Raw genomic sequence first — 226,900 nt, forward strand, 5'->3', positions numbered from 1 at the left:
TCTTTGCCGGGATTTCGGTCTTGCCGCCGTCGGACTTGATGACGGTGGTTGCCGCAGCGGTCGCGGCTGTTGTTCCCGGCGTGGCGGCGACCGCTGGAGCTGACGGATCGGCTGCGGTGGTTGCGCTGGTGATCGCGGCCTCCGCAACTGCCGCTGCCTGCGCGGCCGATGCGTCGGCGGGCGTGATAACGGCCGATGTACCGGTGATCGCCGCCGTTGCAGCGGTCGTCGTGGCAGACGCTGTTTCGTCTGCGGCTGCGGCAACCGGATTGGCTGCGGCGGTGATCACGACCGCGACCGGATCGGTGACGATGGCTGGAATTACCGGAATCGCGGCGGCGTCATCGCTGCCGGATTTGTCGTCGGTTTTCGTGGCGTCAGACGCGGTTTTATCCTTGCCGTCGGTCTTGCCGCCGGTTGCCTTGGCATCGGCCGGTGTGGAGGGGCCGGCATCCTGCTGCGCGGCGCTCGAATCCTTGTTCGCGGAGGTGGGGCTATCGGCCTGCGGCCTGTCCTTGCCGGGAGGGGGGGCATCGGCCTGCCGCGTGTCGCGGGAGTCGCGGCGAGGCGGGGCCGGCGTATCCGGCGCGGGGCGGGGGTCGGAGCTGGCGCTGGCATTGCTGTCCACCAGTGCGGCGAACCCGTCCGAGGACGGCTGTTCGGCGCGTGTCTGCCTCGCCTGCGGATCGAAAGCGGCATAGGCGGGCTTGGATGCGGCTGGTTCCGGGGTAACGCTGAACACGGGCGGCCTTTCAGGTGATTGCTTCCTCTGTTGAGCAAGGACCGGGCCACCGACAATGGATTATAAAGACGTTATATTTCAATGGCTTGCTGGGTGACGGCCATGGCGGAGACGGGCGTGGAACCGGGGGCTTTCTGCCCGGCGGCAAGATTTTCCCCCCAAAAGAGCCGGGTTTAATTGCAATGGATCAAGGCCGACCGTGATTGCCTCGGCTAGGGTCGGACTATAAGTAAAGTGCAAACCCAGAAATGACCGGTTGCGGGCGGTAGTGGCCCGGCAACAGCAAGATCGGCCCCTGTCATGCTCAACAGCCTCGACCTCGAAGGTCGCCCGGAAGACACCCGGGTCGTCGTCGCCATGTCCGGCGGTGTCGATTCGTCGGCGACCGCTGCGCTGCTGAAGGCCGAAGGCTACGACGTGGTCGGCATCACCTTGCAGCTTTACGATCATGGCGCCGCGACCCACCGCAAGGGCGCCTGCTGCGCGGGCCAGGACATTCACGACGCGCGCGATGTCGCCGCGCGTCTCGGCATTCCGCATTACGTGCTGGATTACGAGAGCCGTTTCCGCGAGTCGGTCATCGAGAGCTTCGCCGAGAGCTATGTGCACGGCGAGACGCCGGTGCCCTGCATCGAGTGCAACCGCTCGATCAAGTTTCGCGATTTGCTGAGCACCGCCCGCGAACTCGGCGCCAAGGCGCTCGCCACCGGACACTATGTCGCCTCGCGCCGTCTGGAAGATGGATCGCGCGCGCTGGTCTGCGCCGCCGATGCCGACCGCGACCAGAGCTACTTCCTGTTCGCGACCACGCAGGATCAACTGGCCGACGTGCGCTTTCCGCTCGGCGACATGACGAAGGCGCAGACCCGCGAACTCGCGCGCCGCTTCGGACTGTCGGTCGCCGACAAGCACGACAGCCAGGACATCTGCTTTGTGCCGACCGGCCGCTACACCGATGTGATCGAACGCCTGAAGCCGAACGCCATGGAGCCGGGCGACATCGTCGATCTCAATGGCCATGTGCTCGGCCGCCATCAGGGCATCGTCGGTTTCACCATCGGCCAGCGCCGCGGCCTCGGCATCGCGGCGAGCGCGCCGTTGTATGTCGTGCATCTCGATGCACAGACGCGCCGTGTTGTGGTCGGCCCGCGCGAGGCGCTGAATGTCCGCCGCATCCTGTTGCGCGACGTCAACTGGATCGGCGGCGGCGATCTGAATTCTGCGATCGGCGACGGCCTCGAGATGTTCGTCAAGGTGCGCTCCACCCGTCCGGCGCAGCCGGCCTGGCTGCGCCGCGTTGGCGGTGCTTATGAAGTCGAACTCGTCGACGGTGAAGAAGGCGTGTCGCCGGGACAGGCCTGCGTGTTCTACGATGCGCCTGCGGGACAGGCGCGCGTGCTCGGCGGCGGCTTCATCAGCGCCGCGCCGCGCGACCTTGTGTCAGTGCCGCGTCAGCGCGAAGCCCTTGCCGGATAACGTCTGGTCCTTCAAGAATAAGGGACTTCCGGCCGATCGTGCCGGACAAGAACAAGTGTTGCGTAACAGGGCGGGGACATGACCAACGACATCGATCGTGCCGGAGTGGCGAAGGCCTACGCCGCGTGGGCGCCGGTTTACGACATGGTGTTCGGCAAGGTGTTCGACGAGGGCCGCAAGTCGACCATCGCCGTGGCCGATGCGATCGGCGGCCGCGTGCTCGATGTCGGCGTCGGCACCGGATTGTCGCTGTCGGATTATTCGCGCACCACGAAGCTCCATGGCGTCGATATTTCCGAGCCGATGCTGCGCAAGGCGCAGGAGCGCGTGCGCGCACAAAACCTCACCAATGTCGAAACGCTGTCGGTGATGGATGCGAAGAACCTCGCATTCCCGGACGGCACGTTCGATGCGGTTGTGGCCCAATATGTCATCACGGCGGTGCCGGACCCGGAAGCGACGCTCGACGATTTCATGCGCGTGCTGAAGCCGGGCGGTGAACTCATTCTGGTCAATCACATCGGCGCGGAAAGCGGCCCGCGCAAGATCTTCGAACTCGCGTTCGCGCCGCTGGCGCGGCGGCTTGGCTGGCGGCCGGAATTTCCGTGGGCGCGGCTGGTGAACTGGGCTGCGAAACACGGCGGCGTGACACTGGTCGAGCGCCGTCCGATGGCGCCGATGGGGCACTTTTCGCTGATCCGCTATCGCAAGGGCTGATTGCCGCGATGTGTCGCAGGGAACATCCGCGCTGCTGCGCCGTTTCCGTTCCATGACAATGAAACTCCCGATTGCCATAAGCGCCGCGCTGGTGGTGTTGCCTGCTGTGGCCTTTGCGCAGGCGCCGCCCGCGCCGGCGACGCCCCCAGCGCAAACTGCGCCCCCAAATCCCGACCGTGCAGCGTCGACCAACTGCACGCCGACCGAGGCTGTTCCGCACGAAGGCACCGTCGCGCCGCGAGGAACCACGACAGGACGCGCGCCGGAATCGCTCGGCGACCGGCTGGCGAAATCCGATGGCGTGCTGTGCCCTCCGCCGGGTGTTGACCCCGATATGCACGCGCCGACCCCTCAGGGCGGGACCATGCCGGTGATTCCGCCGCCCGGCAGCCCCGGAGGCGATCCCTCGGTGCGGCCAAAGTAAGGTTTTTCCGCCTTCGCGCGTGCCGTTTCCCGGAGAATGCGCGTGGAAAGCCAATCAGATGGCGCTTTCAGCCATCGTTGCTTGACAGGCATTTGGGTGACTTCTTATATGCCGCCGTTCGCGACCGCGAAGCGGTCTGGACCTGTGGCGAGGTAGCTCAGCTGGTTAGAGCACGGGAATCATAATCCTGGGGTCGGGGGTTCGAGTCCCTCTCTCGCTACCATCACATCCCCCGCACTGGAACGATCAAAGAACGACGGCTCTCCGAGCAGGCTTTCGGGGTGTCCTTTCAGACGGATCATGGGCTTGCTGACCGGCTGGCGCCGGAACAACGGTGATCGTCTCGATCACGTCGCGAATGGACCGAGCCAGTCCCTCGTGACCTGCCGGCAGGTCCTCGCCCACGAAGTCCGCCGACGTATCGATCAGTTTTCGGAACGAGCGGGAGTAGGCCAACACCTCGTCGTGGGGGCGCTTGCCCCGGAGGCGTTCGAGGTGCGCGGCGTAAAGGTCGCGTTCCGCGAGCAGATCGCTCGTCAATCCAATCCGAGAAACTTGTCGCTGAAGCTGGCGTCACTAAGCAGCAACTCGCGCGTGCCCTCAAGGACGACGCGGCCGCTCTCGATGACGTAAGCACGATCCACGAAATCGAGCGCGCGATGGATATTCTGCTCGACCAGCACAATGGTCATGCCGTCTGCTGCGATGCGTCTGAGGGCTTGCATGACTTCATCGACCAGCAGCGGAGCTACGCCGAGGAACGGCTCGTCGAGCAGCAAGATGCGCGGTGACGTCATCAAAGCGCGTCCAATGGCGACCATCTGCTGCTGGCCACCGCTCAGCTCGCCTGCGTTCTGCCCGTTCTTTTGCTTCAGAACTGGAAACAGTCCGTAGACCTTATCGAGGTTCTCAGCGAGGACACATCGCGCGCCCGGGAGATAAGCACCCATCTCGAGATTTTCGCGAACGGTCATTTCAGGAAACAGCCTGCGACCTTCAGGTACAAGCGCAAGTCCGTGTGTCACGCACTCGGTCGGCGATTTGCCTGCGAGCTGGTGTCCGAGAAGTCGTATCTCCCCGGACGTGGGCGGATAAAGGCCGATCAGTGCGCCGAGTGTCGTGCTCTTGCCTGCACCGTTTGCACCGAGAATGCCGACGCACTCGCCCTTGGCGACACGGAAGGAGACGTCCCACAGCGCCTGCAGGCTGCTGTGGGAGACAGAAAGATTCGAAACTTCAAGCATATTGGTCATGCGACGTTCGCCGGGCCGGTTCCGAGATAGGATTTCAGGACTTTGGGATCCTTAACGGCTTCTGCAAGCGGGGCATCGGCAATGACGACGCCCTGCTCCAGCACGATGAGGCGGTCCACGACCTGCGCGAGCGCCGAGAAGATGTGCTCCACCCACATGACCGTGATGCCGTAGGTATCGCGGATGTCCCGTATATGCCCGACAAACTGCTTCACCTCAGCGGGCGTCAGTCCGGATGCAACTTCATCCACCAGCAGCAGCTTCGGCTTGAGCGCAAGTGCACGGGCCAGTTCGAGGCTCTTCTTTTCCTGCAAGGTGAGTGAGTCGGCGCGACTTGACAGCCGGTCTTGAAGTCCGACGAACGCCGCGAATTGAGCGCTTTCTTCGAAGGCGGTGCTGAGCGCTTTGTTGTCCGCGCGATAGGTCAGCGCGATTGCGATGTTCTCGAGTACGGTGAGGTCGCCGAACGGGCGTGGATTCTGGAAGGTTCGCCCGACGCCGACGCGCGACACCTCGTCGCGCCGTAAGCCGTCGATGGGGCTGCCGTCGAAGATTATCGTTCCCGTGGGCTCATAGACTTTCGATATGCAGTTGAAGAGCGTGGTCTTTCCGGAGCCGTTGGCGCCGACCAGCCCGACGATCTCGCCCTGGCGGATTTTGATGTTCACTGCGTTGACCGCAATGTTTCCACCGAAACGCATGGTGAGGTCGCGGGTCTCAAGCAAGACGTTCCCGCGCTCGTTCGAGGTCCTGATCGGGAGTTGGCCTGCATGCAGCGGCACGACATTGGATGGCTTGCCAATGTCGCGGTGATGATCCCGCGATAGCAAGCGAACGAGTGGAATGTTCTGGGCAAATTGCGCCCGCAGCAATCCGCCGGGCATAAAGCGGCCGATCAGGAGGATAACAAGACCATAAACGGTTGCCTGCAAGATGGTTATATTGACGAGAAGCCATTGCTGCAGGGCGAACAGGATCACGACGCCGACAACAGGTCCCCAGCGTTTACCGGAGCCGCCGAGGAGAGCCATCGAGATGGGAACCAGCGCGACGTTCAGGCCAAACACCGTCGGCGGGTCGATATAGCTGAGCTGCCAGCCTTGAATGGCGCCCGCCAACGCAGCAAATGCGGCACTCAGCACAAGCACCGCGAGCTTGGCCGGGAAGATGCGGATTCCCACGATCTCCGCTGCCAGTTCATCGTTGCGAATGCTCTTGAGGGCATAGCCGAAGCGGCTGGATGTCAGCATGCCGGTCAGCAGGAACGTCACGACGGCGAGGATGAGAATGAGGTAGAACGCGGTACCCAGCACGTAGTGCGGCGGAAGCACAATTCCGTCTGCTCCACCGGTGACCGGAGTCAGATTAAAGGCAAGCAGTTCAAACAGCGGAAGCAGCGCGAGTGTGGCGAAAGCAAAGTAATCGCCGCTCAATCGGAACAGGGGAAAAGCGAGCAAGGCGGCGACTGCTGCTGTCAACACGCAGGCCACGCCGAGACACACAGGCATCGGCACGCCTCTGACGAGCAGAATGCAGAAAACGTAGGCGCCGAGGCCGTAAAATACGAAATGGCCGAGATTGACGTAACCGGCTTCGCCGCCAACCCAGTCCCAGCTTTGCGCGAGGACAAAGGCAACCAGCAACGTCATGCCAATGCTTGTTGCATAGGCAATGCCGAGCAGGGGAAGCGCCGCAAAAGCCGCGACAACGACAATTCCGGCGGAGAAAGCGAGAGAGCGGCTCGGCATGTCAGGCTCTTTTCCAGGAGGTAAGCCCGCGCGGGAACAGCACCAGGATCAGGAGGAGAAGGACGATGCTGATGGCCGGCGCCCATTCAGAGGACCAGAAGAAGGCCGTAAAGGCCTCGGCGAGGCCGAGCAACAGGCCGGCGATCAGCGCGCCAATCAGGTTTCCGATTCCGCCCAGAACGATGATGGTGAATGCCTTCACGGTCAGATGAAATCCGGCGTAAGGATCGATCGGGAACGTCATGGCATAAAGAACGCCGGCAATGGCCGCGAGTGCGGAGCCGAGACCGAACGTCATCGCGTGGACCCGGGCGCTGCGTACGCCGCAGATCTCGGAGCCCACATGATCCTGCGTGACGGCACGAACGGAGCGGCCGAACCATGAGCGCTGAAGGAAAAAATGGAGTGCGATCGTAAACAACGTAATGCCTGCAAGCATGTAAGCCTGCGACGTCGGGATCAGGATGTCGCCGATCTCGAAAACATCCGAACGGATCGGGATGTTGCGCGGTCGGGGGCCTGCAAGCCACGCGGCGACGTCGCTCAGGATGATCAGCGCGCCAACCGTCGTCAGCACGGTGCCGACCGTGGTCTGGAAGTGGTTGCGCTTGCGCAACGGACTGAGCAGAAAAAGGAAAAACCCGCAACCGAACAGAAAGAACACCGGAACGAGGATCACCAGCAACACCACCGGATGCCAGTTGAGCGCGGCATAAAGCACGCTGGCCGCGATGCCGGCGGTTGCGAGCAATGTGCCGTGCGCGAAGTTAAGAATGCGCGCCACGCCATAGATCAGGGACAGGCCAAACGCGAACAAGGCATAGAGGCCTCCGATGAGGAGGCCTCCAATGGCGACTTGTGCCACAATGTCAAAAGACATGATGCGGTCTTCACTTATTGCCAGCTAGGCGATGGCCAGCGCAGCTTGCCGGTTGCGGATTTCTGCGGCCACACGACGGCGACTTTTCCGTCCTGTATCTGGATCGTGAACGCGCCGTTCGTGGTCGGGAAGCCGGTATCGTCGAATACGACATCGCCGGTCGGAGCCTTGAACGTTCCCTTGGTCAGCGCTGCGCGAACCTTTTCGCGGTCGACGGCGCCGGCGCGTTCGATGGCCTGCACCATGACTAGATATGACGAAATGCGGCCCATGGTGAAAATGCTCTCGAACATATCGACCTTCGATCGCTCGAGAACCCGCTTGACCAGATCGCTGTAGTCACCGCCGATGCCGGGATACCACGCCAACTCGCCGGTCATTCCCTCGACATCCTTGCCGGTTTGACGGGCGAGCGCGCCCGTCAGCATGGTGTGATGAACGTCCATCGCCTTGATGCGCTGTTGGCGCATCTGCTGAACCAGCGGGCCGGAGACATTATCGAACGATGCGATGTAGACGATGTCAGGCTTGGCGGCGCGGACCTTCAGGACGATGGCGCTGAAGTCCTTGGTATCGGCCGGGAACATCTCGCGTCCAACAATCTGTAAGCCGGTGGCTTCGGCCTTCTTGCTCCAGGTTTCCGTGATTGCCTTCATCACAGGATTATCGTGGGTGACAAAGAAGATCGTTTTCGGCTTCGGCTGAACGTTCGCGATCATGTCGAAGTAACGTTCGGACCAGAGCGGCACGACTGGATAGGGCGTGCCCCACATGTATTTCAGTCCGCGTTCGTAGGCCGACTTGGTTGCAACATTCGCTGCCACCAAAGGAATCTGATTTCGCTCGGCCACTGTCGGCACCGGCAATCCCAGCGACGTCCAGTCGGGTCCGAGGAAGAAGTCGACCTGGTCGACAGTCGCCATCTTTTCATAAAGAGAGACTGCGGTGGTGGGATTGCTCTGGTCGTCATAGATGACAACCTTGACTGGCAGCTTCTTGTCGCAGGACTTGACGAAAATGCCGCCGTCCTTGTTGATTTCGTCGAAGAAATTTTCCGTCATCTGACGCCAGCGATCGGTGAGCGTCGAGAACGGGCCCGTCTCTGAAATGGTGGTGCCGAGCAGGATGGGGTCGGTGCAGCTTCCGACCTTGGCGGCTGCCGGCGACACAGTGCTGACAATGGCTGCAAAGAGGCTGCCGCAGAGCGCGGCATGGACAATTTTCATTTTTCCCCCCGAGATATTATTTTTCTGCTGCAAGCTATTGTCCATCGAACTATCAGCGCAAATAGTCATTTATGATGAACGACATCATCTGCGCTGATAGGGATGTTTCAGCGCGCTACGGCCCCTTCGTTGCGTGCATCGAGCTGAGGCACATCGATCTCCGGGTCGTTCGGCAATAGATCCTTGCGCATGTATTTGTTCGAGTTGCCGTTAAACAGCGTGCCAATCAAGCCGCGATCAAGGTCACTCGTCCCGAACAATGCGTCGCAGATCGGAAAGGTGAGGTTGAAGTTGCGGGTCTGCATGAATCCCAACACGTGATGGATATAGTGCATGCGCCGGACTGTGTTGATGAGCGGGACATACTTGAGAAACGGATAGTCCTCATCATCGAGGTGCGACAATGTGTGCAAACCCTCGTACAGGAGATAGTAGGCCGACATCGTGAATACGACGATGTAACCGGCGTTCGCATTGACCAGCAGGCCGAAGACAAGCGCGGCGGGCAGCGATGCGAGCACGAAACCGAGCGGCGCGAAAGGCGGAAAGAGAAGTGCCCGCCATTCCTTGTGCCCATCATATCCAAGATCGTGATGAGTGAAGAACTGGTGATGCACAGTGCAATGGCGTTTGTAGATCATCTCCAGTCCCTTGACCGGCCGATGCAGGATGTAGCGGTGTGCGGCCCATTCGATCCAGTTCCCGAACAATGCGATCGGAATGACCAGCCACCATTCCCATGTCGCGTTATGGATATGCTGCCAGCAATAGAAAAGAGTGCCGCCAGTAATGAGCAGCGTAAAGCAGAGATGGATCGCGCCGTGGTACCACGGCGGGGTTTCCTCGACGAACTTTTGACGGAATACTTGCTGACGGCGCTGTTCGCGCAGGTCACGGTTCTCATCCTGAAAAACGACATCCATTTTCATATTTTCCTCCAGACCCCGCTTTGCGCGGGAATTGACCGGAAGAAATCTAGAATCCATGCTAAAGGGCTACTTTGCACCGAGGCGGATTTTTTATCATTTCAGATGTTTCTTTAGCGTCGTCGTCCGTGTTTCGCCGATCCGCCATGCATGCTAGAATTATTCTGTGCTGCAGAAAGCAGCGGCTTGCCGGGGTACGTCTGTGACCAAGGCGTTGAGCATCTTGAGCGGAGCTTTCGGGCGAGTCGCTCTTCTTGATATGGACACCTCGCTGGTCGCCCATGCGCACCCTCATTGCCATCTGATCTTCAAGGCCAGCGGTCCCGATCAGGACTTTATCGTCGAAGGACGGGTATTCCCGTTGCGTTATGACACGGCCGTTGCGGTCAACACATGGCAGCGGCACGAATACCTGCACCGCGCCAAGCCTGAGCGAACCGTTTTTCTTGCGTTGTATATTGAACCAGACTGGCTCGCCGAAGCGGATGGCTCCTTTGCGAACTGCACGAGGCCGGGATTCTTCGCGCAATCCGCGATCTCGATCACATGCGAGATCATGCGATTGCGCGCGAAACTCGTGCGCCTTCTCCAGACGGAGCTTCATATTGATGCACGGCAATTGGAAAAACTAATTCTCGACCTCACTCTGGAGGTCGTACATGGCTTCTCAGACTGGCGTGCACAATCATTCGGGAGAGGTGAGCGGCACGTGGCGCGTGATTTCCGGATACTCAAAGCGCTTCGCCAGATCCACGAAAACACCGGGGAAAAAAGGCCGGACCTCGATGGCATTGCAACGGGGGCGGGGTTGTCTCGTCCGCACTTCAACTATTTGTTCCGGAACTGCACCGGCGTCAGTCCGCGTCTCTATGCAAATGCCTGGAGGGTGGAGGCTGCGGTGGGCAAGCTGCGCAAAGAGAGCTCCGATATCGGTGTGATTTCCGGAGATCTCGGATTCACTGCGCAAGGTAACTTCACGCGATTCTTTCAGCAGCACACAGGCGCATCACCCCATCAATTCCGACGCGTGATGGCGGAACTGTCCTAGCCCCGATCCGAAGGTCGGATCATTCAGCCCAAGCTGCCACAGCAGACTGAAATTCAAGGCGACGCCAGAGCAGTTGCTTGAAATCGGCGCATCGGAAATTTGCATCTGACGTGGGTCTGCGAGCACTCGCAGCGTCTGCTATCAGGATGAATGATCGAGAAAATCAAAATCAACTATTTGTTTTGATTGCGGGGCCTGCTTAGCCTGCGGAGCAAGCATGCGTCGCACTGCTCAGAAAGACAAGCTGGATGCAAACCCAAGGGCGGAAACAGATGACAGAGTTTTCGCAGGAGCACCTGGTTGCGGGCCGCAACGGCGAATTGGCCTAGGCGATGGACACTGCTCGTTTTGACGACGTCATTCTTGGTGCAGGGTCTGCTGGATGTGTCCTTGCAAATCGTCTCTCCGCCAATGGCCGCCGCCGCGTTCTTCTCGTGGAGGCCGGACAGGATACGCCCCCGGAGAATACGCCGGCGGAAATTCTCGACAGCTATCCAATGCCGCTGTTTTTCGGTGATCGCTATATCTGGCCTGGTCTCTCTGCCATGGCCGGGCGCACCGCAAGTGGTGGCGCCATCACACGGCCTTATGAGCAAGGCCGTGTGATGGGTGGCGGTTCATCCATCAACGTACAGTCCGCTAACCGCGGGCTGCCGCGGGACTATGATAAATGGCGTGATCTCGGTGCGAGAGGGTGGGGCTGGGAGGATGTGCTGCCCTATTTCCGAAAACTGGAGACCGATCTCGATTTCGGAGGCCCGTTGCACGGCGCAGACGGCCCGATCCCTATCCGGCGCATCAAGCGCGAGGATTGGCCGGCGTTCGGACGAGCAGTGGGAGATGCCTTTTTCGCCAGCGGATTGCCTTTCAGGGAGGATCAGAACGGGGAGTTTGACGACGGCATTTATCCGCCCGCGTTTTCCAATCGGGATGATCGCCGCGTTTCGGCGGCATCCGCCTATCTCGATGCCCGGATACGCAGGCGCAAGAATCTCGCGGTATGGACGGACAGTTTTGCCGATCGGCTTGTCATGCGCGGGCCTCGTGCGTCGCAAGTGGAGATCGTTCGCTCCGGTCAACGTATTGCAGTAAACGCCGGACGTGTGATTGTCACCGCGGGGGCAATACAATCGCCGGCGATTTTGCTGCGCGCCGGAATTGGCGCTCCGGCCGCGCTACGGGGTCTTGGCATCGATGTGCAGGTCGCCCTCCCGGGAGTTGGAGAGAATCTGCGCGACCACCCCGCGCTGACGTTCTGTCAGTTCTTGCCGCGTCACCTTCGTCTGCCGATGTCGGTGCGTCGCGCGAGTTTCGTTGCCCTGCGTTATTCGTCGCAGGTCGAAGGATGCAATGCGTCCGATATGTATCTTACTGCGTCCGCGCGCGCAGGATGGCATGCTCTGGGAGAGCGCCTTGGTCTTTACTTTCTCTGGTGCAACCAGCCGCACTCAGCGGGCAACGTCGCACTGACATCGCCGAATTCGAGAGCGTACCCGAGCGTCGACCTCAATCTGCTTTCGGATCGGCGCGATCTTGAGCGAATGATGGCCGCCGTGCGGCTGCTCGCTCGCCTTGTCGTTGTGTCCGGTCTCAACGCGGCGGCGGACGATTTCTTTCCGGCTTCGTTTTCGCCTCGCATCAAGCGCCTGAGCAGCTTCAATCTGACAAACAGGCTGTTGGCATCTGTTATGGGCGCAATGCTCGACGTTCCGGCCGCACTTCGCCATGTAATGGTGAAAACTATTTTGCTGAACGGTATTACTTTCAGCGATGTGCTCGCCGACGACAAAGCGCTTGAGGATTTCGTTCTGCGCAGCGTTTTCGGCGTCTGGCACCCGACCGGGACGTGCCGGATGGGTGACCCGTCGGATCCGTTAGCGGTCGTTGATCCAAACGGGAAGGTGATTGGAACGGAGAACGTTTACGTCGCCGACGCCTCTGTCATGCCGCGTCTGCCGACGGCGAATACGAACATTCCGACAATCATGATCGCTGAGAAAATATCGGATGCGCTGCTGGCAACTTAGCAGCTTCTCGCGCAGGCTCTTTTAGACGAGCAAGCTTCTGCGTGTCGCAACGCAGCATGTTTAATGAGACGGATTGGTAGTTTGTAAGAACGCTCGGTATCGCCGCAGCGCGCAACATCTTCGAGAACTTTTGCGAACGTGTCATCAAGAACACGGTCAGCAGAGGACGAGGGGATGGGTGTTTCGCTCCGGCTTGGACGGGGCGTTCGTCGCGACATGCGGGACTCGCATACCTTCCGGTCCTTCTAGACTTTTTGCTGTGGTCTCAAGTGCCGTCGTCGGCGCGAGCCACTGTGTTTGATGGAAACAAGAGCTCGCGTCAGCGGAGCGTTTGAGGGAGGCACTGTCATGACAAAGACCGCTGTCGTACTGGCGAGTCTGCTCGCTACCACAGCCATTACCGTTCCGGCTTTGGCCAACGATCCGATCAAGATCGGGGTGGTTACGCCGCTGTCGGGCACGTACACGCCGATTGGACAGCAGGTGCGTTGGGGGCTCGAGCTTGCAACAAAGGAAGTCAACGCGGCCGGCGGTGTCATGGGCCGTCAGATTCAGCTCATCTTCGAAGACGAAGAAGCCAACCCGTCAGTGGCAGTGCAGAAGGCAGAGAAGCTGTTTGAAGTTCAAAAGGTGGACTTCCTGACCGGCACCGTCAATTCTGGCTCTACGCTCGCGGTCGGGCAGATCGCTGAACGCGCCGGAAAGCTAATCGCGACCACGGTTTCGTTCGCGGATTCGATCACCACCGACAAGTGTTCGCCCAACGTCTTCCGCGTCAACGCGCGGGCAGGTCAGCAGGCCACGGCGCTTGCCGCGTGGGTCTCAAAGCAGAAGCCGAAGGCGAAGGTTTTCTTCCTCGGCCCCGACTATGAAATGGGCCGCTCCACGGTTGCGACCTTCAAGAAGACGATCGAGGGACTTGGTGCAACCGCGGCAGGCGAAGTCTTTGCACCGCTCGACAGCAAGGACTATACGCAATACTTCGGCCAGCTTCGCCAGGCCAAGCCGGAGGTGCTCTACACATCGGTGGCGGGCAACGACACGGTCCGCCTGTTGACCCAGATGCAGGACTTCGGCCTGCTCGGTAATCTTCTCGTGGTCGGTGCATCGGGCACGGTGACGTCACAGAACATTGCGGCCATAGGTACGGCTGCCAACGGCTTCGGAACTGGCGTCGGTTACTCGACTCAGATCGATTCGCTGGAGAACAAGAAGTTCGTCGATGCCTTCAGGGCGGCAAACAAGGCAGATCCGGATCTCTACGGCGCCGACAGTTACGGCCTGATCTATTTCTACAAGGCTGCGGTCGAGAAAGCGAAATCAACCGAGACGGACAAGGTTCGTGAGGCGATGAAGGATCTGTCGTGGGACACCCCGCAGGGCAAGAAGACCATGCGCGGAGGTGACCATCAGGCCATTCAGCCGATGTATGTGGTCCGTGTTGATGGCGGCCAGTTCAAGATCGTCGGGGACGTCGGCGGAAACGAAGCGATCGGCCCTGACGAGTGCAAGCGCTTCTGATCCCGAGATAGGGGTTGCCGCCGCTCCCGGCCTTTTGCGAGCGGCGGTCACCACATCACAGACCCATAGCAGTGATAGCGGATGTCCGGATTTCTTGAATATTTCCAGTTCGTGCTTGCTCCGCAAATGATAACGGGGCTGGCTCTCGGCGTGGCGGTGGTGCTTGTCGCGCTCGGCCTCACCATCATCTTCGGCTTGCTGGATGTCATCAACATGGCGCATGGCGAGTTCTACGCCGTTGGTGCCTATCTTGCGCTGGCGCTAGGCGCGTCCGGCATCAGTTTCTGGCTGCTCCTGCTGATCGTGCCACTGCTGATGCTGCCGCTCGGCTATATCGTGGAACGCGGACTTATCCAGCGCGTTTTCAACCTGCCGGATCGGCATGTGACCACGCTGCTTCTGACCTTCGGACTTGGACTCGTCATTGAGGAAGTCCTGAAGATCGTGTTCGGCTCCAATACCCAGCGCCCGCCGACCCCGATCGCCGGTGCGATCGAAATCATGGGCGTGTTGCTGCCGTCGTACCGGTTGTTTTTGATCCTGATCGGCTTTGCCATTGTTGCCGCGGTCGCAATCGTCATCAACAAGACCTCGCTTGGAGCCATGGTGCGGGCCGCCGCGTTTGATCGCAACATGGCGGCATCCCTCGGCGTGCCGGTTAAAAGAGTATTCGCGGTTACCTTCGCGTTAGGTGTGGCGCTGGCAGGCCTCGCCGGTGTGCTGCTCGCGCCGATCTATTCGGTGTTTCCGACCATGGGCCGCGACTTCATCTTTCTGGCATTCACCGTGGTGATTGTCGGAGGCATGGGGTCAATCGCTGGCGCCGTTGTTGCGGGACTTTTTCTTACACAGGTGCAGGCGATCTCAAGCCTGATCGTGTCTCCGGTCTGGAGCGATCCGATTCTGTTCAGCATCATGGTCCTGATGCTGGTGATCCGGCCGCAGGGCCTGTTCGGGCGGCTGGGTCATGGCTGACGCAAAAATGGGTAAGCCCCAGATCATCGACCGGCTTGGTCTTTCCATGCGTGCAAGTCACGTCCTCGTAGCGATCTTCGTTGTCGCGGCGCTGATATTGGCCGCGGTGGGTGCATCCACGGGCGACACTTTTTACCTTCGGCTTGGAACGGAAGCGTTGATCTTCGCAGGCCTCGCGCTGTCCGTAGATATCTTGCTTGGCTACACCGGGTTGTTGTCCCTTGGTCAGGCGCTGTATTTCGGGATGGGAGCATACATCTCCGCGCTTGTTCTGAAAGAGGTTCCTTCATTCTGGGGCGCGATGGCCGCCGTGCTTGTCGCTTCGCTTGTGGTCGGTACCGCAGCGGGATTGATCGCCAATCGCGTGCGAGGCGTCTACTTCGCGCTCGTCACATTCGGGCTGGCCCAGGTCGCGGCCCGCGCCGTCTACAACACACGTGCCATCGGCGCCTCCGATGGTCTTATCGGAATTCCGATCGTGCCTATCAATCTGGGCGTCGGAACCATTATGTCGAGCGCGCCGGCGAGCTTCTTTCTTTTCACGCTCGCTTTCATTGTGATCTTGTATCTAGTTAGCGCTTACCTGCTGGATACGCCGTTCGGCCGCATCCTTGTGGCGCTTCGCGCCAATGAACGCCGGGTCCCGTTCCTCGGTTATTCCACCCGCAATGCGCGGCTGGCGGCTTATATGCTGGCGGCCGTTGTCGCGGCCATGTCCGGCGCGCTGTATCCCATGCTGCGGGGTTTCGTATCGCCGGAACTGATGTTCTTCTCGACATCAGGCAACGCGGTTATCACGGTGGTGACCGGCGGCGTCGGTACTCTTGCGGGCGCACTGTATGGCGGGGTCATCTTGACCGTTCTGAAATCCGTTATCGGGTCGATGACCGAGCACCACCTCATCGTCATTGGTCTGCTGTTCATGGCTGTGGTCATTTTCCTTCCCAAGGGCCTGATGGGTGTCATAAGGCCGCGGATCGAACGCATACTGAGCGGAGAGTCGCGGTGACGGCTATTCTCGAAGTTGACGGCCTTGGCGTCGCATTCGGCGGCATCCGTGCGGTTGATGGCGTCTCTTTCGCCGCCGAGCGGAACGCGATTACGACGGTGATCGGTCCGAATGGAGCCGGCAAGTCGACCTTGTTCAATCTGATCAGTGGTCTGATCCGCCCCAATGCCGGCCGCGTCGTCCTGCGCGGCGTCGACCGCACTGGCGTCCCGCCGCATCTGATGCTGCGCGCGGGTCTCGGCCGCTCGTTTCAGATTACCAATCTGTTCTTTGAATTGACTGTGTTCGAGAACCTGAGACTGGCGGCCCAGCGGCTGGAGTCTGCAAGCCGGCTTTGGAGGCCGGTGTGGAGCAGCAAGCTTGCGCTGGCACGTGTGGACGCGTTGATCGAACGTTTTGCTCTCGGCCCGAAGATCGGCGAACTTGCGGGCGCGCTCTCCCACGGCGAGCAACGGCGGCTTGAAATCGCGGTGGCGCTGGCTGCGGAGCCCTCCATCCTGTTGCTCGATGAGCCGACGCAAGGAATGAGCCACTCAGACACGGCGGATACGGCGAGCTTGATCCGGGACCTCGCGCACGATGTGACAATTCTACTGATCGAGCACGACATCGGTATTGTGATGGATATCTCTGACCATATCGTCGTCATGCATCAGGGCAAAAAGCTCGCCGAGGGCGCACCGGCTGTCGTGCGAGCCGATCCGGCCGTTAAGGCTGCTTATTTTGGGCACGCATGATGTTCGGGATCGAGAACCTCCATGTCCATTACGGACTTTCTCACGTGATCCAGGGCATCACGATGCAAGCCGCACCCGGCGAGGTGATCGGTATTTTCGGCCGCAATGGCGTCGGCAAGACTACGCTGATGAAGACGATCGCGGGCTGGGTCGCGCCGAGCGGCGGCTCGATTGAGTTGGACGGGACGCGGCTCGATGGTCTTGAGCCAGATGAAATGTGCCGTCATGGCATCGGCTTTGTACCAGAAGACAGGCGGATATTTCCCGGGCTCAGCGTCGAGGAAAACCTGAAACTTGGTCTGAGGCAGCGCGCGGGCCGCTCACGTTCCGAGGAGAAGGCGGAGATCGATCGCATCTACGAGCGCATGCCGCGTCTGGCCGAAAGGCGGCAGCAAGTCGGGACGACGTTGTCCGGCGGCGAGCAACAGATGCTCGCGATCGCTCGCGTCATGGTGGGCCGACCCAAGCTCGTGCTAATCGACGAGCCCAGCGAGGGGCTCGCGCCGATGATCGTTGCGGATATCTTCGCCATCATCGAGGAAATGAGAGCTGCCGGTTCGATCATTCTGCTTGTCGAGCAGAATGTGAAGGGTGCGCTCAGCGTGTCCGACCGCTTCTATGCCATCGAGCGCGGCTCGGTCGTTCTGGCTGGCAATGCACAGGATGAAACCGACAAGGCTCGACTGATGGATGTCATCGCTGTCTAGCGCTCCGAATCCGAAGTTCTTGCAGCCCGTCGCGCCGGGCGGCGTCGGCGCCATCCGCAGGATAGACACGACCTGGTCCAGCGAATGCCTAGCGGTTCACAAGACGAGACGCCGAGGTCGCGGCCGTCTGAAGGTCTTCCGCGATGATGTCCATAACCGCGGTCATGGCTGCGGACACGACTCTTCGTGGATGCGTAACCCATGCGATTGTTCTGACGATCCCAGGCTTGCGCAGGCGATGGGCTTCGATCCTCCCCGCCGAGAGGTCCGGATAAAGCGCGATGCCAGGCAGCACCGTGATGAGATCGGTGGTGGCGATGATTTCACAAATGGCCGACAGGGTATCGATTTCCAGTCGCGGTTTCAGCGTGAAATCGACCTCGGCAGCGGTCGCGTCGAGGATGCGCCTCAATCCGTGACGGCGCGAGGGAATCACGATGCTGAGATCCTTCAGTCGCCGGTAGGGCACGACAGTGGGCAACTCAACCTTGTTGCTCGGACCGTAGGCCAGCATCATCTCTTCGTCGAGGATATGTCGTGCTGCTATCGACGATTTTCCTGGCGGCAGGTTGACGATAGCGATATCGAGCTGGCCGGTAGCGACCCAGTCCACCAGAACCTCGGTATAGCCCTCGCAAACGAGAAGCTGAATCTCCGGATACTGCACGGCGATTTTGGCCGACGACGCCGCGAGCGTGCTTTGCGCCGCGGACGTGATCATCCCGATACTGACACGGCCGGAAATCTTGCCGTCCAGCCGCGCCATCTCGTCTCTCGCGTGATCAACGTTCTGTATGATCGAGCCTGCGAGGCCAGCCAGCGTTTCTCCGGCAGGCGTCAGCGAAACGCCGTGCGCGGAACGGTAGAAAAGTTGCTTGCCGAGAGACTTCTCCAGCTTGGCGATCTGCATGCTCAAGGCAGGCTGCACGATGTTGAGTTGGCGTGCAGCACGGGTCACGTTGCCCTCCCGGGCAAGGCACAGAAAATACTGGAGTTGCTTGAAATCCATCCGGGCGCCTCCGCAAAGTGAGCATTTATATCATAAGTATAAATGATTGAAAAAATCAAAATCTATTATTTGTATTGATTAATGGCCCTGCGTAGCCTGATCGGTAAACGTGCCCGCCTTGTTCCGAGGCGTCGTGTTCAAACTGAAAAAGAAGCTCAAGGGCGGAATGAATGATCGAGTTTTCGCAGCGGCGTCTCGTCGTGGGCATTTCCGGTGCGTCAGGCGTGGTCTATGGCGTTCGGCTGCTGCAGCTGCTGCGCAATGCCGGCGTCGAGACCCATCTGGTCATGTCGAAGACCGCCGAGGTTACGTTTGCTTACGAGACGTCGCTGAAGATTTCGGACGTCAAGGCGATGGCTCACACCACTCATTCCATCGAAGATATGGCGGCCTCGATCTCCAGCGGTTCATTCCGTACCGCCGGCATGATCATAGCGCCGTGTTCCATGCGCTCGATGTCCGAGATCGCGTCGGGTGTCACCACGACGCTGTTGACGCGTGCTGCGGACGTCACTCTGAAAGAGCGTCGCCGTCTGGTTCTGATGGTGAGAGAAACGCCGCTTCACACAGGGCATTTGCGCACCATGACCGCGCTGTCGGAAATGGGGGCGATCATCGCGCCGCCGGTGCCTGCGTTCTACGCCAAGCCCGAAAGTCTCGATGCGATGGTGGACCATACGGTCGGCCGCGTGCTCGACATGTTCGACATCGATGTCGGCGTGGTTGAGCGGTGGGGCGAAGGCCTCGGCCTGAAGCGCCGTCCGGCGCTGCGTGGCGACGCCTCCTGAACTCCGACACCACGATCATGCTGAGGACTAGATGATGGTAGCCAGGAATACCAAAGCAGCGGCCGGCCACAACGCGACTCCTGATTTGCGAAGCTGGTTGCGGCAACTCGCTGCAACCGATCGTCTGGCTGTGACGCGCGGCGGATTATCGCTGGTTGACGAAATCGCGGCTGTCTCCAAGAGACTGGAGAATGAGAGTGCCGTTCTGTTTCCGTCGCCGAGCCAGCACGATATTCCGGTGGTGGCGAATATCTTTGCGAACCGCGGCTGGGTCGCAGACTCGCTTGGCATAGCGGCAGGCGATCTGTTGGAGCGGTTCCAGAATGCCGTCCGCGCGCCAATTCCGTGGGTGGAAGTCAAGGACGCCGCCGCGCAGGAGGTGGTTCATCGCGACGTGGATTTGCTGAAGCAGTTGCCCATACCAAAGCACAACGAGCATGACAGCGGGCCTTACATCACGGCTGCGCTTCTGATCGCACGCAATCCCAAGACCGGAATCCAGAACGTATCGATCCACCGCTGTCAGGTCAGCGGTCCCGACCGGATTGGCGTTCTTTTGCTGCCGCGTCACACGCTCCATTACTACAAGATGGCAGAGCAGGCCGGGGAGGGGCTGGAGATCGCGCTGGTGATCGGGGTTCATCCCGCTTGCATTCTTGCATCGCAGGCGATCGCCGCGGTTGACGAAGATGAGATGGAGATTGCGGGTGCGCTGCTCGGCCATCCCATCGAGATGGTGAAATGCCGCACCAATCAGGTCCGGGTGCCGGCTCACGCCGAGATTGTGATCGAGGGGCGTATTCTTCCGAAGGTTCGCGAGCCTGAAGGGCCATTCGGGGAATTCCCGCAGTATTATGGTCCTCGCGCCAATCGCGAGGTTATTCAGGTTGATGCGATTACGCATCGCAAGAACGCGATCTTCCACACCATCGTTGGAGGAGGTGCAGAGCATCTGGTGCTCGGCGAGATTCCGCGAGAAGCAACGCTGCTCGAGCACCTGCAGCGCAGCTTCTCCAGCGTTCGTGACGTACGGCTCACATGGGGCGGAACGTGCCGGTACCACCTCGTCGTGAAAATCGATAAAGCCAGTAATGGCGAGCCAAAGAACATCATCATGGGCGCTTTTGGCGGCCATTACGATGTGAAGCAGGTCATTGTCGTCGATATGGATGTTGATATCGACAAGCCGCACGAAGTCGAATGGGCCGTTGCGACGCGTTTCCAGGCGGACAGGGATCTTTTGGTTGTTTCGGGGGCGCAAGGTTCGAAGCTCGACCCCAGCAGCAACGGCGGTATCAGCGCCAAGATGGGTCTCGACGCAACAAAACCGATAGAATCGGAGCCGATGACTTTCAAACGCATTCACGTCAAAGGCCAGGAAGACGTCGATCTGCCCCGCGTGTTGCTTGACGATCCGAAAGCCGCGTTTGCGCGCATCGTCGGCCTGTAATTCCAGCAGTTTCACGCAACCGGTCAGCGAAACACCCACGTAAGGCGGGGAAGGGGAGAGGACGGAAACATGAACAGGCGAACGGGGGTTCTGGCGATGGCGGCAACGTGCGGGTTGCTGCTCGGGAGCTTTAACGGCGCACACGCGCAAAAGACCGAGACGGTCAAGGTTGGCGTCAACAAGGTCATCAGCGACGTTGTTTTCTACATCGCGCAGGAACGCGGTTTCTTCGACGAGCAAAAGCTCACCGTCGAACTCATTCCGTTTGATTCCGGGCCGCGGATGATTGCACCGTTGGCCGCAGGCCAGATCGATATCGGCGCGGGCGCCTCCTCAGCGGGCTTGTTCAATGCGGTGGCGCGCGGCCTCGGCGTGAAGATCGTCGCGGACAAGGGCTCCACGGCAATGACGTATGACTACATGCCGCTGATCATACGCAAGGATCTCGTCGATTCCGGGAGGGTCAAAACATTTGCCGACCTCAAGGGATTGAAGCTCGCTGCCGCAGGGCCGGGGTCGGCCACCAATGCCAAGCTCAATGTGGCGCTTACACAGGGGGGCTTGACTTACAAGGACAGCGATAACGTCAATATGAGCTATCCGCAGCAGGTGCTCGCCCTGACTTCGAAGGCGATCGACGGAGCTATCACCACAGAGCCTTCGACCAGCCAGGCCATCGCAAGCGGCGTTGCCGTACGGCTTTCCAAGGATGTGCTCTATCCGGGGCAACAGGTCGCGGTATTGCTCTACGGCAATGATATGCTGACAAAGCGTCGCGATGTTGGTCAGCGTTTCATGACTGCCTATGTCAAAGCTGCCCGCGTTTATAACGACGCGACGCATGAAGGGCGCTTCAGTGGTACAGGATCGAAGGAAGTTGTCGACCTCATCATGAAGACGACGGGGCTGACCAACCGTGAAATGTTTGACACCATGGTGCCGAACGGCATCTCGCCCGACGCGGCGGTCAATATTAAAAGCCTCACCGACGACCTGAAGTTCTTCGTCGATCAGGGGCAGATTGAGAAGCCCGTGGCAGTCGGCGATGTGATCGACATGTCGTTCGCGGAGACTGCGGTCAAGCTGCTCGGTCCTTACAAGCCCAGGTAAAAGCGAAAGACAAAATGCCCGTGGTTCAGATTACCCACGACCGGCTTGTGTCTCGACCAGAGACCCAGATCTCCTTGTCTGGCGTGCGAAAGCACTTCGGCACGTCGGGATTCGTCGCGCTTGATGGCATCACCATCGATATCCCGCGAGGACAGTTCTTTGTCATCGTCGGACCGAGCGGTTGTGGCAAGACGACACTGCTGCGGATACTGGCGGGACTCGATCAGGAAAGCGAAGGCAAAGTCGAGGTTCATCAATCCGATCCGTCCCGCCCCTCAAATTCGATGATCTTCCAGGGGGATTCGCTGTTTCCGTGGATGACCGTCTATGACAATGCCGCTTACGGTCTGCGGATGCGCAAGGTTGCGGAAGACAAGGTCGCAGATACCGTACGCCTCTGGCTCGAGCGGATCGGGCTGTGGCGTTTCCGCGATCGCTATCCCAGTCAGCTTTCCGGCGGCATGCGTCAGCGCGTCTCCATCGTTCGCGCATTCGCCAACGATCCCGAGATACTGTTGATGGATGAGCCGTTCTCGGCTCTCGACGAACAGAATAAGCTGTTGCTGCACGAGGAACTGTTGCGAATTTGGGACGCGACCAAGAAGACTGTCGTCTTCATCACGCACAGCGTTGATGAGGCGGTGACGCTCGGGGATCGCATCATGGTCATGACCGCTAACCCCGGACGCGCGAAGACGGTGATCGATGTACCGTTTGGCCGCCCGCGCAACGTTCTCGAACTGCGGCAAAAGCCCGAATATGGCGAACTCGTCTTCGATATTTGGGAGCAGCTTCGCGAGGAAGTCAATCGCGCGCGCCAATTGGAAGGTAATTCGCGATGAACGCTGGATCGAAAGGATTTGAGCGTATCATGGGGATAGCGACGCCGCTTCTGTTGCTGCTGGCATGGGAGATCGCAGGGCGCTTCGGCTTGATCGATGTAAGATTCTTTCCGCCGCCAAGCAGCATCATGCACCAGGTCGGGGTGCTTCTGGCGTCCGGCGAACTTGTGACAAATATGCTGGCAAGTTTGCGGCGGCTTGCACTCGGGATGTTGCTCGGCGGCGTGCCGGCCCTGCTTCTCGGTCTTGCCATGGGTATTTCGCGCCCGCTGCGTGCGGCCATCGATCCCTTGATCTCCGCAACCTATCCGATCCCGAAAAGTGCGATTCTCCCGCTGGTCTTGTTGATCTTCGGTCTCGGTGAAACCTCGAAGGTCGTGATGGTCGCGCTCGGCGCGTTTTATCCTATCGTCATCAACACCGTCGTGGGCGTGGTCAATCTGGATCGCATCTATCTTGATGTAGGCCACAATTTCCGCGCCAGCCGCTGGCAGGTGTTCCGCACGATTGCCCTGCCGGGTGCTCTTCCTTCGATTATGGCAGGCGTCAAGCTGGCCGCGGGAATGGGGCTGATCCTTATCGCAATCTCCGAAATGGTCGCAGCCAATGATGGTATCGGGTTCATGATATGGAACGCCTGGCAAGTCCTGACGGTTGACACGATGTATGTAGGATTGCTTGTTATCGCGATCCTTGGTTTTGTATTCTCTTTCGTGCTCGACGAAATTGAGCGCTGGCTGATCCCTTGGAAGTCGAGCGTCTGAGCAGGGAGGCTTGAATGTCGACGGCATTACGCATCGCGCATGGGGCGTTCGGCAGGGTTGCTTTGCTGGACATGGATTGTTCGCTGGTGCGGCATGCGCACCCGCACTGTCACGTTCTGCTGAAAGTCGAAGGAGCTGATACCCAGTTTGCAGTTGGCGATCTTGTGTGCCCTTTGACGGATACCAGCGCCGTCTTGGTCGATGGCTGGCAGCCGCACGCCTATGTCCACGATCCGCGCCGCCCCCGCACCTTGATCCTGGCGCTCTATGTGGAGCCGAAGTGGCTGATGGAGTTCCGGCCGGGCTGGGCCGCGAGCGGCTCTCCGGGGTTCTTTGGAAACCCGAGCGGCGAGGTGTCTCCGCGTATCCGTGAGCTCACGATGTCGCTTGCGGCCGCCATGATGACGCGGCCCGACTGCGTGTCCGACCTCGAAGCGCTGCTATCCGAACTCATGATTACCGTGATCGAACGCTTCACGCCCTGGCGCAGTTTTCCGGCTTCGATCAGGGATATGCGCACGCAGGGGGGCGACTGGCGCATCCGCAAGGTCGCACAGGCGATGCGCTCCGATGGCGGACGGACCACCAACATCGACAGGTTCGCCAAGGAAGCGGGCCTGTCCCGGGCGCATTTCTTCCGGCTTTTTGAGTCATCGATTGGCCTGCCTCCGAGGGTCTATCTCAACGTCGTACGGATGGAGCGGGCATATGATGCCGTGCTTCATCGGGATGCGGCGGTAGGAGAGATCGGCGAGCAACTTGGTTTCGCCGAGCCTGCGCACTTCACCCGCTTTTTCCGCAATCATGCCGGTGTGGGGCCGCGCGAGTTCCGCACCGTCTCGCGGCTTGCGAGTTGATGCTGCTACGCACAGCTACCAAATGAGACGGTTTGGTAAGTCGTGAGAAGAGCCGGTATGGCCTGCTCTCTGTTATCGCTGAAAAACACCTGTACGCGCGGCAAAACAAGCGCGATCAGGAGCGCTTTTCGGGATGACGCAACCCGCCGCAGCGGAAGTCGAACTCAATCGTCCATGGGTCGGTCGATCGATTCAACGAGTCGAGGATTTCGCGCTTCTCATGGGGCGCGGTCGCTTTATTGACGATCTCGGCACGCGTCCCGGCACGCTGCACGCTGCCATTCTGCGCTCACCTCACGCACACGCCGATATTGTCGCGATTGATACCTCAGCTGCGCTCAAGTCCCGGGGCGTTGCCGCGGTGCTCGTCGGCGAAGACGTCAAGAAGCTGACATCGAGCCTTGTAGTTGGCGTGAAAGCGCCGGTCGAATGCTGGCCGATTGCCGTGGGACGTGTCCGCTACGTCGGAGAGCCCGTTGCGGTGGTTGTGGCTTCCGATCGTTATCTGGCCGAGGATGCGATCGATCTCGTCGAGGTCCAGTACAGCGTTCGGCCAGCTGTGATTGATCCGCTTGTCGCCGTGCGTGCCGATGCGCCAGTGCTGCATGACGGTTTCTCGGGCAATGTGGCCAGCGACAGGCGCTTTCGCTACGGCGATCCCGAAAAGGCTTTCGCCGAGGCAGCGCATCGGATTTCCATCGACATCAAGTATCCGCGTAATTCCTGTACCCCGATTGAAACCTATGGATTGATCGCGGACTACGACCCTGCGGAGAATGCGTTCGATGTCCTCGCCAATTTCCAGGGGCCGTTCAGCATCCATGCAGTGATTTCCCGAGCGCTCAAAGTGCCGGGTAACCGCCTGCGCCTGCGGACGCCGCCGGATTCCGGCGGCAGCTTCGGTGTCAAGCAAGGTATCTTTCCTTACATCGTCCTTATTGCGGCGGCTTCGCGGGTGGTGGGCCGGCCAGTCAAGTGGATCGAAGACCGGCTCGAGCATCTGACTGCGTCGGTGTCGGCCACCAACCGCGCAACGACGCTCGCCGCTGCCGTCACGGCTGAAGGTAAAATTCTCGCGCTGGATTGGGATCAGGTCGAAGATTGCGGCGCGCATCTGCGCGCGCCAGAGCCAGCAACGCTCTACCGCATGCACGGGAATCTCACCGGTGCGTACGACATTCGCCATGTGGCCGTAAGAAACCGCGTCGTCGTCACCAACAAGATGCCGACGGGACTGAATCGCGGTTTCGGCGGCCCTCAAGTCTATTTCGCACTGGAGCGCCTTCTCCACCGGATTGCGATCGAGCTTGGTCTCGATCCGCTTGAGGTGATCCGGTTAAATCTGGTGCCGGCCGATGCGTTTCCGTATCGGACCGCAACGGGCGCGTTACTCGATTCTGGTAACTACCAAGAGGCGCTGATCCGGGGCGCGCGTGATGGCCAGCTCGCCGAATTGAAGGCGCGGCGCGACCAGGCTCGTGCGGAGGGGCGTCTTTACGGTATCGGCTACACCGCGGTGGTCGAGCCCAGCGTGTCGAACATGGGCTACATCACGACAGTCCTGACGGCCGAGGAGCGCCGCAAGGCTGGCCCGAAGAACGGCGCGCAGGCGACCGCGACCATTGGCCTTGATCCGGTTGGCGGTGTGACGGTTCACGTGGCGTCTGTTCCACAAGGGCAGGGGCACCGAACGGTGCTGTCGCAGGTGGTCGCCGACGTGTTCGGGCTGTTGCCGCAAGACATTCGAGTCAATACCGAGATTGATACGGCAAAGGACGCCTGGTCGATCGCGTCCGGCAATTATGCGAGCCGCTTTGCTCCGGCTGTTGCCGGCACCGCGAAGCTTGCGGCGCAGCGTCTTGCTGCGAAGCTGGCGCGCATTGCCGCGAGTCAGCTCAATGTGGATGCATCCGATATCGTATTTGCGGGCGGGAGCGTCGGCTCGAAGCACAATCCGGAAAACAAGATCTCGTTCTCGCGTCTCGCAGCGCTCAGCCATTGGTCGCCCGGTTCACTGCCGGACGATGTCGGCGATACCATTCGCGAGACGGTGTTCTGGACGCCGCCCGAACTGACTCCTCCGGACGACCACGATCTCATCAACTCATCTCTGTGCCACGGCTTTATCTTCGATTTTTGTGGTGTCGAGATCGACCGCACCACCCTCCAGACGCGTATCGACCGCTATGTGACGATGCACGACTGCGGCACCATTCTGCATCCCGGAATGGTGGACGGACAAATTCGCGGCGGCTTTGTGCAAGCGCTGGGTGCCGCGTTGTACGAGGAGTATGCCTACGGGCCGGACGGAAGCTATCTCACCGGGACGCTGGCGGACTATCTGTTGCCCACCACGACAGAGGTTCCCGAGCCAGTCATTCTTCATATGGAAACGCCATCGCCGTTTACACCGCTCGGCTCAAAGGGTGTCGGCGAGGGCAATTGCATGTCGACCCCGGTCTGCATTGCCAATGCGGTTGCAGATGCGCTTGATGTGAAAGACCTCACACTGCCGCTAGTCCCTGCAAGACTGGCTGAAATCGTGCGCGGCGCTGAGCCAAGCGCGCCTGCGGGACGGGCAGTGAGTGGGCCCAAAGCCGGCGGCAATGATCGTCGTCTGCGCGGCGAGGGAAACGCCAGCGTGAATGTGCCGCCTGAGCGCGTTTGGGACATGTTGCTCGATCCCGAAACGCTCAGGGCCGTGGTTCCGGGATGTCAGAGTGTCGAGAAAGTCTCTGATACGCATTTCCGTGCGGATGTGACGCTTGGGATCGGGCCTGTGACTGGCCGCTACCGCGCCAATGTGATGCTGTCGGACCTCGATCCGCCGCACGCGGTCACGTTGAGCGGCTCTGCCGAGGGCGTGCTCGGATTTGGCGGAGGTGAAGGCCGCATCACACTCACGCCTGACGGCAATGGCGGCACGACCATGCATTACGTCTATCATGCAGCGATCGGCGGCAAGGTCGCCAGTATCGGCGGCCGGCTGCTCGACGGCGCCACGAAAGTCATCATTGGACAATTCTTCTCGGCTCTGGCCCGTCAGGCTGAAGGCGGCGGGTCAGGGCGCGGCGGTCTATCACTTGTTGTGCGGCTAAAACGTCTGATCGGCATCGGATCATGAAGCCGGCAGCTTTCGATTACATTCGCGCCGAAGCCCTCGGTGCAGTGCTTGAAACGCTTTCCAAGGATGGCGGCGACGCGCGCATTATCGCGGGCGGCCAGTCGCTGATGCCGATGCTGAACATGCGTCTCGCCAAACCGAAAGTCCTGATCGACATCATGCGGCTGCAGGAGCTCGATCGCATCGAGGTCAAGTCGGGGACCGTGACGATCGGCGCCGGCGTTCGTCAGGCCAAATTGCTGGCGTGGCCTGATCTCTCCAAAACATTGCCGCTGATCTCGCTTGCGCTGCCATGGACAGGTCATGTTCAAACCCGCAGCCGGGGCACCGTTTGCGGTTCGATCGCGCATGCCGATCCCAGCGCCGAATTGCCGCTGATGCTGATTGCTCTTGGCGGTGAAGTGCATCTGCGCAGCAGCAAGAAGCGCCGTCGCCTTCCCGCGAAGGAGTTTTTTGCCGGCATGATGGCAACCGGGAAAGCCAGCGACGAAATGATCGAGGCGGTGTCGTTCCCGGCTGGAACGGCGCGATGCGCATTCCGCGAGGTAGCGCGCCGCCACGGCGATTTCGCCATCGTGTGCTGCGCGGCCGTCGCGACGAAGGATGGCGTGCGCCTGTCGGTTGGCGGTGTCGCCGACGTGCCGACGGCGCGTGACTGGCCGCGCCTGGAAGGCAGCGCTCTCGAGGACGCCCTGAACGCCTTTGCCTACGAACTCGAAGCCCGCGACGACGTTCACGCAACGGCACGCTATCGGCGTGATCTCGTGCGCAGCATCGGCCGAGATCTGGTGCTGGAGGTGCTGAAATGACCCACCTGCCATCGACGGCACATCACCCGATCCGATTTACCCTCAATGGCAAGTCTGTCGAAGGCGAGGCGGAGCCCCGTATGCTGTTGACGGATTTTCTGCGTCAGAGTATCGGCGCAACGGGCACGCATGTGGGGTGCGAACACGGCGTCTGCGGCGCCTGTACGATTGAGATCGACGGTATGCTCGGGCGTGCGTGCCTCACATTGGCCGTCCAGATCGACGGCTGTGATCTGCGAACCGTCGAAGGTCTCGCGCCGGCGATGGACCGGCTCGGTATTCTGCAGGCCGCCTTCCAGCGAAATCATGCGTTGCAGTGCGGATTCTGCACTGCCGGTATTCTCATTTCGCTGGACCATTTCCTGCGTCGCCATCCATCGCCAAACGAGAGTGAAATTCGCGATGTCCTCAGCGGTCATCTATGCCGCTGTACGGGCTACACGCCAATCATCAAGGCCGCGCTCGAAGCCGCGGAGGAACTCGCGAATCAATGAAGGAGCGAGAAAGTAGATGCTTGATCTCGGAAGCAGCTTTATAGCCAGCGTGGCGCGCGATCCCGGTGCTGTTGCCATCGTCGATGGCAGCCTGCGCTTGACCTATCGCGAGTGGTACAGCCGTATTTCGGCGCTCGTCATGTCATTTGACCGGATCGGGCTAAAACCCGGCGATCATCTCGTTACGGTGCTTCAGAACCGTTGGGAAGCGGCGACCATCCATTGGGCGTGCCAGTTGGCGGGTATCGTCATCACCCCGATCAACTGGCGCGCAAAGGCCGACGAAATCGATTATTGCGTCGAGAACTCGCAATCCTGCGCGCTCGTCTATCAGGACGTTTCAGCGGAGGCCGTTCGGGACTCGAAAATGGCGCGGCGGCTGCGGCGTATTTCTGTCGATGTAGCTACGACGGATCAGAACGAGATTCCGTTCGAAAGCATGATCACCGGCGATGTGCCGGACGTGACTCAGCGTGTGAGCGCTGATGCCTGGTCGATCATGTTGTATACGTCGGGTACGACATCGAAGCCAAGGGGCGTGCCGCGCCGCCATCGTGCGGAGCGCGCTGCCGGGGTCGCCCATGTGGCCCAGAATCTGTATCGCCGTGGCGAGCGGACGCTCGGCGTCATGCCGCTGTATCACACGATGGGTGTTCGCTCGCTAATCTCTATGTCCCTGATCGGCGGCACGTTCGTTTGTCTTCCGCGCTATGACGCACTTCAGGCGCTCAAACTGATTGAGGCCGAGAAAATCGATAATCTCTATCTCGTGCCGACGCTTTATCACGATCTAGTCCATCATGAGGCGTTTGAAAAAACCAACGTCTCGACAGTGCGCAAGCTCGGCTTTGCAGGTGCGTCGATGACGGACGGTCTGCTCAAGAAGCTCGACGAGCAATTTAAGCCGGACCTTTTTGTCAATCACTACGGCAGCTCCGAAGTCTATACCTTCACCATCGACCAGAACGCAGTTGCCAAGCCTGGCTCCGCGGGCAAAGCCGGGATCAATCAGCACATCCGGGTGGCGAAGCTGAATGCACGGTCCGTCAGCGATCTGGCGGACGTTGACCAAGAAGGTGAGATTATTGCGTTGCTGGCCAGCGACGAGGCTTTCGAGGGTTATTGGCACCGTCCCGATGCGGATGAAAAGTCGTTGCGTGAGGGCTGGTACTTCACGGGCGACACGGGCTTCATGGATAAGGATGGTGATCTGTTCGTGACCGGCCGTGTCGATGACATGATCATTACCGGCGGTGAAAACGTATCGCCTGTTGAGATCGAAAGCTGCCTGTCGCTTCATCCGGCGGTCTCCGAAGTCGCGGTGGTAGGCCTGCCCGATGAAAAATGGGGAAAGATCGTCACCGCCTTCGTGAAGCGAAATGCCCAGGTGTCGGAGAAAGACCTCGAACAGTTCTGTCAGACATCGGGTCTTGCGAACTTCAAGCGGCCGCGGCGGTTTGTGTTCGTCGATGCCATTCCGAAATCACCGGTCGGGAAGCTGCTGCGCAGATTGCTCGTCGCCGGCGAGTACGACCTCGAACGGTTTCCGCCGTCGAGTACGACTTGATTCTTAGTTTTAAACAGAAGGAAGTAGCTCTATGCCATCCCCCTATTCGTTTGTTGACCCGCGTCTCGGAAAGCTCGACGGTTTTCAGGTAGAAATCGACGAAGCCCGTGAGCGTGCCGACATCATTCTCAACCGGCCGCCGTACAACATCGTCTCCATGCCGCAGCGAGACCAGCTTCGGCTGGTGTTCGAAACGCTGGATGAGGACGCGCGAGTCCGCGTGATCGTGGTTCGCTCGATAGGCGAGCACTTCTCGAGCGGAGGCAATATCGGCGGGTTCATGGAGGCGACGCCGGAACACGTTTCGAAGCTCGCTTGGAACATCGCCGCGCCGGCGCGTTGCGCCAAGCCGGTGATCGTCGCGAACCGCGGCTATTGCTTCGGCGTCGGCTTCGAACTGTCGCTGGCCTGCGACTTCCGCCTTGTGTCCGAGACAGCGCTCTACGCGCTTCCGGAGCAGAAGCTCGGCCAGATCCCGGGGTCCGGCGGTTCGGCCCGTCTGCAGAAGATGATCGGTATCACGCGCACCAAGGACATCGTGATGCGCTCGAAGCGCATTCCTGGCAAGCAGGCACAGGAATGGGGCATTGCCACCGAATGCGTGCCGGATGCCGATCTTGAAAAGGCGACCGACAAGCTGGTAGACGAGTTGCGCACCTTCTCGCCGCTGGCCCAGCGGACCGCGAAGAAGTTGCTCAACGACACCGAGGACTCGACGCTGGCTATTGCGATCGAGCTTGAGGGCCATTGTTACAGCCGCTTGCGGCAATCCGACGACTTCAAGGAAGGCGTCGAGGCTTTCAACAGCAAGCGCGCGCCGAAATTCACCGGCCGCTAAGCCGCGTCCGAGAGGCGCTGATCTATAAATTTCACAATCTTCGGCGCGGCGGTCCGCCGCCGTGCCTCATTGCTGCAGGATTGCAGCGTGTGCGCGAGCACCAGTGACGATGCGACCGGTGAGACCTTGGTGTCGAGGAAGTTGGTCATCACTGATCTGGCCAGATGCAACGAGTAGTACGGTAGCCCATCGAGCGCCTTGGCTTCGCGCGTCCGCAGCAGGTGTCGGTTCAACGAGTTCGGATACACACTGACATCGTCGTCATCAGCGTTTCTGCCGTGCCGGCGGGCGCACCACACAGTTATGGCTCCCAACGTTGCCGGCAACGCCTCACGGGCCTTCTGTAAGGCGGCCAGAAAAGATTCCCGTTCATCTGCAGCCAGCAGCACAGCAAGATCCGCTCTCGCTCCAGCGCAACCCCAATAATCCTGTCGTGCAAATAAGTTCGGTCGTCGATAACTTGATTGTCTCGGTTGCCGCCTTTGATCCGCCTCAGCGTCAGGAGCTTTATCTTTTCCATTTCTGCAAGCTACGGTTTATCGCTCCCTTGTCGATACCGAGCATCTAGGAAAGTTGATGCGCGTTGAGCTTTGGTGTGTGTGCCAGAACGCTCATAATTCTCCATTCGGAGACGCTGAGCGCTTCCGAGCATTGTTGGATAACTTGTTCGAAATGTAATCGAAAAAGTATGGAACGTGTCGCTCGCTGTTCAACGTCTTGCGTCGACGCGTCTCACTTGCACCATTGAGTGCGGGCGACACGTTGCTGATAATGGCGGGCATTGTTCAACGGAGGCTGCGTTTCCTTCGCCGCCTCAGCATCAATTTATAGTGATTGTTATCGCGTAGCATGCCGATAAGGCCCTTCCGCTAATTATAGAGACGGCGAAGCCGGTTGTTATCGCCCGGAGTTCATGCAGAATTATGCAATAGATCTCAGGCGAGTGTCGAAACGAGGAGAAAAACATGGCCGGTCCAAATGACAAGAGCCGTGCGGACTCGCCACTGCACCCGTTTTTCGTTGGATTGGGCGGCGCATTGCTCATGGCCGCTCTGTTCACCGACTATATGTACACGAGCAACTCGCTGATGCAGTGGGCCAACTTCTCTGTTTGGCTGATCACTGGGGGTCTCGTGCTGGCGCTGATCGCCACGATTTTCCTGGTAATTGACTTCGCGCTCGGGAGGGCCGGGCCGATCCGTTGGTTCGATTTTGGTTTGGTCGGGGCTGCCGCAATTCTTTCGCTGGTCAATGTCTTCGTTCATACGCGAGATGCGTGGACCTCGGTTGTCCCGACCGGCATTACCCTATCAACCATCGTTACGATCCTGTTGCTTGCCGCCGGTCTTCGAGGCTGGCGTGTTACCGCCGTAAAGACTGCGGGCTGAGGAGAAAGCAAATGATCGCGAATCGAGTTCGAGCGGTTTCGGGGCTGATGCTTTCCGCACTGGTCTCCGCCTGTAGTGACCAAGGTGGCGATCCCTCAAAACAATATGGACCGAATCCAGAGCTTCCCGAAGCGCACCAATATCTGGTGCCGCCCATGAGCGTACCGCAGGCGGTTGGCTGGAAGACCGGGGAAGCGCCAACGGTTCCCGCCGGCATGCGCATCCAGGCGATGGCGACCGGACTGATGCATCCGCGCATCGTCTACCCGTTGCCCAACGGCGATATCCTCGTCGTCGAAAGCAACGGTCCCGGCACCATGTTATTCCGCCCCAAGGATTACATCTCGGGAAAAATTAAGGCGCGCGCAGGGGCGTCCAACAAGGGCGGCAATCGCATCACTTTATTGCGTGACGCCAATGGCGACGGCGTTCCGGAGATGAAGACTGTTCTGGTCGACCACCTGCACTCGCCGTACGGCATAGCGTGGGTGGCGGACACCTTGTATGTCGCCAACACCGACGCGATCATCGCCTTTCCGTTCACGCCGGGACAGACGGAGATTACAGCGCCGGGCGCAAAGCTTGCCGATTTGCCCGCAGGCCCGATCAACCACCACTGGACCAAGTCGATGGCGGCCAGCCCGGATGGCTCGAAGCTCTATGTCGGGGTCGGCTCTAACAGCAACATCACCGAGAATGGGATAGACATCGAAGAAGGGCGAGCGGCCATCTACGAGGTCGATCGCCTGACGGGAGCCAAGCGCCTTTTCGCGACCGGAACGCGCAATCCGACCAACCTCGCCATCCAGCCTGGAACGGGGCAATTGTTCGCTGTGGTCAACGAGCGGGACGAGATCGGGCCGGATCTGGTTCCGGATTATCTATCGTCCATCAAGGACGGCGGTTTCTACGGCTGGCCCTATAGCTATTGGGGACAGCACGTGGACGAACGCGTCCATCCGCAGGATCCTGCGATGGTCGCGAAGGCGATCAAGCCGGATTACGGCCTTAGCTCCCACGTTGCGGCACTCGGCCTCGCATTCAGTCAAGGAGAAACGCTGTCACCGCAGTTCGCCGACGGCGCGTTTGTTGGTGAACATGGCAGTTGGGACCGCGACCCGCTGAATGGCTACCAGGTGATCTTCGTCCCCTTCGTCAATGGACGGCCGAGCGGGATGCCGACCCCGGTACTGACGAACTTCCTTGCGGCGGATAAAAGCACTGTTCACGGGCGACCGGTCGGCGTGGCACTTGACCGGACCGGTGCTCTTGTCGTCGCTGACGATGTCGGGAACACGGTCTGGAGAGTGAGCGGCTCGGTCGGTCGAGCAACCTCATCGACTAATCAGTAGACGCGTCCCAGCTGGCCCGGATCGCCATGACGCGAAGTCCGAAGCACAGCACAGCGCCACGCCGACGATCGCGATCGGGGCTGACCGCCAAATGTCGCACGGAGAAGTCGACAAGGGGACGCATCGCGATCAGGGTGTCTTCTTCGAGCAACGCCAATCGGCCCGCAAGGAATGGTCCTGCGGTCGGCACTCTGGTGTGGTCAGCAATGCCATAGCCTCGCTGCCCGGTGCTTATCTCTCGAATTCGCCCGCCGGTTTGCGGAAGTAGGTGGCGGTGCTGCCGGAGACCGAGAACAGCCGGCTTTGCCGCGCGGCCTTACAGGCCCGCCCTCCGCGCCGCGAGCCGCGCCAGACCGGACCAGTCGGCGTCACTCTCGCCTTGCGCGACGCCCTCGATGAAATGATCCCGCAACAGGCTTGCGACCGGCATCGGGACCGCCAGCGCCTCGGCTGCGGCGAGCGCCAGCCGCATGTCCTTCAACCCGAGCGACATCTTGAAGCCATTAACGGGTTGCTTCTCGTCGGCGATAATTGTTCCGTAAGTCCGATAGACCGGGGCTGAAAACAGCGTGCTAGTCAGAATATTGAGATAACGGTGCGGGTCGATACCAGATTTGCGCACCAGCGCGAATGCCTCTCCCAGCGACTCCAGCACCGATGCGATCAGGAAATTGCCGGAGAGTTTTACCAGATTGGCATCGGAAGGTCTGTTGCTGATAACAAAAGTCTCCTGACCCATCGCATCGAACAGCTGATGCCAACGCTTGAGCATCGCGTCAGCGCCGGCCGCGATAATGAAAAGCTTGGCTGCCGCCGCAGCCTCCGGCCGGCCGAACACAGGCGCAGCGACGTAACCCTGGCCGGCTTTGCCATGCGCCTCAGTCAGGTGAACGGACAGTCCTACGCTGATCGTGCTCATGGAAATGTGGATGGCGTCGGGGCGAAGCGCAGAAAGCGCGCCGCGCTCTCCGAACACGACGTCCTCAACGGCGGGGTCGTCGGCGAGCATGGTGATGAGGATTTCGCTTTGGCAGGCATCGGCAATGCGATCAGCAATTTGCGCGCCCTCGCGCGCCAGGGATTCAACCTTGCTGCGCGTACGATTGTAGACGATGAGACGATGGCCTGCCTTTAGCAGGTTCCGCGCCATTGGCGCACCCATGTTGCCGAGCCCGATGAAGCCGACGTCCATCGCATTATCCTTTCAGCGGATTAGCCATCACGATCGCGCGGCGGTCAATCGCCGCGTTTGGCATCAACTTGGGTCGGACTCAGCCCACCACGACGGTCTTGATATTGACGAACTCCTTGATGCCATAGTGCGAAAGCTCGCGACCAAAGCCGCTTTGCTTGACACCACCGAAGGGTAGCCGCGGATCGGAGCGGACGTTGTCGTTCACGAACACATTGCCGCTCTCGATCTCGGCGGCGACGCGCTCACCGCGCGCGATATCGCCTGTGATGACGCCGCCGCCAAGTCCGAATATCGAATCATTAGCCGCCGCGATCGCGGCATCCTCGTTGCCGACCCGGATCACCGACGCTACCGGGCCAAACAATTCTTCTGAATAAGCGGGCATGCCTTTCGTCACCCCGGTAAGGACGGTTGGCGGATAATAGGAGCCCGGCCCCCTCGGAATCTCCCCGCCGAGCACGCAGCGCGCACCCTTTGCGATGCTGCTCTCGACCTGTCGATGCAACGCATCCCGAAGATCATGGCGCGCCAACGGACCGATTTCAGTGTCTTGTTTGAGAGGATCACCCATTTTGGCGGCGGCCATGCGTTTGACGAAAAGTTCGACAAACCGGTCGTGCACTTTGTCGACGACGATGAAGCGCTTGGCGGCAATGCAACTTTGGCCGGCATTGATCAATCGTCCTCTGGCGCAGACGGCTGCCGCGAGCTCGAGGTCGGCGTCCTCAAGGACCAGATAGGGATCGCTGCCGCCGAGCTCGAGCACGGTCTTCTTCAGGAGCGAGGCGGCCTTGCCGGCTACCGCGCGTCCGGCGGGGCCGCTGCCGGTCAGGGTAGCCGCGCGCACCAGCGGGTTTTCGAGCACCGCGTCGACCTGCGCGCTGGAGATCATCAAGGTCCGGAACAGACCCTTTGGAAAACCCGCATCCTGAAAAACGCTTTCGATGGCAAGCGCACAGCCCGGCACATTCGAAGAGTGCTTCATCACTGCACCGTTGCCGGCCATAAGCCCCGGCGCGGCGAACCGGAAAACCTGCCAAAATGGAAAGTTCCACGGCATCACCGCGAGCACGACTCCGAGCGGCTGGAAGACGACATGGCTCTTGCGGGCTTCGGTCTTGATCTGTTCGGTCGCCAGAAATTGCTCGGTGTTGTCGGCGTAGTAGCCGCAGGCAGCGGCGCATTTCTGGACCTCGGCAACACCGTCGCGGATCGGTTTTCCCATTTCCCTCGCCATCAGATCAGCATACTTGCCGGCGTTCTTCCGCAATACTTCCGCTGCCTGGTGCATCAGGGCGGCGCGGCTCGAAAAACCTGTTCGTCGCCAATCGAGAAACGCGTTGTGCGCTCTGCTGATAGCCTCTCGAAGGCCGTCCTCCGTCATCTCCTGATAGCTCGCAAATGTCTCGCCGGTGGCGGGATTGATTGCTTTGATCGTCATCGCTTGAGCCTTTCGATCAGTGATGCGAGGATGTTCGTCGCACCTGCAGCGCTGCCGGATCCCGTCAATTATTGGACGCGACCTTCTGATGGTTGACGCGCCAGATAGTGCCGTTGCTGTCTTCGGTGACAAGGAGCGAACCGTGCTTCGCGGCCGCGACGCCGACGGCCCGGCCGCAGACCTGCCTGTCGGAAATAACGACCCCGGTCATCAAGTCCTCGTATTCGCGGCGCGCCATGACGGCCATCAATTTTGGCGAGCGACTGTTCCACGCCGTAGACCATTCTGATCAGGATCAGCCAACGTAGCGGCAGGCTCCCTCTCTCCTGGGTGCTCGAGCGTGCCGAACCGTTCGGCAATCACCAATGGTCGATGGTTCGGGGGCAACAATGCTGCTGCTCAAACCAATTTGGAGCCGGCTCCTCAAGAATCCGTGCGCAATATTGCGTCGGCATCGGTTGAGGCGGTGTAGGCGTTGCTGAAATTGACGGTTGTCAAGGCGCATGTTGCATCCGGGTGTCACGAGAGTGAGTGCTGCCTTCGAAACCGATCAACTGTTCTGGGCGCAACAATCATCGCAGGAGTCGACCCATGGCGAAATCATCCATCACGGGCGCGGGGGTCAGGCTTCGCATTAACGGCTCCGATCATCTGTTGCAGATCGAGCCGCGGGTCACGCTGTTGGATGCTTTGCGAGAATACGTGCATCTCAACGGTACCAAGAAGGGATGCGATCAGGGGCAGTGCGGGGCCTGCACGGTTCACGTCGATGGACGGCGCGTCCTCGCTTGCCTGACGCTTGCGTCCCAGGTCGAAGGGCTGTCGATTACGACGATCGAGGGTTTGGCAGTCAACGGCAGCCTGCACCCGGTGCAGGAGGCGTTCATCCGCCACGATGCCTTCCAGTGCGGATACTGCACGCCTGGTCAGATCATGTCGGCCGTCGCCTGTATCGACGAAGGCCGGACCGAGTCGGACACGAGCATCCGCGAATATATGTCCGGCAATCTGTGCCGTTGCGGCGCCTATCCGCACATTGTCGCGGCTGTACGCGAAGCGGCGCAGGCGATGGAGTCTGATAGGGGGCGAGCACGATGAACAATTTCGAATATGTTCGGGCCACCGCCATTCCCGACGCGCTGGGGGCCATTGCCCGTCAGGCTGGTTCCCGCTTCCTCGCTGGCGGCACGACCATGGTCGACCTCATGAAATGCGGGGTAGAGGTTCCTTCAGCGCTCATCGACATTACGCGCGTGCGCGGACTCGATACCATCGAAGCTGGTCCGGCGAGCGTGCGCATTGGCGCTCTCTCAAAAATGAGCGATGTCGCCGATCACCCCACGATCCGGAAGGATTTCCCTGTTTTGGCGGAATCGCTGTGGCGCGGCGCTTCGGCGCAACTGCGCAACATGGCCACCATCGGTGGCAATCTCATGCAGCGGACACGCTGCAGCTATTTCCGCGAACCAGGGGTCTACGGCGCATGCAACAAACGCAATCCCGGTTCGGGCTGCGCAGCCCTTGAGGGCGTCAATCGCGGCCATGCTGTCTTGGGCACGAGTCCAAGTTGCATCGCCACGAATCCTGGTGATTTTGCGGTTGCTCTTGTCGCCTTCGACGCCACTGTCCATGTCGAAAACGGCAAACAACGTCGCATTCCGATCGATGACTTCTTCCTGTTGCCCGGTGACACGCCCGATGTCGAGCACCCCCTTTCGTCCGGTGAATTGATCGTCGCGGTCGAGGTTCCGACCAGCGCAGCGCTGCGCCGCTCGCACTACCTCAAGGTACGCGACCGCGAATCTTACGAGTTCGCGGCGGCAAGCGCCGCTGTCGGCCTGGAACTGGAGGCGGACGGTCGCACGATCCGTGACGTCAGGATCGCGCTCGGCGGGATCGCCACGAAACCGTGGCGGGCTCGGACCGTCGAAGAGGCGCTTGTCGGACGTACTTTCGACGAGCCCACGGTGCGGGCCGCCAGTCGCCTGGCCACCGAAGGCGCCGTCGACCATGGCGAAAATCGCTTCAAGATCGACTTGGCTCCCCGCGTCGTCGCGCGAGCGCTGCTGACCGTTGGAGGAATCGCATGATGGCTGTCACCAGTTCTAACGGAGCGTTTCTCGGTCGTCGCATCTCGCGTGCTGACGGCGTCGCGAAAGTCACCGGGAAAGCGGACTACGCCCTCGAACACGATTTGGCAGGTATGGTCCATGCGGTGATCGTCGAGAGCACCGTGCCGTCTGGGCGTATCGAAAAGATCGATCTTGCCGCGGCGCGGACGATGCCGGGTGTGCTCCGGATCTTGACCCATGCCGACGCTCTGCCCCTCAAGAGTTGTCCCATGGTTCCAGCCGGTAGTGTTATGGAAAGCTTCTTGCCGCTCCAGGATGATCGCATCCGGTACAACGGCCAACCCATCGCTCTCGTGGTCGCCGATAGCTTCGATCATGCGACTGAGGCTGCGGGCCGCGTGCGCGTCGCCTACGAGACCGGGCTGGCCGTCGCCGACATCGATGACCCCACGGCCAGACCAATTGACGTCCCCGGGGCTCCGTCATCCGGTGGGGGCCGGGGCGACGCAAAGGGTGCGCTCGCGGGGGCAGCGGTGCAGATGGAGGCCGTCTACACGACGCCGCGCGAATATTCCTGTCCTATGGAGCCGCTTGGAGCAATCGCAGCCTGGAGCAATGACGGCGGTCTGACCGTTTGGATGCCGAGCCAATGGGCAGAGGGCGCACGAAGGGCATTTTCCGACTGGTTTGCAATTCCGATGGAGAAGGTCCGCGTTATTTCGCCGTTCGTGGGCGGTGGTTTCGGAGTCAAGGTCACAGCTCACGCGGACTCGCTCCTTGCGGCAATGGCTGCGCGGGAAATGCGACGGCCGGTAAAGCTGGCGCTGCCGCGTCCGCAGAACTTCACCGGCAACGGCTTGCGGCCTGCGATACGGCAGAAGCTGACGCTCGGTGCCAGCGCAGACGGAAAGCTGCTGGCGCTCATTCACGAGAACACCAGTGAGACCTCCGTCGATGACGATTATGTCGAGGGTGGCGCGGCCACCGCCAAGGTCATGTATATCGTGCCGAACCTGAGCGCGACGCAGAAACTGGTGCGGGTCAGTTCCTTTACGCCGAGTTGGAAGCGCGCGCCCGGAGAAGCGATCGGCGCCTATGCGCTCGAAAGTGCGATGGATGAACTTGCCTACAAGCTTAAGCTCGATCCGATCGAATTGCGGCTACGCAACTATGCTGGCCAGGATCCTGAATCTGCGAAACCCTGGTCAACACGCCGGCTCCGCGAAGCCTATGAAGCCGGCGCGCGGGCATTTGGCTGGGAGCGACGCTCGCCAGAGCCGCGTTCTATGCGGGATGGTCACGAATTGATCGGATGGGGAATGGCCGGAGGAGCTTTCCCGAACGTGCATACGCCCGGCGAGGCGAAGGTCACAATTGCCGCCGATGGCTCGGTCGAAGTTGCATCGAGCGGCCCGGACATCGGTGGCGGTACCTACACCATCCTTGCTCAGACAGCCGCCGACGCGCTCGGCGTGCCGTTCGAGCAGGTGCGCGTTCGGCTCGGCGATACCAGCCTGCCGCGCGCACCGGTCGCCGGAGTCTCACAGATTGCCAATCTCCTTACCGGCGCCGTGGATAAAACCACACGCGCTGCTCGTGAGGAGCTGTTGACGCTAGCGTCCAGTCACGCCGGGTCACCGTTCAAGGCCAAGCGAGTGAACGACTTCACGATCAAGGATGGAAAGATCGCACCGACCGATGGCTCCGCAGAAGCCGTCACGGTTGCCGAGCTGATGCGGATGGTGGGGCGTGATCGGATCGAGGTCACGCGCAACACCATGCCGGCCGACAAGGCGTCATCGGAAACAGAGCAGCGCGATGCCTACAATAGCTTCAAATATATGCGCCCATCGTCACCAAGTCATGCGACGTATGCATGGTGTGCGCAATTCGTGGAGGTTCGTGTCGACGAAGACTATGGAACCGTGCGTGTCCGCCGCATGGTCGGAGCCTTCGATTGCGGCAGGCTCTACAATCCCAAGCTCGCCGAAAGTCAGTGGAAGGGTGGCATGATCATGGGAATGGGAGAAGCGCTTCTCGAAGCCATACACATCGATCGCCGCTATGCGCGAATCACCAATAATAACCTTGCCGACTACGTCGTGCCGGTGAACGCTGACGTGCCTGATATCGAAGTCATTTCAGTCGGTGAGCCGGACTTTCACGCCAGCGCCCTCGGCGGCAAGACAGTTGGTGAAATCGGCGTCGTCGGCGCTGCTGCTGCCATCGCAAATGCGGTGTTCCATGCCACCGGCAAACGGGTGCGGGACCTGCCGATTACGATGGAGAAGCTGATGTAGGTGCGCGATCGGCTAATATTTAGAAACAGGCAAAACAAGGAGTTCAGTTTCGCGCGTCTCTGGCTTGCCTCGGTGCACCGGCGGTCGTCTTGCTGATCTGCAGCATTATCGTCGCCCGATTTTGTGCGATGGAGCGGGTACGTCGCATCGGCATCACGTTGCCCTCGCTGCGGAAAGGAAAGGGAGTTCGTCGCTCGAGCCGATGGCAGAGCGCAGCTTTGCAAACGGATTAACACTGAGACGAAAGGAGAGCGGCGCGCCGTTACGCGTCGGTTGAACATGGCGATATTTTGCAAACATCTCTCGGTTATCCGTGATGTTATTCCGAGCGCCCTGGGGTGCGAAGAATGTCTGAAATTGGGCGACCCTTGGCTGCATTTACGGGTCTGCCGTAGCTGCGGCCATGTCGGTTGTTGCGATCAGTCGCCAAATCGACACGCAACAAAACATTTTCACGCGACAAGGCATCCGATCATCGAGGGCTATGATCCGCCGGAAGGGTGGGGCTGGTGTTACGTCGATGAAGTGATGTTCGATCTTTCGGAACGGCCCACCCCGCATCTTGGTCCGATTCCCCGATTTTATTGAGGTGCGCGGGGCGAGTGGACGCTGGCGCGCGGGTCGAGGCGGCCCGGGCCCTGAACCGCGACAGGAATGCTAAGGAGGGTTTATCGGACGAGCCCTCTTGTCATTGACGACGGTCAAGAGGCGCCGGCAGGTCAGGCGATCGTCAAAATGGTCTTGAAGCTTCGTCGGGCTATGTCTGATAAGATTGGCTTGGTCCGGTTCGCGACTTCCCCTCGCGGATAAGGTCCTGGGGGCTCGTGAAGAACGAGCGCCGATGTGGACGGGCTGCTGGAAGGCACGCTCGATGTCGCGATGGGCAGCTGCACCGCTGCGCAACCCGTCCTGCAAAGCGATCGCGGCACTCTATTCGCAGTGCATTCGAAGAAGGTCGACGCGCTTCCGAACGTCAAGACTCTGCCTGAACAAGGCGCGACATCGAAGTTCTTCACCGTGAGCGGCTTCTCCGGCTGGGCGCTGCCGAAGGCCACGCCGCGTTGTATCAGCAGGAATTGCCGATCTGGATGGAGAGCGCCAGGGCGCTCGGCCTGGAGCCCGTCTAGTCGAGTATTGTTCCTGAAACCCTGACGCCGCTGGCGCGTATCCTGTTCACGGTGTGCGATCTCTGCGAGGATAGCCGCCGGTCAGGATCGTTCTCATGCGCGCGTTTATTTTTGCGATCGGACTTCTGTTCAGCGTCGTGCCCGGCGTGCGGGCGGCAGACGATGCCGGGTCCGCGCAAGCGGTCATCAGCTCCCAGCTCGAGGCGATCGGCCGTGGCGACGCTGTGGTGGCCTATTCCTATGCCGCGCCAGCCATCCAGGGATTGTTCACCCGGCCCGACATTTTCATGAACATGGTCCGGCAAAACTATGCGCCGCTCGTTCGTCCGAAACGCGTCGAGTTCGGCAAGTCGGTGGGGTCCGACGGAAAGATCGCGCAGCATGTGCACATCGTCGACAGCGACGGGGTGGCGTGGGAGGCGCTCTATACACTGGAGCAGCAGCCGGACGGGACCATCAAGATCACCGGATGCTCGCTTCTGAAAGCCGATCAGGAAGCGTGAACTCGCTTCAGTTGAAATAATAGTTCACGCCGGTGCGGACGATACCGCTACCGGCCGGTCTTTCCGACGCGTTCATAGGCTTCAACCAGATGACGGCGCATCAGTTCGGCGGCGGCGTCGCCGTCGCCGCGGATCATCTCGTCGAGAATGCGGCCGTGTTCTTTCCAGACGCTGATCGACATGCCCGGATGGCGCAGCACTTCGCCCATGGCGCGGCGCAGATGCCGCCAGTGCAGCCGCATGGTCTCGGCGATCAGGGGATTGCCGGAGAGATCGTAGATGAATGAGTGGAAGTCCATGTCGGCCTGAAGGCTGGCGCGGCTGTCGCCGGCGGCCATCAGCTTGCGGCCGTTTTCAACCAGTGCACGCCCGCGCGCGATGGATTCCTTGGTCAGGCGCGGCGTCGCCAGCTTGACCGCAAGCGGTTCGACCGCCGAGCGGATCTGGTAGATCGCCTCGAAGAAATCCGGATCGACCGCGGTGACGGTCAATCCCTGACGCCCCTGCGCAAGAAATCCCTGCGCCTTCAACACAGCCAGCGCGTGGGTCACCGGCTGCCGTGAGACATTCAGGCGCGCGGCGATGTTCTCCTGGGTGAGGCGCTCGCCCGGCTTGAACGTGCCGTCGCACAGGGCATCGAGGATCACCTCATAGACCTGATCGACCAGACTTTTCGGCGGGGCCAGGGACTCGAGCACTTCTCCTCCGATGGAATCGTCGCTGTGCGGCTGCATGGTTGCTGCTTGACAGGGTGGGGCGCAAGCCGCATCCTGAGTTTAGAATACTGAATTCAGAATGCAATACTGACTTACCGTAGGGTGGTTCGCACCGCCGACGGCCGAGGGTGCAGAAGCGCTCCGGGACGAAAAACAAGATCCGGGAAACGACCTGAAACAAACAAGGAGGATCGTCATGAAACTGACCCCTGAGCAGCTCGAGCAGTTCCGTACCGAAGGCTGGCTGTTCCTGCCTGAGCTTTTCAACGCCGAGGAAGTCGATGTCCTGCGGCGTGAAGCCGTGTCGATCTATGACGAGCAGCGCCCCGAGGTCTGGCGCGAGAAGAGCGGTGCGCCGCGCACCGCCTTTGCCGCGCATCTTTACAACGAGGCGTTTCGCCTGCTCGGCGCGCATCCGCGCATGATCGAGCCGGTCGAGCAGATCTTCGGCGAGAAGGTCTACATGCATCAGTACAAGATCAACGCGAAGTCCGCGTTCACCGGCGACGTCTGGCAATGGCATCAGGACTACGGCACCTGGAAGCGCGACGACGGCATGCCGCAGCCGCTCGCGATGAACATCGCGGTCTTCCTCGATGAAGTGATGCCGATCAACGGCCCCCTGATGCTGGTGCCGAGAAGCCAGAACGCCGGCGACCTCAAGGCATCGCACGATCTTGCGACCACGTCGTATCCGCTCTGGACGCTGGATGAGGAGACCGTAACGCGCCTCGTCAAGGAGGGCGGCATTGTCGCGCCGACCGGCAAGCCGGGCGGCATGCTGATGTTCCATGGCAATCTGGTGCACGGCTCGGCGGGGAATATCACGCCGTATCCGCGCAAGATCGTCTATCTCACGCTGAACTCGGTTTCGAACTACATCCGCACGCCGACGCGGCCGGAGTTCATCGCGCATCGCGATTTCACGCCGATCCAGACCGTTGATGACGACGCGCTGGTTCGCTACGCGCGCAGCCATCGTCAGGCGGCGGAATAGCACTCCTCGTCATTGCGAGGAGCATTTGCGACGAAGCAATCCAGTCAATTCGAGAGTGGATTGCTTCGCTTCGCTCGCAATGACAAGGTGACGGCCATCTTTCTTCCGAGAGTTCGTCTCCATGAATTTGCATCACCTTCTTGAAAAGCGCCGCGTGGCGGGAAAGCCCGTGCGTGTCGCGCTGATCGGCGCCGGAAAATTCGGCTCGATGTTTCTCTCTCAGGTGCCGCATACGCCGGGCCTCGAAGTGCCGGTGATTGTCGATCTCGATCCGGAGCGCGCGCGGGACGCCTGCCGCACGGTGGGCTGGGATGATGCGCGGATCGCCGCCACCACCTTCACCAAGGATGGCGCCGCAGCGATCGCAGGCAATGTGGAAGTGATCGTCGAGGCGACCGGCAATCCGTCCGTCGGCATCCGCCATGCCCGCGCGGCGATTGCGGCGGGCAAGCACATCGTGATGGTCAATGTCGAAGCCGACGTGCTCGCGGGTCCGCTGCTGGCGGACGAAGCGCGCAAGGCGGGCGTGGTCTATTCGCTCGCCTATGGCGATCAGCCGGCGCTCACCGCCGAGATGGTGGACTGGGCGCGCGCCACCGGTTTCAAGGTTGTCGCTGCAGGCAAGGGCACCAAGTACCTGCCGATCTATCACGACGTGACGCCCGCCGGGGTGTGGGGTCACTATGGTTTGACCGCTGCCGAAGCGCAGTCGGCCGGCATGAATCCGCAGATGTTCAATTCGTTTCTGGACGGCACCAAGTCGGCCATCGAAATGGCGGCGATTGCAAACGCCACCGGCCTTGACGTTCCCTCGACCGGCCTTCTGTTTCCGCCCTGCGGTGTCGATGATCTGCCGCACGTCATGCGCCCGAAGGACAAGGGCGGCGTGCTGGAGAAATCCGGCGTGGTGGAGGTCGTCTCGTCGCTGGAGCGGGATGGCCGTCCCGTGTTCCGCGATCTGCGCTGGGGCGTCTATGTTGTGCTGGAAGCGCCGAATGATTACGCCGCTGACTGCTTCCGTCAGTACGGATTGAAGACCGATTCCTCGGGGCGTTATGCCGCGATGTACAAGCCGTATCATCTGATCGGACTTGAGCTGAACATCTCGGTGCTGTCGGCCGCGCTGCGCGGCGAGCCGACGGGGCAGCCCCAAGGTTTCCGCGGTGACGTCGCGGCTGTCGCCAAGAAAAATCTGCGCGCAGGCGAAATGCTCGACGGCGAGGGCGGCTATACGGTGTGGGGCAAGCTGATGCCGGCGGCTGAAAGCCTGAAGACCGGCGCATTGCCGATCGGCCTTGCGCATCGCGTCAAGCTCACGAATGACGTCGCGCACGGCGCGGTGGTCCAATGGGCGGATGTGGAGATCGACGCCAAGGACGACGCCGTCGCCTTCCGCCGCGCGATGGAAGCAAAGTTCTCTCACTAGCAGAGCCCATCTATTGAAGCGCTGCAAATGCGATCTGACTCCCTCTCCCGTGGGGAGAGGGTTGGGGTGAGGGCGTAGAATCTATCTCGAGGCGCTACCGCGTCACATGCGCCGAGACAGCCAGCCACTGGCCGCCGATCTTCGCCCACACATCGGTGTAGCGCCCGCCGCCCGCGCTGCCGTCCGGCATTACATAGCTCGTACGCGCGTGGATGATGGCCGCGTCGCCGATGATCCGGATCAGCACGTCCTCGGCCTTGAGATTCCTGATCGCGATGGGCCTGGCAGTCTGCTTCAGGAAACCGGCGCGATCGACCAGCGAGCGATCGGGATTCGAGCAGTAGAAGTCAGGCGCCAGGATTTCATCGAAGCGTTTGACGTCGCAGGTCTGCACCGAATTGATGTAATCGCGGTTGAGAGCAGTGAGGATGTCGTGATCCGAATTCATGGCAGAACCTCCGTCTCCGGCTTCGCTTTCGGCCCGATGGATGTGAACACGTAGCGCCATCCGATCAGCAGGCTTCGCAGGGTAAGCCATCCGATGATCAGATTGGAGAGCACAAAAATCGGCAGCGCCAGATGGGCGATGATGCCGGTTTCTCCGCGCTCAATGAACCGCAGGGCGGCGAGCGGCAGGGCCGAGACGCCGAAGCTGTAGGCCCACGCGGCGAGCGAGAACGGCTGTTCGCGCAGCCATGGAATCAGCCGCAGCATCACCAGCGCCTGAAACAGCGCGTAGCCGAACAGCATGTGGGCGAGATGATCGGGCGGTCCGCTGGTCACGGCGAGATAGGCGACCGAGCCGACCGCGGGCGGCGCGAGATGAATTCCCATGGTGGCGCGGAGTGCAACCGGAATGCCATGCGCGAGCAGCCGCGTGAGGATGACCGATTCCATCACGATGATGGAGAAGAAGCCGACACCGAAGAACAGCAGTCCCGCGTCGGGATAACCGAAAAGGCCGCAGGCGATCGCGCTGACAAAACTACCGCCCACGGTCGGCATGTAAAGCACCGGGGTTGTGGTTTCGGTCGGCCGGCCTCCGATCCACAGTCCGCCGACGCCCCAGACAGTAAACGCAAGCTGTCCGACCACGCCGCAGATAAACAGGCCGAATGCAATGCGCGGCAGGTACGGCGCGATTGACCAGGCGGCGATCATTGTCGTCATGGGAATGAGCACGACAAAGAAGGACTGGATGGGATGAACGATCTCGGCCATGGCGGCTTCGGGGGCCTGAATCCATTTCAGGACGTAGACCGAAAACCAGATCAGCCAGATGGCGGACGCCGTCAGGGCCAGCGTTTCGCCGATGACGCCCGGCACGCCCCAGACATGAGAGGCGGCACGCCAGCCGGCGCCAAGCCCGCCGATGCCAAGAACCATACCGAACATGGTCGCGGAGAATTTCGAGATGTCGATACGCACGGCTTGCCTGTTCTTTTTGGGATTGTCCGGGGGGCTGCTTAGGCCGTAAGGGTTTCTAGCAATCGGGAGGATCGATCACAATGGACTTCGCCCTGAACCCGCAGCAGGAATCCATTCGCGATGCGATTCTGAAAATCTGCGCCCGCTTCGACGACACCTATTGGCTCGAGAAGGATCGCACCGGCGGCTTTCCGCACGAGTTTTACGACGCGATGGCGCAGGCCGGCTGGCTCGGCATCTGCATTCCCGAGGAATTCGGAGGCTCCGGTCTCGGCATCATGGAAGCCGCCATCATGATGCGCGCAATCTCCGAATCCGGCGCGGGCATGTCGGGCGCCTCCGCGATCCACATGAATGTGTTCGGGCTCAATCCGGTGGTGGTGTTCGGCAACGATGCGCAGCGCGCGCGCATGCTGCCCGGCATTGTCGAGGGCCGCGAGAAAGCCTGCTTCGGGGTGACCGAGCCGAACACCGGACTCAACACCACGCAACTCAAAACCCGCGCGGTGCGCAAGGGCGACAAATACATCGTCAACGGCCAGAAGGTCTGGATCTCGACCGCGCAGGTCGCGCACAAGATTCTGCTGCTGGCGCGCACCACGCCGCTGGAAGAAGTGAAGAATCCGACCCACGGTCTCAGCCTGTTCTATGCGGATTTCGACCGCGAGCGGGTGAAGGTGCATGAGATCGAGAAGATGGGCCGCAAGGCGATCGACTCCAACGAACTCTTCTTCGCCGACTTCGAGATTCCGGTGGAGGATCGTATCGGCGAGGAAGGCCGGGGGTTCGAATACATCCTGCACGGCATGAATCCCGAGCGGGTGCTGATCGCGGCGGAAGCGGTCGGTCTCGGCAAGCTCGCGCTCGATCGTGCAGCGGCTTACGCGAAGCAGCGCATCGTGTTCAACCGGCCGATCGGGCAGAACCAGGCGATCCAGCATCCGCTGGCGAAGAACTGGATCGATCTCGAAGCGGCATGGCTGATGACGATGTCGGCGGCCTGGCAATACGATCAGGGATTGCCGTGCGGCCCCGCCGCGAATGCCGCAAAATATCTCGCGGGCGAGGCGGGTTTCGACGCCTGCCAGCAGGCGGTGATGACCCACGGCGGTTTCGGCTACGCCAAGGAATATCATGTTGAGCGTTATCTGCGCGAAGTGATGATCCCGCGCATTGCGCCGATCAGCCCGCAGCTTATTCTCAGCTTTATCGGCGAGAAGGTTCTGGGACTGCCGAAGTCTTATTGATGCACGCCATGCACGGCGCGCGTCTTGCGCATGACGCGCCGATACATTGACGACCACTGACATATCTGGTGACGTGCCGGCAACGTCGCGCGTCAGCGCTCGCAAAAACTTAGAGGAAGCCATGTCCGGATCGCACGATCATCATCATTCCCACGATCACTCGCACGATCATTCCCATGCGCACGGCGACGACCGCTGGAAGCATGACGGTGTGCGCGTCATTCCCGGCAATCAGCTCGACTCGAATGTGCCGTCCACCACCGGCATGGACCGCAAGGCTGCGATCAATTTCGCGCGGGTCGGCGCGCAGAAGCTGTGGGCCGGAACGGTGACGATCAGGCCGGACGCAAAGACCGGCGCGCACCATCACGGTCATCTGGAAAGCGTCATCTATGTCGTGAAGGGCAAGGCGCGCATGCGCTGGGGCGAACATCTCCAGTTCACCGCCGAGGCCGGGCCGGGCGATTTCATCTTCGTGCCGCCTTACGTGCCGCATCAGGAGATCAACGCCAGCCCCGACGAAGTGCTCGAATGCGTGCTGGTGCGCAGTGACGGCGAAGCCGTCGCTATCAATCTGGATATCGAGCCGGTGGAGAAGCCGGAGACCGTATTGTGGGTCGATCCGATTCACCGCGACCCTGCGGAGAAGGCCTGAAATCACCGGTATCCGAGGATGGATAAAAAGGAACGGTTCCAAAAACGCCTTTGAAGCCAAGTGTTTGCAGTGCGACATTCTGACTACTGACGAATATTGACAATCGTCAGTCGTTACTAGAAGCTCCCGGGATAATCCCAAGGGAGCTTCCGATGCGCCGCATCTCCGAATTCGCAAGCCAACGCAATGGCTTGGCCATTCTCGCCTTGATTATTCCTGCCCTGGCGCTCGGCGCCTGCAGCAAGGAGCAGGCCCAGGAGGGCGAGAAGGGGCGCCCGGTTCTGGTGGCGACGGTCCACTATCAGTCGCAGTCGCCGGAGCGCAGCTTCGTCGGCACCATCCGCCCCCGCATCGAAACCGACATGGGCTTCCGCGTGCCCGGCAAGGTGGCCAAGCGCCTCGTCGAGGTCGGGCAGATGGTCGATGTCGGTCAGCCGCTGGCGACCCTCGACGAGGTCGATCTCAAATTGCAGGCCGAGCAGGCCGAGGCTGAATTCCGCGCCGCCACCGGTGTGCTGGCGCAGGCAAGCGCCGCCGAGGGCCGCGCCAAGGAACTGCGCGCCAGGGGCTGGTCCACCGAAGCGCAGCTCGATCAGGTGAAGGCGGCAGCCGACGAGGCGCGGGCGCGCCTCAACCGCGCCGAGCGTTCGGTGGAACTCACCAAGAACAGCCTGTCCTATGCTCACCTTGTCGCCGATACGCGCGGTGTCGTGACCGCGACGCTGATCGAGCCGGGCCAGGTGGTGGCGTCGGGTCAGACCGCGATCCGCGTGGCGCGCTCCGCCGAGAAGGAAGCGGTGGTCGCGATTCCGGAAACCATGGTCAGCTTTGCCAAGACCGGCGAAGCGAGCGTGACGCTGTGGTCCGAGCCGAACAAGAAATATGTCGCCAAGCTGCGCGAGATCGCGCCGGCCGCCGATCCCGCAACGCGGACCTATCTGGCGAAGTTCTCGCTGCCCGGCGCGGATGATGCGGTTTCGCTCGGCATGACCGCGACCCTGACGCTGGCCGATCCGGTGACCGAGCGCGTGGCGCGGCTGCCGCTGTCGGCGCTGTTCAGCCAGGGCGATGGACCCTCACTCTATGTCGCCGACGCCAACACCGGCGCTGTCTCGCTGAAGCCGGTGACGGTGAAGGCCTATGAGACCAACGACGTCATCATCACCAGCGGCGTCGAGGAAGGCGCCAAGGTCGTGGTGCTCGGCGTGCAAAAGCTCGATCCGGCCCAGAAGGTCCGTGTCGTTTCGTCGCTGTCGTTCTGATTTAACGCACAGACATACCGAGGGTCCGATGAAGCGATTCAATCTTTCCGCCTGGGCCGTGGCGCACCCGACGCTGATCCTGTTCTTCATCGTGATGCTCGGCATCGCGGGCTTCTTCTCGTACGAGCGGCTCGGCCGCGCGGAAGATCCGTCGTTCACCATCAAGGTGGTCATCGTCAACGCGATGTGGCCCGGCGCGACGGCCAAGGAAATGCAGGAGCAGGTCGCCGATCCGATCGAGAAGAAGCTTCAGGAACTGCCGTACTTCGAGAAGGTGCAGACCTACACCAAGCCTTCGTTCACCGCGATGACCCTGACCTTCAAGGACTACACGCCTGCGAAGGAAGTGCCGCAGCTTTTCTATCAGCTCCGCAAGAAGCTCAGTGACATCAGGAACGATCTTCCGCCGAACCTGATCGGTCCGAACATCAACGACGAATACGGCGACGTCGATTCGATTCTCTACATGCTGACGGGCGAGGGCACGGACTACGCCCAGCTCAAGAAAGTGGCCGAAGGCCTGCGCCAGCGCCTTCTGAAGACGGAGAACGTCACCAAGGTCAATTTGTACGGCACGCAGGACGAGCGCGTGTTCGTCGAGTTCTCGCACGCCAAGCTGGCGACGCTCGGCATCACGACGCAGGCGCTGTTCGATTCGCTGGCCAAGCAGAACGCAGTGGTTCCGGCGGGCACGGTTGAAACGTCGTCGCAGCGCGTTCCGCTGCGCGTCACCGGCGCCTATGACAGCGTCAAGGCCGTGGCCGAAACGCCGGTCGAGGGCAATGGCCGCGTGTTCCGCCTTGGCGACATCGCCATGGTCACCCACGGGTTCGTCGATCCGCCGACCTATCAGGTGCGCCAGGAAGGCAAGCCCGCGATCGGCGTCGGCGTGGTGATGGCGAAGGGCGCCAACATTCTCGAGCTTGGCGAGAGCATCAAGAAGGCGACCGCGGAATTCATGGCCGCCGTGCCGCAGGGCATCGAGATCGAGCAGATCGCCGATCAGCCGAAAGTGGTCGAGCACGCGGTCAGCGAGTTCGTGCATTCGTTCGTGGAGGCGCTGGCGATCGTGCTGTTCGTCAGCTTCCTCGCGCTCGGCTGGCGCACCGGTATCGTCGTTGCATTGTCGGTGCCGCTGGTGCTGGCGATCGTCTTCATCGTGATGAATGCGATGGGCATGGACCTGCATCGCATCACGCTCGGTGCGCTGATTATCGCGCTCGGCCTTCTGGTCGACGACGCGATCATCGCGGTCGAGATGATGGTGGTGAAGATGGAGCAGGGATGGGACCGCGTGAAGGCGGCCTCCTTTGCCTGGGAATCTACCGCGTTTCCGATGCTCACGGGAACGCTGGTCACGGCCGTTGGCTTCCTCCCCATCGGCTTTGCCAATTCGTCGGTCGGCGAATATGCCGGCGGCATCTTCTGGGTGGTGGCGATTGCGCTGATCGCGTCATGGTTCGTCGCGGTGATCTTCACGCCCTATATCGGCGTCAAGCTGCTGCCGAACTTCAATCATGGCAAGCATAACCATGATCCGCACGCGATCTATGAGACGCGGATGTATCGCGGCCTGCGCCGCGTGATCGAATGGTGTGTGCGTCGCCGCGGCACCGTGGTGCTGGCGACGGTCGGTGTGTTCGCGCTGTCGATCGTCGGCTTCGGTCATGTGCAGCAGCAGTTCTTCCCGCTGTCCGAGCGGCCGGAGCTGTTCCTCCAACTGCGGTTGCCGGAAGGCACCGCGTTCAACGTCACCAAGGAGAGCGTGAAGAAGGCGGAAGCGCTGCTCAAGGACGACAAGGACATCGCCACCTACACGACCTATGTCGGTCAGGGTTCGCCGCGTTTCTGGCTCGGCCTCAATCCGCAATTGCCGAACGAGGCGTTCTCGGAAACGGTGATCGTGTCGAAGGACGTCGCGGCGCGCGAGCGCATCAAGGCGCGGCTGGAGAAGGCCGTGGCCGATGGCGCGCTGTCTGAAGCGCGTGTGCGCGTCGACCGCTTCAACTTCGGCCCGCCGGTCGGCTTCCCGGTTCAGTTCCGTGTCGTCGGCCCGGACACCACGACTGTGCGCGACATCGCCTACAAGGTGCGCGAGGTCATGCGCGGCAACGACAAGGTGGTCGATCCGCATCTCGACTGGAACGAACAGACCCCATACCTCAAGCTTGCCGTCGATCAGGATCGCGCCCGTGCGCTCGGCCTGACGCCGCAGGACATTTCGCAGTCGCTGGCGATGCTGATTTCCGGCGTGCAGGTGACGACGCTGCGCGACGGCATCGAGAAGGTCGGTGTTGTCGCCCGCGCCGTGCCGTCGGAGCGGCTCGATCTCGGCCGTGTCGGCGATCTGACGATCTATTCGCGGGGCGGCGTTGCCGTGCCGCTGTCGCAGATCGCTAAGATCGAATACGCACACGAGGAGCCGATCCTGTGGCGGCGTAACCGCGACATGGCGATCACCGTGCGCGCCGATATTGTCGACGGCGTACAGGCGCCGGACGTCACCAATGCGATCTGGCCGAAGCTTGAAGGCATTCGCAAGAGCCTGCAACCGGCTTACCGCATCGAGATCGGCGGCGCGATCGAGGAGTCCGAAAAGGGCAATGCGTCGATCAACAAGCTGTTCCCGCTGATGGTGATCGGCATGCTGACGCTGCTGATGATCCAGTTGCAGAGCTTCTCGCGGCTGGTGCTGGTGTTCCTGACCGCGCCGCTCGGCATCGTCGGCGCCTCGCTGGGCCTCAACGTTGCGGGCAGTCCGTTCGGTTTCGTGGCGCTGCTCGGGCTGATCGCGCTCGCCGGCATGATCATGCGCAACTCGGTGATTCTGGTCGATCAGATCGAGACCGACGTCGAGCATGGCCTGACCCGGCGCGAAGCCATCGTCGAAGCCACGGTTCGCCGCGCGCGGCCGGTGGTGTTGACGGCGCTGGCTGCGATCCTGGCGATGATTCCACTGTCGCGGTCGGCCTTCTGGGGCCCGATGGCCATCACCATCATGGGTGGATTGTTCGTTGCAACATTCCTGACCCTGCTGTTCCTGCCCGGCCTCTATGCGCTATGGTTCAGGAAGAGTCTGGACGAACGGGGTGAGGGTGTGGTTCCGGCGCCCGCGCAACCGGGCCAGATCCGGCAAGCGCCGCCGCTGGCGACCGCCGCCGAATAATCGAACCTTGAGTATGACACTGACATGACTCTGCTTCACGACAGCGATACCGATTCCGAAAAGAAGGCGTGCATTCTCGCGACTGCGGAGCGCCTGTTTCGCGATGTCGGCTATCTCAAGACCACGGTCGCGGATATCGCCAAGACGCTCAAGATGTCGCCGGCGAACATCTATCGCTTCTTCGATTCCAAGAAGTCGATCCATGAAGGTGTGGCGCGGCGGCTGATGGCTGAGGTCGAGGATGCCGCGGACGCGATTGCGGCCAAACCGACGCCGCCGCGGGAGCGGATGAAGGAATTGCTCGCCACGGTCAGTGTGATGAATGCCGAACGCTTCGTTGGCGATGCCAAGATCCACGAGATGGTCGCCATCGCAATGGAAGAAAGCTGGGATGTCTGCGATGCGCATATCCAGCGCATCGTCATGGCCATCGGCGCGGTGATTGCCGACGGTGCCAAGGCTGGGGTGTTCAACGTCAAGGACGTAGAGCTGGCCGCCAAGTGTGTCTGCGCCGGGATGCTGCGGTTCTTCCATCCGCAGATGATCGAACAGAGCGCGAAAAAGCCGGGGCCGAGCCTCGATCAAATGATAGACTTTATTATCGCCGGCCTTACGCTGGGCACGCCCGATCTTCTGGGCGGCACAGCTGCAGGCAAAGCTATTTATGGCTGATTTTCACTACTACGAACCCTCAAAAGGCCACGGCCTCAGGCACGATCCCTTCAATGCCATTGTTGGTCCCCGGCCGATCGGCTGGATTTCATCGAAGGATGCCAAGGGACACATCAATCTTGCGCCCTACAGCTTTTTCAACGCCTTCTGCTATGTGCCGCCGATCATCGGCTTTTCCTCGACAGGCTGGAAGGACAGCGTTTCCAATATTCAGGAGACGAAGGAGTTCACCTGGAATCTGGTGACCAAGCACGTCGCCGAGCAGATGAACATGACGTCGGCGAGCGTGCCGCACGAAACCGACGAATTTACGATTTCCGGGCTGACCAAGGCGCCGAGCCGCAAGGTCGATGTGCCACGCGTCGGCGAAAGTCTCGTCTCGTTCGAGTGCAAATTGACCCAGATGATCCAGCTCGAGGGCGCTGACGGAAAAAAAGCCGACGCCTGGGTCACCTTCGGCGAAGTGGTCGCGGTCCATATCGACAAGAGCCTGATCAGGGACGGCGTCTATCAGACTGCCGAGGCCTATCCGATCCTGCGCGCGGGACGGATGGGCGACTACGCCCAGATCCGGCCCGACATAATGTTCGAGATGATCCGGCCGCGGTAGCGGCGTTTTGGCTCAAGTCTTGGTGATTTTTGACCGTTTTCCGATTGTTCGGGAGGCCGGCGCGGAACGCTGCGCCGCTCTGCAGGTTATTGAAACATAGGAATTTTTGGGGGCTTTCGCTTTAAACGCGACACACCGCCGAAGCTATTTTCAGCACTGCCGCCGCTAGAATGAGGCATGATCTAAACGAAATCCACTCCCGCATTTCGGGTTCATGCCCTAGCATTTCAGCCCCGTGGTTACGCTGGCCTTTCCACAAAAGGATCGTCCCATGAGCCTCTCCTTCCGCCGCGATCTCATCACCCGTCCGATCTTCGCGTGGGCGCATAAGGCGCTGCCGCCGATGTCCGACACCGAGCGCGAGGCGCTCGAGGCCGGCGACGTCTGGTGGGATGCCGATCTGTTCACCGGCAATCCCGACTGGTCGAAGCTGCTGGCCTTCGCTCCGGCAAAGCTCACCGACGAAGAGACGGCTTTCCTGAACGGCCCGGTCGAGCAGCTTTGCGAGATGGTCGACGAGTGGAGGGTGAACTGGGAATGGCGCGACCTGCCGCCCGAAGTCTGGGAGTTCATCAAGCGCAACAAATTCCTCGGCATGATTATCCCGAAGGACTATGGCGGCCTCGGCTTCTCGCCCTATGCGCATTCGGAAGTGGTTCGGAAAATTTCGTCGCGGTCGGTGACGGCGGCGGTCACGGTGATGGTGCCCAACTCGCTCGGGCCGGGTGAACTGCTGATGCACTTCGGCACCAAGGAGCAGCGTGACAGGTGGCTGCCCGGTCTTGCGGAAGGCCGCGAGATTCCCTGCTTCGGGCTGACCAGCCCGGAGGCCGGCTCCGACGCCGCGTCGATGATCGACACCGGCATCATCTGTAAGGGCACGTTCAACGGCAAGGAGACACTCGGCCTGCGGCTGAACTGGCACAAGCGCTACATCACCCTTGGCCCGGTGGCGACGCTGCTTGGTCTTGCGTTCAAGGCCTACGATCCAGATCATCTGATCGGCAGCGAGGAAGAACTCGGCATCACGGTTGCGCTGATTCCGACTGACCTGCCCGGCGTCAGCATCGGTCATCGCCATCTGCCGGCAATGCAGGTGTTCCAGAACGGTCCGAACTGGGGCAAGGACGTTTTCATTCCGATGGACTTCATCATCGGCGGACAGGAGCGCATCGGACAGGGCTGGAAGATGCTGATGACAGCGCTGGCCGCGGGCCGCGGCATCTCTCTGCCGTCGCAATCCTCCGCAGGCGCGGCGTACTGCGCGCGCGCCACGGGGGCCTATGCGCGCATCCGCGAGCAATTCCATGTGCCGATCGGAAAGTTCGAGGGTATCGAGGAGCCACTGGCGCGCATCGCGGGCACGGCCTACCAGCTCGACGCCGCACGACGGCTAACCTGCGCCGCGCTCAATCAGGGCATTCATCCGGCGGTGGTCTCCGGCATCATGAAGCTGCACGCCACTGAACGCCTGCGCATCACGGTGGATGACGCGATGGATATTCATGGCGGCAAGGCCGTGATCGACGGGCCGCAGAACTACATGGGCAATCTCTACCGATCGGTGCCGGTCGCCATCACGGTGGAGGGCGCAAACATCCTGACACGCAATCTCATTGTGTTCGGGCAGGGATCGGTGCGCGCGCATCCTTATCTTCTGAGCGAAATGAATGCGATTGGCGAAGCCGACCCGAAGAAGGGCCTCGCCGATTTCGACGCGTCGTTCTGGAAGCATGTCGGCCACGCCATCACCAATACATTCCGCGCATGGGGCCGGAGCTGGACCGGCGGCGCGTTTGCCCCGGCGCCCGAGGCTGGCGCCGCGACCGGTTACTACCGCCAGCTCTCGCGTTATTCGGCAGCGTTTGCGCTGTGCTCTGACATGGCGCTGCTGACGCTCGGCGGTGCGCTCAAGCGCAAGGAAATGCTGTCGGCAAGGCTCGGCGACATTCTCTCCGAACTGTATCTGCTCTCGGCGGCATTGAAACGCTGGGAGGACGAGGGCCGTCAGGACGCCGACTTCCCCGCGCTCCAATGGGTGATGGCGAACGGCATCCGCACCATCGAGAACCGTCTTGCGGAGGTGATCGCTAACCTGCCGAACCGCTTTGTGGGCGTGATCCTCAAATTCCTGATCCAGCCGCTCGGCGCCAATCCGCTCGGACCGTCGGATAAAGTTGTGCACCACTGCGCGCAAATGATCCTTGCGCCGGGTGCGGTGCGCGACCGGCTGACCGCGGGCCTCTATCATGGCAACGACGATGGTCCGCTGGCGCGGCTGGAGCGTGCGTTCCTGCTGGTCACCGCCAACGAGCCGATCGAGAAGAAAATGCACGCCGCAAAAATCCGAGACTGGAGCGAAGCCGTGAAGAAAGGTGTCATCACCGCCGACGAAGGCGCAAAGCTCAAGACTGCGCACGATGCGGTCGCGCTGGTGATTGAGGTCGACGACTTCGCACCCGAAGCGCTGTCGCCGATCTATCACAAGCGGACCGAGGCGAAGCAAACCACGCCGGACCGGGCGGCAAGCTGATGGCGCGACCGGTTTATATCGTTGACGGCGCACGCACGCCGTTCCTGAAAGCACAAGGCGGGCCGGGGCCATTCACCCCGGTCGATCTCGCAGTTCAGGCCGGGCGGCCCTTGCTGGCGCGGCAACCTTTTGCGCCAAATGCGTTCGATCAGGTCATTCTCGGCTGCGTCAATGTCATCGCCGACGAGATGAATCCGGCGCGCGTCGCGGCGCTTCGCCTCGGCATGGGCGAGCGCATGGTAGCGTTCACCGTGCAGATCAATTGCGGCTCCGGCATGCAGTCGATCGACACGGCGTATCGTTATATTGAAGCCGGCAAGGCCGACATGATCCTGGCGGGCGGCGCGGAAGCGCTGAGCTACGCGCCGCTGGTGTTTCCGCAATCCGGCGTGCGCTGGTTCGCGAAATTTGCGGGCGCCAAGGACACGCTGTCGAAGGCGGCAGCGTTTCTGAAGGCGCGGCCTTCGGACTTCAAGCCGATCATCGGTCTTGAACGCGGATTGACCGATCCGATCACCGATCTCAACATGGGCCAGACCGCCGAAGTCGTCGCGCATCTGATGGGCGTGACGCGCGAGCAGGCCGATGCCTACGCTGTGGAAAGTCACCGGCGGTTGGCGAATGCGCAGGAGCAGGGATTCCTGAAGGGCGAGGTCGAGACCTCGTTCGCGCGCGACGGCAAGTTCTACGACCATGACGACGGCGTGCGGCCCGATTCGTCGATGGACAAGCTGGCAAGACTGAAGCCCGCCTTCGAGCGGCCATGGGGACAGGTGACGCCGGGCAATTCGTCCCAGATCACCGACGGCGCATGCTGGACCATTCTGGCGTCCGAGGACGCCGTCAACAAATACGGGCTCAAGCCGAAGGCGATCATCGTCGACAGCCAGTGGGCGGGGCTCGATCCGAGCATCATGGGTTTCGGCCCGGTGCTGTCATCGGCCGAACTCATGAAGCGCAACAAGCTCAAATTGCAGGACATCGAGACCTGGGAAATCAACGAGGCCTTTGCCTCGCAGGTGCTGGCGTGTCTGGCTGCATGGAACGATGACAAGTTCTGCCGCGAGGTGCTAGGTCTCGACGGCGCGGCGGGCGAGATCGACCGCACAAAGCTTAACGTCGACGGCGGCGCGATCAGCCTCGGGCATCCGGTCGGCACCAGCGGCAACCGCATCGTGCTTCATCTGGTCAACGCGATGAAGCGGCTCGGCACCCGGCGCGGCATCGCCACCGAATGCATCGGCGGCGGCCTTGGCGGCGCGATGCTGATCGAGACAGTGTAAGGGAACGGACATGGACTCACGCATCATGGATGTTCTCAAGGACCGCGTCCTCGAACTCGGACCTGAGCCGCAGGCTGGACCGTACAGGAACTTCAAACTGACGCGCGACAGCGATGGTATCGCCTGGCTGCTGTTCGACCGCGAAGGCACGAGCGCCAACACGCTGTCTGCGAGCGTGCTCGAAGAGTTCGAGACCGTCATTGCCGCGCTGGAGCAGGACCGCCCCGCAGGGATCGTCATTCGCTCGGCGAAGCCGTCGGGCTTTATCGCGGGTGCAGACGTCAACGAATTTCGCGGCGTGACCGATCCGCGCGAGGTCGAAAGCCAAATGGCGCGTGCCCATGCGGTGGTCGACCGGCTGGAAGCGCTCAAGGTTCCGAGTGTCGCGGTGATCCACGGCTTCTGTCTCGGCGGCGGCCTCGAAGTGGCGCTGGCGTGCAACACGCGCATCGCCATCGACAATGCGCGCTTCGGGTTTCCCGAGGTGATGCTCGGCCTGCATCCGGGCCTTGGCGGCACCGCACGGTTCACCCATCTCGTCAGCCCGCTCGAGGCCATGACGATGATGCTGACCGGCAAGACCATCGATGCCCGCAAGGCGAAGTCGCTCGGCCTGGCCGATGCGGTGACGCAGGAGCGGCATGTCCGAAATGCGGTGAAGGACGCGATCTTCGGGCGGCTGCGGCCGCACAGGCAAGGCCTGCTTGCAAGAGCGATGAATCTCGGCCCGGTGCGCGGCCTTCTTGCCAACAGGATGCGCGGCGAGGCCGCGAAGACCGCGCCGAAGGATCATTATCCCGCGCCATACGCGCTGATCGGTCTGTGGGAAAAGCACGGCGGCGATCGCAAGGCGATGCTGGCGGCGGAGCAGGTCTCGTTCGCCAATCTGATGGTGACGCCGACCGCGCAGAATCTGATCCGCGTGTTCTTCCTGCGCGAGCAGATGAAGAAGCTCGCCGATGGCCGCAACACCGTGAAGCATGTTCATGTCATCGGCGCGGGTGCGATGGGCGGCGATATCGCCGCGTGGTGCGCCTATCAGGGCCTGCGCGTGACGCTGGCCGACATGAAGGCCGAACCGATCGCCGGCGCGGTCAAGCGCGCTTCCGATCTGTTCGGCAAGATCATCCGCAAGAAGGCCGATCTGCGCGATGCGCTCGACCGGCTGATGCCGGACATGACCGGGGAAGGCGTGCGCAACGCCGATCTGATCATTGAGGCGGTGCCGGAAAAGCTCGAACTGAAACAGAAGGTCTATGCCGGGCTCGAGCCTGTGATGAAAGCCGGCGCGATCCTTGCCACCAACACCTCCAGCATTCCATTGCAGGATCTGCGCACCACGCTGACGCACCCCGAGCGGCTGCTGGGCCTGCATTTCTTCAATCCGGTGTCACGTTTGCAACTCGTCGAGGTGGTGAGCCACGACACCGTCGATCCGCATGCATTAGCGACGGCTTTGAAGTTTGTCGGCGCCATCGATCGCCTGCCGCTGCCGGTGAAAAGTTCGCCGGGCTTCCTCGTCAATCGCGCGCTGACGCCGTACATGCTGGAAGCGATGGTGATGCTCGACGAGAAGGTCGACAAGGCGGTCATCGATGCTGCTGCCGAGAAGTTCGGCATGCCGATGGGGCCCATTGAGTTGGCCGATCAGGTCGGGCTCGATATCTGTCTCGCGGTGGGCGACATGCTGCGCTCGAAGTTCGGCGAAGCCGCGCTCCCGCCAGCGCCGGACTGGCTGCGCGACAAGGTGAAGAAGGGCGAGCTCGGCCGCAAGACCGGCAAGGGATTCTACGAGTGGAAGGACGGCAAGGCGGTGAAGCTGCCGTCGCCGGTGCAGCCCACCGAGGAGATGATCGACCGCCTCATCCTGCCGATGTCGAATGTCTGCGTGGCCTGTCTGCGCGAAGGTATTGTGGAGAATGGCGATGTGGTGGACGGCGCCATGATCTTCGGCACGGGATATGCGCCGTTCCGCGGCGGTCCGCTGAATTATGCACGCACCCGCGGCGCTGCGAACGTTGTTGCGGCGCTGAAGGCGCTGGAAGCGAAGTTCGGCGGTCGCTTTAAACCGGACGCCGGGTGGGATACGTTCGCCTGACACATATTTTCGTTCAGCTTCATTTGACGGATTTCATCGATGGCAGACACGCCCGTTCACGCCGCGCCCGCCCCAGCCGCGCCAGAGGGCGAACTCTCCATTCGCACCATGGCGATGCCAGCGGACACCAACCAGAACGGCGATATCTTCGGCGGCTGGCTGCTCAGCCAGATGGATATTGCGGGCGGCATTTTTGCGTCCAAGGTTTCGAAGAGCCGCGCCGTCACGGTTGCGATTGAAGCTATGACCTTCCGCAAGCCGGTCAATGTCGGCGATGTGGTTTCGGTTTTTTGCACCACGGTCCGGCTCGGCCGCACCTCGATCACCGTCCATATCGAGGCTTGGGTGCAACGCCGGAAGGAATCGCAACTGATTCTCGTGACCGACGGAAACTACACCTACGTCGCTATCGATGACGAGGGCCGTCCGCAGCCCATCGGGCAGCGTTCTCCATCCGTCAGCGTCTGACGAGGGATTCTTCCTCAAGACGTTAGGTAATTTTTCGCAACTGTGACGGTTGTACGAATTCGTTCGTCCCGTTTTGTTGCGCTGCACGGAACCGGCATTGCTATTTTGTCGCGCTGTCCCCGACGATCTTCCGGCCTATGCATTCCAGTTATAAAACTGTCGCGCGAAGCGCCTACAGGTTCGGCGCACTGCACACGCGGGAGTCACTCACCGTTTGTTTTCCGGTCATTTCGGGCTGAATACAGGCTCTCTGCTGTTGGCCCGGGATGTGCATACCAGATCGGTATGAGTCGGAAAGAGGCGGTGTGTTGAAGGCTTCAAGGGGCTGAAACCTTTTCAGCCCTTCGGGGTTATAGCGCGTGAGAAACCCTAAGGACGGGGCACGGGATAGAACATGTCGGACACCTACATCATCGAAGTCAGTTCGGAAGCCGCGGGTATCGTTGTTCGCGAGAAGTCGGGTTTTCGCTTCTTCGCGGCGGTGCATAAGTTCAATCCGCTCGATGGCCGCGTTTTCAAGAATGCACGTGAGGCCGAACGCGCCGCGACGCGGTTCCTTGCCGGGCAACTCGATCCGCTTCCTGCATAAACTCTTCCCAAAACGAAAGAAGGCCGGAGTGCAATCCGGCCTTCCTGATTCAAGATACGCGTGAGCGCGTTATTCCGCCGCGGCCTGACGGCCGAGCACCGGATAGTCGGTGTAGCCCTTCGCGCCGCCGCCGTAGAACGTGGCCTTGTCGAAATCGTTCAGCGGCGCGCCCAGCTTCAGCCGCTCGACGAGGTCGGGATTCGAAATGAACGGCTTGCCGAATGCGATCAGGTCGGCCTTGTTCTTGTCCAGCACTTCGGTCGCCAGCTTGAAGTTATAGCCGTTGTTGGCGATGTAGGTGCCGCTGAACCGCTTGCGCAGGCTGTCATAGTCGAACGGTGCGTTGTCGCGTGGACCGCCGGTCGCGCCTTCAATGACATGGATGTAGATGAGCTTCAGCGCATTGAGCTGGTCGACGATGTGGTCGAACAGCGGCTGAGGATTGCTGTCGGATACATCGTTGGCGGGCGTCACCGGCGAGATGCGGATGCCGGTGCGGTCGGCGCCGGCTTCGGCGGCGACGGCCTGTGCCACCTCGATCATCAGGCGCGCACGATTCTCGATCGGGCCGCCGTAGGCGTCCGTGCGCTTGTTGCTGCCGTCCTTGGCGAACTGGTCGAGCAGATAGCCGTTCGCGCCATGAATTTCGACGCCGTCGAATCCGGCTTCGAGTGCGTTGGCCGATGCGCGCTTGAAGCTGTCGATGATGCCGGGGATTTCGCCGATTTCGAGCGCACGGGGCTCGGAGACGTCGGCGAATGAGCCGCCGACAAAGGTCTTGGTATTGGCGCGGATCGCAGAGGGCGCAACCGGCGCGCCGCCGTTCTCCTGCAAGGTGGTGTGGGAAATACGTCCCACATGCCAGAGCTGGATGTAGATGTGGCCGCCGCGCTCATGAACGCGGTCGGTGACCTTGCGCCAGCCCGCGACCTGTTCCTTGGTGTAGATGCCGGGCGTGTCCTGATAACCCTGGCCCTGCTGCGAGACCTGGCTCGCTTCGGTGATGAGCAGTCCGGCCGAGGCGCGCTGTCCGTAGTACTCGATGGCAAGCGGATTGGGCACGAAGCCCGCGACAGCGCGGTTGCGCGTCAGCGGAGCCATGACGGCGCGGTTCGAAAGGGTGACGGCGCCGAGCTTGTAGGGATCGAAGAGTTTGGAAACGGACATGGCTGCTTTTCCTGAGGGTGACTTCAATGCAGGTGCATGTAAGTATCCCGGCTCTGAAAACGCAAGTCTTGGTCGGTTGAAAAGTGCTGATTCAGGCAGGCTGAATAGCAGTCATGTATTCCGTGTTTAAAACACAGGGGCGCGCCGCGAAGAACGATTTCCCTCGCCATGGAGGCAAAGCGATGCAAATCGTCTTCACGCCGTCAATGGGACGAAAGGAAAGCAGCGTTACGCTGCTTTCTTCATGATCCTTACGCGCCGAGGAAGTCGCGCTTGCCGAGTTCAACGCCGTTGTGGCGCAGGATGTCGTAAGCGGTCGCGCAGTGAAAGAAGAAGTTCGGCAGCGCCATGTGGTTGAGATATTCCTGGCCAGTCACCGTTCGCGTCGTGCCGGGTCCCGAAGGAAACGTAATCTCGCGCGTCCCTGCGCCCTCGAATTTCGACGGATCGATCGTCTTGATGTTGCCAAGGACCTTCTCGATTCGTGTCTGCAACTCGGCGAATGTATTCTCGGTGTCGGGGAATGACGGAAGTTCAAGCTGCGCGAAGCGTGCAGATGCGCGGACCGCGGCATCGCACGCCGCCATCACCTGCCGCTTGAGCGGATACATGGTCGGGTGCAGCCGTGCGTTCAGCAAAACATCAGGATCGATTGATTTTTCCTTCGCAAAGCCTTCGGCCTTGGCGAGAAATGCAGACATGGCCGTCAGTGTGTGGACAAAGACCGGAACGGAGCCGTCATAGAATGACATGGGGGACCTTTCGGGGAGAATCTTGCCGTGAAGCAGACTGGCCCGATGTAGATGTTCTCTTTGTGCTTGCAAGTGCCGGCAGTTGACAATCAGCCGCCACGCATGCGCGCCAGCAATTCGGCGGTCGGCCATGAATCGGCCGGGAGGCCGTACTTGACCTGCATGGTCTTGATCGCGATGCGGCTTTGCTGGCCGAGAATGCCGTCGATCTTGCCGACGTTGTAGCCCTGCCGCGCGAGCAGTTGCTGCAATTCCTTGATCTCGTTGAACGGCAACTGCGCAACCGGCGCTGCAGGTTTTCGCATCGGACCCGCGCCCGCGATGCGGGTGGCGAGATAGCCCGCCGTGGTCGAATAGATCAGGGAGTTATTCCACTCGGTGTAGGCGGCGAAATTCGGATAGGCGAGAAACGCCGGCCCGGTGCCGCCCATCGGCAGCAGCACGGAAGCGGGCAGTTCGTCCTTCGGCAGCGGACGCCCGTCGGCATAGGTCACGCCCCAAGCCGCCCATTTCGAGCGTGGGTGCTTGATGGTGAGATCGGCCTGATCCCACGGCAGGTTCGCGGGCACGCGGATTTCCTGCAGCCACGGCTCGCCGCGCCGCCATTTCAATCCGTTCGCGATGTAGTTCGCGGTCGAACCGATTACGTCCGGCGCGCTGCGCAGCATGTTGCGATGACCGTCGCCGTCGTAGTCCACGGCGTAATCGAAGTAGTGGCGCGGCAGGAATTGGGTCTGGCCGAGCTCGCCGGCCCATGAGCCGATCATCTCGGAGGGCGAAAGATCGCCGCGGTCGATGATCTTCAGCGCGGCGATGGTCTCCTGCCGGAACATCTCGGAGCGGCGGCAGTCATAGGCCAGCGACACCAGCGAGCGCAGCGTCGGCAGCTTGCCCTGCACCGCGCCGAAGTCGCTCTCCAGCGCCCAGAATGCCGTGATCACCGCAGGCGGCACGCCGTATTCCTTTTCCGCGCGCGCAAAGGCCTGCGCGTAGGTCTGGATCAGTTGCTGGCCTTTGACCCTGCGGCCTTCGGATGCCATGCGGCCGGAGAACTCCGTGAAGATCTGGCCGAACACGCGCTGGCCCCTGTCGCGGTTCACGATGCCCTGATCGTACACCATGTAGGGCGAGGCGGCGGCAATCGCGCGCTGCGACACGCCGGCGGCGACCGCGTCCTGTTTCAATTGGGCCAGAAACTGATCGAAGCTCTGGCCGCCATGGCAGCGTGCGCCGGATTGGGCGTGGGCGGGGGAGGTGAACGCAGCAGCGCCGACAAGCAGAACACCAAGCATGGAAGGAAAGCGCAGCATGAGAGTTTCCCCTGAATGTCATGGCCGGGCTTGACCCGGCCATCCATCTAAAATCGTCGTCGATTTGTGCTGCGATGGATTGCCGGGTCAAGCCCGGCAATGACGAATTGGATGTTGTTTACAATTCCCTGGCGTGGCCGAACGCAAGAGCGACACGCGGCACCCAGCCTCCGCAAAAGAAAATGCCCGGCTTTGAGGCCGGGCATTTCGTTGTTGTGATTGTGTCGAGCCGTTCGTTTAGCCGAACTGGTTCATTGTGTTGTGAGCGCCACCGGCCTTGAGGGCCGCTTCGCCAGCGAAGTATTCCTTGTGGTCGTCGCCGATGTCGGAGCCGGCCATGTTCTGGTGCTTCGCGCAGGCGATACCCTGGCGGATTTCCGCGCGCTGAACGTTCTTCACGTAGCCGAGCATGCCCTGGTCGCCGAAGTATTCCTTCGAGAGGTTGTCGGTCGACAGCGCAGCCGTGTGATAGGTCGGCAGCGTGATCAGGTGGTGGAAGATGCCGGCGCGCTTGGCCGAATCCGCCTGGAAGGTGCGGATCAGGTTGTCGGCTTCGATCGCCAGCGGCGTGTCGTCATACTCCACCTTCATCAGGTCGGCGCGGTTGTACTTGCTGACGTCCTTGCCGGCCGCCTTCCACTCGTCGAACACCTGCCAGCGGAAGTTCAGCGTCCAGTTGAACGACGGCGAGTTGTTGTAGGCCAGCTTCGCGTTCGGGATCACCTCGCGGATGCGATCGACCATTTCGGCGATCTGCGCGATGTTCGGACGCTCGGTTTCGATCCACAGCAGGTCAGCACCGTGCTGCAGCGAGGTGATGCTGTCGAGAACGCAGCGATCGACGCCGGTGCCGGAGCGGAACTGGTACAGGTTGCTCGGCAGGCGCTTCGGACGCAACAGCTTGCCGTTGCGGCTGATGATCACGTCGCCGTTGCCGACGTTGGATGCGTCAACTTCGTCGCAGTCGAGGAAGCTGTTGTACTGGTCGCCGAGATCGCCCGGCTTGTGGCTGACGGCGATCTGCTGGGTGAGGCCGGCGCCGAGCGAGTCGGTGCGGGTCACGATGATGCCGTTGTCCACGCCGAGTTCGAGGAACGCATGGCGGCAGGCGCGGATCTTCGCGATGAAGACCTCATGCGGCACGGTGACCTTGCCGTCCTGATGGCCGCACTGCTTTTCGTCCGACACCTGGTTTTCGATCTGCAGGGCGCATGCGCCCGCCTCGATCATCTTCTTGGCGAGCAGATAGGTTGCCTCGGCGTTGCCGAAGCCTGCGTCGATGTCGGCGATCACCGGCACGACGTGGGTCTGGAAGTTGTCGATCTTGTCGATCAGCGCGGCTTCCTTGGCCTTGTCGCCAGCCTTACGGGCAGCGTCGAGCTCACGGAAGATGTCGTTCAGTTCGCGCGCGTCGGCCTGACGCAGGAACGTGTAGAGTTCTTCGATCAGCGCCGGCACCGAGGTCTTCTCGTGCATCGACTGATCCGGCAGCGGTCCGAATTCGGAGCGCAGCGCTGCGATCATCCAGCCCGACAGGTAGAGGTAACGGCGGTCGGTCTTGCCACCGAAGTGCTTCTTGATCGAGATCAGCTTCTGCTGGGCGATGAAGCCGTGCCAGCAACCCAGCGACTGGGTGTACTTGGTCGGATCAGCATCGTACGCCGCCATGTCCGCGCGCATCACGTCCGCGGTGTAGCGGGCGATGTCGAGGCCGGTCTTGAAACGGTTCTGCAGGCGCATGCGGGCAACCGCCTCGGCGGTCACGCCGTTCCAGGCCGGATGGTCCTTGAGGAGAGCCTCAGCCGCAGTGAGTTCCGCCTTGTAGGAAGACGGGCCTTGAATTGCCTGGTCGGAGATTCCGCGCGATTGATAATTCATGGTGGTGTTCCCTTGTGAAGTTGTCCCTGTTTCAACCCATTGCGCGGCCATTCGCTAGAGGGATTGAAGATAGCTTGTCAGACTTTACAAACTTTCGTTGTAATGCTGTAATTAGTTTACAATAGAGGTAAATCAGTAGGCGATTCCCATGGCAACAGCCACAATCCGCTCGGTTTTCATGGGTCCGCGCCTGCGGCGGCTGCGGCGCGATCTGGGGCTGACCCAGGCCGACATGGCGGCGGATCTGGACATTTCCGCGCCTTATGTGGCGCTTCTGGAGCGCAATCAGCGGCCGGTCACGGCGGATATGCTGCTGCGCCTTGCCCGTACCTACAAGATCGATCTCGCCGATCTCGCGGGCGACGGCGGCGCCGATCATACCGCGCGGATGCAGGCGGTTCTGAAAGAGCCGATGTTTGCCGACATCGATATTCCGCCGCTTGAAATCAGCGATATCGCTATCGGCTATCCCGGATTGGCGGAAGCATTCCTGCGGCTCTACACGGCCTACCGCGAGGAACAGCTCGCACTGGCCGATCGCAGGAGCCCCGGCCTGACAGGGGCTGCATCGCGCTCAGGGCCTGGCGGTTTGGATGCCAACGATCCGGTCGCGGAAGTCCGGCGGTTTCTGGCCGCGCGCCGAAATAACTTCGCGGATATTGACGATGCGGCAGAGCGCATTCTTCAGGGGCCGGCGGATCAGGCCTGGCTGATCGAGCGGCTGCGCGCGCGGCATAATCTCCGCGTCCGCCATTTGCCGCCCAATGTCATGCTCGGCTCGGTGCGGCGGCTGGATCGTCACCGCAAGGAAATCCTGTTCGATGACTCGCTCGACACCGCGAGCTTCAACTTCCAGTTGGCTCAGCAACTCGCCTATCTCGAATTCGAAGATGAGATCGGTGCAGCGTTGAAAGCCGGCCAGTTCACCACCAAGAGCGGCGAACTCCTGGCGCACCGGTCGCTCGCGAGTTACGCCGCGGCGGCGCTCATCATGCCGTATTCCGCATTCGTGAAAGCCGCGGAGACGCGCCGCTACGATATGGAAGCGCTGGCGCGCCAGTTCGGAACCAGTTTCGAGCAGACCGCGCATCGCATCACGACCCTGCAAAGACCGGGCTCCGAGAAGGTTCCGTTCTTTTTGATCCGCGTCGATCCGGCAGGCAATATTTCCAAGCTGCTCGACGGCGCAGGCTTTCCCTTTGCGAAGCACGGCGGAGCCTGTCCGCTGTGGTCGGTGCACGGGGTGTTCAAGACGCCGCGCCAGATTGTGACGCAGTGGCTGGAATTGCCTGACGGCCAGCGCTTTTTTTCCATTGCCCGCACCGTCACCGCCGGCGGCGGCTCGTTCGGTGCACCGCGTGTGGAGCGCGCCATCGCCATCGGATGCGCGGCTGAACATGCGGAAAAGCTGATTTATACCAGCGATGACTCCGGGCCCCGCGCTGACGCGCCGACGCCGATTGGCGTCGCGTGCCGCGTCTGTCATCGTCCGACATGTGCCGCGCGATCCGAACTTCCGATCGGCCGCGAACTCCTGCCTGACGATTACCGGCGGCTCAGCGTTCCGTTCGGATTTTCGTCCGATTGAGAGTTCATCGCGCGACGGTCTCTTGAGCGCAAGTTCGCCTTATTTTGCAGTACTTTCTGTGGCGATGACGCGGACCCGCGAACCGCCGCACTGGATTATTGCAAAATTTCCATTACAAAAGCCGCCGACGTGATTAGATAGTGTTCAGATCAGTACACGACGAGAAGCGCAGCGGCTGAATGCCGGGCATGACTGGAAGCCGATCGGTTTCCGAAACATGCTCACAAAAACAGTCTGGTGCGCTCAAGCTAACGAACGGAGACTCACATGAGCGGCGGCAGCATTTTCTGGGTGATCGGCGGAGAGTTCGGCTCGATGAACTTCCACAAACTCGTGGCGGGCTCGGCACAGGTTCAGGGCCCCTTCAAGACCCGGAAGGAAGCCGAGGACGCCTGGCGTGTCGTCTCCGAAGAGAACCGTCATCGCGGCAGCGTTCGCTTTTCCATCGTGGAAGAGCCGAACCGCTCGAATACCTGACACCGACAACTTCCGGGGAGGGTTCGTCTCCCGCCACAATTTACGGCCCTGTTCCGCTTCCGGACGGGGCCGTTTTCATTTTGGGACATGAACAACGCCATGAAACCACGCGCGAAACGGCCCGAGGCCTTGGCGCGGGAACAGGGTTACTGATAGATTAAGGGTGTCGAAACAAACCTATCGAACCCTAAGGTTTTCAGGTCATGGCGGAACAGAGCGTCCCGAGCGATTCAGCCGGCAAACTGAACCCGTTCCGGTTGCGCGACGCCCTGCGGAAGGCTCGCATCGAGGCCGCCGACCGCACCAGCGTGGTCGTCGATCTGCGCGACGCCGAAGTCGCCCGGCTGGAAATTCTCAACGACGCGCTCGATTCGCTGTTCTCCGAGATTCCGGCCGGGGTCGATCTGTTCGATCGCGGCATCAGCCAGGGCGACACGCCGCGGCTGTGGATCGACGCCGTCGCGCATATCGCGATGGGCCGCGACAAGCGCATCTACCGCTTCGTGCAGGACACCCGCTTCGGGCGCATTGTGATTGCCGAGTCGCACGACATCCCGGTGATGGTCGATGCGGTGACGGATTATATCGCGCGCCGCCTGATCGAACGCGAGCACGCGATAGTGGTGACGCCGGCTCCCGCACCCGTGGCGGCTGCCGCTATCCCGGCGAAGCGCCGCAGTGCTGTCTGGACCTTCGCGTTCGGATTCGCCGCAGGTCTCGCCGCGCTGTTCGGCTTCGCGCTGGTGATGGCGCTGCGCGGAATCTAGATCAGTTTCTCATCCTTGATCTCGCCGAGCATCATGCCGTCGGCGAATCCGCGCACGCGATGCTGGCAGCGCCATGCATCGCCATTTCGTTCGATTAAAAACAGATTATAGGCTGCGGGATGATTGTGCCCGTGCGCCATTGCGGAGGCGGACGGCACGCCGATCGCGGGAATCCGTCCGCGCGGTCCGTCGAGCCAGACGGTGGCATGGCGGTGATCGTGGCCATGCAGCACGAGTTCGACGCCGTGGCGCGCAACCAGACCCAGCAGTTCATCGGAATCGCGCAGCCGCGCCGCCCAGCGGCCCGGCGTTGTCACCGGCGGATGGTGGATCATCAGCACGCGAAACAGCTTCTCGGAGGCAAGCTTCGGCAGCAGCTTCTCGAGATCGCTCCGCTGCTGCTGCCCGAGCCGCCCGGTCGCCATGAAGGGTGCTGTGGGAACAGCAGTGGACACGCCGATCAGCGCAAGCGGGCCGCGCCGCCGCAGATAGGGGAATGTCGCTTCGCTGTTCTTCGCTGCGCCGTCGCCGCGAAGATAGTCCGCCCAGGCTTGCGGAAAATGGTCGCGGATGCCGCGCACATAGGCGTCGTGATTGCCCGGCACAAGCGACACATCCTCCGGCGTGCCGACGCTCTCCAGCCATCTGCGGGCTTCGGCAAATTCCAGCGGCAGCGCGATGTTAACGAGGTCGCCGGTGACGGCGATGTGGTCCGGCTGCTGCGCGTGCATGTCGGCCACGAGTTCGCCGAGCACTTCGCGGCGGTGGACCATGTGCCGCTTGCGCCGCCAGTTGAGATAGCCGATCGCGCGCTTGCCCACGAGTTCGCGCAGACGCGGCCGCGGCATCGGGCCGAGATGCGGATCGGACAGATGCGCGAGCACAAACGACGTCATAACCTTTTGTTACATGCGTTATCTCGAAATGTCATGATATTCAGAATGCCGCACATCGTCGTGCCAGGGCTCTTGACGCGGGCATGACGACTTTCTTGATGGTTTGCTGGACGTGGATCGCCGGATAATCCGGCCATGACGGCGTCGGGATTTCGGAACTGATTTTGACGAAGGACATCTCAAACGTTCGCATGAAAATCGAGCCTCTGCTCCGGCGCATGTTTCACGTCTACTGGCGCTTCGCCCGGGGCATGACGCTCGGCGTGCGCGCGGTCGTGCTCGATGGCGAGAACCGCGTGTTCCTGGTCAAGCACAGCTACGTCTCCGGCTGGCATCTGCCGGGCGGCGGCGTCGAGACCGGCGAGACTTTCCTGAGTTCGCTGAAGCGCGAACTGATCGAGGAGGGCCGGATCGAGATGACCGGCGAGCCGCTCCTGCATGGCCTGTTCTTCAACCGCCGGGTGTCGCCGCGCGACCATGTCGCGGTCTATGTCGTGCGGCAGTACCGGCAGGACCGGATGCCTGAGCCCAACCACGAAATCGTGGCCTGCGGCTTTTTCAGTGTCGCAGATCTGCCATCCGACACCACCCAAGGGACAAGGGCGCGGATCGCCGAAGTGCTGGATAACCGGCCTTTGACCGAGGACTGGATTTAACCGCCTCCGTCATTCCGCGGCGCGAGCGAACCCAGAATCCAGTCGTTCTGGATTCCGGGCCTGCGCGTGAAGGACGCGCATCCCGAAATGACGGCGGGTGAACTCGTGATTGGGCGGAGATTTCAGCTCAGTCGATCCGGTGGGCCGTAGACCGTGCCCACGCCAGATGCTAATTCGCGGTCCATCATGTCCGACCTTTCCCTGACCATCCTGGCCGAAACCCCCGGCGACGAGCAGGCCATCGAGCGCCTGCACGAGCGCACGTTCGGGCCGGGCCGCTATGCGCTCAGCGCCTATCGTCTGCGGGAGCATGTCGATCATCTGCTCGATCTGTCGTTCACCGCGCGGATCGGCACACTGATGGTCGGCTCGGTGCGGCAACTGCCGGTCTGCATCGGCAACACGCCGGCGTTGTTGCTGGGGCCGCTCACCGTCGAGCCGCCGTTCCGCGATCGCGGCGTCGGCCGGGCGCTGCTCGACCGCGCGTTGAAAGATGCGAAGGCAAAGGGTCACCGGCTGGTGCTGCTGGTCGGCGACGAGGCCTATTACAGCCGCGTCGGCTTCAAGCGGATTCCGAAGGGGCAGGCGACGATGCCGGGACCGGTCGATCACGCGCGCCTGCTGGTGCATGAACTCGTCGATGGCGCATTTGAAGGCGTCAGCGGAGCGATCCGTCCCGACTGGAATTTCGCGCGGGCGCGGTGACGCAAAGGATTTTTCGGTTTTACCTCTCCCCGTTTACGGGGAGAGGTCGGATTGCGAAGCAATCCGGGTGAGGGGCCGGGCATCGCGGTGTGCGACAAGATTTGCCCCTCACCCCAACCCTCTCCCCGCAGGCGGGGAGAGGGAGAAGCAAACGCTTCGCTCGCAATGACGGCTGTCAGTACTTCACATTTGCAAACATGCGCACGCCGATGCCCGGCAGCAGGACCTGATCCTTGCTGTAGGACACGGAGTTGCGGATGTCTTCATTGAGCAGGTTGTCGCCGACAACACCGAAGGTGAATTCCTTCGTACTCCACCAGTCGCTCTTGGCGAGCTTTGTGGTGTAGCTCAGCTCGGCTCGCAGACGGTTATAGCCCGGTGTCGAGGTTTCGATGCCGCCGATGTCGTTCTGGGCGAAAGCATGCAGAAGGTTGACGCGGGCGAGCCAGTTGGCGTCGCGATAGTAGACGCCGCCGCCAAGCCGCTGCGGCGGAATGCGCGGCACGTTGGTGCCGTCGGTGAAGGTGGCGCGCACGACGTCATACTGTCCCTCAATGCCGAACTGTCCGGCCCAGAGCGGCAGCACATCGTACTGAAACTGGAATTCGGCGCCGCGGAAGGTCGCATCCTTCTGCGAGTAGATCGCCTGATTGAGTTCGAGACCCGGGCCGGCCTGACACGTGACATCTTGACATGTATTGCCGGTCAGCCGCCGGTAGATGAAGCCGTCGAAGCGCGTGTAGTAACCGGTGAGTTCGAACCGGAACGGCCCGGTCGCGCGGCGCAGACCGACTTCAACCGACTTTGCGGTCTCGATGCCGAGATTCGGATTGCCGATATCGAAAGTCGTTGTCGCATCGTGACCGCCGCGCGAGAACAGCTCGGCGGGCTTGGGCGCGCGTTCGGTGTACTGGCCGGTGATGCTGGTCGCCAGATTCCACGGAAGATTCTGGATCAGGCCGATGCTGCCGCTCTTCGGCGTGAAGTTCAGATTGCGCGGTGTCGCCGGACCGATCGCCGTAGGATCGACATTGAGATCAAACAGGTCCGGAACGAAGGCCGGCGTGGTGCCACTCAAATTCACATGTTCGACGCGCGCTGCCACCTGCGCCTTGGTGATCTCGCTGAACTTGAACTCGTTGAAGATGTAGCCAGCGACCTTGGTGTTCCTGTTCGGGTCCCACAGGCCGTTGAGCGGGCTGCCCGGATCGTCCGGGCTCGGCGCGGTCAATTCCTGGTGCGAGGCTTGCACGCCGACCGCAGTGGTCAATGCCGCGAAACTCAGATTGAGCGGCGCGAACTGCACTTCGACGCGGCCTTCCTGTTCCTTGTTGGTGAAGGTCTGGCGCACGCCGTCGCTTGAAAAATCAGCCGGATCGGCGAGGCCGATTTCATTGTGCTTGTAGTCGGTGGCGCCAGCCCAGAACCGGATCACGTCGATCGCCTTGGTGTCGGGGTGATAGTCGCCCTTCACCGTCAGCTTGGTCTGCCGCGCACTGATGCGGGTGCGGTGGTCTTCGCCGTCCTCGCCGGGGATGTGATAGATACTGTTGTTCTGCTGGATGGCTGCGCCGATGAAGCCGCCTGCGAAGAAGTACGATCCGCCGATCGATGCGCCGTCGGATTGTGATGAGGAGTTCGGCTGCTTGCCGGTGAACGGCCGCGTCGGATCGAAGCGGTAGGGCGAATTCGGAATGCTGTAGTCTTCGGTCTTGCGCGCGAAAGCGTCGGCATGGATCGCGACGTTGTTGCCGGCGGCATCGAGCAGCACCGCGCCTTCGCGTCCGAGATCGACGCTCGATAACGATGAACGCGTCTCAAAACTGGCGCAGGGATTCGACGGCGAGAGTTGCGGCGCCTTGACGTTGTATCCGTAGGTCTGGATCGACGGCACCGCGCTGCAGGGCAGGGTGTCCGGAATGCGGTTGTTGCTGGCGCTGACCACGCCGCCGATTGACTGCGACCCGTAGCGCAGCGTTGCCGGTCCGCGGATGACCTCGACCTGATTGGTCGAGAGCGGGTCGATCGGCACGAAATGATCTTCGCCAAGATCGGACGCGCCGTTGCTGCCGATGCCGTTCTCGACAATGCCGACGCGATTGACGTCGAGCCCGCGGATAATCGGACGGCTCGATGCGCCGGGCGCGAAGGACGAGCCGGTGATACCGGGCTTGTTGTTCAGGAGATCGCCGAGCGTCGAAGCCGCGCTGCGCCGGATTTCCTCATTGGGCACCACGGTAACGGTGGCAAACTGATCGGTGACAATCGGCAGTGTGCCCGCAAAGGTTTCGGGGTTGGGCGCAGGGGCAGCGGCTGGCGCTGCGGCCGTGGTGCGGCCCGGCTGCGCGCTATGCCGATGCGGACGCTGAATCGGGCTCGGCGCCTGCACGACGATCTCGGGCAGCGTTTCGCTGGCGCCAGGGTCGGCCTGCTGCGACCGCGCGGCGCCGTTGACGAGAAGCGCCATGGCGACGGCGGAGCCGCCGGCCAGCGAGGCGCGAAGAAACTTGTACGACATGATGCTTTGATCCTGATGCCGCCTCCGATCCATCGTGTGGGACCGGGCGGCTCACCTCGAATGTCCCGCGATCACCGCTGCGCGGCGACCGTCGGGATCGGACAACGATTCGAGTCAGGCTTGCGGAGGTGCGCGGGAGCGGAATGCGCCGCGGCGGGCGTCGTCCGCGATGGTTTCATAATGGAAGGCGGTCCGGAGCGCCGTGACCGTCAGCGGCATCGTCAGCGAGGGTGGAACTGCTGCGACGAGGGTGTTGGCCATCGCCATGGTTGCGCAGATGGCGCACAGGTCGCGATGGACATCCTGGTCGTGGTCTGTATCGGGCGTCGATGCTTGCGACTGGCTCGCCGCGATACCGGCAACGGCGACATCGTGGTGGCAATGGCCGAACGACAGGCCGAGTTGCAGCGCCAGCGCGAACAGCGCCAGCAGCGACAATCTCTTTGCCTTCGATCGCAGCCAGTTCATGAACCGATACGCCCCGCACCATCCGGTTAGACCCATCCGGTCCGGTTCCAGATGTTATAATATAACATCGCTGGTCGAGGCCTGAGTGTCAACACAGGAGGCTGGAGGGGCCTGGCCGAAAGCGGCGGCGCGCGACCCAAAGGACACAGGGCGCGGCTGTTACATGGCTGTCATGGTTGACCGAATCGTAACGAACGGCTGTTCTCATTCGCGCGAGGAGAGCGTGAATGCTCAAGTATTTTGAGAACGTCCGTCTTGTGCGAATGGCGGATGGTAAAACCTACAAGCTCATTCGTGATCTGGGCTTGGTCAAGGGCGGGAAGGGGCTTCGCTGCCACGAAGCGATCATGACCTTCCAGCTCAAGCTGAAGCCCGTCAGCATCCATGTTCCGCTATCGGAGTTGATCTCGATGCTGTCGGTCGCGGTGGCCCGGCGTTCGGCCGCTTAACTTTCCACCACGTCTGAATTTGCAGCCAGCTTGCTCATTGGCCCAGTCGGCCAATGGCCGAGAAACTAGCGGCCTTCGCGCAGCCAGGTGCTGGCGAATGCGCCGAGCAGCAGCAACAGGCCAATCAGGCCGGCGAAGATCGGCAGCACGCCGATGCCGCGCACCACACTCGCATCGCGCATCTTAACGCCGAGCCAGCCCTCGCCGCGAAACACCGTCGAGGCGCGCACCGGCAGCACGCGCGGCAGATCGATGCTGCCGCTGTCGGCCACGCGGCGCGCATCGCCCCCGGTCGCCTGCAACAGCGGGCGCAGCGCTTCTGTCGTCGATGTGACTTCTGCGAATTCCTTCGGGTTGACCGGGCCGACATTGATCAGCGCCTTCAGCGACCCGTCGGTGGCCTGCCAGAGGCCAAGCTCGTCGGCGCTGATCGAGGCGCGCCATTCGCCGGGTTCGCCGGCGTTCAGCGTCACCTGGCGCATGACACCGGACGGCGAGGTAATGGTGACCGGCGACACGGTGTCGGCCATGGTCTGGCGCACCGCGACGAGATCGCGGCCCTCGACTTTCAGCCGCAGTGCTTCCTCATCGAGATCCGGCTGCTTCATCAGCCAGTGCGACATCCGCCGCAGCAGATCGAGATGCGGGCCGCCGCCTTCATAGCCGCGTGCCCACAGCCAGATGTGGTCGGACAGCAGCAGCGCGACGCGGCCTTCGCCCTGCCGTGACAGCAGCAACAGCGGCTTGCCGTCGGCGCCTTCCATGATCGGCGGGTTGGCGGGGTTGCGCGTGTCGATCAGGCGGAAGAAGCGGCTCCAATGCGGCGGCTCGCTGCTGGAGCCCTCAAGCCCACGCGTCACCGGATGGCGCTTGCCGATATTGCTCAGGCGCGCCGTGAAGGCCTGTTCGCTGACGCCGACCGGCTCTGCGGGGAGGATCGCATCGAGCGGCGTGCGCCAGATGCTGGTCGGGCTCGCATAATCGGGACCGGCCGAAACCAGAACCGCGCCGCCGTTGCGCACATAGCGGGTGATGTTGTCGAAATACGAAATCGGCAGCACACCTTGCCGCGCGTAGCGGTCGAAGATGATGAGCTGGAATTCGTTGATCTTCTGCTGAAACAGTTCGCGGGTCGGAAATGCGATCAGCGACAGTTCGTTGATCGGGGTGCCGTCCTGTTTCTCGGGCGGGCGCAGAATGGTGAAATGCACCAGATCCACGCTGGCGTCGGACTTCAGCAGGTTGCGCCAGGTGCGTTCGCCGGAATGCGGCTCACCGGATACCAGCAGCACGCGCAGCTTGTCGCGGACGCCGTCGATGGAAACCACGGCGCGGTTGTTCACCGGCGTCAGCTCATCGTCGAGCTTCGAGGCCTCGATCTCGACAATGTTCGGCCCCGCATGCGGAATCTCGATGGTCACGCTGACCTGCTCGCCGCTGCGCACTGCGCGCTCGCTCAGCACGTCACCGTCGCGCCGGACCACAACCCGGGCGCTCTGGTTGGTCACGCCCTGATCGTCGAGGCGATAGGTGATGGTTTGGGTCTGCCCGACAATGCCGAAACGGGGTGCGGCGACAATGGCGACGCGGCGGTCGCGCTCGTTGCTGCGCCCGGTGATCAGCGCATGCACCGGTGCATTGAAGCCGATGGCGGCGGCAGTGGCGGGAATGTCGTGCACCCGTCCGTCGGTGATGAGAAACGCACCGGCCACGCGGTCGGTCGGCACATCGGACAGCGCCGAGGTGACCGCCGAGAATAGCTTGGTGCCGTCGGTTTCGCCGTCGGCCTGTCCGGCCTCGACGACGCGCACCTCAAGTCCCTTGATGTCTTTCAGACGGGCGACCAGTGCCTCGCGCGCCTCATTGGTCTCGCGGGTGCGCTCGCCGAAATTCTGGCTCGGGCTCTTGTCGATTACGACAGCCGCGACCGAGGTCAGAGGTTCGCGCTCTTCGCGCGTGAACGATGGATTGGCCAGCGCCAGCAAAATCAGCGTGAGTGCTGCGACACGCACCGCTGCGCCGCGCGCACGCGCCAGCATCAGGACAGCCGCGATCACGACGATGGCAGCTAGGCCGACCCACAGCACGAGCGTGGGGACGAGGGGCGCGAATGCAATGCCATACTGCATACTATTGCCCCAGCCGTTCGATCAGCGCCGGTGCGTGCACCTGATCGGCCTTGTAGTTGCCGGTCAGGGTGTACATCACGATGTTGACGCCGGCGCGGAACGCCATTTCGCGCTGGCGCGGATCGCCCGGCGTCAGCGGCAGCATCGGCAGGCCGTCAGCCCGCATCGCCCATGCACCTGCAAGGTCGTTCGAGGTGATGATGATCGGCGAGACGCCATCACCGCCGCGTGCGGGACGGTCGGCGGCATCTTCATCATCGCCGCGCGGCAGCGTCTCGACCCAGGTCTGTCCCGAGTTGAAGCGGCCGGGAAAATCGCGCAGCAGGTAGAACGTCTTGGTCAGCACGTGCTCGCGCGGCACCGGCTCGAGTTCGGGAATGTCGAGCGATGAGAGAATTTCACGCAGCGTCAGCATGCCGGGCGTCTGTGATTCACCGCCGGGACCCGGCGGCGCCTCGATGGCGTCGCGGGTGTCGAACAGCACCGTACCGCCCTGCTTCATGTAGGCGTCGAGCTTGTTGATGGCGTCCTGCGACGGCTTCGGCGCGCCGGTGATCACCGGCCAGTACACCAGCGGGAAGAACGCGAGTTCATCGCGCGCCGGATCCACGCCGATCGGCTCGCCGGCTTCCAGCGCGGTGCGTTGCGCGAGAAACAGCGTCAGGCCGGACAGGCCGGCCTTCACAATCGAATCCACATCGGCGTTGCCGGTCAGGACATAGGCGAGGCGCGTCTGTGCGACGGCCTTGATGGCGAAGTCGTCATTCGCAGGATTGCTTGCAGGCGGTTTCGCGGGCGCACTCTGGGCTGGAGCTTTGGGAGCCTGCGCATAGGACGGCGAGGGCACTGTACTGACAGATGCAAGCGCGAATGCGATGGCAAGCGCCGCCGCCGTCGCAGTGCGGCGTCTCAGCAATGCAGCGAGCCCGCCGCCAAGAATGGCGACGATGATCGCGTCGATCAGGAACAGCGCCAGCGCCGTGGAGAGCAGGATGCCGCGCAGGTCGCGCGGCTCGGCGTTGGTGTAGGTCGCGCGGCGCGCTTTCAGCGCGGACGTGTCGAGCGGGGCGAGCCGGTCAGCGGCAGCGAGCGCGTTCACTGCGAGCGGACCGTCGGCGGGTCCATAGAGACCGGGCGGATGATCGAGCGAGGCGCGGTCGCGGTAGTCGGCGCGCACCGGCTTTGCGGTGGAGGGCGGCGGACCGAACGCACCGAAGCCGTCGAGGGTGCGGATTGGCGCAACAGTCTCCGCTCCGGCCTCGGCGGCGACACCTGCGCCCACGTTGGCCGTGTAGCCCGACATATCGACGATTCGCCGCAGCATCTCGACAAAGGTGCCAGACAACGGCAGGTCCGACCAGCGCATATCGGCGCTGATGTGGAACAGGGCGAGCATGCCCCTGTCGCGATGTTCGCCGGTCACCAGCGGCGTTCCGTCGGCGAGCGACGCCCAGCTTCGCGAGGCCAGCGCCGGATCGGGTTCGGCCAGCACCTGACGCGTCACCGTAATATCCTTCGGCACGGTGAGGCCCGCGAACGGGCCATCGGCGGCGAACGACGCCAGCGGCTGCGGCTTCTCCCACGTGAGACTGCCGCCCAGGCTGCGCCCGCCGCGCCGCAGTTTCACCGGCACCAGATCGTCGTCACCGGCTGCCAGACGCGGCCCGGCGAAACGCACCAGCACACCGCCCTGCGCGATCCATGTATTGAGGCGGTCGCGGATGTCCGGCGTCAGCGTTCCGACGTCCGCGAGCACGATCATCGGCAGCTTCTGATCCAGAAACTGCCCGATCGCCAGCGCAGGCGAGCCGCGCTCGCCCAGCCGCACGTCGGCGAACGGCGCAAGCGCGCGCGTCAGATAAAAGGTTGAGGCCAGCAGCGGCTGCGCGGTGTCGCTGGTCGCGCCGGAGACGATGCCGATGGCACGGCGGCGCCAGCGCTTGTCGAGCAGTTGCACAGCGCCCGCCGAGCGCTCGCCGGAGACTTCCAGCCGCGTGATGTCGTTGCGCAGCTCCACCGGCAGGTCGAAGCTCGCCTCGGTCTCGCGATCCTGCGCGCCGAATGCAAACTTTGCTTCGCCGATGGGCGAACCCTTCTGGTCCAGTGCGCGGACGAGTCCGGCATCGCCGCCGCCGCTTCCGGCGCGTAGCACCTTCACCGTCATTTTCGCGGCAGCATTCTCGGCCGCGACCAATGCATGCGCAGGCGGACTGCCGCTTTCGAAAATCGTCAGCGTGCGATCCTGAATTGTCTTCGTCAGGCCTTCGGTGAATTCGCTGCCGCGCCCGGTATCGATGCCGTCGTTGAGCCAAACGATTTCACTATCGCCGGTCTTTGCGAGAAAGCGCGCCAGGGCGGGCAGCGCCTCGACGCGCTCGACGGCGTACGGCTTCGGCGCGAACTGGCGCAGCGCCACGCGCGCGGTGCCGGCCGGCATCAGCGTGATGTCGCGCGTCGCATCGGACAGCGGCACCAGCGCCACCGCGCGCCGGTCCGATTCCGCATTGGTGACCAGTTCATCCGCGGTTCTGATGCGGGCATCCCAGTTGGACGCGGCGCTCCAGCCGTCGTCGAGCAGCAGCACCAGTGGCGCGCTGGAGCGCGTCACGCCTTCGCTCGGATTCCAGACCGGACCGGCGGCGGCGAGGATCACCAGCGCAGCGGCGAGCAGGCGCAGCAGTGTCAGCCACCACGGCGTGCGCGACGGAGTTTCTTCCTTCGGCGCGATATCGAACAGCAGGCGCGTCGGCGGAAAATCGATGCGGCGCGGGCGCGGCGGCATCACGCGCAGCAGCCACCATAGTGCGGGAAGGCTCAGCAGGCCCGCCAGCAGCCACGGTTCGGCGAACGAGAGCGGCAGGCCCATCATGAGGTGCGCCCCGCTGTTATAGCGACGCGGCCGGCACTGCCTTTGGTGACCATCATGCCGCTGTGCAGATACAGCAGCAGTTCCGCGGCCGAGCGATCGGTGGTGTGGGTCGAGAACAGCCAGCCGAGCTTGCTGGTTTCCTCGCGGATCGCGGCGCGATGGCCGGCGACGCGCGCGGTGTAATCCCTGGCCCAGGTCTCGGCGCGTCCCGCGGTGATGACCTCGCCGCCCTCGGGCTCGACGAATTCGATGCGGCCGGAATAGGGGAACGTTTCTTCGGCGGGGTCGACGACCTGCAACAGCGTCCCATGGGCGCCGGACGAGGAGAGGCCGCCTAGCATGGCGCGGATGTCACTGAGGGGCGACCAGAAATCCGACAGCACCACGACTTCCGCGAGCGCGGACGGCACGAACGACGGCGGCAGGCTGGATCGGGTGGCGGTGTCGTGCAGGATCGCCTGCGCCATCTTGTCGACGATGTTGCTGCTCGAACTCGGCGACATCAGTCCGGGAATGCCGACACGTTCGCCGCCGGATACCAGGAGATCGGCCAGCGCGAACGTGACCACCAGCGCGCGCTCGAGCTTGCTGTCGCGCGCGGTCTTCGAGGCGAACGCCATCGACTTCGAGCGATCGGGCCACAGCCACACAGTGTGCGCGGCTTCCCACTCCTGCTCGCGGACATAGAGATGATCGTCCCGCGCCGAGCGGCGCCAGTCGACGTTCTGCGAGGCCTCGCCGGAGACGAAGCGGCGGTACTGCCAGAAGTTCTCGCCGGTGCCGGCCCGGCGGCGGCCGTGCAGGCCGTGGATGACGTTGGCCGAAATGCGCCGCGCTTCCAGCACGAGACGCGGCAGCGACGCGGCGAGCGAACGGCTTTCACCATCTGCGCGTCGGACTGCTTCGATCTCCTGGAGTGCAGGTTGCGGCCGTGGTGCCATCAGCCGATCCGTGATTTCAGCTGCTTGATGACGTCGGTCACGGTGCGGCCCTCGGCACGCGACGAGAAGGTCAGCGCCATGCGGTGCTTCAGAACCGGCTCCGCGAGATCGAGCACGTCGTCGATCGAGGGCGCGAGCCGCCCGTCGAGCAATGCGCGTGCACGAACCGCGAGCATCAGCGCCTGGCTGGCGCGCGGTCCCGGTCCCCATGCGATCGACTTGCCGATCTCGCCGCTGTCGTCGCCGGGGCGTGCGGACCGGACGAGAGACAGAATGGCCTCGACCACGGAATCGCCGACCGGCAGACGACGCACCAGCCGCTGCGCGGTAATCAGCGTCTCGGCGGTCATGGCCGCCTTCGCGGCGGTTTGTTCGGCGCCTGTGGTCTCGAACAGGATTCGGCGTTCGGCGTCACGGTCCGGATACTCGACATCGATCTCCATCAGGAAGCGGTCGAGCTGGGCTTCCGGCAGCGGATAGGTGCCTTCCTGCTCCAGCGGGTTCTGCGTGGCGAGCACATGGAACGGTTTTGGCAGATCGTGCCGCGCACCGGCGACCGTGATGTGCTGCTCCTGCATCGCCTGCAACAGAGCCGACTGCGTGCGCGGCGAGGCGCGGTTGATTTCGTCCGCCATCAGAAGCTGCGCGAACACCGGTCCCGAGATGAACCGGAACGAGCGCTTGCCGCTGACGCTCTCGTCGAGCACTTCGGCGCCGAGAATATCGGACGGCATCAGGTCCGGCGTGAACTGCACACGCTTGGCGTCGAGACCGAGGGTGATGCCAAGCGTCTCGACCAGCTTGGTCTTCGCCAGACCGGGAACGCCGATCAGCAATGCGTGACCGCCGGACAGGATCGTCACCAGCGCATTTTCGACCACGCGTTCCTGGCCGAAGATGACAGTCGAGACCGCCTCCCGCGCAGCGCGGATGTTACCCGCGATCTGCTCGGCCGAACGCACGATCACGTCTTCCAGTTTCTCGACACCTTCTGCGCCAGCCATATTCTTCGCTCCTTATCGGGCCGCACGAGGCCGCCTTCGGGGTTCCGCGGACTCACGCCGTGACTTCGGCCCATGCTAAACCGGCGCAAAGGCCATGTATTCTTTTATGTATTCGCCGATTTTGGCTGTCCCCACATTAGCGGGTGGGGGGCTTGAAACTCATCACGATGTGGCGAGTAATCCCGCCGCACTCAGGTATGATTTGTCGGCTATGTCATCGTTCCGGGTTTCTCAGCTTTCGGTTTCAAGGCGTGCACCAATCGTGCCAAACAGAAGCGTCAACGGTCAGGGCAAACAATGGCGAACCAAGGGCAGAAACAGGAGCTGAATCCGGTTCAGCGCCTTGACGGGCTCACCCAGGCGGCGCGCGGTGCTGCGGCGAAAGGCCTGCCGCCGGTTCATCTGTGGAATCCGCCGTTCTGCGGCGATCTCGATATGCGGATCGCGAGCGACGGCACGTGGTTCTATCTTGGGACACCGATCGGGCGTGCGGCGCTGGTAAAGCTGTTTTCCACAATTCTCAAGCGCGAGGACGGCAAGTATTTTCTGGTCACGCCGGTTGAGAAAGTCGGCATCCGCGTCGATGACGTGCCGTTTCTCGCCGTCGAGATGGAGAAGGACGGCGAGGGCGCAGGGCGAACGCTGAGCTTTCGCACCAATGTCGACGAATGGGTGCCATGCGATGGCGCGCACCGGTTGCGCTTCGAGGCCGCGGCAGACGGCGGCCTAACGCCTTACCTCCATGTGCGGTCGGATTTGTGGGCAAAAGTCACACGCGCGCTCTATTATGATCTGGTCGAGATGGGCGAGGTTCGGCTCGTCGATGGCCATGAGATGTTCGGGGTCATGTCCGGCGGCGAGTTCTTCTCGATGGCGGATGCAGCACAGGCGCGAGACCCTGTTTGAGACAAGAGGATTTGGGTTGACCAAAAGTGTTTTGAAGGACGCCGTATCCGCCGGCACCGCGGCTCCGCTCGATATGAGCTCCAGCGAATTTTTTCGCAGGGCGCACGAGCGGCTGAACTTCGATGTGCCGCCGGGATTGACCGACGCCGCGGTGCTGGCGCCGACGGGCGATTTCGGCACCGATGCGATGCTGGAGATCATTGCGAAGGAACGCCCGGTACGGCCGGCGGCGGTTCTCGTTCCGATCGTGGAGCGCGAGGTGCCGACCGTGCTGCTGACCAAGCGCGCCGAACATCTTAACGAACATGCCGGACAGATTTCGTTTCCTGGCGGCAAGATCGATCCGACCGACGCTTCGCCGATGGATGCGGCGCTGCGCGAAGCCGACGAGGAAGTTGGCCTCAAGCAGAATTTCGTCGAGCCGATCGGTTATCTCGATGTGTATGCGACCGGGTTCGGATTCCGCATCCTGCCGACGCTGGCGCGGGTCCGGCCGGGGTTTGAACTGACCATCAACACCAACGAGGTCGATGCCGCGTTCGAAGTGCCGCTGGCGTTCCTGATGGATCCGGTGAATCACAAGCTCGGCAGCAAGGAATTTCGCGGCATGCAGCGCTCGTTCTACGAGATGCCGTTCGAGGAGCATTACATCTGGGGTGCGACCGCAGGCATGCTGCGCGCGCTTTACGAGCGGATTTATCTTGCATGATCCGTCCCGTCCTCACCGAGATCGGAATCTTCCTTGTTCCATTCGCGGTCTATGCGGCGTTTCTGATCGCAAGCCGTTCCGATGTCTGGGTCAAGTCATCGTGGCCGCTGCACATCGTCGGCAAACTGGCGGTGGCCGCGTTCGTGCTGGTTATCGTCAGCCTCATATTGCTGGCGCATTTTTCCGGCGCGCCGCCGGGGTCGACGTACACTCCCGCGCATATCGAGAACGGCAAGCTGATCCGGGGATCTGAGAAATGAACGCCCCGGATTCGCTGCGTGACGCTCCCTGGCTGAGATTAGGCGCGACGGCGCGGGTGCTGACCCTGCTCAATTCCGGCGGCGAGGAGGCGCGGGTAGCAGGGGGCGCGGTGCGTAATGCACTGCTCGGGCTTCCGATCGGCGACATCGACATTGCGACCACGGCCGTGCCGGAGGAAGTGATCCGCCGCGCCAAGCTCGCGCATATCAAGGCGGTGCCGACCGGCGTCGAACACGGCACGGTGACGCTGGTGATCGAAGGCCAGCCGTTTGAAGTGACCACGCTGCGCGAGGATATCGAAACCTTCGGGCGCAAGGCCAGGGTGGCGTTTGGGCGCGACTGGACGCGTGACGCGATGCGCCGCGATTTCACCATCAACGGCCTGACGGTGACGCCTGACGGCACGGTTCATGACGAGGTCGGCGGGCGCGCGGACATCGCGGCACGGCGGGTGCGGTTTATCGGCGAGCCGTCGCAGCGGATTGCGGAGGACTATCTGCGCATCCTGCGTTTCTTCCGCATTCATGCTGCTTACGGTGAGGGCGCACCGGATCGTGCGGGGTACGAGGCCTGTATCGCCGGACGCGACGGGCTTGCGGAACTGTCGGCTGAGCGCATTCGGTTGGAAATGCTGAAGCTGATGGTCGCGAAAGGCGCCGCCGAGGCGCTGGTGGCGATGGATGATGCCGGGCTGCTGCTGCGGCTCACGGCGGGGGTGGTCTATCACGGCGCTTTCGCCAACATGATCGTGGCCGAGCAGCAAATGGGCCTTGCGCCGGATGCCATCCTTCGCCTCGGTGCATTGGCGGTTGCCGTCACCGAAGATGCCAAGCGGCTGTCGCAGCGCTGGCGGCTGTCCAATGCCGAGACCAAGCGCCTCGATTCGATGGGGCATCGCTGGTGGCGCGCGGCGGGAATGGACGAGGCCATCGCGCAGCGGCGGCTGTACCGGCTGGGCGCTGCGCGCTACCGCGACCGGATGATGCTGGCCTGGGCGCGGGCGGGTCGCGATGCGGCTTCCCCATCGTGGCGTGAACTTGCGACACTGCCGGAGCGCTGGACGCCGCCGATGTTCCCGCTCAAGGCTGCGGACTTTATTGCGCGCGGTATCGCCGAAGGCCCGGCGCTCGGTCACGTGCTGACACTGGCCGAGGATGCGTGGCTGGCGTTGCAGTTTCCGCTGGATAGCGCGGCGCTCAAAACCATCGCCGATGACACCGTCGCGAAATTCACGCGGGATCATCGGCTGTAGGGTGAGCCGCCGGATGGTCCCGGCGGCAACATTCAGTGCAATGAGGCTATGGCCTCAGGCGACTTCCGACGTCTTCTTGGCGTGATGGTCGTCGCCTTCGTCTTCGCTCTCTTCGCCGTCCTCGTCGTCTTCTTCTTCGTCCTCATCGTCGGACATATCGATGTGGGCGAGTTCGAGAACCGAAGCCGGAAGCTTCTCGCGGAACAGATCGCCTTCCTCGCCGATCCAGACACACTCGATCATCTCGTCGGTGACCTCGGAAACGGTCAACGCCTGACCGCCTGATTTGAGAACAACGACGTCGCCTGCTTTCAGTCCCATGATCGGCTCCTTGCTGGTGTGAGTAGCGTTCAGCCTAGCCGTGGGTCATGACACGCCGACAAAGAGTAGCCGACAAAACGAAAAAGCCCCGGACAATGTCCGGGGCTTTTGACGTCCAGAAAGGCTTCGGTACTTAGCGAACCGCGCCGAGGAAGTAGCCGAGCACGTCGAACTTGTAGTTCAGGCCGACCTTGGCGGTGTGGATGCCGGGGAGCGAAGTCGTGGTGAAGACTTGAACGCCGCCGTTGCCGTTGAGATTGCCGGTGGTGGTGATGTTGTTGTCGAAGCCGAGATAGAGGTACTCGGCCTTCACGCTCCACTTGGTGTCGAAGGCGTATTCCCAGCCGCCACCGATCGCATAACCGAGGCGGTACTTGCGCTGCATGGTGTCGATGTGGGTGCCGGCCGTTCCGTTGGATGCACCGGTTTCGAAGTCGACCAGCGCGGCGCCGCCCTTGACGTAGATCAGCGAGCGATCGAACGCGTAGCCGAAGCGGGCAGCCCAGATGCTGTAGAGGCCTTCAGCGCGTGTCGTTGCGGTCGTTGTCGCCAGGCCAGCGTAGGTGGTTGCACCCTTGACGCCGATGTAGCCGGTTTCACCTTCGTAGCCGATTACCCAGTTCGGAGCGAACTGCCAGTTGTAGCCGCTGGTGTAGCCGGCGATCACGCTCGAGTCGTAGCTGTAAGAAGCGGCCGGGCCACCGAAGATCGGTGCGCCTGCGCCGGTCACCGGAACGCCGGTTACGGCATCCTTGGCACCGAAGGCGCCCCCGACGTAACCGCCAATTTAACCGCCGGTCCACGAGAAGACCTGCACCGGAGGTGCCTTGCGATAGATCGGCGCAGTGCCGAGATCGGCTGCGGAAGCTGCGCCAGCCAGGCTAACGCCTGCGGCAGCGAGGAGAAGTACAGCAATCTTGCGCATCTGAGCCCCTTAAGAAAACTTCGGTGGCAGTACGATTCCGCCACACCTATGAGCAGCAAAATACGTTGGGGGCTGTCCGGGCTCAAATGGTTTCCGGCCTTTCAGGTGGTATCCGGCACCGTTCTTCGCCGGGTGTGCTATCTCGGTGACACGTCAAAAGCGTCCAAAAGTGCCCGTTTCTTAAGCTTTCGTGAATTTCACCTGAGGACGGAAGCCGTTACGGCCACTTCACCTCGGGCGGCATCGACGACAGGATCGAGTCGACGTTTCCGCCTGTCTTCAGGCCGAAAATGGTCCCGCGGTCATAAAGCAGGTTGAACTCTACATAGCGGCCCCGCCGCACCAGCTGCTCCTGCCGATCCTTGTCGGTCCAGGCGTGTTTGAAATTCCGCCGCACCAGCTCGGGATAGATCCCGGCAAAGGCCCGGCCGACGTCCTGGGTGAAGGCCAGGTCGGCATCCCAGTCCCCCGAATCGAGCCAGTCATAGAAGATGCCGCCGATGCCGCGGGCTTCCTTGCGGTGGGGCAGATAGAAATACTCGTCGCACCAGTTCTTGTACTTGTCGTAGGGCGCGACCGCCGCGTGGGCGTCGCAGGCCGCCTTCATGGCGGCGTGAAAGGCGGTTGTGTCGGGGTCGTCCTGGGTCCGCCGCCGGTCCAGCACCGGCGTCAGGTCGGCGCCGCCGCCGAACCATGCCTTGGTGGTCACCACGAAGCGGGTGTTCATGTGGACCGCGGGCACGTTCGGATTGCGCGGATGGATGATCAGCGAGATGCCCGAAGCCCAGAAGCGCGGATCGTCCGCTGCGCCCGGAATCTGCGCCCGGAATTCCGGCGCGAACTCGCCGTGCACCGTCGAGCAATGCACGCCGGCTTTCTCGAAGAGCCGCCCGCGCAGCACCGACATCACGCCGCCGCCGCCGGGTTTTCCCGAATGGTCGGTGCGATCCCACGGCGTGCGGACGAAACGGCCGGCGTCGCCGGGATAGAGCGCGGACGGCGCGTCGGCCTCGAGTTTTTCCAGCGACAGGCAAATATCGTCACGCAGGTGTTCGAACCACGCGCGGGCCTTTTGCTTGCGCTCTTCGATCATTGTTACAGGCTTTTCCAAGGGGATCGTCTCCATCTAGTGTGGTGGTTTGCAAGTCCGCAACATCCTCGCAGCACGGCCATTTGCGGACTTGCAAACCAAAACCACGCTAGAATTTATAGTTTCTAGTGTCCTTTCGAATTCGAAGTTCGCTCGGAGAGTGCTGCAAGGCGAAGCGAACTTCGAATTCGGGACACTAGGCGGGTGTTTAACCCTGCGGGCCGAAATACGTGCAGCTTTCGTTGCAACTGTCGCGATGGACGCTGACGCGGGTGACCTTGCCGGCGTGCTGAACCCGCTCCCAGATGAAGCGCGTGAGGTTTTCCAGCGTCGGGGCACCCAGCGCCTCGACCTTGTTGAGCAGCTTGTGGTCGAGCATTTTCTGCACCTCGGCCATCCGCTGCTCGAGCACGCCCAGATCCGTCACCATCCCGGTCGCGGGATCGGGTATGCCGCGAATGGAAACCTCGGCGCGGAACGAATGGCCGTGGATTTCGTCACTGGCCTCGCCCAGCGTCGTGCCGGGCAGCGAATGCGCGGCCTCGAAACGGAACGATTTCGTCAATTCCCACATCGGTTGTGTCCGGTTTTACCTGATACCAAGCGTCTTGTGTGTCTGGACGCTGAGCCGCCACTGCGGATGGCGCAAGCAATACGCGATCGCGGCTTGCGTGCTTTGCGCTATGTCAGGTCCGTCCATCGGCTGCAACGAGAACCGCTCGAATTCCAGACCCGCGAAATCCTCAGGTGTGTTCTCCGCCTGCGGATAAACCAGTTTCAGTTCGTGGCCCTTGCGGATGACCAGTTCCGATCCGGCCTTGGGGCTGACGCAGATCCAGTCGAGGCCGGGCGGCGGTTCGATGGTGCCGTTGGTCTCGATGGCGATGGTAAAGCCCTGCGCATGCAGCGCGTCGATCAGCGCGGTATCCACTTGCAGCAACGGCTCGCCGCCGGTCAGCACGGTATAACGATGACCCTCGGGCCCTTGCCACTGTGCGGCAATCGTCGCGGCAAGCTCGTCGGCGTTCGCGTAGCGTCCGCCGAGCGTACCGTCGGTGCCGACGAAATCGGTGTCACAGAACTGGCAGACGGCGCTGGCGCGGTCCTGCTCGCGGCCGGTCCAGAGATTGCAGCCGCTAAAACGGCAGAACACGGCGGTGCGCCCGGCATGGGCGCCTTCGCCTTGCAATGTCAGGAAGATTTCCTTCACCGCGTAACTCAACTCGCCGTTCCTTCTGGCTTTGGCGTGGCTGTGTCCCTTGTCTGCCGGAGCGCCTCGCCCAGCGCCATCGCGACCGTCATCGCCACGTTCAGGGACCGCATTCCGGGCGCGATGGGGATGACCAGCCGCTCGTCGGCGGCGTTTACCACGTCATCGGTGACCCCGGCGGATTCACGGCCGAACAGCAGGATGTCGTTGTCCCGATAGATATGATCGAGATAGGGCGTTGCAGCCTTTGTCGAAAAAAGAAGCAGCCGGCCGCCGGATTTCGCCCGCCACCCCTCGAAGGCGGCCCAGGAATCATGGCGGACGATGGTCACCTGGTCGAGATAATCCATTCCGGCCCGGCGGAAATGCCGGTCGGAAATGGGGAAACCGGCCGGCTCGATGATATGGGCCTCGACGTCCAGGCAGGCGCAGAGCCGCAGAATCGTCCCGGTGTTTTGCGGGATGTCAGGTTGAAAAAGGACAACACGCATCGGGAGCGGCCTTCGGCACCGGTGGAAAACTTCAGGAAAAATCTCCGCCACAGGCGGTTTTAGTGCGTCGCACTAAATGTGCCGATAGCGGGCTTGCGCTCTCCCGGCAAGGGTGCCAATAGATCGATTCTAGATCGTATGTTCTGCCCGGTTGAGTAGGACAAGTGGTCATTCTGCCACCGCGGGGCCCGCGGGCACCGGCTTACTCTCCCGGCGCGTCCGTTGCGTCGAACGGGGATGGGTCCGCCGGTTGCAGTTCGGAAAGGGTTTGCAATCGTGACGTCTTCATCCTCGGCCGAGCCGACACGCCGTGATTTTCTTTATGTAGCGACGGGATCCGTAGCCGCCGTCGGCGCTGCGGCAGTGGCCTGGCCGCTGATCTCCCAGATGAACCCGGACGCCTCGACCATCGCGGCGGGCGCTCCGATCGAAGTCGATCTGACGCCGATCGCGACGGGACAGGACATCAAGGTGTTCTGGCGCGGCAAGCCAATCTACATCATGAACCGCACCAAGAAGCAGATCGACGAGGCGCGCGCCGTTCCGACCGCGAGCCTGCCCGATCCGCAGAGCGACCAGTCGCGCGTCAAGGAAGGCCACGACCAGTGGCTCGTCGTGATCGGTATCTGCACCCATCTCGGCTGTATCCCGATCGCCCATGAAGGCAGCTACGACGGCTTCTTCTGTCCGTGCCACGGATCGCAGTACGATTCGTCCGGCCGCATCCGTCAGGGGCCCGCGCCTGCTAACCTGCCGGTGCCGCCGTACTCCTTCGTCTCCGACACCAAAATCAAAATCGGCTGATTCTTAATCTGACCCGATTGCGTCGCTTCTTCTTTGTCAGGATCGCATCATGAGCGGACCATCGAACTACAACCCGCAAAACCCCGTCTTGAAGTGGGTTGAACGGCGTCTCCCGATCGGGGGACTGATCCACTCGTCCTTCGTTGCCTACCCGACGCCGCGTAACCTCAACTACTGGTGGACGTTCGGCGCGATCCTTTCGATGATGCTCGGCGTGCAGATCATCACCGGCATCATCCTGGCGATGCACTACACCCCGCATGTCGATTTCGCGTTCAAGTCGGTCGAACTGATCGTTCGCGACGTCAACTACGGCTGGCTGCTGCGCTACCTGCACTCCAACGGCGCGTCGATGTTCTTCATCGCCGTCTACATTCATATGTTCCGCGGTCTCTACTACGGGTCGTACAAGGAGCCGCGCGAGGTGCTCTGGATCCTCGGCGTGATCATCTACCTCTTGATGATGGCAACCGGTTTCATGGGCTACGTGCTGCCGTGGGGCCAGATGAGCTTCTGGGGCGCCACCGTCATCACCAACCTGTTCGGCGCGATCCCTTACGTCGGCGACAGCATCGTGACGCTGCTGTGGGGCGGCTACTCGGTCGGCAACCCGACGCTGAACCGCTTCTTCTCGCTGCACTACCTGCTGCCGTTCGTGATCGCCGGCGTCGTCGTGCTGCACATCTGGGCGCTGCACGTCGCAGGTCAGAACAATCCGGCCGGCGTGGAGCCGAAGACCGAGAAGGACGTTGTGCCATTTACGCCTTACGCGACCCTCAAGGACGCGTTCGGCATGTCCTGCTTCCTGCTGTTCTTCGCATGGTTCATTTTCTACATCCCGAACTATCTCGGCGATCCGGACAACTACATCCCGGCCAACCCGGCGGTGACGCCTGCGCACATCGTGCCGGAATGGTACTACCTGCCGTTCTACGCGATCCTGCGTTCGATCCCGAACAAGCTCGCCGGCGTTATCGCGATGTTCTCGGCGATCATTGTGCTGGCGTTCCTGCCGTGGCTCGACAGCGCCAAGACGCGCTCGTCGAAGTATCGTCCGCTCGCCAAGCAGTTCTTCTGGATCTTCGTGGCTGTGTGCATCGGCCTCGGCTATCTCGGCGCCAAGCCGCCTGAAGGCATCTATGTCGTCGCTGGCCGCGTCCTGACGTTCGCTTACTTCGCCTACTTCCTGATCGTGCTGCCGATCCTCAGCCGCATCGAGAAGACGCGTCCGCTGCCGAACTCGATCGCCGAAGACGTGCTGCGCAAGACGGGCAGGACGCCGGTGTCGGCCGTGATCGCGCTTGCGGTCGGCGGCATGCTGATGCTCGGCGGCATGAATAACGCGAAGGCCGAGGAGGGACACGGTCCAACCCCGCCGTCGCTGAAGTGGTCGTTCGCGGGTGCCCTGGGCAAGTTCGATCAGGGCCAGTTGCAGCGCGGCCTCAAGATCTACAAGGAAGTCTGTTCCTCGTGCCACGGACTTTCGTATGTCGCATTCCGCAATCTCGCTGACCCAGGCGGACCGGGCTACTCGACGGCGCAGGCTGCTGCGTTTGCCTCGGAGTACAAGGTCAAGGACGGTCCGAACGACGCAGGCGACATGTTTGAGCGCCCCGGCCGTCCGGCTGACTACTTCCCGTCGCCGTTCCCGAACGAGCAGGCGGCCCGCGCTGCCAACGGCGGCGCCTATCCGCCGGACCTGTCGCTGATCGCCAAGGCGCGCGGCTACGAGCGCGGCTTCCCGCAGTTCGTGATCGACGCGCTGCCGGGTTTCTCGTTCCAGGAGAAGGGCCCGAACTACATCGACGCGCTGTTGCAGGGCTATGAGGAGAAGGCGCCGGCCGGCTTCACGCTGCCTGAGGGGTCGTACTACAACAAGTATTTCCCCGGCCACTCGATCAAGATGCCGAAGCCGCTCAGCGACGGTCAGGTGACGTTCGACGACGGTTCGCCTGCGACCGTGCAGCAGTACGCCAAGGACATCGCCGCATTCCTGATGTGGGCGGCCGAGCCGCATCTCGAGGCCCGCAAGCGCCTCGGTTTGCAGGTCATGATCTTCCTGATCGTGCTGTCGGGCCTGCTGTACTTCACCAAGAAGAAGGTCTGGGCTGACGCTCACTGAGCCTTCTTGAGATGAGAGTTGCGAAAGGCCCCCGCTGCGGGGGCCTTTTTGCTGCGTGAATGCTTCATTGCAGCAATGTGCGCTCCACTAGCGTCGGGTGATCCGCTCAACTAACCTTATCGATCAAGGCTGAGGGACATATGACGGGCGCACCGATCGACGGCATTCTGCTCAACATCAATCCGACGGGACAGCTTGTCCTCGGCGGCGTGCTGGCGCTGATCATCTACGGCGTGGCGCTTGATCTGCGCATCGGCGATTTCATTGAAGTGTTCCGCCGCCCGGTTGCGCCGGTCTCCGGTCTGCTGGCGCAGCTTGCGGTGCTGCCTGCGGTGACATGGGCGATCACCATGCTGCTGAAGCCGCAGCCGAGCATCGCGCTCGGCATGATCGTGGTGGCGGCCTGTCCGGGTGGCAACATTTCCAACCTGATCACGCACATGGCGCGCGGCAACACCGCGCTCTCGATCAGCATGACCGCGATGTCGAGCCTGCTCGCCATCGTGACCACGCCGCTCAACATCATCTTCTGGGCAGGACTTAACCCGGACACCAATGCATTGCTGCGGCAGGTGAGCATCGAGCCGCTGTCGTTCCTCGGCTCGACCATGCTTATCCTCGGCATTCCGATGATGCTGGGGCTGGCCACAGTGCATTACTGGCCGCGCCTCGGTCACCTGTTGCGCCGGCCGCTGCAGATCCTGTCGTTCCTGTTTCTGGTGGCCTTCATCGGCGGCGCGATCTTCACCAATGCGCGTTATCTGACGACCTTCGTGCAATCGATCCTGCCGTTCGTCATCCTGCACAACGCCATCGCCATCGGGCTCGGCTGGGGCACGGCGAAGCTGCTGCGGCTCAGCGGCTATGACACCCGCGCGATGACCATCGAGGTCAGCATGCACAATTCGGGGCTGGGCCTCGCGCTGATCCTCAATCAGTTCGACGGCATCGGCGGCGCGGCGCTGGTGGCTGCGGGATGGGGCGTCTGGCATCTGATTTCCGGATGGGCGCTGGCGGCATGGTGGAAGCGCCGCGATCCGCATCCGCGCGAGAGTCAGATCCCTCGTACGGACACGGCGGAATGAGCGACGCCCACGCAGGACAATACGCCATGAACGGCGGCGTGCTGGTCACCGGCGCTGCCGGTTTCATCGGCAAATCGCTGATCGCCGAACTGGCGCGCGTCAATCTGAATTCGGAGATCATCGCGCTCGATATGCGCGAGGTTGTCGCCGATGAGCGGCTTCCCAACGTCACTTATCTGACGGGCGATGTCCGCGATCCCGCGCTCAGGGAAATTTTTCAGGCGCGCCGTCCGCAGACCGTGGTGCATCTCGCGTCGGTCGTCGCGGTCGGCGGAGATCCGCAGCGCGACTGGGAAATCGACGTGCTCGGCACCAAGAACGTGCTGCAAGCGTCACTCGATGCCGGCGTCGAGCATCTGATCGTCACTTCAAGCGGCTCGGCCTACGGCTATCACGCGGATAATCCGGTGCCGCTGCGTGAAAGCGATCCGCTGCGCGGCAATGCGGATTTCCCCTACGCGCGTAACAAGCGCGAGGTCGAGGAAATGCTGATCGAGTGGCACGACCTTTACCCGGATCTTCAGCAGACCGTGTTCCGTCCCTGCACGGTGCTGGGGCCCACGACCAACAACCAGATCACCGCGCTCTTCGAGCGGCCGGTGGTGATGGGCGTCAGCGGCACCGCCACGCCGTTCTCGCTGATCGCCGACAGCGATGTGGTCGACGCACTGGTGCAAGCCGTGCGGGAGCCGAAACCTGGCACCTACAATCTCGCCGGTGACGGCACGCTCAGCCTGCGCGAGATCGCCGAACTCAATCACCGGCCCTATGTTTCGATCCCGCCATCGCTTCTGAAGTCCGCGCTGTGGCTGCTGCATCTGCTGCGCATCACCAAGCTCGGGCCGGGCCATGCCAAGTTCATCCAGTACCGGCCGGTGCTGTCCAACGACAAGCTGAAAGCCGAGTTTGGATTCACGCCGCGCTATGATGCGCGCAAGGTGTTCGAGCGTTATCGCGACGGCCGCGAGGAGCTGAGGAGATGACGACACTCGTCATCGGTGCGGGCCCCGCGGGCCTTGCCGCCGTCAGGAGCCTCAAGCAGGCCGATCTGCCGGTGAAGTGCGTGGAGAGGAACGCCGATGTCGGCGGGCAGTGGCTGTATGGCGCGGCGCCAAGCGCGGTCTACGCCTCTACGCATCTGATTTCCTCAAAGCGCACCACCGCCTATGCGGATTTCCCGATGCCGGAGGACTGGCCCGCCTATCCGGGCCACGAGCGTGTATTGGAATATTTCAAGTCGTTCGCGAAACATTTCGATCTCTATCCCTCGATCCGTTTCAATACCGAAGTCAGCAAGATCGAGCAGCGGGACGGAAGCTGGCGCGCCACCTTCGATGACGGCACCGCAGACGACTATGAAAGCGTCATCTTCGCCAACGGCCATCTCAGCGATCCCCTGATGCCGAAGATTCCGGGCGAATTCAGCGGCAAGCTGATGCACGCGAAGGACTACAAGACGGCCGACATCTTCGAAGGCAAGCGTGTGCTCGTCGTCGGCATGGGCAATACCGGTTGCGACATCGTTGTCGATGCCATTCACCGTGCCAAGCAGGTGCTGTGGAGCGTGCGCGGCGGCAATCATTTCGTGCCGAAGTTTCTCGCCGGAAAGCCGGCGGACGAGGGCAACCACAAGCCGAAGCGTTTCATCATTCCCAAACGCCTGCGCTCGATGCTGCATGAGCCGATCCTGCGGTTTCTGGTGGGGCCGCCGGAGCGCTTCGGCCTGCCGAAGCCCGAGCACCGGCTTTATGACAAGACGCCGATCGTGAACTCGCTCGTGCTCCAGCATCTGGGGCAGGGCGATGTCGCGTTGCGCAAGCCGATCAAGGAATTCCGCGGCGACACGGTTGTCTTTACCGATGGGCAGGAAGATCAGGTCGATCTGGTGCTGCTTGCGACAGGCTACGAGATCACGTTTCCGTTTCTTGAAGACCTCACCGAACTGAACTGGCAGCCGGAGAAAGGCGCGCCGCGTCTCTATCTCAACATTTTCCCGTCACGTCCGAACGGTCTTTATGTCGCCGGGCTGCTCGAAGGCGCCGGTGTCGGCTGGCCGGGCCGTGCTTTGCAAACCGATCTGATCGCGGCCTATATCAAGGCGCAAAAGGAAAGCCCCGATACGATCGCAGATTTCCGCGACAAGATCGCCGCCTATCACACACGGCCGGTCGCCAAGGATCGCGGGGAACACGGAATTTTCGTCGACTTCCTGCAATACAAACGTGATCTTCAGAAAGCCATCGCGAGCTTGAGCGTTGCTTCGACCGCGGTATAAGACACTCAAATTTCTCGGAGGACATCATGGGCACCACCATTACTTTCAAACGTCCCGACGGCAAGGACGCAACCGGCTATCTCGCCAACGCCGCGCGCGGCAACGCGCCGGGCGTCGTCGTCATTCAGGAATGGTGGGGTCTTCAGGATCAAATCAAGGGGCTGTGCGATCGCTTCGCAGTGGCCGGATTCGATGCGCTTGCGCCCGACCTCTACAATGGTGTGGTCGTGCCGTATCACGATACGGATGCCGCCAACAAAGAAATGGGCTCGCTTGATTTCATGGATGCCACGAAGCAGACCGTGCGCGGCGCTGCGCAATATCTCGCACGCAATGGCGCCAAGGTCGGTCTCACCGGCTTTTGTCTTGGTGGCGCGGTAACCGTGATCGGCTCAACCGTTATTCCGGAACTGGCTGCCGGCGTGGCATTCTATGGCATCCCGCCGGAGCAAGCCGCCAAGCCCGCCGACGTGAAGATTCCGTTGCAGGGGCATTTCGCCAATCGTGACGACTGGTGCACGCCGCAGGTGGTCGATGCGTTCGAGAAGGGGCTGAAGGCCGCCGGCAAAACTTATGAGTTCTTCCGCTATGACGCCGATCATGCCTTCGTCAACGAACAGCGGATGTCTGTTCATGACCGCCAGGCCGCAGAACTTGCCTGGGGCCGCGCCACGGATTTCTTCAAAAAGCATTTGGGATGAACGTCACCATCTCCGACCTGCGGCAGCAGCCGGCGTTTTTCGACGCGGTTGCTGACCGCATCTGGCGGGCATGGTGGAAGGAGCGGGGCTTTTCGGCGGATTACATCGCCGGACGCCTGCGCGAAAATATGAATCCGTCACCGATCCCGTTCGCGCTGGTGGCACACCGGGATGAGACCTTTTTCGGGACGGCCTCGGTCATTGCCGCCGACCTTGAGGAGCGCCCGCAATACTCGCCCTGGGTGGCGGCGGTCTGGGTCGATCCGAAATACCGGATGCAGGAGATCGGCTCCGCGCTGGTCGCGCGCGCCGTCAGTGACGTCTTCGCGCTCAATTTCAGACGGGTCTATCTGTGCGCCGAAAAAGAACGTCGGCGGTTCTATATCCGGCAGGATTGGCTTCCAATCGAGGAGGACGTTGGCGAGCGACACCTGACAGTTTTCGTCAAGGGTTCAACACCGCCGAAATGAACTCGCGACTTGATCCTTGATTGATACAGATGATTGAAACGGAATCGCGAACGTCGCTGATGCGGGCGACAGAATGATGAAATTTTGCGCCTGGCAAAGCCGCGATTTTCCGTTGTGTTGAAATTATACGTTATGCATTGTGCGCAGACTGGATTACCTCATGGCTCAGCCAGAGGCCGGCTCCGAACGGGGATTGAGGATGGCAGGCAACAAGGTAGTGCAGCCGGTGATCGGCATTCTTGCACTCGGTGCGTTGGGAGTCATTCTGTGGATCGCAACGCGTGCGCCCCCTCTCACCGTACAGGGTGAAGTCACGGCGGACCGCGTCGATGTCAGTCCGCGTGTTTCCGGACGCATCATCAAGCTCGGCGCCGATGTCGGCAGTTCCGTCGAGAAAGGCGCGATGCTCGCTGAGCTTGAAAGCCCGCAGCTTGTCGCGGCATTGATCGGGGCAAAGGCCGCGCTGGGTGTTGCTGAAGCGGACCTCGCGCGCATCAACAGCACGCGGCCAGAAACCATCGCGGCCCGCAAGGCTGAGGTTGCTGCTGCCGATGCCGACGTGACGCTGGCGCAGGAAACCTACAACCGTCAGGCCGAACTGGCCCGCTCCGGCAACACGCCGCAGTCGCGCGTCGATGAAGCCACCCGCAATCTCGAAGCCGCGATCCGCAAGCGTGAATCGGCGCAGGCGGCGGCGCAGCTTGCCGAAACGGGCGCCAGCAAGGAGGAAAAGGCGCTGGCGGGCGCGCAAGTCAAGCAGGCCGAGGCGGCGCTCAACCAGCGCGACGTGGACGTCAAGGAACTGCATGTCGTTGCGCCGATCTCGGGGCAGGTGACGACACGTGTCGCGGCCATCGGCGAGAACTTCAGCGCGGGCGCGCCGCTGTTCTCCCTGATCGATCTGAAGAACGTCTGGTTCACCTTCAATCTGCGCGAGGACCTTCTCGCCGGTCTGAAAATTGGCGACACCTTCGAGGTCACCGTGCCCGCGCTCAAATCGGCAGTGATTCCGGTCCGTGTCACCATGATCAACGTGCAGGGCCAGTACGCGACCTGGCGTGCGACGCGTGCAACGGGTGATTTCGATCTGCGGACATTCGAGGTTCGCTCTGTGCCGGTGAACCCCGTCGAAGGTTTGCGGCCGGGCATGAGCGCGATCGCGGCATGGGCCGCGCGAGGCCGCTGATATGTTGTCGCGCCGAAACCTGAAACCGGGTTTCTGGCTGGTGTTCTGGCGTGAACTGACGTGGCTTCGCCGCCGCAAGTTCCTGCTGGTCCTGTCGACCATCCTGCCGATCGCGCTGATGGCGGTGCTGACGCTGGTGTTCAGTGCCGGTCTCGCCACCCGTCTTCCAATCGCCGTGCTTGATCTCGACGGTTCGGATCTGTCGCGCACCATCATCCGCATGGTCGATGCAACGCCCGACACCGCGGTCGCCCAGCATGTGGGTGATCTTGCGGAAGGCCGCAAGCTTCTCATCGAGGGCAAGGTGCACGGCTTCCTGATGCTGCCGCTGCATCTGGAACGGGACGTCACTGCCGGGCGCCGTCCCGAGGTCGTATTTTTCTACAACACGCAGACACTGACCACGGGAAATCTTGTGGTCCGCGGAATCTCTGCGGCGTTGCCCACCGCCGCTGCGGGCATTCGCCTCTCGCTGCGGACGGGGCAGGGACAGGCCTCTGATCTGGCACAGGCCGATCTGACGCCGATCCCGGTTCAGATTCATCCGTTGTTCAATCCGACGTTGAACTACGTGCACTTCCTGCTCGCGGCCCTGATTCCCAGTGTGCTGCAGATCATCATCATCACCGCTTCCGCCTACTCCGTGGGATTGGACGTCGAGACCCCGCACCGGCTGCGCATCCTGCGCCGGCTTGGCGGGGGGCTGTGGCCGGCCATGGCGGGAAAAATACTGCCACTCACCCTCGTCTTTCTGGCCGTGCTCGGTCTGTCGGATCTGTGGCTGTTCGGCTATTTCGACCTGCCGTTGCACGGTAGCCGCTGGCTCCTCCTGTCGGCCGGGCTGTTGTTTATCCTTGCGTGTCAGATGTTCGGTGCATTGCTGGCGCTTCTGTTGCGCTCGACCCCGAGCGCGATCAGCATCGCGACGCTGCTCACGTCGCCGGCTTTCGGTTACATGGGTATCGGCTTTCCGCGGCTCGCCATGAATTCCTTTGCTTATGGCTTTGGCGCGCTGCTGCCGGGCACCTGGTATCTCATGGCGCGCATCGATCAGACCGTGCGCGGTACGCCGTCCGACCTGTCGCTGAAGCCGATCCTGATCCTTCTCGCGTTCGTGGTGAGCCTTGTCATCCTGGCGGCGTGGCGGCTCGACAGCATGCGGTCGCGTACTGATCCTGCGCCATCAGGACCGTCGCCTGCGCTTGAGGGGGCGACGTCATGAACGCGCTGCTTGCCGTGTACTGTGACGAGTTCAGGCGCATCTTTGCGCTGAAGCCGGTGTGGTCGGTTCTGATCGGGGCGGTGCTGATCTATGCCGCGTTCTATCCGCAGCCCTATGTCAATGAGGCGCTGCGCAATGTCCCGATCGCAGTGGTCGACAACGACGGCACGGCCAGCAGCCGAGAGCTGGCGCGCCTGATCGACGCGACGCCGGATATTCATGTGGCCATGACACTGCCTGATTTTGTCACGGCGGAACGTGAAGTCTACACACGCAGGATTTTTGGCGTCCTTGTTATTCCGCAATACTTCGAGCGCGATCTTCTGCACGGTCGCCCGTCACCTGTCGCGCTCTATAGCGATGCCAGCTACTTCCTGATGCATCAGCGAATCTCTGCCGGCGTCACTTCGGTGTCGCGCACTTTCGGCGCACAGGTCGAAGCGACGCGGCTCGTCGGATTTGGCATCGATCCCGTGATCGCCTCGGCGGTCACTGATCCGCTGCCGCTGACATCGGTGCCGCTGTTCAATCCGCAGGGAGGCTACGCCACCTATGTGCTGCCCGCGGCGTTCGTTCTCATCCTGCAACAGACGTTGCTTGTCGCAGTCGGGCTGCTCGGGACGCTGCCGGGCGCCCGCCTTTCGTCCGGCGAGAGCGCCAATGCCGGCCCGGTCACGAAGGTCGTGGGCCGGCTGTTGGCCTATCTGACGGTGGAGGCGGTCGTTGTGCCGCTCTATTTGATCGCGCTTCCGTACTTTTATGGGGTGCCGCGTCTGGGTTCCTTGGCGGCTCAGTTGTTTTTCGCCATTCCTTTCGTGCTGTCGACCAGCGCGCTCGGCCTTGTGATTGCTGCGTGGCTGCGCAATCCGCTTATGGTTCAGCTCGTTCTGGCGGCCATCGGCTTGCCGTTCTTTTTCCTCGCCGGGTTCGCCTGGCCGGTGGAGGCGATCCCGCCGGCGGTTCATGCCGTTTCCCTTCTGGTCCCCAGCACGTCGGCCATTAGTGCGCTGGTAAGAATCGGGCAACTCGGGGCATCCCTCCACGAGGTCCAGCCTGCGCTTTGGACCCTGTGGGGGCTGACCCTGTTCTACGGAGCCCTTGCCGTCCTGATCGAGGCCAGAGCGACCCGGCCCCAAAGATAGGCCCAAGGATAGGCCCGGGACGCCAGTCCCGGCCGCTGCGGAATCGTGACTTTGAGGCGCTTGACTTCGCCCGCTCCGGATGGTGTTTTGCCCCCATGAGCACCCTCTCCAGCCCGACCCGTCTCTGGTGGCGCACCTTCTAAAGGTGGCCGGTGCGATTTATGTGAATTTCAATCGTCGAGGCCGTCATCGCAGAGCGACGGCCTTTTTCGTTTGTCCTGTGTGGCGTTCCTCCAGCAAGTCTCGTAAGAGGACCAGATGAACAGGACCCTTTTTTCCCTCCCCGCGCAGAGCGAATACCGGACGGCCCGCGGCCTCGATGTGGCCCGTTCCGTCGAGCATTTTACCGGCGGAACGGCGCTCGACCGGCTGATCGACCGGCTGGACACCCGCCGCGGCGTGGTGCTGTCGTCGGGCACCACGGTGCCGGGCCGCTATGAGAGCTTCGACCTCGGTTTTTCCGACCCGCCGCTGCGGCTGGAATCGACCAGCACGGATTTTTTCATCGAGGCGCTGAATGCGCGCGGCAAGGTGCTGGTGGCATTTCTCGCCGAGACCTTGAGCGAGCCCTGCACCGTCATCACCGAAAAGAGCGCCACGCGCATTTCCGGTCACATCGTGCGCGGCGACGCGCCGGTGGATGAGGACCAGCGCACCCGGCGTGCGTCTGTGGTGTCGCTGGTGCGCGATATCATCGCGGCCTTCAATTCCCCGAACGACGGGCTGCTCGGGCTGTTCGGAGCCTTCGCCTACGATCTGGTGTTCCAGTTCGAGGACCTCGTGCAGAAGCGTGCGCGCGAGAAAGACCAGCGCGACATTGTTCTCTACATTCCCGACCGCATTCTGGCCTATGACCGCGCCACAGGACGCGGTGTGATCCTGAGCTATGAGTTTGCGTTCGGCGGTCAGTCCACCAAGGGCCTCGACCGCGAGACCTCTGAGAGCGTTTACGCCAAGACCAAGCGCGAAGGCTTTGCCGATCACGCACCGGGCGTTTATCAGGAAACCGTCGAGATCGCCCGCCAGGCGTTTGCACGCGGCGATCTGTTCGAGGCGGTGCCGGGCCAATTGTTTGCCGAGCCTTGCGAACGGACGCCGGCGGAAGTGTTCCAGCGGCTGTGCAAGATCAACCCGTCGCCTTATGGCGCGCTGATCAACCTCGGCGATGGTGAATTTCTGGTGGCGGCGTCGCCGGAAATGTTCGTCCGCTCCGACGGCAAGCGGATCGAGACCTGTCCCATCTCGGGCACCATCGCGCGCGGCGTGGACGCCATCAGCGATGCCAAACAGATTCAGGAACTGCTCAATTCGCAGAAAGACGAATTCGAACTCAACATGTGCACCGACGTCGATCGCAACGACAAGGCGCGGGTGTGCGAGCCGGGTACCATCAAGGTGCTGGCGCGGCGGCAGATCGAGACTTACTCGAAACTGTTTCACACCGTCGATCATGTCGAAGGCATGCTGCGTCCGGGCTTTGATGCGCTGGATGGCTTCCTGACCCACGCATGGGCCGTCACCGTCACCGGTGCGCCGAAACTGTGGGCGATGCAGTTCGTCGAAGATCACGAGCGTTCGTCACGCCGCTGGTATGCGGGCGCGCTCGGATTCCTCGGCTTCGATGGCAGCATCAATACGGGTCTCACTATCCGCACCATCCGCATGAAGGATGGCCTTGCGGAAGTGCGCGTCGGCGCCACCCTGCTGTTCGATTCCGATCCTGTCGCCGAGGAGAAGGAATGCCAGACCAAGGCGGCGGCGCTGTTTCAGGCGCTGCGCGGCGATCCGGCGAAACCTCTGTCCGTCTTCGCGCCGGACGCTACCGGTTCCGGCAAGAAGGTGCTGCTGATCGATCATGAAGACTCGTTCGTGCACATGCTGGCGGATTATTTCCGGCAGGTCGGTGCGACGGTGAGTGTCACGCGGCACAACCACGCGCTCGATGTGTTGAAGAAGAACGAATACGACCTGCTGGTGCTTTCGCCCGGTCCCGGCCGCCCCGAAGATTTCGGTATCTCGAAATTCATCGGCGCGGCGCTGGAGAAGAAGCTTCCGGTGTTTGGCGTTTGCCTCGGCGTTCAGGCCATCGGCGAATACTTCGGCGGCAAGCTCGGGCAGCTCGCGACGCCCGCACATGGCCGCCCTTCGCGTGTTCAGGTGCGCGGCGGCACGCTGATGGGCAATCTGCCGAATGAAGTCGTGATCGGACGCTATCACTCGCTGTATGTCGATCGCGACGGTATGCCTGACGTGCTGCAGGTGACTGCCAGCACCGAGGACGGCATCGCCATGGCGATCGAGCACAAGACGCTGCCGGTGGGCGGCGTGCAGTTTCATCCCGAGTCGCTGATGTCGCTCGAAGGCAATGTCGGACTGCGGATCGTCGAAAACGCCTTCAGGCTGGGGCAACCCGGTTAGAACGTCATTGCGAGGAGCGCCAGCGACGAAGCAATCCATGCGTTGCGGCCCAAGAATGGATTGCTTCGCTTCGCTCGCAATGACGAAAATGATTTTGTGGGATTAGCATCCGATGACTCTCTCTGATGATTTGAAGGCCACCGTCCGCGCCATTCAGGACTACCCGAAGCCCGGCATTGTTTTCCGCGACATCACGACATTGCTTGGCAATGCGTGGGCGTTCCGCCGTGCGGTCGATGAACTGGTCCAGCCCTGGGCCGGCTCCAAGATCGACAAGGTCGCCGGCATGGAAGCGCGCGGCTTTATTCTCGGCGGCGCAGTGGCGCATCAGGTCTCGGCAGGCTTCGTGCCGATCCGCAAGAAGGGCAAGCTGCCGCACACCACGGTGCGTATTGCCTATTCGCTGGAATACGGTCTGGATGAAATGGAAATGCACGCCGACGCCATCAAGCCTGGCGAGCGCGTCATCCTGATTGACGATCTGATCGCGACCGGCGGCACGGCGGAAGGCGCGGTGAAGCTGCTTCGCCAGATCGGCGCCGATGTGGTAGCGGCCTGCTTTATCATCGATCTGCCGGAACTCGGCGGTGCGGCCAAGCTGCGCGCCATGAATGTCCCGGTGCGAACACTGATGACCTTCGACGGTCACTGACAGATCGATCTTCAGCTATCAGAATGTGAATGAATTCAGATTTGTCCATTTACGTCATTGCGTGCGAAGCGAAGCAATCCACCTTTGAGGAGAATGGATTGCTTCGTCGCAAGTGCTCCCTGCAATGACGATTTCAACAAACTCGATTATTTAAAATGGAATAATCCTGATCTATCCCAGCTTATGCAGGATCAGGTTCAGTTCCAGCTCGCGAAAGCGCGTGTAGTTGGTCCGCACCCATTGATGCAGCTCCGACGACTGGTCCTTGTTGTCGCGCAGATAGTGCGTGAACGAGAAGTTCAGGCGTCCGATAATTGATTTCAGGAATGCGGGCAGGGCCGCGACCCTGAACGGCCGTACGCGGCCGAACGCTGCGGGCAATTCGCCCCACAGCACATGCTCGTTTTCGACCGGCACGATCGCCGCATTCGGAAACGTCTCGCGCAGCATGGTCCAGGCGACGATGGACGCGCGGTCGCGATCGGGAATGAAAAGAACGATCGGATCGACGCCGCGGCGGTCCGCTTCCTTCATGAAGCCGATTTCTGCGATCATCTTGAAGAAATCGTCGAAGGCATGAAAGCCGAGATCGACGACCTTCGGCACGTTGTCGTTGACGATCAGCCGGTCCATCAGCGCCATCTGGCCGAAGGTGTCGCTGATCGCCGCGGTCTCGGTGATGCGCGGCAGATAGTTGAGCAGCGAGGGCTCGCGCAGGTTGATGTCGAAGGCGATCACCTTGCCGCGCTGAAGCACCAGAAATTCGGTCAGCGCCCGCGCGATCAGCGTTTTTCCCACCGCGGGGCGGGGGGAACAGACGATATAGACAGGCGTGCGGCGCATCGGCGCGATGTCCGGCTGGTGTCTTGGATCCGGCGTCAGATCTCGCTGGTCGGCGCCCGCGACGTATTGGACTTGTCCTTCGAGCCGACGATCTCGGTCAGCTTGATGCGGTCGAATTCGCCCCACACATTGCCGAGCCAGTGGCGGACATAGCCGCGCAGCACGAACGAGTAGTTCGCGGGCTCGTCCTTGGTGCCCTTGTTGGCGACGAACTTGAGGAACGGCACCGAAGCGACTTCGACCTGCTCGTAGGCCATCTCGTTGAGCTTCGGAATCGTGATCTCGGTCGCGTTCTTGATGCGGTGGAAATACGAATTGTAGGTTGCCTGGTCCCACTCGAAGAAGCTGGTGTTGTTGATGAAGTTCTTCACCAGGAAGTACTTCGCGCCGTCCATGAAGTTCGCGGTCTCGGCGATTTCATCCAGCGAAGCGATCGACGGGCCGAGGATATGGAACACCGCAAAGGTGATCTGGCCGGAGCGGGCGGCATCGAGAAAGCCGATATCGCGAAGCGCCGCGAGGGTCGGGGACAGCAGTCCTGCGCGGACGTCGATGACGGTGACGCTGGTGCCCGACGAGTTCAGCGTATCGAAAATCTTCATCTGATCGGACGTCGAGGTGACGTCGACGATCTGGGTGATGTCGGGATGAAAGCGCATCAACGTACCGCGCGGCGATTCGGTATCGAAGGCACGGGTCGGGATGTTGTTTGCGCTGAAATAGTCGAGGACGGTGCGCGAAACGGTGGTTTTACCGACACCACCCTTGTCCGCACCCACTACGATCACTGCCGGTTTCGCCATAAGACCTCTTTAACCCACCAAGCACGTCGAATTGACGACGCAGCTTAGCCTGCTTTCCGCCGGACCATGGCAGAATCGAGGGATAATTCAATTCTTGACCGGGCAGTTATGCTGAATAACCAACGGCTTCTTAACGGCGGGGGTTACCTGCCGCCCCATGGTCCGGGAATCGGGCCTGCCGGGGACGGCGCTGGCTGGGGGGAACTGCCCCAGGGCCCGGCTTGAGGCGCTTCCGGCTGGGTATCCGGGCTGGAATCCGCCGAGGGGCCGCCGCCATCACCGGCTTCCGCGCCGCTGCCGGGCAGAGGCAATGGGCCCGGGTCTCGCCCGCCGGCATATTTCACCAGCGCCTTGACCCGCGAATCGACCGACGGGTGGGTGGCGAACAGGTCCGCGAATCCTTCGCGCGGATTGTCGATGCACATTTCCATGACGGCGGAGGTCGCGCCCGGCAGTTCGCCGCGGCCCTCGATCTTGCGCAGTGCTGAGATCATCGCGTCAGGGTCTTTGGTGAGTTCGACGGAGCCCGCGTCCGCCAGCAGTTCGCGCGAGCGCGACAGGGCAAACCGCACCACCAGCGACAGGCCCCATGCGAGGCCGATCAGGGCGATCGCCAGAAGCACGATGGCGAACGCGCCGCCGCCCTTCTTGTCCCCGTCCGACGAGGAGGACGAGGACCGTCCGCCGCCGCCAAAACTCCAGTTGGAGTTGAAGAAGATGCGGAAGAACAGTTCGGCGAAAAAGCCGATCACGCCCGCAATGACCACGGCGATCACAAGCAACTGCACGTCGCCGTTGCGGATGTGGGTCAGCTCGTGCCCGAGCACCGCTTCCATTTCCCGGTCGTTGAGCGCATTCATCAGTCCGGTGGTGACGCTGATTGCGTACTGGCTGCGGTTAAGGCCGGTGGCAAAGGCGTTGAGCGCGGGGCTGTCCACGATCTTCAGCTTCGGCATCGGGATGCCGCGCGAGATGCAGAGATTTTCCAGCAGATTGTAGAGCCGCGGCTGCTCCTGCCGCGTTACGTCATGGCCGCCGGTGACGGCATCGATGATGTTCTGATGGAAGAAATAGGCGATCACGATCCATGCGGCCGCGCCGATAGTGGCGAACGGGAAGGCCTTGACGAGGTCGTGCGCCGCGAGGGTGAGATAGTCGTCGAACGGACGGTTGCTGTTGAGCGCCACTTCGGCCAGCAGCGCACCGGCGAACACCATCACATAGACGAGCAGGAACAGGCCGCCGAGCAGCAGCATCGAACGAAACTTGTTCGATGCGATATGCGTGTAGAGACCGTACGCGGCCATGACCTGGATTGTCCTATGTGGCTGTCATTGCGAGGAGCGCAGCGACGAAGCAATCCAGCTCAAGCTCTGAGAAAAATGGATTGCTTCGCTTCGCTCGCAATGACGGTATCTTCGCCGTCAATGCGGTGTCATCAGAACTTGACCGATGGTGCCTGTTCGAGCTGTCCGCGCTGCTCGCCGAGATCGAAGAAGTCCTTCTTCGTGAAACCGAGCGCGCCGGCGAAGAGGGCAGCCGGCAACTGCTGGATGCCGGTATTGTATTCCTGAACCGCGTTGTTGAAGAAGCGGCGGCTGGCGGCGATCTTGTTCTCGATGTCGGACAGTTCGGTTTGCAACTGCTGGAAATTCGCGTTGGCCTTGAGGTCCGGATAGGCCTCGGACAGTGCGATCAGCCGGCCGAGCGCAGCCGAGAGCTGGCCTTCGGTGGCGGAGACCTGCGCCGGCCCCTGCGCCGACATGGCAGCGTTACGCGCCTTCACGACGTCTTCCAGCGTGCCGCGCTCGTGGGTCGCGTAGCCTTTGACGGTCTCGACCAGATTCGGGATCAGATCGTGGCGCTGCTTGAGCTGCACGTCGATGTCGGCGAAGGCCTGCGACACCCGCTGCGCCAGCGCGACCAGCCGGTTATAGGCGCCGAACACGAACAGGGCGATGACGACGATGACACCGAGTAAAATCCAGCCGGACGACATGAGAAAAGCTCCATGGGGACAACGAATGGCACGCAGCCTACCTGAAAGGCAGACGGCCGTCAGTGCCTGCGGCCGGGGTGCCGCGCTATTTGGTCGTCCTTGGGGAGATCTGGTTCAATGAAACGGTCAGGATGTTTCTTTCACCTCTCCCCGTCGGGGAGAGGTCGGCGCGCGATAGCGTGCCGGGTGAGGGGAATCGTATGTCAGCTTTGACATTTAACCCCCTCACCCCAACCCTCTCCCCAACGGGGAGAGGGAGTTAATCTTCCGATGCCGTGACGTCTGTTTGTGAAACGCTTACGGCTTGGCGATATGCCAGGCGCCGTTCAGAAAGCCGTCGCCGGTGGTGTCGCCGGGCTTGGTGTCCTTCGCAAAAGTGTAGAGCGGCTTGCCCTTGAGCGCCCACATCTTGCTGCCGTCGTCGCGGGTGACGATGGTCCAGTCACCGGACGGCTTGGCGTCGGCACCGGCCATCAGCGGCGGCCAGTTGGTCGCGCAGGGGCCGTTGCAGGCGGACTTGCCGGCGCTGTCCTTGTCGAAGGTGTAGAGCGTCATGCCCTTGGCATCGACATAGGCCTTGCCTGCCGGAGTGTCGGCGACCTTTGCAGCCTGGGCGAAAGCTGCGGTTGAGGCGAGCAAGAGAGAGACAGCCGCAATCGCGGCAAATGTTTTGGACATCGCTGGTGTACTCCTGATGATTTTTGCGTCGGACGCGAACGCGTCATCAGGACAAACTCCGACAGGAGAGAATTATTCCACGCCGATGCCGTTCTCGGGGAAAATCGCATCGCCCCAATTCCATTTCTTTGCGCGCTTGTAGGCAGCCTTGTCCCGATGCGGGACGCTTGCAGCCTCCATTATTCCCTCAGGCGTGCAGATTTTTGCCGTGACCGCTATCTTGGTCACCAGCGGTTGCGCCAGCACGCGCGCGGGTCTTTGCGCAGGCGCCGTCCGCGACAGAACCACGTAGGCGAATTTTTCATCCTCATAGGGAAGGTCCGCGCCCTTCAGGTGTTTATGCGCGCGCGAGCGTTGCAGCCGCTGCGTGAAGTGACACCAGTCTGGCCTGGTCAGCGGACATGCAGCATCGTGCGGGCAGGGCGCGATGACACGCGCGCCCTTCGCGATCAGCCGGTCGCGCAGATCGATGACGCGTGCATAGCCCGCCGGCGTACCGGGCTCCACGACCAGCAGCGTGTCGCGCGTTTTCGCCCACATGGCGTCAGCGAGGGCCGCACGTTCCCCGTCGCCCAGTTCGTTGATGACGTAGCTGGCGACAACGAGATCTGCTTCCGGCGCCTCGGCAAGCGCCTTGCGCGCATCGCCGGACTGGTAGCGCATTGCGGCAAGGCGCAGGTGCGGCTGTGCGAGTTCAGTTGCGAGATCGCGCAGGGCCACGTTTGCGTCGAGCAGTGTGAACGTCTCGAGCGAGGCGAAGGCTTCGCTCGCCGCCCACGTCGCCGTGCCCGGCCCCGCGCCGACATCGAGCAGGCTGGAGGGGACGAAACCCGGACGGATTTCCGTCAGGGCATTGAGGCTTGCGGTGATCGCGGCGTAGGTCGCCGGCATCCGTGCCAGCGCATAGGCCAGCGCGTCGGCACCTGTTCGGATAGTGCTCGAGCCGCCGCCATCGCGATAGGTGCGCGAGATCGTATCCGCGCGCTGTGCAGCGTCGTTGCGCGACAGGCCTTCGGACTTGCGTGTGAGGGCTGCTCTCAGTTCGGCGGGAAGATCGGGGGAGATCATGGCGGCGGGGCCTTTCGACCTGTCTTGCCGTCATCCTGAGGAGCGAGCGCTTGCGCGCCTCCAAGGGTGACAGCAATAACGCACTGCGCGCATCCTTCGAGGCTCGCCGCAAGTGCGGCTCGGACCTCAGGATGACGGACCTCCCTCAGAGGGGAGGGTGAAGCAGTCAAGCTACGTTCTGGTCGAGAACCTTCATCGCGCCGTCGAGATCGACCGACACGAGCTGCGACACGCCGCGTTCCGCCATGGTGACGCCGAACAGCCGGTTCATGCGCGCCATGGTGATCGGGTTGTGGGTGATGATGATGAAGCGCGTCTCGGTGGACGAGGTCATCTCATGCAGCAGGTTGCAGAACCGCTCGACGTTGTGGTCGTCCAGCGGCGCGTCGACTTCGTCCAGCACGCAGATCGGCGACGGATTGGTGAGGAACACCGCGAAGATCAGCGCCAGCGCTGTCAGCGCCTGCTCGCCGCCGGAGAGCAGCGACAGCGTCTGCGGCTTCTTGCCGGGCGGCTTGGCGATGATTTCGAGACCGGCTTCGAGCGGATCGTCGCTCTCGATCAGGGTCAGTTCGGCCTGACCGCCGCCGAACAGCTCGGTGAACAGCCGCTTGAAGTGAGCGTTGACCGTCTCGAACGAGGTCAGCAGGCGCTCGCGCGCTTCCTTGTTGAGGCTCTGGATGCCGGTACGCAGCTTCTTGATGGCTTCGACCAGATCGTCACGCTCGGTGGTGAGGTTGAGATGCTGGGCCTCGACCTCGCGCAGTTCTTCCTCGGCGCGCAGGTTGACGGCGCCGAGGCGCTCGCGGTCGCGGCGCAGCTTTTCCAGATCGGCCTCGACATCGGTCACGGCCGGAAGCTCGGTTTCCGGGGTGATCTCGGCGAGAGCGGCGACGCCGTGCGGCTCGACCTCCAGCATGTCGCGGATTTCACGTTCGATGTCTTCGAGGCGGCGGCGGGTGCCTTCCATGCGCTCCTCGGAGCGGGCGCAGGCCTCGCGTGCGGAGGACAGCGCGTCGAGCGAGGCGCGGGCCACGCGGTCGGTTTCCGCCATCGCAGTTTCGGCTGTGGCCAGCGCATCGGCGGCCATGCGGCGGTCGGCTTCGGCATGCTCGATTTCGCTGATCAGCGCGCTGCGCTTTTCGGCGAACACTTCCGGTGCGTTTTCGAGTTCGGCGCGCTCGGTGTTGACCTCGACGATGCGGGTCTCGACAGTCGCGATCTGCGACGCGGCGTTTTCCTTGCGGTTCTGCCACTCGCTGCGCTCGGCAAGGATGGCCTGCACACGGCGGTCGGCGAGTTCGGCTTCGCGGGCCAGCGCCTGCGCCTCGGCGCGCACCTGCGCGGCAAGACGGCGGTGACCGTCCATGTCGGCGCGGACAGTGGCGAGCTTTTCTTCGTTCTCCGCGCTCGATGGCAACTCCTCCAGAGCGGCGACGGCGGCTTCGTGAGCGCTGTGTGCCTCGGCGCGATCCGCCGCAAGGCGGGCGGCGCGTTCGTCGAGGGCCGAGCGGTGCGAGGCATGGCGGTTGATTTCGCGCTCCGCATTGGCATGGCGTTCGCGCGCGGCATTGGCTTCGCGCTGGGCATTGCGCGCAGCTTCACGTGCGGAGCTTTCGGCTGCGGACGCAGCCTTGAGTTCAGCCTCGGCATTTTCCAGTGCCTGACGCTTGGCGGCCGCATCGGCCCGCGCCTGCTCGATCTCGGCTTCGATGTCGACGAGACGGGCGCGCTCGGCGAGCCGCCGTGCCGCGCCGGTCGGAGCATGGGCCGCGGCGACGAACCCGTCCCAGCGCCACAGGTCGCCCTCGCGCGAGACCAGCCGCTGGCCGGTCTTCAACTGCGGTGCAAGCTGCGCGCCGCGTTCGCGGCTGACGATGCCGATCTGCGCCAGACGCCGCGCCAGTTCCGGCGGCGCGGTGACATGAGCGGCAAGCGCTTCGATGCCTTCGGGCAGCGACGGATCGCCTTCGATCACGCCGAAGCTGGACCAGCGCATCGGTGCGGTCGGATCGACCGGCGCGTCGAGATCGTCGCCGAGCGCGGCGCCCAGCGCCTTCTCGAAACCCTTGGCGACGTTGACGCCGTCGATGATCGGCGGCCACAGGTTCTTGGTTTCGCCGTTGACAATCTTGGAGATCGTCTTGGCTTCGGTCTCCAGCCGCTGCACGCGCTTTTCAGCATCGGCAAGCGGGGCACGCGATGCTTCCAGCCTGGCGCGGGCGCTGACATGCGCAGCCTCGCTGGCTTGCGTCGTGGTTTCGGAAATCAGCAACGTCTCCGCCGCCGCTTCCATTGCGGCCGCAAGTTCATCGAGGTCGCCGAGGCCGCCGGTCTCCGCGGCAAGCTTCTCGACTTCGCTCTGGACGTTGACGATGTCCTGATCGAGCCGCGCAAGGCGATCGCGATGGGTGCGGACATTGGCTTCGATCTGGTTGCGCTTGGCGGTGAGATCGGCGAGCGCGGTGGTCAGTTCGGAGAAGGTCCGTTCGGCCGCGGCAAGGGTCGCTTCGGCTTCGGCAACGCGTTCATCGGCGCCGCTGCGCTTTTCGACGCGCGACCTGATCTCGTCCTTGAGCACGCTGTCTTCGGACTCGAGCCGCGCCAGCGCGACGTCGGCGTCGGACAGTTGCCGCTGCTCGCGTTCGATGTCGGCGGCGAACTGAGTCAGGCGCCGGTCGAGTTCGGTGACGCGCTCCCTGGCGCGCGCTTCCTCGCGGTCGAGCATTTCGCGGGCATTGGTCAGGCGCTGCAAACCGGCAGCGGCGCGCGCTTCGCTCTCGCGCAGGCCCGGCAGTTCGGAGGCGCGGATCGCCTGAATGCGCGCGGCTTCGGCCTGCTGGAGGGTGCGTTCGGCCTGTTCGCGGACGTTCAAGTCGTGGGTCTGGCCGGCCTCGGCGACATCGGCATGGGACTGAATCCAGCGCAGGTGAAACAGCATGGCCTCGGCCTTGCGGACCTTGGCGGCAACTTCGCGATAGCGGATCGCCTGCCGCGCCTGCTTCTTCAGGCCTTCGATCTGGCTCGCCAACTGGCCGATGACATCCTCGACGCGGGTGAGGTTGGTCTCGGCCGCCTTGAGGCGCAGTTCGGCCTCATGACGGCGCGCATGCAGACCGGCGACGCCGGCGGCGTCTTCCAGCACGCGGCGGCGCTGGTCGGGACGCGCCTGAATGATTTCACCGATCTTGCCCTGGTGGACGAGGGCGGGCGAGCGTGCGCCCGTGGCGGCGTCCGCAAACAGGATCTGTACGTCGCGCGCGCGCACATCCTTGCCGTTGATGCGATAGACCGAGCCGGCTTCGCGCTCGATGCGGCGGGAAATTTCCAGCATGTCCTGATCGTTCACGGCGGACGGCGCCGAGCGATCGGAATTGTCGATGGTCATCGCCACTTCGGCGTGATTGCGCGCCGGGCGGTTGCCGGAGCCGGCGAAGATCACCGCGTCCATGTCGGCGGCACGCAGCGACTTATGCGAGGTTTCGCCCATCGCCCAGCGCAGTGCTTCGACGAGGTTCGATTTGCCGCAACCGTTCGGACCGACGACGCCGGTCAGGCCCGGCTCGATCAGAAAATCGGTCGGCTCAACGAAGGATTTGAATCCATGAAGGCGAAGACGGGTGAGTTTCATGCAATCGGTGCTCTGTTGACCGGGGAACTACCGGAGTCGGAATTATCCAGCCGGGGCAAGGTCATAGCAGGCCTGTGCCAGTATAACTGAGTCGCGGAATGCGCCTCGAACTGTCCGCACAATGGCGAGGCTGGCCCTGCAGGGCAACCGGCCCGCACGGCTTTTCCCAAGGGATTTAAAGGGATTTCCGAGGGATTTCAGTGTGTTTCGGGCGAATGGTCCGTGGAACCGGACCGGTTCCGCCCGCCACGCTTAGCTCTTCAGCAGCGGCTTGATCATCTTTTCGAAGGCTTCGAACGAGGTCTCACCCTTCACCACGGTTCCGTTGACGAAGAAGAACGGCGTCGAGTTAACCTTGAGCTTGGTGTAGGCGTGCTCGCGCACATCCAGAATGCCCTTCTGGATTTTCGGGTCGCTCTGGACGCAGTCCTTGATCATCTGCTCGCTGAAACCGGCCTGCTTGCCGACGCGATTGATGGTGCTGAGCGCGTCCGAGGCCAGATCGTTCTGCTGCTTGAACAGGATGTCGACGATCGCGAAGTATTTCGGCGCATCGTCCTTGGCGACGCAGCGCGCCAGTGCCGAAGCGGCGAGCGCCACCTGATCGAGCGGGAATTCGCGGAAGATGAAGCGCACCTTGCCGGTATCGATGTAGTTGGTCTTGATCTGCGGGAACACGTCCTTGGTGAACGCCGCGCAATGCGGGCAGGTCATGGAAGCGTATTCAATGATGGTGACGGGGGCGTCCTTCGAGCCGAGCGCCATGTCGCCGAGTTCGCCGGCCTGGTTGATCTCGGCGGCGGTCTGGGCGCTGGCCGGGCTGAAAAACTGCCACGGCGAAAGGCCGAGTGCGGCAGAGGCGCCAGCGAGGGACAAGGCGGCGGTGAAGGTGCGGCGCGTGATGTTCAACGGTCTGCTCCGGAAAGTCGTGCGAACGGCGTTGTCACGCCTGATGGGGAACGTTTCGCTAGCTTGAAACCATGATTGTGGCAATGCCGGGCCGAAGCCAGGCGCCGTCACATAGGGCTCAATTTCGCTTGATCGATGCGCCCAGCCGCGCCAGCGCTGCGCGCAGATCGCCGTCCTCCACGGTGCCCAGCGAGGCCTCGACCTCGGCGACGGCGCTCGGGTCGGGCGCCTTCCGGACCCGGGGCTTCGGCCGTTGCGACAGCGGCGCCTGACGCAGCGCGATCCGGCCCACCGCGTTCCAGCCGAAGAAGCGGTTGACCCGCTCCAGAATGACGTCCGAGGTATGCTGGATTTCCAGCGCCATCGGGCCTTCGACCCGCAGCACCAGCGTCGCCGGTTCAGGGACCTGGTTCTCGACCGGCCGCGGCCACTGGATTTTCAGAGGTTCCGAATGGGCCGCCACTTGGGCGCCGACGATCTCGGCCCACCGCGTCACCAGTTCGCGCGAGGCAAAGCCCTGCTTGGCGAAGACATCGTTGATCGCACTGCCGAGCAATGCGGATAACGGCTTCGCGGTGAGGGGACCGGGCTTGTTCATAAGCGGGTGTCGTCGGTACATATTGTCCCATGACCTTATCAGGCGCTGCCGCGCGGCGGAAGAAATCTCAGGACAGTGCTGAAGCCGATCGCCCGGCGCTGTTGCTTGCCTGGTACGACCGCCATCGGCGGCAACTGCCGTGGCGCGCACTGCCGGGCCGCGCCAGCGATCCCTACCGCGTGTGGCTGTCGGAAATCATGTTGCAGCAAACCACCGTGAAAGCGGTCGGGCCATATTTCGAGAAATTCACCGCGCGCTGGCCGACGGTGGCGGCGCTCGGCGCGGCCTCGCTCGATGATGTTTTGAGAATGTGGGCGGGGCTTGGCTACTACTCCCGCGCGCGCAACCTTCACGCCTGCGCCGTCACGGTGCTGCGCGACCATGGCGGCGCATTTCCCGATACCGAAGAAGGCCTGCGCACACTGCCGGGCGTCGGGCCCTACACGGCGGCTGCGATTGCCGCGATCGCGTTCGACCGTCAGACCATGCCGGTGGACGGCAATATCGAGCGCGTGGTGTCGCGGCTGTTCGCGGTGGAGGAGCCGCTGCCGAAATCGAAGCCGCGAATTCAGGAACTGGCTGCGACGCTTCTCTGGGATTCACGCGCGGGCGACAGCGCGCAGGCGCTGATGGATCTCGGAGCCACCATCTGCACGCCGAAGAAGCCCGCCTGCGCGCTCTGTCCTCTCAACGACAACTGCGCCGCGCGCGAGCGCGGCGATCAGGAGACGTTTCCGCGCAAGGCCCCGAAGAAGACCGGCACGCTGCGGCGAGGGGCGGCGTTCGTGGTGACGCGCAGCGACGAACTGCTGGTTCGCACGCGGCCGGAAAAAGGACTGCTCGGCGGCATGACGGAAGTGCCGACCTCCGAATGGCTGGCCGGTCATGACGACAGGGATGCGCGCGAACAGGCTCCGGCGATCAATGTGCCGCGCTGGCATCGCAAGGCGGGCGTGGTGACGCATGTGTTCACGCATTTCCCGCTCGAGCTTGTGGTCTACACCGCGAGCGTTGCCGCACGCACCCGCGCACCACAGGGCATGCGCTGGGTGCCGGTCGCGACGCTGAAGGATGAGGCGCTGCCGAACGTGATGCGCAAGGTAATCGCGCACGGATTGGGCGATTAGCCGGTTCCTGAATCGCAATTGTCATTTTGTGGCTTTACACTCGTGTGTTATTTGGCAGGCTCCGTGAGCCGGCCCTGCTCGTTTCCCGCAACATAGGACGAGGAACAAATGCGCCAGTTGTCATTAAAGTTAGCGGCATGTTTTTATTTTTTCATTCTTGGATCTCATTTCGCGTCGGCGGGGCCAGCGGAAGATGCGGCGGGCGTTGTCACGAAATGGGAAAAGGCATTCAACGCGGGTGAGGTGGATGACATCGTCAGGATGTACACGACCGAGGCGACGCTGTTTGGTACGCTGAGCCCTTCGATTTCGTCGGGCCCTGAGCCGTTGAAGGCCTATTTCGCCGCGAGCGCAAAAAATCGCACGCAGGTGAAGCTTGTCGATGCGCCGACGGTAACGAAACTTTCAGACAGTGCCTTTGTTCTTGCCGGGATTTACGAATTTTCGGGCACCAGAGCCGACGGCCAGAGTTTTTCAGCTCCGGCGCGCTACAGCCTCGTTGTTGTCGATAGCGGCGGCCAATGGCGTATTGCGCACCAGCACTCATCGCCGCGACCGAAGCCGCAATGACGCTGCCAGAGTCGTGCATGCTTGCGATAAACGTGATGCTCACGTTTGATCCGCCGGACAAGCCGCCCCGCGTCAGAAAGGCCGGATAATTCCCACGCGCGGAATCGCGGTCAGAACGATGGCGCAGGCAAGCGCGCGCTTGTCGTCTTCTGCAATCAGCGCGACCGGACCGCTGGCGGGCAACTGCTTGACCGCATGCAGCATCAGCATCATGCACACCGCCCAGCTCGAAACCCAGCGCGCGTAATCGAACACCGTCACACAGATCACGAGATAGCCGAGACTGATCAGCACCAGCGCAGCCAGCACCACGCGGCGGTGATGAGGTGATGCCAGCGCGCGGATCGAGTCGCGGAAGTATCTGATTAGCGGCGCATGGAGCGCGATCAGGATCGGATACGCCCATGCGGTCGACAGATTTGTCGGCATGGTCTTCCACGTCTCGCTGATCTCATCAGGCAATGTCCTGAACCAGATGTAGGCAAACGACAGCGCGTCGGTTGCGGCGCCGCCGTTGCCCATCCGGCTGCGCAGAAATTGCGAAAACTCTGCCTGGGACACCGGGACGTTGCCGTAGATCTGAACGGCGACGAAAACCGCCGACACAAGTCCCGCCATCGCAGCGCCCACCGCGATGTCGGGCTTTGATGGATGGCCGTTGCAATAATACCGGATCACGACAACCGCGGCGATGGCCGGAACATAAAGCAGCATATGGATGTGGTGAATCAGGATGAGCGCAATCGAGCCGCATGCCGCCAGGACGACAAAGGCGATCGAGCGCGCCGGGATCAGCAGCATCACGATCGCGAACATGCATCCGTAGATGTCGAAATAGCCGATGGTCTTGACGAAGTTCTTCAGGAAGAACGGCGAGCCCATGATGAAGACGAGCAGCGGCGCGCTCGCCTGCGAAAAGCCGAATGTCTTTTTAAACAGGAGCAGATAGAGCCCGGCGGTCGCAAGCAGCGCTGTGCCGCCGAGCACGTAGACCAGCCATGGCGGGACCCGGTCGGCGCCGAGCGAGACGATTGCGCCGATCAGCGCGCGCTTGGTGAAACCGAAATGATAGCCGACCAGGAGATGGACATACTCCATATCGGGGACGTCATGGACGATCTTGTAGATCGCGTAACCGATGATGATCGCGGCGTTGATCGCAACCAGCCGCCGCCAGTGGATGAAAGCGCGGCTGATCCCGGGAACCTGCCGCGCCCCCTGATTCATCCGGCGCTCGACAGGAACGATGTCTCGGGTTTCGGCACGATCGGCGGCTTGGCGTTGAGTGCGTCGACCTGAAAGCCCGCGACGCGCTTGTAGGTGTTGGCAACGTCTTCAAGTTCCTGCTGCGACATGACCTCGGTCACGACATTGAAGCCGTTGGGCGCGCGCTCCTCGACCAGTTGCATCACCTGCTCAGGGCCGTTGCGGCGGTTGAGCTTGACGAGTTCGGTGGTCGCGGGACGGCGCTCGGCTTCATAAGCCTGAAGCGCGGTTGCGGTTTCGCCGTGCTTGAGGATTTCCCGGGTCAGCACGCGGGCGTCGAGAATGGCCTGCGACGCGCCGTTGGAGCCGATCGGATACATGGGATGTGCGGCGTCGCCCATCAGCGTGATGTTGCCAAAGGTCCAGCGGTCGATCGGGTCGCGGTCCACCAGCGGATATTCGTAAGCGTGCGCGCAATTGCGGATCAGGCCGGGCACGTCGAGCCAGTCGAACGTCCAGTCCTCGAACCAGGGCAGGAATTCGTCGAGCTTGGCTGCGCGGTTGTAGTCCTCGCGACGCCACGAGTAAGTCGGCGGCAGCAGCCGTTCGGCGATCCAGTTGATGCGGAATTTGCCGTTCGGCAGCGGCGCATTCGAGATCGGATAGCAGACGAACTTCAGAACCTCGTGGCCTGCCATGATCATGGTGCGGCCGGAGAGAAACGCGTCGCTCTCGGTGATGCCGCGCCAGAGAATGCGGCCGTTCCAGATCGGCGGGCCTTCGTCGGGATAGAGCCTGGCGCGAATAGCGGAGTGAATGCCGTCGGCGGCGATCAGCAGCGAGCCATCGTAGGTACCGGCATCCTTGCCGGTGGCCTTGTCGATGAAATTCGCCGATACGCCTTCGGGCGAGTCGGTGAAGCTCGTGACATGATGACTGTTGAGCAGATTGTCCGCGCCGAGACGCTCAACCACGGTGTCGAGCAGGATCTGGTGCAGCGTGCCGCGATGGATCGAGAACTGCGGCCACTTGTATCCGGCCTCTATCCCGCGCGGTTCGCTCCAGATCGGCTTTCCATGCTTGGAGAAGTACGACAGTTCCTTCGTCCTGACGCCGGCGGCATCGAGCTTGTCGAGCAGGCCGAGTTCGATCAGTTCGCGCACTGCATGCGGCAGCACATTGATGCCGACGCCGAGCGGCTTCAGTTCCGGCACGCTTTCAAACACGCGGCACGGAATACCGATCTGGTGAAGGCTCAGTGCGAGCGTCAGCCCGCCGATCCCGCCCCCCGCGATAAGAACCGTCATGATAAGCTCCTGTGACTGACCTGCGTCATGACATGGGACACGATGAGCGTGCAACTGCGAAAAAAAGTATGGGACTAACGCGGGGCCTTTCCATCAATCCGCCCTAAACTTTTTCCTATTCCGAGCATAATGGTTCGCAGCCAGATCGAACCGGGGTCCATCTGCGCGCGTGTCGGATAGAACATGAATTGTTCGTCGATCCCCGGATCGAGCGGCGGCGCGACCGTCGTCAGCGACAGTTGCTTTGACAGCGCGGCGATCAGACGCCGCGGCACGAAGGCGACGAGGTCGGTGCGCGCGGCGACATGCAGCGCTTCGATATAGCTCGGGACCACAAGCGCGATCCGCCGCTCCTGGCCTTTGCTGCGCAGCCAGGTGTCGATCAGGTCCTCGCTCTGCCCGCGAATGATGACTGCGACATGCCGCGCCTTGAAGAACGTCTCCTTGTTCTTCAATCGCGCGCCCGCAGGATGTCCGCGCCGCACCGCCAGCGCATCGGAGTCGGTGCAAAGCAGTTGCCGGTGAAATCCCTTGAAGGCGTCGCCGATGCTGATCACCATGTCGATGGTGCGGGCGAATTCCGCGGTGAAGATCGCGGGCCCGCGCCACGGCACCACGTCGATCCGCACACCGGGCGCCACAGCATCCAGTTTCTTCATCAGCGGCGGCATCAGTAACTCGACGGCGAGGTCCGGCATCATCAGGCGAAAGCGCCGCTCGCTGCGCGCGGCATCGAACTCGTCCGGCATGAACAGGCCGCGCACCTGGTCCAGTGCCTGCGCCAGCGGCGCACGCAGCGCCTGCGCGCGCGGCGTCAGTTCCATCCGTGCACCGGTACGCACCAGCAGCGGATCGCCGAGCACATCGCGCAGCCGCCGCAGCGCGTGGCTGGCCGCCGGCTGCGACAGGCCGATCCGCATCGCCGCGCGGCCGACATTGGCCTCGAGCAGCAGCGCGTCGAGAGCGACCAGCAGGTTGAGATCGAGCGAGGCTAAATTCATCTGGCGAATATACACTATACGAAGCATCGATTGGAAGAATACCGATGCCAGGCCCATCATCCCTCCATCAACTCAAGCAAAGGATGGAACCGATGAGTGCCGAAGCCAACAAGAAACTGATCCAGCAGATTTTCACCGACAGCGCGAGCCGCAGCGGGACGACCTTCATCGATCATCTCGCGGACGATGCGGTGTGGGTGCAGACCGGCCAGTGCTCGTGGTCGGGCAGCTTCAAGGGCAAGGATGCCATCACGAACGGCCTGTTCGCGCATTTGCGAGCCTTGCTGGCGGATCGCCCGCGTACGCTGGCGTTCAACTTCATCGCCGAAGGCGACACCGTCGTGGTCGAGGCAAAGGGCGACAATGTCACAAAATCAGGCGATCGCTACGACAACGAATACTGCATGGTCTGGCGTGTTCAGAACGGCAGGATCACGCAGATCAAGGAGTATTGTGACACGGCTCTGGTCGAGCGGGTGCTCGGTCCGTTTCCGAAATCGCAACTACGGGCGGCTGTCTGATATGCAAAACGCCGCGCCGATGTTGCCGGCGCGGCGCAATATCCAGAATTCCAGAACCTCAGCCCGCCGCCATCTCGCTGCGGATTTCGGCGCGCAGTTCGTCGATCAGCTTGAGACCCTTCTTGGTCTCGACGTGCCAGAACGACCAGCCGTTGCAGGCTTCGGCTCCCTGAGCCAGCGCGCCCATGCGGTGGATCGAGCCGACCTTGTCGCCGAGCATGATGGCGCCGTCGGCGCGCACCAGGGCGGCGTGCTTCTTCTTGGAATCGACCAGCTTGGTGCCGGGCACGATCATGCCGCGCTCGACCAGTTCGGAGAACGCGACACGCGGTGCACCGCGCGCAGTCATGAACGGAGCCAGTGTTGCTTCCGGCAGCGGCTCGATGGCGGCGATGCGCGCTTCGGCGGCCGTTGCATAGGTCTGATCGCGCTCGAAGCCGACATAGCGGCGGCCGAGGCGCTTGGCGACAGCGCCGGTGGTGCCGGTGCCGTTGAAAGGATCGACCACGAGGTCGCCGGGCTTCGATGACGAGAGCAGCACGCGCGCCAGCAGACCTTCCGGCTTCTGCGTCGGATGAACTTTCTTGCCGTCGCCCCCCTTGAGGCGTTCGTCGCCGGTGCAAAGCGGGATCAGCCAGTCGGAACGCGCCTGCACGTCCTCGTTGGCCGCCTTCAGCGCTTCGTAATTGAAGGTGTAGCCCTTGGCGTTCTCGTCGCGCGCCGCCCAGATCATCGTCTCGTGGGCGTTGGTGAAGCGGCGGCCGCGGAAATTCGGCATCGGATTGGTCTTGCGCCACACGATGTCATTGAGAACCCAGAAGCCGAGGTCCTGCATGATCGCGCCGACGCGGAAAATGTTGTGATAGGAGCCGATCACCCAGATCGTCGCTGACGGTTTCATGATGCGGCGGGCCGCAAGCAGCCACGCCCGCGTGAAGTCGTCGTAGGCGGCGAAGGAGGAAAACTTGTCCCAGTCGTTGTTGACCGCATCGACATGCGATTCGTCGGGGCGCTTGAGATCGCCCTTCAATTGCAGATTGTACGGAGGATCTGCGAAGATCAGGTCGACCGAGCCGGCCTGCATCTTTGACATCTCGGCGACGCAATCGCCGACGACGATATGCGAACTGGGCATTTCAAATTGAGTGCGGGGCGCCTTTGCAGACGCCCCGCGACGCGACACTACCATGACTCAAAACCTGACTCAGGCGACGCAGTCGGCGACGCGGGACCAACAAATCCGACTGTCATCACCATGAATGCCCAAGGTAAAAATCGGCTTAATCGCAAAAAGGTTTGTGACGAATTCGAAATTGATTCCGAAGCGTCGCGCGCATCGCGAATTGCAAGACGCACATGCGCCGCTGCAACGCAGTCAACGGCTGGAATTGCCGGTGCAGCGCGTGTTTCACCGCGGAATTCAGCCCGCATTCATGTCACGGAGTGGAAACACATCGAAATGCCGCACTAGGCAATTTTTGCCGGGCGCGGTATGAATCGTTAACAGATACTTTGCGGCTCCGTTGCGTGTCGCCATGACGCGCTTGCCGGTTGAGGAGATTTCCGATGCGTTACGATGACTTTCGCCGCAGCGACAATATCGACGATCGCCGCGACGATAGCGGGGGCGGTGGCGGCGGTTTCGGATTCCCGATGGGTGGAGGCGGCGGACTGGGCATCGGCACCGTCATTGTGCTCGGCCTGATCGGCTGGGCTGTGGGAATCGATCCGCGCATCCTGATCGGCGGCGCGGAAATTCTCACCGGCGGCCAGCAGGCTCCCACCTATCAGACCGACCGCCGCACCAGCAGCCCGCCGAAGGCCGGAGCCCCGACGGACGAGATGGGCAGCATGATCGCCGGCGTGCTGGGCGAAATCGACGACCGGTGGAGCGAAATCTTCTCGGCCAGCGGCCAGACCTACCGCGGTCCGCGTATCGTCCTGTTCCGCAATGCCACCAATGGCGGCCGCTGCGGCATGGCGCAGTCGGCCATGGGCCCGTTCTATTGTCCGCCCGACAAACAGATTTTCCTCGACACCGGATTCTTCCGCGAGGTCGAGACCCGGTTCCGCGGCTGCTCCGGCAATGCGTGCAAGTTCACCGCGGCCTATATCATCGCGCATGAAGCCGGCCACCATATCCAGAACCTGCTCGGCATCCTGGACAAGGCGCGCCAGATGCAGGAGCGCGCGGGCAGCAAGGCGGAAGCGAACGCGATTCAGGTCCGCGTCGAATTGCAGGCGGATTGCCTCTCGGGTGTGTGGGTCAACCGCGAGGAGAAGAAGCGGCCGGGCTTCCTCGAAGCAGGCGACATCGATGCTGCGTTGCAGACCGCGTCTGCGATCGGCGACGATACGCTGCAACGGCAGGCCCAGGGCCGCGTCGTGCCCGACTCGTTCACGCACGGATCGGCCGCGCAGCGCAAGCGCTGGTTCATGACCGGCTACCAGCAGGGCAGCGTGCAGGCCTGCAACACGTTCGCGCCCGGTGTTCAGCTCTAGTTGGCAGGATTCGTCATCCTGAGGTGCGAGCCCTTGGCGAGCCTCGAAGGATGACAGCGTGCCGTCGCCCTTCGAGGCTCGGCGCAGGAATCGCCTCGCACCTCAGGGTGACGGCTCAAGGAATAGAAACGCGATGTCCTCAATCAATGAAACTCAGCAGTTCATCCCGCTCAATATCGCGGTGCTGACCGTGTCCGATACGCGCGCGCTCGCCGACGATAAATCGGGGACGACGCTGGCGGACCGGCTGACGGCGGCCGGCCATCGTCTTGCCGCGCGTGACATCGTCACCGATGACGTCGAGGAGATCCGCGCGAAACTGAAGGCATGGATCGCCGATCCCGGCGTCGATGTGGTCATCACGACCGGCGGCACCGGTTTCACCGGCCGTGACGTGACGCCGGAAGCGGTCGAGCCGCTGTTCGAGAAGCGGATGGATGGTTTCTCGATTGCGTTTCACATGCTGAGCCACGCCAAGATCGGCACCTCGACGATTCAAAGCCGCGCCACCGCAGGTGTTGCCGGTGCGACGTTCATCTTCTGTCTGCCGGGTTCGCCCGGCGCCTGCCGCGATGGCTGGGACGGCATTCTCGCGGCACAGCTCGATTACCGCACCAGGCCGTGTAATTTCGTGGAGATCATGCCGCGGCTGGACGAGCACTTAAAGCGCGGCAAGGCGAAGTAGGACCGGCAACTATCGTCGGCTGAGAGTTTTTACCAGCCACGCAAGGACCGCGCGCAAGGCGTGGCGACGTGCTGCAAGACGAAGGCGCTTCGCGTCAATCTTGTGAAACGCGATGAGATCCGGCGTGATGCGCCGCGCTGGTTCGCGACGCGAGGACATCACAGGTCAAGCTCCCATGTCTCGCCGATCAGGTCGTGACCGAAACTGTGGTGCGGTTCGGTCGCGACATGCACGAACCCTGCTTTCTGGTAAATGCCGCGCGCGGCAAGCAGCATGCTCTGGGTCCACAACGTGATCTTGCGGTAGCCGCAGCTCCGCGCGAAGGCGATGCACTCGTGGACCAGCCGCTTGCCTATCCCGAAACCGCGTCCCGCCGGATCGATCAGCAGCAGACGAATCTTCGCCACGTCATCGGTTGTGCTTCACCAGAAACACCGAACCGACCCGCTGGCTGTCGATCTCGGCGATCCAGCAGCGCTCGCGGACGGGATCGAAATTTTTCAGGAAATGCGCGGCGATTTCCGCGCACAGGCCCTCGAATGAAATGTCCCAGTTGTTATTCGCGGGCGTAGAGGGCGCCGTGCTGCTGCACGACCCAGCCCATGTCGCCGGGCCGGTGGGTGCGAAGCGTCACCTCGGGTCGCGTGGCTGTGTTATCCAGCAACCGCTCGATCGTTGTCATCGCGGCGACAAGGCGCTGCCCGCCGCCCGCCGGCAATGCCGCGATCATCTTGCTGACTTCATCATGGGACGCGCGTTCGAGGCGGGAGAACGCCTGCTTGCCCTTGGCGGTGAGCGCGAGTTCGAACTGCCGGCGATCGGATGGAACCGGTTTGCGCGTGATCAGTCCCTGTTCTGTAAAAGCCTGAACGATGCGGCTGAGATAACCGGCGTCGAGGCCGAGTTCGGCGCCGATCTCCTTGGCGAGGGCGCCACCGCGATGCGCCAGTTCGAACAGCACGCGGGCCTCGGTCAGGGTGAACGGGCTTTCCAGCAGATGCTGTTCGAGCACGCCGATCTTGCGGGTGTAGAAGCGGTTGAACCGCCGGACTGCGGCGATCCGGTCGTCATTCCCGCCATCATGAAGGGTGTCCATCGGCCAACATGCCTCGTCCTGGTGTGACGGGCATTCTGGCATGATTGTTGACGGGGTCAACTAATAAGTTGACGGAGTCAAATATTATCAGGCGGCGACGAAAATCCGGGTCCGCAGCACGGCGCGGCCGGTGCGGCCGAGCTTCGAGATCAGTTTGGCCTCGGCCCGGCGCGCGGCAGGAGCATAGCCGCCGACCCGCTCATAATGATCGCGGGAAATCAGCAGACCCTGATCGGTGGACGGGCCGGCAATAAAGCGCGCGAGCGATTTCACCCCGTCGCGCACCGTGGCGTCCTCATAGGGTGGGCGCGCATAGCGGAAGATGCCGGCCCGCTGGCGGCCGCTCAGGGATACGCTCTGAATGAACTGCGAGGTCTCGTCGATCCAACCCGAATCCAGCACGGCCCCCGGAAGCAGGAACAGTAGCCAGGGAGACCGGCTTTGCTCGGCGCCCGCCGCGAGCGCCGCAGCGCGCGAGCCCTCGAACTTCAGGAAATTGCATCCGGCAACATCGGCCACCCGCTCGATGGTGTCGGTCTGCGAGCGATCGACCAGCACCACGTCCCGGATGATGCCGGCCGCGGCGCCCGGCACCAGGGCCGCAAGGGTGGCAACAACGGGTTGCTCGACGCCTTCGGTGGGAATGACAACGCTGATCATGACTTGGTGAAATACGTGATCGCCGGACGACAGATGCGGCATCGTTATCATCTTGTCACACTCAGAACAGCCCGTCTGGTGCAGCTTTTTGCGGCATTCATTAACGGCTGCGATCCGGGAACGAGCCCTCGCGAAGCGGCACACCGGAGGGCGGCCTCCGGGAAAAGAATCTGTGCGGGGACGATATTGAAGTTCTTGTTTTGTTCTCGTGTGATGCTATGTTCTCTCCATGAGCCATGCATCCCATGCCCTCAAACACCCGCCGGTGACGCCCCCCTCTGATCCGGCGGGTGGTCCTTCTCCCTTTGCCGAGATCGAAGTGGCGATCGACAGCCAGCGGCGCAGGGGCCGCGGCGCGCAGTCCAACGTCAGCGGGCGCTATGAGGCGGAAGCGCGCGTCACCTTCGACGACGGCTGGCAGAGCCTCGAAGACCTGCCTCCCTTCAAGACCACGGTCGCGGTCGATACCGCGCGCAAGGTCATCACCCGCAACGACTCGCCGGACATCGGCTTCGACCGCTCGATCAACCCGTACCGGGGATGCGAGCACGGCTGCGTTTATTGCTTCGCGCGTCCGACCCACGCCTATCTGGGATTGTCGCCGGGGCTCGATTTCGAGTCCAAATTGTTCGCCAAGCCCGACGCCCCGGAACTGCTCCAAAAGGAACTGTCCGCGCCGGGCTACGAGCCGCGCATGATCGCGATCGGAACCAATACCGATCCGTATCAGCCGATCGAGCGCGAGCACAAAATCATGCGCGGTATTCTCGAGGTGCTGGAACGCACCGGGCATCCGGTCGGCATTGTCACGAAATCCGCGCTGGTGACGCGCGACATCGATATTCTGGCACGGATGGCGAAACGAAATCTCGCCAAGGTTGCGATCTCGGTGACGACGCTGGATCCGAAACTCGCGCGCACCATGGAGCCGCGCGCGGCGACGCCGCCGAAGCGGCTGGAGGCGCTGCGCCAACTATCGGAAGCCGGCATTCCGACCACGGTGATGGTCGCGCCCGTCATACCGGCGCTGAACGATTCCGAGATGGAGCGCATTCTGGACGCAGCAGCGCACGCCGGCGTGAAGGAAGCGAGCTACGTTTTGCTGCGGCTGCCGCTCGAAGTGCGCGATTTGTTCCGCGAGTGGCTGATGGCGAATTATCCGGATCGCTATCGCCATGTCTTCACCCTGATCCGCGACATGCGTGACGGCCGCGACTACGACTCGCAATGGGGCACACGCATGAAGGGCACCGGGCCGATGGCCTGGATGATCGGGCGGCGGTTCGAGATCGCCTGCGAGAGACTCGGCCTCAACAAGCGGCGCTCCAAGCTGACGACCGCGCACTTTGCGCGGCCCAAGCCCGCAAACGAGCAACTGGATCTGTTCTGACTGCAAAGGGCCGCTGTGTGATGAGTCTCCCCAAACCGGTTGCGCGATTCACCGTCGTGACGCTCGGCGTCAGCGACATGCGCCGGAGCATCGCGTTTTACGAGTCTCTGGGCTTTGAGCGAAAGCTCCAAGTGACAGGCGAAGAAGTCGCGTTTTTCGACACCGGTGCGACGGTTCTGTCGCTGTATTCATGGGACAAGCTGGCGCTGGATGCCGGTCTGCCGGCGCAGCCGCAGCCCGCAGGCTTTCGGGGAATCACCCTGGCGTGGAACTGCCGAAGCGAGAGCGAAGTCGATGACGTGCTGGCGTTCGCTGTCGCTCAAGGCGCGCGGCTGCAAAAGGGCGCGCATCGCACCGGTTATGGCGGGTATTCGGGATATTTCACCGATCCCGACGGCCATCCCTGGGAGGTTGTCATTGCCCCCGGCATTGAGGTCGGGGATGACAGGCGTGTTCATCTGCCGGAATAATAGTGGGGATTAGCGGTTGCGCGTTCTACTTTAAGAACGCAAGCATAGCCGCATGAGTCGAGCGAAGCCCTCCGCAGTTCCAGTTGCTGCAAAGAAAGCAAAGCGAACCGGTGTCATTGCCGTTACGCCGCCGACCTTTCGCCGTGAGCGCGCGCTGATCAAGCGCGGCGTCTGGCCGGTGGCGGGTTGCGACGAGGCGGGACGGGGACCGCTGGCCGGTCCGGTGGTGGCGGCCGCCGTGATTCTCGATCCGAAGCGAATTCCGAAAGGCATCGACGATTCCAAGCGCCTGACGCGGGAGCGCCGCGAGGAACTGTTCGAGGAAATCTGCGCGACCGCGCTGGTGTCGGTGGCGATTGCGCCGCCGTCGCGGATCGATCGCGACAATATCCTGCGTGCATCATTGTGGGCGCTGGCGCGCGCGGTGCGTGCGCTGCCCGAGGCACCGAAACATGTCTTTGTCGATGGCCGCGACCGGCTGGCCGTATCCTGCGACTGCGACGCGGTGATCGGCGGCGACGGCATTGTGATGTCGATCGCTGCCGCCTCCATTGTCGCCAAGGTCTCGCGGGACCGGCTGATGTGCCGGCTGGCGCAGGATCATCCTGGCTACGGTTTCGAGCAGCACATGGGGTACGCCGTTCCGGCCCATCTCGAAGCGCTCGACCGGCTCGGGCCGACGGTCCATCACCGCCGCTTTTTCGCGCCTGTCGCGGCGTCGCGCCGCAAGCACTTTGGGGAGGACGATATCCCGGCGCCCGCGCAAATCGAGATGCTCATATCGTCCGACGAGGCCATCGCGGCGCTCTGAGCGGTTCGGTTGCCTGATCGCTTCGTGCACTCTATCAGTGACGGGTTCCTCGCGAGGCCGGTTCAAACTTTTTATGCGCTTCACATCCCTGATCGTTGAACTGGTCCGCGCGCGGCCCCGCCTGATCTTCTGGCTTGTGGTGCTGGCGCAGGCGGCGCTGTGGCTGTTCCTGCCGTGGCTGCTGTATGGAAGCCCGCCGGGCGAGGTGGCGACGGTGCTGGCGTTCGGCCGGGAGTATCAGGTCGGCACCCATCTCGGTGCGCCCGCGGCGTTCTGGCTCGCCGATGTCGCATTCCGCCTGTCCGGCAATCACATTTTCGGCGTCTATCTGCTGTCGCAGCTTTGCTTCATCGTGACGTTCTGGGCGCTGTTCGCGCTCGGCCGCGCCATCGTCGGCGCGCAGCAGGCGGTCCTTGCGGTGCTGCTGACGGCGACCATCACCGCTTTCGCCTTTCCCGGCGCCGAGTTCGGCCCGCTGATCCTGGCCCGGCCGCTCTGGGCGCTGACGCTGCTTCATACCTGGCAGATCGTCGGGCAGGGGCGGCGCAGGGCGTGGTTCATGCTGCCGGTCGAGATCGGTTTGCTGATCCTGACCACCTCGGCGGCGCTGCCGCTGCTGGTACTGCTGGCCGTCTTTGTGCTGGCGACGCAGAAGGGCAGGCGTGCGCTGCTCTCGACCGATCCGCTTTATGCGGCCGTCGTGGTGTTCGTGGTGGTGCTGCCATATCTGGTGTGGGTGCTGCGCGCGGACGTGACGGTGTTGCCGTCATTGCCGGCGGTGGCGCAGTTGCAGGACCGGCTGCTCGGATGGGCCGGACTGCTGGCCGGACTGCTGTTCGCGCTCTCCGGTGTGGCACTGCTGCTCATCGCCAATTCGCGCTACTTCGTCCGCAAGGCGGACGATCCGCCGCTGATCTTCCGTCCGCCGCTCGATCCCTTCGCGCGGCTTTATGTATATGTGTTCGCGCTCGTCCCGCCCTTCGCGCTCAGTTTCATCGCCGCGCTGTTCGACCGGGATCAGATCATCGGCGGCGACGGCATCGCGCTGCTGCTGACCGGCCTCGCCATCGTCGTCGCCGCCAGCGACCTGATCGCGCTGCGGCGGCAACAGCTCCTGCGCTCGGTCTGGCTGGTCATCATGGCGGCGCCTGTTGCCGCAATCCTCGGCATCACTTTTATTTTGCCCTGGATCGGAAGCGCCGAGGTCAAGACCTCGCTGCCGGCCAGCGAGATCGGACGTTTCTTTGGCGAGAGTTTTGAGCGGCGCACCGGCCGTCCGCTTGCTGCGGTGGCGGGCGATCCGCAGATCGCGACGCTGATCGGCTTCGCCGCAGCATCGCGCCCGCATGTGATGCTCGATGCAACGCCGCAGCTGACGCCATGGATGACGCCGGCGCGATTCAACGAGAGCGGCGGCGTGGTGGTCTGGCGCGCCGCCGATACCGCGGGCACGCCGCCCGACGACATCCAGAAACGTTTTCCCGGTCTCGTGCCGGAAGTGCCGCGCGCCTTCGAGCGCACGGTCAGAGGCCGTCAGCCGCTGCTGCGGATCGGCTGGGCCATTGTGCGGCCGCGGCCGCGATAACAGCGAGGCGAGATGAGCGAACCGTCGCAGACGTCACTGGAAGCAATCGTCGATCGCCGGTTCGGCCTCACCCAAAACGGCACGAACGTCCGCACCGAGTTCGTCGCGGGGTGCACAACATTCCTGACCATGGTCTACATCGTGTTCGTCAATCCGGTGATCCTCGCGAACGCCGGCATGGACAAGGGCGCGGTGTTCGTCGCGACCTGTCTGGCGGCAGCGGTCTCCACGTTCGCGATGGCGTTTCTGGCGAATTACCCGATCGCGCTTGCGCCCGGCATGGGGCTCAACGCGTTCTTCGCGTTCACCGTGGTGCTCGGCTACAAGTACACGTGGCAGCAGGCGCTGGCCGCGGTGTTCTGCTCGGGCGTGATCTTTCTTGTGCTGACGTTTTTTCGCCTGCGGGAATATGTCATCGACGCCATCCCGCGAAACCTGAAATTCGCGATCTCCGCCGGTGTCGGACTGTTCCTCGCGATCATCGCGCTTGAGCAGGCCAAGATCATTATCGCCAGTCCCGCGACGCTCGTCACTGCGGGACCGCTCGGCATCGCCCATCCCGCGCCGGTGCTGTGCCTTTTGGGTTTTGCGCTGATCGTGGCGATGAATGCGCGGGGTATCGCCAGCGGCACATTGATCGGCATTCTTGCGGTATCGTTGCTCGGGTTGCCGCTGGGATTGACCAGCTTCAACGGCGTGGTGTCGCTGCCGCCGTCACTGTCGCCGACATTTTTGCAACTCGATTTCTCGCGCGCCACCGAACTGACGTTCCTGATCGTGGTGTTCAGCTTTCTGTTCATCGACGTGTTCGACAATGCCGGAACGCTGATCGGCGTGACGCATCGGGCTGGTCTTCTCGACAAGGACGGCAAACTGCCGCGCATGAAGCAGGCGCTGATGGCGGACAGCTTCGCTGCGATGTTCGGCGCGCTGATCGGCACCTCGACCACCACGAGCTACATCGAAAGCGCATCCGGTGTGGCCGCCGGCGGACGCACCGGGCTTACGGCGGTGTTCGTCGCGCTGTTCTTTTTGCTGGCGCTGTTCTTCGCGCCGCTGGCCGGCATGGTGCCGGCCTATGCGTCAGCCGCCGCATTGCTCTATGTCGCCTGCGTGATGACACGCGGTCTTGCGGACATGGCATGGGACGATGTGACCGAATACGCGCCCGCAGTGGTCACCGCGATCGCGATGCCGCTGACCTATTCCATCGCCACCGGCATCGGGCTCGGCTTCATCACCTATGCGGTGATCAAGATTCTTGCCGGGCGCTTCTCGGACGCGAAGCCCGCGGTGATGCTGCTGGCGCTGGTGTTCGTTGTAAAATTCGCGGTCGGTTAGACCGCCGCCCGCCGCTGCGTGAATGCAGCGACGGCCAGACCTGCCAGTGCCAGCGCGACCGCCGGGAACACCACGATGTTGACCATCGACCAGCCATGGCTTGCCAGCAATTGGCCGGATGAGAACGAACCGATCGCCACAAGGCCGAACACGATGAAGTCGTTGAAGGCCTGAACCTTCTTTCCTTCCTGCGGACCATGGGTTGCGACGATCAGCGCCGATGCACCGACGAAGGAGAAATTCCAGCCGACGCCGACGACGAATAGCCCGACCCAGAAATGCATCGCGGTGATGCCCGACAGGCCGATGATTGCGGCGGCGGCTTCAAGCAACAGGCCGATGACAGCGACCCTCGCCGCTCCAAAGCGCGAAATCAGCGAGCCGGTGAAAAAGCTCGGCCCGAACATCGCGACGATGTGCCACTGGATGCCGAAGTTGGAATCGCTCAGCGACAGTCCGCAGAATTTCATTGCCAGCGGAGCCGACGTCATCAGGAAATTCATGCATGTATAGGAGACCGCGCCGCAGACCACGGCGGCGATGAACCGGGGTTTCCGGATAATCTCCGTGAGCGGTCGGCCTCCGGTCATCTGCGCAGCGACGGGCTTTGGCGCATTGACACCGGCCAGCACCGCCATCGCGATAAGCGCGACGACGGCCTGAACCAGAAAGCTCACTGCGAACAGGTGGGGCTGCCACAGGTCCATGGTCCACTGCACGAGTTGCGGACCGAGAAAACCGGCGAAAACGCCGCCGGCCATCACCCACGAAATCGCCTTCGGCCGGTAAGCGATGCTGGCGCTGTCGGTCGCGGCAAAGCGATAGGATTGCGAGACCGCGCCATAGACACCGCCAAGAAACGTCGCGAAGCAGAACAGCACAAATGAGCCGTAAAGGATGGCGATGGCGGCGATGAGTCCGCATAGCGCGCCGCTGCCGGTGCCCGCGATGAACGCCGCCCGTCGGCCGTAAGCCTGAGCGATCATGCCGGTCGGCAGCGTGCCAGCGGCGAGGCCGAGCGTGTAGATCGACAGCGGCAGGGTCGCGAGCGAAATGCTGGGCGCAAGCTGCGCGCCGACAATCGAACCGGTCGCAAACACGACAGCGGCGTTCGCGCCGGTCAAGGCCTGCGCGGCCGCAAGGCGGCGGACATTCGCCCGCGCCACCGTGTCGTCGATTGCCGCGTCCGCAGTATGCATATTCACATTAAGCGCCCCGAACGGCTGCGTAATTGCGCAGCACCCATGGCTTATGGCCTGAACCGGTCGCCTGCGTCATCAGCATCCACTGCATGGCTGTGGTGTGACATCATCTGATCGGGATTGCGATCGAGGGACGCCCGCTACCCATTCGGTGTATTGCGGCCATTCTGGCGTGATCGATATGAACAGTTCAAAGGAGAAAGCGATGTCTCACCTTGGAAGCTGTTTTTGCGGCGCAGTTAAACTCGAGGTGACAGGGTCACCGGAGGCGATGGGTTACTGCCATTGCAACTCCTGCCGAACATGGTCCGGCGGGCCAGTCAACGCCTTCAGCCTGTGGAAGCCGGAAGCTGTGCGGATCGCGTCGGGAGCCGAGTATGTTGCGACGTTCCAGAAATCTGAAATGAGCCAGCGTCAGTATTGCTCGAAATGCGGCGGACATCTGATGACCAATCATCCGCCCATTAGCCTCGTGGACGTTTTCGCTTCGACGATCCCGACACTTGGGTTCATCCCTGGCGTGCATGTGAACTACGCCGAGACGGTGATGCCGATGCGGGATGGTTTGCCCAAGTTGAAAGACTTCCCGGCCGAACTCGGCGGCTCCGGCGAGATGATCGCGGAATAGCGGCTTGTGTTAGCCAGCGGCCAGTGCCTTCTGCACGGCGCGCAGATCCTGCCAGGTCAGCCGCTTGTAGATCGGCTGCCGCAGCAGGTAGGCCGGATGGAAGGTCGCCATCGCCTTGATCTTGCGCGTGCCGGTGTCGTAGTCGAACCACTTGCCGCGCGTCTTCATGATGCCGTCCTTGAGGTCCAGCACCGCCTGCGACGAGGGCTTGCCGAGGCACACCAGCACGTCGGGATTGACCAGTTCGATCTGCCGCCGGATGAACGGGAGGCAGATCTGCGTTTCCTGCGGCGACGGATCGCGATTGCCGGGCGGCCGCCACGGAATAATGTTGGCGATATACGCTTTGCTGCGGTCGAGGCCGATCGACGCCATCATCAGGTCGAGCAGCTTGCCGGAGCGTCCGACGAACGGAAGCCCTTCGAGATCCTCGTCGCGTCCCGGCGCTTCGCCGACAAACATGATCTTCGCTTCGGGGTTGCCGTCGGCGAACACCAGCCGCGTCGCGGTGGATTTCAGCGCGCAGCCGTCGAAGCGTTCGAGCAGCGCGCGCAACTCCTGCAATGATGCGGCCCTGGGCGCGATCTCGCGGGCCGATGTGATCGCCGCGTCGGGCGCGGGCGCGGGGTCAGCGAGCACCGGTGCGGGCGCAGGGTTCGCAGTGCGGAACAGCGCGGGCCTGGCGGCGGGCTTTTCCTCGACCGCAGCCTCTTCCGACAGGCGATTGACGGGGGTTTCCGACAACGCGCAATCCACTCCAGCCTCTAGATAAAAGGCGAGAAGTTCGCGGGCGGAGGGCATGGGTTCGGGTGTGGTCACGGTGGCCAATCTAGATCGGATCGCGGTGCAGCGAAACGGGGTTGTTCTTGCGCCAAAAATCGGGAAGAACGATGATTAGAAACATTCTGAACCACCCAATTTTGAGATGACAGCATGAGCACCGAAGAGCTTCCGCCGCGCGAGTCCATGGAGTTCGACGTTGTGATCGTCGGCGCAGGCCCGTCCGGCCTGAGCGCCGCCATCCGGCTGAAGCAGATCAATCCGGATCTCAGCGTCGTGGTCGTCGAAAAGGGTTCCGAGGTCGGCGCGCACATTCTGTCCGGCGCGGTGATCGATCCGGTGTCGCTCGACAAGCTGGTCCCGGACTGGCGCGAGGACGCCGATTGCCCGCTCAAGACCCAGGTGAAGGACGACCAGTTCTTCTGGATGACGGGCAGCTCCGCGATCAAGCTGCCGAATTTCATGATGCCGCCGCTGATGGACAACCATCATTGCTACATCGGCTCGCTCGGCGACGTCTGCCGCTGGCTCGGCCCGCGCGCCGAAGCGCTCGGCGTTGAAATCTATCCGGGCTTTGCCGCGGTTGAAGTTCTTTACGGCGAGAATGGCGAAGTGCGCGGCATCGCGACCGGCGACATGGGCGTCGGCCGTGATGGCAAGCCCAAAGACAGTTTCACCCGCGGCATGGAGTTGCTGGGCAAGTACACGCTGTTCGCGGAAGGCGCGCGTGGCTCGCTCACCAAGCAGTTGATCGCGAAGTTCGGCCTCGACAAGGATCGCGAGCCGTCGAAGTTCGGCATCGGTCTGAAAGAGGTCTGGCAGATCGATCCGGCCAAGCACAAGAAGGGACTGATCCAGCATTCGTTCGGCTGGCCGCTGAACATGTCCACCGGCGGCGGATCGTTCCTCTATCACTACAACGAGAATCTGGTCGCGGTCGGTTTCGTAGTACACTTGAACTATAATGATCCATATCTGTCGCCGTTCGAGGAATTCCAGCGCTTCAAGACCCATCCCAAGATCAGCCCTGTCTTCGAGGGCGCCAAGCGCATCGCCTACGGCGCGCGTGCGATCACCGAGGGCGGCTACCAGTCGGTGCCGCGCCTGACCTTCAAGGGCGGCGCCCTGATCGGCTGCGCGGCGGGCTTCGTCAACGTGCCGCGCATCAAGGGCGTGCACAACGCGATGGGCACCGGCATGCAGGCGGCAGAACATGTCGCCGCTGCGCTGGCTGCGGGCCGCGCCAATGACGAGATCGTCGAGTACGAAAACACCTGGCGTGATTCAGCCGTCGGCAAGGACCTGTTCAAGGTCCGCAACGTCAAGCCGCTGTGGTCGAAGTTCGGCACCGTGATCGGGGTCGCGCTCGGCGGCCTCGACATGTGGACCAACACACTGTTCGGCTTCTCGCTGTTCGGCACCCAGTCGCATGCCAAGCCCGATCGCAAAACGCTCGATCCTGCGAAGGCCCATCAGCCGATTCCGGGACCGAAGCCTGACGGCAAGCTGACCTTCGACAGGTTGTCGTCGGTATTCCTGTCCAACACCAACCACGAGGAGGATCAGCCGATCCATCTCAAGGTCGCGGACATGAACCTGCAAAAGACCTCCGAGCACGATGTGTTCGCGGGTCCCTCGAACCGCTATTGCCCGGCGGGCGTTTATGAGTGGGTTGGCGAGGGCGCGGATTTGCGGTTCCAGATCAATGCGCAGAACTGCGTCCACTGCAAAACCTGCGATGTGAAGGACCCCAACGGCAACATCACCTGGGTTCCCCCGGAGGGCGGCGGCGGGCCTAATTATCAGTCAATGTAAGCACGATTGCGCGAGAACCGCTGATCGCCACGATTGCGCCATACTAGATAGGCTCGTCGGCCGCCTCGCATCCTTGCGGATGCGGGCCAAACAAGCCATTGTCCCGGTGCTGCTGACCTGACCGGTCGCACCCTTAATCAATTCATGGAGCCGGCGAGCGTGATCCTCCAACGTCGTTTCAGCCGCGTGGCCGTCGCCACTTTCGCGTTCGCATCGGTCCTTGCGTCCGCCGGTCCGATTGCGGCCCAGACCCGCACCAGCGCCAGCGAAGACACCAAGCAGGGAACGTATCCGAGCGGGCGTGACCTGCTCGGCCTCACGGTATCCGGCAGCTACCTCGCCGCGCGTCACGCCAGCGTCGATCGCGACGCGACCGCGGCTGCGGCATTCTATCGCGCGGCGCTGCGTTCGGACCCGAAGAACAACGAACTGCTCGACCGCGCCTTCATCGCCTCGCTTGCCGACGGCGACATCGACGAAGCCGTCAAGCTTGCCGACCGCATTCTGACCATCGACAAGAACAATCGCGTCGCGCGGCTGGTCGCGGGTGTGCGCTCGCTGAAGCAGAAGCAATACGGCGCCGCGCAGCAGAACATCAATCAGTCGGTCCGCGGGCCGATCACCGATCTGGTCGCGACGCTGCTGTCGGGCTGGGCGAGCTACGGCGCGGGCAATACCCAGGCCGCGATCAACGCCATCGACAAGCTGGCGGGTCCGGAATGGTATCCGATCTTCAAGGACCTGCATTCGGGCATGATCCTGGAACTGGCCAACAAGCAGAAGGAAGCCGGCGTCCGCTTCGAGCGCGCCTACAAGCTCGACGACTCGGCGCTGCGGGTGTCCGACGCCTATGCGCGCTGGCTGTCGCGCAACAAGGACGCGGCCGCGGCTACCGCCATCTATGAAGGCTTCGACAAGAAACTCGCACGCCACCCGCTGGTGGTGGAGGGCATTCGCGAAACCAAGGCCGGCAAGAAGCTTTCGCCGCTGGCTGAAAACCCGCAGCAGGGTGCGGCCGAGGCGCTCTACGGCATCGGCGCTTCGCTGACGCGCCGGGGCGGCGAGGATCTCGCACTGGTCTATCTACAGCTCGCGCTCTATCTCAACCCGAACCATTCGCTTGCGCTGCTGTCGCTCGCCGATCTCTATGAGTCGGTGAAAAAGCCGCAGATGGCGATCAAGGTCTATGAGCGCGTGCCTGCGACGTCGCCGCTCAAGCGCAATGCGCAGATCCAGCTCGCCACCGATCTCGATGCGGTCGACCGCACCGACGAGGGCATCAAGATCCTGAACGCCGTGGTCGCCGACGATCCCAAGGATGTCGAGGCCATCATGGCGCTCGGCAACATCCAGCGCGCGCGCAAGAAGTTCGCAGATTGCGGCGAGACTTACAGCAAGGGCATCGAGGCGCAGTCCGGCGCCGAGAAGCAGAACTGGGTGCTCTATTACTTCCGGGGCATCTGCTTCGAGCGCTCGAAGCAGTGGGCGAAGGCAGAGACCGATCTGAAGAAAGCGCTCGAGATGCAGCCCGAGCAGCCGCATGTGCTGAACTATCTCGGCTACTCGTGGATCGATCAGGGCGTCAATCTCGATGAGGCCATGAAGATGATCCGCCGCGCCGTCGATCAGCGGCCGGATGACGGCTACATCGTCGACTCCCTCGGCTGGGCCTATTACCGCATCGCCGATTACGAGAACGCCGTGAAGCATCTCGAACGCGCGATCGACCTGAAGCCGGAAGACCCCACCATCAACGATCACCTCGGCGATGCCTACTGGCGCGTCGGGCGGACGCTGGAAGCGAAATTCCAGTGGGCGCATGCCCGCGACCTCAAGCCCGAGGCGGAAGAGCTTCCGAAGATCGAATCCAAGCTGCGTGACGGCCTGCCCGAGGACACGTCCAACGCGGCTGCCGCCGAGAAGAAAAAGGAAGACGGCCGGGGCGGCTGATCGCAGTTCTGCGGCTCTTTAAATACGTCCTTCGATTGCCGGACTTGACCCGGCAATCGATCTTCCTTGATAAGCATGGCCTATCGCATGGCTGCGCGGACGCGCGGACAGCGCAACGCTGGCTGGAATGGCAATGCTGACTGAAACCGCCCGCGCCAAGGTCAATCTCACCTTGCGCGTCCTCGGCCGCCGCGCCGACGGCTATCATGACCTCGAAAGCCTGGTGGTGTTCGCCGACTGCGCGGACACGCTGACACTGACGCCGGGGCCCGACCTGACCCTTGCGACCGGCGGCCCCGGTGCGCAGGACTGCGGCGAAATGTCGGACAATCTGGTGGTGCGCGCAGCGCTGTTGCTTGGCGAGCGTATTCCGGGGCTTACGCTCGGCCGTTTCACGCTGGACAAGCATCTGCCCGTCGCCGCCGGTATTGGCGGCGGCTCGGCCGATGCCGCGGCGGCGCTGCGGCTGCTGGCACAGGCCAACAATCTTGCGATCGACGATCAGCGCATCATCGATGTCGCGCGCGAAACCGGCGCAGACATTCCGGTTTGTCTTGCCTCGCGGGCCTGCACCATGACCGGTGTCGGCGAGAATTTGTCGATGCTCGATATTCCCGCGATGCCGTGCGTGATGGTCAATCCGCGCGTCGGCGTCGCGACCAAGGATGTGTTCACAGCGCTTGGTCTCGGCAAGGGCGAACTCCTTGCCGGTGTCGGTGATGTGATGCTGTCGCCGGGATGGCCGGCGAAGGGTGCGTCATTCGATGAATGGGTCGAGGCCGTTGGCCATGGCACCAACGATCTCGAAAAACCGGCGCTGAAGGTCGAGCCGATTATCGGCGAGGTGCTGTCGGCATTGCGCGCAACGGAAGGTGTGCGGCTGGCGCGGATGTCGGGCTCCGGCGCGACATGCTTTGCGATCTTCGAGACCATCGGTGACGCCGGTCAGGCCGCGAAAGCGATCTCAAAAGCTCATCCCGGCTGGTGGGTCCACGCCGGCGTGCTGAGCTAGCACACTCCCGTCATTGCGAGGAGCGTCAGCGACGAAGCAATCCAGCTTCTCGCACGCGAAGCATTCTGAATGGATTGCTTCGCTTCGCTCGCAATGACGACAAGGCGTCTTAGTGCGACCTTGCCAAACAGAAAGCAACCACCTGCTCGAGCGCTGTCTTCATCGGTGACGACGGGAACAGCGCCAGCGCATCGACCGCCATCGCGCCGTAATGCTGCGCACGGCTCATGGTGTCTTCGAGTGCGCGATGCTTGGTCATCAGACCGATGGCGTGATCGAGGTCGCCGTCGCCGATTTCGCCCTTTTCCAGGGTGCGGACCCAGAATGCACGCTCGGCATCGTTGCCGCGGCGAAACGCCAGCACCACCGGCAGCGTGATCTTGCCTTCGCGGAAATCGTCGCCGACGTTCTTGCCGAGCTTTGCAGCCTTGCCGCCGTAGTCCAGCACGTCGTCGATGAGCTGGAAGGCGATGCCGAGGTTCATGCCGAACGAACGGGACGCAGTCTGCTCCGCCTTGGGGCGGTTGGCGATCACGGGGCCGACTTCGCAGGCCGCGGCGAACAGCTCTGCGGTCTTGCCGCGGATCACCGCAAGATATTCGTCCTCGGTGGTCGCCGTGTTCTTGGCTGCCGCAAGCTGCATCACTTCGCCTTCGGCGATAGTGGCGGCGGCGGAGGAGAGAATGTCGAGCGCGCGCAGCGAGCCGACCTCGACCATCATGCGGAACGCCTGGCCGAGCAGAAAGTCGCCGACCAGCACGCTGGCCTCGTTGCCCCACAGCATCCGTGCAGAGAGCTTGCCGCGGCGCAGTTCGCTTTCGTCCACCACGTCGTCATGGAGCAGCGTCGCGGTGTGCATGAATTCCACGGCGGCGGCGAGCTTGATATGGCCTTCGCCGGTGTAGCCGGTGAGGTTGGCCATCGCCAGCGTCAGCATCGGCCGCAGGCGCTTGCCGCCCGACGAGATCAGGTGGTTGGCGACCTCCGGGATCATCGTGACTTCCGAGCCGGTTCGCGACAGAATCGTGCTGTTGACGCGTTCCATATCGGGCGCAACAAGCTCAACCAGCCGATCTATCGATGGCGTCGAGTGGCTCTCAAAGGGTACAATAACCGCCACGTCCGGTCTCCGGATGAATGTAAGGGCACAATAGAAACTGCCGTGCGGCGCGGCAAGAGCAACAACGGGCGCCCGGCGTCCCGTATCCACCCCCGGGAGACACTGCCTTGAAGGAATTGGTGCGGACCAACGATGCGGTGCTGGTGTCCGCTGTAGGCGCGTTGCTGGATGGCGCCAATATTCACCACCTCGTGCTCGACAGTAACATGAGCATCATGGACGGATCGCTGGGCGTGCTGCCCCGGCGCATTCTGGTTCATGAGGACGACGCCGTGGCCGCGCGCCGCCTGCTCACCGAGGCGGGTCTGGCCCATGAACTGCGGGACAATGACTGACCCCGCCCGTACTGAAATTCCGGAAGTGACCGAGGACATGTTTCTCGGCGGCCAGTTGCGGCTGCGCCAGCCGAGGCGCGGTCACCGCGCTGGTCACGACGCGATCCTGCTGGCGGCGGCGACGCCGGCGCAGCCGGGCGATCGCGTGGTGGAATTCGGCGCAGGTGTCGGGACTGCCGGGCTCAGCGTCGCGCGCCGTGTCGCCGGGCTCGATCTGGTGCTCACTGAGATCGATGAAACGCTTGCGGCGCTGGCGCGCATCAACGCCGAGGCGAATGGCATCAAAGCAAACGTGATGGCGTTCGATGTCACCGCGGACGCCGATGTTTTCGCGGCATCGGGGCTTGGTCCCGACACTGCCGATGTCGTCCTGATGAATCCGCCGTTCAACGATGCCGCGAGGCATCGCGCATCGCCGGACCCTGCGCGGCAATCAGCGCATGTGGCGGCGGCCGACACGCTCGAGAGATGGACCCATGCGGCGCGGCGCGTGCTGAAATCCGGCGGCGCACTCACGCTGATCTGGCGGGCGGATGGATTGGCGGACGTGCTGGCGGCATTGGCGCGGGGCTTCGGCAGCGTCGAGATTCTGCCGGTCCATCCCACGCCGGGCGCACCGGCGATCCGCGTCCTGGTGAGCGCGGTCAAAGGCGGGCGCGCGCCGATGGCGCTCCATTCCGGTCTGGTCTTGCTCGACACGAATGGGGAGGCGGGTCACGAGATTCAGGCGGTCCTTGGCGGCAAAGCCGCTCTGCCGCTGGCGAAGGTATCGAGAACCCGCTGAATGCACAGCAGGCAGGCAGCCTGCTTATTGGGTTACCGATTTTGGCTCGGTTTCGGGAGCCTGAGTGAAGTGGATGGCGGCGAAAAGGGCGCCAATCAAAAGGATTAGGAGATAAATCTTCATTTCTGCACCTTAGTGGCTGCGCCGTTGCAGCCTGCGTATCTGCTGCAATGCAAAGTGCGTTCCAGTTTCTTGTCGCGCTCCGGCGAAGAACCGGAGAAGTTCAAAGAAATCCCGTCCCCTCAAACATTTAGACGGAATTCGGGCACAAAGGACGTGCTTAACGATTGTCGAATGCGCTCTGGGCTCGTGATGCCAGTTACCGAATAATAAACTGTGAACATGAAGGATGTTTCATGGCTGAGAATGACGGCGATAGTCACTTTGCCGAGAGGTTGAAAAGCTTGCTGCCGGCGCGCTGGCGCGGCGGCGCGGTGGTGCCGGTGGTGCGACTGTCCGGCGTGATCGGCGCGGTGACGCCGTTGCGGCCGGGCATGTCGCTGGCCGGCGTGTCGCGGACGCTGGAGCGGGCGTTCTCGACCAAGGGCGCGAAGGCCGTGGCGCTGGTGATCAATTCGCCGGGCGGCTCGCCAGTGCAGTCACGGCAGATCTATCAGCGCATCCGCCAGCTCGCCGCCGAGAAGAAGCTGCGGGTGCTGGTGTTCGTCGAGGACGTGGCGGCGTCGGGCGGTTACATGATCGCCTGCGCAGGCGACGAGATTTTCTGCGATCCGTCCTCCATCGTCGGATCGATCGGTGTGGTCGGCAGCACCTTCGGATTCGTCGACCTCATCAAGAAGGTCGGCATCGAACGCAGGGTCTACACATCCGGCGAGAACAAGTCGCAGCTCGATCCGTTTCTCCCCGAGAATCCCGATGACGTTGCGCGGCTGAAGGCGATCCAGCGTGAGATTCACGACACCTTCATCGCGCTGGTGAAGGACAGCCGCGGCGCACGGCTCAAGGCCGAGGGTGATTATCTGTTCACCGGCGAATACTGGGCCGGCGAACGCGCGGTGAAGCTCGGTCTTGCGGACGCGCTCGGCGATCTGCGCACGGTGCTGCGCGCACGCTATGGCGAGAAAGTGCAGATGCCGGTGATTGCGCCTGCGGCGGGGCTTCTCTCCGGGCTTGCGGGCCGCAAGCCGGGCGCGGGAGTGGCGCTGCCGGGTTTTCCAGGTTTTTCGGAAGACCTGATTTCGGCGCTGGAAGAGCGCGCGATCTGGGCGCGCTACGGATTGTAGGACGGGAGACCGATCATGCCGCCGCTGATCCTGATCGCTGCCGGAATTCTGGGTGGCGCAGCGCTGGTGCGCCTCGCGGTGCGCGAGGGCAGGCGCATCAATCGCGAGCTTGACGATGCGCGCAAGGCGAAACCCGCCGAGCAGGAGCGCATGCCCAAGCTGCGGCGCGATCCCGACACCGGGACCTATCGTCCGGGTTAGGCTGTCTTGAAAATCACCCGTGCCCGCGCACGTCGTTGATGGTCATGATGCAGAGCGCGGCCATGATGGCTGCCGCGGCCAAAACCTGAAAGGCAATCATTGTCGTCCCTGTCGAACACACCGCCGGTTGAAATCCGGCCGTTGGTTGCAATGACGCTTTGCTAGCGGGGAGTTGCTAACGAACTGCGGACGCGGGCAGGCGGCTTGCCGGGGCGGTTAAACCGGCGTTCGGGGGATCGCTAAAATTCAGCCGATTCCGGCAGGAATTGCCCCCATAAACAGGCTATCGCCTTGATTCCGTTAGCCTGCGCCGATACGGTCCGCGCGCAAATCATCCCATTCCAACGCCCGAAGATTTCCGATGGATTCCCTGCCTCCGCACATGCGTCCCGAGCGCTCGTTTCAGGGCCTGATCCTGACATTGCAGCGCTACTGGGCCGACTATGGCTGCGTCATCCTGCAGCCCTACGACATGGAAGTCGGCGCGGGCACGTTCCATCCGGCGACCACATTGCGCGCGCTCGGACCGAAGCGCTGGAACGCGGCTTACGTGCAGCCGTCGCGCCGCCCGAAGGATGGCCGTTACGGCGAGAACCCGAACCGCCTGCAGCACTACTATCAGTTTCAGGTGATTCTGAAGCCGTCGCCGCCGGACCTTCAGAATCTCTATCTGAAGTCGCTCGAAGCCATCGGCGTCGATCTGGCGCTGCATGACGTGCGTTTCGTCGAGGACGATTGGGAAAGCCCGACGCTCGGGGCGTGGGGCCTCGGCTGGGAGTGCTGGTGCGACGGCATGGAAGTTTCGCAGTTCACCTACTTCCAGCAGGTCGCGGGCGTCGAATGCGCGCCGGTGGCGGGCGAACTTACCTACGGTCTCGAGCGTCTCGCGATGTACGTGCAGGGCGTCGACAACGTCTACGATCTCAACTTCAACGGCCGCGACGGCGCCGACAAGGTGACTTACGGCGACGTGTTCCTGCAGGCCGAGCAGGAATACTCGCGGCACAATTTCGAGCACTCCGACACCGCAATGCTGTTCGAGCAGTTCAAGATGGCCGAGAACGCCTGCAGGAAATATCTCGAAGCCGGATGGAAGGATGGCAAGCGCGAGGCGCATCTGATGGCGCTGCCCGCTTACGACCAGTGCATCAAGGCCAGCCATGTGTTCAACCTGCTGGACGCGCGCGGCGTGATCTCGGTCACCGAGCGGCAGAGCTACATCCTGCGCGTGCGCGAACTCGCAAAAGCCTGCGGCGAAGCGTGGGTGCACACCGAAGCGGGAAGGGCGGAGTGAGAGGCGCGATGCCTATGCTCCCCTCCCCCTTGCGGGGAGGGGTCGGGGGTGGGGGTCCACAGGCATTGGCCTATGTGCTTCAATCGCGGACTATGGATGATCGTCAGCGACAGTTCGCGCATCGCATGCGCGCACAGCCGACCGAAGCCGAGCGGGTGCTATGGCATCGGCTTCGGCATGACATTGCGCTGAGCGGCTCGCATTTCCGGCGTCAGGCTTTGATTGGTCCGTTCATCGCGGATTTTGCCAGCCGGCGCGCAAAGATTGTCATCGAACTGGATGGCGGTCAGCACGCGGAGAACGCGGCTGATATGCACCGGACGCGGCAGATCGAAGAGAGAGGATATCGAGTCTTGCGTTTCTGGAACCATGACGTGTTGAGCAACATCGACGGCGTGCTTGCTGCTATTCAGAATGCGCTGACCCCCACCCCCGACCCCTCCCCGCAAGGGGGAGGGGAGTTATTGGCAAACCCCGATCCCTCCCCGCCGCAAGCGGGGGGAGGGGATTAGAGAACAGACATCCTATGCCCGATCTTCTCCTCGAACTGTTCTCCGAAGAAATTCCCGCGCGCATGCAGGCGAAGGCGGCGGACGACCTGCGCAAGATGGTGACCGACAAGCTGGTCGCCGAAGGTCTCGTCTATGAAGGCGCGAAAGCGTTCGTGACGCCGCGCCGTCTCGCGCTCACCGTGCACGGCATTCCCGCGCGTCAGCCGGACCTCAAGCAGGAGCGCAAGGGGCCGAAGGTCGGCGCGCCGGACGCCGCCGTGCAGGGTTTCCTGAAAGCCGCTGGCCTGAAATCGCTCGATGAAGCGAAGATCCAGCGCGATCCGAAGGGCGATTTCTACATCGCGCTGATGGAGAAAGCCGGACGTCCCGCGATCGATGTGATCGCGGAAATCATCCCGCTGATCATCCGCACTTTCCCGTGGCCCAAGCAGATGCGCTGGGGCGAACGCTCCGCGCGGAACGGCGCGCTGACCTGGGTGCGGCCGCTGCATTCGATCATCGCGACCTTCGGTCCGGAAACCGAAGAGCCGGAGATCGTGAAGTTCGATGTCGCCGGCATTGAGGCCGGGCAGACGACCTACGGTCATCGCTTCATGGCGCCTGCGCCAATCGAGGTTCGCCGCTTCGACGATTACGTGTCGAAGCTGGAAGCCGCGAAGGTCGTGCTCGATCCCGAGCGCCGCAAGAACATCATCCTCGAGGACGCCAAGGAGCTGGCCTTCGCGCAGGGCTTCGAACTGGTCGAGGATCAGGTGCTGCTCGATGAAGTGGCCGGCCTGGTCGAATGGCCGGTGGTGCTGATGGGCTCGTTCGACGAAGAATTTTTGTCGATCCCCGGCGAGGTGATCCGCGCCACCATCCGCAACAACCAGAAGTGCTTCGTTGTTCGCGCCCCCTCACTCCCTCCCCCCCTGCGGGGGAGGGTTGGGGAGGGGGGTGAGCAACAAGATCCGGTGCGCGACGGACCCCCACCCCTGACCCCTCCCCGCAAGGGGGAGGGGAGCACACTTGCGCCGAAATTCATCCTCGTCTCGAACATCGAGGCATCCGACGGCGGCAAGGCCATCGTCGCGGGCAACGAGCGCGTCATCCGCGCGCGTCTGTCGGACGCGAAGTTCTTCTACGAGACGGACCTGAAGACCAAACTCGAAGACCGGCTGCCGAAGTTCGCGCAGATCGTGTTCCACGAAAAGCTCGGCACACAGGCGGAGCGCATCGCGCGCATCGAGAAGCTGGCGGCTGAACTCGCGCCATTGGTCGGCGCGGATGTCGCAAAGACCAAACGCGCGGCGCAGCTCGCGAAGGCTGATCTGCTGACCGAAGTCGTCGGCGAATTCCCTGAAGTGCAGGGCCTGATGGGGAAATACTACGCGCTGGCGCAGGGCGAGGACGCATCCGTCGCCGCGGCGATTGAGGATCACTACAAGCCGCAGGGTCCTGCGGACCGCGTGCCCACCGATCCGGTCGCGATTGCCGTCGCGCTCGCGGACAAGCTCGACATTCTCACCGGCTTCTGGTCGATCGACGAAAAGCCGACGGGATCGAAAGACCCGTTCGCGCTGCGCCGTGCGGCGCTGGGCGTGATCCGAATAATCACGAACAACAGTTTGCGCGTAAATTTGGCGCCAGTGTTGAGCCATGCAATCGCCGGCTTTATTGGTCAGAACAATCAGTACGTTCGTAATGGGGTTGAAGGCTGGGCAAAGCCTGCAAAAAGCCTGAAGGAGACCGTCAGGTCAGCTTACGATGCTTGGACGGCGGGTGGGGTAAGAACGTTCGTTTCCGACAGATTGTCTGTTCAGCTTCGCGATCAGGGCGCGCGGCATGATCTTGTCGACGCCGTGTTCGCGCTTGAAGGTCAGGATGATCTGTTGATGGTCGTGCGCCGCGTTGAAGCGCTCGGAAAATTCCTCGACAGTGACGACGGCAAGAACCTTCTCGCAGGCACCAAGCGTGCGTCCAATATCCTCGCCATCGAGGAGAAGAAGGACAAGCGCAAGTTTGACGGTGCGCCGGATGCGTCGCTCTACAAGCTCGATGAGGAGAAGGCGCTCGCCGGCGCCATCGCGCAGGTGAAGGCCGAGGCGAGTGCTGCCGTCGCCAGGGAAGACTTCGCGTCCGCGATGACCGCGATGGCCAAGCTGCGTCCCGCGGTCGATGCCTTCTTCGACAAGGTGAAGGTCAACGACGATGACAAGGCTTTGCGCGAAAACCGCCTCAAGCTCCTGAACGAAATCCGCGAAGCGACGCGCGCTGTGGCGGATTTCTCGAAGATCCAGGACTGAGCGCGCGACAACGCCGATGTGCTCCCTCGCCCCGCTTGCGGGGAGAGGGTTGGGGTGAGGGGCGAGTTCTATCATGAACTCTCCATTGGCCCCTCACCCGGAGCCTTCGTTCACTTCGGCTCCGACCTCTCCCCGTAAACGGGGAGAGGTGAAAGGGGCGCTGCCGTCATGTGTGCTGTCCGCGCGTTTACCCCTCGTTAACCATGTTCTGTAAGGTTCCGGTAACTTCCGTTAACGGCCGTTAGCGAATGCCGGGGCCTGCATGACATCGATCAACGGTACTAATCCCTACGCCCAGTATGGCTCCGCCTATGCGCGTGCCGCCGCAACTCAGCCGTCGCTCGCCGATACGCTCAACGCGGCGGAAGCCGGCAACAGCAACCCGCTCGATCCCAACGCAGCAACCAATCTGACCCTGTCCGATGCGGCGAAAGCCAAGCTGGCGAGCGATGCGAAGACGCCAGATTTCACGGCGGTGACCAATGACACACGCGCCGCGCTCGACAAGCTCTATGCGGCGGCGAAGGTGACGAGCCCGCTGGGCGCTGACGGCAAGACCACCATCGATCTGTCGTCGCTCGACCGGCGCTCGCTGTTTGCGATCGCCACCAACAGCGGCGGCAAGTTCACGCCCGACGAACAAAGCGTCGCGTCCGGCGAATTGACCAACCGCTTCAACGCCGCGCTTGCGCCTGCCGCCGCGGCGACGTCGATGACCAGGAACTACACCGTGGTCTACAAGGCTGCGCTGGATTATCTCGACGGCGCAAGCAGTGAAGAGAAGGCCACCGCAGCATGGTCGGCGCAGCGCGCCGCCGTGCAGAAGGGCTATGACGCCGCAAGGCAGAAACCCGACACGGCGCCATCGGTTTCAGGAGATCCGGTCGCCAGCTATCTCGCGAAATATCCTGACGGCGCGCCGGTTGGCACCACCAAGACGTTCGGCACGGTCGCGACCGACGCCCGCGCTGCGCTGGATGCGCAGGCCAAACTCGCGGCCGAGAACAAGACGGAACTGGTCTACGATCCGTCGCGCAAATTCGGACAGCTCGTGGATTTCTCGTCGTTCGACAATCGCTCGCTGTCGGCGATCACGCTCAATCAGGATCAGAAGTTCTCCAACCAGGAGATCTACGCAGCCAAGAAGGAACTGGATTCGCGCAACCGCGCCAACATCCTCTCCTCTCTCAAGCAGAGCCAGCAGAGCGGCGATCCCACCCAGCTCAGCCTCGGCATTCTTCAGAGCTATTCCGCGATGAGCGATGAAGAGCGGCAGGCGTCGGGCTGGTCGCCGTCGTTCCGCGACAACGTGCTCCAGAGTTACAAATCCACCAGCAACATCCTGTCGATCCTGAACGGCGCGTAACAGGTCGCAGCGTTTATGCGGTGTCTTTGTGTTGTCTGTAATTGGCGTTCACTGATGACGCAGGGAGTAGGGTCCCGGCCTTCGCCGGGACGACGTTGCGTTGTTGATCGAAAAAACCCCGCCCGGCGGGGGGCGCCGGGACGGGGCTGTTTGTTTGAGCGGAGCGGCGGGGACAACCTTTCCTGCTCAAACGGGGCCGAAGCTGGCTTTAATCGATCACCTGCATCACGCGGCGCGTGCGCGGTTCAACCAGAATCGGCCGATCGTTCACCACCGTGTAGCGATAGCTGGTCGCGCCGTATTGCTGCGGCACGTCGTAATAGGTCACGCCGCTTTCCGGCAGAATGGTGCCCACGCGCACGGGCGACTCGATCGCATATGACGGCACGTGCTCCTCGACAATGTACTGCCTGAAGCGCGGACGCTCTTCCTCGGTGATGATGCCGACGCCGGGAGCGAGGCCGGTTGTCACGCCTTCCTCGACAATGATGCGCTGCTGGGCCTGAGCCGCGAGCGGCATCGCCGTGGCAGTGGCCAGCAGCGCTGCTGCGAGAAGGGGATTACGCATGGCTTTCTCCTCAATTGATAAGGAGCCTGATCGCGCTAAGCGGCTTCGCTCTCGTCAATCACGCTCGGAAACCGGCACGGGCCGATCAACCAGCGGTGACAATCGCTTTTGCCGATCATCGTTCCTGACGGAATGTGAATTCACCGGGGCATTTTCGTGGAGGTGACGCGGCTGTGCGCAGTCGAAGTTTGATCTGTCATGGAACCCACTGCCGATCGAAGCCGTTGGTTGTTGCGATGCGCGAGTCGAGGAAAAATTTTCGTCTCGCTCGCGCTCATCCTTTGTCCTTTTCCTTCCGTGCGGGAGACCGAAATGTCCGTCAGCGTCGCCAACATTCAGCCCATCGTTGCTCTCATCGCCGGTGTGCTGATTCTCGTCATGCCGCGGCTGCTGAATTTCATTGTGGCGATCTATCTGATCCTGGTCGGGATCATCGGACTGGGCCTTATGAAGTAACGGAATATTTCAGATTGTTACACGATGGGCTCAAAACCCCGCCATTTGCACGATTCTGTAACAATCTGTAACCGTCCGTGATAGAAAACGCGGATATCGGCCGGGAGTCGCTTGCGCCTCAACGGGCAACCGTGGTGTAACGCCGCTGCCGTTTCACTCATGCAGCGTCTGGAAGCCATGGCCAAAGCCTCATCGAAGAAATCCGCCGCGAAGTCCTCTCCGAAATCAGTGTCCAAATCCAAGCCGGCCGCGAAAGTGAAGCCGGCTGCCGCAAAACCTGCAGGCAAAGCCGCGGCGAAAGCTGCCGCCAAGACATCCGCTCCCGCAGTGAAGAAGATTGCGAAGCCCGCGGCGAAGCAAACCGTTCAGGCCGGCAAGTGGGTCTATACGTTCGGTGACGGACGCGCCGAGGGCAAGGCCGGCATGCGCGATCTGCTCGGTGGCAAGGGCGCCAATCTCGCCGAGATGGCCAATCTCGGTTTGCCGGTGCCTCCCGGTTTCACGATTCCGACTTCGGTCTGCACGTATTTCTACGCCAACGACAAAACCTATCCGAAGGATCTGAAGGCGCAGGTCGAGAAGGCGCTGGTCACCGTCGGCAAGATCGCCGGCAAGACCTTCGGCGACGCGAAGAACCCGCTGCTTGTGTCGGTGCGTTCCGGCGGCCGCGCCTCGATGCCCGGCATGATGGACACCGTGCTCAATCTCGGCATGAACGACACCACGGTGGAAGCGCTTGCGGAACTCTCCGGCGACCGCCGTTTCGCCTATGACAGCTATCGCCGCTTCATCACGATGTATTCGGATGTTGTGCTCGGCTTCGAGCATCATCACTTCGAGGACATCCTCGACACCTACAAGGACAGCAAGGGCTATTCGCTCGACACCGAACTGACCGCGGACGACTGGGTCGATCTGGTCGGCAAGTACAAGGACGCGGTGGCGCGTGAAACCGGCGCGGATTTCCCGCAGGACCCACACGCGCAGTTGTGGGGCGCGATCGGCGCGGTGTTCTCGTCATGGATGAATGCGCGCGCGGTGACCTATCGCCGCCTGCACGACATTCCTGAGTCATGGGGCACCGCCGTCAACATCCAGTCCATGGTGTTCGGCAACATGGGCGACACCTCGGCGACCGGCGTTGCCTTCACGCGCAACCCGTCGACCGGCGAGAAGCGGCTGTACGGCGAATTCCTCATCAACGCGCAGGGTGAAGACGTGGTGGCGGGCATCCGCACGCCGCAGGACATCACCGAATACGCGCGCAAGGAATCCGGCTCCGACAAGGCGTCGATGGAAGTCGCGATGCCTGACGCGTTCAAGGAACTGACCCGGATCTACACGCTGCTCGAAAAGCACTACCGTGACATGCAGGACATGGAATTCACGGTGGAGCAGGGCAAGCTGTGGATGCTCCAGACCCGCAACGGCAAGCGCACCGCGAAGGCCGCGCTGCGCATCGCGGTCGATCTCGCCAATGAAGGCCTGATCACCAAGAAGGATGCGATCACCCGGATCGATCCGGCCTCACTGGATCAGTTGCTGCATCCGACCATCGATCCGGTGGCCAAGCGCGATGTCATCGCCACCGGCCTTCCGGCATCCCCCGGCGCCGCCGCCGGCGAGATCGTGTTCTCGTCGGACGAAGCCGCCAAGCTTCAGGCCGATGGCCGCAAGGTCATTCTGGTGCGCGTCGAGACGTCGCCGGAAGACATTCACGGCATGCATGCCGCGGAAGGCATTCTCACCACCCGCGGCGGCATGACCTCCCACGCCGCGGTGGTTGCGCGCGGCATGGGCAAGCCCTGCGTATCCGGCGTCGGCACAATCCGCGTCGACTACGGCCGCGGCATAATGACCATCGGCAACCGCAGCTTCAAGGCGGGGGATGTCATCACCATTGATGGTTCACTGGGCCAGGTGCTGGCCGGCCGCATGCCGATGATCGAGCCGGAACTGTCCGGCGACTTCACAACCCTGATGGGCTGGGCCGATCAGGTCCGCAAGCTCAAGGTCCGCACCAATGCCGATACGCCGGCCGACGCGCGCACCGCGCTGAAGTTCGGTACCGAAGGCATCGGGCTGTGCCGCACCGAGCACATGTTCTTCGAGGAGACACGCATCCGCACGGTGCGCGAGATGATCCTTGCCGAAGACGAGGGCTCGCGCCGCGCTGCGCTGGCCAAGCTGCTGCCGATGCAGCGTGCCGACTTCGTCGATCTGTTCGAGATCATGAAGGGCCTGCCGGTCACCATCCGTCTGCTCGATCCGCCGCTGCACGAGTTCCTGCCGCATTCGCAGAGCGAGATCGAGGAAGTCGCCCGCGCCATGAATACCGACGCCCGCAAGATCGCGGACCGCGCGCGTGAACTGGCCGAGTTCAACCCGATGCTGGGTTTCCGCGGCTGCCGTCTGGCGATCGCCTATCCGGAAATCGCCGAGATGCAGGCGCGCGCCATTTTCGAGGCCGCGGTTGAAGCCGGCAAGCGCACCGGCAAGCCGGTCGGCCTCGAAGTGATGGTGCCGCTGATCGCGACCCGCGCCGAGTTCGACATCACCAAGGCGCGCATCGACGCCACCGCAGCGGCGGTGATGAAGGAAACGGGCGTGAAGCTCAACTATCAGACCGGCACCATGATCGAACTGCCGCGGGCATGTCTGCTCGCGGGCGAGATCGCCAAGACCGCCGAGTTCTTTTCGTTCGGCACCAACGATCTGACGCAGACCACCTACGGCATCAGCCGCGACGACGCCGCGAGCTTCCTCGGCACCTATGTCGCGCGCGGCATCCTCGAGATCGATCCGTTCATCTCGGTCGACCGCGACGGCGTCGGCGAACTGGTGAAGATCGGCGTGCAGCGCGGCCGCAAGACGCGGCCCGGCCTCAAGATGGGCATCTGCGGCGAGCACGGCGGCGACCCTGCATCGATCACATTCTGCCACGAGACCGGCCTCGATTACGTGTCGTGTTCACCGTACCGCGTGCCGATCGCGCGCCTCGCGGCGGCACAGGCGGCTCTCGGCAAGGCTGTCGCCAGCCAGGCGTGAGTTCGCTGGTGATCACGGATTGCGTGACTCCATAACGAGTGTCGTCCCCGCGAAAGCGGGGACCCATACTCCCTGAGTCTTCGATTCCACGTGTGATGTTCGTATCGCTCCTTCTTTGATGACCACGACCTTTGGTGGTCATGGGTCCCCGCTTTCGCGGGGACGACATTGTGGGTGCGGCGCGATTGCGGCTCGCGCAACCGGACCTGCGTCAATTTGCGTTCACTCTTTTTGTTGACGCGATCTTTACCACCTTGCTGGAGGCGCTGTTTACCAACGCTTTCGATGTGATCGCGCGTTTTCAAGCACGCGCTTGCGTGTTGCGCGCGGGACGCGGCGATTAACCCCCCGGCAACTTTAATTCGATACCAACGAAATTGATCGAATTGCACTGAATGTGCGGTTCGGTTGCGTGTGTATAAGCGTTAGTTGCGTGAGCGTATCGATGTCTGTGTTGCGTAACGGGTCGAAGGGCGCGCGGTTCGCGCCCTTCGGCTTTGTTCTCTGTCTTCTGACAGTGAGCCCGACCGAAATCGGCTATCAGGATCTCGCGTCACTGCTGGCACGCCAGCCCGGCGTCGCAGAGCGCTGGCAGGAATACATCTTCGCGTCGTCGCGCCGAATGTTGCAGGTCGCGTCCTTCAATCTGCCCCGTCCGATCGGCACCAGCACCCGCGAAGCACCCACGTATCGTCTGGCCAGCCTGGACAGCACGGGCTTGGATTTCACCGGCTCGGTCAGCCGCGATCCGCTCGGGCCTGTGCTGCGTCCGCTGCAAAAATCGGATTTCCCGAAAGTGGTGCGCTCGTCGAAGGGCGACCGTCTTCCGCTGTATGTTCCAGAGATCGCGGCCCCCATTGCCGCGCCGCAGCCGCAGCCCGCGCAGGATCAATCGAATTCCAACGCATCGGTGCGGGGCGCGAAAACGGCTGAGGCCGACGCTCCGGCGGTAAACGCAGCAGCGCCGCTCGATGCCGAACTCGAAGCCGCGCTGAACGCGCCGCGCCTGCAGCAGTATGAATCCTCCGTTTCGCTTCAGGACCTTCCCGCCGACCATCCGCTGAACGCGCCGCGCGCGAATGCCGATCGGGACGGCGTCGCCGCCACGCCGGAAGCGAGCCGCGACGGCTTCTCGTTCCAGACCGCGACCCTGTTCTTCGGCAATTCCTCGCTCGGCATGACAAGCGGATCGCTGGAGCGCTGGCAGCCCGGCGAAGAGCCGATCATCGTGGTGCCGGGTATCGATCCCGACATGAAGATGCCTGCGGCGGTGCCAAACCAGTCTTCAGCCCCGTCCGCTGGCGGCGAAAGCGTCGCGAGCAAGGGCGAAGTCACCGGCGAGTATCAGCGTCCGCGGACACCGGCGGAACGCCTCGGTCTCGATGCCAAGACCCGTGCCAAGTCCGAAAAGTGCCTGACCGACGCGATCTATTTCGAGGCGCGCGGCGAAGCGGTGCGCGGGCAGATCGCGGTGGCGCAGGTCGTGCTGAACCGCGCGTTCTCCGGCTACTATCCGAGCACGGTGTGCGGCGTGGTCTACCAGAATTCGCACCGTCACCTGTCCTGCCAGTTCACCTTCGCCTGCGACGGCATCCGCGATGTGGTGAAGGAGCCGGATATGTGGGAACGCGCCAAAAAGATCGCCCGCGAAAGCCTCGATGGACGGCTATGGCTGCCTGAAGTCGGCAAGTCGACCCATTACCACGCCTACTGGGTTCGCCCGTCCTGGGTGAACGAGATGAAGAAGATGTACAAATACGGCGTGCATACCTTCTATCGTCCGCGCGCCTGGGGCGACGGCAAGGACGCGCCGACCTGGGGCACCGCTGCGGAGACCGCGGCGATCTCCGCGAAGCTTGCCGAAGCGGCGAAGAGCTCGGCTGAGATGTCGAGCGCGAAGTAGTAAGTTGATCCAACCGACTTTTTCACCTCTCCCCGAGGGGGAGAGGTCGGATCGCGATAGCGATCCGGGTGAGGGGGTTCGGTCACTCACGTCTGATATCTAGTGCCCCTCACCCCAACCCTCTCCCCATCGGGGAGAGGGAGCGCCTCGTGCTCGACGCAAGTGTCACGCATCGATATCAAGCGCGACATCGAAGTTCGGCGCGGAGTGCGTCAGCGCACCAGCCGACACATAATCGACTCCGGTCTTCGCGATCTCGCCGATCGACGCCAGCGTTACGCCGCCGGATACTTCCAGCACCACGCGTCTGTCGGTAATCGCGACCGCCTCGCGCAGGGTCGGGATGTCCATGTTGTCCAGCATCACCACGTCGGCGAGGCCCGTCGCCAGCACCTCGCGCAGTTGATCGAGCGTATCGACCTCGATCTCGATCTTGACCAGATGGCCGACATGGGCCCGCGCGCGCTCCAGCACCGGCTTCACGCCGCCAGCGACCGCGATGTGGTTGTCCTTGATCAGAACCGCGTCATCGAGACCGAAGCGGTGGTTGAAGCCCCCGCCGCAGCGCACCGCATACTTTTCCAGCGCGCGCAGCCCCGGCGTGGTCTTGCGGGTGTCGCAGATGCGCATTTTGGTGACGCCGGCATGGCGGATGTAGTCCGAGGTGAGGGTCGCGATGCCGGAGAGACGGCCGACAAAATTCAGCGCGGTGCGTTCACCTGCGAGCACGGCGCGCGCGGGGCCGGAGATCGTCAGCACATGGACGCCCTTGGCGACGGCATTGCCGTCGTGCACATGGGCCTGAATGTTGATGTCGGGCGAGAGGCGCTGAAACACCGCCACGGCCAGAGGCAATCCCGCAATCACACCGGCCTGCCGCGCGACAAGAATCGCGTGGGCATGAACCGCGGGCGGTATGGTTGCAACCGATGTCACGTCGCCGCCGCGTCCGAGATCTTCGGCAAGCGCGCGTGCCACCGCATCGTCGATGGCCAGCGGCGACAGGAATGCATCCGGGTGCATCAGGGCGGCAGGATTGAGAACGTCGCTGATACTCAAGATCAGGCTCCCGTCGAAGTGCGTTTGCGAGGCGCGGTATCGGCCACCATTGCGGCGATGTTACGCGCCTCGTCGAGCGTCGTCACGGTGCGATGCCGCTGTGCCGGGTCTTCCGCCGGGTAATCTGACCGATAATGCGCGCCGCGGCTTTCGCAGCGCGACCATGCGGAGGCGGCGACGATCAGCGCGGTGGTCGCCATGTTGCGCAGCGCGATGTTGCCGGTGGTCTGCTCGATCACCGTGAATGTGCGGATGGCTTCCGCCAGGTCGTCGCCGTCGCGGACCACGCCGACATGCGAGCTCATCATTGCCCGCAGATTGGCCTCGCGGAGCGGCGGCATCGTACTGTTGCGCGAGATCATCCCGTCGCGCGGACGCCCTGCCGCGGCGAGGGGATTGCCGTTGATATCGTCGGCAATGCGCGCGGCATAGACCACGGCTTCCAGCAGCGAATTGGAGGCGAGGCGGTTAGCGCCATGCGCGCCGGTGGATGAGACTTCGCCGCCGGCCCAGAGCCCTTTCAGCGAGGTCCGGCCGTGATGATCCACCGCGATGCCGCCCATGTGATAGTGCGCAGCGGGCGCAATCGGGATCGGCTGGGTCGCCGGATCGAGGCCCGCCGCGATGCAACTCGCGTACACCGTCGGAAATCTCGCAGCGAATTTTGCGCCGAGCGCTTGTGTCGCGTCGAGGAATGCGCCGCGTCCGGCGGCGATTTCATCGAACACCCCGCGCGCGACAATGTCGCGCGGCGCAAGTTCGGCAAGCGGGTCGCGCGCCAGCATGAAGCGCTCGCCCTTGCCGTTGATGAGCGTCGCCCCTTCGCCGCGCAAGGCCTCCGTCGCCAGCGGCGCGGGATCGCGGCCGGCCATGATGGCGGTCGGATGGAATTGCACAAATTCCGGATCGGCGATCACCGCGCCGGCGCGGGCGGCAATCGCAAGACCCGATCCGCTGGCCTCAGCCGGATTCGTCGTGACCGCATAAAGATGTCCGATGCCGCCGGTGGCGAGCACGATGGCGCGCGCCGGCACGATGACCGGCGCGGCCACCGCGTCGCCTGCCTTGCGCAGTTGCAAGCCGGTGACCGCATCACCTTCGGTCAGCAGGGCTTCGGCGACATAGCCTTCGATGACATGGATCGAGGGCGTCCTGCGCACCGCTTCGATCAGCGCCGCAATGATGGCCTTGCCGGCGCGGTCGCCCTGCACATGCACGATGCGGCGCGCGGAATGCGCCGCCTCGCGGCCCACGGCCAGCCTGCCTTCCAGGTCGCGGTCGAACGGCACGCCGTATTGCAGGAGATCGTGGATACGCGCACCGGCTTCGCGGGCCAGTCCGAGCGCAACCTCTTCATCGACGATCCCGCCGCCGACGGCAATCGTATCGGCGGCATGGGATTCGGCGCTGTCGCCATCGGCAACCGCCGCCGCGATGCCGCCCTGCGCCCATGCGCTGGAAGCGCCTTCGCCGAGCGGCGCTGCGGAGATCACCGTGACGGGACGTGGCGCGAGCTTCAGCGCGCAGAACAGGCCGGCAAGACCGCCGCCGACGATGACGACGTCGGAAGACTGCGAAAGATTGTGAGAAGGGGATGTTGTCATGTTTGCCCTACCTACCGGCACTATGTGCTCCCTCTCCCCTTGGGGGAGAGGGTTGGGGTGAGGGGGCTCGATAAATAGTCATGAGCACCGAACCCCCTCACCCGGCGCTACGCGCCGACCTCTCCCCAACGGGGAGAGGTGAACGCAGAACAGCTTGCAAAAGCCACGCCTCTCAGTTCTTCAGATTGATCATGCGCTCCACCGAGCGCCGGGCATTGCCGATAATCGCGGGATCGATGGTCACTTCCTCACGCATGTAGACAAGGCTGTCGAGAATCTTCGGCAGCGTGATGCGCTTCATGTGCGGGCACAGGTTGCACGGCTTGACGAACTCGACGTTCGGCAGTTCGGCCTGCACGTTGTCCGCCATCGAGCATTCGGTGACCATGACGATGCGCTTCGGCTGATGCTTGCGCACCCAGTCGATCATGTGCGCGGTCGAACCGGTGAAGTCTGCTTCGGCGATCACATCGGGCGGGCATTCGGGGTGTGCGATGATCTGCACGGACGGGTCGGCCTCGCGATAGGTGCGCAGTTCGTCGCCGGTGAAGCGCTCATGCACCTCGCAGGCGCCCTTCCACGCGATGATCTTCACGGTGGTTTTCGAGGCGACATATTTCGCCAGATACTGGTCGGGCAGGAAGATCACGGTGTCTGCGTTCAGGCTCTCGACCACCTGCACGGCGTTCGACGACGTGCAGCAGATGTCGACCTCCGCCTTCACGTCCGCTGACGTGTTGACATAGGCCACCACCGGTACGCCGGGAAAGCGCTCGCGCAGCAGGCGCACGTCCGCGCCGGTGATGCTTGAGGCCAGCGAGCAGCCGGCCCGCGAATCCGGGATCAGCACGGTCTTGTCCGGGTTCAGAATCTTTGAGGTCTCGGCCATGAAGTGCACGCCGCACTGGACGATGACCTTCTCTTTCACCTTCGTCGCCTCGCGGGCGAGCTGCAGCGAGTCGCCGCCGATGTCGGCCACGCAATGGAAGATCTCAGGCGTCTGGTAGTTGTGCGCCAGGATCACCGCGTTGCGCTGCTTCTTGAGATCGTTGATCGCCTTGACGTAAGGCGCCATGAACGGCCACTCGATCTCGGGAATGACGTTCTTCACCTTGGCGTAGAAATGCGCGGTGGCGCGCTCGACCTCGGGCGTCCATTCCAGTGACGGCATCGGCAATGCGCGCGCGCGGTCCGCGTCGGTGAGGACGGCACGGGTGACGCCCACCGGCTGGCGGTGAATCGGATTCCCGAATTCGTCGGGACCGTAAATTCCTGAGATCGGCATTGCAGCCTCCTTGAATGCCTAATATGCTCATTTTGAGCATATTAGGGCCTTGAGAAATCCGGCCTTTTGGGCCGGCGTTCCAAACTCGGGCTCCCTTGAGGGACGACCGCTTCAACCTGCTGTCGTTCCCCGCTCGCGAGACGGTCACTTATTCTCATAACGAGCAAAACAAATATAGCAGGTCATCCGCCGCCTCGCCAGAGGCGCGCCGGGAAAATCCCGCATGGCGGGAATGCGTCCGCCGGTCGCTCAGCGATGTGACGGTAGATGCGGACTTATTTTCACTGTGGGCACGATCTTCTCCGAAAACAGGTTCCCACTTTTCGGGATCATGCCCGAAGGGGCTTGGCAAAGCGGACCGGAGCCGCCAATCAGGGGGCCGGATTTCAACCGCACAAGAAGAGACGGAGAGAAAAGTTGGCAACGTTCAAGGCAGTCAGAATCGACAAGGCTGAAAAGGGCACCACGGCGGCGCTGACGCAGTTCGACGAGGCGGAGTTGATGGACGGCGACGTCACCGTCGCGGTCGAATGGTCCACCGTGAACTACAAGGACGGCCTCGCGATCACCGGCAAGTCGCCGGTGGTGCGCCGCTTCCCGATGATCGCCGGTGTCGATTTCGCGGGCACGGTTCTGGAGTCGTCGCATGCGGGTTGGAAGGCCGGCGACAAGGTTGTTTCCACCGGATGGGGTCTCGGCGAAACCCACCTCGGCGCCTACGCCGAGAAGGCGCGCGTCAAGGGGGACTGGCTGGTGCGTTTGCCGGACGGCATGACCACGCGCGAAGCGATGGCGATCGGCACTGCGGGTTTCACCGCGATGCTCTCCGTGCTTGCGCTGGAGAAGCATGGTCTCACGCCGAAGGACGGCCCGGTGATTGTCACCGGCGCAGCCGGCGGCGTCGGATCGGTTGCGGTGGCGCTGCTCTCCAAGCTCGGCTTCCAGGTTATCGCCTCGACCGGCCGTGCCTCCGAGCATGATTATCTGCGCGGCCTCGGTGCGTCCGAGATCATCGACCGCAACGAGTTGTCCGCACCTGGCAAGCCGCTCGGCAAGGAGCGCTGGGCCGGCGGCATCGACAGCGTCGGATCGACCACGCTGGCGAATCTGCTGTCGATGACCAGGTACGGCGGCGCGATCGCGGCCTGCGGTCTTGCCGGCGGTATGGATTTGCCGTCGTCGGTGGCGCCTTTCATTTTGCGCGGGGTGTGCCTTTTGGGCATCGATTCCGTGATGTGCCCGATCGGCCCGCGCAAGGCCGCCTGGGAGCGGCTGGCGAAGGACCTCGACCATGCAAAACTTGCTGAAATGACTAAGGAAATCGGTCTCGCCGAGGTCTTCGACGCAGGCCCGAAAATTCTCGCCGGCCAGCTTCGTGGCCGCACTGTGGTGAGAATTTCCTGAGGATGTTCAGACTTTGCCAACCATGATGCGCCAATGTTGCCATGGTTGGTATGGTAATCAGCGAGTTAAGGCGTAAACCGCCGGGCGCCTGGCCCGGCGGGTTCACTTGATCCGCAAGTTCAGTCAGTTGGAGTAGCCCGTATGCTCGTGCGCATCGTTGTTGGAGCCCTGCTTGCCGGTTCGGTTGCAGGTCCGGTGTTGGCTGAAACCCTGAACGCAGACGAAGCCCGCAAGTTTGTGGCCAACAAGATGTTCGCCTTCACGTGCTTCGACGGCACCAAGGGTGTCGGCAAGATCACGTACGATGGCGCAGCGGCAGGCGCGGTACAGTTCGGCGGCGCCGGCGAGACCCGCCATATGCGGCTGCCGAGCAATACGCTTCAGGTGCGCGGCCAGCAGATCTGCGCATCGATCAAGGGCATTCCCTTCGAGCCATGCTTCAACCTGAACAAGACTGACAATGTCAGCTTCCGCGGCTCGGTCTCGGGCATGGGCTTTGCCTATTGCGATTTCCGCAAGCACGGCAATGCGCGCGTGTTCCTGGCGCAGTCGATCTCGCGTCCGCGCTCGCTGCGCGCACCCGGTGTGACCCAGTCGGCGGATGCGACCCCGCGTGCCGAAGTGCGTCCGGCCTCGGTTCGCAGCGAACCGGCACTCGAACTGCGCCGCTCCGCCAGCGAGTAAACGAAGGATTTTGCTTCGTCATTGCGAGGAGCACTTGCGACGAAGCAATCCAGTTTTCTAAGAGTGGATTGCTTCGCTTCGCTCGCAATGACGATATATCGAATCACGCCGCCGGGCTGCCTTCAGCCGGCGGCGTCTTCGTTTGCCGGAACAGGATGCGCTGGTACAGCCATCCGATCGCCACCAGCACGAGGCCCAGACCGATGAACGAGAACGCGCGGTAAGCGCCGGTCAGGTTCGACATGTCGATCAGGAACACCTTGAGCACGGTGAGGGCGATGATCACCGCTGACGCAAGGCGCGCACGCTGCGACGGCAGCAACAGGCCGATGCCGAGCAGCACCACGCCGAACACCAGCCACGCCACCGAATATGTGTACTGCTCGGCGTCGAACGTGTCGCCGCTGTTGAGGTAGAGGCAATGATAGAGGTGCCGGATCTGCAGCGTGATGTAGGCGAGCGCTAACACGAGCGCACCGGCCGCGATGGTGCCAGCATAGGTCGCCGTGCGGCGGCCCGCCACGGCATAGGACAGCAGCAGCGCGAGGATCGCCGGAAGCGCGTAGCCGAGGATCAGCGGGTTGATGAACGTGCCTGCGATCTCGATCCTCCAGATCGCCGGATTGGCGATGAAGAACAGCCCGAACAGGATCGCGAGACCGGCGAACCATGTCAGCAGCAGCGCGCTCGCGTTGTGAATGACGCTCCTTGTCCGGATGCGAAGCCGTTCCAGTCCAAGGGCCATCGCCAGTGCGACGCAGACTTGCAAGCCAATCTCGATCAGGTCAGAAGACCGGCTGTAGATGTTGCCGCTGTTGATGTAGTGGCGGATCTCCGTGAAGGCGAGCAGCACCGTGAACAGGATCGCGGCGGCTTCCACGCCGCGCAGCGGGCCATCGTCGCCGCGGCGGCGCAGGAAGTGCGCGCCGAGCCAGAATGAGGCTGCCGGAATGCCGTAGCCGAGCAGCAGCCAGTTGAAGATCGGCGTGGTGCCGAGGTCATCACCCACGATGCGCGGCTCGTGGCCGATCCGCAGCACCACGATGCCTGCCAAAATTGCCGCGAGCGCACGCAGGAACGGGATCGGCCGTTTCATGGAGATCCATGCGGTGCCGAGCGACATCAGCGCCAGCGCGATGGTGAGCCAGCCTTTCTCAAGCGCGAACGTAAACGCCAGCGCCAGCGCGGCGAGCGTGCCGGTGGCGAACATCGCGGTTGCGATCATCTGACCGGGACGCGTATCGCGTTTGGTCAGGAGTTCGGTCGCCGCGGCGAATGCGCCGGCGACTGCAATGGCGATGATCGCGAACGGGATCGAACGATCCAGATGCGCGATGCGCGCGTAAAGCGCGACCAGCAGTGCCAGCGGCGTGAACACGCCGGCCGCCGCCCAGATCACCGGAATGATCGCGCTGACGGAACGGCCCTGCGCGAGGAAACCCGCTGCGCCAAACGCTGCGCCGAAACCGGCCGCCGCGAGGAGATGCATGCTGATCGAGCCTTCGTCGGCGCGCGTGCCGATGCCGGGCATTGCGCCGCCGGGCATCACGGTGAGTTCGGGATTGGCGCGGATCGCCCATTCGGCAAATACGGCGAAGACGAACAATGCGGCCGCAACGATTGCGCCGGTGGCGCTCTCCGCACGCCAGGCGATGGCGAAGGTTGCTGCAACCAGCAATGCGAACACGATCATCGCCGCATCGGCGTGATTGTGGCCGAGCACCAGCGCCGTGGCGCCGAACAGGAAAACCGCGAGCGACATCGATGAAACAGGCTCGACCTGGCCTTGCTCCGCCGACGGGCCGAACATGAACCCGGCGACCACCAGAACCGCGGCCAGCGCGAAGCTTGCAATCATATCGAACGCATGCGGGCCAAGCGTGTTGGCTTCGGCAATGCCAACCAGCATCCAGAAAGCGCCAAACGCGATGGTGGTGACGGCGAGCCAGCGCCACAGGCGAATGCGTGCAAGGCCGAAGGCGGCTGCGGTGACGATGGAGATATAGATATAGAGCGCCCAGTAGTCCGGCTTGTCCGATGCCACCAGCAGCGGCGTCACGAATGCGCCGACCACGCCGAGGCCCGCAAGCGCCGGACCATGCAAGAGCGCAGCGGCAAGGGTGCCGAGCGCGACCGCGCCGAGCAGGACGAAGGCGACAGGCGGTGCGAGAAAACCGTAGAGCGCGTAGGATGCATAAACGGTGGCGAATGCAACCGCTGTTCCGGCTGCGGTCAGGATCGCCGGGATGTTGGCAATCGGCAGCGGTGCGATCGACGACAGGCTCTCCTTGCGCCGTGCGAACTCACCGACCGCAAGCAGCGCCAGCGCGAACAGGCCGCCGAGCAGCACACGCACCTCGGGGCCGAGCAGTCCGGCTTCGATGGAATACTTGACCAGGAAGACGCCGCCGAGCGCGAGCGTCAGTCCGCCGACCCAGACCACCCAGCGGGTGCCGATGCGCTCCTCGAAGCCGGGGCCGCTCGATGCAGCCGGTGCGGCAGGTTGAGCGGGTGTTTCAGGAATGCCGCCGTCCACTGTTTCCCGATAGCGTGATCCGGCAGGCGGCAGCGGCGGCGGTGTAGACGCAGTCCGTTCGGCTGATTCAGGGGCTGCGGTTTCGGGCGCGATCGGCGGAGCGATCGGAGCATCCGTTCTTGTTGTCGATGGACGCGCGCCGCCCGCGAGCGAGGCTTCGAGGAGTGACAGCCGCGCCTCCAGTTCCTTCGAGCGCATGGTCACGTTGCGGGCAATGCCGATCGCGATAAGAGCAAGGACAAGCGCAATAAATTCCATCGGTCCTCCTTGCGCGATCCGCCTCAGCGAGGGCTTTCGGATCACGCGAAAAATTCAAAGCAGCCCCGAACAACCGGGCCTTAAATTCAGCGTCGTCCCCGTACCCGCAATCCGGGCGCGGGCCGTTCCTGCAAGACTTCGCGGCGAAAACGAAACAGCGCCGCTGGGCGTCCGCCGGTCTGGGTCGACATTTCGCCGGTCGGTTCGACCAGCGCACCGGCCTCCACCAGACGGCGGAAATTCTGCTTGTGCAAATGACGTCCCGAGATCGCCTCAACGGTGCGCTGCAAGTCCGTTAGTGTGAACTCCGAGGGAAGAAGTTCAAACACCACCGGGCGATATTTCAGCTTGGCGCGCAGCCTCGCGATGGCGGTGGCGAGAATCCGGCGGTGGTCGAACCGCATCGGCGAGCCGAGCGCCGGCAGTGTCTTGCGCGCCAGTGCGGCGGGACGCCCGTCGCGGCGGGATTCCTCGATCAGCCCGGCCTCATAGAGCAGTTCATAACGGTCGAGCACGCGCTCTTCGTCCCACTGCGCACCGTGGGTGCCGAAGTAAAGCCGGACGCGGTCGCCGCGCGCCAGTGCGCGTGCGGTATCCGGCTTTTCGGATTGCGCCGCCCAGTTTTCCAGCGCCGGGAGAATCTCTTTCTCGATCATTGCCGGGCGCTCGTCGCGCCAGTCCTCCCACGGAAAATAGCGATACCACGGCTTGAATGTCGCGCCCGCCACCTGCGGCTTCGAGGTGCTGTCCGCGGCGCGGGTCAGCGCGAGATAGCCGACCGAGGCGACATGCGCGTCGGTGTCGCTGCGCTGGGCATGACGGCCGCGATCGCCGAAGGTGTAAAGCTGTTCGACATAGCCGAGCCGCAGGCCGGTCTGCTCTTCCACCCATGAGCGCAGGCCGATTTCCAGCGTGCGATGAGCGACCGCGTCGAACGGCCCGAACGGCAGGCCCTCGAGTTCGTCGCCGTCGCTGCCGGAGGCCGTCAGGATCGACGGCTCGTTGCCGTCGATCGACACGATGGCCGCCGTCAGTCCGATCTCGATCGGTGTAAGGATTTTATCGGTCATGATGCAAAAGCCCCGTCATTGCGAGGAGCGTAGCGACGAAGCAATCCAGCTTTCAGTTGCTCTGGATTGCTTCGCTTCGCTCGCAATGACGGATCTCATTCAATCTCCACCCGGAACGGCCGCCCCTCGATGGTCATGTTGCCCGGACCCATGGCGTCGAGCGCGCGGACCATGCGCCCATTACGCCCCAGCACCTCGTCCGCCAGCGTGACGATCAGGCGGTTGGGATAGGCGCTCGGCGATGCCGAGCGAATCTGCCGTGCGATGGAGGTCTCGTCCCGATGCGGATTGAGCGCGCAGGCCGCCATGAATGCGCTCGCGGTAGAGCGGCTGATCCCGGCATAGCAATGGATCACCATCGGCGCGGTGCGATCCCACTTGCGGATGAAGGTCAGCGCCTGTTCGACATGCTCATGCGACGGCGCGGTGAATCCCTGCGCCGGTTCGATGATGTCGTCCATCTGGATGCGCAGGTGATTGGCCTCCGGCACCGACACCGGACGCACCACCTGTGCGACATTGGCCATCACGGTGAGGATGTGTTGGGCGCCGGTGGCTTCGACAGTGGCGGGCAGGGCGGCGAGCGAGCAGACGTGAATCATGGCGGTCCTTATGTTCCGCACGAGTATATGCCTGCTGTCTTCGCCCGTCATGCTGCACGGCAAACATGCCGTGGATGATTATGACAAAAGCGCCTTGAATCGCGCGAGAAACTGCTTTTCGGCGCGCCCGGCCGACCATGGCGTCACATAGTCTTTCTCGGTCGCTGGTGGCAGCTTGGGATCGCGGCCGAACAGACGCCTCGCTTCGGCCTGCGCGAAGCCGGCAAGATGCGTCGCCTCAAGATAGGCCGCGCCCATGTCGGCGGACTTGATCTGCTGCTCGATCTCGGCGGGCAGCACCGCAGGAAGGCCGAAGCGGATGTGGATCGCCGACAGGAGCCGTTTCTCGACGACTTTATACGAGCCTCCGATCACCGCCTTGAACGGCGAGATCATGTCGCCGATTACGTATTCCGGCGCGTCGTGCAGCATCGCCGCGAGGCGAATGCGATGATCGACGCGCGGGGTCTGCTGGCGCAGCACGGCCTCGACCAGCAGCGTGTGCTGTGCGACCGAGAAGATATGCGCGCCGTGGGTCTGTCCGTTCCAGCGTGCCACGCGCGCGAGGCCGTGAGCAATGTCCTCGATCTCGATGTCGAGCGGCGAGGGATCGAGCAGGTCGAGGCGGCGGCCCGACAGCATGCGCTGCCAGGCGCGCGATGCTGGTTTGGAGGGCGATGATTTCTTCGTGATCATTTTGATTTTACGCGCACGGGCTTCTTCAGCTTGCTGCACGTTTCATGGCAATGGCAGGTCACAAGATGGTCGTTGACCATGCCGGTGGCCTGCATGAAGGCGTAGACGATGGTCGGCCCGACGAATTTGAAGCCGCGCGCCACCAGCTCTTTCGACATTTTGATGGACACGGGCGTGGATGCGGGCACCGAGGCTGTGGTCTTGAAATTGTTGACCTTCGGCTTGCCGTCCATGAAATCCCAGAGGAAGGCGGAAAAGCCGGGGCCCTCTTCCATGATCTTCAGATACGCCTTGGCGCTGTTGACGGTGCCTTCGATCTTGGAGCGGTTGCGCACGATCCCGGCATCGTTCATCAGCGCGGCGACCTTCTTGTCGCTGTAGCGCACGATTTTCGCCGGCTCGAAATCGTCGAAGGCTTTTCGGAAATTGTCGCGCTTGCGCAGGATCGTGATCCACGACAGCCCGGCCTGAAATCCGTCGAGGATCAGTTTCTCGAACAGCGCGCGGTCGTCGTATTCCGGCACGCCCCATTCGGTGTCGTGATAGGCCATGTAGAGCGGGTCTTCACCCGGCCACGGGCAGCGCACCAGCCCATCGTCATGCAGGCGCGCGCTTCTCATGCGGAGGCCTGCTTCGGTGTGGCCTTCACGTCATCGGGCGAAACCAGACTGATCGGGAGCCCGCCCGCGGTGAGCGGCAGTCCGGCCTCAAGTGCATCGGCAACGCGGTCGGTGCGCAGCAGCGCGAGGCCGACGCCGTTCGCCGACGAACCCATGGTGCCGACGGCCTTGTCGCCCGCGGTCACCGGCAACCCGATTTCCGGCACCGAGCCGCCCAGCCGCACGCGGACGGTGCGCGTGCGCGCGGTGCCGCGATGCTGCATGCGGGAGACGACCTCCTGGCCGACATAGCAGCCCTTGTCGAAATCGACGCCGTGCAGGCGGTCCATGTTGGTCTCGTGCGGGAAGGCGTCGCCGTAGATGAAGTCCACGCCGCCGCGCGGCGCGCCGCAGGCAATGCGGTGGGCCTCATAGGCCTCGCTGTCGGTCACGTCCGCGCCGATCGCGGCCGCGGTCTCGTCGACCAGATCGTCCGGCACGAAGATGCGCCAGCCGAGCTGCGGATCGCGCGGGTCTTCGAATGCGAGGTCAGGCTTCGTTGCCGGAGCACCGCCCCAGACCGCCATCACGCCGAGCTGCGGCGACAGGTTGTCGACCGTGACTTTCTTCCGCAGCTTGTAGAATCCGAGTTTGGTGGCGAAGGCCTGCGCGAGCGCCAATGGCACGTCGAACACGAAGCCGCCGCCATGGGCCTCCGGCGCCTCGGTGACGAGAAAATCCACGATGATCTTGCCCTGCGGCGTCAGCAGCGCGCCGAACCGGCCCACACCGGGCCGCACCAGTTCCACATTGGTGGTGATCAGCCCGTCGAGGAATGCCCTCGCATCTTCGCCGCTGACTTTGACGACGCCGCGATCCGGCAGAAACGCTGCTTTCATAAGGTTTTCTCGGGATTCTCAAGTTCTGTGGGACAATTCGCCCGCTGGTTGTTACATCGCAACGTAAGGCGCTAAGGTGCGGACAACAAGGCCCGCGCCGCCGTGCAGCCACAGCATTGAACGCGTAAAATCCGGCCCCAAAATCAGACGAGTTTCGAGCATTGACCCAGACATTTGATGTGATTCTAAAATCCGGCACCGTGGTCAACCAGGACGGCGAGGGGGTCCGCGACATCGGCATCTCCGCCGGGCGGATCGCGGAGATCGGATCGCTCGGCGCTGCCAGCGCGGGCGAGGTGATCGACTGCAAGGGGCTGCACATCCTGCCCGGCGTCATGGACACGCAGGTGCATTTCCGCGAACCGGGCCTGACCCACAAGGAAGATCTGGAAACCGGATCGCGCGGCGCGGTGCTGGGCGGCGTCACCGCCGTGTTCGAGATGCCGAACACCAATCCGCTGACCGTGACCGAGGAAGCCTTCACCGCCAAGGTGAAGGCCGGGCAGCACCGGATGCATTGCGACTTCGCCTTCTTCATCGGCGGCACCCGCGACAACGTCAATCATCTGCCCGATCTTGAACGCGCGCCGGGCTGCGCCGGCGTCAAGGTCTTCATCGGCTCCTCGACCGGCTCGCTGCTGGTGGAGGACGATGACAGCCTGCGCCGCATCTTCAAGGTGATCCGCCGCCGCGCGGCATTTCACGCCGAGGACGAGTACCGCCTCAACGACCGCAAGCATCTGCGCATCGAGGGCGATCCGCGCTCGCATCCGGTGTGGCGCGACGAGGACGCGGCGCTGATCGCGACGCAGCGGCTCGTGAACCTCGCGCGCGAGACCGGCAAGCGCATCCATGTGCTGCACATCTCGACCAAGCAGGAAATCGAGTATCTGCGCGACCACAAGGACGTCGCCTCCTGCGAGGCGACGCCGCATCATCTGACCCTCGCCGGTCCCGAGGCCTATGAGCGGCTCGGCACCAAGGCGCAGATGAACCCGCCGGTGCGTGATACCAGCCACCGCGACGGCATCTGGTGCGGCATCGAGCAGGGCATTGTCGATGTGCTCGGCTCCGATCACGCGCCGCATACGCTGGAAGAAAAGGACAAGGTCTATCCGGCTTCGCCGTCCGGCATGACCGGCGTGCAGACGCTGGTGCCGATCATGCTCGATCATGTCAACGCGGGACGGTTGTCGCTTGCGCGCTTTGTCGATCTCACCAGCGCCGGCCCGGCGCGGCTGTTCAACATCGCCTGCAAGGGCCGGATCGCCGCCGGCTACGACGCCGACTTCACCATCGTGGACATGAAGCGCGAGGAAACCATCACCGACAAGTGGATCGCCTCGCGCGCGGGCTGGACGCCGTATGACGGGGTTAAGGTCAAGGGCTGGCCGGTCGGCACCTTCGTGCGCGGCAAGCGCGTGATGTGGCAGGGCGAGGTCGCGACCCCGTCGACCGGCGAAACGGTGCGGTTTCTGGAGACGCTGAAGGCGTGATCTGAAGAGCGACCGAACAACGCCCCGGCAGCGATGCCGGGGTTTTTGTTTTCGCGAAATCCATCAATCAGGATCGCAAAGGCCTCACGCGACCTCGTCGGTCCAGACCTTGAAGCTGATCAGTTCATTCGGCCCGAATGTCTGCGTGATCGGAACGTCGGAGGCGTCGCGGCCCTGCGCGATCAGCACACGGCCGATGCGCGGCACGTTGTTGCGCGGATCGAACATGTGCCAGTGGCCGCCGATATAGGCTTCGAACCAGCCGGCGAAATCTCCAACCCATGGCTTCGGCGTGCCGATGTCGCTGAGATAGCCGGTGCAGTAGCGCGCCGGAATATTCATGCAGCGGCAGAGCGTGATGGCGAGATGCGCGTAGTCGCGGCATACGCCCTTGCCTTCGTTGTAAACCTCGAACGCCGTCATCGTCGCGCGCGCATGCTCGTAGCCGAATTTGATGCGGTGATGGACGAAATCGCAGATCGCCTGAACGCGCGCCCAGCCCGGTGCGGTGTTTTCAAACTGCTTCCACGCAATGTCCGACAGGCGATCCGTCTCGCAGTACCGGCTGCCCAGCAGATAGACCAGCGTGTCCGGCGGCAGATCCTCCACCGCGTGCTGGATCGCCGACGGGACGGCGACATCCGGCACGCCGCTGTCGCGCACCAGTCCGTCGGCGAAAAGGCGAACCCGTCCCGGCGGCGCGACCATGCGGCTGCACCAGTTGCCGAACATGTCGCGATAGGGCGTGATCGGCACCGGCGGGGTCGTGGTGAGAAAATCGGGGGTGATGACATCCGACGCGCGCGTGAAGTGCGTGCCCAGCACCATGATCATCGGCGTGGCCTGCGGAAAATCGTAGATCATCTCGTAGCCGACGCGAATCCTGATTCCAGTCACGTGTTTCCAATCGTGTGTGTGTGTGTGAAGGTCATCCCGGCATCGATGCCGGGCCTGTTGTTTGAGGTGTTAAACCAGTGCGATCACCGGCTCCTGCAACGAGGTCACCGGAATATTGACGTGGCAAACGAGACCGGCTGGATCGAAGATCAGCCGTGCTTCGCCCTGAAGCTGGCCGGGCAGCGCCTGCTCGATGAACCGGCTGCCGAAATTCTTCTGCTTCGGTTCGGTCACCGCCGGCCCGCCGCTTTCCTTCCATTCGAGGGTGAAGCGTTCCGCCTCGGCATCGACCGACCATCTGATCGAGACGCGGCCGTCCGGCACCGACAGCGCGCCGTATTTCAGCGCGTTGGTGCAGAGCTCGTGGATCACCATCGACAATCCGACGGCAGGTCCCGATGACACGGCGACGTTCTCCCCGGTGATCGTGAACTGCGCCAGCCCCTCGGTCTGGAACGCGAGGATTGCGTTTTCGATCAGCGAGCGGCAGCCCGCGCCGGTCCAGCTCTCGCGAATGAGAAGATCGTGGGAGACGCCGAGCGCCGCCAGACGGCTGGCGATGGTCTTGGCCGCCGCCTCGACGCTGGTGGCTTCGCGCAGGCTTTGCGAGGCGATCGCCGAGGCAATCGCCAGCATGTTCTTCACCCGGTGATGAAGCTCACCGATCAGGACGGTTTGAAGTTTCGCGGCGACAACACGGGCATGAGCTTCGACACCTGCCTGGATGAGCAGTTGCCGAAGCTGGTCGTTTTCGTCCTCGACGTCGCGTAGCGGGGCGAGATGCCGCTCAGTGCTCATGAATTATCCCGTGTTTCGGCCGCGCCTTATGATTTGCGCTTTGCCACAAGCGGCGGGGGCGGATTCAGTTCCGCGATCTTGAGCAAGGCGTCGGCATGGGTGGCATGGGGACCGGTGACGAACGTCCCGCTCATCTTGGTGGTGTACCATCCCGAAACGACGCCAAGCCGAAGCGCCTCTTCCGGTTTGACGTGCCGCGACGATAGCTCTTTCGTTGTCATATCAAGCATGCATAGTCCTCCCGTTCCCGCCGAACGTCGCAATAAGTTTCAGGATCAATCGTTCGCGGGAAACAATCGAGGTGGAAAACGTAGTCAGCTTTCGCTGTCGAGCCGCGCGAAATCCTTGAGGACCGAGGCGACCAGATCGCGGTGGTGCGTATCGTGCACACCCAGCGTTGCGTAATAGAGATTCAGAATGTAACGCGCCTTCGCCGCTGCTTCGGGCCACGATGTTGCATCCGTGTCGAGCAACTCCGTTTCGATCTGAAGCTGCCGCTCGCGCAGGATTGCTGCGTGGCTCTCGGCGTCGGCGAGAATGCGCCGCAGTCCCGTCGCTTTCTGCGCTGCCATTCCGCGCCGGGAATCGAGATCGACGGGATCGTCAGACATTTGGCACCACCGCGTCCCGATGCTGCGCGTCGGCAAGATCGACCGAACCGATGGCGATCATTTCCATCGAGTGATGATGCGGCGGCGCGCCCGGCACCATGATCATGGTGGCGATGCGCCGAAAGCTCGGAAAGGACAGGCCTTCGATCATTTCCTCGTCGGTCACAATCTCGTAAGCACCAGCCGGAAGCAGGCGTTCAATGCCCTTGATGCGCGCCGGATGTTTGAAGGTGATCGTCTCCCGCCGCGTTCTCGTGATCATGAGAAGCGCTCCGCGGCAACCTGATGGTGTGGCATGAGTTGACTGTGCGCCTTTCCGGCGCGGATAGCTATCGGTTTATTGCCTGCGAACAGAGGCAATTCGCGCTAATTAAGGCGGCAACGCATTGACGTCGAAGGCCCGGCTGATTGCCCAGCTTTTTCATTTGCAGATGAACGCGTTCATGTTGTCGCGCATCCCTGCAACATTTCGTGATGGGGATACAAATCCCCGCGCTCGGAACCTCACTTATGTTCGCCATGTCCCGCCCCGTCATGAGGGGCGTTTCGCGATCGTCACGATACGCGGGGCGGGATGCGGTGGCGCGGCAGCGTCAGGCCGGAGCGAGGGTCGCAGGGCGCAAGCCCGGATCGCGCGCACGCACCCGCAAGGGCGTGCGCAACATCCGGAGGCGCGTGAGCGATGCAAGCGACGGCAGACGAACCACGCTGTGCGCGCCGGCCCAAGTCGTGTGGTCCCGACGCCCGAAGCTGGCGTCAGTCCGGCAGAGAGCCGCTTCCAACCGGAGGCGGAAACCCTCAGCAGGGATGCGGTGACGTAGCATCGTCCACCGGGGAGAGCACGAAGCAAGCCGGAGCCCCACCGCGTGCGGAACGCCGGATGCAAACGGCGTGACCGTGGCGACTACGCTCGTGTGCTTTCTCACTTTTGCACACGGGGCTGCGGATGCGCTCGCGCATCCGGCGTTCCGCGCGCCCTCATCTTGAGGGAGGAACGAACGAGAGCTTCGGGCGCCCCCGCGCCGTCATAACAACAGGGGCGATGGCGCGTGGCTGTTTGAAATTTGAATAGGAACAAGGGCGCGAGCCCTTCAACACCACCGATGTCGTCCCCGCGAAGGCGTGCGTCTTACTGCTTGAACTCGACCACCGAGAATTCGCCGCTGCGGATGCGGCCGGCGAGACCTTCGACGAACTTCGCCACCGCGTCTTCGCCATAGGTGCTGACGAGTTCAGCGAATGCGGCGAACAGGCTGGCCTGCGCCAGGCAATCGCCATCGACGCCGTCGTGACGCGCTTCCGCCCAGGCCTCGTTGAGGTAATTCAGCGCCGCCCGCTTCTGGTCCTGATCGGGCGAAAATCCGTGAACGGGCGTCCAATAGGAAGGATGCGACATGAAATCAATTTGCCTGTGGAACGCGTCCGGGCGGACTGCACGTTGAAACTGCACAGAGCATTAGCATGCAGGGCGGAGCCCGCGAGCCGGTTCTTTAGGAAAGGTTAACGGCGCGAATTCAAGTTATCGCGTTATTTCCGGCATTCCCGTTCGGGCCGGGGAAAGCTGTCCACCGGAAATTTCAGTTGGCGTAGCGCGCCGTGAGATCCCGCGAGATTTTCGAGCCTTCGTCGAGGTAGCGGCGGATGGCGACATTCGCGGCCGGCGTGCAGGAGCGGTAGGTTTGCTGGAACCCGTTATAGCCGCGGTTGAAGCTCGCGATCATCCGGCTGCGGCGATCGCCGGACGGGGTCTCGGCATCGACCAGCGCCTGCATTTCGGCGCGCCACTTCTGGCCTTCATTGGTGCCGCAGATTCCGCGCAGGTAATGCAGGGCGCCGAGGATTTCAGCCAGCCGCTGGAGATCGCCGTCGAACGGCGCAGCCGCGTCCTGGGCCCGGACCGGAACCGGACCGGCCAGTGCCGTCACCAGGAAAATCGCGAAAATCCGCTTCAGCATAAGGGCCGCATATGCCCGTTCAACGGGCCGGAAGCAAGGCAGAGACTAAAGGCCCATGATGGCGCAGGCGGAGCGGATCGTCTCGTCCAGTCCCTGGGTGACCCGCAGGCCGTGGACCGCCTCGCGCGGGGACAGCCATTTGGCATCGTCCAGTTCGTCATTGAGGGCGATCTCGTTGGCGACCCAGCGGGCAGCGAACGGCAGGACGACAAAATGGCCGTGGCCGCCGGTTCGCGGGGGCAGGGCCTCACGATAGCCGATCAGGCCGACGATCTCGATCTTGAGCCCGGTTTCCTCGCGGACCTCGCGGGCCAGCGCCTCATGCAGGCTTTCACCGAATTCCACCCGGCCGCCGGGGAAGGTGTAGACGCCCTTGGCCGGCTCGCGGGCGCGGCGGACCAGCAAAATCTTGCCGTCACGGAAAATCCCGGCGCTGACGGCGAGCTGCGGGCCGTTATGGGAAAAGCCGGTCACGGGTCAGCGGTTCATGATCTGGTCGATGTCATCGGCATCGCTGCTGCTGCCGTTGATCATGGAGCCTGCCAGGGTGACGAGCGGTTTGACCCAGCCCGCGGCTTGCTCGGCGAGGATGGTGCGGGTTTCGTCATGCCGGACCCGGCGCATGGCGTCTCCGACCGTGGTCAGGATCGAGGTCATGGTCGCGGTGATGTTGTCGAACTCGGCACGGACGGCCGGGTCGCTGGAATCATAGGCGCTGATGGCAAGGTCGCGGGCCTTGAAATTCGAGGCGGCGAAATGCTCGCGATAGCTCATCGGCTGCCAGCCGAGAAAGTCCTCGAAACATTCCGGAATGTCGGGGATCATTTCAAGCAGCATGATCGCTTCGTTGAAATGGTTCAGATAATCTGTGGCGAGCCCGGTGCGGGGATTGATGTTGGCGTCGCGCAGCCGCTGGGCGCGGGCGGCCATGTCATCGGCCAACTGGGCGTCTGAGGGGCCGCACTCGTCGTCAGCGGGGGACATTGCGTGCAGGGCGGAATTCGACATCGTGATGGATGTTTGGGCATCGCAGGTTAAAGGTGGCTGAACAAGTTTTGCTTATGTGTCATTTTCCAGCGCTGAGGCTTTATTTTCGAGTCTTTTTATGTGCGGGCGATACCTGATTACATCATCCCCCGAGGCGCTGCGCCGGCTGTTCGGCTATGGCGAGCAGCCGAATTTTCCGCCCCGGTATAACGTTGCTCCGACCCAGCCGGTGCCGGTGGTGATCCTCGAAAACGGCGTCCGCCAGTTCCGGCTGATGCGCTGGGGTTTTCTGCCGTCATGGGTGAAGGACCCGCGCAAGTTCGCGCTCGTCATCAATGCGCGCGCCGAAACCGTTTTGGAGAAGCCCTCGTTCCGCAATGCCATCCGGCGGCGGCGGTGCATTCTTCCGGCGGATGGCTATTACGAGTGGAAGACATCACCCACGCGCAAGCGGCCGCATCTTATCCGCCGCCGTGACGGCGCGCCGATCGGTTTTGCCGGCGTGGCCGAAACATGGATGGGACCGAACGGCGAGGAGGTCGATACCGTCGCTATCGTGACGGCTCCCGCGGCGCCGGAGATGGCGGCGCTGCATGACCGCGTTCCGGTGACGATCGAGCCGCGAGATTTCGATCGCTGGCTCGACGGCGGCGAGATCGATCTTGAACCCGCGCTGGAATTGCTGGTGGCGCCGCGGGCGGGGACTTTCGTCTGGCACGAGGTGTCAACCGCAGTGAACCGCGTCGACAATGACAGCGCGGACCTGATCCTGCCGTGCAGCGAAGAGGACATCGCCATCGCCGAGGCTGCGAGCCGCAAGCAACCCAAAGAGCCGCAAAGAAAGCTCAAGGCCTCTGCGCCCGAAGAGGACAACGGGCAGGGCTCTTTGTTTTAGAGGATCGCTGTTCTAGAGGTGCTTCGCGCCGGTCACGTCGCGGAAAATGTTCAGCGCCGCGTATTGCAGCAGCATGATGGTCTTGGCGTCGACAATGCGGCCGTCCGCGATCATCGCGAACGCCTCGGCGACCGGCAGTTCCAGCGTCTCGATATCTTCGCCTTCGTGGGCAAGACCGCCGCCGCTTCCGATCTTCATATCGGGCTGATATTCGGCGATGAAGAAATGGAGTTTTTCGGTGACCGCGCCCGGACTGGTGAAGGCTTCGAAGATTTTCTTGATGGGGCCAAGGCGATAGCCGATCTCTTCTTCCGCTTCGGAGCGGATGCGTGCTTCGGGCTCGGCGTCGTCCAGCGAACCGGCAGGCGCTTCAACCAGCAGGCCATCATATCCGTTGGCATAGGTGGGATAGCGGAACTGTCGGATCAGGATCACGGTGCGCTGCGCACGGTTGTAAGGGAGTATTGTCACGCCGTCGCCGCGATCGAAGGTTTCGCGATGCTGTGTTTGCCATTCACCGCTGGAGCGCCGCCAGTCGAAGGTTGTCGAACGTAGTTTGTATTTGTTGTCCGAGAGCACGCGGACGTCTTTGATGCGAATGCGGTCGCTCACGCTCATGCAGTTACCTTCAGGACTTGTCGGAAGTTGCTGTCAGGGCGTCATCGGGCGGCCATCGAGCCACTTTGCATAGACGACGCGCTCCTGCTGATCATAATCAAGCGTCTCGTAAAATGCTTGTACACGGGTGTTGTCTGCACGAACCAGCAGTTGGAGTTTCTCGATGCCACGATCGCGCAACCAGTCTTCCGCCGAGGCCATGATCGCGCGCCCGTATCCCTTGTTGTGGTGATCAGGGTCCACGGCGACATAATAGACCCAGCCGCGATGTCCATCGTGTCCGACCATGACGGTTGCAACGATGGTGTTTCCGTCGCGGCCGACGAGTACCTCCGAGTTGGTCTTGCCGCGCGCACGTGCAATGTCCGCCTGCGGTTCGTTCCATGGTCGCGTCAGTTCGCAGCGCTTCCACAGCGCAACGACATCGGGAATATCGGCGTCGGCGATAGCGCTGATGGCGAGGTTGCTTGTTGTGGTTGCCGATGCGTCGGTCACAGCACCTTGCCCGGGTTGAGAATATTGAGCGGATCGAGCAGATGCTTGATCGACCGCATAATGTCGAGGGCAACGGGGTCTTTGACATTCGGGAGTTCGTCGCGCTTCAGCACGCCGATGCCGTGCTCGGCGGAAATCGATCCGCCATGCTTTGCGACGACCGCATGCACCACGTCGTTCATGTCGTGCCAGCGCGCGAGATAGTCCGCCATGTCAGCTCCGATCGGCTGGCTGACATTGTAGTGGATGTTGCCGTCGCCAAGATGACCGAATGCAAACGGCCGGGCGCCGGGAATGAGTTTGGTCACGGCGGCGTCGGCTTCGCGCAGAAAATCCGGCACAGCGGCGACGGGGACGGAAATATCGTGCTTGATCGAACCGCCTTCGGGCTTCTGCGCCGGTGAAATGACTTCGCGCAGCTTCCAGAAAGCCGCGCGCTGGTCGAGATTGGCGGCGATCACGGCGTCGTTGACGATGCCGTCCTCCATGCCTTTGCCCAGGATCGCCTCGATGGTGTCGCGGGCGTCGTCCCGCGGCGAGGAGATTTCCATCAGAACGTACCAGGGGTGACGGCCGGACAGCGGCGCGCGGATCGATGGGCCGTGCTTCACGGTGAAGTCGATGGCGATCTGCGGGATCAGTTCGAAGCTGGTCAGGCTTCCTGCCGCGATGTTGCGCGACATGTCGAGCAATGTGAGCGCATCCTCCGGGGAAGCGATGGCAGCGAAGGCCGTCTCGACGGAGCGCGGCTTCGGAAACATCTTCAGCGTCGCGGCGGTAATGATGCCGAGCGTGCCTTCCGCGCCGATGAAGAGATCGCGGAGGTCGTAGCCGGTGTTGTCCTTCTTCAGGCTCGACAGACCATGCATGATGCGGCCATCGGCGAGCACGACTTCAAGCCCGAGCACGAGATCGCGCGCAACCCCGTAAGCAAGCGCGGCGATGCCGCCGGCATTGGTGGAGAGATTGCCGCCGATGGTGCAGCTTCCTTCCGCGCCGAGCGACAGCGGAAACAGCCGGTCGGCATCGGTGGCGCGCTGCTGCGCATTGGCGAGGATCACACCGGCTTCGACAGTCATGGCGTTGGATTGCGTATCGACGGCGCGGATCTTGTCGAGACGCCGTGTCGAGATCACCACTTCGCCGTTGTGCGGCGTCTGGCCGCCGACGAGGCCCGTATTGCCGCCCTGCGGCACCAGCGCGGTTCTCGTCTCGGTGGCGAGCTTGCAGATCGCGGAGACTTCCGCGGTCGAGCCCGGACGAAGTACCAGCGGTGAGTGGCCCTGAAACAGGCCTCGTTCTTCGGTGAGGTAGGGGGCGGCGTCGTGCGGATCGGTCACCGCATACTTCTCGCCAACGATCGCGGCAAAGCGCGCCAGCAACTCGGGCGACAGAACGGGGGGCGGTGGCTGCACGATATTCATGTCGTTATCAAAGTCCTGATCTGTCAGCTTCTTGGAACGGCGGCGCGTTGCAGGCGATCGTTGATGGCTTCGCCGAGACCCTCATTGGGCACTGCCATGACCGCGATGGCATGGGACCCGCGCGCATCGAGTTCGCGAAGATAACCGAAAAGATTCGCGGCGGCCTCCACCAGATCGCCGGCTTCCGACAAATTCATGACGCTGGCCCGTTCGGAGCCGGGAATCATGCGCGGCCCGAATGCCAGCAGTGCTTCTCCAGCTTCCAGCCGGTGCGCATTGAGCCGCACGGGGGTGTGCGGCGCGTAGTGCGAAGCCAGCATGCCCGGCGCCAGCGGAAGCGCCTCGGCTGAATTATGGTCCTCCGGCACGCGCGCGAGCTTTTCGCCCAGGACGCGTTCGATGTCCTCACGGGGAAGTCCGCCGGGCCGCAGCAGCAATGGCGTCTCGAAGCAGCCGACGATGGTGGATTCGACGCCGACCGAGACAGGTCCTCCGTCGACGATGAGATCGATGCGGCCGGAAAGGTCGCCGAAGACATGCTCCGCCGTTGTCGGCGAGACGTGTCCGGAGATATTGGCAGACGGCGCAACGATGGGCTTGCCGAAAGCCCGCAAAATCTCATGAGCGACCGGATGGGCGGGGACCCGAACCGCAACCGTCTCAAGCCCGGCGGTGGCGAGATCGGACACCGGACATCCCGGAGCTTTCGGCAGCACCAGTGTCAGCGGTCCCGGCCAGAAGGTTTCCGCGAGACGCAAACTCCTGTCATCGAAGCGTGCAATGCGCCTGGCGGCCTGCAAATCACCGACATGGGCGATGAGAGGATTGAACGAGGGGCGTCCCTTCGCCTCGTAAAGCCGGGCGACGGCGCGGGCATTGGTGGCGTCCGCGCCCAGTCCGTAGACTGTCTCGGTCGGAAACGCGACAAGTCCGCCGCCCTCAAGGCAGCGCGCAGCGGTGTCCGCTGCGCCGGAAGCGGGAAGAATTGCCGTTTTCAAACCAAGTTTCATCGCATGAGCCGCGCCATCGTGGCGTTTATTGAGGGATTTGATCCCTTATACAGCTTCTTGCGGTCCGCGAGAGCCGACGCTATACCGGCGCCCATGTCGGAGTGTGGCTCAGCCCGGTAGAGCACTGCGTTCGGGACGCAGGGGTCGCAGGTTCAAATCCTGCCACTCCGACCATAACTCTCAGAAAAATCAGCTATTTTTCCCCTGTGAGGCCCTCGGCGCTGCCTTGGTCGAAGATCGCCCGCGCCGTCAGCGTCCGCTGACCCGGGTCCAGTTTTCGCCGCCGCAGATGGCGCCGACGCAACCCTCGACGCGCAAGGTTCTAGGCCCCATCAACAAGACCTTGCTGTCGTATACCTTGCCGTCATCGCCATTGTAGATGCGACCGGCCCACGTGCCGGGGCCGCTAGGGGTCATTCCGATGAAGAGCTGCACGCCGACCATGGGCCGCGATGCCAAATCAGGGTCGGGATTTTTGTCGTCGGTCTGCGGTTTCCCCGTTGCAGGATCGATTGCCTCGCGCAGCCAGGCGACCTTTCCGCACAGAGCCCGTCCACACTGGGTGACCTGAATCCGTGCGTCGCCCTTTTCCGTAAGCCAAAGACCCAGCGGAGATCCTTCGTCGGCCCTGGCGGCGCTCAAGCCACCCAACAAAACAACCAGCGCCAAAATGAGATTCAATTTCGAATTCATGACCAACCTGTACTGCTCCGAAGCCCCCGGCGCGGAGCGAACCTATACAGGCCGATCCGTTATTCAAGCCGCGGAACCATTCTGACCGGCGTGTTTTTGGCGATTGTCACATCGCAGACACCATCCGACAGTTTTCGCGCCGGGCTGCGGCGAACTGTCGTCATTGATGCGTCCGAGATGGCGTAAATCGCGCCATGGATATTGCTTTCACGGCGGTCTTTGGTCCTTATACAGAAGCCTGATTCAGGCTTTTATTATTGCTGCCAGCCGGTTGAGGGCATGCACGAACTTATTCGCGATATTACCTTTTCGATCCTGTTTGCCTGGGTGCTGGGCCTTGCCGGTCATTTTTTCCGGCAACCCCTGATTCTCGCGTATCTGGTCGCCGGATTCGTCATCGGCCCTTACGGCATGGGCTGGGTCAAGTCGCAGGAATCGATCAGCACGATCTCCGAACTCGGCCTGATCTTCATGCTGTTCATGATCGGGCTGGAAATCGATCTGAAGAAGATCATCAGGGCCGGTCGCGTTATCCTGTTCGCCGCCGGCGGTCAGTTGATCGGCGCATGTGTGCTCGGCGTGGCGTTTTTCCTCGCCATTGGTCTGTCACTGGGCGCGGGCAAGTTCGACGCGCTTTACCTGACAGTCGCCTGTGCGCTGTCGAGCACCGTCATCATCGTCAAGGTGCTCTACGAGAAGCGGGAACTGGATACGCTGCCGGGCCGCATCACGCTCGGCGTCCTGGTGCTCCAGGACATTTTCGCGATCCTGTTTCTCGCGGTGCAGCCCAGCCTCGCCGATTTGCAGATCAGTATTGTCCTGCTCTCGATCGGCCGCGTCGGGCTGCTGGTGGCGACCGCGATGATCCTCAGCCGGTTCGTCCTGCCGAAGATCTTTCACCAGATCGCGCGCAGCCCCGAACTGGTCATGCTCGGTGCGCTGGCATGGTGCTTTCTGATCGGCGAAGTCGCCGAACGCCTGCATCTGTCGCGCGAGATGGGATCGCTCGTGGCGGGCGTGTCGCTCTCGACGTTTCCCTATGCGCTCGATGTCACGGCGAAGGTCACCACGCTGCGGGACTTCTTCATCACGCTGTTCTTCGTGGCGCTCGGCATGACAATTCCGATTCCGAATTCGTCCACCATCTGGCTGGCGCTGGTCATTGCGGCGTTCACGGTGGTCAGCCGCATCCTCACGACATTCCTGCCGCTCTACTTCATGAAGCAAGGGTTGCGCGCCAGTCTTTTGCCGGCACTCAATCTTGCGCAGATCAGCGAATTCTCGCTCGTGATTATTCAGACCGGTATTGTGGCGGGACACATCACAGCCCAAACATCCAGTGCCGCGTCGTTCGCGTTCGTGATCCTCGCGGTGCTTTCGACCTTTGTGATCATGCGCAGCGACCCGATCACCCGGTGGGCCATCGGTGCGTTGAAAAGAATTGGATTTCTTGATCTCGACCAGGCCCATATCGCCGATGCCGATCACGAGGGCGGACACGGCACGGCGCGGCGTATCGTCATTCTCGGTTTCTTCCGGGCGGCGAGCGCGCTGCTCAGCGAGATCGAGCGGAAGAATGCCTCCCTGCTTGAGCAGATCAGCGTCGTCGACTTCAATCCGAACGTGTTTCGCACGCTCACGGCGCGCGGCATTCATGTCATCTACGGCGACATCAGCAACATCGACACGCTGCTGCATGCCGGTGTCGGCAAGGCCGAGATTATCATTCTCAGCGTGCCGGACTCGCTGCTGAAGGGCGCCAATAACGAGAAGCTGGTCCGCCACGTCCGCTCGATGAATCCCAATGCGAAGATCATTTCGACGGCGGACCTGCTGGCAGACGTGTCCGATATTTATGCGGCGGGCGCGGACTACGTCACCGTGACCCGCCTCACCGATGCAGCGGAACTCTACAGGGTCATTGATGCCGCCGATCAGGGCCTGCTGGAGGAAAAGCGCGCCGAGATGGACGACCTTCTGAGCGAGCGCCGCGAAGTCCTGCCCTGAGGCTTCGGCGGCAGTGCTCCGGAGCGCGTTCCGCCGTGCGGAAGCTTCGCGCGTTTAAAACCGCGAAATCCGTTCCCTCTGGACCTCTTGCCCGGATTTGGCAGGGGCATATCTCTTGTTTGAAGCCGTCAAAGGCCAGTGGATGACGGCCATGTGGACGGGACAGTTGCGCGGGCCCGCGCCCTGCGCCATACGATCTGCACCCCTTTTGAGAGCAAGAGCGCGTTATGGCCCATCCTATCCCTGAAGTTTTGAAGGCGTTTGCCGCGGGTGAAATCGTTGTGGTGACCGACGACGATGACCGTGAAGGCGAGGGCGATCTGATCGTCGCCGCCACGCTTTGCACGGCGGAGAAGATGGCCTTCATCATCCGCCACACCTCGGGCATCGTCTGCGCCCCGATCACCGCCGATAACGCCCGCCGGCTTCGGCTCGATCCGATGGTCGCCCATAACGACTCCAACCACACCACCGCGTTCACGGTGTCGATTGACTACAAGCCCGGCATGACCACCGGCATTTCGGCGGAAGAGCGCACGGTCTGCTGCCGGGCACTCGCCAATCCCAATGCGGGCGCCAGCGATTTCGCGCGCCCCGGCCATATCTTCCCGCTGATCGCGCGCGATGGCGGCGTCCTGCTGCGCTCGGGTCATACCGAAGCGGCGGTCGATCTCTGCAAGTTGTGCGATCTGCCGCCGGTCGGCGTCATCAGCGAACTGATGAACGACGACGGCACGGTGATGAAGGGCGAGCAGGTCGTGAAGTTCGCGGCCCAGCACAACCTCAAGCATGTCACCATCGCTGACATGATCTCGTACCGGCAGGCGCGCGAGAAGCTGATCGAGCGGGTCTCGACCTTCACCGTCGACAGCCCGATCGGGCAATTGGATGGCTATGCGTACCGTTCGCCGTTCGATCCGGTCTATCATGTCGCTTTCGTCTACAAGGGTGTCGGCAACGGCCAGAACGTGCTGGCGCGTTTCCACAAGCCTAATATCGTGAAGGACATCTTCTTCGGGTCGGGCCGGATTCTCGCGGCACTGGAGCACTTCAAGAAGAACGGCAGCGGCGTATTGGTCTATCTGCGCGATGGTGCAGCGGGCGTGCCTGTTGCTCCGATCGCTGACGATCATTCGGCGGAGGCTGACCGTCATCGGCAGTGGCGTGAAGTCGGCGTCGGCGCGCAAATCCTGCGCGATCTCGGCGTAACGTCGATCCGGCATCTCACCTCATCGGCGCACGACTACAAAGGTCTTTCGGGATTTGGCATCGAAATCATCGCCAATGAGCCATTCGAGAGCTAGGTGCTCGCGCGCGGGAACAGGTTTTGAGCTTGCAACCTGACGCCGACGATTTATCGTGATTTCACAGCAGCAGTCTAAAGCTGAAAGGATTTTGTCATGAGTGCCCGCCCGCAGACCAAGGACAAGCCAGCCAAGGCGACATTCCAGTGGGACGATCCGTTCCTGCTCGACGAGCAGTTGACCGAGGACGAGCGCATGATCCGCGACACCGCGCGCGCTTACGCCCAGGACAAGCTGTTGCCGCGCGTCACGCAGGCGTATGCCGAAGAGAAGACCGATCGCGAAATTTTCAACGAGATGGGTGAGCTCGGCCTGATCGGCGTCACGCTGCCGGAAGAATACGGCTGCGCCAATGCGAGCTACGTGGCTTATGGCCTGGTCGCGCGCGAGATCGAGCGAGTCGATTCCGGCTACCGCTCCATGAACAGCGTGCAGTCGTCGCTGGTGATGTATCCGATCTACGCCTATGGCGACGAGACCCAGCGCAAGAAATACCTGCCCAAGCTTGCCACCGGCGAGTGGGTCGGCTGCTTCGGCCTCACCGAGCCCGACGCCGGTTCCGATCCCGACGGCATGAAGACCCGGGCCGAGAAGGTCGCGGACGGCTATCGCCTGACCGGCTCGAAGATGTGGATCTCCAACGCGCCGATCGCCGACGTGTTCGTGGTGTGGGCGAAATCCGCTGCGCACGACAATAAGGTCCGCGGCTTCATTCTCGAGAAGGGCATGAAAGGTCTGTCAGCGCCGAAGATCGGCGGCAAGCTGAGCTTGCGCGCCTCGATCACCGGTGAAATCGTGATGGACGGCGTCGTGGTTCCGGAAAGCGCGCTGCTGCCGAACGTTACGGGTCTGGCAGGTCCGTTCGGTTGCCTCAACCGCGCTCGCTATGGCATTTCGTGGGGCGCCATGGGCGCTGCGGAAGACTGCTTCCAGCGCGCGCGCCAGTACACGCTCGACCGCAAGCAGTTCGGCCGGCCGCTCGCGGCGACGCAGCTTGTGCAGAAGAAGCTTGCCGACATGGAAACTGAAATCGCGCTCGGTCTTCAGGGCTCGCTTCGGGTCGGCCGCCTGATGGATGAAGGCAAGATGGCGCCCGAGATGATCTCGATCATGAAGCGCAACAACTGCGGCAAGGCGCTCGACATCGCCCGCGTTGCCCGCGACATGCATGGCGGCAACGGCATCTCGAGCGAATACCATGTGATGCGTCACGCGCAGAACCTCGAGACCGTGAACACCTACGAGGGCACCCACGACGTTCACGCCCTCATTCTCGGCCGCGCCATCACCGGCATTCAGGCGTTTTCGTAACGCCTTGCCAGGCGAGGGCTGAACTTGAGCGATAACGAAGACATTCCGTTCAATCGGGATTTCCCGCTTGCGCCCGGCGTCGTGGACGAGGTCGTCCCCGGCGTTCGGCGGGTGTTGTGCAACAATCCGAGCCCGTTCACGTTCACCGGAACGGTGAGCTACATCGTCGGCAAGGGCAACGTCGCCATCATCGATCCGGGCCCTGCCGATGAAGCCCACATCCAGGCGTTGCTCGACGCGGTGCGCGGCGAGACCGTGACACATATTTTTCTTACCCATACCCACAAGGATCATTCGCCGGGCACACCGCGCCTCAAGGCCGCGACGGGCGCGACGGTTTATGCCGAAGGGCCGCATCGTGCTTCGCGTCCGCGTCATGGCAGCGAACTTGCGCCGACCGAATCCGGCGCGGACTATGAGTTTCGCCCCGACGTGATCCTGAAGGACGGAGAGAGCGTCACCGGTGATGGCTGGCAGCTTGAGGCTGTTGCCACGCCGGGACACACGGCCAACCACATGGCTTTCGCGTGGGCCGAGCGCAAACTGATGTTTGTCGGCGATCACGTCATGGGCTGGTCGACCTCGATCGTCGCGCCGCCCGACGGATCCATGGTCGATTACATGGCCTCGCTCGAACGGCTGACCCGCCGCGGCGAGCAGCTCTATTTCTCCGGCCACGGCCCGGAAATCCCCGACGCGGTGCGGTATGTGAAGTTTCTGATCCGCCACCGCAAGGCGCGTGAAGACTCGATCCTGTATCGGCTGGCCAAGGGCGAAGCGGATATCCCGACCATTGTGCGCGCGAGCTATATCGGTATCGATCCGCGTCTGATCGGCGCGGCGGGTTATTCGGTGCTGGCGCACCTTGAGGATCTGGTTGCGCGCAATGTGGTTGCGACCGACGGTGATCCCACCATCGACGGCACCTATCGCTTGGTCGCGCCCTTGGCTTGAGGCTTGGCCGGCGTTATCAGCTTCTTCACGGGTTGGGCGGTGTCGACGGCATCATTCAATTCTTCTGCGAACTTGGTGATGCGCGCCGCGTTGGAGCCGAGATCGTGCTCGAAATAGCGCGACGATGAGCGCATATCGACCCGGGCACTGTCGCCGTCCGGTGTGATGCGGATCGCCACGTCCTCGCGGAAACCCATGATCGGCGTACGCGCCACCGCCTCGATCCGGCCGATCCGCTGTGGCGGCAATGGCGGGCGTTCGTCAATGATCAGCCACTTGTGCCGGTTCACCAGGCGCAGGGCCATCTCATAAGCCTTCTGGGCCGGGACATCGATGCTGATAGGCTCGACATCGGGGTAGGCGGTACGCTGCTGTTCGGCTGAATAGAGGCCTGCATAGACGGCGGGGTTCGCGCCATCGCCGGCGCGCAGCCGCGCCAGTGCCTCGAACCGGGGCGGATCGATCGGATCGGTGGTGATGTCGTGAATCGCGGGCAGCGTGCGGTACTGGAATGCAAGATAGGCCGGGTAGGCGAGGATCGCGGCGTCGATCAGAAAAGCCAGCAGAATGCGGCTCATGCCGCGCGAGCCGTTCTGCCAGATCGCCGCGAAGGCGGCGAGACCAACCAGGATTGAGAGGCCAGCACAGGCGAGCGCGCCGAAAAGGGTCGTTAGCGCCGGTTTGAAATCGAGGACACCGAACCTGACGATAACCACAGCAACGACCGATGCGAGCAGCGAAAACACCGCGAGGCGCCGCGACCAGGACGCGAGGGCGGAGATCGGCTCCATCTGGTAAGCGGCGGCAATCCGGCGGGCCATGCCTCGAATCCGTGTCTGCGTGGTCTGAAAGGGTGCGCCGGTGACCTAGCCCATTTTGAGGGCTGGTGGGAAGCAGGTTTGGGAACCGGATAGGAAAATGCCCGGCGCGAGGCCGGGCATTTGGAACCTTTCGATATCCGGCGATCAGGCCGCCGCCGTCGGGAATTGGTAGTCCTTGAACTGATCCCGAAGCGCGGTCTTCAGGATCTTGCCGGTGGCGGTGTGCGGAATGGCGTCCACGAACTGAACGTCGTCCGGCATCCACCATTTGGCGATCTTGCCGTCCATGTATTGCAGGATCTCCTCGCGGTTCGCCTTCTGCTCCGGCTTAAGCTGCACGATCAAAAGGGGACGCTCGTCCCACTTCGGATGATGCACGCCGATGACCGCAGCCTCCAGCACCTTTGGATGGCCGACCGCGAGGTTTTCGAGATCGATCGACGAAATCCATTCACCGCCCGACTTGATCACGTCCTTGGAGCGGTCGGTGATCCGCATATAACCGTGGCCGTCGATGGTCGCGACGTCGCCGGTGTCGAAGAAGCCCCTGTCGTCGAGGATATTTGTCTCGACGCGGTAGTAGCCTTTCGAAACCGCCGGCCCGCTTACCTTGAGGCGGCCGAAGGTCTTGCCGTCCCACGGCAGTTCCTTGCCGGCGTCGTCGGTGATTTTCATCTGCACGCCGAACGGCGGATAACCTTGCGTCTGCAGGATATCGAGCCGGGCCTCGCCCGTCAGGTTTTCGAACGGAGGCTTGAGGGCGCCCACGGTGCCGATCGGGCTCATCTCGGTCATGCCCCAGGCGTGACGGACTTCGCATCCCATATCGACGAACGCCTTGATCATGGAGCGCGGCATCGCCGATCCGCCGCAGATCACGACCTTGAGGTCGGGCAGCGTCTTCTTCTCCGCGGCCATGTATTGCAGCAGCATCAGCCAGACCGTCGGCACGCCGGCGGTATAGGTCACCTTCTCGGTGGAAAGCAGTTCATAGACCGATGCACCGTCGAGCTTGGCGCCCGGCATCACCAGCTTGGTGCCCATGGTTGGTGCGGAGAATGCGATGCCCCAGCTGTTGGCATGGAACAGCGGCACCACCGGCAACATGGTGTCGCTGGCGCGGGTGCCAAGCGCGTCCGTGTTGTTTGCCATCAGGGCGTGGAGAACGTTCGAGCGGTGCGAATAGAGCACCCCCTTCGGATCGCCCGTGGTGCCTGAAGTGTAGCACATCGCGGCTGCGGTGTTCTCGTCGAACTCCTTCCACTGAAAATTGCCATCGACCTCGGCGATCCACTCTTCGTAGGAGATCGCATTCTTCAGCGTGGTCTGCGGCATATGAGCCTTGTCGGTGAACACGATGAAGCGTTCAACGGAAGGCATCTTGTCGGCGATCTTTTCCAGCAGCGGAACGAAAGTCAGGTCTGTCATCATGATGCGGTCTTGCGCATGATTGACGATCCAGACGATCTGGTCAGGGAACAGCCGTGGATTGACGGTATGGCAAATGGCGCCGATGCCCATGATGCCGTACCATGCTTCGAGATGACGCCAGGTGTTCCATGCAATGGTGGCGACGCGGTCCCCGATCTTGATGCCGTGCTTGTCGAGCTGCTGGCCGACCTTCAGCGCGCGGGCACGAATTTCGGCGTAGTTGGTGCGATGAATAGGCCCTTCGACCGATCGCGTCACGACTTCCTGCTTGCCATGAATCGCCGCCGCGTGATCGATAATCCGATGACACAACAAGGGCCAATTTTGCATCAATCCAAGCATTCGGTATTCCCTCCTCAAGACATTCTTTTTGTTGGTGTGATCGTTGCTCCCCGAAGGGATTGGAATGAACTTTAGCGCGGACCACGCGGCCCGCAAATGGCCTTGTAACTGGCATGCCACGGGTCGGCTGCCGGTGCTCTTTTTTTTGGCGTTGGCGGCGGTCCTTACATGTGCTGCGTCGATGGAGGCAAGTGCCAATGTGCCGCTGCCGCGGCCACGGCCTGCTGACGCGCCCGCTGCGGCCGAGCCGGAAGGGGGGCCGCCCGATCAGGCGCCGCCCGTGCAAGAGCCAGCGGAGGCCAGGCCTCCCGAGCTTTCGGCGTGCAGGAAGGCGCTGACCGAAGATATCGCAATCGCGCCCTCGATCCCGCCCATCAAGGGGCCCGGCGGGTGCGGCGGCGAGGACCTGGTGCGCCTTGAGGCGATCGTGTTGTCGCCGACCCAGCGGGTGGCGCTGAAGCCTGCGGCGATCCTCCGCTGCACCATGGCCGCTGCGGTGGCCGACTGGATTCGCACCGACATGGCGCCGCTGGCGGCGAAGCTCGGCACCACCATCAGTGAACTCGATAATTTCGATTCGTTTGAATGCCGTGGCCGCAATCGCGTCCGCGGAGCAAAACTCTCCGAACACGGGCTTGCCAACGCGCTCGACGTGAGGGGCATGACGTTTGCGAACGGCAATAAGCTGTCGTTGACCGATCGCACGGCGTCACGCGAGATCCGCGAGAAGGTGCTGGCCTCGGTCTGCACGCGCTTTACCACGGTGCTTGGACCAAGCTCGGACTGGTACCACGAGGACCATATTCATCTCGACCTCGCGCAGCGGCGCGGCAACTACAAACTTTGCCAATGGGGCGTCCACGATCCGCTGCCGGCAGTCGCGCCGCTCCTACCGGCCGAGCGGCCCGAGGAAGCTCCGCCGCGTCCGACTGCGGAAGAGAAGGCCGCATCCGGGAAGCCATCCGAGGCCGCACCGGAGGCCGCTTCAGAGGACGATGACGGCAAGCCGGCGGCGCCTGCGAAGCCGCGTGGCAAGTTGTCCCGGCGGAGCGGCGCTCAATAAAAAAGCGCCGGACTGACCGGCGCTTTTGATCTGGTTCAGTTCAGCGAAGCTTAGAACGGACCCGTTCCGCCGCCGGCGCCTTGCAGCGCCATCTTCGAGTTGTAGGGCGAGTCACCCTGCTTCGGATCGAGCACCACCACGACCGTGCCCTGCTTGGCGCGGCTGTAAAGATCGATCACGTCCTCGTTGGTCATGCGGATGCAGCCTGAGGAAATCGACGCGCCGATATATTCCGGCTGGTTGGTGCCGTGAATGCGGAACAGCGTGTCGCGATTGCCCTGATAAAGATACAGCGCACGCGCGCCGAGCGGATTGTCCGGGCCGCCGGGGACCGACTGCGGCAGACCTTCGATGCGCTTGTGAATGTCCGCTGTGGGGGTCCACTTCGGCCATTCCTGCATGTTTCCGACGCGAGCGATGCCGGAGAACGCGAGCGCCTCTTCGCCGACTGTGATGCCGTAGCGGATCGCCTTGCCGCCCTCCAGCACGTAGTAGAGATAGTGATTGTCGGAATCCACCACGATGGAGCCCGGCGATTCCTTGCGATGATAGTTGACGATCGCGCGCCGGAACGGCGCCGCCACTTCCACCTTCTCATAGCGCGCCTTGGCCAGAAGCTCCTTGTCGCGCGGCTTGAGGGTAGCTTCCGGTGATTTCTCGTAAGTGGCCGACGTCGCCTGCATGCAGCCGGCGAGCGAAAGACCTGCGAGAAGAACGATAATTTTTGAGCCGAACGAGGACATTCCGAAGTTCCAAAAGAGGGCGCGGGGTGTGTCTTCACGCCAAATCTAGCCGGAAGAAGCTTCCGATTTCGTTACCCTTATTTGCGCCGAAACGCGCCGATTTTCCAGCGCTTCCAGGACGGTTTTGCCATGCAGCACGCCACCTGTGGCATTTGCGCCTCAGGAGAAGGGGCGATTAAACCAGAGGGTGCTTAAAGGCCCGGCAAAGGCCCGGATTTCGGGCCCTTCAGGCCAATCAGGACGTCCGGGAGGACGTCATTCTGCAGTCGCCACGGCGAATCGCTCTCCTTTTTGGATGTTGCTCCGGTTAGGAAAATGATCACGTCCTCGTTATTCATCGCCCGGGAATCGATGCGGCAGCCGCCGGTCGGATTCGTCGGTCTCCCATCGGATCGACCGGACCGGCCTGACGTCGATCGCTCCGGCTGCCTCGTCCCGCATGACAATTGTATGTCTCGTCGCCGTTCGTGCAGGAATCGAAGAGATTGCGCTTTGAGAGCAGATAGACGACACGTTGTTCGCGAAAGAGAGATTCCGGGAGTCGCATATGTTGTCGGTCTTCGTTCCCACTGCATCGTCGTTGAAGAAATTCGACAACGTCGAGGCCGACGCGCTGCCGCCGAACGCGATCTGGATCGACATGAAGTCGCCATCTCCTGGTGAAGACAAGGCGGTCGAAAAACTGGTCGGGATCGAAATCCCGACCCGCGAAGACATGCAGGAGATCGAGATTTCCAGCCGCCTCTATGTAGAGAACGGCGCGCGCTACATGACCGCGACGCTGATGTGCGCGGCGGATTCGCAGGCACCGCGGACAACGCCAGTGACGTTCATCCTGACCGATCACCGCCTCGTCACTGTGCGTTACGACGAGCCAAAGCCTTTCGCGCTGATTGCGGCGAAGCTCGCGCGGAGCTGTTCGCCGAGCATTACCGGCGATGGCGTTCTTCTCGAATTGCTTGATGGTGTCATCGATCGCTGCGCCGACATTCTGGAGCGGGCCGGCGCGGATGTGGATGCGGTTTCTTCGCAGATTTTCGAACCTTCCGCCGAGCGCGGCCACGCGCGCACCTATTCGCAAATCCTTCTGACCATCGGCAAGAAGGGCGACCTGACCTCGAAGGTTCGCGAGAGCCTTGTCTCAATCGGCAGGCTGATATCTTTCGTCACTGTCGAGACCGATGCCGGACGCTGGAGCAAGGAGCAGAAGGCGCAATTCAAGACCTTGCAGCGCGACGTGTCATCACTGACGGATCACGCTTCCTATCTGTCGAACAAGATCACCTTCGTGCTCGACGCCATGCTGGGTGTTGTCAATCTCGAGCAGAACAACATCATCAAGCTGTTCTCGGTGATGGCGGTGGTGCTGATGCCGCCAACGCTGATCGCATCAATCTATGGCATGAATTTCAAGGTGATGCCGGAACTGGAGCATCCCTGGGGTTATCCGTCGGCGCTGATCGCAATGCTTGTCGCGGCGATCGGGCCGTATCTGTTCTTCAAGTGGAAGCGGTGGCTGTAATTGCGGCCAGGTAGCTATTTCGCAAGCTTCGCAATCGCCGCCTTGATTGGCCGCGCGGCGCTGTCGTAGTCGGCCCATGCCTTGGTCTTCGCGAGCAGCGCCGGCACGGTGCGCAACGTATACCTCATCGGATCGAGATCGCTGCGCACCTGCGCCCATGTCATCGGCATCGACACCGGTGCGCCGTCGCGGGCGCGCGGCGACAGCGGGGCCACCGCCGTCGATGTCCGGTCGTTGCGCAGATAGTCGAGGAAGATTTTGCCCTCGCGCTGCTTCTTCGACATGTTGAGCAGATAGTGTTCGGGGCTGTCCGCCGCCATCTGCTGGCAGACGGCCTGCGCGAACGCCTTGGCGGTTTTCCAGTCGACCTTGTCTTTCTTCGCATCCTTCAGCGGCGTGACGACATGCAACCCCTTGCCCCCGGTGGTCTTGCAGAAGCTTTCCAGCCCGAGATCCGTCAATCGCTCGCGCATCTCGCGTGCCGCATCGACGACAGCAGAGAACGCGACGTCGGGCGAAGGATCGAGATCGAAGACAAGCCGTCCAGGAACATCGGGCTCGTTCGGCGCACAGTTCCAGGGATGCAGTTCGAGTCCGCCGATCTGTGCCACCGCGACCAGTCCCTCGACGCGATCGATCTGCACATACGGCTTCTTGTCACCGGAGACCTTCACCAGATCGAGCAATTTCGACATGCCGGTCATGGCGTGACGTTGAAAGAAAGTCTCGCCGCCGATTCCGTCGGGGGCCCTGATGATGGAGCAGGGCCGGCCCTTGATATGCGCGATCAGCCAGTCGCCGACCTTCTCCATGTAGTGAGCGAGATCGAGTTTGGTGACGGGCTCGCCATCGCCGCCATCTGGCCACATCGCCTTGTCGGGATTGGAGATCGTCACGCCCATGACGATGTTGTCGCCACCGCGCGAGGCGGCGCCGCGTGGGGAAGGAGTCTTGCCGTTCGTCTTCGCGGACAGTGTCGCGACATGAGTCCTGGCGGGCTTGTCTGCGGTTACCTCGCTTGCCGATTTGTCCTTGCGTAATCCCTTGAACGCAGCCTGCCGGACCATGTTGTCCCCGGTCCAGCCGGCGAACTCGATCTCGGCCACGAGCTCCGGTTTCAGCCAGTGCATGTCAGATGTCTTTTTTGGCGCGCCTTCGCCGCCGAAAGGACTCTTCGCCGCTGCGTTTGCCTTCAGTTCAGGCATGATCTGCTTGACGGTGGCCTGTCCGTATCCTGTTCCGACGACCCCGACATAGGCGAGGTGACCGTTTCGGGGCACACCGACCATCAGCGAGCGGAATTTGCCGCCGTTGCTCTTCCATCCGCCGATCACAACCTCATGTCCGGCGCGGACCTTCGCCTTGGTCCAGCTATCCGAGTGTCCCGAACGATAGGGTGCGGTGACCTTCTTCGACACGATGCCCTCAAGCGACAACGCGCGCGCGGATTCCATGATGGCGTTGCCGTTGGACTCGAAATGCTCGACGTAACGGATGGTTCCTTCATCGCGCTTTCTCTTTCCGTCGAGCAGAAGCTTGAGCCGTTTCTTTCGCTCCGACAGCGGAAGCGGCCGCAAATCTTCACCTCCCGCGAACAGGAGGTCGAACGCGAAGAAAATCAAATCGCCGGTCTTTTCGTCCGATAGCGCTGCCTGCAAGGAGGCAAAACTCGGATGGCCTTCGTGATCCAGCGCAACGACTTCACCATCGATGATGGCATCAGGAAGCTTTGCGGCTTGTTTGGCGATCGCCGAGAATTTTCCGGTCCAGTCGAGACCTTTGCGCGTACTCAACGTGACGTCGCCGTTCTCGATCCGCATCTGGACCCGATAGCCGTCGAACTTGATCTCGTGCACCCAGTTGCTGCCGGAGGGCGGGTTCTCGACGGATGCACACAACTGCGGCTCGACGAAATCAGGAAGCTTCGTAACGCGCTTTACGGCGGCTCTTGATTTTGCCTGTGTGGCGACGGGCTTTTCCTTTGCGGCCGAGGTCTTGGCGTGGCCCTTCCTGCTGCGCTCGTCAGCCGCGAGACCCTTGTTCGAATCCCATACGGCATCTGCCCCCGCGCGCTTCGATTTGCCTGTCATGAATGGCGTCGGCGCGGGGCCCTTGCCCGCCGCGATCTCTGCCATCGTGCGGCCTGATGCGACGGACGTGTCGTCGTCGATAATGTTGTTCGCCTTGCCTTCGCGAACGTATTCGTCCCGGTGCTTGATCAGCAGCCAGTTGGTGCGTTTGCCCCCGTTGCGGTCGTGCTTCATCCGCACCAGCACCCACTCGCCGTGAAGCTTGCCACCTTCCAGCGCGAACTTGAGGTCGCCTTTCTTGAAACCATGCTCGGGATCGTCCGACAGCCAGTAGCCGCGATCCCAAATCATTACGGTGCCGCCGCCATACTGCCCCTTGGGAATGGTGCCTTCGAAATCGCCATAGTCGAGCGGATGATCTTCCACTTCGACGGCCAGGCGCTTGTCTTTCGGGTCGAGGGACGGGCCCCGGGTTACCGCCCATGACTTGAACACGCCGCCAAACTCCAGCCGCAGGTCGTAGTGCAGCCGCGTCGCATCGTGCTTTTGAATGACAAAACGTCGCGCCTTGGCGGGCGCCACAGGGGTACGGCCGCTCGGCTCGGCCGTCTTGGTGAAATCACGTTTTGTTCGGTAAACCTTAAGTTTCTTTTGGGCCACGGCGAGGCATTCCCAACGGTGCAATAAACGCGGAACAATTGTATCATGCGCCATCAGGCGGGAGTTCAGGAACCAAAACCTGCGGCTCCTGTTGGGGTTCCGTCCCGGGTATGCGTTTGAGTTGGAGGTCGCCGATGTTGCCGCGTGCGTACTGGAAGGGTTCGCTGAAGCTGTCGCTGGTCACTTGCCCCGTGGCGCTCTATCCCGCCTCGACGACGGTCGAACGAACCCGGTTTCACATGATCAATACCGAGACAGGAAACCGGCTGAAGCAGCAGATGGTCGATTCCGAGACCGGTGAAGTGGTCGAGAAGGAACAGAAGGGCCGCGGCTACGAAGTCAGCAAGGGCGAGTACGTCCAGATCGAGAAGGAAGAGCTGGAAGCTGTTCAGCTCGAGAGCAACCACACCATCGACATCGACAACTTCGTTCCGCGCGACGAGATCGACCGCAGATATCTGGACAGTCCCTATTACATGGTTCCGGACGGCAATGCCGGCCTCGATGCATTTGCGGTGATCCGCGATGCGATGAAGGATCAGGATCGCGTGGCGCTCGCGCGCGTCGTTCTGTCAAATCGCGAACGTATCGTGGCGATCGAGCCCCTCGGCAAGGGTCTGCTCGCCACCACGCTGCGATATGCGTACGAAGTGCGAAACGAGGAAGATTTCTTCGCCGACATCAAGACACCGAAAATCTCGAAGGACATGGTCGAACTCGCTTCGCATATTCTCGATAGCAAAGCGGCGAATTTCGACGCCTCCAAATTCGAGGACGAATACGAAAACGCGCTGAAGGCATTGGTCAAACAGAAGGCTTCGGGCAAGACCATCAAGTCTGTCGAGAAGCCTGCGAAGGCTGACAACGTCATCAGCCTGATGGATGCACTGAAGCAGAGCCTGAAGGGCAAGGCGCCCGCACAGCGTCCGGCGCGCGCATCGCGTACCGAGCCCCGTACTGCAAAGAAGGCGGGCCGCTCGACTGCGCGACAAAGGAAGGCAGGTTAAGTTTACGCCGCCTGCGCGGCCAGCAGCTTTTCGCGCAGCGCCTTGATGTCGTCGGTCAGTTTCATCACCTCGGGAATCGTGAGGTTGGTCGAGCAGCCGATCGCTTGCGGAATCTCGATTGCCTTCTGCTTCAGCTCTGTGCCCTTCGGCGTCAGTTGGATCCGTACAACCCGTTCGTCGTCCTGATCGCGGGTCCGGCGCACCATGCCTGCCGTTTCAAGCCGCTTGAGCAGCGGAGTGAGCGTGCTCGATTCCAGCAGGAGCTTCTCGCCGATCTCGCCGACCGTTCTGCCGTCTTTTTCCCACAGCACCGCCATCACCAGATACTGCGGATAGGTCAGTCCCAGCGGGTCAAGCAGGGGCTTGTACAGCCGTGTGAAGGCATGCCCTGCCGAATACAGGGCGAAGCAGACGAAATTATCGATCTTCAGCAGATCGTCCGCAGTTGGTCGGGCGGCCATGGCCTGTCCTCAAAGTGTTTCAGCAAGGGATCACACGTATTTAAGGCGCGCGCGATTGAATCGCGCAACGCATTTTTGCAGGGCTGCCATTCCAAATATATGTTGCACGATTATATCGTGCGCGATATAAATGACGTCGTTCAGTTCCCCGGCGGGAGGCAGCGCAAAGTTGTTGGTCCGCCTCTCGAGTGAAACCCCAAGGAGAAATCCATGCCCACCAAAGTTCTCTATCGCACCCAGGCCACAGCAACCGGCGGCCGCGATGGCAAAGCCTCGACCACGGACGGCACGTTTCAGGTCAATCTTGCGACCCCGAAGGAACTCGGTGGCGGCGGCGGACCGGGCAACAATCCCGAGCAGCTTTTCGCAGCCGGCTATTCGGCCTGTTTTATCGGCGCCATGAAGGCGGTTTCGGGAACGGTCGGCGTCAAGGTGCCAGCGGATGCCACCGTGACTGCTGATGTGGGTATCGGCCCGCGTTCGGAAGGCGGCTTCGGTCTCGATGTTGCGCTCACCGTGGCGCTGCCTGGCCTCGATCGCGCCGACGCGGAGAAGCTGGTTGCCACCGCGCATCAGGTTTGCCCGTATTCCAACGCAACGCGCAACAACCTCGATGTGAAGCTCAACATCGTCTGATTTTGCGGCGAGACAAACAAAAGAGCGGGGCGTCGGCTCCGCTCTTTTCGTTTGCGCCTACACGTGCTGACCGCCGTTGATGTGAATCTCGGCGCCGTTCACGTACGAACTGGTTTCGGTGCACAGCACGTAGATGATCTTCGCGACTTCATCCGGTGTGCCGAGCCGGTGCATCGGAATCTGTTCGTGAACGATCTTGTCGGTGCCCGGTGACAGGATCGACGTATCGATCTCGCCCGGCGCAATCGCATTGACGCGCACGCCGACGCGGCCGAAGTCGGACGCCATCTCCCGCGTCAGCGCGGCGAGCGCTGCTTTCGATGTCGCATAGGCCGCACCCGCGAACGGATGTACGCGCGAGCCCGCGATCGAGGTCACGTTCACCACCGATCCCTTCGCGGCCTTCAGTTCTTCGATCAGCCCGCGTGCCAGCATGACAGGCGCGAAGAAGTTGACGCGGAACACATGGCTCCAGACATCGACATCGGTGTCGATCGAGCCCATCCGCGCGCCGCCTTCTCCCTTGGGAGAGATCGCCGCGTTGTTGACCAGCGCATGCAGTACGCCGCCCTCGAGCCGCTCGCGGATTTCATCGATGGCGCGTGCCGTGTCCTTGTGATCGGAAAGGTCGACCTGGATGTGATCCTCAGGGCCGGCGTCCCAGGGGCATTGCTCGGGAAACGGATGGCGCGAGCAGGTGATGACGCGCCAGCCCGCGCTGGAAAAGCGGATCACGGTGGCGTGGCCGATGCCGCGGCTGGCGCCGGTCAGCAGCAAGGTGCGCTTGGGCGCGTTGGAATCCGCGGGAGTTGAAGTCGGCATGAATGAGGGTCTCGCCTTCGGGCGTTAGCGTTCAGGACATCAGTTACGGATAGAGCCGCGTTTTGCTCCATTCGGCATCGGGGGCCGCGCGGCGGAATTCGATGCGGTCATGCAGGCGGAATGGGCGGTCGTGCCAGAATTCGAAGGCCTGCGGCGTGATCCGCCAGCCGCTCCAGCCGGGGGGGCGGGGGACCTCGCCGATAGCATACTTCGCGGCGTTGAGCGCGATGGCCTTCTCGAACGCCATCCGGCTTTCGAGCGGCTGCGACTGCTTGCTGGCCCAGGCGCCGATCTGGGCCTGCTTCGGACGGGTCGCGAAATAGGTATCGGCCTCGGCGTCGGTGACCCGGCTCGCGGTCCCGCGAATGCGGACCTGCCGGCGCAGCGATTTCCAGTGAAACAGCAGCGCGGCCTTGGGGGTGGCGGCGAGCTCCCGGCCCTTGGCGCTGTCGATGTGGCTGTAAAACACGAAACCGGCGGTATCGAAGCCCTTCAGCAGCACCATCCGCACATCCGGCAGCCCCTCCGGGTCCACGGTCGCGAGCGCCATGGCATTGGGATCGTTCGGTTCGGACTTCACCGCCTCGGCAAACCACACCGCAAACAGCCCAAAAGGCTCGTCGGCGGCGGTGAAATCACCGGAAATTAACTCACCTGGGGTTTTGATGGAGTGTGGACCGTTCATGTCTGGAGTATCCGGTTGCGTACCCTGGCGCCTCTTCGTGCCAAGCGTGTTCTCGAGCGTTCCCTATATAGGGTACGCGAGGGCCGCGGCCTATCGCCGATCGGGCTTGTCACGGCTGCTGTGCTGGTGGCCGTCGGCTGCTCGTCCGGGGGATGCAGCATGGGGCCCTTCGGAAAGGACGCCAAAAAGGACGACATGTCGGATGTCACGGGCTCGATCGGCCCGATGATCCGCTCCCACGACGACACCAATCTGACCGACGCCGATCTCGCACTGGCCCGCAACGCCGCGTCCGATGTGCTGACCCGAGGGCAAAAGGACGTCAGCCAGCCCTGGGAAAACCCGGAAACCGGCGCGCGCGGCTCGGTCACGCCGCTGGCCTCCACCTATACGACCGAGGGGCGGACCTGCCGGGATTTCCTCGCCAGCTACGTGCGCGGCGCCAATGAAGGCTGGCTGCAGGGCGAAGCCTGCCAGCAGGGCAAGGGGCCCTGGGAAATCCGCCACATGAAACCCTGGAAGCGCAGCTAGGCCGCCAGAACCGCCCAACTTTGTAGTTTTGACACCGTTCCGGGCGAAACCCGTTGCGGGATTGTCACGAAAACACCACATCAGGGCAAAGGGCCGCTCGGCCCGAACCTGAATTCCTGCAAGGAGACCGAACGAATGCGCGACCCCTATGAGGTCCTGGGGGTGCAGCGGGGTGCCACTGCTGCGGCGATCAAGAGCGCCTATCGCAAGCTCGCCAAGAAGCACCACCCCGATGCCAACAAGGGCGACCCCAAAGCGGCTGAACGCTTTTCCGAACTCAACATGGCGAACGAAATCCTCGGCGACGAGGATAAACGCAAGCAGTTCGACCGCGGCGAGATCGATGCCGAGGGCAAACCGAAGTTTCAGGGTTTCGACGGCGGCTTCCCCGGAGGCGGCGGCGGACGACGCGCGGGCCCAGGCGGCTTCGAATATTCCTTCCGCACCGGCGGTGGACCGGGTGCCGGCGGCTTTGCCAGCGGCGGCGCATTCGAGGACATTCTCAAAAGCATGTTCGGCGGCCAGGCTGGCGCCGGAATGGGCGGCGGTCCGCGCGGCGGCGCGAGCACCTTCGAATACGACACGCCGTTTGCCACCGATCTCGATGTCGCCGTCGCGATGACGGTCGCGCTTGAGGAAGCCATCAACGGCGCGACGCGGCGGGTCCGTCTGCCGACCGGCAAGGAGCTCAATGTCAAGATTCCGGCAGGTGTCGCCGCCGGTCAGCAGATCCGCCTCAAGGGGCAGGGCGAAACCGCGCCCGGTCATCGTCCCGGCGATGTGCTGATCACGGTGAACATCGCGCCGCATCCCTACTTCAAGATCGACGGCAACGATCTGCGTCTCGATCTGCCGGTCACGCTGTACGAAGCCGTGCTCGGCGCGAAGGTGCGCGTGCCGACGCTCGACGGCGCGGTGCAGCTTTCGATTCCGAAGAATACATCATCGGGCCGGACGTTTCGTCTGAAGGGCAAGGGCATGCCGATCAAGGGTGCATCGGGTGCCGACGGGTTCGGCGATCTGTACGTCACCACCCGCATCGTGTTGCCGGATGCCAATGACGCGGAGCTTGAAGCGCTGATGGAAAAATGGCGCACCGAGCATCCGACGAATCCGCGCAAGGATTTCGAATGAGGCGTGCTGCGTCATCCTGAGGTGGACCCGCGTTTGCGGCGAGCCTCGATGCGCGGCTTGCGTTCCCTGCCGTCATCCGTCGAGGCTCGCTTCGCTCGCACCCCAGGATGACGGCAATCAGATTTTCGCGTTGTTCGTGATCTCTCTCGCGCGCGGATGTGGCAGTCATCGCGCGCGACACTCACAGATGTCATCACCGGCCTTGTGCCGGTGATCCCGATTTTCAGATTCAATTTTCAAACAGCCACTTTGAAATTCCGCGCGCGCACGCGCATTCCTCCCGCGCAATCGCGCGAGGTGAGCTTTTCGTTGTGCCCCTCACCGCGCGCGCGAGGCCTGCCTCGTTCGCGCCCTCAATATGAGGGGCATGGAGCGCCGCAAGGCGCACCTTTGTATCGTCTCGCTTCCGGCATCGCGTGCGAGGCGATGGTCTTCCGGAAGCGCATCGCCTTGCGGCGCTCCATTGCGGCGATTTTGGGCGAGGGGACCGTACTTCCGGGTGCGGACGGGGGAGGTTACTCGACCCCTGATCCGGACGGCTTTCGCCGCCTTCGTCCGCTCCGCGTCCAGCCGGCGAACGGCAGAGCCACATAGTTGGCCCGGACGGTGACCCCAGCCTCCCGGACGCGTGTGTGCGAGACACGCGCGCAGGCGCCGCATCCTGCTCCGCTTCAAAGCGCCCTCGAGAAGCGCCCCTCACGAACAGGACGTGGCGAACTTAAACGCGGTTCAAAGTGCGGGGACGCGTATCCCCATCACGAAATGTTTCGAGGTCGGATTTCCCCACTTGTCATTCCGGGGCGCGCGGCTTCGCGCGAACCCGGAATCCATGTTCACTCACCGGATTCCCGCATCATCATGGATTCCGGGCCTGCGCCAAGTGGCGCATCCCGGAATGACGGGGAGGATTCTCGCACGAAGACGCGCATCCAGGCATGACGGGCGGAGAAATTGCGTCCGGTCAGGCCTTCACGCCGGACCCGAAAAGTTCCGCTGCCGGGACGATATTTTACAACCGGTGGCAATCCGGCGCCGGAATACCCATATGTTGGTCATGACCAGCAAATCACAGACCAAGCCGCGAACTCCCGAACAACTGGCCCGCCTTGAAAAACAGCGGCTGGCCAAGATCGAGGGCGAAATCGCCCTCGCAGAAGTCGGCAAGGAGTATGTCGACGTCCGCAAGAACATGGATCGCCTGAAGGCGCTCCGCCTGGCGAAGGAAGCCGAAGAGGCCGCCAACCCACCGCCGGTCGAGCCGAAAAAGAAAAAGGCCGCGCCGAAAAAGCTCGCCGTTGTCACAGCACGCGAAGCGGAAGCCGTCGGCGAGTGACGCCATTTGTATTTTCCTGCAACTGACATCTTTTTTCCGACTGACCAAGAGGCCCGGCAATTTGCCGGGCCGTTTATTTTTCGGCGGATTGTTGCCGTCGCGCTTTGAATCTGTAACGTCGGCCTGATGACAATCAGCAGGACCGGCACCGGCACATTCGATGGTTAAAGCGCGATGGATCGGCATCGCCTGTCTCGGCATCACAGCGTTCGGCTGGGGCCTGAACTGGCCTTTCATGAAACTCCTGTTGCGTGAACTGCCGCCGCTATCCGCGCGCGGCCTCGCGGGAGTTACGGCGTCGCTCATTCTGGCGGTCGTGGCATGGAGCCGCCGCGAACGATTAAGCGTGCCGCGCGAGGCCATCCTGCCTCTGCTGTTCGCGACATTTACCAATGTCATCGCGTGGATGGGATTTGGCACTGTTGCCATGAAATGGGTCACCGTCGGCGAGGGCGCGCTGCTCGCTTACACAATGCCGATCTGGGCGACGCTGTTCGCATGGCCGCTGCTCGGAATGCGTCCCACGGTCCGCAATATCATCGCACTGTGTCTCGGCATTATCGGAATCGTGATCCTGTTCGGCGGCGACGGATTTTCATTCACGCCGGAAAAGCTGGCGGGTGCGTCGCTGGCGCTGTCTGCGGCAATTCTCTTTGCACTCGGCAACATTCTCAATCGCGCGCCGATACCGGTGCCGCCGGTTGCGCTGGTGGCGTGGCAGGTCGGACTTGGTTGTCTGGCGATGATTGTCTTCGGCCTGTTGTTCGAGAAGCCGGATTTTTCCGCCGTCTCGCTCCAGGGCTGGGCGCTGATGGCTTACATGACAATCGTTCCGATGGGCGTGTGTTATCTCACCTGGTTCGAAACCTTGCGCATCCTGCCGCCAGCGACAGCATCGACCGGCATGCTGCTGGTTCCGATCGTGGGCGTGATGTCCGCCGCGTTGATGGTCGGGGAACCGCTCGGCCTGCGCGAGGTTCTTGCGATGGTCTTCACGCTGGGCGGCGTCACATTGGCGCTGCAACGGACCTAACCGAAATTCGGATGACGCTGCGGCAACGCCGATGCTGTGCGCAACGCAATGGCATGCTATCTGTTTCGACAGAAAATAATACTGCAAAGGATCAGCTTGTTACTTGAACTTGGAATTGTCGCCGTCCTCATCGTCATCAACGGTCTTTTGGCGATGTCGGAGCTTGCCATCGTCTCATCCCGTCCCGCGCGATTGTCCGGTCTGGTTGAGAAAGGCGTCAGCGGTTCGCGCCGCGCGCTCGCCCTGGCGTCGGACCCCGGAAAATTTCTCTCCACGGTTCAGATCGGGATCACGCTGGTCGGCGTGCTGTCCGGCGCATTTTCCGGCGCGACACTCGGCGCGCGTCTCTCGGCATGGCTGGCGAGCGTGGGACTGTCGCCGGGCGCCGCGGATGCCGTTGGCGTCGGCGCGGTGGTGACGCTGATCACCTACGCCTCGCTCATTGTCGGTGAACTGGTGCCGAAGCAGATCGCGCTGCGCGATCCTGAAGCGGTGGCGGTGAAGGTCGCGCCGGCGATGGTCGTGCTCGCGAGGATATCGCTGCCGCTGGTGTGGATCCTCGATCGTTCGGGCAAGGCATTGCTGTGGGTGCTCGGCCAGCGCGGCGAGGCCGAGGAGAAGGTGAGCGAAGAGGAAATCCACACGCTGGTTGTGGAAGCGGAGAATGCCGGCGTGCTCGAGCCGGGCGAGAAGGAAATGATCGCAGGCGTGATGCGGCTCGGCGATCTTCCTGTAGGTGCGGTGATGACGCCGCGTCATGAGGTCACGATGATCAATCTGTCGGAGCCGGATGAGGCGATTCGATTTGCCTTTAGGAACAGCACGCATTCGCGCCTGCCGGTGTTCGACGGCGAGGAGACGCTCGGTATCCTGCAATCCAAGGACATGCTGGACGCGTATCTTGCCGGCGAGACACCGGACATCCGCAAGCTGATCCGCGAGGCGCCGATCATTCCCGAAACGGTCGATGCGCGTGATGTCGTCGCCATTCTGCGCGATTCACCGGTGCACATGGGACTGGTCCACGACGAGTACGGCACTTTTCAGGGCGTCGTCACCAGCGCGGATATTCTTGAGTCGATCGTCGGGAGTTTTCACACCGAGGAAGGACCGGCCGAACCCGCCTTCGTCCGGCGCGACGATGGATCGTTTCTCATTTCCGGCTGGATGCCTGCGCTCGAATTCGCGCGCCTGCTCGACATTCCGTTGCCGGCGTCGCGGTCCTACCAGACCTGCGCCGGTTATCTGCTGGAGAAATTCGGCGCGATTCCGTCGGTGGGGCAAAGCATCAGCGCCGACGGCTGGAGATTCGAGATCGTCGATCTCGACGGGCGGCGTATCGACAAGGTGCTGGCCAGCAGGGAGTAAGCTCGTCATTGCGAGCGAAGCAATCCATCTTTCAAAACAGAAGATGGATTGCTTCGTCGCAAGCGCTCCTCGCAATGACGTGTTCTCCAAAGGCTGATTACAGCCCGGCCTTCTCGTTCTGGTCATAGACCAGCCGCGCGACGTGCTCGAGGCGGGTGCGATCGGTGCCGCCGCTGACGACGTAACCCACGCCGCGATCGGCCCAGAACAGCGCGCCGGTGCCGTCGTTGACGGCGTAGCGCATCTGCGTCGTCTCGGTTTCCGCGCGCGCGGCGAAGATCGTGAAGCGCTCGCCCGACGCCGTCTCATACATCAGGAACGATGCGGGACCGGTGGGGCCGGGCAGCAGCCGTCCGCCGACGAGCTTCAGGCCGGTGGCGTCGAGTTCGGGCGCGCGGACTTCCCAGCCGCAGCGCTTGCTCAGCCACTGTTGCAGATGCGCCTTGTCGCTGCCCGCCACTTCGACGGGATGGCGCACCTCGACCACATAGAGTTTGTGCGCGCCGAGCGCATCGCCGGTGAAGCTCGCGAACGCCGACGGCGTTGCGTTCGCGCCGCGGGCGGCCCAGCCGATGCCGCCGCCGACCGCGAATGCCAGCAGCGATGCGGCGATGGCGCCCATCATCCAGCGGCGCGGGGTGCGCGACAACTGATCGACCGAAAGGCTGTGTGGCACCGGCTCGTCCGCGACGGAGTCGTACTTTGCATGCAGCGCGTCGCTCATTGCGCGCCATGACGTGACCCGCTCGGCGTCGTCGGGATGCGCCGCGAGCCAGGCCTCGACCGCCGCGCGGCGCTCCACGGGGAGTTCGTTGTCCACGTAGGCGTGGAGTTCGTCCTCGGTCACCGGAATGTTGTGGTCGGTCATCAGCGTTGTCTCTCGAATTCGAAGTCTTGCAGCAGCAATGGCATCAGGTTTGTGCAGAAAGTGGGGTGGAGGTTACGCATGATACAGAGTTGACCTCCACCCCGCGCGCCAATCGCGTGGCTTTCGGCGCGCCACCCTCTCCACGAGGAAGAGGGAGAAGAAGCGAGTCTCCCCGATCGCGTATCGATTCCATCCCGTATCGTCCCCTCCGGTTTCATTTCACCCGCCGCAGCACCGGCCGCTCTCCTTCCAGTGCGGCTTTCACATGCGCCCGCGAACGGGCGAGCCGCGACATCACCGTGCCGATCGGCACACCCTGAATGTCGGCGACGTCGCGGTAGCTCAGGCCTTCCAGCACCACCAGCAGCAGCACCGCGCGCTGGTCTTCCGCCAGTGTCGCGAGCGCGCGGGAAATGTCGCGGCCTTCGGCCTCGGTGCCCGAGGCGTCGGCGGCGGTGTCGTGCAGTTCCATCATCGCCGGCTGCCGCGCCAGCGAACGGCGGCGGTTGCGGTTCAGGTTGGTCAGGATCGTGTAGAGCCAGGCGCGCAGGTCGCCGCCGAGGAAGAGCTTTTCCGAACGCAGCGCCCGCACCAGGGTGTCCTGCACCAGGTCGTCGGCGATGTCGGTGTCCCGCGCCAGCGCCCGCGCATAGCGCCGCAGGGCCGGAATCATGGTCTCGACGCTGTGGCGGAAATCGTTGCTCATTCAGTTCGTCCGGTCCGGCGGCTCACAGGCCGTTCTACTCTGAAAACACCGAAAACGCGGGAGTATTCCGCTGTTTCTGCCCGTTATGGTCAGGACTTGCGCCGCTTGTCCGGGTTGAACGGCCAGGGGGCCTGTGTCATCAGGGGCCGCCTTGCCTTCGGCGAGTGAAGAAATCTTTCGAGCAAGAAACGTCAATGCCATCTCCCACCGTTTACTTCATCCGTCATGGCCAGACCGAATGGAACGCCGCGGGCCGCTTTCAGGGCACGCAGGACATTCCGCTCAACGATCTCGGCAAGGAGCAGGCGATCCGCTCCGGCGAATTGCTGACCGATATTCTTGCGCGCGACTCCCATGATCCCGCGAAGATCCCGTTCGTGTCGTCGCCGCTCGGGCGTGCACGCTCCACGATGGAGCTGCTGCGGGGCGTGCTCGGCGTGCCGCCGCATGACTACGAACTCGACGACCGCCTGCGCGAGATCGGTTACGGCCACTGGGAAGGCTCGACCCTGCCGCAGATGGAGCAGTCGCATCCGGAAATTTTCGCCGAGCGTCAGGTCGACAAGTGGGGCGTGCCGCCGCCGGGCGGCGAGAGCTACGCCTCGGTGACCATCCGCATGCGCGACTGGTACGACTCGCTGATTCAGGACACGGTGGCGGTGTCACATGGCGGCGCGATGCGTGCGCTGCTGGTGGCGCTGGATGTCGAAACCCCGGTCGGCGCTGCGGACCTGACGGTGGAGCAGGGCGTGGTCTACGTCTTTGCCGACGGGCAGGTCACGAAACATAGTTAATGCTTCGTTAACGCGGCACTTTAAGCGCCTCAGATTTGACCCTAAGAGGCCTGCGCGTTACGACTTTACGTCAATTCTGGCGATTAGGGGCCCTTTGGCCTGTCGGGTAATTTCCTATGTCCTTCAACACCTTCGGCCACATGTTTCGCGTGACGACCTTTGGCGAAAGCCATGGGCCCGCGCTGGGCTGCGTGGTCGATGGCTGCCCGCCCCAGATCCCCCTGACGGTTGAAGAGATTCAACTGGATCTTGATCGCCGCCGTCCCGGCCAGTCGCGGTTCACGACCCAGCGGCAGGAAGCCGATCAGGTCAGAATCCTCTCCGGCGTGATGGACACCGACAAGGGCCAGGTCACCACCGGCACGCCGATCGCGCTGATGATCGAGAACACCGACCAGCGCTCGAAGGACTATTCCGAGATCAAGGACAAGTTTCGTCCAGGTCACGCCGACTTCACCTATGAAGCGAAATACGGCCTGCGCGATTATCGCGGCGGCGGTCGCTCGTCGGCGCGCGAGACCGCGGCGCGTGTCGCCGCCGGCGCGGTGGCGCGGAAGATCATTCCCGATGTGAAGGTGCGCGGCGCGCTGGTGCAGATGGGTCCGCACAAGATCGATCGCGCGGCCTGGGACTGGGATGAGGTCGGGCGCAACCCGTTCTTCTGTCCAGACAAGGCCAAGGCCGATTTCTTCGCGGAGTATCTCGACGACATCCGCAAGAAGGGCTCATCCATCGGCGCGGTGATCGAGGTCGTCGCCGAAGGTGTTCCTGCCGGATTGGGCGCGCCGATCTACGGCAAGCTCGACAGCGATCTTGCGCTGGCGCTGATGAGCATCAATGCGGTGAAGGGCGTCGAGATCGGCGCGGGCTTCGGCGCCGCCGAACTGCACGGCGAAGAGAACGCGGACGAGATGCGCATGGGCAACAACGGTCCGGTGTTTCTGTCGAACCATGCCGGCGGCATTCTCGGCGGCATCTCCACCGGGCAGCCGGTGGTGGCGCGCTTCGCGGTGAAGCCGACGTCGTCGATCCTCACCCCACGCCGCACCATCGACAAGGCCGGTGCCGACACCGACATCATGACCAAGGGCCGTCACGATCCCTGCGTCGGCATTCGTGCGGTGCCGGTCGGCGAAGCGATGATGGCCTGCGTGATCGCCGATCATCTGCTGCGCCATCGCGGTCAGGTCGGCTAGCGGTCCGGTTTCCCACCCAATCCGGTGACGCCGCTACGCCGCTCTCACGGTTGCAAGAAACTTATCGACTTCGACGCGGAGCATTTCGGACTGCTGCGACAACTCGGAGGCCGCGGACAGGACCTGTGCCGCTGCAGCGCCGGTTCCTCCGGCGGTCGTTGTCACGCCGGCGATGCTGGCCGAAACGGCGTGGGTGCCTTGTGCGGCCTGCTCGACATTGCGTGCAATTTCCTCAGTTGCCAGACCCTGTTGCCGCATGGCATCGGCAACGGCCGACGAAATCTGGTTCATGGAGGCGATCACGGTTGTGATCTCTCTGATGGCTTCGACAGACTCTCTTGTCGATAGCTGGATGGCTCCGACCTGCGTGGAAATCTCGGTCGTCGCGCGGGCGGTTTGCTCGGCCAGAGATTTGACCTCCTGAGCGACGACGGCAAAGCCGCGCCCGGCATCGCCGGCACGGGCTGCCTCGATCGTTGCATTCAAGGCCAGCAGATTTGTCTGCGCGGCAATCTTTGTGATGATTCCGATGATTGCGCCGATCTTGCTGGCTGCTTCCGACAGGGTGTCGATTTTCGCGGCGGTGTGCCCGGCGTTCCGCGAAGCTTCAGCCGCGATCCGCGCCGATTCGCCGATCTGACGGTTGATCTCCCCGATCGAGCCGGTCAATTGCTCGGTGGCGGCTGCCACAGAATGGACATTGGCGGTCGCTTCTTCCGTCGCACTCGCGACGGTCGCCGACTGCATTGCGGTTTCCCGCGCCGACATTGTCATTGTTTGCGCCGATGCCTGCAATTCGGTCGCTGCCGATGCGACGATGCCGACGACCCCTCCGATCGTATGTTCGAAATTTGTCGCAAGCGTTTCAAGAGTCCGATGCCGGTCGCGCCGCCCCGCTTCGATATAGACTGCAATGGCAAGATCCATATCCAGCATCGCGGCCTTGATGACGGCCAGTTGAAGTGCGATTTTGCCGGATATGCTGTTCCTGATGATCCCCGACGACGGCAGCCTCAGCGCGATGGCTTCGACCAATCCGCCGACAAGTGCGTTGTAGCCGCCAATGTACCAGCGCGGCTCCAGCCCCAAGGTATTGTGAACCTCGCCGATGCGCGTGACGGAGGTTTCATAGGACTCATCAAATTTGCCGCTTGCAATGATGCTCCAGTGCTGAAGCTGCTTCTGCTTCGCATGCATCATATGCTCCCGGCTTTTGAAATACGCTTTCGTTTCCGCAAATGCCGAAATGTGATCGTAAAAACGATCCAGTATCGTGGGCATCTCGGACATCAGGAAATCCCTATGCTCCCTGAGAATCGCGCTTGTGTTGCTGTCGATGCCGTGAAATTTGAGTCGCTGTACGATGGTGGATTCGTTGCTCATTGCGTCCCTTGCTGGAAGCGATCGGTGTGACGTTGGGGATTTACGAGTCTGGTGGCGCATTAGCGCGCCAGGTGAACGGCGGGACGCCGCAAGAAGCGATTCACAGAACCAGTCTCGATTGAAGTTGATGTTTGATACAACTTGCTCCTGGGAACGTTTTGATCTGGGTCAAAACGATCGCTTCAATCCGTAAGTCAGGACGAGCGGGGTGATCCGCAGGCGCAGCACCGCCTATCGCCGGCGATGCGGCCTCCAAAATTCCAACTTGACCCTTAACATATTACCTTTCAATGTCTGCCTGTTTTAACGGGAACGGGGCGCGGTGTTCTGCGTGTCGATTTTTGTTGGGGCCTGAATGATTATCTTGGCAGGCGATGACGGCGCGGTTGTATCCGACGCGGCGCGTGAACCCTTTTCGGTGACGGTGATTGACCGCGCCGAGCTCTCTTCCAGCCCGGTCTGGAGTTCGACATTCGCGGATGAGCGGAAGGATTATCGCTACTACGAGATCATCGAGGACACGCTTCGCGAAGGCTTCGACTACAGGTATTTTGCCATCCGCGATGCATCCGGGCGCATCCGGGCGATACAGCCGTTCTTTCTGCTCGATCAGGACGTTCTTGAAGGCGTCGGATCGGAGTGGCGGCTGATCTCAACCATCCGGCGCCGCTACCCGCGCTTCCTCAAGATGCGAACACTCATGGTCGGCTGTTCCGCAGGCGAGGGGCATCTCGCTGACGGTGAGGGCCTGTCCGCCGCAACCGTTGCGGACGTGCTTTCGCGGCATATCCGCAAGCTGGCGAAAAGTCTCGGCGCGCAGCTCATTGTGCTCAAGGAATTTCCCGCCAGCTATCGCGAGACGTTCGAATGCTTCGTGCGGCGCGGCTTTGGCCGCGCTCCGAGCATGCCGATGACAAAACTCAGTATCGAATACGAGAACTTCGATCGCTTCATCGAGAAAGCGCTCAGCGGCAAGGCGCGCAAGAATGTGCGCCGGAATCTTCAGGCATCAGCCGGCGAAGATATCCGCATGACCGTAACCGACGGTACTGAAAATCTGGCCAAAGAAATTTATCCGCTCTATCTTCAGGTCTACGAGCGATCCAAATTCCGCTTCGAGAAGCTGACGGAGGACTACTTCCGCGATCTCGGCACACGGATGAAGGACAAGGTCCGTGTCTTCACATGGCACCGCGGCAATACGCTGGTGGCCTTCAACATCTGCATGGTCCAGGGCGAGCACTTCTTCTCGGAGTATGTCGGCTTCGACTATTCCGTTGCGCTCAATCTGCATCTCTATTTCTGCGTGGTTCGTGACACGATCAACTGGGCCATTGCGGGCGGCTACAAATGGTTTCGCAGCAGCGGCCTGAACTACGACCCGAAACTCCACCTGCGGCACCAGCTCGATCCGATCGATCTGTATGTGCGTCATGTCTCGCCGCTCGCGAACGTGGTCCTGAAGCGCGTGCTGCCGTGGCTGTCGCCGGTGCGCTACGACGCGACGTTGAAGAAATTCCCGAATTATCGGGAGATGTGGTGAGCGTGGCTGACGAGCTTGACCGGGCCCGCCCGCCGTCGCAAAACGAACCTTATGCAAGCCAACAGCGTTCAGAGCGTCATCGACTGGTTGATCAACGGAGCGCGGTCGGCGTCACGCGTGGACCGGTTTATCGTGGAAACCTGCGAGCGCTTGGTCGCTTGCGGCATGCCGCTCTGGCGCGTCGGCGTCTTCGTCCGCACGCTTCATCCCAACATGCTCGGCCGCAACTTCGTCTGGCGCAAGGGCGAAGGTGTTGCCATGGGCGCCATGGCCCACGGCGAGCAGGAGTCGGATTATTTTCTCTCAAGTCCTCTGGCGATCGTGTTCGAGCAGGGGCAGGAAGTGCGCAAGCGGCTGCTGGACGACGGTGCTGGCAATGTGCCGTTTTTCGCCGAGATCCGCGGCGAGGGCGCGACCGACTACATCGCACTTCCGCTTCTGATGTCCGATGGGACAATCCATGCGGTGAGTTGGATCACGCAGCATCCGGATGGCTTCACGGAGGCTCAACTCGCCGACCTGCGCCTGATGATGCCATCCCTGACCCGCATGATCGAAGTCTGGCTGCTGCGGCGGACCGCAGCAGGATTGCTCAATAATTATGTCGGCGCGCGGGCCGGCGCGCGGATTCTTGCGGGACAAATCCGCCGCGGCCATACCGAGACCATGCATGCCGCGATCTGGCTGTCGGATCTGCGCGGCTTCACGCCGCTGTCTGACCGGCTGTCGTCCGAAGCCGTGGTGGATGTTCTCAACACCTATTTCGACTGTCAGGTGCCCGCGATCCTGAATCACGGCGGCGAAGTCCTGAAGTTCATGGGCGACGGCCTGCTCGCGGTGTTTCCCATCACCGGCAAGGAGGGGGACACGGAAACGGTTTGCAAGCGCGTGCTCGAAGCGGCGCGGGAGTGCCGCGCCAACGTGGCGGCGATGACCTACGCCTACGAGTCCGAGACACTGCGCGACTTCCGGTTCGGCCTCGCGCTGCATATCGGCACGGTTCTGTACGGCAATATCGGCGGCGGCGACCGGCTCGATTTCACCTGCATCGGTCCGGCGGTGAATCTTGCTGCGCGCATCGAGAAAATGACAGGCCGCCTCAACCGCACCGTGCTGGCGTCCACGGAATTCGCCAGCCATGTCGATGCGGGATGGACTGATCTTGGCCTGTTTTCGGTCGCGGGCTTTGCCGCGCCTGAACGTGTCTACGGCCTGCCGGATGATGCCTCATTGATGAACGGTTCATCGGCATCCCCGGCCAGCGCCTCATCTCCGTAAAATTTTATCGCCGTTCATGGAAATAACATCCTTCGCGAAGCGTTATCGGTTAGGGGCGCGCTCGGGTAGGAGTGAGCCATGTTCAGAAAACTCATGATCGGTGTTGCTGCGGTTGCGGCAATTGTTGCGTTTGCCCCGCTCGATGCCGTCGCGCGCGGTGGTCACGGCGGCGGTGGTGGTGGAGGTTTCCACGGCGGCGGAGGATTTGGCGGTGGCGGATTCCGCGGTGGTGGTTTCTCAGGTGGCGGCTTTAGAGGTGCCGGCAGTTTCGCCGCCATGCACGGCGGCGGATTCAGCGGACCGCGATTTGCCGCTGCGCCCGGAATGGCCCGGTTTGCCGCGATGCCGGGCGGAGGCGCCCGCTTCGCCAATGCCGGTTTCCATCATGGCAGGTTTTGGCATCATCACCGCCGCTTCGCACCGTTCGCGGTCGGGTTTGGTTTCCCGTACTATTACGACAACTATTATTACGATGATTATTACGGGTACGACGAGGGCTGTTACCAGCTAACGCAGGTGCCGACGCCTTATGGCTGGCGCTGGCGCCGGGTCTATGTCTGCGGCTGACGCCGCACATGAAAACGGCGGCTGAGGCCAGCCGCCGTTTCGGAATATGATAAGAGGCGGCGTTTAGGCCGCGCGCACAGTCGTCAGGAATTTCTCGACCTCGATCTTGAGGCGGCTGCTGTCGCTGGACAGCACCTGCGCGGACGACAACACCTGACCGGAGGCCGCTCCGGTTTCACCGGCGCCGCGGCTGACCTCGGTGATGCTCTGCGCCACCTCGCCGCTGCGCTGGGCAGCATACTGCACGTTGCGCGCGATCTCCTGAGTGGCCGCCCCCTGTTCCTCGACGGCTGCTGCGATGCTCGAGGAGATTTCCGAGATCAGATTGATTATCGCGCCTATCTCCTTGATCGTGGAGACCGACTCCCGGGTCGCCGACTGCATACCGGCGATCTGGGCGCTGATCTCGTCGGTGGCCTTCGCGGTCTGCGCGGCGAGGGCCTTCACTTCGGAGGCGACCACCGCGAAACCACGGCCGGCGTCTCCGGCGCGGGCGGCCTCGATGGTGGCATTGAGCGCGAGCAGATTGGTCTGTTCGGCGACCGCCGTAATCAGCTTCACCACGTCGCCGATGCGCGCCGCCGCCTGAGACAGTTCGGTGATGCTGGCATCGGTTTTCTGCGCCTGACGCACAGCCTCACCGGCAATGCGGCTGGATTCCTGCACCTGCCGTCCGATCTCGGCGACCGACGAGGTGATCTCTTCGGTGGCGACCGCGACCGACTGCACGTTGCTGGAGACTTCCTGCGAAGCGCTGGCCGCCGAGTCGGAAATCTTGCCGGTGGAGTCTGCCGTGGTGGTCAGCGTATTCGCCGCTGCTTCCAGCTCGGTCGATGACGACGACAGCGAACCGACCAGTTCACCGATCAGGGATTCGAAGTCGCGGGTGATGTTGTCCACGCGCTGGCCGCGCGCGATCTTGGCGTCGGCGTCGAGGGCCGCGGCTTCGTCCGCCGCTTTCTTGGCGATCAGCGCGTCCTTGAACACCTGCAATGTGTCGGCCATGGTTCCGATTTCGGTCTTCTCGCCCTGATGCGGGACCTCGGCGCTCAGGTCGCCGCTGCCCAGCGCCCGCATCGGAGTCACAATCGAGGCGATGCCCGTTGTCACGCCGCGGACGAGATAGAAGCTGAAGACAAGGCCGGCCACCAGTGCGAGGCCGAGAATGACGAGCCCAAGCTGGACAGCCGTGGAATAGTTGTCGTTGGCGCGCTGACCCTCGGTGGCCGCGCCCTTGCTGTTCATTTCGACCAGCTTGGTCAGCGTGTCGTCCACCTTGATTCCGATCGGGGAGGCCTTCTCGAAATTCAGATCCTGCGCCATCGAGCTTTCGCCCTTGCGGGAGGTTTCGAGAACCTCGTTGGCGGCGGCGAGATACTCCTTCCAGACCTTGACCAGTTCGCCGTAGACCGCGCGTTCTTCTGGCGAGGAGATCAGAGCCTGATACTTCTGGTTGGCCTGATCGTAGGCTTGCAGGCGGTCCGCGAGATTCTTGTCGATCTTGGCCTTGGCGTTGTCGTCGAAGGTCAGGAAATGGTCACGGAGGATGGCGCGGTAGCGTGCGGCCTGGGTTTGCATGTCTCCGAGCCAGCGAACGCTGGGCAGCCAGATCGTCTGGATCTGCTGCGCCGAGGCGTTGATCGAGCGCATCTGAAGCATGCCGAAAAGATTTGTCGCGGCCAAAGTCAGCAGAAAGAACGTCACGATTCCGATCAGTTTGGCGCGGATGGAGAGCTTGGACAGCATCGGGGTGATCCCTGGTTATCGATTTTTCTAACCGGATGCCGAAGAAGCCAGATCAGGATGCGGATCGGGCGAAAGGAGGGTGGCAATTTCCAGTCGAATGCCGACGCCTTCTGACGCCGTATTCGCGGGCGGAATCATCAGGGATTCCCGTGAACTGTTGGTAAATGAAGTATCCTCCGCGTCGCTCTGACGCGGCGGCGGAGGAAACAAAAAGGGCGGCTGAAATTCAGCCGCCCGTTTGCCGTTCGATGTTGCGGCGAGCTTACGCCGCGCGGACGTTGGTGAGGAATTTCTCGACTTCGATCTTGAGGCGGTTGCTGTCGGTGGACAGCATCTGCGCGGCAGACAGCACCTGGCCGGATGCGGCCCCGGTTTCACCCGCGCCGCGGCTGACATCGGTGATGCTGGTGGCGACGTCGCCGCTGAGCGATGCAGCCTGCTGCACGTTGCGGGCGATTTCCTGTGTCGCCGCACCCTGTTCTTCCACCGCGGCGGCGATGGTCGAGGAGATTTCCGAGATCAGGGTGATGGTCTTGCCGATCTCCTTGATGGTCGCGACCGATTCCTGCGTCGCGGTCTGCATGCCTGCGACCTGTGCGCTGATCTCGTCGGTGGCCTTGGCGGTCTGCGCGGCGAGGGCCTTCACTTCGGAAGCAACCACGGCGAAGCCGCGGCCGGCATCGCCGGCGCGGGCAGCCTCGATGGTGGCGTTGAGCGCGAGCAGGTTGGTCTGTTCGGCGACCGCCGTGATCAGCTTCACCACGTCGCCGATGCGGGCGGCGGCCTGCGACAGCTCGGTGATGCTGGTGTCGGTCTTCTGCGCCTGACGCACGGCTTCGCCGGCGACGCGGCTGGATTCCTGCACCTGACGGCTGATTTCGCCGACCGACGAGGTGATCTCTTCGGTGGCGACCGCGACCGACTGCACGTTGCTCGAGACTTCCTGCGACGCGGCGGCGGCTTCGCCCGAGGTCCTGCCGGTGATTTCGGCGGTGGAGGTCAGGGTGTTGGCAGCGGCTTCGAGTTCGGTCGATGACGACGACAGCGAGCCGACCAGTTCGCCGATCAGCTTTTCGAAGTCGCGGGTGATCGCATCGACCCGCTGGCCGCGCGCGATCTTGGCGTCGGCATCGGCGGCGGCGGCTTCGTCCGCCGCCTTCTTGGCGATCAGGGCTTCCTTGAAGACCTGCAAGGTGTCGGCCATGGTGCCGATTTCGGTCTTTTCGCCCTGATGCGGCACGACGGCGGTGAGATCGCCTTCGCCGAGCGCCTTCATCGGCGTCACGATCGACGTGATGCCGCGGGACACGTCGCGCACCAGATAGAAGCCGACAACACAGCCGATCAGGACGGCCGCGCCGAGCATGATCGCCACCAGCATGAATGCGGTGTTGTAGTTGTTCGTTGCGTCCTGGCCGGCGATATCGGCGCCCTTGTTGTTGAGGTCGATGTCCTTCTTCAGGATATTGTCGGACTTGATCCCGATGAGGTTGACGGTCGTCGTGTTCAGCTCATGTGCCTCGCGCGGGTAGGAGCCCGCAGCCTTGCGCGACAGCGCCATGACTTCCTGGGCGCCCTTCTTGTAGCTCTCCCACGTCTCGACCCACTCGTTGTACAGCGCGCGTTCTTCCGGCGACGTAATCATCTTTTCATAAGCCTGCCGCGCCTTCATGTTGGCTTCGACGACCGTTTCCAGCGTCTTTTCCTGCGCCAGCTTTTCCTCGAGAAGCTCCGACAGCATGTGCTCGCGGATCACGTTGCGATAGGTGATCACACCGGCGCGCAGATCGCCGAGCACCCGAACGCTGGGCATCCAGTTGGTCTGGATGTCGACGGCATTGGCGTTGATGGCCTCCATCTGGCGGATGGCGAAGAGACCCATGCCGGTCATCGCGACCAGCAGGATGACGAGAACGGCGGTGATCTTGGAACGAATGGAAATCCTGGAGAGCATGGCGGACCTTGAGTCTTTCTGACCGGTGGCTGATGGGCGGGGTTGGCAAGGGCAGGAAAAGAGAGAAACCGGGAATGCCAATCCGCCCTTCGGCGTTTCGGATTCGTGGTTTCTAATTTCACTATGTGAGGTGAAATGTTCGTAAAGGTATTCCGCGGCCGATGCAGAAATGTGCTTTTTTACGTACGGCGTTTATGCCGATGCGCGCTGCATCCGATGCATGTGTCGAAGGCATGAAAAAAAACCGGCGGAGCTTTCGCGCCGCCGGCTCTCAAAATGTTCGCTTGGCGAATCGCGTCAGGCGGCGCGGATCGTCGCGAGGAAGTTATGCACCTCGGTCTGGAGATGCGTGCTCTCCTTCGAGAGCGACTGGGCGGCCGTGAAAACCTGAGCCGATGCGGCGCCGGTTTCGCTGTTGCCGCGGTCGACGTCCGAGATGTTGGCGGCGACGCGCGCGCTCAGTTCGGCCGCCTGCTGAACGTTGCGGGCAATCTCCTGGGTCGCGGCGCCCTGTTCTTCGACAGCGGCGGCAATCGTCGATGAGATCTCGGAGATCAGATTGATGGTGCTGCTGATCTCCTTGATGGTCGTGACGGAAGCGCTGGTCGCCGTCTGCATGCCGGAAATCTGGGTTGTGATCTCGTCGGTCGCCTTGGCGGTCTGCGAGGCGAGCGCCTTGACCTCGGAGGCGACCACGGCAAAGCCGCGGCCGGCCTCGCCCGCACGCGCCGCCTCAATGGTGGCATTGAGCGCGAGCAGGTTGGTCTGCTCGGCGATCGCGGTAATCAGCTTCACCACATCGCCGATACGGGCGGCGGCCTGCGACAGTTCGCTGATGCAGGAATCGGTCTTCTCGGCCTGCTGGACGGCGAGTTGAGCGACCCGGCTCGATTCCAGAACCTGACGCCCGATTTCATTGACCGACGAGGTGATTTCCTCGGTGGCGCTGGCGGTCGACTGGATGCTTTCGGAGACCTCGCGTGAGGTATTCGCGGCCGAGTTCGACAGTTGCCGGGTGACGTCGGCGGCGTTGGTCAGGGTGCTGGCGGTGGCTTCCATTTCGGTGGAGGCCGACGACAGCGAGCCGATCAGTTCGCCGATCATGCCCTCGAAGCTTCTGGTGGCCCGGTCCAGCGTTTCGGCGCGGCGCATCTTTGCGCTGGCTTCGGCTGCGGCAACTTCGTCGGCGGTCTTCTTGGCGATCATGGCGTCCTTGAACACCTGCACGGCGTCGGCGATCTGGCCGATTTCGGTGTTTTCGCCCTGATGAGGAACGTTGGCGGCGAGATCGCCGGTGGCCAGCGCCCGCATCGGGGCCAAGACCGAACCGATGCCCCGGGCGACATCGCGCACGATCAGGACCGCGGCGCAAAGCCCGGCCAGCACCATGGCAGCCAGCGCCGCCAGAACGATGCGGAATGCGAGTTCATAGGTGCTTTCGGCATGGTGTCCGGCGGCGGCGGCGCCCTTGTCGTTCAACTCGACAAGCTTGGCCAGTACCGCATCCATGCTTCGTCCTGCCGGCGTCGCACGCTGGGCGTTGACGGCGCGCGCCTGCGCGACCTCGCGCTTGCGGGCATGGACGATCACTTCGTCGGCGGCCTCGCGGAAGGTTTTCCAGGTTGCCGCCAATTCTTTATAGAGCGCGGCTTCCTCAGGGGAGGTGATCAGCGGCTCATAGGCTTTGTTCGCGGTGTCGTAATCCTTGGCCCGGGCGTCGAGATTGCGCTGGATGTCGGCCATGAACTTGTCGTCCGGCTCCGTCAGATAGTCGCGCAGCACCGCCCGGTAGCGCGCCGACTGGGTGCGCAATTCACCGAGCAGGCGGACGCTGGGCAGCCAGCTTGTCTTGATGTCCTGCGCTGCGGCGTTGATGGCGCGCATTTCCACCACGGCGAAGGCGCCCATGGCGGAGAGGGCAATCAGCAGGAGAGTGACGAGAGCGACGAGTTTGGTGCGAATGGAGAGCCTGGAGAGCATGAAACAGTCCTTTGAGGTCTTTCTGACCCTTTCAAGAAAGGCGGAGCGACACCAAACGCGGGGGTTTGGCCGCCGAAAATGACTTCGACGCCTGAATGGGCGTGGGTGGTGCTGGCAATTTCCAGTCGGAGGCCCGTTCAATGACGGAGCGTCCGCTTCGCGAACGTAAATAAATTCCGTGAAATGTTGGTAAATGTTTGCCGGCCGGGCAAACAGCCTGAAAAAGGGCCAGAATTTCCGGCCCTCATAGGGCATGGGGATGGTCCAGTTTCCTGCTTTCAGGGTCGCGCAGGCCGTGTCACCATCCTGACGTGAACGACGGGAGGTCCCGCCAATGCGCTGGTGTGTCTCGATCGGAGCGGTGCTGGTCGCGGGCGTGATCGCCGGCGGCGATGTTCCCGGACTGGCTGCACCGGCCACGGCGCCTGCGCCGGCCGCTACCGAGGCCAAGGTCGACGTCGAACTGGTTCTCGCGGTCGACGTCTCCTATTCCATGGACATGGATGAACTGGCGCTCCAGCGCGAAGGCTACGCGCTCGCGGTCACCTCCAAGGAGTTCTTGCAGGCGCTCAAGACCGGCCCGACCGGCAAGGTCGCGGTGACCTATTTCGAATGGGCCGCCTCGACCGACCAGAAGATCGTCGTGCCATGGCGGGTGATCGATGGTCCGGAATCGGCGGGTGCGCTGGCCGAGGAAATCCTGAAAGCGCCGCTGCGCCGCGCCTCCCGCACCTCGATCTCCGGCGCGATCAACTTCGCGATGCCGCTGTTCGAGGCCAACGAATATCAGGGCCTGCGCCGCGTCATCGATATTTCCGGCGACGGGCCGAACAACAATGGGGAGCTTGTCACGGTGGCGCGCGACGCGGCGCTGGCCAAGGGCATTACCATCAACGGCCTTCCGATCATGTCGAAGGAAACCAACTACGCGACCATGGATATCGAAAATCTCGACTGGTATTACGAGGACTGCGTGATCGGCGGCGCCGGATCGTTCGTGGTGCCCATCAAGACCAAAGAGAAATTCAAGGAAGCGATCCGCACCAAGCTGATCCTCGAAGTCGCGCATCGTGTGCCGGAAATGCGGGTCGTGCCGGCGGCCACGCGCGAGCCGCGGGTGTCGTGCACCATCGGCGAGAAGATCTGGCAGGAGCGGTGGGGACGGTGAGTCTTTTTCTGTGTGTTTCGCACAGGCAATCAGCCCCTCACCCCAACCCTCTCCCCGCGCGCGGGGAGAGGGAGCTAGCGAATTCTTTACCTCTCCCCGTTTTTAAGGGGAGAGGTCGCGAGCAAAGCGAGCGGGTGAGGGGCTTCTGCTCTTTACCTTCTAAACCGCGCGACCAGCTCCACATGCGGCGTATGGCGGAACTGGTCGACCGGCGTGACGCTGTCGATCTTGAAACCGCCATCGATCAGAATGCGCGCGTCGCGTGCGAAGGTTGCCGGATTGCATGAGACCGCGACGGCGAGCGCGATCTTGCTGGCAGCCAGTTGCTGCGACTGCGCCTGCGCGCCCTGGCGCGGCGGATCGAACACCACGCAATCGTAATCGCGCAGTTCCTGCGGCATCAGCGGACGCCGGAACAGGTCGCGCGCTTCGGCCTTGATCGGCTTCAGGCCCTGCGTGAGCTTCACTGCATTTTGCAGCGCCGTCACCGCAGCCGCGTCGCTGTCGAAGGCAGCGACCTTGAATTTTTCCGCGAGGCGAAATGCGAATGGACCGAAACCGCAAAACAGATCGGCGATGTGCTTGGCACCCTTGCAACGCGCGAATGCCAGCGCCGCAAGGGTTTCCTCGCCGACCGCCGTCGGCTGCATGAATGAGCCCGCCGGCAGGGTCACCTGCGCCTTGCCGACGCGCACCACCGGCGGCTTGCGCATGATGACCAGTTCGCCATGACGCGTCAGCCGCGCGAGATTGTGTTTTTCGGCCAGCTTCGACAGGGACATCAGCAGCGCCGTGCCGAGCGGACCGGAGCCGCGCACATCGACGTCGAGGCCGTTATCGGCTGCGGTGATCTGGATATCGAGCGGCTTGCTCACCGGCCTCAGCAGTTCGGCGATTTCGTTGGCTGCTTCGATGGCGCCGTGCATGGCGGGATCGAGGATCGGACAGTGATCGATGGCGATGATCTCATGACGGCCGGCGGCGGCGAAGCCGACCCGCAGAATGCCCTGCTGGCTTTGCCGCGCATGCAGCGTCATGCGGCGGCGGCCGGTGCCATGGGCATCGATCAGCTCAAGGACCTCGCAGCCGATGCCGGCATGGTTGAGCGTGTCGACCACAAGCTGCCGCTTCCAGTTCCGGTAAGCATCGTCCTGCCAGTGCTGGATTGCGCAGCCGCCGCAGGTGCCGAAATGCGGGCAGAACGGATCGATGCGCTGCGGGCTTGGCGTGACGACATGCGCAAGCGCGCGGCGGTCCGGGTGGCCGGGCGAGGGCAACACATCGACCGTCTCGCCGCCCAATGCATAAGGCACGTAAAGCGTCTCGCCGCCGGACGCAGCAACGCCATCGCCGAAATGGCCGACATGATCGATGATGAGGCGCTCGGTCATATCTCTAGCCGCGCCGCGCGCCGATGAAGAATTCGGTGTTGCCGTCGCCGCCGGCGATGGACGAAGGGAAAACATTGATATCGGTGCAACCCAAGGACTCCGCGAAGGTGGCGATGTCGTCGCACACCGCCTTGTGCACGGCCTCGTCGCGAATGATGCCCTTCTTGGAATACTTCCGCTCGGCCTCGAACTGCGGCTTGATCAGCGCCAGGAGGTGCGTCGGTGCGGCAGCAATCGGCAACACCGCGGGCAGCACCAGCTTCAACGAAATGAAGCTGACATCGATCACCACGATATCGGGACGGATTTCGAGCCGCTTGCCCGCAAGCGAACGGATGTCGGTTTCTTCCATCGAGACGATTTTCGGATTGTCCTGCAGGCTCGGATGCAACTGTCCGCGTCCGACATCGATGGCGTAGACGATGCTGGCGCCGTTGGCGAGCAAGACCTCGGTGAATCCGCCGGTCGACGCGCCGACATCGACACAGACGTGATCCTCGATGTCGATGGGATACTGCTCCAGCGCGCCGCTGAGTTTGACGCCGCCGCGCGACACCCAGGGATGCGCGGGCTCGGCGGAGATCTCGGCATCCGCCGGAATCGTTTCCGACGGTTTCAGCACAGGCTTGCCGTTTGCAGTGACGCCACCCGCTTCGATGGCGGCCTGCGCGCGGGCGCGGCTCTCGAACAGGCCGCGCTCAACCAGCAGAAGGTCTGCGCGCTTGCGTGAGGTCATGTGCCACATCCTTTCACCTCTCCCCGTGGGGGAGAGGTCGGCGCGCGAAGCGCGGCGGGTGAGGGGGCTCGATAACCTTGTTCAGACATCCAGAGCCCCTCACCCCAACCCTCTCCCCACTGGGGAGAGGAGCGCATCGCATGCGGTGTGACAGCACGTACCTGCGGTGACGGCTTACCGAAGTTCAGGCCAGCTTGACCGTCTCGGTCTTCACGTCCCTGCCGAGTGCCTCGAACACTTTCGCGACGATGCCCTTGGCATCGAGGCCAGCCTGTTCGTACATCTTTGCCGGTGAATCGTGATCGATGAAGATGTCCGGCAGCACCAGCGTTCGCACGCGAAGGCCGCGATCGAGCGCGCCGTGATCGGCCAAGGCCTGCAAAACGTGAGTGCCGAAGCCGCCGATGGAGCCTTCCTCGATGGTGATCAGCACTTCGTGCTCGCGCGCGAGCTTCAGGATCATGTCGAGATCGAGCGGCTTCATGAAGCGCGCATCGGCGACGGTGGCGGACAGGCCCAGCGTTTCGAGTTCGTCGGCGGCCTTAAGGCATTCGCCGAGACGGGCGCCGAACGAGAGCAGTGCGACCTTCGATTTTCCACTCGCCTCGCGCATGATGCGGCCCTTGCCGATCGGCAGCGGCACGCCGAATTCGGGCATCTCGACGCCGCGGCCTTCGCCGCGCGGATAACGCAGCGCGCTCGGGGCATCGTCGATCGCGACCTGCGTCGCGACCATGTGAACGAGATCGGCTTCATCCGCAGCCGCCATGATGACGAATCCGGGGAGGCAGCCGAGATAGACGTTGTCGAACGAACCCGCGTGGGTCGGGCCGTCCTGGCCGACAAGACCGGCGCGGTCGATGGCGAAGCGTACCGGAAGACGCTGGATCGCCACGTCGTGCACGACCTGATCGTAGCCGCGCTGCAGGAAGGTCGAGTAGATCGCGCAGAACGGCTTGAAACCTTCTGTCGCGAGGCCTGCGGCGAAGGTCACGGCATGCTGTTCGGCAATGCCGACATCGAAGGTGCGGTCGGGGAACGCCTTGCCGAAGATATCGACGCCGGTGCCGCCCGGCATCGCCGCGGTGATGGCGACGATCTTGTCGTCCTTGCGCGCTTCCTTGACCAGGCTTTGGCCGAACACCGAGGTATAGGACGGCGCGTTGGATTTTGCCTTGGCCTGCGCGCCGGTTGCGACGTCGAACTTGGCGACGGCGTGATACTTGTCGTCGGACGCTTCGGCGGGCGCGTAGCCCTTGCCCTTCTGCGTGACGACGTGAACCAGGATAGGTCCGGTTGGCGCATCGCGCACATTGGTCAGCACCGGCAGCAGGTGGTCGAGGTTGTGGCCGTCGATCGGCCCGACATAGAAGAAGCCGAGTTCTTCGAACAGCGTGCCGCCGGTGACCATGCCGCGCGCATATTCCTCGGCGCGCAGCGCGCGGTCCTCGAAGAATTTCGGAAGTTTGTGCGCGAGATTTTTCAGCGCTTCGCGCGCCGACGCATAGGTCTTTCCCGACAGCAGCCGCGCGAGATAGGCCGACATCGCGCCGACCGGCGGAGCGATCGACATGTCGTTGTCGTTGAGAATAACGATCAGGCGCGAATGCATCGCGCCGGCATTGTTCATCGCTTCATAGGCCATGCCGGCGGACATCGAGCCGTCGCCGATCACCGCGATGACATTGTTTTTGCCGCCGGTAAGATCGCGCGCCACGGCCATGCCGAGACCGGCGGAAATCGAGGTCGAGGAGTGCGCGGCGCCGAACGGATCGTATTCGCTCTCGGCGCGCTTGGTGAACCCTGACAGGCCGTTGCCCATGCGCAGCGTGCGGATGCGGTCGCGGCGGCCGGTGAGAATCTTGTGCGGATAGGCCTGATGGCCGACGTCCCAGATGATGCGGTCGTCCGGTGTATTGAAGACGTAGTGAAGCGCGGTGGTCAGTTCGACCACGCCGAGGCCGGCGCCGAAATGGCCGCCTGTCACCGATACGGTGTCGATGGTCTCCAGCCGCAGCTCATCGGCGAACTGGCGCAACTGCTCGGGCTTGAGCTTGCGCAGCAGGTCCGGCGTCGGCGCGGCGTCGAGGAGGGGAGTCTTGCTCGAATTTGACACTTGAATATCCGCAATTATTTGGGGGCGCTCGGCCCGGCATGGAAAGATGCCCGGAAAGGTCCGAAACGGTCCCGTGGCTTATACCAATTCCAAAGTCATGCCAATCCGCCGGGCGGTGGCCATAGGTCTCACGTTTTGGGCATGACGGTGCCGGAACCGGGCGCAAAACCGCTGATTTGGCGCTGACGTGGTTACATCTGCGATGTCGTCCCCGCGAAGGCGGGACCTATAGCACCGAGCTGGCGACCCAAAAACAGATGCTCGATATCGTCAGTAAAATCCGACCACAGGGAGCATGGATCCGCGCTTTCGCGGGGACGACGGCTGGGTATGTACGGGGGTCTTCTGACCGACTTACTGAACGTCGAGCGGCTCGGTGCCGACAGCGTGACCTGACGCGTCGGTGGTGATCTTGTCGACACGGGCTTCGGCCTGGCGCAGCAGTTCTTCGCAGCGGCGCTTCAGACTCTCGCCGCGCTCATAGATCGCAACCGATTCCTCGAGCGGCACCTTGCCGTCCTCGAGGCGCTTGACGATGGATTCCAATTCCTCGATCGCGCGTTCGAAGCTGAGCTGCTTGACGTCCGCATGGGGAGTGTCGGCCATGGTCGTTTTCCGAGTTCTCAATCGATGATAGCGCCGCTGAATCTAGGAACGATTTGCGGGCGCAATATGGCGGCAATGTAGCGCGATTTGCAGCAGCGAGGGAAGCTGTTCGCGCTAGTTGTTCATCAGCGCGGCGACGTGTACGGCAACCGAATCGCGCAAGCCTTGCAGGTCGTAGCCGCCTTCCAGCACGGAGACGATTCGCCCCTCGGCCGACTTGTCGGCGATCTCCATCAGCTTGCGTGTGACCCAGGCGAAATCCTCCTCGCGCAGTTCGAGACTGCCGAGCGGATCGCGCCAGTGCGCGTCGAAGCCCGCCGAAATCACGATCAGTTCGGGTGCGAACGCTTCCAGCCGCGGCAGGATCGCAATGTCAAAAGCTTCGCGGAATTCGCGGCTGCCATTGCCGGGACGCAGCGGCGCGTTGACCACGGTGTCCTGATCGCCGCGTTCTTGCGTGGCGCCGGTGCCTGGAAACAGCGGCATCTGATGGGTCGATGCATACATCACGCTCGGATCGGACCAGAAGATTTCCTGGCTGCCGTTGCCGTGATGCACGTCGAAGTCGACCACGCAGGCGCGCGCGATGCCGTACTTGCGCTGCGCGTAGCGCGCCGCGATCGCAGCGCTGTCGAAGAAGCAGAAGCCCATCGGCCGCGAGGTCTCGGCATGATGCCCCGGCGGACGGGTGCCGACGAAAGCGTTGGTCCGCTTGTTCTTCATCACCGCATCGACGGCAGCGACAGCGCCACCGGTGGCGCGCAATGCCGCTTCCCATGTGCCGGGCGACATCGTGGTGTCGCCGTCGAGATAAATCATCCCTTCCTTTGGGGAAATGTGCCGCAATTCGTCAATGTACTCGTTGCTGTGGCACAGCGCGACGACGTCGAGATCGGCTTCCGGCGCTTCGACCCGCACCAGCGATGTGAAGGGCTCCGCCGACAGTCCCTGTTCGATCGCACGCAGACGATCCGGCCGTTCTGGATGGCCGGGGGCCGTGACGTGATTGAGGCCCGCAGCATGGTGATAATAGAGTGTCGGCATGGACGGATCGATCTTTCCGTTGTCGGCGATGGCCTATCTAATCAGGCTTTCTTCTTGCGCGCAAAGAAGGCGCTGAACGCGTTCCGCGCCTCGTCCGATTTCAGCCGTTCGCCGAAATGATGCGATTCTTCATCCATTCTGCGCAATACATCCTCCCGCGCGGGCTTCAGCAGCTTGCGGGTGAGCGCCACCGCGTCCTTCGGCAGCGAACCGATTTCCCGCGCAACCTTGCGTGCCTCGACTTCGGTATGTCCGGGAGCGACAATCACATTGACGAACCCGGCCTCGCGGGCTTCGTCCGCGGTCACGGAGCGGCCCATCACCAGCATCGAAAACGCACGATGATGTCCCATGGTGCGCGGTGCCAGCAGGCTGGAGGCGGCTTCCGGAACAAGACCAAGGTGAATGAACGGCGTCGAGAACGTCGCGGTAGTCGAGGCCAGAACGTAGTCGCAATGAAACAGCATGGTGGTGCCGACACCGACCGCGATGCCGTCGACCGCGCCAATCAGCGGCTTCTCATTGTAGGCGAGCGCCTTGAGAAACTGGGTCGCTGCCATCGGGCGAGAACTGTCGTCGTTCGCGGTGTTGGCCTTGGCGAAATCCTCGAGGTCGTTGCCCGCAGTGAAGACGCCGGAGCCGCCGGAGATCACGATGCTGCGGATGTCCGGATCGTTCTGCGCGGATTTGATCGCGTCGGCCATCGCGATGTACATGCCCTGCGTCAGCGCGTTCTTCTTGTCCGGGCGGCGCATCGTGATGATGCGCGTGTTGTCTTCGTCGGTGACAATTACGTGGTCGATCATTGGCGTTTCCTGAAATGGCGAAGGCACTGCAACATGGAGGGCGGCTGGCGCTGCCGGTTGGTTCATCCTACATCATTGGCCAGAAACGGAATAATGGCCATTCGATTTCCACCCCTCCGTTATAAAGGGATACTGCCATGCAACTCACCGGCATCCATCACCTGACGGCGATTTCCGCGAATGCCAAGGGAAACCTGGCGTTTTACACCGGTGTGCTTGGTATGCGGCTGGTCAAAAAGACCGTCAATCAGGACGATGTCAGCGCCTACCATTTGTTTTATGCCGACGGGAAGGCCAACCCGGGAACAGACCTGACCTTCTTCGACTGGCCGGCGGCGCGGGAACACCGCGGCACCCGCAGCGTGTCGCGCACCGGCTTGCGGGTCAACGGCGAAAAAGCACTGGGGTTCTGGCAGGACCGGCTGATCAAGCTCGGCGTCCATGTCGGCAAGGTGACCGAAGTCGATGGCCGCCTGACGCTGCCGCTTGAGGACCCTGAAGGCCAGCGGCTGGTGCTGGTCGACGACGGCGGCCACGGCGAAGCCCATCCATGGGAGAAAAGTCCGGTGCCGGCAGAACACCAGATCCGCGGCCTCGGCCCGATCGTGCTGAACGTGCCGGATCTGGCACGCACCGAACGCGTGCTTGTGGATGTGATGAACATGACGCGCGTCCGCGATTACGCCTCACCAGACGGTGAGCATCGCATCAATGTTTATAGGATGGGCGAGGGCGGCCCGGCGGCGGAACTTCATGTGCTTGAGCAGAAGGATTTGCCCGCCGCGCGTCAGGGCGCCGGCGGCGTCCATCATGTCGCGTTCCGCACGCCCAATGACGAGCAGTATCACGCCTGGACGGCGCGGCTCGCGGAGTTCGGCGTTCACTCCAGCGGCGAGATCGATCGCTTCTATTTCCGCAGTCTCTATTTCCGCGAACCGAACGGCATCCTGTTCGAGATCGCGACCGACGGGCCGGGCTTCGCCACTGATGAGCCGATGGAAACGCTCGGGGAGAAACTGGCGCTGCCGCCGTTCCTCGAAGCCCGCCGCAGGGAGATCGAGGCGGGATTGAAGCCGTTGGCGTGATGCGGGTCGCTCGATGCGAGACGGTTGCTCAACGCGCAACGTCGTCCCCGCGAAAGCGGGGACCCATACTCCTTGTCCGCGTTTTGGCGAGGGCTTCAGCGTTCTTATGAGCCGGTTAGGCTGACGGTTATGGGTCCCCGCTTTCGCGGGGACGACATCGTAGGCAGTGTGCGTCCGGCTGGAAATTCCCGGCGTCTACGCGACCAGCACGACGTCCGCGCCGGTGGTTGCCGTCGCCGCATCCATGATCGTGCGCTCCAGTGCGCCGGATTGCACGGTGACGTTCTCCGCGAAGAAACGCGCCAGCGCGACATAACGCTGCGCGTCATTCTGGAGGGCTTCGTCGGTGCGCGCGGCCAGCGCCTCGTTCGCCAGCATGCAGCCGCCGAGCGTGGTCGAGAACATGCGCAGATACGGCGTCGCGCCCGCGAGCGCTTCGGCCGGCGAGGTTGCGATCTTTTCCAGAAGCCACTTGCTGGTGCGCTCCACCGACGCAACCGCATCGCGCAGCTTTTCGCCGGTGGTGCCGAAGGCCGGATCGTTGGAGGCTTCCACCTTCTTGACGATCGCTGACAACTCGCCGAGCAGATCCCACACCGCTTCGCCGCCGGACATCTGCAGCTTGCGCATCAGCAGGTCGTTGGCCTGCACGCCGTTGGTGCCTTCATAGATGGTGAGAATGCGCGCATCGCGGACATACTGCGCGGCGCCGGTTTCTTCCATGAAGCCCATGCCGCCGTGCACCTGCACGCCGATGGCCGCGACCTCGTTGCCGATGTCGGTGGAGAAAGCCTTCGCCATCGGCGTCAGCAACGCACCGCGTGCCGCGGCCTTCGCCTTTACCTTCGGATCGGAGGCGCGATGCGACACGTCGATGGCGACCGCCGTCGCGTAGCAGATGGTGCGTGCCGCCGCCGTCATGCCGCGCATCAGCATCAGGTTACGCTTCACGTCGGGATACATGATGATCGGATCGGAGCCGATGTTCTGGCTGCCGAGCGCCTTGCCCTGCTTGCGCTCCAGCGCATAGGCGAGCGCGCGCTGATAGGCGCGGTCCGCGATGCCGACGCCCTGCAGGCCGACGCCAAGGCGCGCCTGATTCATCATGGTGAACATTGCGGCCATGCCGCCGTTTTCCTTGCCGACAAGGTAGGCGATCGCTCCGCCCTTGTCGCCCATGGTCATGGTGCAGGTCGGCGAAGCGTGGATGCCGAGCTTGTGCTCGACGCCGCTGGCGTAAATGTCGTTGCGTGCGCCGAGCGAGCCGTCGGCGTTGACGAGATACTTCGGCGCCAGAAACAGCGTGATGCCCTTCGAGCCTGGAGGCGAGCCGGGCAGGCGTGCCAGAATGAAATGAACGATGTTGTCGCTCATGTCGTGGTCGCCATAGGTGATGAAGATTTTCGAGCCGAACAGACGATAGGTGCCGTCGGCCTGCTTTTCCGCGCGCGTGCGCAGCGCGCCGACATCGGTGCCGGCCTGCGGCTCGGTGAGCTGCATGGTGCCGGGCCATTCGCCGGAGATCAGCTTGCCGAGATAGATATCTTTCAGTTCCTTGCTGCCGTGGGCATCGAGCGCGTCGATCGCGCTCAAGGTCAGCAGCGGGCAGAGGCCGAACGCGAGGTTCGAGGCGCTCCAGATTTCGTTGACGGCGGAATGCACCGCCAGCGGCAGACCCTGTCCGCCGAATTCCTCCGAGCCGGACACCGCATTCCAGCCGCCTTCGCACCAGCGCTTGTAGGCATCCGGCCAGCCCGTCGCGGTGACGACACCTTTGTCGGTGAGCTTGATGCCTTCGCGGTCGCCGGTCTGGTTCAGCGGCTCGAGCACGTCGGTGGCGAACTTGCCGGCTTCCTCGATCACCGCGGCGGAGAACTCCGGATCGTAGCCATTATAATGTCCTGCTTCCACGGCGGCCAAAAGGCCGGCGCCATGGTTGAGGGAGAGGAGCATGTCGTTGATCGGCGCGCGGTAGGTCATGGCATGATCTCGCTGTTCGGCTGGCCTCGGCAATCGTTTCCGCAACGTGCCGTTCGGCCGAGGCGGATGAGTGCGCAAGTCTTGCTCTCATATGTTGTTGTTTGACGGTCTCTTTCCTCGCGCTTGCGGTTTCTTGTGCGGGTCCGCCCGGCGCTCCTTTGTCTTCCCACGAAAAAGGCTGGCCCTCAACTGCGGCGCAGGCGTATCTCAGGTATGCCACGCGGCCTGATGACCGGCTGGAACGCCTAGGTCTGCCTCGATCTTCCGCCGTTCCCAACACCTCCGCGCGAGGCGGAGGCCGGTCCGGTCACTGGAATCGGCGCGATTTTTCCTTTTCTGGCGGCATTTTCCCACCAAAAAAGCGGGTTTCCACTTTGCCGGAAAATGCTCTAAGACCTGCGCAGCCACGGTGAATCGGTGCGGCTCAGGGTTTCCGGAAGGAAGCCGGCCCGCCGCCTTCCGACAATGAGCGGCGCGAGGCGGCAAGACCGATCCTGCCGCGAACCGTTCAACGCTATTGGGGCGTCGCCAAGTGGTAAGGCAGGGGATTTTGATTCCCCCATGCGGAGGTTCGAATCCTCCCGCCCCAGCCATCCAGTGCGTGATTTGGAGAATTTCTCTGTTAGTTGTGAAAAAGGGCCGCGAATGGCGGGCTTTTCACGCGAGGACACTCTCTACAGAGACGGTTTTGCCGCCAGCGCACCTGTAATCAACCAGTATTCTCCGGCCGTCTAACAAAATATTCCCGTTTTCAGAGAGCCTAGACCAGAGACGGGTTCGATCGCACTGGGTGCTTGCCAGAACGCGAAGAATTTCGGTCTCAACTACGCTTACTTATCAGTACGCCGAGATGTCCGCTTTTGACTCAGACAATTGGCAAAGCAGCAGCGCACCACCGTTACCCTATTGCGCTTCCGGTTTTGCATTTTACCTCAAATGCAAAGGCTGAGCACCTTAATGCGGCAGGCGCTGGCTTTGGGCCGACCTGAGGGAGCCGCTTCTCGTTTCACGGCAACCAGAGGCTCCTTTTCCTTCTTGCCCTTGCGCGGCTTCGGTTCGTAATCGCCGGCAATTACCATGGCCCAATAGGTACGCTTGCCACTTGCATCTTTAGCGCTCGCAATCCCAACGCGGGAGGCATTTCGCAACAGAAGATTCTTGCGGTGCCCGGAAGAGTCGATCCACTGGCCGAGCGTCTTCTCGAAACTTTCGTAACCGTAGGCAATGTTCTCGGCGGCGCGCCCAGCTCGCGCCGGTGCAACCCGCTTGGTGAACGGGCCAAGCACCTCGTGACTAAGATCATTCTTCGCCGCCATCGCTCGCACCTGCTCCAGCGCAATGCGGTCGAGCGTTGCATCGCGCACGACAAGGGTCTCGCTATGCTTGAGGCGAAAGCTGGAGATCAGTTCGGCCGGAGACTCGGCGGCCATTGCGGGTGCGGCCAGCAGTAAAAAGCTTGCCGTT

General features: G+C 62.4%; 208 protein-coding genes, 3 tRNA genes and 2 pseudogenes (2 of these 213 only partly in view). 117 read left to right on the forward strand and 96 right to left on the reverse strand.

Annotated elements, in window-relative coordinates; all coding sequences use genetic code 11:
• Positions 1 to 742: the start of a flagellar hook-length control protein FliK gene (locus HMPREF9695_RS01020; protein ID WP_006018898.1), read on the reverse strand. 788 nt of this gene lie to the left of the window's left edge; only the first 742 of its 1,530 coding nucleotides appear in the window; its start codon is at positions 740 to 742; the stop codon falls past the left edge of the window.
• Between the two features lie 300 nt (positions 743 to 1,042).
• Here HMPREF9695_RS01020 and mnmA point away from each other — a divergent pair, with 300 nt between their 5' ends.
• From mnmA to HMPREF9695_RS01040, 4 genes are all read left to right on the forward strand, one after another.
• Positions 1,043 to 2,218: a tRNA 2-thiouridine(34) synthase MnmA gene (gene mnmA / locus HMPREF9695_RS01025; RefSeq protein WP_006018899.1), complete on the forward strand. Its 1,176-nt coding sequence runs from the start codon at positions 1,043 to 1,045 to the stop codon at positions 2,216 to 2,218.
• Between the two features lie 78 nt (positions 2,219 to 2,296).
• Entirely contained in the window at positions 2,297 to 2,935 is a 639-nt protein-coding gene (locus HMPREF9695_RS01030) for a class I SAM-dependent methyltransferase (RefSeq protein WP_006018900.1), read from the forward strand.
• Between the two features lie 52 nt (positions 2,936 to 2,987).
• Complete coding sequence (locus HMPREF9695_RS01035) at positions 2,988 to 3,359, forward strand: hypothetical protein (protein ID WP_006018901.1); 372 nt, start codon at positions 2,988 to 2,990, stop codon at positions 3,357 to 3,359.
• Positions 3,360 to 3,505: 146 nt separating this feature from the next.
• Positions 3,506 to 3,582 (forward strand) — tRNA-Met (locus HMPREF9695_RS01040).
• Between the two features lie 23 nt (positions 3,583 to 3,605).
• On the opposite strand, the gene HMPREF9695_RS01045 is transcribed toward HMPREF9695_RS01040, so the two are convergent.
• From HMPREF9695_RS01045 to HMPREF9695_RS01070, 6 genes are all read right to left on the reverse strand, one after another.
• A complete protein-coding gene (locus tag HMPREF9695_RS01045) occupies positions 3,606 to 3,899 on the reverse strand; it encodes a hypothetical protein (RefSeq protein ID WP_006018902.1) in 294 nt (97 codons plus the stop codon).
• Positions 3,896 to 4,612, reverse strand: coding sequence for an ABC transporter ATP-binding protein (locus tag HMPREF9695_RS01050; protein ID WP_006018903.1), 717 nt, complete (start codon positions 4,610 to 4,612; stop codon positions 3,896 to 3,898). Before HMPREF9695_RS01050 ends, HMPREF9695_RS01045 begins: the two co-directional genes overlap by 4 nt.
• Positions 4,609 to 6,360 carry a branched-chain amino acid ABC transporter ATP-binding protein/permease gene (locus HMPREF9695_RS01055; RefSeq protein ID WP_006018904.1) on the reverse strand — a complete coding sequence of 584 codons (1,752 nt, stop codon included), beginning with the start codon at positions 6,358 to 6,360 and terminating at the stop codon, positions 4,609 to 4,611. Before HMPREF9695_RS01055 ends, HMPREF9695_RS01050 begins: the two co-directional genes overlap by 4 nt.
• Before the next feature lies 1 nt (position 6,361).
• Positions 6,362 to 7,240 carry a branched-chain amino acid ABC transporter permease gene (locus tag HMPREF9695_RS01060; protein WP_006018905.1) on the reverse strand — a complete coding sequence of 293 codons (879 nt, stop codon included), beginning with the start codon at positions 7,238 to 7,240 and terminating at the stop codon, positions 6,362 to 6,364.
• Positions 7,241 to 7,254: 14 nt separating this feature from the next.
• A complete protein-coding gene (locus HMPREF9695_RS01065) occupies positions 7,255 to 8,466 on the reverse strand; it encodes an amino acid ABC transporter substrate-binding protein (protein WP_006018906.1) in 1,212 nt (403 codons plus the stop codon).
• Positions 8,467 to 8,573: 107 nt separating this feature from the next.
• Positions 8,574 to 9,389 carry a sterol desaturase family protein gene (locus HMPREF9695_RS01070; protein ID WP_051054984.1) on the reverse strand — a complete coding sequence of 272 codons (816 nt, stop codon included), beginning with the start codon at positions 9,387 to 9,389 and terminating at the stop codon, positions 8,574 to 8,576.
• 205 nt (positions 9,390 to 9,594) lie between these two features.
• Here HMPREF9695_RS01070 and HMPREF9695_RS01075 point away from each other — a divergent pair, with 205 nt between their 5' ends.
• The 7 genes from HMPREF9695_RS01075 to HMPREF9695_RS01105 all read left to right on the forward strand — a co-directional run bounded on the left by HMPREF9695_RS01075 (position 9,595) and on the right by HMPREF9695_RS01105 (position 17,416).
• The gene (locus HMPREF9695_RS01075) at positions 9,595 to 10,440 is read left to right on the forward strand and encodes an AraC family transcriptional regulator (protein ID WP_041711757.1); all 846 of its coding nucleotides are present in this window, start codon (positions 9,595 to 9,597) and stop codon (positions 10,438 to 10,440) included.
• Positions 10,441 to 10,772: 332 nt separating this feature from the next.
• Entirely contained in the window at positions 10,773 to 12,467 is a 1,695-nt protein-coding gene (locus tag HMPREF9695_RS01080) for a GMC family oxidoreductase (protein WP_006018909.1), read from the forward strand.
• A gap of 348 nt (positions 12,468 to 12,815) precedes the next feature.
• Complete coding sequence (locus tag HMPREF9695_RS01085) at positions 12,816 to 13,988, forward strand: ABC transporter substrate-binding protein (protein ID WP_006018910.1); 1,173 nt, start codon at positions 12,816 to 12,818, stop codon at positions 13,986 to 13,988.
• A gap of 81 nt (positions 13,989 to 14,069) precedes the next feature.
• Positions 14,070 to 14,963, forward strand: a complete 894-nt coding sequence (locus HMPREF9695_RS01090) for a branched-chain amino acid ABC transporter permease (protein WP_006018911.1) — start codon at positions 14,070 to 14,072, stop codon at positions 14,961 to 14,963.
• Entirely contained in the window at positions 14,956 to 15,972 is a 1,017-nt protein-coding gene (locus HMPREF9695_RS01095) for a branched-chain amino acid ABC transporter permease (protein WP_006018912.1), read from the forward strand. Before HMPREF9695_RS01090 ends, HMPREF9695_RS01095 begins: the two co-directional genes overlap by 8 nt.
• The gene (locus tag HMPREF9695_RS01100) at positions 15,969 to 16,709 is read left to right on the forward strand and encodes an ABC transporter ATP-binding protein (RefSeq protein WP_006018913.1); all 741 of its coding nucleotides are present in this window, start codon (positions 15,969 to 15,971) and stop codon (positions 16,707 to 16,709) included. The genes HMPREF9695_RS01095 and HMPREF9695_RS01100 overlap by 4 nt, the downstream gene beginning before the upstream one ends.
• Positions 16,709 to 17,416, forward strand: a complete 708-nt coding sequence (locus HMPREF9695_RS01105; protein WP_041711758.1) for an ABC transporter ATP-binding protein — start codon at positions 16,709 to 16,711, stop codon at positions 17,414 to 17,416. Before HMPREF9695_RS01100 ends, HMPREF9695_RS01105 begins: the two co-directional genes overlap by 1 nt.
• An 88-nt stretch (positions 17,417 to 17,504) precedes the next feature.
• Here the strand turns inward: HMPREF9695_RS01105 and HMPREF9695_RS01110 are convergent, their stop codons facing one another.
• On the reverse strand, positions 17,505 to 18,425 hold the full coding sequence (locus HMPREF9695_RS01110) for a LysR family transcriptional regulator (RefSeq protein WP_006018915.1): 921 nt from the start codon (positions 18,423 to 18,425) through the stop codon (positions 17,505 to 17,507).
• Positions 18,426 to 18,595: 170 nt separating this feature from the next.
• Between HMPREF9695_RS01110 and HMPREF9695_RS01115 the strand changes: the two genes are divergently transcribed.
• The 11 genes from HMPREF9695_RS01115 (at position 18,596) to HMPREF9695_RS01165 (ending at position 31,068) form a co-directional block, all read left to right on the forward strand.
• Positions 18,596 to 19,213 (forward strand): UbiX family flavin prenyltransferase, encoded by a 618-nt coding sequence (locus HMPREF9695_RS01115; RefSeq protein WP_006018916.1) that lies wholly within the window; start codon positions 18,596 to 18,598, stop codon positions 19,211 to 19,213.
• Between the two features lie 34 nt (positions 19,214 to 19,247).
• Positions 19,248 to 20,663, forward strand: coding sequence for a UbiD family decarboxylase (locus tag HMPREF9695_RS01120; RefSeq protein ID WP_006018917.1), 1,416 nt, complete (start codon positions 19,248 to 19,250; stop codon positions 20,661 to 20,663).
• 69 nt (positions 20,664 to 20,732) lie between these two features.
• Positions 20,733 to 21,773 carry an ABC transporter substrate-binding protein gene (locus HMPREF9695_RS01125; RefSeq protein ID WP_006018918.1) on the forward strand — a complete coding sequence of 347 codons (1,041 nt, stop codon included), beginning with the start codon at positions 20,733 to 20,735 and terminating at the stop codon, positions 21,771 to 21,773.
• A gap of 14 nt (positions 21,774 to 21,787) precedes the next feature.
• Positions 21,788 to 22,615 carry an ABC transporter ATP-binding protein gene (locus tag HMPREF9695_RS01130; protein ID WP_006018919.1) on the forward strand — a complete coding sequence of 276 codons (828 nt, stop codon included), beginning with the start codon at positions 21,788 to 21,790 and terminating at the stop codon, positions 22,613 to 22,615.
• 53 nt (positions 22,616 to 22,668) lie between these two features.
• Entirely contained in the window at positions 22,669 to 23,379 is a 711-nt protein-coding gene (locus tag HMPREF9695_RS01135) for an ABC transporter permease (protein ID WP_245258690.1), read from the forward strand.
• A gap of 14 nt (positions 23,380 to 23,393) precedes the next feature.
• Entirely contained in the window at positions 23,394 to 24,236 is an 843-nt protein-coding gene (locus HMPREF9695_RS01140) for an AraC family transcriptional regulator (RefSeq protein WP_006018921.1), read from the forward strand.
• Between the two features lie 133 nt (positions 24,237 to 24,369).
• Positions 24,370 to 27,360 (forward strand): xanthine dehydrogenase family protein molybdopterin-binding subunit, encoded by a 2,991-nt coding sequence (locus HMPREF9695_RS01145; protein ID WP_006018922.1) that lies wholly within the window; start codon positions 24,370 to 24,372, stop codon positions 27,358 to 27,360.
• Positions 27,357 to 28,169, forward strand: a complete 813-nt coding sequence (locus HMPREF9695_RS01150) for an FAD binding domain-containing protein (protein ID WP_006018923.1) — start codon at positions 27,357 to 27,359, stop codon at positions 28,167 to 28,169. Before HMPREF9695_RS01145 ends, HMPREF9695_RS01150 begins: the two co-directional genes overlap by 4 nt.
• Positions 28,166 to 28,663: a (2Fe-2S)-binding protein gene (locus tag HMPREF9695_RS01155; protein ID WP_006018924.1), complete on the forward strand. Its 498-nt coding sequence runs from the start codon at positions 28,166 to 28,168 to the stop codon at positions 28,661 to 28,663. The genes HMPREF9695_RS01150 and HMPREF9695_RS01155 overlap by 4 nt, the downstream gene beginning before the upstream one ends.
• A 16-nt stretch (positions 28,664 to 28,679) precedes the next feature.
• On the forward strand, positions 28,680 to 30,230 hold the full coding sequence (locus HMPREF9695_RS01160) for an AMP-binding protein (RefSeq protein WP_006018925.1): 1,551 nt from the start codon (positions 28,680 to 28,682) through the stop codon (positions 30,228 to 30,230).
• Positions 30,231 to 30,261: 31 nt separating this feature from the next.
• Positions 30,262 to 31,068 carry an enoyl-CoA hydratase/isomerase family protein gene (locus tag HMPREF9695_RS01165; protein ID WP_006018926.1) on the forward strand — a complete coding sequence of 269 codons (807 nt, stop codon included), beginning with the start codon at positions 30,262 to 30,264 and terminating at the stop codon, positions 31,066 to 31,068.
• On the opposite strand, the gene HMPREF9695_RS01170 is transcribed toward HMPREF9695_RS01165, so the two are convergent.
• Positions 31,065 to 31,457, reverse strand: a complete 393-nt coding sequence (locus HMPREF9695_RS01170) for a hypothetical protein (protein WP_157223879.1) — start codon at positions 31,455 to 31,457, stop codon at positions 31,065 to 31,067. The two genes, HMPREF9695_RS01165 and HMPREF9695_RS01170, sit on opposite strands and share 4 nt — an antisense overlap.
• 576 nt (positions 31,458 to 32,033) lie before the next feature.
• Here HMPREF9695_RS01170 and HMPREF9695_RS01180 point away from each other — a divergent pair.
• Together HMPREF9695_RS01180 and HMPREF9695_RS01185 are read left to right on the forward strand one after the other, a co-directional pair.
• Complete coding sequence (locus tag HMPREF9695_RS01180) at positions 32,034 to 32,456, forward strand: DUF2231 domain-containing protein (RefSeq protein WP_006018928.1); 423 nt, start codon at positions 32,034 to 32,036, stop codon at positions 32,454 to 32,456.
• Positions 32,457 to 32,467: 11 nt separating this feature from the next.
• Positions 32,468 to 33,808, forward strand: coding sequence for a PQQ-dependent sugar dehydrogenase (locus HMPREF9695_RS01185; protein WP_006018929.1), 1,341 nt, complete (start codon positions 32,468 to 32,470; stop codon positions 33,806 to 33,808).
• A 316-nt stretch (positions 33,809 to 34,124) separates the two neighbouring features.
• Here the strand turns inward: HMPREF9695_RS01185 and HMPREF9695_RS01190 are convergent, their stop codons facing one another.
• The 3 genes from HMPREF9695_RS01190 to HMPREF9695_RS01200 form a co-directional block, all read right to left on the reverse strand.
• Entirely contained in the window at positions 34,125 to 35,000 is an 876-nt protein-coding gene (locus tag HMPREF9695_RS01190) for an NAD(P)-dependent oxidoreductase (RefSeq protein WP_006018930.1), read from the reverse strand.
• 79 nt (positions 35,001 to 35,079) lie between these two features.
• Positions 35,080 to 36,444, reverse strand: a complete 1,365-nt coding sequence (locus HMPREF9695_RS01195) for an NAD-dependent succinate-semialdehyde dehydrogenase (protein WP_006018931.1) — start codon at positions 36,442 to 36,444, stop codon at positions 35,080 to 35,082.
• Positions 36,445 to 36,508: 64 nt separating this feature from the next.
• Positions 36,509 to 36,682: a hypothetical protein gene (locus HMPREF9695_RS01200; protein WP_157223880.1), complete on the reverse strand. Its 174-nt coding sequence runs from the start codon at positions 36,680 to 36,682 to the stop codon at positions 36,509 to 36,511.
• Positions 36,683 to 37,035: 353 nt separating this feature from the next.
• Here HMPREF9695_RS01200 and HMPREF9695_RS01205 point away from each other — a divergent pair, with 353 nt between their 5' ends.
• The 6 genes and pseudogenes from HMPREF9695_RS01205 (at position 37,036) to HMPREF9695_RS01220 (ending at position 42,446) form a co-directional block, all read left to right on the forward strand.
• On the forward strand, positions 37,036 to 37,542 hold the full coding sequence (locus HMPREF9695_RS01205; RefSeq protein ID WP_006018933.1) for a (2Fe-2S)-binding protein: 507 nt from the start codon (positions 37,036 to 37,038) through the stop codon (positions 37,540 to 37,542).
• Complete coding sequence (locus tag HMPREF9695_RS01210) at positions 37,539 to 38,534, forward strand: FAD binding domain-containing protein (protein WP_006018934.1); 996 nt, start codon at positions 37,539 to 37,541, stop codon at positions 38,532 to 38,534. Before HMPREF9695_RS01205 ends, HMPREF9695_RS01210 begins: the two co-directional genes overlap by 4 nt.
• Positions 38,531 to 40,816: a xanthine dehydrogenase family protein molybdopterin-binding subunit gene (locus HMPREF9695_RS01215; RefSeq protein ID WP_006018935.1), complete on the forward strand. Its 2,286-nt coding sequence runs from the start codon at positions 38,531 to 38,533 to the stop codon at positions 40,814 to 40,816. The genes HMPREF9695_RS01210 and HMPREF9695_RS01215 overlap by 4 nt, the downstream gene beginning before the upstream one ends.
• A 279-nt stretch (positions 40,817 to 41,095) precedes the next feature.
• A complete protein-coding gene (locus HMPREF9695_RS25390) occupies positions 41,096 to 41,404 on the forward strand; it encodes a UBP-type zinc finger domain-containing protein (RefSeq protein ID WP_192824435.1) in 309 nt (102 codons plus the stop codon).
• Between the two features lie 247 nt (positions 41,405 to 41,651).
• Positions 41,652 to 41,943: pseudogene (locus tag HMPREF9695_RS25395) on the forward strand (tripartite tricarboxylate transporter substrate binding protein); the annotation flags it as partial.
• A gap of 95 nt (positions 41,944 to 42,038) precedes the next feature.
• On the forward strand, positions 42,039 to 42,446 hold the full coding sequence (locus HMPREF9695_RS01220; RefSeq protein WP_006018936.1) for a DUF4864 domain-containing protein: 408 nt from the start codon (positions 42,039 to 42,041) through the stop codon (positions 42,444 to 42,446).
• Between the two features lie 47 nt (positions 42,447 to 42,493).
• On the opposite strand, the gene HMPREF9695_RS01225 is transcribed toward HMPREF9695_RS01220, so the two are convergent.
• Positions 42,494 to 43,144, reverse strand: a complete 651-nt coding sequence (locus HMPREF9695_RS01225; RefSeq protein WP_041711765.1) for a GntR family transcriptional regulator — start codon at positions 43,142 to 43,144, stop codon at positions 42,494 to 42,496.
• A gap of 214 nt (positions 43,145 to 43,358) precedes the next feature.
• On the opposite strand from HMPREF9695_RS01225, the gene HMPREF9695_RS01230 reads away from it, so the two are divergent.
• Both HMPREF9695_RS01230 and HMPREF9695_RS01235 read left to right on the forward strand, forming a co-directional pair.
• Positions 43,359 to 44,159, forward strand: coding sequence for a phytanoyl-CoA dioxygenase family protein (locus HMPREF9695_RS01230; RefSeq protein WP_006018938.1), 801 nt, complete (start codon positions 43,359 to 43,361; stop codon positions 44,157 to 44,159).
• Positions 44,160 to 44,280: 121 nt separating this feature from the next.
• Entirely contained in the window at positions 44,281 to 45,585 is a 1,305-nt protein-coding gene (locus tag HMPREF9695_RS01235; protein WP_006018939.1) for an NAD(P)H-dependent oxidoreductase, read from the forward strand.
• Positions 45,586 to 45,679: 94 nt separating this feature from the next.
• Here HMPREF9695_RS01235 and HMPREF9695_RS01240 read toward each other — a convergent pair whose 3' ends face one another.
• On the reverse strand, positions 45,680 to 46,033 hold the full coding sequence (locus tag HMPREF9695_RS01240) for a nuclear transport factor 2 family protein (protein WP_006018940.1): 354 nt from the start codon (positions 46,031 to 46,033) through the stop codon (positions 45,680 to 45,682).
• The gene (tehA, locus tag HMPREF9695_RS01245) at positions 46,030 to 47,013 is read right to left on the reverse strand and encodes a dicarboxylate transporter/tellurite-resistance protein TehA (RefSeq protein WP_006018941.1); all 984 of its coding nucleotides are present in this window, start codon (positions 47,011 to 47,013) and stop codon (positions 46,030 to 46,032) included. Before tehA ends, HMPREF9695_RS01240 begins: the two co-directional genes overlap by 4 nt.
• A gap of 80 nt (positions 47,014 to 47,093) precedes the next feature.
• Between tehA and HMPREF9695_RS01250 the strand changes: the two genes are divergently transcribed.
• The 11 genes from HMPREF9695_RS01250 to HMPREF9695_RS01300 all read left to right on the forward strand — a co-directional run bounded on the left by HMPREF9695_RS01250 (position 47,094) and on the right by HMPREF9695_RS01300 (position 61,596).
• Entirely contained in the window at positions 47,094 to 48,260 is a 1,167-nt protein-coding gene (locus HMPREF9695_RS01250) for an acyl-CoA dehydrogenase family protein (RefSeq protein ID WP_006018942.1), read from the forward strand.
• A 121-nt stretch (positions 48,261 to 48,381) separates the two neighbouring features.
• Entirely contained in the window at positions 48,382 to 48,915 is a 534-nt protein-coding gene (locus tag HMPREF9695_RS01255) for a cupin domain-containing protein (RefSeq protein ID WP_006018943.1), read from the forward strand.
• A 152-nt stretch (positions 48,916 to 49,067) separates the two neighbouring features.
• Positions 49,068 to 50,177: an efflux RND transporter periplasmic adaptor subunit gene (locus HMPREF9695_RS01260; RefSeq protein WP_006018944.1), complete on the forward strand. Its 1,110-nt coding sequence runs from the start codon at positions 49,068 to 49,070 to the stop codon at positions 50,175 to 50,177.
• A gap of 28 nt (positions 50,178 to 50,205) precedes the next feature.
• Positions 50,206 to 53,343, forward strand: a complete 3,138-nt coding sequence (locus tag HMPREF9695_RS01265; RefSeq protein ID WP_006018945.1) for an efflux RND transporter permease subunit — start codon at positions 50,206 to 50,208, stop codon at positions 53,341 to 53,343.
• Between the two features lie 24 nt (positions 53,344 to 53,367).
• Positions 53,368 to 54,015, forward strand: coding sequence for a TetR/AcrR family transcriptional regulator (locus tag HMPREF9695_RS01270; protein ID WP_006018946.1), 648 nt, complete (start codon positions 53,368 to 53,370; stop codon positions 54,013 to 54,015).
• Positions 54,008 to 54,625, forward strand: a complete 618-nt coding sequence (locus HMPREF9695_RS01275) for a flavin reductase family protein (RefSeq protein WP_006018947.1) — start codon at positions 54,008 to 54,010, stop codon at positions 54,623 to 54,625. Before HMPREF9695_RS01270 ends, HMPREF9695_RS01275 begins: the two co-directional genes overlap by 8 nt.
• Positions 54,626 to 54,896: 271 nt before the next feature.
• Positions 54,897 to 57,158, forward strand: a complete 2,262-nt coding sequence (locus tag HMPREF9695_RS01280; RefSeq protein WP_006018948.1) for an acyl-CoA dehydrogenase — start codon at positions 54,897 to 54,899, stop codon at positions 57,156 to 57,158.
• Positions 57,158 to 58,441 carry an acetyl-CoA C-acetyltransferase gene (locus tag HMPREF9695_RS01285; protein WP_006018949.1) on the forward strand — a complete coding sequence of 428 codons (1,284 nt, stop codon included), beginning with the start codon at positions 57,158 to 57,160 and terminating at the stop codon, positions 58,439 to 58,441. The genes HMPREF9695_RS01280 and HMPREF9695_RS01285 overlap by 1 nt, the downstream gene beginning before the upstream one ends.
• Before the next feature lie 10 nt (positions 58,442 to 58,451).
• Positions 58,452 to 60,539 carry a 3-hydroxyacyl-CoA dehydrogenase NAD-binding domain-containing protein gene (locus tag HMPREF9695_RS01290; RefSeq protein ID WP_006018950.1) on the forward strand — a complete coding sequence of 696 codons (2,088 nt, stop codon included), beginning with the start codon at positions 58,452 to 58,454 and terminating at the stop codon, positions 60,537 to 60,539.
• Between the two features lie 39 nt (positions 60,540 to 60,578).
• Entirely contained in the window at positions 60,579 to 61,007 is a 429-nt protein-coding gene (locus HMPREF9695_RS01295) for an acyl-CoA thioesterase (protein ID WP_006018952.1), read from the forward strand.
• 394 nt (positions 61,008 to 61,401) lie between these two features.
• Positions 61,402 to 61,596 (forward strand): hypothetical protein, encoded by a 195-nt coding sequence (locus HMPREF9695_RS01300; protein WP_006018953.1) that lies wholly within the window; start codon positions 61,402 to 61,404, stop codon positions 61,594 to 61,596.
• Positions 61,597 to 61,665: 69 nt separating this feature from the next.
• On the opposite strand, the gene HMPREF9695_RS01305 is transcribed toward HMPREF9695_RS01300, so the two are convergent.
• The 4 genes from HMPREF9695_RS01305 to HMPREF9695_RS01320 form a co-directional block, all read right to left on the reverse strand.
• Positions 61,666 to 62,763 carry an alkene reductase gene (locus HMPREF9695_RS01305; protein ID WP_006018954.1) on the reverse strand — a complete coding sequence of 366 codons (1,098 nt, stop codon included), beginning with the start codon at positions 62,761 to 62,763 and terminating at the stop codon, positions 61,666 to 61,668.
• A gap of 251 nt (positions 62,764 to 63,014) precedes the next feature.
• A complete protein-coding gene (locus HMPREF9695_RS01310; protein ID WP_006018955.1) occupies positions 63,015 to 63,515 on the reverse strand; it encodes a DUF1993 domain-containing protein in 501 nt (166 codons plus the stop codon).
• Between the two features lie 89 nt (positions 63,516 to 63,604).
• A complete protein-coding gene (locus tag HMPREF9695_RS01315) occupies positions 63,605 to 64,825 on the reverse strand; it encodes a lytic murein transglycosylase (RefSeq protein WP_006018956.1) in 1,221 nt (406 codons plus the stop codon).
• A 237-nt stretch (positions 64,826 to 65,062) separates the two neighbouring features.
• Positions 65,063 to 66,703: an isocitrate lyase gene (locus tag HMPREF9695_RS01320; RefSeq protein ID WP_006018957.1), complete on the reverse strand. Its 1,641-nt coding sequence runs from the start codon at positions 66,701 to 66,703 to the stop codon at positions 65,063 to 65,065.
• A 148-nt stretch (positions 66,704 to 66,851) separates the two neighbouring features.
• On the opposite strand from HMPREF9695_RS01320, the gene HMPREF9695_RS01325 reads away from it, so the two are divergent.
• The 3 genes from HMPREF9695_RS01325 (at position 66,852) to HMPREF9695_RS01335 (ending at position 69,535) form a co-directional block, all read left to right on the forward strand.
• Positions 66,852 to 68,291, forward strand: a complete 1,440-nt coding sequence (locus HMPREF9695_RS01325) for a helix-turn-helix domain-containing protein (protein ID WP_006018958.1) — start codon at positions 66,852 to 66,854, stop codon at positions 68,289 to 68,291.
• A gap of 267 nt (positions 68,292 to 68,558) precedes the next feature.
• Positions 68,559 to 68,768 (forward strand): DUF4170 domain-containing protein, encoded by a 210-nt coding sequence (locus HMPREF9695_RS01330; RefSeq protein WP_006018959.1) that lies wholly within the window; start codon positions 68,559 to 68,561, stop codon positions 68,766 to 68,768.
• A gap of 203 nt (positions 68,769 to 68,971) precedes the next feature.
• Entirely contained in the window at positions 68,972 to 69,535 is a 564-nt protein-coding gene (locus HMPREF9695_RS01335; protein ID WP_006018960.1) for a hypothetical protein, read from the forward strand.
• Here HMPREF9695_RS01335 and HMPREF9695_RS01340 read toward each other — a convergent pair.
• The gene (locus HMPREF9695_RS01340; RefSeq protein WP_006018961.1) at positions 69,532 to 70,431 is read right to left on the reverse strand and encodes a metallophosphoesterase family protein; all 900 of its coding nucleotides are present in this window, start codon (positions 70,429 to 70,431) and stop codon (positions 69,532 to 69,534) included. The two genes, HMPREF9695_RS01335 and HMPREF9695_RS01340, sit on opposite strands and share 4 nt — an antisense overlap.
• 191 nt (positions 70,432 to 70,622) lie before the next feature.
• Between HMPREF9695_RS01340 and HMPREF9695_RS01345 the strand changes: the two genes are divergently transcribed.
• Together HMPREF9695_RS01345 and HMPREF9695_RS01350 are read left to right on the forward strand one after the other, a co-directional pair.
• Positions 70,623 to 71,087, forward strand: coding sequence for an NUDIX domain-containing protein (locus HMPREF9695_RS01345; RefSeq protein ID WP_006018962.1), 465 nt, complete (start codon positions 70,623 to 70,625; stop codon positions 71,085 to 71,087).
• A 186-nt stretch (positions 71,088 to 71,273) separates the two neighbouring features.
• Complete coding sequence (locus HMPREF9695_RS01350) at positions 71,274 to 71,792, forward strand: GNAT family N-acetyltransferase (protein ID WP_006018963.1); 519 nt, start codon at positions 71,274 to 71,276, stop codon at positions 71,790 to 71,792.
• A gap of 175 nt (positions 71,793 to 71,967) precedes the next feature.
• Here the strand turns inward: HMPREF9695_RS01350 and HMPREF9695_RS01355 are convergent, their stop codons facing one another.
• Entirely contained in the window at positions 71,968 to 74,310 is a 2,343-nt protein-coding gene (locus tag HMPREF9695_RS01355) for a TonB-dependent receptor (protein ID WP_006018964.1), read from the reverse strand.
• 114 nt (positions 74,311 to 74,424) lie between these two features.
• Positions 74,425 to 74,778 carry a DUF2946 family protein gene (locus HMPREF9695_RS01360; RefSeq protein WP_024575994.1) on the reverse strand — a complete coding sequence of 118 codons (354 nt, stop codon included), beginning with the start codon at positions 74,776 to 74,778 and terminating at the stop codon, positions 74,425 to 74,427.
• 227 nt (positions 74,779 to 75,005) lie between these two features.
• Here HMPREF9695_RS01360 and HMPREF9695_RS01365 point away from each other — a divergent pair, with 227 nt between their 5' ends.
• Complete coding sequence (locus HMPREF9695_RS01365) at positions 75,006 to 75,227, forward strand: hypothetical protein (RefSeq protein ID WP_006018966.1); 222 nt, start codon at positions 75,006 to 75,008, stop codon at positions 75,225 to 75,227.
• A gap of 65 nt (positions 75,228 to 75,292) precedes the next feature.
• On the opposite strand, the gene HMPREF9695_RS01370 is transcribed toward HMPREF9695_RS01365, so the two are convergent.
• Genes HMPREF9695_RS01370 through HMPREF9695_RS01385 form a run of 4 tightly spaced genes read right to left on the reverse strand, consistent with a single transcriptional unit; the run spans position 75,293 to position 82,170 of the window.
• Positions 75,293 to 77,356 (reverse strand): hypothetical protein, encoded by a 2,064-nt coding sequence (locus HMPREF9695_RS01370; RefSeq protein WP_006018967.1) that lies wholly within the window; start codon positions 77,354 to 77,356, stop codon positions 75,293 to 75,295.
• A 1-nt stretch (position 77,357) separates the two neighbouring features.
• Positions 77,358 to 80,225 (reverse strand): DUF4159 domain-containing protein, encoded by a 2,868-nt coding sequence (locus HMPREF9695_RS01375; protein WP_006018968.1) that lies wholly within the window; start codon positions 80,223 to 80,225, stop codon positions 77,358 to 77,360.
• Positions 80,222 to 81,166 (reverse strand): DUF58 domain-containing protein, encoded by a 945-nt coding sequence (locus tag HMPREF9695_RS01380; RefSeq protein WP_006018969.1) that lies wholly within the window; start codon positions 81,164 to 81,166, stop codon positions 80,222 to 80,224. Before HMPREF9695_RS01380 ends, HMPREF9695_RS01375 begins: the two co-directional genes overlap by 4 nt.
• A complete protein-coding gene (locus HMPREF9695_RS01385) occupies positions 81,166 to 82,170 on the reverse strand; it encodes an AAA family ATPase (protein ID WP_006018970.1) in 1,005 nt (334 codons plus the stop codon). Before HMPREF9695_RS01385 ends, HMPREF9695_RS01380 begins: the two co-directional genes overlap by 1 nt.
• 297 nt (positions 82,171 to 82,467) lie before the next feature.
• Here HMPREF9695_RS01385 and HMPREF9695_RS01390 point away from each other — a divergent pair, with 297 nt between their 5' ends.
• The 4 genes from HMPREF9695_RS01390 to HMPREF9695_RS01405 are packed head-to-tail and all read left to right on the forward strand — an operon-like array spanning position 82,468 to position 85,298.
• Positions 82,468 to 83,076 carry a DUF1285 domain-containing protein gene (locus HMPREF9695_RS01390; RefSeq protein ID WP_006018971.1) on the forward strand — a complete coding sequence of 203 codons (609 nt, stop codon included), beginning with the start codon at positions 82,468 to 82,470 and terminating at the stop codon, positions 83,074 to 83,076.
• A 16-nt stretch (positions 83,077 to 83,092) separates the two neighbouring features.
• Positions 83,093 to 83,785, forward strand: coding sequence for a CoA pyrophosphatase (locus tag HMPREF9695_RS01395; RefSeq protein WP_006018972.1), 693 nt, complete (start codon positions 83,093 to 83,095; stop codon positions 83,783 to 83,785).
• Entirely contained in the window at positions 83,782 to 84,045 is a 264-nt protein-coding gene (locus tag HMPREF9695_RS01400; RefSeq protein WP_006018973.1) for a DUF6111 family protein, read from the forward strand. The genes HMPREF9695_RS01395 and HMPREF9695_RS01400 overlap by 4 nt, the downstream gene beginning before the upstream one ends.
• Positions 84,042 to 85,298 carry a CCA tRNA nucleotidyltransferase gene (locus tag HMPREF9695_RS01405; RefSeq protein WP_006018974.1) on the forward strand — a complete coding sequence of 419 codons (1,257 nt, stop codon included), beginning with the start codon at positions 84,042 to 84,044 and terminating at the stop codon, positions 85,296 to 85,298. The genes HMPREF9695_RS01400 and HMPREF9695_RS01405 overlap by 4 nt, the downstream gene beginning before the upstream one ends.
• A gap of 54 nt (positions 85,299 to 85,352) precedes the next feature.
• Here the strand turns inward: HMPREF9695_RS01405 and HMPREF9695_RS01410 are convergent, their stop codons facing one another.
• From HMPREF9695_RS01410 to HMPREF9695_RS01435, 7 genes are all read right to left on the reverse strand, one after another.
• Entirely contained in the window at positions 85,353 to 85,619 is a 267-nt protein-coding gene (locus tag HMPREF9695_RS01410; protein WP_006018975.1) for a YodC family protein, read from the reverse strand.
• A 133-nt stretch (positions 85,620 to 85,752) separates the two neighbouring features.
• Positions 85,753 to 86,349, reverse strand: coding sequence for an outer membrane protein (locus HMPREF9695_RS01415; RefSeq protein WP_006018976.1), 597 nt, complete (start codon positions 86,347 to 86,349; stop codon positions 85,753 to 85,755).
• 57 nt (positions 86,350 to 86,406) lie between these two features.
• On the reverse strand, positions 86,407 to 86,544 hold the full coding sequence (locus HMPREF9695_RS26800; protein ID WP_006018977.1) for a hypothetical protein: 138 nt from the start codon (positions 86,542 to 86,544) through the stop codon (positions 86,407 to 86,409).
• Positions 86,545 to 86,761: 217 nt separating this feature from the next.
• A complete protein-coding gene (gene hemF / locus HMPREF9695_RS01420; RefSeq protein ID WP_208856376.1) occupies positions 86,762 to 87,637 on the reverse strand; it encodes an oxygen-dependent coproporphyrinogen oxidase in 876 nt (291 codons plus the stop codon).
• Between the two features lie 205 nt (positions 87,638 to 87,842).
• Positions 87,843 to 88,208: a 6-pyruvoyl trahydropterin synthase family protein gene (locus tag HMPREF9695_RS01425; protein WP_006018979.1), complete on the reverse strand. Its 366-nt coding sequence runs from the start codon at positions 88,206 to 88,208 to the stop codon at positions 87,843 to 87,845.
• Between the two features lie 15 nt (positions 88,209 to 88,223).
• A complete protein-coding gene (gene queE / locus HMPREF9695_RS01430) occupies positions 88,224 to 88,856 on the reverse strand; it encodes a 7-carboxy-7-deazaguanine synthase (RefSeq protein ID WP_006018980.1) in 633 nt (210 codons plus the stop codon).
• Positions 88,853 to 89,335, reverse strand: a complete 483-nt coding sequence (locus HMPREF9695_RS01435) for a tRNA (cytidine(34)-2'-O)-methyltransferase (RefSeq protein WP_006018981.1) — start codon at positions 89,333 to 89,335, stop codon at positions 88,853 to 88,855. Before HMPREF9695_RS01435 ends, queE begins: the two co-directional genes overlap by 4 nt.
• A gap of 273 nt (positions 89,336 to 89,608) precedes the next feature.
• On the opposite strand from HMPREF9695_RS01435, the gene petA reads away from it, so the two are divergent.
• From petA to HMPREF9695_RS01495, 12 genes are all read left to right on the forward strand, one after another.
• Positions 89,609 to 90,139 (forward strand): ubiquinol-cytochrome c reductase iron-sulfur subunit, encoded by a 531-nt coding sequence (petA, locus tag HMPREF9695_RS01440; RefSeq protein ID WP_283804974.1) that lies wholly within the window; start codon positions 89,609 to 89,611, stop codon positions 90,137 to 90,139.
• A 49-nt stretch (positions 90,140 to 90,188) separates the two neighbouring features.
• Complete coding sequence (locus tag HMPREF9695_RS01445) at positions 90,189 to 92,261, forward strand: cytochrome c1 (RefSeq protein WP_006018984.1); 2,073 nt, start codon at positions 90,189 to 90,191, stop codon at positions 92,259 to 92,261.
• A 140-nt stretch (positions 92,262 to 92,401) separates the two neighbouring features.
• Positions 92,402 to 93,346 (forward strand): bile acid:sodium symporter family protein, encoded by a 945-nt coding sequence (locus tag HMPREF9695_RS01450; protein WP_006018986.1) that lies wholly within the window; start codon positions 92,402 to 92,404, stop codon positions 93,344 to 93,346.
• Positions 93,343 to 94,329 carry an SDR family oxidoreductase gene (locus tag HMPREF9695_RS01455; RefSeq protein WP_041710996.1) on the forward strand — a complete coding sequence of 329 codons (987 nt, stop codon included), beginning with the start codon at positions 93,343 to 93,345 and terminating at the stop codon, positions 94,327 to 94,329. Before HMPREF9695_RS01450 ends, HMPREF9695_RS01455 begins: the two co-directional genes overlap by 4 nt.
• Positions 94,326 to 95,621, forward strand: coding sequence for a flavin-containing monooxygenase (locus tag HMPREF9695_RS01460; RefSeq protein ID WP_006018988.1), 1,296 nt, complete (start codon positions 94,326 to 94,328; stop codon positions 95,619 to 95,621). Before HMPREF9695_RS01455 ends, HMPREF9695_RS01460 begins: the two co-directional genes overlap by 4 nt.
• Positions 95,622 to 95,647: 26 nt before the next feature.
• Positions 95,648 to 96,322, forward strand: a complete 675-nt coding sequence (locus HMPREF9695_RS01465) for a dienelactone hydrolase family protein (protein WP_006018989.1) — start codon at positions 95,648 to 95,650, stop codon at positions 96,320 to 96,322.
• Positions 96,319 to 96,792 carry a GNAT family N-acetyltransferase gene (locus HMPREF9695_RS01470; RefSeq protein ID WP_006018991.1) on the forward strand — a complete coding sequence of 158 codons (474 nt, stop codon included), beginning with the start codon at positions 96,319 to 96,321 and terminating at the stop codon, positions 96,790 to 96,792. The genes HMPREF9695_RS01465 and HMPREF9695_RS01470 overlap by 4 nt, the downstream gene beginning before the upstream one ends.
• Before the next feature lie 199 nt (positions 96,793 to 96,991).
• On the forward strand, positions 96,992 to 97,978 hold the full coding sequence (locus tag HMPREF9695_RS01475) for an HlyD family secretion protein (RefSeq protein WP_041710999.1): 987 nt from the start codon (positions 96,992 to 96,994) through the stop codon (positions 97,976 to 97,978).
• A gap of 1 nt (position 97,979) precedes the next feature.
• The gene (locus HMPREF9695_RS01480) at positions 97,980 to 99,200 is read left to right on the forward strand and encodes an ABC transporter permease (RefSeq protein ID WP_006018993.1); all 1,221 of its coding nucleotides are present in this window, start codon (positions 97,980 to 97,982) and stop codon (positions 99,198 to 99,200) included.
• The gene (locus tag HMPREF9695_RS01485; RefSeq protein WP_006018994.1) at positions 99,197 to 100,342 is read left to right on the forward strand and encodes an ABC transporter permease; all 1,146 of its coding nucleotides are present in this window, start codon (positions 99,197 to 99,199) and stop codon (positions 100,340 to 100,342) included. The genes HMPREF9695_RS01480 and HMPREF9695_RS01485 overlap by 4 nt, the downstream gene beginning before the upstream one ends.
• 258 nt (positions 100,343 to 100,600) lie before the next feature.
• Entirely contained in the window at positions 100,601 to 102,760 is a 2,160-nt protein-coding gene (locus tag HMPREF9695_RS01490) for an anthranilate synthase component I (protein WP_006018996.1), read from the forward strand.
• 112 nt (positions 102,761 to 102,872) lie between these two features.
• Positions 102,873 to 103,412 (forward strand): adenine phosphoribosyltransferase, encoded by a 540-nt coding sequence (locus tag HMPREF9695_RS01495; RefSeq protein WP_006018997.1) that lies wholly within the window; start codon positions 102,873 to 102,875, stop codon positions 103,410 to 103,412.
• Positions 103,413 to 103,583: 171 nt separating this feature from the next.
• Here the strand turns inward: HMPREF9695_RS01495 and HMPREF9695_RS01500 are convergent, their stop codons facing one another.
• The 9 genes from HMPREF9695_RS01500 to HMPREF9695_RS01540 all read right to left on the reverse strand — a co-directional run bounded on the left by HMPREF9695_RS01500 (position 103,584) and on the right by HMPREF9695_RS01540 (position 113,941).
• On the reverse strand, positions 103,584 to 104,255 hold the full coding sequence (locus tag HMPREF9695_RS01500) for a P-loop NTPase family protein (RefSeq protein ID WP_006018998.1): 672 nt from the start codon (positions 104,253 to 104,255) through the stop codon (positions 103,584 to 103,586).
• Between the two features lie 35 nt (positions 104,256 to 104,290).
• Complete coding sequence (locus tag HMPREF9695_RS01505; protein ID WP_006018999.1) at positions 104,291 to 105,058, reverse strand: P-loop NTPase family protein; 768 nt, start codon at positions 105,056 to 105,058, stop codon at positions 104,291 to 104,293.
• Between the two features lie 143 nt (positions 105,059 to 105,201).
• Positions 105,202 to 106,365 carry a M48 family metallopeptidase gene (locus HMPREF9695_RS01510; RefSeq protein ID WP_006019000.1) on the reverse strand — a complete coding sequence of 388 codons (1,164 nt, stop codon included), beginning with the start codon at positions 106,363 to 106,365 and terminating at the stop codon, positions 105,202 to 105,204.
• Positions 106,366 to 106,496: 131 nt separating this feature from the next.
• On the reverse strand, positions 106,497 to 107,057 hold the full coding sequence (locus tag HMPREF9695_RS01515; protein WP_006019001.1) for a LemA family protein: 561 nt from the start codon (positions 107,055 to 107,057) through the stop codon (positions 106,497 to 106,499).
• 297 nt (positions 107,058 to 107,354) lie between these two features.
• Positions 107,355 to 107,735 (reverse strand): COG4315 family predicted lipoprotein, encoded by a 381-nt coding sequence (locus HMPREF9695_RS01520; protein WP_006019002.1) that lies wholly within the window; start codon positions 107,733 to 107,735, stop codon positions 107,355 to 107,357.
• 72 nt (positions 107,736 to 107,807) lie between these two features.
• Entirely contained in the window at positions 107,808 to 108,803 is a 996-nt protein-coding gene (locus HMPREF9695_RS01525) for a small ribosomal subunit Rsm22 family protein (RefSeq protein WP_006019003.1), read from the reverse strand.
• Between the two features lie 166 nt (positions 108,804 to 108,969).
• Positions 108,970 to 112,434 (reverse strand): chromosome segregation protein SMC, encoded by a 3,465-nt coding sequence (gene smc, locus HMPREF9695_RS01530; protein ID WP_006019004.1) that lies wholly within the window; start codon positions 112,432 to 112,434, stop codon positions 108,970 to 108,972.
• A 252-nt stretch (positions 112,435 to 112,686) separates the two neighbouring features.
• Positions 112,687 to 113,343 carry a DsbA family protein gene (locus HMPREF9695_RS01535; RefSeq protein ID WP_006019005.1) on the reverse strand — a complete coding sequence of 219 codons (657 nt, stop codon included), beginning with the start codon at positions 113,341 to 113,343 and terminating at the stop codon, positions 112,687 to 112,689.
• 118 nt (positions 113,344 to 113,461) lie between these two features.
• Positions 113,462 to 113,941, reverse strand: coding sequence for a DUF721 domain-containing protein (locus HMPREF9695_RS01540; RefSeq protein ID WP_024919398.1), 480 nt, complete (start codon positions 113,939 to 113,941; stop codon positions 113,462 to 113,464).
• A 29-nt stretch (positions 113,942 to 113,970) separates the two neighbouring features.
• Here HMPREF9695_RS01540 and mutY point away from each other — a divergent pair, with 29 nt between their 5' ends.
• Both mutY and HMPREF9695_RS01550 read left to right on the forward strand, forming a co-directional pair.
• Complete coding sequence (mutY, locus tag HMPREF9695_RS01545) at positions 113,971 to 115,068, forward strand: A/G-specific adenine glycosylase (protein ID WP_006019007.1); 1,098 nt, start codon at positions 113,971 to 113,973, stop codon at positions 115,066 to 115,068.
• 108 nt (positions 115,069 to 115,176) lie between these two features.
• Positions 115,177 to 115,638 carry an SgcJ/EcaC family oxidoreductase gene (locus HMPREF9695_RS01550; RefSeq protein ID WP_006019008.1) on the forward strand — a complete coding sequence of 154 codons (462 nt, stop codon included), beginning with the start codon at positions 115,177 to 115,179 and terminating at the stop codon, positions 115,636 to 115,638.
• A gap of 72 nt (positions 115,639 to 115,710) precedes the next feature.
• Here the strand turns inward: HMPREF9695_RS01550 and HMPREF9695_RS01555 are convergent, their stop codons facing one another.
• From HMPREF9695_RS01555 to HMPREF9695_RS01565, 3 genes are all read right to left on the reverse strand, one after another.
• A complete protein-coding gene (locus tag HMPREF9695_RS01555) occupies positions 115,711 to 116,865 on the reverse strand; it encodes a hypothetical protein (RefSeq protein WP_006019010.1) in 1,155 nt (384 codons plus the stop codon).
• A complete protein-coding gene (locus HMPREF9695_RS01560) occupies positions 116,862 to 118,151 on the reverse strand; it encodes a flavin-dependent oxidoreductase (RefSeq protein WP_006019011.1) in 1,290 nt (429 codons plus the stop codon). The genes HMPREF9695_RS01555 and HMPREF9695_RS01560 overlap by 4 nt, the downstream gene beginning before the upstream one ends.
• 74 nt (positions 118,152 to 118,225) lie before the next feature.
• A complete protein-coding gene (locus tag HMPREF9695_RS01565; protein ID WP_041711008.1) occupies positions 118,226 to 119,152 on the reverse strand; it encodes a LysR family transcriptional regulator in 927 nt (308 codons plus the stop codon).
• A 92-nt stretch (positions 119,153 to 119,244) separates the two neighbouring features.
• On the opposite strand from HMPREF9695_RS01565, the gene HMPREF9695_RS01570 reads away from it, so the two are divergent.
• A complete protein-coding gene (locus HMPREF9695_RS01570; protein WP_006019013.1) occupies positions 119,245 to 119,673 on the forward strand; it encodes a nuclear transport factor 2 family protein in 429 nt (142 codons plus the stop codon).
• Between the two features lie 58 nt (positions 119,674 to 119,731).
• Here HMPREF9695_RS01570 and HMPREF9695_RS01575 read toward each other — a convergent pair whose 3' ends face one another.
• Positions 119,732 to 120,862, reverse strand: coding sequence for a site-specific DNA-methyltransferase (locus HMPREF9695_RS01575; RefSeq protein WP_006019014.1), 1,131 nt, complete (start codon positions 120,860 to 120,862; stop codon positions 119,732 to 119,734).
• Positions 120,863 to 121,239: 377 nt separating this feature from the next.
• Between HMPREF9695_RS01575 and ypfJ the strand changes: the two genes are divergently transcribed.
• Both ypfJ and moaB read left to right on the forward strand, forming a co-directional pair.
• Positions 121,240 to 122,175 (forward strand): KPN_02809 family neutral zinc metallopeptidase, encoded by a 936-nt coding sequence (gene ypfJ / locus HMPREF9695_RS01580; RefSeq protein WP_006019015.1) that lies wholly within the window; start codon positions 121,240 to 121,242, stop codon positions 122,173 to 122,175.
• A 133-nt stretch (positions 122,176 to 122,308) separates the two neighbouring features.
• Positions 122,309 to 122,860: a molybdenum cofactor biosynthesis protein B gene (moaB, locus tag HMPREF9695_RS01585; protein WP_006019016.1), complete on the forward strand. Its 552-nt coding sequence runs from the start codon at positions 122,309 to 122,311 to the stop codon at positions 122,858 to 122,860.
• 158 nt (positions 122,861 to 123,018) lie between these two features.
• On the opposite strand, the pseudogene HMPREF9695_RS01590 reads toward moaB, so the two are convergent.
• Positions 123,019 to 123,956: pseudogene (locus HMPREF9695_RS01590) on the reverse strand (bifunctional helix-turn-helix transcriptional regulator/GNAT family N-acetyltransferase).
• Positions 123,957 to 124,043: 87 nt separating this feature from the next.
• Complete coding sequence (locus tag HMPREF9695_RS01595; protein ID WP_024919388.1) at positions 124,044 to 124,616, reverse strand: glycosyltransferase family protein; 573 nt, start codon at positions 124,614 to 124,616, stop codon at positions 124,044 to 124,046.
• 229 nt (positions 124,617 to 124,845) lie between these two features.
• Here HMPREF9695_RS01595 and HMPREF9695_RS01600 point away from each other — a divergent pair, with 229 nt between their 5' ends.
• From HMPREF9695_RS01600 to HMPREF9695_RS01620, 5 genes are all read left to right on the forward strand, one after another.
• Positions 124,846 to 126,006, forward strand: coding sequence for a PA0069 family radical SAM protein (locus tag HMPREF9695_RS01600; RefSeq protein WP_006019020.1), 1,161 nt, complete (start codon positions 124,846 to 124,848; stop codon positions 126,004 to 126,006).
• Positions 126,007 to 126,026: 20 nt separating this feature from the next.
• Positions 126,027 to 126,476: a VOC family protein gene (locus HMPREF9695_RS01605; RefSeq protein WP_006019021.1), complete on the forward strand. Its 450-nt coding sequence runs from the start codon at positions 126,027 to 126,029 to the stop codon at positions 126,474 to 126,476.
• A gap of 52 nt (positions 126,477 to 126,528) precedes the next feature.
• Entirely contained in the window at positions 126,529 to 127,287 is a 759-nt protein-coding gene (gene rnhB, locus HMPREF9695_RS01610) for a ribonuclease HII (protein ID WP_006019022.1), read from the forward strand.
• Between the two features lie 73 nt (positions 127,288 to 127,360).
• Positions 127,361 to 128,872, forward strand: coding sequence for a glycosyltransferase family 39 protein (locus tag HMPREF9695_RS01615; RefSeq protein WP_006019023.1), 1,512 nt, complete (start codon positions 127,361 to 127,363; stop codon positions 128,870 to 128,872).
• A 12-nt stretch (positions 128,873 to 128,884) separates the two neighbouring features.
• A complete protein-coding gene (locus HMPREF9695_RS01620; RefSeq protein WP_006019024.1) occupies positions 128,885 to 130,213 on the forward strand; it encodes an NCS2 family permease in 1,329 nt (442 codons plus the stop codon).
• Here HMPREF9695_RS01620 and HMPREF9695_RS01625 read toward each other — a convergent pair.
• Positions 130,210 to 131,412 (reverse strand): MFS transporter, encoded by a 1,203-nt coding sequence (locus HMPREF9695_RS01625; protein WP_006019025.1) that lies wholly within the window; start codon positions 131,410 to 131,412, stop codon positions 130,210 to 130,212. The two genes, HMPREF9695_RS01620 and HMPREF9695_RS01625, sit on opposite strands and share 4 nt — an antisense overlap.
• A gap of 208 nt (positions 131,413 to 131,620) precedes the next feature.
• Here HMPREF9695_RS01625 and HMPREF9695_RS01630 point away from each other — a divergent pair, with 208 nt between their 5' ends.
• Positions 131,621 to 132,043, forward strand: coding sequence for a GFA family protein (locus HMPREF9695_RS01630; protein WP_006019026.1), 423 nt, complete (start codon positions 131,621 to 131,623; stop codon positions 132,041 to 132,043).
• Between the two features lie 9 nt (positions 132,044 to 132,052).
• Here HMPREF9695_RS01630 and HMPREF9695_RS01635 read toward each other — a convergent pair whose 3' ends face one another.
• The gene (locus tag HMPREF9695_RS01635) at positions 132,053 to 132,844 is read right to left on the reverse strand and encodes a uracil-DNA glycosylase (protein ID WP_006019027.1); all 792 of its coding nucleotides are present in this window, start codon (positions 132,842 to 132,844) and stop codon (positions 132,053 to 132,055) included.
• 132 nt (positions 132,845 to 132,976) lie between these two features.
• Here HMPREF9695_RS01635 and HMPREF9695_RS01640 point away from each other — a divergent pair, with 132 nt between their 5' ends.
• The 3 genes from HMPREF9695_RS01640 to HMPREF9695_RS01650 all read left to right on the forward strand — a co-directional run bounded on the left by HMPREF9695_RS01640 (position 132,977) and on the right by HMPREF9695_RS01650 (position 137,600).
• Positions 132,977 to 134,638, forward strand: coding sequence for an electron transfer flavoprotein-ubiquinone oxidoreductase (locus HMPREF9695_RS01640; protein ID WP_006019028.1), 1,662 nt, complete (start codon positions 132,977 to 132,979; stop codon positions 134,636 to 134,638).
• Between the two features lie 144 nt (positions 134,639 to 134,782).
• Positions 134,783 to 136,588, forward strand: a complete 1,806-nt coding sequence (locus HMPREF9695_RS01645; RefSeq protein WP_157223882.1) for a tetratricopeptide repeat protein — start codon at positions 134,783 to 134,785, stop codon at positions 136,586 to 136,588.
• A gap of 127 nt (positions 136,589 to 136,715) precedes the next feature.
• A complete protein-coding gene (locus HMPREF9695_RS01650; protein WP_041711014.1) occupies positions 136,716 to 137,600 on the forward strand; it encodes a 4-(cytidine 5'-diphospho)-2-C-methyl-D-erythritol kinase in 885 nt (294 codons plus the stop codon).
• 109 nt (positions 137,601 to 137,709) lie between these two features.
• Here HMPREF9695_RS01650 and HMPREF9695_RS01655 read toward each other — a convergent pair whose 3' ends face one another.
• Entirely contained in the window at positions 137,710 to 138,720 is a 1,011-nt protein-coding gene (locus HMPREF9695_RS01655; protein ID WP_006019031.1) for a polyprenyl synthetase family protein, read from the reverse strand.
• A gap of 107 nt (positions 138,721 to 138,827) precedes the next feature.
• Between HMPREF9695_RS01655 and HMPREF9695_RS01660 the strand changes: the two genes are divergently transcribed.
• The 8 genes from HMPREF9695_RS01660 (at position 138,828) to HMPREF9695_RS01695 (ending at position 146,741) form a co-directional block, all read left to right on the forward strand.
• Positions 138,828 to 139,055, forward strand: coding sequence for a putative signal transducing protein (locus tag HMPREF9695_RS01660; protein WP_006019032.1), 228 nt, complete (start codon positions 138,828 to 138,830; stop codon positions 139,053 to 139,055).
• Entirely contained in the window at positions 139,048 to 139,839 is a 792-nt protein-coding gene (locus HMPREF9695_RS01665) for a tRNA1(Val) (adenine(37)-N6)-methyltransferase (protein WP_041711017.1), read from the forward strand. Before HMPREF9695_RS01660 ends, HMPREF9695_RS01665 begins: the two co-directional genes overlap by 8 nt.
• 356 nt (positions 139,840 to 140,195) lie before the next feature.
• Complete coding sequence (locus HMPREF9695_RS01670; RefSeq protein ID WP_006019035.1) at positions 140,196 to 141,083, forward strand: S49 family peptidase; 888 nt, start codon at positions 140,196 to 140,198, stop codon at positions 141,081 to 141,083.
• Between the two features lie 15 nt (positions 141,084 to 141,098).
• On the forward strand, positions 141,099 to 141,284 hold the full coding sequence (locus HMPREF9695_RS01675) for a hypothetical protein (RefSeq protein WP_006019036.1): 186 nt from the start codon (positions 141,099 to 141,101) through the stop codon (positions 141,282 to 141,284).
• A gap of 361 nt (positions 141,285 to 141,645) precedes the next feature.
• A complete protein-coding gene (locus HMPREF9695_RS01680; RefSeq protein WP_006019037.1) occupies positions 141,646 to 142,578 on the forward strand; it encodes a glycine--tRNA ligase subunit alpha in 933 nt (310 codons plus the stop codon).
• A gap of 92 nt (positions 142,579 to 142,670) precedes the next feature.
• A complete protein-coding gene (locus tag HMPREF9695_RS25400) occupies positions 142,671 to 143,090 on the forward strand; it encodes an endonuclease domain-containing protein (protein ID WP_245258691.1) in 420 nt (139 codons plus the stop codon).
• A 14-nt stretch (positions 143,091 to 143,104) separates the two neighbouring features.
• Positions 143,105 to 145,375, forward strand: coding sequence for a glycine--tRNA ligase subunit beta (gene glyS, locus HMPREF9695_RS01690; RefSeq protein ID WP_006019039.1), 2,271 nt, complete (start codon positions 143,105 to 143,107; stop codon positions 145,373 to 145,375).
• A gap of 262 nt (positions 145,376 to 145,637) precedes the next feature.
• Positions 145,638 to 146,741, forward strand: a complete 1,104-nt coding sequence (locus HMPREF9695_RS01695; RefSeq protein WP_006019040.1) for a hypothetical protein — start codon at positions 145,638 to 145,640, stop codon at positions 146,739 to 146,741.
• Between the two features lie 208 nt (positions 146,742 to 146,949).
• Here the strand turns inward: HMPREF9695_RS01695 and HMPREF9695_RS01700 are convergent, their stop codons facing one another.
• Positions 146,950 to 147,309, reverse strand: a complete 360-nt coding sequence (locus HMPREF9695_RS01700; RefSeq protein ID WP_006019041.1) for a DUF1236 domain-containing protein — start codon at positions 147,307 to 147,309, stop codon at positions 146,950 to 146,952.
• Between the two features lie 312 nt (positions 147,310 to 147,621).
• Between HMPREF9695_RS01700 and HMPREF9695_RS25405 the strand changes: the two genes are divergently transcribed.
• The 4 genes from HMPREF9695_RS25405 (at position 147,622) to HMPREF9695_RS01715 (ending at position 152,716) form a co-directional block, all read left to right on the forward strand.
• Entirely contained in the window at positions 147,622 to 147,765 is a 144-nt protein-coding gene (locus HMPREF9695_RS25405) for a DUF3096 domain-containing protein (protein ID WP_006019042.1), read from the forward strand.
• Positions 147,766 to 147,924: 159 nt separating this feature from the next.
• Entirely contained in the window at positions 147,925 to 150,813 is a 2,889-nt protein-coding gene (ppdK, locus tag HMPREF9695_RS01705; RefSeq protein WP_006019043.1) for a pyruvate, phosphate dikinase, read from the forward strand.
• Positions 150,814 to 150,983: 170 nt separating this feature from the next.
• Positions 150,984 to 151,157, forward strand: coding sequence for a hypothetical protein (locus HMPREF9695_RS01710; protein WP_167540036.1), 174 nt, complete (start codon positions 150,984 to 150,986; stop codon positions 151,155 to 151,157).
• Between the two features lie 101 nt (positions 151,158 to 151,258).
• On the forward strand, positions 151,259 to 152,716 hold the full coding sequence (locus HMPREF9695_RS01715) for a cell wall hydrolase (protein WP_006019044.1): 1,458 nt from the start codon (positions 151,259 to 151,261) through the stop codon (positions 152,714 to 152,716).
• A 165-nt stretch (positions 152,717 to 152,881) separates the two neighbouring features.
• Here the strand turns inward: HMPREF9695_RS01715 and nadC are convergent, their stop codons facing one another.
• The 3 genes from nadC to nadA all read right to left on the reverse strand — a co-directional run bounded on the left by nadC (position 152,882) and on the right by nadA (position 156,664).
• Entirely contained in the window at positions 152,882 to 153,739 is an 858-nt protein-coding gene (gene nadC / locus HMPREF9695_RS01720) for a carboxylating nicotinate-nucleotide diphosphorylase (RefSeq protein ID WP_208856387.1), read from the reverse strand.
• A 38-nt stretch (positions 153,740 to 153,777) separates the two neighbouring features.
• Positions 153,778 to 155,379, reverse strand: coding sequence for an L-aspartate oxidase (locus tag HMPREF9695_RS01725; RefSeq protein WP_006019046.1), 1,602 nt, complete (start codon positions 155,377 to 155,379; stop codon positions 153,778 to 153,780).
• 172 nt (positions 155,380 to 155,551) lie between these two features.
• Positions 155,552 to 156,664, reverse strand: coding sequence for a quinolinate synthase NadA (nadA, locus tag HMPREF9695_RS01730; RefSeq protein WP_006019047.1), 1,113 nt, complete (start codon positions 156,662 to 156,664; stop codon positions 155,552 to 155,554).
• 417 nt (positions 156,665 to 157,081) lie between these two features.
• On the opposite strand from nadA, the gene acuI reads away from it, so the two are divergent.
• Both acuI and HMPREF9695_RS01740 read left to right on the forward strand, forming a co-directional pair.
• Complete coding sequence (gene acuI, locus HMPREF9695_RS01735; RefSeq protein WP_006019048.1) at positions 157,082 to 158,068, forward strand: acrylyl-CoA reductase (NADPH); 987 nt, start codon at positions 157,082 to 157,084, stop codon at positions 158,066 to 158,068.
• Between the two features lie 141 nt (positions 158,069 to 158,209).
• Positions 158,210 to 158,752, forward strand: coding sequence for a hypothetical protein (locus HMPREF9695_RS01740; RefSeq protein WP_006019050.1), 543 nt, complete (start codon positions 158,210 to 158,212; stop codon positions 158,750 to 158,752).
• Between the two features lie 103 nt (positions 158,753 to 158,855).
• On the opposite strand, the gene HMPREF9695_RS01745 is transcribed toward HMPREF9695_RS01740, so the two are convergent.
• The 6 genes from HMPREF9695_RS01745 to ygfZ form a co-directional block, all read right to left on the reverse strand.
• Positions 158,856 to 161,546 (reverse strand): DUF2339 domain-containing protein, encoded by a 2,691-nt coding sequence (locus HMPREF9695_RS01745; RefSeq protein ID WP_006019051.1) that lies wholly within the window; start codon positions 161,544 to 161,546, stop codon positions 158,856 to 158,858.
• 86 nt (positions 161,547 to 161,632) lie between these two features.
• Positions 161,633 to 162,616, reverse strand: a complete 984-nt coding sequence (locus HMPREF9695_RS01750) for an NUDIX hydrolase (protein ID WP_006019052.1) — start codon at positions 162,614 to 162,616, stop codon at positions 161,633 to 161,635.
• A 95-nt stretch (positions 162,617 to 162,711) separates the two neighbouring features.
• A complete protein-coding gene (locus tag HMPREF9695_RS01755; protein WP_006019053.1) occupies positions 162,712 to 163,218 on the reverse strand; it encodes a tyrosine phosphatase family protein in 507 nt (168 codons plus the stop codon).
• Between the two features lie 78 nt (positions 163,219 to 163,296).
• Positions 163,297 to 163,914: a YfbR-like 5'-deoxynucleotidase gene (locus tag HMPREF9695_RS01760; protein ID WP_006019054.1), complete on the reverse strand. Its 618-nt coding sequence runs from the start codon at positions 163,912 to 163,914 to the stop codon at positions 163,297 to 163,299.
• Positions 163,911 to 164,534, reverse strand: a complete 624-nt coding sequence (locus HMPREF9695_RS01765; RefSeq protein WP_006019055.1) for a DNA-3-methyladenine glycosylase I — start codon at positions 164,532 to 164,534, stop codon at positions 163,911 to 163,913. Before HMPREF9695_RS01765 ends, HMPREF9695_RS01760 begins: the two co-directional genes overlap by 4 nt.
• Positions 164,531 to 165,412, reverse strand: a complete 882-nt coding sequence (gene ygfZ, locus HMPREF9695_RS01770; RefSeq protein ID WP_006019056.1) for a CAF17-like 4Fe-4S cluster assembly/insertion protein YgfZ — start codon at positions 165,410 to 165,412, stop codon at positions 164,531 to 164,533. Before ygfZ ends, HMPREF9695_RS01765 begins: the two co-directional genes overlap by 4 nt.
• A gap of 161 nt (positions 165,413 to 165,573) precedes the next feature.
• Between ygfZ and HMPREF9695_RS01775 the strand changes: the two genes are divergently transcribed.
• Entirely contained in the window at positions 165,574 to 166,908 is a 1,335-nt protein-coding gene (locus HMPREF9695_RS01775) for a dihydroorotase (RefSeq protein ID WP_006019057.1), read from the forward strand.
• Positions 166,909 to 166,992: 84 nt separating this feature from the next.
• Here HMPREF9695_RS01775 and HMPREF9695_RS01780 read toward each other — a convergent pair whose 3' ends face one another.
• The 9 genes from HMPREF9695_RS01780 to HMPREF9695_RS01820 all read right to left on the reverse strand — a co-directional run bounded on the left by HMPREF9695_RS01780 (position 166,993) and on the right by HMPREF9695_RS01820 (position 172,153).
• On the reverse strand, positions 166,993 to 167,796 hold the full coding sequence (locus HMPREF9695_RS01780; RefSeq protein ID WP_041711772.1) for a transglutaminase-like domain-containing protein: 804 nt from the start codon (positions 167,794 to 167,796) through the stop codon (positions 166,993 to 166,995).
• A gap of 78 nt (positions 167,797 to 167,874) precedes the next feature.
• A complete protein-coding gene (locus tag HMPREF9695_RS01785) occupies positions 167,875 to 168,603 on the reverse strand; it encodes a sensor histidine kinase (RefSeq protein WP_006019059.1) in 729 nt (242 codons plus the stop codon).
• A 26-nt stretch (positions 168,604 to 168,629) separates the two neighbouring features.
• Positions 168,630 to 168,833 carry a hypothetical protein gene (locus HMPREF9695_RS01790; protein ID WP_006019060.1) on the reverse strand — a complete coding sequence of 68 codons (204 nt, stop codon included), beginning with the start codon at positions 168,831 to 168,833 and terminating at the stop codon, positions 168,630 to 168,632.
• Positions 168,834 to 168,917: 84 nt separating this feature from the next.
• The gene (locus HMPREF9695_RS01795; protein ID WP_006019061.1) at positions 168,918 to 169,214 is read right to left on the reverse strand and encodes a hypothetical protein; all 297 of its coding nucleotides are present in this window, start codon (positions 169,212 to 169,214) and stop codon (positions 168,918 to 168,920) included.
• The gene (locus HMPREF9695_RS01800; RefSeq protein WP_006019062.1) at positions 169,207 to 169,476 is read right to left on the reverse strand and encodes a hypothetical protein; all 270 of its coding nucleotides are present in this window, start codon (positions 169,474 to 169,476) and stop codon (positions 169,207 to 169,209) included. Before HMPREF9695_RS01800 ends, HMPREF9695_RS01795 begins: the two co-directional genes overlap by 8 nt.
• 867 nt (positions 169,477 to 170,343) lie before the next feature.
• A complete protein-coding gene (locus HMPREF9695_RS01805) occupies positions 170,344 to 170,610 on the reverse strand; it encodes a hypothetical protein (protein ID WP_006019063.1) in 267 nt (88 codons plus the stop codon).
• 181 nt (positions 170,611 to 170,791) lie between these two features.
• Entirely contained in the window at positions 170,792 to 171,169 is a 378-nt protein-coding gene (locus HMPREF9695_RS01810) for a TIGR02301 family protein (protein ID WP_006019064.1), read from the reverse strand.
• Between the two features lie 45 nt (positions 171,170 to 171,214).
• Entirely contained in the window at positions 171,215 to 171,643 is a 429-nt protein-coding gene (locus tag HMPREF9695_RS01815) for an NUDIX hydrolase (RefSeq protein ID WP_006019065.1), read from the reverse strand.
• A 3-nt stretch (positions 171,644 to 171,646) separates the two neighbouring features.
• Positions 171,647 to 172,153: a hypothetical protein gene (locus tag HMPREF9695_RS01820; RefSeq protein ID WP_006019066.1), complete on the reverse strand. Its 507-nt coding sequence runs from the start codon at positions 172,151 to 172,153 to the stop codon at positions 171,647 to 171,649.
• A gap of 121 nt (positions 172,154 to 172,274) precedes the next feature.
• Here HMPREF9695_RS01820 and HMPREF9695_RS01825 point away from each other — a divergent pair, with 121 nt between their 5' ends.
• On the forward strand, positions 172,275 to 173,051 hold the full coding sequence (locus tag HMPREF9695_RS01825; protein WP_006019067.1) for an SOS response-associated peptidase: 777 nt from the start codon (positions 172,275 to 172,277) through the stop codon (positions 173,049 to 173,051).
• Between the two features lie 12 nt (positions 173,052 to 173,063).
• On the opposite strand, the gene HMPREF9695_RS01830 is transcribed toward HMPREF9695_RS01825, so the two are convergent.
• Genes HMPREF9695_RS01830 through HMPREF9695_RS01845 form a run of 4 tightly spaced genes read right to left on the reverse strand, consistent with a single transcriptional unit; the run spans position 173,064 to position 176,598 of the window.
• Positions 173,064 to 173,669, reverse strand: a complete 606-nt coding sequence (locus HMPREF9695_RS01830) for an NUDIX domain-containing protein (protein ID WP_006019068.1) — start codon at positions 173,667 to 173,669, stop codon at positions 173,064 to 173,066.
• Positions 173,670 to 173,702: 33 nt separating this feature from the next.
• Positions 173,703 to 174,164 carry a GNAT family acetyltransferase gene (locus tag HMPREF9695_RS01835; RefSeq protein WP_006019069.1) on the reverse strand — a complete coding sequence of 154 codons (462 nt, stop codon included), beginning with the start codon at positions 174,162 to 174,164 and terminating at the stop codon, positions 173,703 to 173,705.
• Positions 174,161 to 175,588 carry an FAD-binding oxidoreductase gene (locus HMPREF9695_RS01840; RefSeq protein WP_006019070.1) on the reverse strand — a complete coding sequence of 476 codons (1,428 nt, stop codon included), beginning with the start codon at positions 175,586 to 175,588 and terminating at the stop codon, positions 174,161 to 174,163. The genes HMPREF9695_RS01835 and HMPREF9695_RS01840 overlap by 4 nt, the downstream gene beginning before the upstream one ends.
• Positions 175,589 to 175,611: 23 nt before the next feature.
• Positions 175,612 to 176,598: an L-threonylcarbamoyladenylate synthase gene (locus HMPREF9695_RS01845; RefSeq protein ID WP_006019071.1), complete on the reverse strand. Its 987-nt coding sequence runs from the start codon at positions 176,596 to 176,598 to the stop codon at positions 175,612 to 175,614.
• A gap of 97 nt (positions 176,599 to 176,695) precedes the next feature.
• On the opposite strand from HMPREF9695_RS01845, the gene HMPREF9695_RS01850 reads away from it, so the two are divergent.
• Positions 176,696 to 176,772 (forward strand) — tRNA-Pro (locus HMPREF9695_RS01850).
• A 75-nt stretch (positions 176,773 to 176,847) separates the two neighbouring features.
• Here the strand turns inward: HMPREF9695_RS01850 and HMPREF9695_RS01855 are convergent.
• On the reverse strand, positions 176,848 to 177,291 hold the full coding sequence (locus HMPREF9695_RS01855; RefSeq protein WP_006019072.1) for a DUF2147 domain-containing protein: 444 nt from the start codon (positions 177,289 to 177,291) through the stop codon (positions 176,848 to 176,850).
• A gap of 279 nt (positions 177,292 to 177,570) precedes the next feature.
• Between HMPREF9695_RS01855 and HMPREF9695_RS01860 the strand changes: the two genes are divergently transcribed.
• The 4 genes from HMPREF9695_RS01860 (at position 177,571) to HMPREF9695_RS01875 (ending at position 182,867) form a co-directional block, all read left to right on the forward strand.
• Positions 177,571 to 179,298 carry a cation:proton antiporter gene (locus tag HMPREF9695_RS01860; protein WP_006019073.1) on the forward strand — a complete coding sequence of 576 codons (1,728 nt, stop codon included), beginning with the start codon at positions 177,571 to 177,573 and terminating at the stop codon, positions 179,296 to 179,298.
• A gap of 227 nt (positions 179,299 to 179,525) precedes the next feature.
• Positions 179,526 to 180,602 (forward strand): 3,4-dihydroxy-2-butanone-4-phosphate synthase, encoded by a 1,077-nt coding sequence (ribB, locus tag HMPREF9695_RS01865; protein WP_006019074.1) that lies wholly within the window; start codon positions 179,526 to 179,528, stop codon positions 180,600 to 180,602.
• A 96-nt stretch (positions 180,603 to 180,698) separates the two neighbouring features.
• Positions 180,699 to 181,913 (forward strand): acyl-CoA dehydrogenase, encoded by a 1,215-nt coding sequence (locus HMPREF9695_RS01870; protein ID WP_006019075.1) that lies wholly within the window; start codon positions 180,699 to 180,701, stop codon positions 181,911 to 181,913.
• Positions 181,914 to 181,937: 24 nt separating this feature from the next.
• A complete protein-coding gene (locus HMPREF9695_RS01875) occupies positions 181,938 to 182,867 on the forward strand; it encodes an MBL fold metallo-hydrolase (protein WP_006019076.1) in 930 nt (309 codons plus the stop codon).
• Here HMPREF9695_RS01875 and HMPREF9695_RS01880 read toward each other — a convergent pair.
• Together HMPREF9695_RS01880 and HMPREF9695_RS01885 are read right to left on the reverse strand one after the other, a co-directional pair.
• Positions 182,840 to 183,688, reverse strand: a complete 849-nt coding sequence (locus tag HMPREF9695_RS01880; RefSeq protein WP_006019077.1) for a DUF1499 domain-containing protein — start codon at positions 183,686 to 183,688, stop codon at positions 182,840 to 182,842. The genes HMPREF9695_RS01875 and HMPREF9695_RS01880 overlap by 28 nt on opposite strands.
• A gap of 144 nt (positions 183,689 to 183,832) precedes the next feature.
• Positions 183,833 to 185,461, reverse strand: coding sequence for a fatty-acid--CoA ligase (locus HMPREF9695_RS01885; protein ID WP_006019078.1), 1,629 nt, complete (start codon positions 185,459 to 185,461; stop codon positions 183,833 to 183,835).
• A gap of 64 nt (positions 185,462 to 185,525) precedes the next feature.
• Here HMPREF9695_RS01885 and HMPREF9695_RS01890 point away from each other — a divergent pair, with 64 nt between their 5' ends.
• Positions 185,526 to 186,524, forward strand: coding sequence for an extensin family protein (locus HMPREF9695_RS01890; protein ID WP_006019079.1), 999 nt, complete (start codon positions 185,526 to 185,528; stop codon positions 186,522 to 186,524).
• Positions 186,525 to 186,574: 50 nt separating this feature from the next.
• On the opposite strand, the gene HMPREF9695_RS01895 is transcribed toward HMPREF9695_RS01890, so the two are convergent.
• Complete coding sequence (locus HMPREF9695_RS01895; RefSeq protein ID WP_006019080.1) at positions 186,575 to 187,267, reverse strand: L,D-transpeptidase; 693 nt, start codon at positions 187,265 to 187,267, stop codon at positions 186,575 to 186,577.
• Positions 187,268 to 187,814: 547 nt separating this feature from the next.
• Here HMPREF9695_RS01895 and HMPREF9695_RS01900 point away from each other — a divergent pair.
• Positions 187,815 to 188,789 (forward strand): magnesium transporter CorA family protein, encoded by a 975-nt coding sequence (locus tag HMPREF9695_RS01900; protein ID WP_006019081.1) that lies wholly within the window; start codon positions 187,815 to 187,817, stop codon positions 188,787 to 188,789.
• Between the two features lie 14 nt (positions 188,790 to 188,803).
• Here the strand turns inward: HMPREF9695_RS01900 and ligD are convergent, their stop codons facing one another.
• Positions 188,804 to 191,479, reverse strand: coding sequence for a DNA ligase D (ligD, locus tag HMPREF9695_RS01905; RefSeq protein WP_006019082.1), 2,676 nt, complete (start codon positions 191,477 to 191,479; stop codon positions 188,804 to 188,806).
• A gap of 134 nt (positions 191,480 to 191,613) precedes the next feature.
• On the opposite strand from ligD, the gene ku reads away from it, so the two are divergent.
• A complete protein-coding gene (gene ku, locus HMPREF9695_RS01910) occupies positions 191,614 to 192,486 on the forward strand; it encodes a non-homologous end joining protein Ku (RefSeq protein WP_006019083.1) in 873 nt (290 codons plus the stop codon).
• Between the two features lie 2 nt (positions 192,487 to 192,488).
• Here the strand turns inward: ku and HMPREF9695_RS01915 are convergent, their stop codons facing one another.
• The gene (locus HMPREF9695_RS01915; RefSeq protein ID WP_006019084.1) at positions 192,489 to 192,947 is read right to left on the reverse strand and encodes a MarR family winged helix-turn-helix transcriptional regulator; all 459 of its coding nucleotides are present in this window, start codon (positions 192,945 to 192,947) and stop codon (positions 192,489 to 192,491) included.
• Between the two features lie 210 nt (positions 192,948 to 193,157).
• On the opposite strand from HMPREF9695_RS01915, the gene HMPREF9695_RS01920 reads away from it, so the two are divergent.
• The gene (locus HMPREF9695_RS01920; protein ID WP_006019085.1) at positions 193,158 to 193,583 is read left to right on the forward strand and encodes an organic hydroperoxide resistance protein; all 426 of its coding nucleotides are present in this window, start codon (positions 193,158 to 193,160) and stop codon (positions 193,581 to 193,583) included.
• 57 nt (positions 193,584 to 193,640) lie between these two features.
• Here the strand turns inward: HMPREF9695_RS01920 and HMPREF9695_RS01925 are convergent, their stop codons facing one another.
• Positions 193,641 to 194,405, reverse strand: coding sequence for an SDR family NAD(P)-dependent oxidoreductase (locus HMPREF9695_RS01925; RefSeq protein WP_006019086.1), 765 nt, complete (start codon positions 194,403 to 194,405; stop codon positions 193,641 to 193,643).
• A 43-nt stretch (positions 194,406 to 194,448) separates the two neighbouring features.
• Positions 194,449 to 195,090 carry a pyridoxamine 5'-phosphate oxidase gene (pdxH, locus tag HMPREF9695_RS01930; RefSeq protein WP_006019087.1) on the reverse strand — a complete coding sequence of 214 codons (642 nt, stop codon included), beginning with the start codon at positions 195,088 to 195,090 and terminating at the stop codon, positions 194,449 to 194,451.
• A gap of 15 nt (positions 195,091 to 195,105) precedes the next feature.
• On the opposite strand from pdxH, the gene HMPREF9695_RS01935 reads away from it, so the two are divergent.
• From HMPREF9695_RS01935 to HMPREF9695_RS01960, 5 genes are all read left to right on the forward strand, one after another.
• The gene (locus HMPREF9695_RS01935; RefSeq protein WP_006019088.1) at positions 195,106 to 195,621 is read left to right on the forward strand and encodes an RT0821/Lpp0805 family surface protein; all 516 of its coding nucleotides are present in this window, start codon (positions 195,106 to 195,108) and stop codon (positions 195,619 to 195,621) included.
• A gap of 135 nt (positions 195,622 to 195,756) precedes the next feature.
• Positions 195,757 to 196,755, forward strand: coding sequence for a DnaJ C-terminal domain-containing protein (locus HMPREF9695_RS01940; RefSeq protein ID WP_006019089.1), 999 nt, complete (start codon positions 195,757 to 195,759; stop codon positions 196,753 to 196,755).
• 1,054 nt (positions 196,756 to 197,809) lie between these two features.
• The gene (locus tag HMPREF9695_RS01950) at positions 197,810 to 198,088 is read left to right on the forward strand and encodes a hypothetical protein (protein WP_041711773.1); all 279 of its coding nucleotides are present in this window, start codon (positions 197,810 to 197,812) and stop codon (positions 198,086 to 198,088) included.
• Positions 198,089 to 198,248: 160 nt separating this feature from the next.
• A complete protein-coding gene (locus tag HMPREF9695_RS01955; RefSeq protein WP_006019091.1) occupies positions 198,249 to 199,121 on the forward strand; it encodes a DMT family transporter in 873 nt (290 codons plus the stop codon).
• 48 nt (positions 199,122 to 199,169) lie between these two features.
• Complete coding sequence (locus HMPREF9695_RS01960; protein WP_051054987.1) at positions 199,170 to 200,489, forward strand: hemolysin family protein; 1,320 nt, start codon at positions 199,170 to 199,172, stop codon at positions 200,487 to 200,489.
• A 97-nt stretch (positions 200,490 to 200,586) separates the two neighbouring features.
• On the opposite strand, the gene HMPREF9695_RS01965 is transcribed toward HMPREF9695_RS01960, so the two are convergent.
• Both HMPREF9695_RS01965 and HMPREF9695_RS01970 read right to left on the reverse strand, forming a co-directional pair.
• A complete protein-coding gene (locus tag HMPREF9695_RS01965) occupies positions 200,587 to 201,360 on the reverse strand; it encodes an anti-sigma factor family protein (protein WP_024921911.1) in 774 nt (257 codons plus the stop codon).
• Between the two features lie 211 nt (positions 201,361 to 201,571).
• Complete coding sequence (locus tag HMPREF9695_RS01970; protein ID WP_006019094.1) at positions 201,572 to 202,063, reverse strand: sigma-70 family RNA polymerase sigma factor; 492 nt, start codon at positions 202,061 to 202,063, stop codon at positions 201,572 to 201,574.
• Between the two features lie 194 nt (positions 202,064 to 202,257).
• Here HMPREF9695_RS01970 and HMPREF9695_RS01975 point away from each other — a divergent pair, with 194 nt between their 5' ends.
• Both HMPREF9695_RS01975 and aroC read left to right on the forward strand, forming a co-directional pair.
• The gene (locus HMPREF9695_RS01975) at positions 202,258 to 202,857 is read left to right on the forward strand and encodes a histidine phosphatase family protein (RefSeq protein ID WP_006019095.1); all 600 of its coding nucleotides are present in this window, start codon (positions 202,258 to 202,260) and stop codon (positions 202,855 to 202,857) included.
• Positions 202,858 to 202,973: 116 nt separating this feature from the next.
• Positions 202,974 to 204,053 carry a chorismate synthase gene (gene aroC / locus HMPREF9695_RS01980; protein WP_006019096.1) on the forward strand — a complete coding sequence of 360 codons (1,080 nt, stop codon included), beginning with the start codon at positions 202,974 to 202,976 and terminating at the stop codon, positions 204,051 to 204,053.
• 33 nt (positions 204,054 to 204,086) lie between these two features.
• On the opposite strand, the gene HMPREF9695_RS01985 is transcribed toward aroC, so the two are convergent.
• Positions 204,087 to 205,436: a globin-coupled sensor protein gene (locus HMPREF9695_RS01985; RefSeq protein WP_006019097.1), complete on the reverse strand. Its 1,350-nt coding sequence runs from the start codon at positions 205,434 to 205,436 to the stop codon at positions 204,087 to 204,089.
• 355 nt (positions 205,437 to 205,791) lie between these two features.
• Here HMPREF9695_RS01985 and HMPREF9695_RS01990 point away from each other — a divergent pair, with 355 nt between their 5' ends.
• From HMPREF9695_RS01990 to HMPREF9695_RS02000, 3 genes are all read left to right on the forward strand, one after another.
• Positions 205,792 to 206,979: a GNAT family N-acetyltransferase gene (locus HMPREF9695_RS01990; protein WP_006019098.1), complete on the forward strand. Its 1,188-nt coding sequence runs from the start codon at positions 205,792 to 205,794 to the stop codon at positions 206,977 to 206,979.
• Between the two features lie 51 nt (positions 206,980 to 207,030).
• The gene (locus tag HMPREF9695_RS01995) at positions 207,031 to 208,257 is read left to right on the forward strand and encodes an adenylate/guanylate cyclase domain-containing protein (RefSeq protein ID WP_006019099.1); all 1,227 of its coding nucleotides are present in this window, start codon (positions 207,031 to 207,033) and stop codon (positions 208,255 to 208,257) included.
• 78 nt (positions 208,258 to 208,335) lie between these two features.
• Positions 208,336 to 208,824 (forward strand): hypothetical protein, encoded by a 489-nt coding sequence (locus HMPREF9695_RS02000; RefSeq protein ID WP_006019100.1) that lies wholly within the window; start codon positions 208,336 to 208,338, stop codon positions 208,822 to 208,824.
• Between the two features lie 63 nt (positions 208,825 to 208,887).
• Here HMPREF9695_RS02000 and HMPREF9695_RS02005 read toward each other — a convergent pair whose 3' ends face one another.
• From HMPREF9695_RS02005 to HMPREF9695_RS02015, 3 genes are all read right to left on the reverse strand, one after another.
• Positions 208,888 to 210,570: a methyl-accepting chemotaxis protein gene (locus HMPREF9695_RS02005; RefSeq protein ID WP_006019101.1), complete on the reverse strand. Its 1,683-nt coding sequence runs from the start codon at positions 210,568 to 210,570 to the stop codon at positions 208,888 to 208,890.
• A 262-nt stretch (positions 210,571 to 210,832) separates the two neighbouring features.
• Positions 210,833 to 212,524: a methyl-accepting chemotaxis protein gene (locus HMPREF9695_RS02010; protein WP_006019102.1), complete on the reverse strand. Its 1,692-nt coding sequence runs from the start codon at positions 212,522 to 212,524 to the stop codon at positions 210,833 to 210,835.
• Between the two features lie 297 nt (positions 212,525 to 212,821).
• Positions 212,822 to 214,504, reverse strand: coding sequence for a methyl-accepting chemotaxis protein (locus HMPREF9695_RS02015; RefSeq protein ID WP_006019103.1), 1,683 nt, complete (start codon positions 214,502 to 214,504; stop codon positions 212,822 to 212,824).
• Positions 214,505 to 214,838: 334 nt separating this feature from the next.
• Here HMPREF9695_RS02015 and HMPREF9695_RS02020 point away from each other — a divergent pair, with 334 nt between their 5' ends.
• Positions 214,839 to 215,672 carry a DUF1194 domain-containing protein gene (locus HMPREF9695_RS02020; protein WP_006019104.1) on the forward strand — a complete coding sequence of 278 codons (834 nt, stop codon included), beginning with the start codon at positions 214,839 to 214,841 and terminating at the stop codon, positions 215,670 to 215,672.
• Positions 215,673 to 215,824: 152 nt separating this feature from the next.
• On the opposite strand, the gene HMPREF9695_RS02025 is transcribed toward HMPREF9695_RS02020, so the two are convergent.
• From HMPREF9695_RS02025 to HMPREF9695_RS02050, 6 genes are all read right to left on the reverse strand, one after another.
• The gene (locus tag HMPREF9695_RS02025) at positions 215,825 to 217,063 is read right to left on the reverse strand and encodes a class I SAM-dependent RNA methyltransferase (RefSeq protein WP_006019105.1); all 1,239 of its coding nucleotides are present in this window, start codon (positions 217,061 to 217,063) and stop codon (positions 215,825 to 215,827) included.
• A gap of 4 nt (positions 217,064 to 217,067) precedes the next feature.
• Entirely contained in the window at positions 217,068 to 217,799 is a 732-nt protein-coding gene (locus HMPREF9695_RS02030; RefSeq protein ID WP_041711033.1) for a TlyA family RNA methyltransferase, read from the reverse strand.
• Between the two features lie 184 nt (positions 217,800 to 217,983).
• A complete protein-coding gene (gene dxs / locus HMPREF9695_RS02035) occupies positions 217,984 to 219,915 on the reverse strand; it encodes a 1-deoxy-D-xylulose-5-phosphate synthase (protein WP_006019108.1) in 1,932 nt (643 codons plus the stop codon).
• A 354-nt stretch (positions 219,916 to 220,269) separates the two neighbouring features.
• The gene (locus tag HMPREF9695_RS02040) at positions 220,270 to 220,521 is read right to left on the reverse strand and encodes an exodeoxyribonuclease VII small subunit (protein ID WP_006019109.1); all 252 of its coding nucleotides are present in this window, start codon (positions 220,519 to 220,521) and stop codon (positions 220,270 to 220,272) included.
• A 114-nt stretch (positions 220,522 to 220,635) separates the two neighbouring features.
• Positions 220,636 to 221,565 (reverse strand): histone deacetylase family protein, encoded by a 930-nt coding sequence (locus HMPREF9695_RS02045; RefSeq protein WP_006019110.1) that lies wholly within the window; start codon positions 221,563 to 221,565, stop codon positions 220,636 to 220,638.
• Between the two features lie 41 nt (positions 221,566 to 221,606).
• Positions 221,607 to 222,371 (reverse strand): crotonase/enoyl-CoA hydratase family protein, encoded by a 765-nt coding sequence (locus tag HMPREF9695_RS02050; RefSeq protein WP_006019111.1) that lies wholly within the window; start codon positions 222,369 to 222,371, stop codon positions 221,607 to 221,609.
• A gap of 137 nt (positions 222,372 to 222,508) precedes the next feature.
• On the opposite strand from HMPREF9695_RS02050, the gene HMPREF9695_RS02055 reads away from it, so the two are divergent.
• The gene (locus HMPREF9695_RS02055; RefSeq protein WP_006019113.1) at positions 222,509 to 223,456 is read left to right on the forward strand and encodes a ring-cleaving dioxygenase; all 948 of its coding nucleotides are present in this window, start codon (positions 222,509 to 222,511) and stop codon (positions 223,454 to 223,456) included.
• Between the two features lie 195 nt (positions 223,457 to 223,651).
• On the opposite strand, the gene HMPREF9695_RS02060 is transcribed toward HMPREF9695_RS02055, so the two are convergent.
• Positions 223,652 to 225,436, reverse strand: coding sequence for an acyl-CoA dehydrogenase family protein (locus HMPREF9695_RS02060; RefSeq protein ID WP_006019114.1), 1,785 nt, complete (start codon positions 225,434 to 225,436; stop codon positions 223,652 to 223,654).
• 518 nt (positions 225,437 to 225,954) lie between these two features.
• Between HMPREF9695_RS02060 and HMPREF9695_RS02065 the strand changes: the two genes are divergently transcribed.
• A tRNA-Gln gene (locus HMPREF9695_RS02065) sits at positions 225,955 to 226,029 on the forward strand.
• A gap of 339 nt (positions 226,030 to 226,368) precedes the next feature.
• Here the strand turns inward: HMPREF9695_RS02065 and HMPREF9695_RS02070 are convergent.
• Positions 226,369 to 226,900: the 3' portion of a CAP domain-containing protein gene (locus tag HMPREF9695_RS02070; protein WP_006019115.1), read on the reverse strand. The gene runs 44 nt beyond the window's last position; only the last 532 of its 576 coding nucleotides appear in the window; its start codon lies off the right edge, out of view — the gene reads right to left on this strand; the stop codon is at positions 226,369 to 226,371.

Source organism: Afipia broomeae ATCC 49717 (assembly GCF_000314675.2).
Lineage (GTDB): Bacteria > Pseudomonadota > Alphaproteobacteria > Rhizobiales > Xanthobacteraceae > Afipia > Afipia broomeae.

Coding starts and splice junctions, on each gene's coding strand:
- HMPREF9695_RS26800 (WP_006018977.1), bottom strand. CDS start 86,544: ATGCGCAAGATTGCTGTACTTCTCCTCGCTGCCGCAGGCGTTAGCCTG.
- nadA (WP_006019047.1), bottom strand. CDS start 156,664: ATGCCGATCTCAGGAATTTACGGTCCCGACGAATTCGGGAATCCGATT.
- HMPREF9695_RS01675 (WP_006019036.1), top strand. CDS start 141,099: ATGCCGCCGCTGATCCTGATCGCTGCCGGAATTCTGGGTGGCGCAGCG.
- HMPREF9695_RS25390 (WP_192824435.1), top strand. CDS start 41,096: ATGGCGATATTTTGCAAACATCTCTCGGTTATCCGTGATGTTATTCCG.
- HMPREF9695_RS01095 (WP_006018912.1), top strand. CDS start 14,956: ATGGCTGACGCAAAAATGGGTAAGCCCCAGATCATCGACCGGCTTGGT.
- HMPREF9695_RS01060 (WP_006018905.1), bottom strand. CDS start 7,240: ATGTCTTTTGACATTGTGGCACAAGTCGCCATTGGAGGCCTCCTCATC.
- HMPREF9695_RS01410 (WP_006018975.1), bottom strand. CDS start 85,619: ATGGGACTGAAAGCAGGCGACGTCGTTGTTCTCAAATCAGGCGGTCAG.
- HMPREF9695_RS01185 (WP_006018929.1), top strand. CDS start 32,468: ATGATCGCGAATCGAGTTCGAGCGGTTTCGGGGCTGATGCTTTCCGCA.
- HMPREF9695_RS01030 (WP_006018900.1), top strand. CDS start 2,297: ATGACCAACGACATCGATCGTGCCGGAGTGGCGAAGGCCTACGCCGCG.
- HMPREF9695_RS01925 (WP_006019086.1), bottom strand. CDS start 194,405: ATGCCGACTTCAACTCCCGCGGATTCCAACGCGCCCAAGCGCACCTTG.
- HMPREF9695_RS01895 (WP_006019080.1), bottom strand. CDS start 187,267: ATGTCCTCGTTCGGCTCAAAAATTATCGTTCTTCTCGCAGGTCTTTCG.
- HMPREF9695_RS01745 (WP_006019051.1), bottom strand. CDS start 161,546: ATGGAATTTATTGCGCTTGTCCTTGCTCTTATCGCGATCGGCATTGCC.
- HMPREF9695_RS01165 (WP_006018926.1), top strand. CDS start 30,262: ATGCCATCCCCCTATTCGTTTGTTGACCCGCGTCTCGGAAAGCTCGAC.
- HMPREF9695_RS02015 (WP_006019103.1), bottom strand. CDS start 214,504: ATGCTCTCCAGGCTCTCCATTCGCACCAAACTCGTCGCTCTCGTCACT.
- HMPREF9695_RS01275 (WP_006018947.1), top strand. CDS start 54,008: ATGGCTGATTTTCACTACTACGAACCCTCAAAAGGCCACGGCCTCAGG.
- HMPREF9695_RS01515 (WP_006019001.1), bottom strand. CDS start 107,057: ATGTCGTCCGGCTGGATTTTACTCGGTGTCATCGTCGTCATCGCCCTG.
- HMPREF9695_RS01855 (WP_006019072.1), bottom strand. CDS start 177,291: ATGAATTCGAAATTGAATCTCATTTTGGCGCTGGTTGTTTTGTTGGGT.
- HMPREF9695_RS01215 (WP_006018935.1), top strand. CDS start 38,531: ATGATGGCTGTCACCAGTTCTAACGGAGCGTTTCTCGGTCGTCGCATC.
- HMPREF9695_RS01260 (WP_006018944.1), top strand. CDS start 49,068: ATGCGCCGCATCTCCGAATTCGCAAGCCAACGCAATGGCTTGGCCATT.
- HMPREF9695_RS01900 (WP_006019081.1), top strand. CDS start 187,815: ATGTTGTCGGTCTTCGTTCCCACTGCATCGTCGTTGAAGAAATTCGAC.
- HMPREF9695_RS01255 (WP_006018943.1), top strand. CDS start 48,382: ATGTCCGGATCGCACGATCATCATCATTCCCACGATCACTCGCACGAT.
- ygfZ (WP_006019056.1), bottom strand. CDS start 165,412: ATGAAAGCAGCGTTTCTGCCGGATCGCGGCGTCGTCAAAGTCAGCGGC.
- HMPREF9695_RS01290 (WP_006018950.1), top strand. CDS start 58,452: ATGGACTCACGCATCATGGATGTTCTCAAGGACCGCGTCCTCGAACTC.
- HMPREF9695_RS01760 (WP_006019054.1), bottom strand. CDS start 163,914: ATGATCACGAAGAAATCATCGCCCTCCAAACCAGCATCGCGCGCCTGG.
- HMPREF9695_RS01750 (WP_006019052.1), bottom strand. CDS start 162,616: ATGACCGATAAAATCCTTACACCGATCGAGATCGGACTGACGGCGGCC.
- HMPREF9695_RS01455 (WP_041710996.1), top strand. CDS start 93,343: ATGAGCGACGCCCACGCAGGACAATACGCCATGAACGGCGGCGTGCTG.
- HMPREF9695_RS01570 (WP_006019013.1), top strand. CDS start 119,245: ATGAGTGCCGAAGCCAACAAGAAACTGATCCAGCAGATTTTCACCGAC.
- HMPREF9695_RS01500 (WP_006018998.1), bottom strand. CDS start 104,255: ATGCGCCGCACGCCTGTCTATATCGTCTGTTCCCCCCGCCCCGCGGTG.
- HMPREF9695_RS01985 (WP_006019097.1), bottom strand. CDS start 205,436: ATGAGCAACGAATCCACCATCGTACAGCGACTCAAATTTCACGGCATC.
- glyS (WP_006019039.1), top strand. CDS start 143,105: ATGCCCGATCTTCTCCTCGAACTGTTCTCCGAAGAAATTCCCGCGCGC.
- HMPREF9695_RS01385 (WP_006018970.1), bottom strand. CDS start 82,170: ATGGCTGGCGCAGAAGGTGTCGAGAAACTGGAAGACGTGATCGTGCGT.
- HMPREF9695_RS01200 (WP_157223880.1), bottom strand. CDS start 36,682: ATGGCGCGCCGCGAATACGAGGACTTGATGACCGGGGTCGTTATTTCC.
- HMPREF9695_RS01600 (WP_006019020.1), top strand. CDS start 124,846: ATGAGCCATGCATCCCATGCCCTCAAACACCCGCCGGTGACGCCCCCC.
- HMPREF9695_RS01825 (WP_006019067.1), top strand. CDS start 172,275: ATGTGCGGGCGATACCTGATTACATCATCCCCCGAGGCGCTGCGCCGG.
- HMPREF9695_RS01355 (WP_006018964.1), bottom strand. CDS start 74,310: ATGTCGTACAAGTTTCTTCGCGCCTCGCTGGCCGGCGGCTCCGCCGTC.
- HMPREF9695_RS01995 (WP_006019099.1), top strand. CDS start 207,031: ATGCAAGCCAACAGCGTTCAGAGCGTCATCGACTGGTTGATCAACGGA.
- HMPREF9695_RS01950 (WP_041711773.1), top strand. CDS start 197,810: ATGACCAGCAAATCACAGACCAAGCCGCGAACTCCCGAACAACTGGCC.
- HMPREF9695_RS01885 (WP_006019078.1), bottom strand. CDS start 185,461: ATGCTTGGATTGATGCAAAATTGGCCCTTGTTGTGTCATCGGATTATC.
- HMPREF9695_RS01155 (WP_006018924.1), top strand. CDS start 28,166: ATGACCCACCTGCCATCGACGGCACATCACCCGATCCGATTTACCCTC.
- HMPREF9695_RS02005 (WP_006019101.1), bottom strand. CDS start 210,570: ATGCTGTCCAAGCTCTCCATCCGCGCCAAACTGATCGGAATCGTGACG.
- HMPREF9695_RS01860 (WP_006019073.1), top strand. CDS start 177,571: ATGCACGAACTTATTCGCGATATTACCTTTTCGATCCTGTTTGCCTGG.
- HMPREF9695_RS01525 (WP_006019003.1), bottom strand. CDS start 108,803: ATGATCTCCCCCGATCTTCCCGCCGAACTGAGAGCAGCCCTCACACGC.
- HMPREF9695_RS01310 (WP_006018955.1), bottom strand. CDS start 63,515: ATGTCATTCTATGACGGCTCCGTTCCGGTCTTTGTCCACACACTGACG.
- HMPREF9695_RS01565 (WP_041711008.1), bottom strand. CDS start 119,152: ATGAATTTAGCCTCGCTCGATCTCAACCTGCTGGTCGCTCTCGACGCG.
- HMPREF9695_RS01050 (WP_006018903.1), bottom strand. CDS start 4,612: ATGACCAATATGCTTGAAGTTTCGAATCTTTCTGTCTCCCACAGCAGC.
- HMPREF9695_RS01325 (WP_006018958.1), top strand. CDS start 66,852: ATGGCAACAGCCACAATCCGCTCGGTTTTCATGGGTCCGCGCCTGCGG.
- HMPREF9695_RS01085 (WP_006018910.1), top strand. CDS start 12,816: ATGACAAAGACCGCTGTCGTACTGGCGAGTCTGCTCGCTACCACAGCC.
- HMPREF9695_RS01795 (WP_006019061.1), bottom strand. CDS start 169,214: ATGTCTGACGATCCCGTCGATCTCGATTCCCGGCGCGGAATGGCAGCG.
- HMPREF9695_RS01115 (WP_006018916.1), top strand. CDS start 18,596: ATGATCGAGTTTTCGCAGCGGCGTCTCGTCGTGGGCATTTCCGGTGCG.
- ppdK (WP_006019043.1), top strand. CDS start 147,925: ATGCAGCGTCTGGAAGCCATGGCCAAAGCCTCATCGAAGAAATCCGCC.
- HMPREF9695_RS01785 (WP_006019059.1), bottom strand. CDS start 168,603: ATGAGCACTGAGCGGCATCTCGCCCCGCTACGCGACGTCGAGGACGAA.
- HMPREF9695_RS01595 (WP_024919388.1), bottom strand. CDS start 124,616: ATGATCAGCGTTGTCATTCCCACCGAAGGCGTCGAGCAACCCGTTGTT.
- HMPREF9695_RS01960 (WP_051054987.1), top strand. CDS start 199,170: ATGGCATGCTATCTGTTTCGACAGAAAATAATACTGCAAAGGATCAGC.
- HMPREF9695_RS01620 (WP_006019024.1), top strand. CDS start 128,885: ATGAGCGAACCGTCGCAGACGTCACTGGAAGCAATCGTCGATCGCCGG.
- HMPREF9695_RS01235 (WP_006018939.1), top strand. CDS start 44,281: ATGAATTTGCATCACCTTCTTGAAAAGCGCCGCGTGGCGGGAAAGCCC.
- HMPREF9695_RS01940 (WP_006019089.1), top strand. CDS start 195,757: ATGCGCGACCCCTATGAGGTCCTGGGGGTGCAGCGGGGTGCCACTGCT.
- aroC (WP_006019096.1), top strand. CDS start 202,974: ATGTCCTTCAACACCTTCGGCCACATGTTTCGCGTGACGACCTTTGGC.
- HMPREF9695_RS25400 (WP_245258691.1), top strand. CDS start 142,671: ATGGATGATCGTCAGCGACAGTTCGCGCATCGCATGCGCGCACAGCCG.
- HMPREF9695_RS01390 (WP_006018971.1), top strand. CDS start 82,468: ATGGCGAACCAAGGGCAGAAACAGGAGCTGAATCCGGTTCAGCGCCTT.
- HMPREF9695_RS01055 (WP_006018904.1), bottom strand. CDS start 6,360: ATGCCGAGCCGCTCTCTCGCTTTCTCCGCCGGAATTGTCGTTGTCGCG.
- HMPREF9695_RS01090 (WP_006018911.1), top strand. CDS start 14,070: ATGTCCGGATTTCTTGAATATTTCCAGTTCGTGCTTGCTCCGCAAATG.
- HMPREF9695_RS01230 (WP_006018938.1), top strand. CDS start 43,359: ATGAAACTGACCCCTGAGCAGCTCGAGCAGTTCCGTACCGAAGGCTGG.
- HMPREF9695_RS02030 (WP_041711033.1), bottom strand. CDS start 217,799: ATGACCTCACGCAAGCGCGCAGACCTTCTGCTGGTTGAGCGCGGCCTG.
- HMPREF9695_RS01360 (WP_024575994.1), bottom strand. CDS start 74,778: ATGAACTGGCTGCGATCGAAGGCAAAGAGATTGTCGCTGCTGGCGCTG.
- HMPREF9695_RS01180 (WP_006018928.1), top strand. CDS start 32,034: ATGGCCGGTCCAAATGACAAGAGCCGTGCGGACTCGCCACTGCACCCG.
- HMPREF9695_RS01540 (WP_024919398.1), bottom strand. CDS start 113,941: ATGAACAAGCCCGGTCCCCTCACCGCGAAGCCGTTATCCGCATTGCTC.
- hemF (WP_208856376.1), bottom strand. CDS start 87,637: ATGATCGAAGAGCGCAAGCAAAAGGCCCGCGCGTGGTTCGAACACCTG.
- HMPREF9695_RS02060 (WP_006019114.1), bottom strand. CDS start 225,436: ATGACCTACCGCGCGCCGATCAACGACATGCTCCTCTCCCTCAACCAT.
- HMPREF9695_RS01915 (WP_006019084.1), bottom strand. CDS start 192,947: ATGGCCGCCCGACCAACTGCGGACGATCTGCTGAAGATCGATAATTTC.
- HMPREF9695_RS01550 (WP_006019008.1), top strand. CDS start 115,177: ATGCGCCAGTTGTCATTAAAGTTAGCGGCATGTTTTTATTTTTTCATT.
- HMPREF9695_RS02040 (WP_006019109.1), bottom strand. CDS start 220,521: ATGGCCGACACTCCCCATGCGGACGTCAAGCAGCTCAGCTTCGAACGC.
- HMPREF9695_RS01680 (WP_006019037.1), top strand. CDS start 141,646: ATGGATTCCCTGCCTCCGCACATGCGTCCCGAGCGCTCGTTTCAGGGC.
- HMPREF9695_RS01755 (WP_006019053.1), bottom strand. CDS start 163,218: ATGATTCACGTCTGCTCGCTCGCCGCCCTGCCCGCCACTGTCGAAGCC.
- HMPREF9695_RS02000 (WP_006019100.1), top strand. CDS start 208,336: ATGTTCAGAAAACTCATGATCGGTGTTGCTGCGGTTGCGGCAATTGTT.
- HMPREF9695_RS01380 (WP_006018969.1), bottom strand. CDS start 81,166: ATGGCACCACGGCCGCAACCTGCACTCCAGGAGATCGAAGCAGTCCGA.
- HMPREF9695_RS01375 (WP_006018968.1), bottom strand. CDS start 80,225: ATGATGGGCCTGCCGCTCTCGTTCGCCGAACCGTGGCTGCTGGCGGGC.
- HMPREF9695_RS01890 (WP_006019079.1), top strand. CDS start 185,526: ATGAACTTTAGCGCGGACCACGCGGCCCGCAAATGGCCTTGTAACTGG.
- HMPREF9695_RS01740 (WP_006019050.1), top strand. CDS start 158,210: ATGCTCGTGCGCATCGTTGTTGGAGCCCTGCTTGCCGGTTCGGTTGCA.
- HMPREF9695_RS02020 (WP_006019104.1), top strand. CDS start 214,839: ATGCGCTGGTGTGTCTCGATCGGAGCGGTGCTGGTCGCGGGCGTGATC.
- HMPREF9695_RS01510 (WP_006019000.1), bottom strand. CDS start 106,365: ATGGCCGCGTACGGTCTCTACACGCATATCGCATCGAACAAGTTTCGT.
- HMPREF9695_RS01870 (WP_006019075.1), top strand. CDS start 180,699: ATGAGTGCCCGCCCGCAGACCAAGGACAAGCCAGCCAAGGCGACATTC.
- nadC (WP_208856387.1), bottom strand. CDS start 153,739: ATGCACCCGGATGCATTCCTGTCGCCGCTGGCCATCGACGATGCGGTG.
- HMPREF9695_RS01145 (WP_006018922.1), top strand. CDS start 24,370: ATGACGCAACCCGCCGCAGCGGAAGTCGAACTCAATCGTCCATGGGTC.
- HMPREF9695_RS01805 (WP_006019063.1), bottom strand. CDS start 170,610: ATGTCGCATCCTTCCTATTGGACGCCCGTTCACGGATTTTCGCCCGAT.
- HMPREF9695_RS01495 (WP_006018997.1), top strand. CDS start 102,873: ATGACTCTCTCTGATGATTTGAAGGCCACCGTCCGCGCCATTCAGGAC.
- HMPREF9695_RS01695 (WP_006019040.1), top strand. CDS start 145,638: ATGACATCGATCAACGGTACTAATCCCTACGCCCAGTATGGCTCCGCC.
- HMPREF9695_RS01975 (WP_006019095.1), top strand. CDS start 202,258: ATGCCATCTCCCACCGTTTACTTCATCCGTCATGGCCAGACCGAATGG.
- HMPREF9695_RS01400 (WP_006018973.1), top strand. CDS start 83,782: ATGATCCGTCCCGTCCTCACCGAGATCGGAATCTTCCTTGTTCCATTC.
- HMPREF9695_RS01605 (WP_006019021.1), top strand. CDS start 126,027: ATGAGTCTCCCCAAACCGGTTGCGCGATTCACCGTCGTGACGCTCGGC.
- HMPREF9695_RS01130 (WP_006018919.1), top strand. CDS start 21,788: ATGCCCGTGGTTCAGATTACCCACGACCGGCTTGTGTCTCGACCAGAG.
- HMPREF9695_RS02010 (WP_006019102.1), bottom strand. CDS start 212,524: ATGCTCTCCAGGATTTCCATTCGTTCCAAGATCACCGCCGTTCTCGTC.
- moaB (WP_006019016.1), top strand. CDS start 122,309: ATGTCCTCAATCAATGAAACTCAGCAGTTCATCCCGCTCAATATCGCG.
- HMPREF9695_RS01715 (WP_006019044.1), top strand. CDS start 151,259: ATGTCTGTGTTGCGTAACGGGTCGAAGGGCGCGCGGTTCGCGCCCTTC.
- HMPREF9695_RS01150 (WP_006018923.1), top strand. CDS start 27,357: ATGAAGCCGGCAGCTTTCGATTACATTCGCGCCGAAGCCCTCGGTGCA.
- HMPREF9695_RS01700 (WP_006019041.1), bottom strand. CDS start 147,309: ATGCGTAATCCCCTTCTCGCAGCAGCGCTGCTGGCCACTGCCACGGCG.
- HMPREF9695_RS01625 (WP_006019025.1), bottom strand. CDS start 131,412: ATGCATACTGCGGACGCGGCAATCGACGACACGGTGGCGCGGGCGAAT.
- HMPREF9695_RS01365 (WP_006018966.1), top strand. CDS start 75,006: ATGCTCAAGTATTTTGAGAACGTCCGTCTTGTGCGAATGGCGGATGGT.
- HMPREF9695_RS01790 (WP_006019060.1), bottom strand. CDS start 168,833: ATGCTTGATATGACAACGAAAGAGCTATCGTCGCGGCACGTCAAACCG.
- HMPREF9695_RS01160 (WP_006018925.1), top strand. CDS start 28,680: ATGCTTGATCTCGGAAGCAGCTTTATAGCCAGCGTGGCGCGCGATCCC.
- HMPREF9695_RS02025 (WP_006019105.1), bottom strand. CDS start 217,063: ATGACCGAGCGCCTCATCATCGATCATGTCGGCCATTTCGGCGATGGC.
- HMPREF9695_RS01195 (WP_006018931.1), bottom strand. CDS start 36,444: ATGACGATCAAAGCAATCAATCCCGCCACCGGCGAGACATTTGCGAGC.
- HMPREF9695_RS01035 (WP_006018901.1), top strand. CDS start 2,988: ATGACAATGAAACTCCCGATTGCCATAAGCGCCGCGCTGGTGGTGTTG.
- HMPREF9695_RS01240 (WP_006018940.1), bottom strand. CDS start 46,033: ATGAATTCGGATCACGACATCCTCACTGCTCTCAACCGCGATTACATC.
- HMPREF9695_RS01560 (WP_006019011.1), bottom strand. CDS start 118,151: ATGACGGTTCTTATCGCGGGGGGCGGGATCGGCGGGCTGACGCTCGCA.
- HMPREF9695_RS01190 (WP_006018930.1), bottom strand. CDS start 35,000: ATGGACGTCGGCTTCATCGGGCTCGGCAACATGGGTGCGCCAATGGCG.
- HMPREF9695_RS01475 (WP_041710999.1), top strand. CDS start 96,992: ATGGCAGGCAACAAGGTAGTGCAGCCGGTGATCGGCATTCTTGCACTC.
- HMPREF9695_RS01350 (WP_006018963.1), top strand. CDS start 71,274: ATGTCCGACCTTTCCCTGACCATCCTGGCCGAAACCCCCGGCGACGAG.
- mnmA (WP_006018899.1), top strand. CDS start 1,043: ATGCTCAACAGCCTCGACCTCGAAGGTCGCCCGGAAGACACCCGGGTC.
- HMPREF9695_RS01725 (WP_006019046.1), bottom strand. CDS start 155,379: ATGACAACATCCCCTTCTCACAATCTTTCGCAGTCTTCCGACGTCGTC.
- HMPREF9695_RS01630 (WP_006019026.1), top strand. CDS start 131,621: ATGTCTCACCTTGGAAGCTGTTTTTGCGGCGCAGTTAAACTCGAGGTG.
- pdxH (WP_006019087.1), bottom strand. CDS start 195,090: ATGAACGGTCCACACTCCATCAAAACCCCAGGTGAGTTAATTTCCGGT.
- HMPREF9695_RS01640 (WP_006019028.1), top strand. CDS start 132,977: ATGAGCACCGAAGAGCTTCCGCCGCGCGAGTCCATGGAGTTCGACGTT.
- HMPREF9695_RS01920 (WP_006019085.1), top strand. CDS start 193,158: ATGCCCACCAAAGTTCTCTATCGCACCCAGGCCACAGCAACCGGCGGC.
- HMPREF9695_RS01840 (WP_006019070.1), bottom strand. CDS start 175,588: ATGAATATCGTGCAGCCACCGCCCCCCGTTCTGTCGCCCGAGTTGCTG.
- HMPREF9695_RS01210 (WP_006018934.1), top strand. CDS start 37,539: ATGAACAATTTCGAATATGTTCGGGCCACCGCCATTCCCGACGCGCTG.
- HMPREF9695_RS01070 (WP_051054984.1), bottom strand. CDS start 9,389: ATGGATGTCGTTTTTCAGGATGAGAACCGTGACCTGCGCGAACAGCGC.
- HMPREF9695_RS01405 (WP_006018974.1), top strand. CDS start 84,042: ATGAACGCCCCGGATTCGCTGCGTGACGCTCCCTGGCTGAGATTAGGC.
- HMPREF9695_RS01105 (WP_041711758.1), top strand. CDS start 16,709: ATGTTCGGGATCGAGAACCTCCATGTCCATTACGGACTTTCTCACGTG.
- rnhB (WP_006019022.1), top strand. CDS start 126,529: ATGAGTCGAGCGAAGCCCTCCGCAGTTCCAGTTGCTGCAAAGAAAGCA.
- HMPREF9695_RS01110 (WP_006018915.1), bottom strand. CDS start 18,425: ATGGATTTCAAGCAACTCCAGTATTTTCTGTGCCTTGCCCGGGAGGGC.
- HMPREF9695_RS01880 (WP_006019077.1), bottom strand. CDS start 183,688: ATGGCCCGCCGGATTGCCGCCGCTTACCAGATGGAGCCGATCTCCGCC.
- HMPREF9695_RS01140 (WP_006018921.1), top strand. CDS start 23,394: ATGTCGACGGCATTACGCATCGCGCATGGGGCGTTCGGCAGGGTTGCT.
- HMPREF9695_RS01340 (WP_006018961.1), bottom strand. CDS start 70,431: ATGACGTCGTTTGTGCTCGCGCATCTGTCCGATCCGCATCTCGGCCCG.
- HMPREF9695_RS01285 (WP_006018949.1), top strand. CDS start 57,158: ATGGCGCGACCGGTTTATATCGTTGACGGCGCACGCACGCCGTTCCTG.
- HMPREF9695_RS01990 (WP_006019098.1), top strand. CDS start 205,792: ATGATTATCTTGGCAGGCGATGACGGCGCGGTTGTATCCGACGCGGCG.
- HMPREF9695_RS01810 (WP_006019064.1), bottom strand. CDS start 171,169: ATGCTGAAGCGGATTTTCGCGATTTTCCTGGTGACGGCACTGGCCGGT.
- HMPREF9695_RS01470 (WP_006018991.1), top strand. CDS start 96,319: ATGAACGTCACCATCTCCGACCTGCGGCAGCAGCCGGCGTTTTTCGAC.
- HMPREF9695_RS01220 (WP_006018936.1), top strand. CDS start 42,039: ATGCGCGCGTTTATTTTTGCGATCGGACTTCTGTTCAGCGTCGTGCCC.
- HMPREF9695_RS01650 (WP_041711014.1), top strand. CDS start 136,716: ATGGCAATGCTGACTGAAACCGCCCGCGCCAAGGTCAATCTCACCTTG.
- HMPREF9695_RS01670 (WP_006019035.1), top strand. CDS start 140,196: ATGGCTGAGAATGACGGCGATAGTCACTTTGCCGAGAGGTTGAAAAGC.
- HMPREF9695_RS01820 (WP_006019066.1), bottom strand. CDS start 172,153: ATGTCCCCCGCTGACGACGAGTGCGGCCCCTCAGACGCCCAGTTGGCC.
- HMPREF9695_RS01665 (WP_041711017.1), top strand. CDS start 139,048: ATGACTGACCCCGCCCGTACTGAAATTCCGGAAGTGACCGAGGACATG.
- ku (WP_006019083.1), top strand. CDS start 191,614: ATGTTGCCGCGTGCGTACTGGAAGGGTTCGCTGAAGCTGTCGCTGGTC.
- HMPREF9695_RS01305 (WP_006018954.1), bottom strand. CDS start 62,763: ATGTCCGTTTCCAAACTCTTCGATCCCTACAAGCTCGGCGCCGTCACC.
- HMPREF9695_RS01830 (WP_006019068.1), bottom strand. CDS start 173,669: ATGAGCGTGAGCGACCGCATTCGCATCAAAGACGTCCGCGTGCTCTCG.
- HMPREF9695_RS02050 (WP_006019111.1), bottom strand. CDS start 222,371: ATGATCGACCACGTAATTGTCACCGACGAAGACAACACGCGCATCATC.
- ribB (WP_006019074.1), top strand. CDS start 179,526: ATGGCCCATCCTATCCCTGAAGTTTTGAAGGCGTTTGCCGCGGGTGAA.
- HMPREF9695_RS01345 (WP_006018962.1), top strand. CDS start 70,623: ATGAAAATCGAGCCTCTGCTCCGGCGCATGTTTCACGTCTACTGGCGC.
- HMPREF9695_RS01635 (WP_006019027.1), bottom strand. CDS start 132,844: ATGCCCTCCGCCCGCGAACTTCTCGCCTTTTATCTAGAGGCTGGAGTG.
- HMPREF9695_RS01450 (WP_006018986.1), top strand. CDS start 92,402: ATGACGGGCGCACCGATCGACGGCATTCTGCTCAACATCAATCCGACG.
- HMPREF9695_RS01520 (WP_006019002.1), bottom strand. CDS start 107,735: ATGTCCAAAACATTTGCCGCGATTGCGGCTGTCTCTCTCTTGCTCGCC.
- HMPREF9695_RS01335 (WP_006018960.1), top strand. CDS start 68,972: ATGGCGGAACAGAGCGTCCCGAGCGATTCAGCCGGCAAACTGAACCCG.
- HMPREF9695_RS01765 (WP_006019055.1), bottom strand. CDS start 164,534: ATGAGAAGCGCGCGCCTGCATGACGATGGGCTGGTGCGCTGCCCGTGG.
- HMPREF9695_RS01270 (WP_006018946.1), top strand. CDS start 53,368: ATGACTCTGCTTCACGACAGCGATACCGATTCCGAAAAGAAGGCGTGC.
- HMPREF9695_RS02055 (WP_006019113.1), top strand. CDS start 222,509: ATGCAACTCACCGGCATCCATCACCTGACGGCGATTTCCGCGAATGCC.
- HMPREF9695_RS01080 (WP_006018909.1), top strand. CDS start 10,773: ATGGACACTGCTCGTTTTGACGACGTCATTCTTGGTGCAGGGTCTGCT.
- HMPREF9695_RS01320 (WP_006018957.1), bottom strand. CDS start 66,703: ATGAATTATCAATCGCGCGGAATCTCCGACCAGGCAATTCAAGGCCCG.
- HMPREF9695_RS01445 (WP_006018984.1), top strand. CDS start 90,189: ATGAGCGGACCATCGAACTACAACCCGCAAAACCCCGTCTTGAAGTGG.
- HMPREF9695_RS02045 (WP_006019110.1), bottom strand. CDS start 221,565: ATGCCGACACTCTATTATCACCATGCTGCGGGCCTCAATCACGTCACG.
- ypfJ (WP_006019015.1), top strand. CDS start 121,240: ATGCGTTACGATGACTTTCGCCGCAGCGACAATATCGACGATCGCCGC.
- HMPREF9695_RS01295 (WP_006018952.1), top strand. CDS start 60,579: ATGGCAGACACGCCCGTTCACGCCGCGCCCGCCCCAGCCGCGCCAGAG.
- HMPREF9695_RS01300 (WP_006018953.1), top strand. CDS start 61,402: ATGTCGGACACCTACATCATCGAAGTCAGTTCGGAAGCCGCGGGTATC.
- HMPREF9695_RS01480 (WP_006018993.1), top strand. CDS start 97,980: ATGTTGTCGCGCCGAAACCTGAAACCGGGTTTCTGGCTGGTGTTCTGG.
- HMPREF9695_RS01615 (WP_006019023.1), top strand. CDS start 127,361: ATGCGCTTCACATCCCTGATCGTTGAACTGGTCCGCGCGCGGCCCCGC.
- HMPREF9695_RS01465 (WP_006018989.1), top strand. CDS start 95,648: ATGGGCACCACCATTACTTTCAAACGTCCCGACGGCAAGGACGCAACC.
- HMPREF9695_RS01120 (WP_006018917.1), top strand. CDS start 19,248: ATGGTAGCCAGGAATACCAAAGCAGCGGCCGGCCACAACGCGACTCCT.
- HMPREF9695_RS01505 (WP_006018999.1), bottom strand. CDS start 105,058: ATGGCGAAACCGGCAGTGATCGTAGTGGGTGCGGACAAGGGTGGTGTC.
- HMPREF9695_RS01490 (WP_006018996.1), top strand. CDS start 100,601: ATGAACAGGACCCTTTTTTCCCTCCCCGCGCAGAGCGAATACCGGACG.
- HMPREF9695_RS01800 (WP_006019062.1), bottom strand. CDS start 169,476: ATGATCACGAGAACGCGGCGGGAGACGATCACCTTCAAACATCCGGCG.
- HMPREF9695_RS01315 (WP_006018956.1), bottom strand. CDS start 64,825: ATGCTGCGCTTTCCTTCCATGCTTGGTGTTCTGCTTGTCGGCGCTGCT.
- smc (WP_006019004.1), bottom strand. CDS start 112,434: ATGAAACTCACCCGTCTTCGCCTTCATGGATTCAAATCCTTCGTTGAG.
- HMPREF9695_RS01460 (WP_006018988.1), top strand. CDS start 94,326: ATGACGACACTCGTCATCGGTGCGGGCCCCGCGGGCCTTGCCGCCGTC.
- HMPREF9695_RS01250 (WP_006018942.1), top strand. CDS start 47,094: ATGGACTTCGCCCTGAACCCGCAGCAGGAATCCATTCGCGATGCGATT.
- HMPREF9695_RS25405 (WP_006019042.1), top strand. CDS start 147,622: ATGTCCGTCAGCGTCGCCAACATTCAGCCCATCGTTGCTCTCATCGCC.
- HMPREF9695_RS01485 (WP_006018994.1), top strand. CDS start 99,197: ATGAACGCGCTGCTTGCCGTGTACTGTGACGAGTTCAGGCGCATCTTT.
- HMPREF9695_RS01065 (WP_006018906.1), bottom strand. CDS start 8,466: ATGAAAATTGTCCATGCCGCGCTCTGCGGCAGCCTCTTTGCAGCCATT.
- HMPREF9695_RS01845 (WP_006019071.1), bottom strand. CDS start 176,598: ATGAAACTTGGTTTGAAAACGGCAATTCTTCCCGCTTCCGGCGCAGCG.
- HMPREF9695_RS01555 (WP_006019010.1), bottom strand. CDS start 116,865: ATGAATCAGGGGGCGCGGCAGGTTCCCGGGATCAGCCGCGCTTTCATC.
- HMPREF9695_RS01970 (WP_006019094.1), bottom strand. CDS start 202,063: ATGAGCAACGATTTCCGCCACAGCGTCGAGACCATGATTCCGGCCCTG.
- HMPREF9695_RS01955 (WP_006019091.1), top strand. CDS start 198,249: ATGGTTAAAGCGCGATGGATCGGCATCGCCTGTCTCGGCATCACAGCG.
- HMPREF9695_RS01205 (WP_006018933.1), top strand. CDS start 37,036: ATGGCGAAATCATCCATCACGGGCGCGGGGGTCAGGCTTCGCATTAAC.
- HMPREF9695_RS01265 (WP_006018945.1), top strand. CDS start 50,206: ATGAAGCGATTCAATCTTTCCGCCTGGGCCGTGGCGCACCCGACGCTG.
- HMPREF9695_RS01370 (WP_006018967.1), bottom strand. CDS start 77,356: ATGCAGTATGGCATTGCATTCGCGCCCCTCGTCCCCACGCTCGTGCTG.
- HMPREF9695_RS01575 (WP_006019014.1), bottom strand. CDS start 120,862: ATGGTAGTGTCGCGTCGCGGGGCGTCTGCAAAGGCGCCCCGCACTCAA.
- HMPREF9695_RS01280 (WP_006018948.1), top strand. CDS start 54,897: ATGAGCCTCTCCTTCCGCCGCGATCTCATCACCCGTCCGATCTTCGCG.
- mutY (WP_006019007.1), top strand. CDS start 113,971: ATGACCTTATCAGGCGCTGCCGCGCGGCGGAAGAAATCTCAGGACAGT.
- HMPREF9695_RS01425 (WP_006018979.1), bottom strand. CDS start 88,208: ATGTGGGAATTGACGAAATCGTTCCGTTTCGAGGCCGCGCATTCGCTG.
- HMPREF9695_RS01330 (WP_006018959.1), top strand. CDS start 68,559: ATGAGCGGCGGCAGCATTTTCTGGGTGATCGGCGGAGAGTTCGGCTCG.
- HMPREF9695_RS01645 (WP_157223882.1), top strand. CDS start 134,783: ATGGAGCCGGCGAGCGTGATCCTCCAACGTCGTTTCAGCCGCGTGGCC.
- HMPREF9695_RS01125 (WP_006018918.1), top strand. CDS start 20,733: ATGAACAGGCGAACGGGGGTTCTGGCGATGGCGGCAACGTGCGGGTTG.
- HMPREF9695_RS01435 (WP_006018981.1), bottom strand. CDS start 89,335: ATGCGTGTTGTCCTTTTTCAACCTGACATCCCGCAAAACACCGGGACG.